This window comes from Litoribrevibacter albus (genome assembly GCF_030159995.1).
In the GTDB taxonomy this organism is placed as follows: domain Bacteria; phylum Pseudomonadota; class Gammaproteobacteria; order Pseudomonadales; family Litoribrevibacteraceae; genus Litoribrevibacter; species Litoribrevibacter albus.
In genome coordinates, this window is sequence record NZ_BSNM01000014.1 from 172121 (window position 1) to 402806 (window position 230686).

Consider the following 230686-nt stretch of genomic DNA (forward strand, 5'->3'; position numbering starts at 1 on the left):
TTTTGGGCCTTATCCAAGCAGTGGCGCAGTCAAAGAAAGTCTTGCCTTGCTTCAGAAGCTTTTTAAAGTTCGCCAGTGTGATGATGCTTACTTTAAAAATCGCTCTCGTCCGTGTCTTCAATATCAGATTAAACGCTGTTCTGCCCCGTGCGTTGGCTATGTAACGCCTGAGCGTTATCAGGAAGATGTACGGCATACAGCAATGTTTCTTCAAGGTAAGAACAACGAAGTTATTCATGAACTGATGCGCGATATGGATGGTGCCTCTCAATCACTGGATTTTGAGTTAGCCGCAGAGCTTCGTGATCAAATTTCTGCTCTTCGTAAAGTGCAGGAGCAGCAATATGTTGCGGGCGAAGGATCGGATGCAAACGCAGACGTTGTAGCGGTCGCGATGCAGCCGGGCGGTGTATGTATTTCTGTTTTGTATGTTCGTGGTGGTCAGGTTCTGGGGAATAAGATTTATTACCCCAATATTCGATTGGATGAAACAGAGAGCGAGCTGATTTCAACCTTGATTACTCAGTTGTATTTAACTGAAGGTGCGACACGTGAAATTCCACAAGAACTGATCTGTTCTCATCAACCCAATGATCAGGACCTGCTGGTCTCCGCTTTTCAAAGTATTGCTAACACCAAGATTGAGATTAAACACAAGGTTAGGGCTCAGAAGTCTAAATGGCTGGAATTATCCTTAAAGAACGCTGAGCAGAGTTTGCAATCCTTGTTGAACAACAAGCAAAACATGATGCAGCGCTTCCGATCTTTGCAGGATGCGCTAGAGCTGGATGAGGTTCCGTTGCGCTTGGAGTGCTTTGACATCAGCCACAGTTCAGGGGAAGCGACAGTTGCCAGTTGTGTGGTCTTTGATCAGAACGGCCCCGCCAAAAATGAATACCGCTCTTACAATATCGAAGGCATCACGGGTGGGGATGATTATGCGGCCATGCATCAGGCACTTACTCGACGCTTTACCAAGCTAAAGAAAGGGGAAGGCAAGATTCCCGATATTTTGGTGATTGATGGTGGTAAGGGGCAAATTAATCAGGCGCTCGATGTTTTGCGAGAACTTCAAGTTACTGGAATTGACGTGGTAGGTTTGGCGAAAGGCCCAGAGCGAAAGTCTGGCTTCGAAACCATTTTCCTCAATGGTGTGGATCAAGAACTGGCTCTGGATGCCAACCATCCCGGATTTCTTCTGTTACAGCATATTCGTGATGAAGCACACCGGTTTGCGGTTAGCAAACATCGTTGGCGGCGTGGTAAGGCCCGTAAACGCTCGTTATTGGAAGATATTGAAGGTGTTGGTCCTAAACGGCGTAAGGCATTGATTAACTTCTTCGGTGGATTACAGGAAATTCAAAACGCCAGTGCTGATGAATTGGCTAAAGTCCCTGGTATCAGTCGCTCTCTTGCGGATGAAATTTATGCAAACTTGCATAATATCTAATCGGATTAAGGACTAAGACGTATGTCGTTGCCTTTGGTGTATCATCCTAACTACTCCTGTCCTTTTCCCGAAAACCACCGATTTGTGATGTCGAAATTTGTACGCTTACACAAGGTTGTCGAACAAAAAGGGTATATCACAAATAACCTTTTTCAGCCTGATGTTGCCTCGTTGGACGATTTAGGTCGAGCACATTGCCTGGAGTATCTCAATAAGCTTTGTGGTAATCAGGTTGATCATAAAGAATGGCGTCGTATTGGCTTGCCTTGGAGCCAAGGCTTAGTAGATCGAACCTTAACGGCACCAAATGGAACGCTGGAAACTGCCCGTCTGGCTTTAAAATATGGTATGGCATCGCACCTTGCCGGCGGCACTCATCACGCACATTATGATTTTGGATCAGGTTTTTGCATCCTAAATGATTTGGCGTATGCCGCTAAAACGCTGGTACATCAGGGTGAGGTGGAGAAGGTGTTGATCTTTGATTTGGACGTACACCAAGGCGATGGCACAGCTTCCATTCTAGAAGATGAGCCTAGAGTGTTTACTTGCTCCATTCATTGTGAAAAGAATTTTCCTTTTAGAAAAACTCAAAGTGATTTGGATATCGGCTTGGATGTGGGCTTGTCAGATCAAGAATATCTGGATGTTGTCGAACAAACGCTTCAGAAATTATTGTCAGAACATACACCAGACCTGGTTCTTTATGACGCGGGGGTGGATGTTTGGGAGTACGATGAACTAGGGCGGCTTAATATCTCATGGGCAGGTATTCAGCAGCGTGATGAATTGGTTCTAAAAGAATGTCTGCTAAGACATATTCCTGTCGCTACCGTCATTGGCGGTGGTTATGATAAGGATCATCAACGACTGGCTGAACGTCACAGTCTGATCATTCAAACGGCTTTTGATCTCTTTCCTTTATATCTCAGCTAAATCGCTATTCGGCAAATATCCTGATTATTTTCTATACTGAAATTTTGTGTCTGTTTAGGAAAATGTCACACATTTATGCCAACGTTAAAAAATAATCTGAAACAAATAAAAGCGCGCTATATTCTTGCCCTGAGTCTGGTTGGTGCCTTGGTTACAGGCTCTGTTTTGATGATGGAGAACATCTTCAGGGCACAATACAAGGACGCTGAATACATTAATATCTCTGGGATGCAGCGGATGCTGTCGCAGAAGATTTCGCTTTATGTATCCAAGGTTATTTCAGAACCCGATTCGGTCAATAGTGAACAACATCGGGTAATGTTGAAGAAAGCGTTGGATAAATTTCAAAAAAATCACCAATGGCTCACATCAACAGCGACTCCGAAAAAAAGCAGTCGAAACCTTAGTGAACAGATTAAGCATCTTTATTACAGTAAGGAGATCGCATTAGATCGCAGAGTAAGAGAGTTTGTTAATGCAGCCGAAAAGGTGTTGTTTGCTAAAGCGTCCAAGGAAGATCTGACGCATTTTTCCAGTAACAATTCTGAAGCGCTACTGGTTGATTTGAATAAAGTTGTAGAACAGTTTGAAGCTGAAGCCACCGGTAGAGTGTCCTTTGCTGTGAATGGTGCTTGGGCGCTTTGGTTCGTTACGGTAATCCTGTTGTTAATTGAAGGGCGATATATTTTCCAACCTATGCTCCATAAAGTCGCAAGCGTTTTGTCCAGAATTGAGAAGCAGAAAATGCTTGCGGAGAAATATCGTGAAAGGGCTGAAAAGGCCAATCGGATTAAATCAGAATTTTTGGCGAATATGAGTCATGAGTTAAGAACGCCAATGAATGCAATATCTGCAGCATTGCAAATTGTCACGACCGAGCCTTTGTCTCCTCAAGCCAAGCATTTGGTTGAGCTTGCTGATGCATCCAGTATTGATCTGTTGGAAATTTTTGATGATTTATTAGGCATCACCAAAATTGATGATCAGTCAAAAGATTTGACCATATCGCATTTCAAGCTATCAAATGTGTTGAAATCCGTGGTTAGGCGCTATCAAAGTCAAATTGATGCCAAGAAATTAAAACTCGATGTTTCTACTGAAGCGGTTTCTCTGAATAACTGGCTTGGTGATGAAACTGAGTTAACCCGTGTCTTGTGCTGTTTGTTATCAAACTCGATAAAATTTACGGAAAAAGGCGAAATCAGCATAACGGTATCTATGGTTGAGACTGATACGACAGAGAAGCAATTATGCTTCGAGATTCAGGATACTGGCATCGGTATGTCGGAGGCAGTGCAATCAACAATGTTTCAACGGTTTGAGCAAGGTGACAACACCTCTTCCAGAAAATATGGAGGAATAGGCGTAGGGCTCACCATTGCTCGACATTTGGTTGAGATAATGCACGGGACTATCAACATAGACAGTGAAGAAGGCAAGGGTACTAAAGCTACAGTCGTGATACCTCTCATTCCTGGAACGGTCAATGGTTCTGGTAACAAAGAAGTGAATGTAAGTGATGAGCTGGATCTAAATGGCAAAGATATTCTGATTGCTGAAGATAACTTGATTAACCAAATGGTGATTTTGTCCCTACTTGAAAGCACCAAAGCGAACACGCGAATGGCAGAGAATGGTCAACAAGTGGTTGATATGTATAAAGAGAAACGGCCTGATATTGTTCTGCTGGACATTCAAATGCCAATCAAAGACGGCATTGATGCTTGTGTTGAGATTAAAGGAATGGACAAAGACGTTCCAGTCATAGCGGTGACTGCGAATGTGTCTGATGAAGACAAAAAGACCTACGTGCGCGTTGGCTTTGATGGACTGATCGAGAAACCGATTGATAACAAAGAACTTTTAAAGGTTCTGTCTATGGAATTTTCTTAGTCGGAGATTATCGCTAGTGGCTTAATCCAACTATGTTATACTCGTTGGACGTTTTTTGGGGTTAGTGCTTGATACTCTTTCGGTTCTGAACCGGACAGCCCCTGATGATGGACTTGTTTCTTGGACTATAAGTAATCTCGGATGAACATCCCAAATATTCTTACATCAATACGCCTCCTGTTAATTCCTGTATTTGTCTTAATTTATCTGTTTCCTGTCGATTGGCGCTTCATTGTATCTGCTCTTATTTTTATGGCAGCCGGTTTTACTGATTGGCTGGACGGTTACCTTGCCCGAAAGTGGGATCAGAGCACGCCATTTGGTGCTTTCTTCGATCCTGTGGCTGATAAGTTAATGGTGGCTGTCGCTTTGGTGTTGTTAGTTCATTCTTATGAATCTCTTTTTATTACGTTGTGTTCGGCCATTATTATTTCTCGAGAGATCGTTATTTCGGCCTTGCGTGAGTGGATGGCGGAACTAGGAAAGCGAGCCAGTGTTGCGGTGAGCTTTATTGGGAAATTTAAAACATTGGCTCAGATGGGCGCGATTACGTTTTTATTAGCAGAAGATCCAACAATGCCTGCTTTAGGTTATTTCGGAATGCTGGGATATTTCTCTATGGCGGTCGCTGCCGGGCTAACCCTGTGGTCTATGTTCGTCTATTTAAAAGCGGCTTGGCCTGAATTGAAGACTACAAAGTAGTCAGTTGTTTTGTGGGTTGAATAAAGCTTGAACAGCTTGATTAAAACTTAGTCAAAATAGTCAAATATTTCTTAATAATTTCAAAAAGATAACAAAAAAGGGTTGACCGAAAAGATTAAATCCATAAAATGTGCATCCACGTTCAGCGGGAATAGCTCAGTTGGTAGAGCACAACCTTGCCAAGGTTGGGGTCGCGAGTTCGAGTCTCGTTTCCCGCTCCAAATCAACTAAGTTGGTGAACGAATCATTCTTGTAAGAGAGTGTTGCAGCTTCTAATATTAGAAGTTGTTAAATTCAGAGTTGAGAATTTGCACTAGGGCGAAAGCCAATTTCAACTCAGAATAGTTGGCGCGATAGCAAAATGGTTATGCCGCGGATTGCAAATCCGCTGATGCCGGTTCGATTCCGGCTCGCGCCTCCAACTTTCTACTCTTTCTTGAGTAGATTCCACATTTGATCGTAAGATCACATCCGATGCCCGGGTGGTGGAATTGGTAGACACAGGAGACTTAAAATCTCCCGACTTCACGGTCGTGCCGGTTCAAGTCCGGCCCCGGGCACCAATATCCCTTGATTTTACTGGCTTGTGGTGAATAGAGTGTTGAAAACCCACCATAAATTCCGCCATTAGGATTTGGTTTCTATCAGCTCTCTTATTCCTTTGTATTGCTTTAGTTTATCGAAGTCTTTTAATACTGATGTAGCTACCTTTTTGTGAATCTTCTTCTTTTGATTGTCAGGTATGGAAGCATCAAGTGCTAGATTTAGATTGGCTTTGGTATTAGCTTCAATCATCTGCAATGTCCGTGCTCTTAACTTATCCCATAGGTGTATTATTACCTCTTCGTGCTGTGAGGAGGTATTGTTTGAGTTAGGTGGTCCTTCAGGCTCTTTAGGTGTGTTGTTGGTGTTGGAAGTATGAGTATGGTTTTGATCGCTCTCTGAGGTGCTCTGAAGCTCTTTTATGGTTTCTCTTAGTTCTCCCTGCATGTCTAGCAGGTCTGAGATCTGTTTGTCCTTGTGATTGATCTCTTGCTTTGCCTTTAGGAGTTCATTTTCTAGTTTCTCTGTAGATCCCTTTGAAAATAGCGTATTTTCAAAGTTAGGCCATGTTGGTCTATTTCCCTGAGCTCTTTTCAGTGCTTTCTCTTTCTTGGCTTCTGCTTTTAGTCTTTCTTGTTGCTCTCTCTCGGTTTTATAGGTGTTGAGTAAGATGCTTTCAAGGGTGTCCTTTAGGTTCTTGTTTAGGTTCTTTGCTAAGTACCTTAGTTGTTTCTCTATATGCTCACTCATGATGAAATTGAATGACTTTAAGCCTTTTTTCTCTCTATGTATTTTCTGGCTCCAGGCTTTTCTAATGCGATCATTGAGGATAATTAAATTGCTATCAGGGATCTGTTCATTGATATATCTGTTGTTTGGAGAATAAGGGTCAATGCGGATCTGGCCAGATAAGCCGCGCTTGGCTAGGTAGTTGTAAATCCACTGCTGCTTTACTGGATTAGGCTCATTAATCCATTCAGATAATTTTTTCCTGATGTCACTCAATCTTGTCACCGCTCATAAGTTAAAGGTTGGTTGTTTAACTTGAGTATAGTGCAGTTACTTAGTGTTGATATTAGTGATATTAAAACTATGACTTAGTGATCATATTAGTGATATTAATGATTATTACTTAGTGATGTTATATGTAAATATCTAATTAATACCTACAGGTGAGTATACGCTATAATGTGTTGTAGGTTATTTCAAAATAGGTTTTTATCTAGTGATTAAAGCTCTCTTGAACTATAAGTTTGGCTGCTTAGGTCCAGAAGAAAAGTTTTTCATACTGCTCTTTTTGATGCGTTTCGAAGAAATTAAAGAAGGCGGATTGGGCGTTAAAGCTATATCTAAATTACTGGGTGTTACCGACAGGGTGGTATCTGGGGCTTTAAGATATTTAGTGGATGAAGGTCTGCTTGAGAAGTGTAGGGCTCACAAAGCTCCTGATAGGATCTTCGTTTCTTATGCGCTTCAAGATGATTTATATCGCATCAAAAAGACTGATTGCTCCGTGCCTTTGGAATCCTTTGTAATCGAAATTGCTCAAGATACTTATACAGATAAAACGCACAAATTGAAGTTGGCTAATAGGCTGCTTCTTTTGGTCTTGTTTATTAATGCAGATGAAAACGGTGTTGTTCGAAATTTAGGTGTGGCAGATCTTGCCAAATTAACAGGTATGTCGAGAGATCGTCTCAAGTCGCAACTAGAGAAGCTTATGGATCTTGAATACATTAGGTTCTTTACGCCGGGAGTGACAGGAACACATCTGTTTGGAGTGGCTAAGGGGGCATACTTTCTGAATCTAGATCATGATTCATTTATTTGTTCTATTAAGCCGCAGCAGGTGTTGGTTCTTCAGTTAGATGAAGATACTTGGAATATACGAAATACCAAGGAATGGAGTTTTTTTCGGATAGGCTATGAATTAAGACTCTTGAAAGAGCGGCTTAAAGAGAAATTTCCTGATGAAGATCAACAGTTAGATGCTTTCGCTAAAGAATTTAAAATCAGAACAAAGATGTTGGGGACAAATTCCAGCTTCCAATCGTTAACTGAAGATGAGGCTAGGGCTCTCTTAGCGTTTTTTCAGGATAAGCCTGTGGGTGGGAGAATTGTTCGATACTTTTGTTATAAGTTAGATGTTTTGGTTTCTCAACTTTTAACAGAGTCCTGGGGGGTTCTAAATGATTGCCCCAATTCAGTTTCTTTAAACTCATCTCGGTGCATAAAAGAACATGAGTCGGCAAAAAAAATTATGGGTACGATTAAGAGTGAATTTTTTCCTCTAAAACCAAAAGCAGAAACCAGTGAAACTCAGGTTAATGTATTGATTGATTATGTTTTCTATTTGGTTCTCAGAAGGGCTTGTTTAATCAAGTCTCTGCTTGAAGAGAAGGGGTTGGTTTCTCCTGTGGGGAAAAGATATCAGGTGCTGACTCATCATAATCAAGATTATTTAGTGTTTTTTTCATATTCAGGTTCTCCTAATTCAAAGGACTGTGATACTAAATTCTTTCTCAAGACTGGAGTGCTGCCTAGTGAGGAACAGGAGTTAAAAAAAGAGAGTTTATATTTGTATCGTTTGCTATCGAGACCTGTAAAAAAAGTAGATAGGTTTCCCAAAAAGGGCCCATGATTTAGTTTAAAAATATAGTTAACTTCAGAGTAAACCATTCGGTTAAATGCCCCGCGTTTATAGCTGATTCGAATCAGAGGATCCAAAAATCATTAGGGGGTCGCTGTAGGTAATTAATAATATATAGCTCTCAATGTTTAAGGGTTATCCCTTTAGGGAGATGACCCTGTTAAATAGATAGATTCAATGAGTAATACTAAGTACTAGACTAGCTCATCAATTAGATCAGTAAGTACAAAAAATACATTTCTCAGTCTTCCTATGTGGAAACACATTCATTCACTGATTTAGGAAGATTAAAATGAACAATGACAACTCAAATATTTCTTTAACCCTTTCAAATGAAGCGACATACCAGGGGCTACCTGTTCAGTATCAGTTCAAGCCATTGATCATTGAGTACCTTAATGGTATCTGGGATACGATAGGCTGTGCAGTAACCCATCATCATGAGACATACGCTTTACGTGTTGATCTGAATTTTCCTGATGGAAGACGATACGATACGAATGAGGTCATAACTAAGTTTTTTGCATCTCTTAAGTCGCAGATTGAGAACAACATTTATGCAAGGCGAAGGGAAGGTGTAAGGGTGCATGATTGCAAGTTGCGTTATGTATGGGTAAGGGAAAAAAATAGCAGCGTAAATCATCACTTTCATGTATTGCTGTTCCTAAATAAACAAACCTATAACACCGTCGGTAATATAAATCATGATGAAGGTAATATGAGTGCAAGAATTCGAAAGGCTTGGGCGAGCGCTTTAGGTTGCTCATATGACGAAGCTAAGAAGGGAGTGCACTTTCCTAAGAATAGAAATTATTTCTTGAACTATAAACTGCCTACTTTCAGGCAGGAGGTGGCTGCTTTGATTTATAGAGTTAGCTATATGGCCAAGCTCTATTCAAAGGATTTTACTGATGGAAAGCGTAATTTCGGTCGTAGTCAGAACTGACAAAACAGGCCTTTTTAAAGATAATGTAGGTATCAAAAAAAATAGAATCGAGGGCTTTGTGGCCCTCGTTCTATGCTGTACACCGCACGCTAGTTTTAGCGTGTAAGTACAGGAATTACTGTTACTTTCACCTCTCGATAATGTTTCTTGAAGTAGTCAGGATCAATCAGTCGTAGTGCTGAACGTTTTGTTTTGACCTTGTACTTGTTCTGGCCAAAGTAAGTGCCATCCTCAAACTGAAAGATATAGGCTTGTTTGCCTTCGTTAGCCTTTGAGATGGCTTTGGCAATGATTTCAGTATCGAGCATAGTTACAACTCCAGCTCCACAAAGTCTTTATCAACGTCTTCCTGAGTAATACCTATGTATCTCAGTGTTACGCCTTCAGAGGAATGTCGAAGCATTTTCATCACTCGGCCAATATCTTTAGTTGCCTGATATAGGTGATAGCCGCGAGTCTTTCTCATGGAGTGAGTGCCAAGCTTAAGGTTTAGTTCTTGACCCACTTCAGCAAAAGCTCGTGTAACGTATCGACGAGAAATTGGACGAGCAGCTCGATTAATGGCTTGCCTGTTTCTGTGTGATTGGAAGAGGTATTCATGATTGGGGTGCTCCTGTTTGATTCTTTCGATGAGTTGAAGAGTTTTTGGGTTGATCTGGATATTGGCTGTCTTGCCTGTTTTTGCTTCCCTCAAGAAGAGTCTGTCCTGATGGATGTCATGAAATCGAATAGCAAGCAGATCTGAGATTCTTAAGGCTAGGTTTAACCCTATGCACCAAACATCCGAGACTTGCTTACTAAATCGCCTTTCTAACAAGTGGCCAATCAGGCGGATCGTATCCTGGTCTTTGATTGCATCTACTTCAGCCATGGTTAAGTTCCTTTTTTGGTCAGAGACACCGATATGAGCACTTCAAAGCCTTAATCGAACGCAAAGCTCCGGTATACGGGCACTCCAAAGTGCTCAAATTGCTAAATTGAGAACTTAAAGGATTGAAGTGATAGAAGTGTTCTAAGTGTCTGGAATTATTGAGAAGGTTTTGTGCTGCTGGGGTTAGAGAAGGCCTCGTTCGGCAAAGGAAACGGAATCCTTACCGACGACAATATGATCCAGTACTCGCACATCAATTAGCTTCAATGCATCGATCAAGTGCTTGGTTATCTGAATATCAGCCTGAGAGGGCTCTGGAAGACCAGAAGGGTGGTTGTGGGCAAAGATCACGGCAGAGGCTTTTGCGTCTAAGACGGCCAGTACCACTTCTCTAGGATAAACACTGGCAGCATTGATAGTCCCGAAGAATAATTCCCGATACTCAATCAGCTGATGTTGGTTATCCAGCAGCATTACGCTGAAAACCTCACGGTCATGCTGGTGGAGTTTGAAGTTAAGAAATTCCTTGGTGGCTGTTGGATTCTCGTAAATTCCTTCTCTTAGATGACGTTGCTCGATGATCATAGCTGCCTCTTCCAGGATCTGGTGTTCTGAAGCAGGCTGATCAAGTAAGTACATCTGTGTTGAATGATTACGCATAGCTGTCTCCTTAGTTTTCATCGATGTGTATGCGCAGTAATGATGTGGGTGTGAGATTTTTTTGAATCGACTTTTAAGCCAGCTGGTGGAGGAGTGGGCGTAAACTTTTACATACCTCGGAAATTTCATGAGCGAAACTAACGAGGAAAATTCTCATGAGATTTTTACGATTAAAAGAAGTCATGCACATCACTGGCCTTGGCAGAACATCGGTTTATAACTTCATGGCTGAGGGCAAGTTCCCGAAGTCAGTCTCTTTAGGTGACAGAGCAGTTGCCTGGATTGAGTCCGATATTGAAGAGTGGATGGAACAGAAGGTCGCTGATCGAGATAACAATCTATGACTAGAGCATAGATGAGCCGAAAGGCTCTTTTATGCTGTTTATTTTATATTTCTCTAGGTTGATTGAGTTGAGAAGCATAAGTCTAAATTACAGGTTGTCAGAAATCGAAAACTCCTAATCGAATCATACATTTTTGTAAGTAGTTATGAATACCGAGTAGATATAGGATACGATCTGTCCGATTAAAAATGATTGCTAATGAATTCGTTGAGTTAAGTCGAGAGGAATGTATTCTATATTCTTCTCGGTTGGCTAAATTACTTGCTGTTGAGAGCTTCTTTGTATACCTGTTCTATATCCTCGAAAATCTGAGCTTCTTGGAGGTTCTTTAAGGTAGTAAGTCTTAAAGCATTTATAACTGGCAAGTGAGGAACTCTTTCAATGCAGGTTTGTAAATATAGTGGTCGGCCTAACTGGAACAAGTAATACAGTTCGTTCGAGTCGGAATCCTTGCCCGCTATATCTGCACCTATTTCATTTCTAGGCTTTATCTGAACGTTTTGAACAGGCCATAACTTGTTAATACTTTTTGTTCTCGAATCTACTGTAGAGTTTGATGCAATTCCCAAATAGCTTAATTCATAAGCGATATGCTGTTTGAACTTCGAGTCGAAAGTTTTCTTAGGCAAGTGGTACCAATTTGCAGTTCCGTTTGTAAAAGCCTCAAAATAACTATTCTTGCGTCCTTGCTGACCACCTAGGTTTACTGTTAATGCAAGATCGGAATACAAAACCTGACGCATTCCATGGTAAGGGATTCGTGCAGGCTCCCTAACATATAAACTTTCGGCGACAGACTTCAAGCTATAATCTGAGTCTTGACGAGAGGCTTCTCCAATTTGGACTTTGAGAAAATCCACCAACCACTCCGAGCCATGAGTATTGGTACCATCATTTGGCAATAAGGCAAAAGCTCCAATACCTATTTCATCAATAGCATCTCTATAGGGATTACGTTCTTCTTGTTGGTTGAAAAAACCAGGATAGAGTGCAAATGCACCAAAAACGGGTCTACTCTTTTTGTCTACACTATCTAGTTGGATTAAAGCATCTCTATAGCGGTGCATTTGATTTATGGCATCATCAGGCACGCCATCTTGTATTTTGAAGGCGAAGTGAGATTTCTCTTGAAGGTCAGCTTTATTCCATTTTTCCGTGTCTTTTAAACGTGGCTTGCCTAAAAATAAGCCTTGCTCTGAAGTTTTAATACTTTCTATTCTGTATTTTGCATCAAATAACCAAACAAATTTTCTCCCGTCAGGAAAAATAATTTCCAATACGATATCAGGCTTGTGAGTCAACAGAAAAGTTCGTATTTCATTTGTTTTTCTTCCGTATGACTTCTCATGGTATAGGCTTGCTCGTACACCATCTTCTTCTCTGAAAAACTCAAAGGCCCCCTTGTCACCATTCACTAACTTAAGTTCGTCCATGATCCCTTTTTTTAGATTGGGCTTTCTATGTAAAGGGCTACCAAAACCTAAGTTATCTTCTAGAATATTTTTAATTTGCAGAAAGCACCAAACTTCATAGATTTCAGCAACAGACTTCATTGATATGCTCGACTGATTGCCAAACACATTCAAGTAGAATTTTAGTTCTTGCCAGACACGGTAAACTGCACTGTACCCTGTTTTTTGCTGAAGGACTAAAGACTCACGATTAAGACCAGTATAATCACTAACATCCTTTAGAAAACTTTGGTTTAAGACTTTCTGAAGTGGTTGTTGCCAGCTATGCATTTCATCTAAAAAAGAATTAGAAAGACGCTGACGCTCGGGAGCTTGATTGCTTTCTCTGATTTTGGCTTCAAACCCAGATAACTGGCGCTTGCACTGTGTAACAGCCATTTTTATAAAGCGGTTTTCAGGGGTATCAACACTTAGTTGCTTCTTTTCGACTCGATAGCGTTTGTCATGAAGGCCATTAGCAAAATCTTGTTTGATTTTTTCACCTAGTTTATACGGCAATCGGCCCTTTAATTTCTCTGACTTGATGTTTGCTACTGTAGGTTGTAAACGGCTGTGAGGGGCAGCACATATCACTTTGAGCCCTTTTTCAAACCGCTCCCGAAGTTGGCTAAAGTTAGCCAGCCACATTAATGGGAAGTGTCCACGTTCTGTGCTTTGTGCAGCGTCTTGCTCTGTTTTCTCTACTAAGCTAAATCTCCAAAGAGGAAAAACATCGTCAATAGCCTTGTACATTAATGGTAAATCTTGATGAAGTGCCATCTTGGTTGGAAGTACTTCAAAGGAGATATTCTGTATATACTCTTTTCCTTGCGTAACGAACTGTACTGGTAGTCTCATCCAGCCAACATCATTAGCTGTATTGATCGTACCTGTGAGCCTGGCTTGCATCTGGCCTCGTCGACTGGCAAAGCGGAACGACTCATTTATAGTTTGGCTTCGGTGAGCTAATTTGGCTTCAGTTACTTTGTCAAAGAACACCCATTCGAACTGATATTGCGTGTTTTCAAAAAATAAAGGCGAATTAAGCTCTAACGACTCGATCTTCGCTTCTGTATTTTTTGTTTTTTCAATGCCATTATTTTCCTCAGTAATATCACTGATAGGTAAGTCTGTTGTCGCATCATAAACGAAATCTGACGTTACTCGTTGTGCCGGTAAAAAACGTAATTCAGGAGATGGAGAGCGCAATAAATTTGCGCGCTTTTCCATCGTTTCTCGATATACATTCGAACGTGCACGAATATCATTAGTCCACACGGAAAACTCAAAGTCTGGCGTTCGAAGTCTCAATAATTCTGGCATTAGCTATTCTTCGAATTAGTATTTTTATTAAGAGTTAGCATTAGGGCCAAAAGCTCGTAAAGCCAGCACTTGATAGACGTTTATTCATCCATTCTATTTTTCCTTTGCTTCTGCACTGTATACGGATAGCTTTTTCGTCTTCAGGTGCATCCTCTTCAACTAGTTTTTCACGATATAAGTCAGGTCTGGCATTAGCAGAATCTGTAGCGGCATCCCAAATGGGGGATAGCTGTTTAGAAAGCTCAGACTCCAACTTTACGAGCAAAGATTTTTCACTTCCTAGTTTGTCTACATCACCCTCTATTCGCGGTAGAACCTTACACATCAAAAAATCATCCCACACGGCCTTTAGTGCTATATCATCTTTGGGTTGTGCACTGATTACGGCTAATAGCAATTCGTTAAGTGCACGATATGCCAATTCAAAAGGAGTATTTTTTAAGACAGCATTGACTGAATTTAGAAACTCAATGCTCTTATCTCCATTTTCATCTGCAGTGCTTTTAAGTTGCTCTATGCTGGTTTTCGCATCTGACCAAAATGGAAAACTGATCGTCTTATTGATATTGCTTGGCTCAAAGTATTCTGAATAGTCGTTAGGGAAAAAATCGCCAAAATCGAAGCTCAATGCACGATCGATGACCTTCCTGGAAAAACCATGTGTGGTTTCATCCATATTAACTGTGCCAGCAACAATAAGGTTGAATGGTATTTGAAGCCCATATTGGCAAATCGCTTGCCATGTTGCATCGTAAATGACCGACTCGAAACCAAGATCTTTTCTCAGTTTTTCTTTGTTATCAAGTTCATTGATTGCTGCTGGTTTTAACAAGGCGTCGCTGCTGTAAGTGAACTGATCTCCGTTCCAATCCCATTCTCTAGTTTCAAGAACAGATAAGTAATCCGCGAAATACTGTTCTACAGGTGCCAGATTCATCTCGTCTAAGCAAAGCCAGTAAGGCTTGATAGCGCTCAAGGTGTTCTTATCGCCACTAACACTCAATCTTTCGCCACGCTCACCAAGGTTTACGACATCTACAGTTAATCCACTGTCGATAATGCTTCGCCAAGCTTTAGCGATAAATTGAAGTACATCAGTGGTTACATACTCTGCTTTGCCGCTAAGTCGAGAGATATAACCTAATAGATCACTTGGTTCATGCCAGTCAGGTCTTACGGAGGTTAAGCAGTATGTCTCATTAAGTTGTCCTGTAGCTTCCGCTTGCTTTCGAACGAAGCGTGTTTTGCCTGTTCCAGAAATGCCTGCTAATAGCATGAACGGTTTGCTAGTTCTTACAGAATTTCCGGTAGCTGTAGGTTTTATGGGGGGAAGTACAAAGCTCTTTAGTTCAATAGGCGGTTCATGTGGCTTCACTATAATAGGCGTTATACCATATGAAATAACTGTTTCTTTTACCTCTGATATTTCATTTGCTTCCTTTTGGACACCGCCGCACGTTAAGAAAGCAATTCGTTGCTCATTGGCAATTTTCTTTCCAAATCTTTTGATTACAGTTTGCCACTCTCCAAAGCTTGAGCTCGTACATTTTACTGAAGTATCGAGGTAATCTATTGTGAAAAGACCATTTTCTAGGTCTTTCTTTGCCCCAATAATATTCGACTCATCGATATCGGAAATGGCTTTAAGGACATCTTCTTTGGTAATGTAACGTTGCTTTTTGCTGTAGTTATTGAGAACCGTGTCTTTAATATAATTTCTAGATAGCTGCTCTCCAGCGATCTCTTTTAAGCGTTCATCATTCTGTAAGTCATCTTGAAACTTGTTTGATGCAGAAGAGTCTAGTCCCATGTAGCCAATTTCATCGGCTTTGTTAAAAATGTAATCAAAAACAGCGTTACGATCGCCCTTCATATAGAGAGTCCTTATTATTTGATCGAGTCTAAAAACTCTCTTATGGAGCTTGCGACCTTGTATGAAAGAATTGGTGGTACAGCATTACCTATTTGCATGACATTGGTGGTTGCCGAGTGGGGAAACACAAAGTTATCTGGAAAGGTTTGAAGTCTTGCGCACTCCCTTATCGTTAGTCGCCTTTCGAGCTCGTAGTGAAATTGAACTCTAGATTTTGCATTTGCTCTAATTGTGTATGAAGGCTGGTCAGCTTTACAGTGCTCATCACCTTGGCCATTCCCTTTTTTTGCCTTTGATGCTTTGAAATATTGACTTTGATTAGGAACTGATTCATCAATAACATGTTCTAGGTCACCAATTGCCCATTGGGTTCCGCGATGTTTGTTGATGAATGACGGTTTTGGTTTTACGGGTTCACCTTCTATATCATTGCGAGTACAAATGAAAAATAGTCGCCTACGACTTTGCGGCACTCCATAGTCTGGAGCAAACAGATCCCAAACTTGTACTTTGTAGCCTTGAAGCTCGAAGTCTTTAATAATGGTTTCTAGAACTTTTCCTTTTTCCATTCTCGCCAAATTAGGCACGTTCTCAGCGCATACAATCTTTGGGCGGTGGGTATTCATATATTTAACCAGCACCTTATAAAGTTGGCCCCGCTCAGAATTTAACCCCTTCTTTGGGCCACAAGAACTAAAGTCTTGGCATGGGAATCCACCTATCAAGACATCAGCCGATGGAAAGTCGGCCACTAACTCTTCACTCAATTCAACCTGCTGAATTGGGATGTCGAGATTTCTCTTAATTGTTTCAACGCATTTTTCGTCTTTTTCATAAGCTGATAGAGTTTCAAATGGCTGCTTCTTGAAGTGTGTGTTTTTATATTTGAAGCCACCTTCAAATCCCATGTCCAGGCCTCCGACACCTGTGAACATGGATACTAGGCTGTAATTGTTCAAGTTTTTCTCGCTTTTGGCTTTTTCTTGGTTTGTATTCCAGACAACATGAAAGGTGTCATAGATAACCTTTGGTTGTAGCTTTTTCCCACATTGCTCGATTTTAATTAAACCATGCTTTTCAAAGGTTTTGATGGTTCTAGATAAGTTGCTAACTGCACGACCTGATATGCTAGATAGTTCAGTAACTGTTTCCGGATTATGTTGAGCGATCATTTCTAACAGTTTTTGATTATCTTCAGAAAGGACAGATGCAACAGACTTTAAGGAATCAAACCACAAGTTAACTGGATATTCAGGATCAGGTTTTGCCCCCTTGATTCCGATTACGCATTGTCTAGTGCTGCTTGTCATTAGAGTTGCCCTTTTAAATTTTTCCGCATGCTATCAGTTGCTGATAACTATATCCAGAAGTATTCTGTATATGTATACAGTTTTTTGTCGTTACTACTCACTAGAATGGCTTGCGCTCAATGTAGTTGGTTGTATCCAGGCGCAATACTTAAATTCTCCGCTCCATAAAGTGTTGGTGTATTTTCTAGCCACAAATGAAATTCACGGTCCTCCAATGAATGATCGGCTGAGCAATCGATATTCCAATGTCTTAGCACGTAGCCAGCGACTGCCGCTCGTACTTGTATCTTAACTATTCCTTTTACAACTCACTATTCAGTCTTAATGGTTCCTGGGTGTTTCGGCTAAACGTGGTATATGATTTAGTAAAATACCTCGTTAACTTATTCAAAGGGTTGTAGGGGGGCATTGTTTAGTTTTGAGGTTCATTGTTTATATTTAAAACAATACTCCGCCCAATCTCTCATCATCGCCCTTCGTTTATCCACTAGCCCATCTCTGGCATAAGCCGCTCGTGTAGCATCTGACGATACATGAGCTAAGGCTAACTCAGAGACTTCATCCGCATAGTCTGTATGAATTCTCGCCCAGTCTTTAAAGGTGCTTCTGAAGCCGTGAGCGGTTACGTCTCGGTCTAGGCGTTTAGGCACTTTAGAGATGGTGGCATCGGTTAGTGCATTTCCTTTGGTATTGGGGAATAGGTATTTGTAGTTTCTGTCTAATGAGTTAAGCAACTCTATCGCTTGCTCAGATAAAGGCACTATATGCTTTTTCCCGCCCTTCATGCGTTCTTCTGGTAACGTCCAGAGTTTCTCTTCTAAGTTAATTTCATCCCATTTCGCAGCTCTTACTTCGCCTGATCGTGCAGCGGTCAAAATGGCGAAGGTAAGGGCTTTTGCCCCCATCCAGTCTTGTTGTACCAATTCCTTCATAAAACTCGGTAATTCATCTACAGGGAGTGCCTTGTAGTTTTGTACCTTGTTAACCTTTTCGGGCTTAGCCAATACCTGATCTAAATTGCCTTTCCAACGGGCCGGGTTTAGCTCATGCCTCAGGCCTTTAACGATGGCCAAAGTAAGAATGCCCTCTATATAGATACGCAACCGTGTAGCTGTCTCTGTCTTGGTTTCCCAGATAGGAGTTAGCGTGTTCTCGATGTGAACGATCTGTATGTCTTTAACTGACATTTTACCGAGGTGAGGGTAGGCGTAGTTCTTGAGCATACTTTCAAGCTTCTGAGTTTGCTTAGCAGTCTTATACTCTTTGGATTTTTTCTCAATAAACTCTTGGGCAAGTTCTTCAAAGGTCTTGAAGCTTTCTTGTTCTGCTATTAGTTTTGACTTGGCTACCTTTCGGGTATTAACTGGATCTATGCCGTTTTCGATCTGCTGACGAAAATCGAGCGCTTTTTCTTTGGCTGCTTTGAGTTTTAATGTGCTGTAAGAACCCAAGCCAATTTCTTTGCGTTTGTTGCCAACTTGAGCGCGAAGAACCCAGCTGACAGCATGTTCTGATTTGATCTGAAGAAGTAACCCTGGCACACCACCAACGGCATGTTTGCCTAGTGTTACATCACGGATTAACTTATCGATCTCTTTGACTGATAGTTGCTTAGCTACCCTAGGCATAGTTTACGGACCCATCCTTTACTACCCACCATAAAACCCATCTTAAGGATTTAAAAGTAAGCGTAGCTTAGTGAATCCTAATGAACAAGGGTTTAAGGTAACCTATTGATATAACTATGGTAAGTGGATGTTAATGAACGTTGCTGAAAATGTCGGTGGTTGAGGCCCCGGGCACCATTTTAAAATTCCATTTTTTCCTGGAGCTTAATAGTTATTTCAAATGACGCTGGTTAATCGTTTAACTCTCGCTATTTTGTTGCTCCTATTTTATAACTACTCCGTCAGTAACATATCTATTCAAAAATCAATCATCATCTTGCGTAGGCATCGAGTATTTGCCTGAATCCAGACCTGATAGTCTCTCTGCAATACGAGCCTTCTCTGAATCGGATAAATTAGTTGATTCATTTGCAGGGTGAAATGTGTGCTCGTCTTTGGTGCTATCAAACCGTATTTTTCCAAGAATAAGACCTTCATCGTTAATGCAATCCAGTTCGTCTTGGCTAGGTAAGAACAACATCATCTTGTGCTTCCTTGTATAAGCATAAATTTCGGCGGATGATAACCGTAGATGGTAGTCATCTCAACGTGTAACGTGGTTCTTTTACGAGTGCTAATGTCGTGGGAAAGGTCAAGTATCGTTCCATGTTCATGGAAATCAAAGGATCAAATATTAGATCTCTTGGATTAGTTACAATTTGAATCAATATAAACTGAACTAAGCAGTCAATTTAGAGTCTTTATAGGTTAGGATGTCTACTATAATGAATTTTATGGAAATTCGTTTTTTCATCCATTTAGAAATAACATGAACCTACGTTGTTTTATGGTCGAGTTATGATGCGCATTCTTCTCTACATTGGCGTTTTATGGGTAGCGGGCCTTTCTCTAGGCTTCGGCGACATAAACTCGCTTAATGTTGCCTATGAGAGCAGTTGGGATCTTACCAACGATGATGCAATAGATCAGGACTCAGATTCAGACGTAGCTCTTTTTGTATCATCCAGTGCTCTAGAAGCCTCGTATTCCTCGTTCTACATTCTAGATTCTGTCGATTCTCAACCCAGCGCAGTTCTTTCTCAAAGCAGAATTCGTGCGCCACCTACCTTTATCTAATTCAATTCTTTCAGACAATTTTGGCCCAAAGATACTCGATGCTTTTTGTGTTCTTTGATGTGCCGTTTATAAAGATTTAGGTAATAGGTGATTTATCATGAAAAAGTTCAAATTACACCCAGTTAGTACAGTAGACGAGTTGGCATGGCCTGATAGTGCAGACATTACTACGATGGACACGCCTGCAATTGAATTCTTTACCGATTTCTATTTGGTTCAGCCTTTGGTTCTTTCTGAGTCTATGACTGCTGTTCAAGCGAGAGAAACGATGGTTCGATCTCACGTTCGATTGAAGTTTGTCATTGATACGGATGATCATTTTGTCGGTGTGATCAGTTCTGACGATTTGATTGAACGTAAAATTGTGCAGAAAGTTGCAGAAGGCTATGGCAGGGATGATATTCCAGTCAGTGAGTTGATGACACCGAAAAGAGATTTGATGGCGCTAAGCATTGAGGATGTGGAGAAGGCTACTATTGAGGATGTGGTTAATGTGCTTAAAGATTACCACCAGCAACATTGCCTGGTTGTAGATCCGAGTACACATAAAATTCGCGGAATTTTCTCTTCTAGTGATATCTCTCGCAAATTGAAATTACCAATTAACATCCAAGACCAGTCTGACTTCTATCGTGTCTTTTCTGCAATTAACTAACAACTAACCCCTCTTAATTTAATTAGTTCAAATCAAGTAGTAGGCTCCCCCCGCTACTTGATTTGCTTGACTATTTGCGGGTTATTGGTTTTCTGGAATGTGGTATTTCTTCACTAATGCTCTATACGCTTTGGTTTGTCTGAAGCGTTTGAATGCATTGGCAAATCGAAGTGCCAAACCAGACATGTCTTTGGCTTTTGTAAATGCAAGGTAATTTGTGAACTCACTGAAAGCGGGTTTTAAAAATTCAATGCCTTGTGCTTTTCCTAAGCTTTGATGCTCTAAAAATTCGTTTTGCGAGACGATTGCCAGATCTATACGTTTGGCATAGAGCGTGGAATACAACTTGTCTGCACTGGATAATTCAATCTTTCTGATATTGGATGCATTATCAAATGCATTACCATATTTAAAGCCTAATTGAACGCCTATATTCAGATCTTCAATACTTGCCAGTGTACCGTCATATCGTTTCGATAAGTGATGACCTGTTAATGCGATAAAGCCACTGTAAGACTTGGATAATCTATTCTCCTCAAGAAACAGGCTAAATCGTTCCCGCACTGTGGTTTTGGTTATGAAGGTAATGGCATCTGCCGTCCCATCTTCAATCATGCTTAATGCTCGCTTCCACGGAACACTCTTAAACACAGGTGTAATCTGGATCTCTTTAGCAGCTTGTTTCACTAACTCAATATGAAACCCTGTGAGCTGGTTGTTTTCTGTGTATTCATAAGGCGGGTAGTTTTCATCTCCACGGACAATAATGAGCTCTTGATCGGGCGCAGATGCGTGGCCAGATACTGCAGATAGTAAGCTTAGAGAAATCACGATGTTACGGAGAAACATAGTAGATTGACCATCGTTTTCAGCGAGTGATAGCAAGGTTATCAAGTATAAGAATAGTCAGAAAATAGCAGGTGATGGTGACTAAACTTGCGCAAAATAGTGAGGGATAAAAACCCCAGTTAAGGTGGATAAGTAAGGGGAGTACCAGGAAAAAGGCCAGTGAAGGAATAACCAGCCAAAAGATGTTGACTGATAAGGTTGCAACTTGATGGATATCTTGTGTTTCCTTGTATAGCCAAACCAGCGAGAGAATCGATACTACAGGCAGTGATGCAATGAGGGCCCCAACAAAGCTTGAGCGTCTTGCAACTTCCGAAATAAGTATCACCATAAGCGTCGTAATAATGATTTTTGAAATATAAACACTCATGGAAACCTCATTCTTTTCCTTCTATGGATAACCATAGTCAAGATTCGGTAACTTAGTTCATTAATGGATAATTTGTTAAGAGTTGTTGGTTGATTGGGCTATCTTTGATGGCTTTTAATGCTTGGGCAAAACGAAGGCTAAGGTGGGCATTATTGCGGGCTCTCGAAAATGCCAGATAATTCCCAAACTGATTGATCGCAGGAGATAGGAACATAATCCCGTCCATTTTGCCGCGAGTTTTGAACAGATTGTATTCCTGAAGGGTTAATAGCGCGAGATCAATTCTGCCGGCTCTAAGGGTGGATGTAAGCATGTCGATATCTAGAAATTCAACTTTGTTGATATATTCGGCCTTATCAAACTTACTGCCGTAGTTGAATCCCAGTTGAACACCTATGGTCAAATGCTTAATGCTGTTTAACGTACCATCGTAAGCGGTTATTGAAGAGGAATTCTCAGCTCCAATCAGGCCACTGATTGAGGTTGAAAGAATGTTATCGTCTTGAAAGATAGCGAACTCTTCCCGATCTTTAGTTTTAGTCATGAAGGTAATTGCGTCAGCTTGGCCGAGTTCTATCATCGCAACTGCCCGTTTCCAGGGAAGGCTTTTAAACTCAATGGGAAGGTTGAGTTTTTTCGCCGCGTGCTGAATCAGTTCAATGTGATAGCCCTTGAGTTTCTCCTTCTCATAATATTCATGAGGAGGGTAGTTTCCTTCGCCTCTTAAGATAATAATCGGGGCTTCGTGCTGTTCAGGTTCATACTGTTCAGACGGCTCATGGCCAAAACAACTCACTGATAATGCCCAGAGAATTAAAGCGATCTGCTGGGAGAATGATTTCAGGCGCTTGTAGTTCAATAGGAATCTGTCCTTCGACTCTTTCAAAATATTATCTCCTGTTGCGGTTTAATCAGGGAACAAACGCGTGTATTGAGTTCCTGGGGAACAAGAGATCACTTTTTAAACATAGTCAAAATATAAAGTCTGCCAAGGCCTAGCGTGGAGTTTTTCCTTCCATGTCGATGAAATGTTTATCAGGTATAATTCAGCACATTAACCCATTCTTACTAATCACAATATGTACTCTAAATGAATTACCCGGTTCTATATTCCTTTCGCCGATGTCCCTTTGCTATGCGTGCAAGGCTTGCGCTTTGGCAAAGCGGCATAGGTTTTCAGTTACGAGAAATCCTGCTCAAAGATAAACCGCAATCTATGTTGGACGCTTCACCGAAAGGTACCGTTCCAGTTTTAATCGTGAACACTGAGTCTAAGTTTGGAAGTGACCATCCACGCATGATTGTCGATGAAAGTCTCGACATCATGCTTTGGGCATTGACCCAACAAGATCCAAAAGGCTGGTTACCCAGATCAAGCGATCTGGAGGATGCACTAGCTTTGATCGAACGAATGGATACAGAATTTAAGTCCTGGTTAGATCGTTATAAGTATTTTGATCGATATCCTGAGCGTTCCCAAATTGAGTATCGTCAAGAGTTTGAAGTGTTTCTATCAGAACTTGAACAGCGTTTGAATCAATCCTCATGTCTATCTGGTAGTCACTTTTTATCCTGTAATCACTTTGGTTTTCTGGATGCGGCCATTGCGCCGTTTATTCGTCAGTTCGCGCATGTGGATCTAGAGTGGTTCGAACACTCTCCTTATCCGAAACTCATTCAATGGTTGAATGAGTTTAAGTCGTCGGAGTTGTTTCAGCGCATTATGAAGAAGTTTCCTGTTTGGAAAGAAGACGATGGTGCTGTTCTGATTCAAACAGGCGAAGTCGTGTCTCAGACGGGGTCTTAATGAGTTTTCAGTTAAGGGATTATCAGCAGGAAGCGGTGGATGCGACACTCAAGCACTTTCGTAAAACCGACGATTCTGCTGTGATTGTCTTGCCGACTGGTGCCGGGAAAAGTCTGGTCATTGCCGAGTTGGCTCGTCTTGCCCGACACAAAATTTTGGTCCTGGCTCACGTTAAGGAGTTGGTGGAACAGAACCACGCGAAATACCAAAGTTATGGAGTGAACGCAGGTATTTATTCTGCGGGACTCAAGCAAAAAAATACCGATCATCAGGTTACTTTCGCCAGCATTCAATCCGTCGCAAGGAATTTGGACGATTTTTCAGAACATTATTCACTGGTGATTATTGATGAATGTCATCGAGTCTCTGGTGATATTGATGCCGTACCCAGTGAAAAAGTACCCAGTGAAAAAGTACCCAGTGAAGAAGAACAAAGTGAAACTGGTTCTAACAATGAAACCCAATATCTTCAGCTAATTCGACAGCTCAAAGAGTACAACCCAAAACTGAAAGTCCTTGGCTTAACAGCGACTCCTTACCGCTTGGGAACAGGTTGGATCTATCAATATCATCACTATGGCTTTGCCCGTTCTGAAGAATCCAGACCGTTCGTTAAGTGTATTTACGAGTTACCACTCTCGTACATGATACGTCGTAAGTATCTAACGCCTCCGAAGGTTGTTGATGCCACTATTGAGCATTATGACTTTTCTACGCTGATGCCCAATGCGTCTGGAGAGTACGTTCAAAGAGAAGTTAATGAGTTGTTGCAACGCTACCCGCGTGTTACTCAGGGCATCTGTGAACAGCTTCAAGAGATCTGTGAATCTCAAAATTATCAGGGTGTAATGATTTTTGCGGCCACCGTAGAGCACGCAAAAGAGATTCTGGGTTATCTCCCTGCCGATGAAACCGGCTTAGTAATCGGGGATACACTTCACCAGGAACGCGCTGAATTAATCCAACGTTTCAAAACCAAAGACATTAAGTATTTGGTCAATGTATCGGTTCTGACAACAGGGTTTGATGCACCGCATGTGGACGTTATTGCCATTTTAAGGCCCACCCAGTCTGTGAGCTTGTATCAGCAAATTGTAGGTCGGGGTTTGCGGTTATCCGAAGGAAAAGAACATTGTTTGGTCATTGATTATGCCGGCAACAGCGTGGATTTATTTCACCCGGAAGTAGGAAAACCCAAACCAGACTCTGAGTCCGCACCTGTAATGGTGCACTGCCCGAAATGTGACTTTGCTAATACCTTTTGGGGGAAAGTGGATGAGGATGGGCAATTGCTTGAACATTTTGGGCGTCGCTGCTGGGGAACTAAAACACAGGACGATGGAAGTGTCATTCAGTGCGATTATCGCTTCAAGTTTAAAGAGTGCGGTCATTGTGGTGCTGAGAATGACATAGCTGCAAGAGTCTGCCACCAGTGTCATGAACCGATTGTTGATCCTGACGAGCAGTTAAAGAATGCGTTGCGACTAAAAGATGCCAAGGTTATTCGTTGTGCAGGCATTTCGATGACAGGTGAGGGTGATCGTTTGACCATTACTTATCATGATGAACAAGGTGTCGAGTTAAAAGAATCATTCAATTTTGCCAATACATCTCAACGTCAGGTATTTAACCGTTTATTTGGAAAACGTTTTAAGCAGGGGGCTGAACCCAGAGCTTTTTCTAGTGTTGAATCTGTTTTAAAAGAGGCACGTTTGTTCACTTCACCCGATTTTGTGGTAGCGAAAAAGCAGGGTAAGTTCTGGCGAGTGAGAGAGCGTTTGTTTGATTATCAAGGTGCGTATAGAAAAGCTAATCAAATGTGATTATCAATAATTTAACTGGGTTAAATTAGGCAATAATAACCCTGTTTTTTGCAGTGAATGACAAGCAATTGCATATCATTATCCTTCCTGTTTGCGAATCTGAATACGTTAACTTTCTATTCTAAGTCCTTTATTTTAAAGGGATATATTAAAACCCCTGATATGTTAAAAAGGTCTTGCGATTTATTTTAGATCATCTAGGCTAACACCCAATAATAGACAAAATTTCTGTCATAGGACTGATCTGATGAAAACTAAGGCTAATATCCTCAGTACGTTAAATGGAATTTTAACTTACGAGCTGACTTCTATTAACCAATACTTTCTACACGCAAGAATGTTTAAAAATTGGGGCTTGGAAGAACTCAACGAGAAAGAATACAAAAAATCCATTAAGGACATGAAGCAGGCGGACGATCTTATCGAACGTATCCTATTCCTTGAAGGCCTACCGAATCTTCAGAAACTAGACAAACTCCGTATCGGTGAAAACACGCAAGAAATGTTGCAGTGTGATCTTGATCTACAGATGGCTCAACTTGATGCTTTACGTGATGCCATTGAGCTATGTGAAAAAGAAGGTGACTACGTGAGCCGTGAACTGCTGGAAGAGATTCTTGCTTATGAAGAAGATCACGTCGATTGGATTGAAACGCAACAATTCTTGATCAGTAATGCTGGTGTTCAGAATTACCTAGAAGCGATGATGGAGGGATAACATGAAAGGTAGTCAAAAAGTCATCGATCTACTGAACAAGCAACTGACGCTTGAACTGACGTCAATGGATCAATACCTGGCTCATTCGAAAATGTATGAAGACTGGGGCTTGCACAAGTTGCATGAGAAATTGGCTCATGAGTATGAAGAAGAATTAGAGCATGCTCAAAAGTTGATTGAACGTATTTTGTTCCTTGAAGGTACGCCAGACACAGCATCTCGTGAACCAATCAAAGTGGGTTCTAACGTGAAAGAGATGTTGGAAAATGATTTAGAAGCTGAAATGACAGTGATGACCAGCTTAAGACAAATCATTGCAGTGTGCGAAGAGGAGCGTGATTACGTCTCTCGTGAAATTTTAGAAGGTCTGTTGGATGATACCGAAATGGATCATATCTACTGGCTAGAACAGCATCTAGGTTTAATCGATAAGATTGGAATCCAGAATTACATTCAATCTCAAATGAAGGGTGGCTCGGGGTCCTAAGACAGGCTAACTCTTTATTTAGATTGATTGTAGAAGAGGGAATGCAGCTCCACTTGGTGCCATAGTGGAGATGCATTCCTTTTTTTGTGCGTATAAATCGGTATTAGAAATCTGAAGAGTCGGATTCCTGATGACTACTGCCTGTTTCCGTATACATGGTACGCATCGCAATATATTGCTTGTTAAGGTGGGTCTGGTACTTACTCCAGATTCGTTCCAGATCTGTTTCCGGGTCGCGTTTGCCTTGCAGAAACTCAAGCATTTTTTCCTGATCAGGGTTTTGTGGTTCGACTGAACCTGAATTTAGCTGGCTGATGGTGTGTCCACAGTCGCTAAGTAATTCAGATTCCCTGATACTGAAAACTCCCTCACGAGAGAAACCATTCGGAAAATGTTGCACGTCGTAAAAGGTTCTTCCAGAAAGAAAGCTGTTCTTGTCCATAACTTATACCTCAAGTTATTTACGTCTTTCCATGCATTGTTCGTACAATGCATCGTAGTCTACTTCTTCAGAGCCTTGCTCTGTTAACTCGGCAACGCGCTCATCGACTTCCTGATAGCAGTCCGTTTCTTGTTCAGCTGGAGCTTCACTTAGGTAGAGGCTTTGCTCATTGATGCATTCTTCAATCATCATTTTGGTTTCTTCTTCAGGTAAGCCGCTTTGAGCCATCTGATTGCAGTATGACTGGATCGACTCCATAGCAGAATTAGGTGTCGCCAAAGACTGACCTGAGTAGGCAGCTAATGTGAACGCAGGAAGAAGTAATAAAAGATTTCGGATTTTCATTGTTAGTCACCTTATGAGAGTGACTAAATTATGGGGAGGCTTCAGTCGTTAGAAAAACTAAATTTATTTGTCCTTTCTATAAAAAATTTTTTTAAATCTTTATTTCTTCTGGGATTTCTTCGACGGGTACTTCCAAAGAGCGAACTAATTCAAGAATGGAATCAATTTCTTTGTATCGTATGTTGTCTTTATGGTAACAGGCGTAAATCTGTCGAGTAATGACAGGGGCTTCTTCTACCTGAAACAATTCTTTCTCGATATGAGGTTCTACAAGCCGATAGGGAAGGTAGGCACTTCCGCCAAACTTAAGGATAAAATCGAGAGCAATTCTGGACAGTGTCGTATGTAGTACAGGTAACGCTGCATCCGGGAACAATTGAGCAATGCTCATTTGGAAGTTTAACCCCCAATCCACCGATACATAGTTTTTAGACATGGCTTGTTCCGGTGTTTGCGTTGGTTTGTCTGAAACCAGAATTAACTCAGCCGCCGAAATTTGTATTGAAGTGAGGTCACTGATCTTCGCTGGCTCGTAGACCAAGGCAAGATCTAACGTGCGCTCCATCAGGTTTCTGATGAGTGTCTCAGACCCATGTGCTTCGGCTCGTACAGCCAGTTCTGGGTAATTACTATGGATCGCATGTAAGGTGTCCTGCAGGACAAGATCCCAAAGACCACTGCTGCCCCCAATGGCGATCACCTGTTGTTGTTTTTTCTTGAGGGAGACATCTTGCTTGGCGCGTTCCCAGGCAATCAGGATTGTTTCGGCATGATTTACTAAACGCTCGCCTGTAGTCGTCAGTTGCAGGTTATTACGGAAGCGGGTGAATAACGGGGCACCGATGATGGTTTCGAGCTGTTTCACTCGTGCGCTTACGGCAGCTTGGGTTAGATACAGGTTTTCTGCAGCTTTACCAAAATGGCGGGTGTTTTTTACTTCAAGGAAGGTCCGTAAGAGTTCGATGTCCATCTGATGTTTGAGTCCGTAACTGCTTAATTGCATCAAAAAGAAAAGGATTTAAGGTCAGTGTAATTCCTTTTCTTTCAAAGTCATAGTCCGGACCTGAGGTCAAAATCAGATCTAAATAGATGTCTCTGTTCGATTCAATCGGGAGCGGTGAAATCGATAGCAATTTGCATAAGGATTCGGACAACAAGGCAAGACTGACAGTAAGATCCGTGATGCTCGGAGTTTGTGCTAATACGCATAGCTCTTCGGCCAATATATTCGGGCAGGGCGATTCCGACAGTGCAGCTAAAAGATCAGATTGAGGATGTGATGTCGCCTTCATGCAGTTAAGTGCATTAATAACGTGTCGGCGATCAACGTCGGCAAAGCTGTGATGGATTGGTGTTGTATACGAACTTTCACTTGTGTCCATTTGATCAGACCGTCATAAAATTTCTGCTCATTTTCCTCGCTTTTGAATCTTTTCCCTAGCCAATTCTGTTTGTGGTTTCAATAAAGAAATTTTGTCGATCATTACGCGAGTGGCTGAGTAAAGATCTATCTTTTTTATGGTGACCACAAAAAATATTCGTTTTACGGGTTTCTGCTTTAGTCACAGAATTGCGGCTCCTTAAAGGAGACTTATTAAGAGGTTCCCAGACTCTTAGAGGTATTCATATCCAACCAAAAACCGTAATTCATTTATCAGTGGTGACTTAAATGCGTGTAGCAATTCTATCTCGTGAACCAAATCTTTACTCAACTCGTCGCTTAAAAGAGGCTGGCGAAGAACGTGGTCACACGGTCGATATCATTGATACAACCCACTGTTATATGGACATTACCAGCAGTAAACCCACAGTCAGATACATGGGTAAACCGTTACCAGGCTACGATGCTGTTATTCCACGTATTGGCGCGTCTGTGACCTTTTACGGTACAGCGGTTGTGCGACAGTTTGAGATGATGGGAACTTACTGTGTCAATGAATCGGTGGCAATCAGTCGATCCAGAGATAAGTTGCGTTCTTTGCAGTTGCTATCTCGCAAAGGGATTGGCTTACCACGAACCGGATTTGCTAACTATCCTGACAAAGTAGATGACTTGTTAAAAAATGTTGGGGGTGCCCCTGTTGTGATCAAGTTATTGGAAGGCACGCAAGGTATCGGCGTGGTATTGGCTGATACACAGAAAGCCGCTGAAAGCATCATTGAAGCATTCATGGGACTAAAGGCTAACATTTTGGTACAGGAATACATCAAAGAAGCAGGCGGTGCTGATATTCGTTGCTTTGTAGTGGGTGACAAAGTTGTGGCTGCCATGAAACGTCAAGCGGCGCCGGGTGAGTTTAGATCAAATCTTCATCGTGGTGGTTCTGCCGAGTTGGTTCGTCTTTCACCAGCGGAACGTAAAACCGCCGTGGATGCCGCCAAGACAATGGGACTCTCATTGTGTGGTGTAGATATCCTGAGATCCAATAATGGGCCTGTGGTGATGGAAGTAAACTCATCTCCAGGGCTGGAAGGCATTGAGAAGGCGACCAGTAAAAATGTCGCCGGAATGATTTTTGAGTACATAGAGAAGAACGCTAAGCCAAATAAGACCCGAACCAAAGGTAAAGGATAAGCGTATGAGATCGAGTTTCGCGATTGGTGATGTAGAGGTTCTGCGGGGACAAACCAAGAAAATCGAGTTGCCTACTGTGTCTCTGTATACCGACACCAGTATGTCGATTCCGGTGTTTGTTAAACGCGGGAAACGTGACGGCCCAACCTTATTCGTCAGTGCGGCTGTGCACGGCGATGAGTTGAATGGTATTGAGATTATCAGTCGTTTGATCAACAGTCCATCGATAAAAACGATGAAGGGCACCTTGGTCGCTGTGCCGTTTGTGAATGGATATGGCGTCTTGAACCAGAGCCGCTATTTACCGGATCGCCGAGACCTCAATCGTTCGTTTCCGGGGTCGAAGAAAGGGTCTTTGGCTTCACGGATCAGCTACTTGTTTCTCAATGAAGTGGTGGCTAAATGTGATTACGGCATTGATTTGCATACAGGGGCGATTCATCGGACGAACTTACCTCAAATCCGAGCGAATCTGGATGATGACGTGACCCTTGAAATGGCCCGCGCTTTCGGCGTACCCGTCTTGGTTAATGCAAATAACCGGGATGGTTCACTTCGTCAGGCGGCTGAAGAGTTTGGTGTTAAGGTTCTGCTGTACGAAGCCGGGGAAGCCTTGCGATTCGATGAACTTTCCATTCGAGCAGGCTTGAAGGGCATCTTAAATGTGATGCGCCATTTGGGCATGGTGGCAAAATCCCGAAAAAAATCGGCCTCTGTTGAGCCCTTTGTGGCCCGACAAACCGGTTGGGTGAGGGCGACCGACAGTGGTTTCGTCCACCATCTGAAGAGTCTGGGCGATTATGTGGAGAAGGGCGATACTCTGGCGACCATTAAAGACCCGTTTGGCAGCGTGTTGGACTACGTCAAAGCCAACGCCAAAGGCATTGTGATCGGAAAGCAAAACATTCCTCTGGCTCAGGAGGGGGATGCCATGTACCACATTGCTTACTTTAGAAAGCCAGATGATGTCGTTGAAAACATTGAAATTATGCAAGGCGCGTTGATACCGGATTCATCGATCGACCACATTGTGGACTGATATTAAAGTTAGATTGAGCTTCGAGTTGAGCGCTGGTACGGAAAAACGCCTGCTTTGGCAGGCATAGATTTAAATTTTAAATACGGGAATTAGTAGAGAACATTGGAACACGCAGTAATGGAAACATTTTTATCTGACTGGTATCAGACCTATAAACTGAATATCTCACTGACACTGGTTATTTTTACTATCTATGGCACTTTTCGCTTTTTTGCAGGGCCTAAGATCAGAGAGCAAGCTGAGCAAGGACGTTTAAAGACCCACTCGGTATCAAAGGCGTTATCGGCGCTGAATATCATTTTAATGATCGGAGCCATTGCCAGTGCACTGGTGGTGTGGGGATTTGATTTTAAAGGGTTGCTGACGCTTTCTGCGAGTATTCTTGCTGTAACTGGCGTGGCCTTGTTTGCGGGCTGGTCGGTACTGAGTAATGTCACTGCATTTTTCTTGTTGTTGGCGCATACCTCTTACAAGCGAGGTAACTTCATTCGAATCATGGACGGTGATAACTACATTGAAGGCTATATCTCAGAGATTAACTTGTTTAACACCAAGCTAATCAGTGAGTCGAGAGAAGTTATGATTTACCCGAATAACTTGTTATTGGCTCGTCCTACGGTCGTAAACCCTCGTGACCGATGGATGCCGGTGGGTAAACTATTACCGACACCAAGACCTGAGAAACCTAATGAGGAATCGAAGGTAGAAGAAAAGGCGACAGCCTGAGCTCAGTAAGATCGAGAGTCCATTATTTTATAAGATGTCTTGGAGTCTCGATCTTATTTACGACGTTATTTGTTTGGCATTAACGGGTTACAGTTCTTAATCGTCACTTTGCCTTGAAGTAAATTACCTTTTGAATACTCGTTGAAATGGCAGGTGTTGGTTGCCGGCTCGTAGTTTTCAATCCATAGATTTTCGTCTTTCCACGTTGCCCCCATGTGGTATTGCCCCTGCGGTACGCTAATCGTCATAACGCCACCCCAGCGTTTCACAAATACTTGTTGGAAATGGAAAAAGTAGGCCGCCCAGCCAATCAAGAAAATTAAGGCGCCGGATGCAAGAGCGATTTTCCATTGCTTTAATTTTACGCCCAGTACAAACAGTGGAAGTATTGCCAGAACAATAACTACACCCCAGTAAAAATAGGTAATCATTTCATATCCTTATCAAATTAATTGATGCTCGATGAGCTATAGCAATTGTAATAGAAATTTTGAGTCACTGCTTTGATTAGCAGTAGAATGCTTTGCAATTGTTTACTGGTTGGAAGGTCATCATGAAACTGATTTTAAGTAGGAAAGGATTTGATAGCTCAGCAGGTGGGTGCCCAAATCCGATCTTTCCTGATGGTTCCATGCTGGCGTTACCCATTCCGGATTCGAAATCCAGGATTGCATATCGGGATTTAACTCATCAATTTAACGATGGCAGTTCTGTGTCTTACGCTGATTTGGTCGGCCAGTTAACGAAAGGCAAGATCAAACCCTCTTCGGGTGCTCACCTTGACCCAGATATGCTGACTTCTGCGTATGTCAGAGATCCTCAGTGGCGCCCCGTGCTAGGTCAGACGGGCGCAGCACAAGGGCATTTAGCAAAGCAATCGGTGGGTGCCGGTGATCTGTTTCTCTATTTTGGATTGTTTCGTGATGTTGAGTTGTACAAAGCAGGGCGTAAAAAACCGATCTGGCGATTTGTTCCAGGTTCCAAACCGAAACATCTGCTCTGGGGCTGGATGGAGGTTGGTGAGCGACTGACTATTGATGAAGAGGATTTTTCTGACTCTTGTTTTAGTGATCGTCACTGGCTCAAGTATCACCTCCATATGCACGGACAACCTGACCCCAACAATACACTGTATGTGTCTTCGGAAAATCTAAGTTTTGCTCCAGCGCTTAACGGTGCTGGCGTGTTTCGAGGAGTATCGGAAGCACTGGTGTTAACGCATCCTCAATCTCTCAAACCCAGTTTCTGGCAGTTGCCAGAGTGGTTTTATCCTCATCAGGCTCATCCGTCACATAAATACGATCAACGTGAACCTCTTTCTTATCATCATAAGCTTGATCGTTGGTTTGCTCCTTCCAATGGTTATTGCCAATTACAATCTGCAGCGAGAGGTCAGGAGTTTGTTCTCGATCTGGATCAATACCCGGAAGCGAAACCTTGGTTGGTCGAGTTAATTCAGCTGAATAGCTAAGTGTCTTCAACACAAAGCACTGTTGGCTTAATCTGAATCAATGTCTGATTCTCAATACTTGATATGGTGGCATGAGTTGAAATTGTAAGGATCAAATAGATGCCACAAGTCTCAGAAGCCGATATCAAAATAGGCATAGTAACCGTCAGTGATCGCGCCAGTGCAGGCGTTTATGAAGACATCTCAGGTCAGGCCATCATAGATACGATGAATGACTATCTTACGTCCGACTGGCAAGCGGTGTATCAGGTGATTCCTGATGAACAGGACGAAATTGAGCAAATGTTGATTTCTATGGCAGATGATCAAAATTGCTGTCTGATCGTTACTACTGGCGGTACTGGCCCTGCCAAACGCGATGTCACGCCAGAGGCCACCGAAGCGGTGTGTGATCGCATGATGCCTGGGTTTGGTGAACTGATGCGTGCAGAGTCATTGAAGTTTGTCCCCACCGCTATCTTATCCCGTCAAACCGCAGGTTTAAGAAAAGATACGTTGATCGTGAATTTGCCGGGAAAACCTAAGTCGATACGCGAATGCTTGGATGCGGTGTTTCCGGCCATTCCATACTGCATTGATTTAATGGAAGGGCCGTATATGGAGTGTGATGAAGCTGTTATAAAACCATTCCGCCCCAAGAAATAGCCGCTCTATTATCAGAATCAGCGCTTTAGAAATTTATAGAATGCGCTGATTTCTGAAAAGCCCAACGCATCTGAAATCTCTGCGTTGGGCGTGCCTTTGCTTGCCAGTTTTTGATGCATCTCTTTTCGTGCTTGATCTAGCAGTTCCGAGAATTGTGTGTCTTCGGATTTGAGCTTTCGAAACAGGGTGGAACGGCTCATGTTTAACTCCGCTAAGCATTCACTTAATTTAGAATACCTTGCTAAGTCTGATTGAAGTAACGCAACAAGCTTTTCGGAGAGCAACACGGGTGTAAGTGTTTGTTTGAGGAATTTAGCTTGCTGTCCTAGCAGTTCATTCAGGTAACTGTTGGCTGTGATGATTTTTGCTTGGAAAATATCCGCGTTAAAGACCATGGTATCGTGGTCATTGCTTCCCTGTACCGGACAATCAAAATAGTGTGAAAGCACTTTCAGAGTGGTTTCATCATTTGTGTGCAGTGTCATTTTCTTTGGGGCAATTTCTTGGCCAGTAAGAAACTTTGCCCAAGTGACAAGGGAACTGAAACTTCTAAGTACAGCAATGTACGGGTAAGCTTTGCTTGTATCAAAGCCGATGGATATTTGTTTCTCATCCCCATGTTGAACTATCTGCCAATGTTCAGATTGGTTCAGTAGCGCTTTGTGCTCAATAAAGGTAGCAAGCGCTTCTTCCAGTGTTGAGCAATGACGAAGCCAATTCGCCAAGATGCCTAATCGACCGGTTTCTGTGTGTTCACCAAGCCTCAATGCCATCGTGACTTTGGTTGCTTGGTCTTGCTTGTCCAGTTGTTGCCATAACCCGATGAAATACTTTTCAGGTAAATGCTGTTCCTGAATTGGCCCTTGATCTGTGCTTGTTTGATAAGTGAGTGTTTGAGAAACGAATGCTTGATAGCGTGTCAGGAGCTCCAGGGATATCAGCGCCAGTTCTTCTTTCTGGATTATTTCGCGTTGGACTAACGCATCGGCTAAATCCATCACAGCAATGGCAGAGACAGTCGACGTTGAAAGTGTCTGTACGTGAGTGGGTTTTTGAGGTTGAGACTGCACGGTTGAAACCATTTTCCAGATCTATGAAACAGGAGGACTCTGCAATCCATAGTGCAGGGGATACGCTTTAGATACAAGTCATGTCTGGAGATGAAAATGTCTAAGAATGAAAATCCTTTCAATACAACTGTTTCATTCAATGCAAAATCTTTGATCAGCTCAGAAGCGAAATTGAGGGGCATTATAAAAACTTACCCCAAGATGCTGGATAAACGCATTCTTACTGAATTGGACACTCATTGCCTGGAATTTATTGAATGTTCAAAGCTTTGTGTGTTGGCTGTTTCAGGTAAAGACAAGGGCTTTGGCGTGTTTAATGTCCGAACGTCTTTGGATATTTATTCTAATAAACGGCTCGAATTGAAATCGGGTTCAGATGCCGTATCTCTTAATGTTTCGGCTGAAACGCCATGCTTTGCCAGTCTGTATTTTCTTGCACCTGGTGTTGGTCACGCATTGCGAGTGAATGGCATGGTGAGTTTATTATCAGAAGAGGGTAATGCTAAGGTCACTTTTGTGTTTATGGTGGAACAGGCTTATGTCCATTGCGCACGAGCGGCAGCTCGGTCTCAATTGTGGTCACCTGTTGAATTAATCAAGCAATTTGAGTCGCAGGGTATTCGAAAAGAGTATTCATTGCATGATTTCCTGTCATTGACGTCTTATTCATTACTGAAAACTCATAGCTCAGATTGGCAAACTGAAATTTCGCCCAGAGGTGATCAAACAGGCTTTCTAAGCTTGATTGAAGATGACCTGTTGTTCCTTCCGGAACGCCCTGGAAATAAAGTCGCGGTCAGTCTCAGAAATATTCTACAGAATCCGTATGTCGAACTCTTATGTATGATTCCTGGACGTGAAGTGGTACTTCACCTGGCTGGTCAAGCTGACGTTACGGATGATCCAAGGCTTTGCTCAATGGCCGCCGTGGACGGTAAACAGCCTAAGTTAGGAATACTCATTCGGGTCAGTTCATACAAAGTCGTTCAGGAACATGCGCTGAGTGAAAGTAATCTGTGGAATGAATCAGAGTATGTGTTGAAAACTCAATTAACGCCGTTTCCGAAGGTGTTATCAGAACACATGAATGGAACCGGCTTATTGGGTAAAGCAACCAATCAGGTAGTTAAAGCCGTAGTGAACCACGACATGAAACACTTGTATTGATATTTCAGCTAACACTTACAAGGTTGAAGTCAATGAGATGAGGTATAAACGGCGAAATATGAGGTCAAGCTTTTAAAGTTTGACCTCAACAGAGACTTCGGCCCCTTCGATGGAGTCAATGTAGTCTTCGTTTTTCTCATCTTTTAACACTTTGCCGTCCAGGCTCACTCTTTTAGTTTTCTCTTTTTCAGTGAATAGATCAGGCAACACTTTATTCTCTGGTACATCAATTAACGTCTCGTTACCTGCATCCCAGTCCTCAGGAAGAGTCAGGTCGATGGTTCGTTTTGGGGCAACTGTTTTAGGCGACGCTGATGTATTGTCTTCAGGTGGTTGTAGCAGCGCTTCCTTCTCAATTACTTGTACATCACTTTCAGAAACTGGGGAGCCTACATTTGACTGACTTTTTGACGCTTGTGAATGATTCTGTGGGGTTTGCTCAGAAGTGGTGTGATTACTGTTATTCTTGTGACTACCATTATTCTTGTGCTGGTCGCATGCCGTTAACTGAAGGAAAAACGCAACAATAAGCGTAATGAATAGTGGCATTTTAAAAGCACGTTTTGACATTGATTGATCCTGAAATTTTATGTTTTTGAGCTATGAACGCTTGTTCTTGGCTTCAATCCACTGGGCCATGTATTGAGTACTCTTCATTGAGTGATGTCTCATCATAGCGCCAGTAAAGTTACTTAGACGGTAGTGATTTAGGTTTTGTTCCACATCGGCTAAGCGATGTAGAAATGCATGAATATGGCAGTTCTCATCAAATCGTTCCTTGATCATAGGTGCACACTGGTTTTGAAGTGTCACCCATTGCCCTTGATCCTGATAAAGGGATATCGCGCTTTCAGTAAAGGTATCCGCTATGTCTTGTACTAATACAGGAACATGATTCTGATACATGCCTTCAGCACCGATAGAGGTGGTTACAGCGGGCGTGCCACATTCCGCAGCATCGACTAATTTGCCTTTTAGTCCAGCACCAAATCGTAACGGTGCTAATAAAACTTTGGCCTTGGATACCACTTCAATAGCATCTTCCGCCCAACCTTTCACTAGAAAGCCTTGTTTCTCGTTATGTAACTGCGTGGCTTTCTTGGGAGGATAAGCACCGTACACATGAAGCTCTGCCTCGGGGAGTTTTTTACGAATGTTAGGCCAAATGCTTTCTTTTAGATAACGGACAGCATCCCAATTGGGCTCGTGGCGAAAATTACCGATAGATATAAAGTGCTGGCGTGCTTCAAAACTCAGCCATTGAGTTTGCTCAGGTGACGGGCGGAAGAACGGAATGTAATGAAGGATTTCTGATGGAACATTAAACCGCTCAACCAGTAATGTCATTTCGGCTTCTGAAATCATCAAGCTCAGATCGCAACGAAGAATCGAGGCAATTTCGCGCTTGGCCAAATCCGAATACAGCAACTCATTGCTAATATTCAGCGTTTCTTGAATCGAAGCGCCGTCTTTGTAAGCTTGATGTCGAGCATGACGAAGGCAATGCAGGTCTTCGGTATCAAGAATTCGTAGGGCATCCGGGCAATGCTTTTCTACTCGCCAGCCAAACTGTTCTTCCATCATAAAACGGTCAAACATCACGGCAGCAGGCTTCAACTCCAACAAAAACTCATCGAAGGTTGAACTGTTTAGCTCGATGCTCGAACTGGTGATGCCATAGCTGGATAGATCTTCCGCATGAGGACTAAGCTCCGCAGGGGAGGCGTAGTGAATCTGGTATCCAGCCTGCTGAAAGCCATTCAACAATTGCATCATACGACTGCCAGCCGCAGAGGATTTGGGTTCCGGCCAAACATAGCCTATGACGAGTAGTGTTTTCATGGCGGCGATTATAGGGTTGTTAGTCGGGTTATAGGTAATGGAGTACTTAATGAACTTTCAGATTGTTCTTAGTAAGTGCGGTTGGCTAATAAGGGTGCTCACAAAATTTGAATAGCTCAAAGACCATATTGTAAACCTATTTGGTTGTTATCTTACACAGGCTTCTATTGCTGTTCTGCAATCAGTAGGCTTATTGATTTCTTTATCGACTCTAACCTTAGTTTGAGTAAAACTGGTTCCTTGGGCAATATTGGAATCTGTTTTTGAGTAAAAGAGTATAAGTCCATGCCTATCGTATACAGTTTTATGTGTGATTTGGGTCAGTCCTAAGCCTCTGTGCTGTTTTGTCCATGTTCCTTCTGAAAATGATGTGTTGCTGTATTTACCAATCCTTCTACCAGTTTTACAGCGTCCTATGAAATAAATGTCGCAATCTGGATCTCTCGCATTTAGCTTATAAGCCTCATTTTTATAGCTGTAGTATTCTCGACCTTCTTTAATCATGTATTTGGTATTGGAATCAAGTTTTCCATCATGATATTTGAGGAAGTGATATTCATCATTTTGAGTGGAGGTGAACACATACTCTGTAGTGTAAGTTTCACCTGAAAAGTCTGTGTTAAGATACTTTACTTTGTAACCTACAGGTATAGGTTTCCATTGGTTTGCATTTACATGTTTTGGATAAAGTATATTGCCTGTGTTCTTGTTAACAATAGAGCCTATATTGATTGACTCCTTTGAAATGGTTGTACAGCCATAAAGAAATAGAATTAAAAGTGTTAACAGTAATTGAAATAGTTTCATTGATTCTATGAGGTTGTTTTGTTCAGGAGGCCAAATATTATCAGGAATTGAAGATCTAGCCTAAGAAAATTGCTAATAGTATCTTTTACAATCATTAACAACCGTAAGGTATCAATTGATATCTGTTTAACATGGACTTTTTAGTCTTCAGTTTTAATAAAGTCCGACGCCTTCATCCGATGATAGCTGGTCTTTTGATAGGGAATCTCCACCGGGTTTGGATCAACAATCTCAATAGGAATACCTTGGGTAATGGCAATTTCCAAAGCCATTTGTGTGATGTTGACGCTGAATGAGGTGCCCATAAAAACCATTCGATCTGCTTCGAGCATTCGCTGTTGTGCTTCAGAAATACGATACAGCTCCGTGTAATACTCATCGAATAACAGTACGTAAGGCTTAAGGGATTTATTGATTTCCGGCTGTTGATGGCCTTTATCAATGTTAAACAACTCTAACAAAGAGTGTTCTAAGTCGCTTTCATCAACGTTATCCCAAGGGGTGGTATGAGTATCTACATCATCACCTTGTTGGTGGAACAAGGTCATTTGATCTAAACGACCATGAATGGCGATGTAGTCCTGGTTACCTGCTTTGCCATCCAGCCCGTCAATGTTCTGGGTGATCAGGTTTTTGTCCGCTAACCAATAATGAACGTCATTCGGGTCGTGATGCCGATAGGTTGCAAAACGGTGGTAATACCAGGAAAGAAACTCCACCGGGTTATGGGTATACATCTGGCGGGTTGCCATTTCCATAGGCGTGTAGTTGCGGCTTCCTATGGTCCAGAATCCGTCTTCTCCGCGAAAAGTTGGAATGCCACTTTCTGCGCTGACACCTGCGCCTGTGATGTAGAGGGTGTTCATTGATCTATAAAACCTTGCTTCATGATTTCTAGTGCTTGTGGTGTTAAGTGTAGTGGTAATCACGGGGGAATAGAAAGAGAAGGGCGGTGGTATGTGGTCAATCGGCGACAGACTTTTCTGTCGCCGAAACAAACATAGAAGTCTTATGGGGTCATTAACCCAGGCCAAGTACCATTGCTGGTGGTTTTTGGATAACCAGCATCGGCGTGATCATCACTGATGCTATACCGAATATACCGCTGACCCGTGAGGAAGATATAGGCACGGTTTGAGTTCCATTGAACAGCTGCTGTGATGTCGGTTGCATAAGCGCCCAATCCAGGCCATGTATTGTCATTAACCGCTTTCGGGTAACCGCTGTCCGCTTTATCGTCGCCTAAGTCATAGCGGATGTAGTCGCCATTTTTCAGGAAGAAGTAGACCTTATCTCCTGTCCATCGAAGTGTGGCTGCAATGTCCGTAGCGTAGTTGCCCAGTCCTGGCCAGGTGTTATCGTTGATTGGCTTCGGATAGCCGCTATCCGCTTTGTCGAGCGTATTGTTGTAGCGAATATAGGTTCCGTCTTTAAGAAAGAAGTAGCTGGTGCTGCTGGATGACTTGAAACTGGCAACCACTTTATCGGCATGGTCGCCTAGACCCGGCCAGGTATCGTTGTTTGTTACTTTCGGGTAGCCACTGTCAGCCTTGTCGAGGACTTTTGCATAACGCACGTATTTCTCATCGTTACGGAAGAAGTAGGCTCGGAAATCACTCCAATCTAATCCTGCTGTAATGTCTAACGCTACTTTACGGTAGCTCACAGGGGTGTTGTTTAGTACTAAGGTGTAGTCTAAAACGCCTGTATTGTTTGTTGCGTCATCCCAACCTTGAATTGCAGCCGGTACTGAGTCTACAAGACTCTCGTTACGATAAATATTAATGGTGCCTGCTTCTTCACTGTACCAGCTTAGGTCGTTGCCATTGATGCCATTGGCTAGCTTTCTCACACCCAGTTCATCGATCAGCGGAATACCATCCAGCTTCCAGTGGGTTTCTAGTGGTACACCCATGTGACGCAATAAGGTTGGAGTGATGGAGGTTTGAGCCGCATAACCATAAAGCCCGCCAAAGTCAGAATTCGCAACGTTACCGACTGGTTGGGTGAATTCTTTATTCATGAGTTTATTACTTGCGATAAAAATGGTTTTTTCTTGAGTAGTTTGATCCCCGTGACCATAACCTAATAAATCGCGGCCATGATCGGTTGTAACCATCACCAACCAATCGTCACCAGTCGATTCTTCCAATGCTTCAACTGCATCTAATAATTGACCAAGCTGTTGGTCTACGGTGATGATGCTGTTGTCGTATTGGCTTCCGAAACCCGAAGAATGGCCATAATGGTCTGGATCATCAAGGTGTACAAAGGTGAAATCACCTCCCGACTGCATGAACTGAATGGCTTCTGATACAACGGTTGGGTCGTCCTGACCGCTCTTGACCACATCAATCTGCGCGACGTCGTTGGTAAAGAACTGGGTATTAATTGGAGACCAATGGGCAATACTGGCTACTTTCAGGGTCGAATCGTGAGCTTCCAAACGTTTAAAGATGCTTGGAAATTCAGGGTTTGCCAAACCTGAATCATTGGATGTTACTCCGTGTTTGTTTACCCAAACGCCAGTAAGAATTGTTGCCCAGCCAGGGCCACTGTAGGTTGCCTGTTCGTTACTGTCACCTGCAACGCCACCTGTATAGGCTTGAGTAATGGTTAGACGATCGAAGTTCGGGGTATTGAGTGCTTGAACGCGTTCGAACTGGGTTCCGTCAATCCCGACTAACAGTGCCTTCTGTTCTGCCTGTGCAATTCCTGCATAAGACCCCACCAGAAAGGGGAGAAGTATTTTAGCTAAGTGCGTGTGTTTCATTCCTTCTTATCCTTATCGAATTTTTATAGGTTTATACCAATATTTAAATACATTAACTGGTACATACCAATTTTTCGCATCAGACTGTGACGAAGGAATGACGAAACGATGAAGCTTGGTTTGTACATTTATTAATCTGTCGTAATTAACCATTCCAAAGCTAATCGGAAAAGTAAATACCCTGCAATTAGGATCAAAGCACTTCCCATTGCTTGATTAAATCGATGAATCTTACTCGGTTCGTTGAGTACGCTTTGAAGTTTCTCGCCCAAAAACGCCCAGCAAGCGATGGATAGATAGCAGATCACAAAGTAGATGGATGAGAAAACGGTCAATGTGTCTGTATTCTCGACCTGAAATGCAGACATACCTGCAATGCTTGCGATCCAGGCTTTGGGGTTGAGCCACTGCAATAAGGCACCTTCCAGAAAAGTCGCAGAGTTTTTAGGATCATGGTTGTGTGTGACTTCTGACGTTTTAACGATTTGCCATCCTATGTAGCCAACAAAGAGCGCACCAATGATTCCTGTCAGTTTCATAACGTTAGGCATTAGCTCCGATATGAAGGATACACTCAGGCCAGTCAGGAAGAAGAGGGAAATAAACCCAATGGTCGCGCCGGATACATAGCTAAAACTACGTCCAAAACCATAATTAAGTCCGTTAGTCATTGCTAAAAGGTTTACAGGGCCAGGTGATATTGACATTGAAAGTGAGTAGAGCGCCATAGCTAGCCAAACGGTCATCTTAATTATCCTGATTAAGTCGAATTGTTCTTTGAATAGGCCTTGTAGGCCCCCAAGAATGGTTAAGTCTAATTTCTTGTTGGAGGTTTGATTAGATGCTTTAATTCGATTTTATTATTCGAACAAATAAAGCAATGATTGATGATCTAAAAGCACTGGCTATTTTTGCGGAAACGGCAACAAGAGGTTCGTTTAAAGCGGCAGCAACGCACTACGATTTGTCGCCATCGGTGGTCAGCCACCATGTATCTTCGTTGGAACGAAAGTTAGGTGTTGCGTTACTGTTTCGAACCACTCGATCTCTTCGACTAACCGATCAAGGCAAGGTACTTTATCAGTACGCGCAAGAGATGCTCAGTACGGCCGAAGCCGGATTTAACTTGCTCATGGAGCAGGGCGAGTTAATAGGGAATGTATCAGTCTCAATACCTTTGCTGCTGTCGCGATCATCTATCGTTAGTAAGCTTGCAGACTTTTCGAGACAACATCCTAAAGTACAGCTTGATCTTCAGGCTACCGACGGGCGGGTGGATCTGTTGAAAGATAATGTGGATGTGGCAATTCGACTGGGTGATCTTCCTGATAGCAGTTTGAAAGCCAAACCACTGGGTGAGATTCAACGTAAGCTGGTGTGTACAAGGGGCCTGTTCGACCAATTTGGGCCTCTGAATTCTTTAGAGCAGCTAAAGTCACTTCCCTGGATTGGCTTAAAAATGCTTAAAAACTCCAGAGTGTTAAGTAATGGTGAACAGAAAATTGCGATACATTATGACCCTCAGATTCAGGTAAATACGGTGGATCTATTAACGGAGATGTGTCTCAATGGCTTGGGTATCGCTACACCTCCGGATTTCTTGGTGACGTCTAGAATTGAGAGTGGTGACTTGGTGGAACTCTTTCCTGACTGGCAGGTGGAACCGATCAAGGTCACAGCTGTTTGGCCGTACAGTGACGTTGGAAATCCAACAGTAAGAGCGCTCATTGATTTCATTTCTCAAGACGAACTCATATAGATATATTGTTTTAATCCTTCACAAAAAATAAGAAAAGCCAACAGATAGGGAATGTTATGGATAAGGCTCAGAAACTTCAAATTAAGCAAATTATTCCTGAATACGACACCATTGTATGTAACATCATTCAACAAGTCGGCCGTGAATTTGGTGCTGTGGGTGAAGGCTTTGGACCTTCTGACGATGAAGTAAAAGCCATGAGCCAACATTATCGTCCCGAGAACCGAAGCGCTTATTTTGTTGCAGAAGTAAATGGGCAAATTGTTGGCGGCAGTGGCATTGCAGCTTTCTCAACTCGTGACGATCAGAAGGATATCTGTGAGCTCAAGAAGTTATTTATTTTGCCAGAAGGTCGCGGGCTTGGATTAGGAAGAAAACTTACGGAACAATGTCTGGAATTCGCCAAAGTACAAGGCTATCAGCAATGTTATCTCGACACTTTAAGCAATATGACAGCAGCAATTACTTTGTATGAAAAGATGGGGTTTGAGCATTTATCACAACCGCTGGACGGAACCATCCATGGCGGCTGTGATGTGTGGATGATGAGGGGACTGTAGACTTTACTGTTCTAAATAGAAAGCCTCATAAATTAATTCATTGCTTGATGTAAAAACTAACCATCCGGAAGGATCATTAACAGAGTTAGGGTTAACTAAATAGATACTTTTTCCATAATATTGACCCTCTCTGTCACAGTTACTGTAACGTAATCGGATGGATTGAACATTGACGTTTGGACTTATATATTCAATTTCTCCATTTACAATACAACCAGTATTATCGCTACCTGAAATTTCACCGTCAGTTTTGATTTGAATCGTCTCGGTGACAGACACACTTTGCTCCCAGAACCCTTCTAGTTCATCTATAGATACTTCTGTATCAGAGAACTCGTGATAAGTGAGTTCAAAGTTGTATATGACGGTTCCTTCTTCACTAATGGTTCCTTTTAGGCTTCTCTTTTCACTGATTGTACCTGCTACAGAATACTTAGAAGTTGGGGTGCAAGTGAAACGAGATCCATCAATTTTTAATGGGCACTGAAGCATGAGTGGTGCATCTGGAATATAAAGTAGAGCATGTGAACGCTCGTCAATTAGGGTTATTAATTGAAAGTTTGCTCCTTGTTCCGAGTTATCCCAAACCCCTGCAGCGCTTTTATTGCTTGGACCACCATTACTTGGAGTAGAGCCTCCACCGCCTCCACCGCCTCCACCGCAAGCGGTTAATAGTGAAAATAATACTGAAAGTACAACTATTCTTAACATTGTTATCTCAATCCTTTGTTTTGTAATAATTAGTTTGTTCGGCGGCGCGAGTATTCCGATTATTGAGTGATTTGTCCATAGCGAGGGAAGGAAATAAGTATTTTGGTTTAATGTCGATGCATAGAGTTTGCTATGGAGCAAGGCTGTCAGTAATGCTATCTGGAAAACCCAGAGTTATATGGGGGAGGAAGTTGTTTTGTATGAAAAAAGAGGGAGCATTCATCACAACCGCTGGATCGAACAATCCTTGGCGGCTGTGATGTGCGGATGATTAAGGTTCTTCTGGAGTTTGTTTAGTGAGTATGGAGTTTAGATACCAGTCACCACTTGAGGCGAGCAATTTCCAACGCAACGGTGCTGGTTCATCAGTATCGGTATCGGTGTTAGGAACAATAGTACCCTTACCATAGAACGTACCTGCCAAATCACAGTTTGAATTTGTAAATTTAACAGATTGAACATTAACATTTGGGCTTATGTATTCGATTGAACCGTTAATAACACAGCCCTGGGTGTCCGAGCCCGTAAAATCACCATCTTCGTCAATGGTTATTGTTTGTGTATAGCCATCTGATTCTTTTTGCCAGGACGCTACAAAACTTTCAAGGCGTACATTATTGTCAGACTCATCGAGGTAATCGAGCTGAAACTCGTAGATTACATTATTCCCGTTACTGATGGCTCCTGTAAGTTTCTCTTCTTCGTCAATAACGCCTGATATTTCATAATTCGTGGCAGGTATGCATGTAAAGCGGTCTCGGTCGATCAATAACGGGCACTGAAACATAACTTCGTCGAGTATATAGAATACAGCATGTGACTGTTCATCAATCAAAGCTAGTAATTGGTAATCCGGTTCTTGACTTGAATTGTCCCATACCCCAGCAGCGTTGTAGTTTCTTGCAGAGGCTAACTTGATTTCGCTAGAGCCACCGTCATCACCACTCCCACAAGCACTTAGAAGTGAAAAGAGTAATAAAAGTGCAGCAATTCTTAACATCGCAATTTCAATCCTTTGTTTTTTATTATTAGTGTTAGGCGTGCCGAGTATTAATGCTAATCATCAGTTTGTCCATAGGGAAAGGGCGAAAATGTGTACTCCGTTTGATTGCAGAATCTAGGCGTGCTTTTGAGTTAAGGCATGGAGGTTGTATTTATTTAAAGGCTTATTTTAGAGCAATATGACGGCTGCAATCGCTTTGTATGAAAAGATGGGCTTTGAGCATTTATCACAACCGCCGGACGGAACCATCCTTGGCGGCTGTGATGTATGGATGATGAGGGGACTTTAATTCCTAGAGTATACGTTTATTTCTTATACTCACCACGACGTGAAGCATCAAGGAATTGCTGATATCGGCCATCGGCCTTGATTTTTGCCAGACCACGGTTGAACGCCTCCATAAGTTGTTCAGCGTTTGGTATTTTCTTGGAGAAAATTACAGAGTATTTTCTGGATTTAAGTGTTTTGGGGTGAGCGGTAATTTTGTCAGATAGCCCGAGCTTGGAAACAGTCTCGTGGCCCACTTCGGTATCCTCAAGCACAATATCCAATCGACCTGCGGCGAGCTTTTTGTAGTTGTTGACGTCTTTACCAATGCGCTCGACTTTAACTACACCTTGTTTTTCCAACTCTTCAATGCCATAAGCATAGCCAATCACTCCGCCGATTTTATATTTGGCGAGGTCTTCCGGCTTTGACCAGTCGATGCCCTTACCAGTTTGGTAGAAAAGAGATGTCCCTAAATCTGCTACAGGCTCAGAGTAATAAAAGTCTTTGGCACGGTCTTCGTTGTATCCCCAGATTAAAGATCCCTCATACTTGCCATCTTTGGCATCTTCAAAACCACGCTTCCATGGAAGAAACACGTATTTGACTGTAATGCCTTCTTCTTTGAATGCTTCGGAAACAATGTGGGACATATAACCGGCATGCTTTAGGTCTTCGGATAAATAGGGTGCCCATTCGCCATTTGCGAGCGTAATCTCCTGACTTTGAGCTACCACACTTGAAAACACTAATCCTGCTAATGCCAAACTGCGTAACATACTACCTTCCTCTTAGAATATGGTTGTCTATAAGTTGTAGTCAAAAAACAGGAAATTGAACAGTAAGTTTGGTTTCAGGCTTCAAACAAATTCATTACAAACAAAGGCTCATGTAGGATAATGTTTGATTGATGTTTTAACTGCTCGATACCTCCAAGGAAGATTTTTGTTTACCGTCTACCACTCTAATGATGTTCATGTCCTAAAAACGTTGGTGGTTGAGCTGATGGCTCGACAGCCTTTGTCTGGCGCGTTTGATAAAGAGACGATTCTGGTCCAAAGCCCTGGTATGTCTCAGTGGTTGAAACTGCAAATTGCTGAACACTTTGGTATTGCCGCGAATATTGATTTCCCGCTACCAGCGACTTTTGTGTGGAACATCTTTAAAGAGGTTCTGGATGATGTGCCGAAACGAAGTGCTTTCAGTAAGGAACAAATGACTTGGCGTCTTCTGGAAATTATCCCTGAATTTCTTACCGATCCGGCCTTTGATGCACTGGCCAGTTACCTTAAGAATGATGACCGACAGGTAAAGTTGTATCAGCTGTCTGCACGTATCGCTGATATCTTCGACCAATACCTGATGTATCGTCCTCAGTGGATTAATCAATGGGAAACAGGACAACTTGTTGATGAGTTGAAAAGAGAAGATCTCTGGCAAGCGACACTCTGGCAGGCTCTGTCTGAGCATACATTGGCCTCTGGTGCATCCGAATACCACCGTGCCAATCTCTATGACGGCTGTATTGCTAAGTTGGCTTCAGGTGTATGTCCTTCGTCGATTAAACAACTTAAGCGCATTTTTATTTTTGGAATTTCCGCGTTACCACCTAGATACCTCCAAGTGCTGGAAGCTTTAGGACAGCACATCGATGTTCACTTCATGTTGTTTAATCCGTGTCAGTTTTATTGGGGGGATATCCTTGATCAAAAATATCTGGCCCGTATTGCACTTAAACAACGTCGGGATTTTTATTCCGGTGAGCAAAAAGCGACCCTCAAAGCGAGTGCTGAGTCATACGGTGAAGGCGCTGTAGGAAATTCGTTATTGGCTTCCTGGGGAAAGGTTGGTCGTGATATGCAGCGCTTGTTATCGGATCAATCGGCATCAGAGGTAGAAGCTTTCGTTCCGCCTGGGCAGGATTCTCTTTTATCCCTCATTAAGAACGACATGTTGTTGCTTAATGATGCGTATGCAGATAGCAAAAATGGACATAAGCGTCATGTTCGGGCTGACGATGATTCGATTTCATTGAACGTTTGTCATAGCGCTATGCGAGAGGTGGAAGCGTTACACGATTATCTTTTGGATGTGTTTTCTAACGACCCGGATATCCAACCTCGTGATGTGGTTGTGATGGTGTCGGACATTGATGCTTACAGCCCCTACATTCATGCAGTATTTTCTTCACAACCTGATTCACAGCGAATTCCGTTTTCTATTTCAGATTTAAGCTCCAACCATTATCACTCAATTATTCAGGCGTATATCTGGTTGTTAGGTGTTCATCAACACCGATTCTCCAGTACCGAGTTACTGGCGTTTATCCAGGTGCCTGCGGTGATGAAAAAGTTTGGTATAAAAGAAGAGGATCTGGATTTAATTGCTCATTGGATTCAGGATGCGGGAATTCGTTGGGGTTTAGATGAAGAAACTGCTCGTTCCTTCGACTTGCCGGAAATGGTTCAAAATACTTGGTTGTTTGGTCTTGAACGTATGCTTTCCGGTTATGCATTGTCTGAAACTCTAGGTGTGGTGGATGAAGTACTGCCATATGACCAGATTCAGGGGTTAAATGCCGAATTAGCCGGTAAGTTGGCGTATTTGATTCAACAGTTGATTCAGCTTCGGCAGCAACTGATGACGTGCCAGCAGAATGAACCCGATTTGGACGATGATGCTCATACTGAGCAAAATCTTCTCATCACCAAACTGTCTGTTCCTAAATGGAAGGAATTATTAGAACGTATTCGGATAGGCTTCTTTAAAGCGAGTGATGAGGCCGATCAACGACAGCTTCAACAAATTGCTGACGCCATAGGCAATTGGTATAGCCAGCTTGAAGAAACCGGCCTGTTAGCTGCTAATGAATCGTCAGAGGAGGGGCTTGCTCTTACTTCTGAAGTGATTCTGGAAGTGATGTCCGAGAAGTTGATCCAAGAGCGCATCAGCCAACGTTTCTTGGCTGGGCAGTTAAACTTCTGTACCTTGATGCCAATGCGTTCTGTGCCGTTTAAGGTGGTCTGTTTGTTGGGCATGGATGGTAACGCCTATCCTAGGCAGCAGCCACCACTTGGCTTTGACCTTATGCATGGCCGATTTGAATACGGTGATCGGTCAAGGCGTGATGACGACCGCTATTTATTCCTTGAGGCGGTGCTCTCAGCGGAGAAATATCTCTACCTTAGTTATACAGGCCGTTCCATACGTGATAATTCAGAACGAATTCCGTCCATTTTGATTTCTGAGTTGATGGACTATTGTACCGAAGGGTTTTATCTCGAAGGTACAGAGGAATCTAATGAAGAGGCGCAGGCAGAGGCACTGCTCTCGTATTTAACGACAGAGCATTCCCTTACTCCATACAGTACAAAAGCCTTCCATGAGCTGCCTCGGCATAGTTACGCCTCTCAATGGTACGAAATTGCAAAACTAGGGGCCTCTGACGATACCAATGTAGAAACAGACCGCTTCTTGTCGGAAGCCTTGGCAACCTTTGATTTTGCAGGTGTTTTAGATCTTCAAGAGCTGATTCAATTCTGGGCATCCCCAATACGTTACTTCTTCCATAAGCGTTTAAAGGTGCATTTGTTAGGCTCGGGAGATGTGATAGAAGAGGATGAACGCTTTACCTTAGATGGGCTTCAAAAGTATCAGCTCAAGCAGCAATTGGCAGATTGGGCCCTTGAACAGCAGGACTTGGATTCGCAAAATATCGAGACGGTGCTGGATCATTTCCAAGCCAAAGGCACTTTACCCGCACAAGGGTTTGGTGAATTGGAACTCATGGAAAGCTATCAGTTGGTCATCCAGTTAACCTCCTATCTAGGAAGCTTGCCTGTCATTGATAAAGACCAGGCGGTGGAGATCGATTTAGCGGTGGAGCTTGATTCTAAAATCATTCATCTTGAAGCCTGGCTACCAAACTTTACGGGCCAATCTTTCATCCATTACCGAGTTGGTCAATTGCGAGGAAAGGATGTCTTTTCATTATGGATCAATCATTTAGCTTCATGTTCTGAAGGCGTTTCTATGCCGTCGAGCTATGTCGGTGTGAATGCCAAAAAGAAAGAAATTGAGCACTTAGGCTTTTTGCCGCTTGAGAAGTGTGAGGCTAAACATTTGCTTGATGAATTAACTTCCTGTTGGTGGCAAGGAATGCATTCTCCGTTGTTGTTCAATATCGATTGGGCTCAAAGTTACCTGAGCGAACTTGAGAAACCTAAGTCCGACGAACAATCCGCCAAGCGGGTTCTGGAAGACGTCGTACTGGCCAGTTTTGAAGAAGATGAATATTTGAGTCGATGTTGGCCGGAGCCATCAGATCAGCAAGTGGACGAACTCATTGAATTGATCGAGCGAATTTATCTGCCTATGTCAAACAGACTGGTTTCATTCTTTGAACCTCAGGATGGAGGTGAGAAGTAGTGGCTAAGTCTTTGAACCCTATAAGCTTTCCATTGTATGGCGAGCGATTGATTGAAGCCTCAGCCGGTACAGGTAAGACGTATACTATCACTGGCTTGTATCTGAGGCTTTTGCTTGGGCATGGTATACGCCTGGAACAGAGTGCAAACTCGCTACAAGACTTTGAACAAAATAGCGAATCGGAACAGACCGCATTTCCGAGAAAACTGCTTGTTGATGAAATCCTGGTGGTGACCTTTACCGAAGCTGCGACTCAAGAGTTAAAGGATCGTATTCGAGTTCGAATTAAAGAGGCAAGAAAAGCCTTTGAAGCTTATCTTGAGCAACAGGCTTTACCGAGTGATCCTGCATTAAAAGAACTTGTAGAGGGGATCTCCGATACCAGAGATGCCATCGAAACGTTACGTTACGCCGAGCGTCAGATGGATGAAGCGGCGATCTTTACCATTCATGGTTTTTGTATGCGGATGTTGCAGCAACATGCCTTTGAATCCGGCAGTTTGTTCAACGCTAAAATGTGTGAAGATGACCGCGAATTGAAATTTCAGGCGGTGAAAGACTTTTGGCGCCAGCAGTTTTATCCATTACCAACGGCCTTGGTTCAGGTAGTACTTGAGTGCTGGGCTTCTCCCGAAGCGCTTTTAAGTGAAACCGGGTATTTGCTGTCTGATACTTCACTGAATTTCTATAACGATTACTCCATCGAAGATATAGAATCGGCCCATGCTTCTTATGTTGCTGCCATTGATGAGTTCAAAGCCAAACTTAGATCAGGCATTGCAGATTTACATTCAGCCATCATATCTGACGTTCAGAACAAGCAATTGGATGGTCGTTCATTTTCAAAGAACAATGTAGCAAAGTGGGCAACGGCGGTTGAGCGTTGGGCGACACAAGAAACCAAAGGCTATGTGTTCCCTAAAGAGTTAGAACATTTTGGTCAGGCTAAATTAGAGAGCAAAGCGAAAGGCGAGCTAACGGTTGACTGGTCTCTGGCAGAAACGATTCAGAATTTTGTGGATCAACCTCCTGAGCTAAAGCCGGCTCTTAAACAGCATGCCATTAAGATTTGCCGCACGATTTATAAGAAACATAAGTCGCAGCTCGGTTTGCTCACTTTTGATGATCAGATAAGTACCATGGCAAATGCACTTGCGGATGGTAAGTCTGGTGCAGCCTTTGCTCAGAAATTACGAACTCAGTATCCCGTTGCAATGGTGGATGAATTTCAGGATACCGATCAAAGCCAATATCAGATTTTTTCTCATATCTATGGTCGCGAAAATCAGCAAAGTAACGATCATCAAAGAGAGACAAGTACAGATAAGCAAGAAGCTTATACCGGGTTGTTCATGATTGGTGATCCTAAACAGGCCATCTATGCCTTTCGTGGAGGGGATATTTTCACCTACATGAAGGCGCGTAAGAAGGTGATAGATCAGTACACCTTGGGCATCAACTGGCGATCGTCTGCATCGATGGTAACAGCTGTTAATCAGCTGTTTTCTTCTGCTGCGTCTCCATTCATGTATGACCAGGACATTCCCTTTGATGCGGTGGACCCAAGTCCAAAAGCACACAGCATGACCTGGACCATTGCAGGGGAACCTCAATCAGCACTTCGTTTATGGCAGCCGGATACCAGCGAGCTCATTGCTAAAGATTCGGATTATCTTCAGCTGATGACTGAAGCAACTGCAAATGAGGTGGCCAGATTATTAACCTTGTCTGATCAAGGGCATTTGCAACTCATATCATCCAAAAGTACATCATCACTAGAGCCTTCGAAAATCGCGATTTTGGTTCGAAATTTTGGACAAGCACAGCGAATCAGAAGCGCATTAGCCGAGCGGGGGATTGCCAGTGTCTATTCCTCGGATCGTAGCAGTGTCTTTGAGCAGTTAGAGGCAAAAGTACTGTTACGTGTGTTGAAAGCGGCGTTGATGCCTGAAAGTGAAAGCTTGGTGAAGGCGGCCATTGGCAGCGACTTATTCGGCTGGAATCTTGGTCAGCTGAATCGTCTCAATGAAGATGAACTGGCCTGGGAACAGATGGTGTTGCACTTTCGCCGTTTCCATAAAACCTGGTCAACTCAAGGTGTGTTACCGGCATTTCATGCGTTGATGGCTGAACTGGAAATTGCTGTTTACCTTCGCAAACAGGTTAATGGTGAGCGTCGTTTAACGGATTTACTGCATTTATGCGAGCTTCTTCAGAATCAGAGCCGTTCCGTTGAAAGTCAGTATGCTTTGGTGACCTGGCTGGAAGAACGCATTCAGCAACCGAATCAAAACGCTCAGGAACAACAACTTCGTTTGGAATCGGAAGCCAATCTGGTCAAAGTCGTCACCTATCATAAATCCAAAGGCTTGGAGTATGACGTGGTCTTTGCTCCTTACGTCAGTTACTTCTGGCCGAATCGTCACAACGGTGTGTCAGTGACTCATGACAAAGACGGCAATTCGGTGGTGGATGTCACGGAACAACGCCAGGCAGAAGCGGCTCAGGAACGCATCGCTGAGGATGTTCGGCTGCTGTATGTGACGCTGACCCGTTCAGTGTATGCCTGTTATCTTGGCTTGCCTGGTTTAATGCCAGGTACTAAGACGAAACCTGATCCGAAAGTCTGTCCGAAATACATGTCTGATACCGGGTTAGGGTGGTTAATCGGACAAGGTAAGGCGGTTAGCCCGGATGATCTTGATGCTTCTATCCAGCGATGGTTAGAAGCAAACAATCAACTGACAGAAACGCCGGTTGTGAGTTTGTCTCAACCGAATATAGATTACTGTGATTACGTGGCACCAAAACAAACCTTGCCTGAGCTGCATTTGCAGAAATTTTCAGGACAATTGGATTACAACTGGTGGGTAACCAGCTATTCCCGATTGGTGTCTGAATCTCATAGTGCTCGTGAATTACCGGTTCAGGGGGGGGCTGATGACCATAGACAGGAGCAATCTTCCGGGACTTACGATGCATCAGTAGAAACCAAAGGTGAGGATGCAGTCATCCTTGCCTCTGATTTGACTTCATTTGAGGTGGTAGAAAGAAGCGGTGAAGGTGTTGACGGTCGTCAGCCGCCTGAAGGTGTCTCAAAAGAACTCTTATACGATATCCATCATTTTCCTAAGGGGGCAGAAGCAGGCACCTTCCTCCATTTGTTGTTTGAAGATATTGAGTATCAAACTTGTCGGGAAGACGTAACCGTTACCGAGATTCATGATCTTTTGATGAAGTCTCCTTTGTCTCAACAACTGATCGAACAGGAGCTACCCAATTATCGTCTTATCGGTAAATCTGAATCCGAAGTAGAGACATTAAAGAATCAAGTCATTGATCGATGGGTAACTGTATTGCATCGGATGATGATTAATGTCCTAACTCATCCATTGGTTCAATCGTCTGCTCAGGAAGTCGGCAGCAAGGATTTGCCAATGCTTTCGGAGACTGCTCCTGAACAGCGATTGGTTGAAATGGAGTTTTTACTTCCTTTGGCTGAATTGGATTGTCGTCAGGTGAATGCCATCATTCAGCAAGATCCTCTCACAGCTAAAGCGGCTCATGGTTTGAGTTTTCCGCAAGTTCAAGGGATGTTAAAAGGCTTCATTGACTTAACCTTTGAGTACCAAGGTAAGTTTTATGTGTTGGACTGGAAATCAAATTACCTGGGTGAAGACGCCAGTTATTACACTCAGGACGCAATGAAAGAAGCCATGCTGGATCACAGATACGATTTTCAATACCAGCTATACACCTTGGCCTTACATCGTTACTTGAAATCCCGTTTGCCTGGCTATGATTACGATAGTCACATTGGTGGAGCCTATTACATTTTCTTACGTGGCGTGGACGCAAGTCCTCAAGATCCATCGGCTGTTAGAGATTTGAGTACTAATGGCATTTTCTTTACCAAGCCGGATAGAGCCATGATTGAAGCGCTTGATGACTTGTTCGCAGGAGCTGGCTTCGATTCTGCTCAGAAAGTTGAAGCTACCGAACCAGATGATAATCAATCAGAGACACTCTCAACGTTTGGTGACCAAGGGGAGTTGTTCTGATGCAAAATCCGAATACTCAGCTGAAGAGTCAATTCGATATGCGCCAATCCGGCGTATTGAGTGCGTTAAGCTATCTCACGGAGCAAGCACTCATTCGACCATTGGACTTGGAGTTTGCTCGTTTTCTCTGGTCACAAGAAATCAAACACAACAGCAACTTAGCATCAGCGGAAGCTTCTCAACGTGCAGAGTTGTGCGCGAAGTACGGGGCGCTTGTGAGTGTTTATCTTGGAAAAGGCCATGTGTGCGTTCAGTTGGAATCATTGATTTCAGGCCCGACTCATCCGTTTCTGGATACAGAAAAAACCTCCTATAGACAATTGGCGTCCCTGGATCAGGATTTACTTTCGCTGCTGGCGTTTAACATCGATGAACTGCCTTTGCTGGCAGATTGTATAAGTGTGTCTTACGAGCCGATCAAACCTTTAATGCTTGAAAAAAGTCAGCAGGGGCAAGTGACTCGGATGTATCTCAATCGGTACTGGCATTATGAGGAAGGTATTGCCAAGTTTGTTCGCAAAGGGCAGAGCATCAAGGTGGATGACGTTGCTCTTGCCAACATTCTGGATGGGTTATTTCCGTCTACTGCTGATGGTTCGGTGGATTACCAGAAACTGGCTGCTGCTGTTGCGTTAACGACCTCTATGTCGGTGATTACGGGTGGGCCTGGTACAGGAAAGACCTATACGGTTGTTCGTATTCTAGCAGCACTGATTCAATACCATCATGCACAGGTAGCGGATGAGAATGCCGATAAACTCCCGGTTATCAAATTGGCTGCGCCAACGGGTAAGGCTGCGGCTCGAATGTTGGAGTCTATTCGTGGCGCTGTGGATACTTTACCTTTAGATGAGACGCAAAAGGCCGCTTTTCCTGACTCTGCCAGCACCTTACATCGTTTACTGGGACCCAAGCCTTTAGATGCGAACTTCAAACACAATCAGAAAAACCCTCTGCATCTGGATATTTTGATTGTTGATGAGGCATCAATGATTGACCTTCCTATGATGGCAAAACTTCTCGATGCTATGCCTGGTCATGGCCGATTGGTGTTGCTTGGCGACAGAGATCAGTTGGCGTCTGTAGAAGCCGGTGCTGTACTCAATGATTTGTGCCAATCGTTAGGTGCATACAGCAAAGCTAGGGCAGAGCAACTACAGCGATTGACCGGGTTCTCGGTGGACATGAGTGTCGATGCAAAGCCCTACGGTATGCAGGATTCCTTAGCCTGGTTGAGAGTCAGTCGTCGTTTTGGAGAGCATTCTGGTATTGGGCATTTGGCGAAGGCCATCAATGATGGGCTCGCACATAAGGTGAATTCTGTATTGCATGATGCTTCATTCAGTGATGTTGAGTCCATCGAATACAGTCAGGCTGAGTATTCAGTATTGTTGACGGATATTGCCAAAGCCTATCAATCCTATATTTCTTTCGCCAAACAACAGTCATATGAGGATGCGTTGACCGCATTTTCTGAAGTACGTTTGTTGTGTGCGTTGAGGGAAGGCGATTTTGGTGTGAACGGTCTCAACAAGGCTATCGAAGATCGACTTTCAAATTATGGCGTAATTGATCGACTTGTAGAAACCGATGCAGGCGTAATGCAGTCAGATTGGTACATAGGTCGTCCAGTGATGGTGACGCGCAACGATCATGCTCTCGGGCTCTACAATGGCGATATAGGTGTTGTTATGACAGACGCTGAACATCGCTTGAGAGTGTACTTTGATAGCGCTGAAGGCCTGAAGGCAGTATTGCCGAGTCGTATGCCTGAGCATGAAACAGCGTATGCAATGACAGTTCACAAATCGCAAGGGTCTGAGTTTGACCATACCTATTTTGTTCTGCCTGATCGATTAAATCCTGTTTTGACGCGGGAGTTAGTGTATACCGGTGTCACCAGGGCTAAAACTAAGTTGACCATGATGTATGAACCGCAGGTGTTGAGTGATGCTGTGGCGCAGCGTGTTCAACGGTTCAGTGGGCTTCAGGAGAAGCTGAAATACTAAAATGGAACTTATGGCACTCCTTATGGATCTTTAGGCCCTTGAATGGTTTTTCTCTGATGTAAATACCCTACGGAATGCTACAAGTAAAACTGAAAGTACGAGCTTGTTGAGCATTTCTCCATTGCTAGAATCTTCGGCTGAAAATCCGGCTTATGCGCTTGACGGCTGAAAGTCATTAAGTGATTACGGATTTTCTAGCTCTCAAATTATAAAAATTATTTAGATTGGATGAAAATTCTAGCAAGGAGGTTGCTATGCCTATTCTCGGGCGAATGTTCTGTTTGATTCTACTGCTTTCCTCATCTCAGCTTTTTGCAAAGGAGCTATCAATGGGGAAGCTAGATCACTTAGGGCATTACTTTAATATCGAAACATCTTTTCCCTATGGACGTGATAGTAATGATGTGATCGCAGTGGCTGTTGATGAGGATATGAAAATATACACCTGGTATAGCAATAGAACGGTTGCTAGTGGTGATCGTTATGATCTTGATCGGTATATGCCTGCTGTTGCCTTTGAACTTCCGCCCGGCAAAAAAGTGTCGGATATTATTGGAGCTGCTGCGGTTAAGGGGCAGCCAGGACGCTTTTATTTCTGGTATAAGGATCTAACATACTCGGTGGGATATGACGCGTATTTGGATACGTTTGTTGAACCTCAGCCGTTTACCCTACCGCTGGATTATCGTATTGATGATGTCGTTGCCATAAGTACTAACAAGGACGATGGAAAAATTTATACCTGGTTTAAAGACGGCGCCTACACAGTAGGGCTTCCTTTTAACTTAAGTTATTATCAGGGGCCTAAGCCTTATGTCATTCAGCAGGGTTTGGGCGATGTTACGGGTGCTGCGTTCTGGGGTAATTCATTGTCTATGGTGTCTTTTCACCGTAGTGAACGTGTCTATCGTCTTTCTTATTCGCTTGGTGAACCTAAGCACTTAGATACGTTTACAGGTTTACGGCACGCTGTCTTACCTGATGGGTTTTCTCCAGAGGAAATAGTTGCAATGGCTTTATTACGAGAAGGCCATTCTGATGTTGTTGTCACATGGTATGACAATAATTTTTTCAGTAAAGGGACGTTTACCGATCTTGGTTACTATGGCGTTGATCAATACGATACGGATATAGGCAACATTGAGGAAATCCTGGGGATAGGGATCAATAAAGAAGGTATGACGCATACCCTATTTAAAACAGGTGAGTATGCGATAGGTGAGATTGGTAATTTAAGTGCTTATTTCTACGATCAAGGTTTCCAACCTGCTGATGGACGTTGGACTTTGTCGGTGATCGCTGTGGGAGTTCAGGATGATGTTACTAAAGATTCGGATTCGCTCCATGTCTGGTATAACGATAATGGTGGTTCAATGCCGATTGAGTACAGTGTGGGCCCTTATTGGAATTTAGGTCGTGAAATCGGTACCACTGCTTGCCTTTGGCCAGAATCAAAACGTTCAGACGATATTGTTGGGATTGCCTTAGGCCAGCAAGACTTGACAGCCACGTATTACAAGCCCTATTAGTTACGTAATTCCTACGACGAAAAAGGGCTTCGCATGTCGAAGCTCTTTTTCGTGAGTATGTATTGTGTAGCTGCTTTGACCCGGTTTATTCCCCAGAGCCTTTAAGCTGATGCTTCACTAATTGTTGTTTAAGAGATTTCGGAATCTCTTTGATGATCAGCGTATCGTTTACCGAATCGTAGACAATGCCTTCCCCAAACCGATCTGATGAGAAACTGATCGTCAGGTTTTTGTCTCTGCCTGAGAAGCGTACATAGCGCTTGAGGCGAGCGCGGTCTGTATGAATTTCTTCTGTTGGTGTGCTTTGTCTTTCTTGGGCGAATTGGGCAAAACGCGTAGGTTCTTTCTGGTCGACATGGAACGACAGTTCATTTACGTTAACTGGCATTCCGGTTTTGTCTTGTTCAAGACAATAATCCATAACCTGGGATCGATAGTCTCTGGCTTCCTGTTCGTCAGGCATTGCCTCTGCAAAAGCTTCAACGATACTTAGGAACTCTTCTGTTTGTTCTACTTTGTCTAATCCTTTGGCGAAGCCCGCAAACTCTTCCATGACTTCATTCAGTTCCGGATTGCCACGGCTGCCCAGAATCGTTAAATATTGGTTTGAGCTTTCTTCCAGCCATTGCTCAATTTTGATTTTGAATGCAAAGGTGACTTTGGCCGGATCAACGTAATCGATATATTGAATTTCGTTGCTGTTGTTGATTTGAAGTGCTTCAACATGGTTGATCCAAAAAATATAGAACTGATCTTGTTCCATCAAGTCATCAACCGCAAACAGAATCTTTGCGTTAAATGCGTCTTCGAATTTCTCAAGGCTTTCTTTCATTTGTGACATCAATGTTTGAGTCATTTTAATGAAAGAAGATTTTCCTTCATGAAAATCACGAGCTAACCCGGGAAGAACAGACATGACTTCGGAGTTGAAGTGACCGAACTGTTTTAATGCACTGCGCTGGAAACCTTGTCTGTATTGTTCGAATAAAGAGGCGACAGGGCCTTCGGTTGCTTCTTCACGTTCATTTATGAATGTTTGGATGTCTGCGCCAGGAACGGGTCGTTGAATACCGTGAATGATGCAATGCTTTAAGCTCATGATGGGCCTTTAGAAACTGATGTTTGATGAAAAGAAAAACTCCGGTATTGTATCAGCAATTTATTATTTGCTCGCGACTCTTTTGCTCCTGTTTTTCTTTTTCAGGATTTTAGTCTTCTAGATTTTGAAGTGGTTCTATGTGGTACGTGTATATTGTGAAATGCAGTGATGCCAGTCTTTATACTGGCATTACGACTGACCTTGAGCGCCGGGTTATGGAGCACAATGAATCCTCAAAAGGAGCGAAATACACCAGGGCAAGGCGGCCTGTTCACTTGGTGCATCACGAACGCTTTGATAACAAGTCCTTGGCATCCAAACGTGAATACGAGATTAAACAATTGCCCAGATCAGCAAAGTTACGTCTTTTATTGTGCGATTAATGCTAACTTTCTGCACAGATTTTGATCCTTCTTATATTCAGTTAATCAGCTACATTTAGTGGTGAGTCCACTACCTGAATGCGCTGCACATGAATGATCCGGTTTATGAAGGCCTGAGTTCTTTCTTTGACGATTCGTTCCCAAAGAAATGTTCCGTGTGCGGGAAAGTGTATCATTCAAGTCAGCAGTTCTTTGCTGAAACATCTCCTCCTGCAGTTTCTAATAAATCTCTAAAGAGTAGTGAAGAAGACGGTGAAGTTGTCGTAGAGGCATTTCGTAACTGTCAATGCGGAAGTACGCTTATGGACGTGTTTAGTAATCGTCGCGATACCTCGGAAAAAGGCATGCTGAGGCGGAAAAAATTTGAGCAAGTACTTCACATGTTGACGGAGCAGGGCTTGGAACCCGGTCAGGCAAAACAGAAGTTGCAACAGTTCCTCAGAACCGGTGAATCATCTGTAATACAAGAGGCAATAAAGAAAAAAACATCTCGCTAGGCGTTTCGTAAATCCCAGAAATTGACCTACTTTGACCTTCTTTTACATGGTCATATCCCCCGCCAAAACTAGCCTTAAGGGTGGATTTCGAGTCTTAGGGATGAGGAATCCTCTTACTATAAAAATAATTAACGAGGTGAAAAAATAAATAAGTCAGCGCGCCGTCTCGGCAGTGCAATGCTCTTTTTATGTGCTCTTGGGGTGTCATCCGTATCCTATTCCTATCCGGGCGTTTTTCCTCAGTCTGTGTTTAAGAACCTAGACTGCGGTTTGTACTGGTTTGGAAATAATGACAGCTACGAGAAGGCCATTCCCGGTCAAAGTAACTCATATTACGGTAGTTCAAAACCGACCATCATCTACATCCACGGCTGGCAAAACGGTACAAGCCAAAACCAGAACCGCGAAACATTCAATCGCAGTGACAGTGGTGGACCTGATGTGGATTTGGCTTATGCGTGGCGTCAGGCAGGCTATAACGTTGGGATTCTCTACTGGAATCAGTTTGCTGATGAAGGCGAAGTAAAGGATGCTGAGGCAAAGGTGTGGAGTCAAAATGGACCACAGTCTATGCGTTGGCGGGATCATAACGGCAGCTATCATACTGGACCAGGCAAAAGTGCAGGGCAACTTATGTTCGAGAGCCTCAGAGATAATATGGCTAACTACACTGGCAGCAGATTGATTCTGGCTGGGCATAGCCTTGGTAATCAGATGGCTATTGTTGTGGCCAAGAAGCTGAAAGATGGCATTTCTGCGGGTAACGCTAACAGTAAATTGAAACCAAAGCGTGTGGCGTTGCTTGATCCGTTTTATTCCAATGGGTCTAAAAGTTATTTGAATGATCAATGGACGGGTGCCAAAGCTCGTACTTATGTTGATCAATTAAAAAGCTGGGGCGTGATTTTCGAAGCCTACCGTTCTAGTTCGGTCTCTAACACCTTTTTAGTGGGCGATGAAAACAAAGGCCTTCTCAATAAAACGGCATTTCTTGAATTAAAACCTTGGTATTTCCAATCATGGCAACAGGGTGAAAAGCATGGGGCGGCTGTTTGGCATTACTTGTGGTCGTTTGATTTCTCTGTACCGGGAATCAAAAGCTCTTCAGATCTTGGTTTGAGTGCGAAAACAAGCGATAGCCGGGTTCAAACTTTGATGAATGGAAACCAGCGATTAATCCATGACTTGGGGGCTTATACTAAAAGCCCGGGTGACGATCGGCACAAATACGGTGGTCGACTATAACGTCTCACCTTTGTAATAAAAAAGAAGCCTCGAAAGAGGCTTCTTTTTTTTCAATTTAACAGACAGAAATTGAAGTCGTTGTTGTGAAAGAGGATACTTGATGCTCTGGATTTAGCCTTGATGCTCTGTGCCGCACAGCAGAGAAGGGGATTAGATTGCTTAAATGGATGTATGTAGATGTCTCAACCAATAAATTCGTCATTGTCATTGGCTCTTTGCCCGGTATTGAGCAATAGATTAGTAAAAGTACGACCTCTTGTTTCTTCTGATTTTGAAGGCTTGTATGCCGTTGCGTCAGATCCTCTGTTATGGGCAGGTCACCCTGCTAAAAACCGGTACCAACGAGACATTTTTGAAGCTTGGTTTGATGATGCTCTTGCTTCTGATACAGCTTTGGTGATTTTGGATCAACGTCTCGATCGAATCATAGGTTCTACTCGTTTTTATACTTTGCCGTCCGAGTGTTCTGAAGTGGCCATTGGTTACAGTTTTATCGCGCGTTCTCACTGGGGTGGAGAGTATAATCGGGCTGTTAAGGCGCTCATGCTGAACTATGCCTTTCAAAGTGTTGATCGAGTGTGGTTTCATATTGATCCTGACAATGTTCGTTCAAGAACGGCGACTCAGAAATTTGGCGCTGAATATTCTCGCACAGATGAGTTAGATGGCGTTCTTTATGATTGGTTTGAGCTTTCTAAAGAGAGGTGGCTGTCTCTTGAGAGCTAACCCCCATAAATGTCTTTGATTGAGCAATCCGGGTTTTGCTGGTTGTGTTAGAAGTTTTATAAATAAAGGAGTTCTTCGTTGGTTGCTAAGCTACCGAGATGGGTTGAATTTGGTGCATTTATTTTGGCGTTGAATGCCGGCTTTATTAACGCAGTGGGTCTTCTGGACTTCGAACATCAAGCTGTTTCTCACTTGTCTGGTACAGCAACGCTGATTGGTACACAGCTAGTTAGCTCTCCTGTTGGTATTTTTCATTTAATCGGAATAGTCCTGTGCTTTCTGCTGGGTGCCTCTGTTTCCGGGGTGCTTTTGGCTGGCTCTTCTCTTAAGTTAGGCCGTCATTACGACACCTTGTTGTTCCTTGAAGCGTGTTTGTTGGTAGCGGCAATTTTCTTTCTGGAAGAGCAGTCTTTAGTCGGTCACTATTTCGCATCTGCCGCATGTGGACTTCAAAATGCCTTGGCTACTAAATACAGTGGTGCCGTTGTGCGTACAACACATATGACTGGTATCGTGACTGATCTAGGTATCATGCTTGGCGCGGTACTAAGAGGTAAGGCTTTAGATCGAAGAAAAGCACTGCTGTTTTTCCTTATTCTTTTAGGGTTTGTCTCAGGAGGCGCTTTGGGCGCACTTGTTTTCGGCCAATTTTATGTTTCTGCTCTTCTCTTGCCTGCAGTTATTTGCTGCGTATTAGCCATTTGTTATCGGATTTACCGAAGCCGTGTACGCCGATAGCTTTAGTTGGTTTCCTTTGTATTAGTTTAATGTACTTGCATAGCATTCGTTTTGGCCCACTCCAGTGTTTTATCTGTGTGGCAAGTCAGGCAGCTTCTATCAAGCGTAATGTGAGCTTTTCCTTTGGTATCCAGCTGAACGAATTTCCCGTCTTTTGTAAATAATTGCCAAGTTAAGTCTGTGGTAATTCGATAAATATGCGTACGGATGTCGCCTATCGGAATCATTCCGGCTTTTGTCTCGATCATTTTAGATACGGCGGATTTTGCTATTCGTGGCATATGGCAGGTGATGCATTCGTTTTGATGTTCAGAGTTACTAAGCTTCACTGTTTTCTTTTTATGGCACCCAAGGCAGGAATTCGTAATTGACGTGTTATCTGTACTGTATTTTACGCTCTGATGTGGGTTGTGACATGTAGAGCACGCCAAGTCATTATGAGGTGAGGCGAGAAGGTCTTCGTATTGCTCGTGGTGTTTGATTAGGCCGTTGCTTGCATCGATCTGCTGGGCATCTCCTCGCTTATGACACTCACCGCAATTTTCATCTGTAGTGAGAAGTATCTTTTCTGGTGATTTAATGTGGTCGCTTCCAGGCCCATGACAGGCTTCACAGGTGACACCTGTTTGAGCCCATGTGCCATGAATGCCTTCAAGGTTATCCTGGTGTGGCCCTTCAGGACCCGTTTCAATCCACCCTGTGGTGTGGCAGCTACCGCAGGTATACGGCTTTCTATCACCTTTATCTGCGTCATAGCCAGTCCAATGCGAGCTTTTGTCGAGGTCACTGTTAGCTAAGTTATATTGACGATTCTCTGGTCCGGTTAGAATGTAGCCCTGTTTATCCATAAACCGTGCTTTCCACGCATAACCACCAATGACGTAGCTGATATCCTCCCAGCCCATTCCTTGAGGTGGGTTGGGAACACCAGGGCTTGTGCCATCAGGATAGCTAGGCGCTTTATCTGTAATCTTTTGGATTTTGTAGGGATGGCCGCTGTGTTTATAGTCTTGATAAATTTCTATATGACATTTTCTGCACTGGCTGTCGCCCACATAGGCTGGTTTTGCATAAACAGATGAAGATAAAACAAAAAAAGATAGAACTGAGACTAACAGTCCGGCGATTAGCGAGGAGAGGGAGTGTTGTGCGGTGGTCATAACCTTCACCTATGTCATATCCATTGAGAATAACGATAGATGAAGGATAGAGGCTGGCAAGTCCGAATATCGTTTTATGGGGAGATAGTCGAACTTGCTTGAAATATAGAAGGATTATTCTGCTAGAGCAGTAATGTATTCTGGTGGGATGTTCTTATCGATGTAAGCCAATCCTAATGCGTTCAAATAAACAGATCTATCTGCACGCAGAGGATCAATTTCCGCCAGTTCAACACCGTTTGCTTTATACAATTCCTGAACCAGTTCCATATACTTGCCGCCGCCATCGACTAGCAGCATGCCTGCAAACCCTGTGTCCGGTTTAACCAGATCTTGATACTCAGTTGGTAGCGTAACTTCGAGAACTAAAGGTTGTTCCTCGCCCTCAAATCGAACGCTGCGATCACGAACCGTTTGTGTTGCCCAGAAATACGCCAGTTCTTTACTTTGAGTTAAGCAAATAGGTTCATGAGACTCGGCCATTGAATCGCCAATGGTTGCAAGGGTGCTTTTGCGAACGTGTTTCATGGCTTTATCGCCAGCACGACTTAAACCTTGCTTTTGAATAGATTCAAGCAGTGCTGAAGATGTGCCGTGGTACCAAACATCGCCCGTTGCAAAACCGTCTTTGGTTAGTAAGTCTTTAGCGTCTTGAAGAAAAGCAGGGGTGTTAGACATCTTGATTATCTCACTTGATTCGTTTGCTTGATGAACAAATTACTTGCTTGTGTAAGCAGGAAAGGGAAAACGCTTCCTTTGGGAAATAAAGAGCCAATAATAGCGCTTTTCGTTTCATGCTTATAGGTTGGTTATTCGTTCATTCGTTTCAAAATGATAGGAAATAAAAAGGCGACCCGAAAGTCGCCTTTTGTAGAACATGAAGAGGGAAGTCAAAGACTTCGCTCTCCAGGTATCTAACCAGTCTCGAATTAAGGTTATTAATTAAGAGAATTGGTTAGAAGTGTTCTTAGCACCGCCAGCTTTAAGAGCGTTCTCACCAGCGTAGTACTCTTTGTGGTCATCACCAAGGTCAGAACCAGCCATGTTTTGGTGCTTAACGCAAGCGATACCTTGACGGATCTCTTTACGCTGAACGCCTTCAACATAACCAAGCATACCTGCATCACCGAAGTACTCTTTAGCTAGGTTGTCTACAGACAACGCAGTAGTGTGGTAAGTCGGTAGAGTGATCAAGTGGTGGAATACGTTCGCTTCGCGAGATGTATCAGCTTGGAAAGTACGGATACGAGCATCAGCAGCTGCAGACAATTCAGAATCGTCGTATTCAGCAGACATTAGGTTTGCACGATCGTATGCAGAAACGTCTTTACCTTCTGCTACCCATGCATCGTAAGTTTGCTGACGGAAGTTTAGAGTCCAGTTGAAAGATGGAGAGTTGTTGTAAACAAGTTTCGCATCTGGGTGAACTTTACGAACTTCGTCCATCATGCCTTTGATCTCGTGTACAGTAGGAACTGCAGTTTCGATCCAAAGTAGGTCAGCACCAGCGTTGATAGCTTCGATACAGTCAAATACGCAACGCTCATGGCCAGTACCTTGACGGAACTGATATAGACCAGAAGGTAGACGCTTAGGACGAACTAGCTTACCACCACGGTTGATTACAACGTCGCCTTCAGCCATGTCAGCTACGTCAACTTCTTCAACGTCTAGGAAAGAGTTGTAAACGTCACCTTGGTCGCCTGGCTCTTTAACAACAGCGATTTCTTTAGTTAGACCAGCACCTTCAGAGTCGGTACGAGCAACGATTAGACCGTCGTCAACACCTAGCTCAAGGAATGCATAACGTAGAGCACGGATTTTCGCGTGGAAGTCAGCGTGAGGAACAGTTACTTTACCGTCCTGGTGACCACATTGCTTCTCGTCAGCTACTTGGTTTTCGATCTGTAGGCAGCAAGCACCCGCTTCGATCATTTGCTTAGCCATTAGGTAAGTCGCTTCAGCGTTACCGAAACCAGCATCGATGTCAGCTACGATAGGTACAACGTGAGTTTCGTGGTTGTCGATAGCAGCGATAACTTCTGCTTCTTTAGCAGCGTCGCCAGCTTCACGTGCTTTGTCTAGCTCACGGAAAAGACCACCTAGCTCACGAGCGTCAGCTTGACGTAGGAAAGTGTATAGCTCTTCAACAAGACCAGCTACAGCAGTTTTCTCGTGCATTGATTGGTCAGGTAGAGGACCGAAGTCAGAACGTAGAGCAGCAACCATCCAACCAGATAGGTATAGGTAACGACGTTCAGTAGAACCGAAGTGCTTCTTGATAGAGATCAGTTTTTGCTGACCAACAAAACCGTGCCAGCAGCCTAGAGACTGAGTGTACTTAGTTTTGTCTTTGTCAAACTCAGCCATGTCACGACGCATGATAGCAGCAGTGTACTTAGCTACGTCTAGACCAGTCTTGAATTTGTTTTGAAGGCGCATGCGAGCAGCTGACTCAGCGCTAACACCTGGGAAAGAATTAGCAACTTCTGCTGCTTGAACTTCAGCTTGATAACCTGACATGTAATTATCCTTAAAAAATTGGATTACATAAATAAAAGTAGCGACCTACCTGATCTGATCGATAAAGTGAATCACTACCTCAAATCTTTGTACGGTGCGTATATTAGTTATTTAAAATGCATAATTGAAATTAATGAGATCTATGTTTGGTATTTATCTGGTGAATGTGGTCGATGGACTGAGAGTTTCTTAGTTAAATAAAGCAGTTAGCTTAAGTTTCAATAGCTGAAAAACGGTGTCTATAGATGTGGAAAAGGTGTTCTGAATTATCAGAATGCAACCTAATATCGGCTACTCAAATAGTGAGAGTTTGTGACCATGAACTTTCAGCCAGTGTTTAGACAATAGGTAATCTGGATCAATGGTTCTCACTAATTTCCAAAAAGCCTCAGAGTGGTTCAGGTACTTTAAATGGCATACTTCATGACAAACTAAAGAGCGAACGATCTTCATAGGGGCCATCATGATCAGCCAATTGAATTGCAGTCGTCCTTCATGGGTGCAGTGACCCCATTTGGTTTTTGTGCGGCGGAATTTAATGTCTTTCACTCGATGGCTTAATTCAAGTTGAGCAGAGGTTTCTGAAACCAGATCAGGGATGATTTGTTTGGCCTTAGATAGTAGGTAGTCAGCGAACACCTTCTCAATACGCTTTTGATCCATTCTTGTTACATGGATGCACAACTTTTCTTGGTGTTCTATAACACCGCTGCGAGGCGCCAATGATATTTCAACGGTTTTGAGTTCGCCAAGAATAGGAAGAGCTTGACCATTACGCAGTTGGTAAACTTCATTTGTCTTGTTTTGAACAGATTCTAACTGTTTCTCTATCCAGGTGCTTTTACTTAAAACAAATTGCTGAATATATGCTTTGGATGTTCCTATCGGCGCGCGAACTTCAACCCCCTGGCCTGTAACGTACAAGCCGATGCTTTTACGCTTGCTATGTTTGATCTTTAGCATGTCGAGTTTGAAGTGACTCATAATAAAAACAAATGGTTAGCGAGTTAATTTAAGATTGTTTATTAGTATAGGTTTGTTGTTCGAAATCTACGATCTTGGCTAAGAGTTTGAGACTTTTAATGGTCTTATAAGACCTTCCTGACCGTTGATTTTAATTTCAAGAGCAAGGCTAAGTAAAAAGCCAAGTTCGTTATCTGGAAAGCCTTTCTTAGCAAACCACAATAAATAAGGTTCTGGCAGTTCAATAATGGTCCGGCCTTGATATTTGCCAAATGGCATGCGTTGGTTGGCGAGTTTAACTAAGTGTTCTTTTTCGATCATAGAGCGTGCTATTTAAACAATGTAAAGGTAAGTATCGTAAAGGGTAAGAGTGGGGTGCTATGACGATGTTCTAGTGCATACGGTGAGGTTCCAGTTCGATCTTTTGAATCTGCTGGCCAAGCATTATTACCCGGCCAAAGTAACGTTCATTTCCATCCACTGAAAATTCAAAGTAGTAGCTTCTCCAGGGTTTTATGGTGCCATTAGTATCTCGCTTGAACCAAAATTTTCGAAGGTAGACTGCTTGATCCAGGAGTTCTACATCCATTTTATGGCAGTATGAACGCGCAGCCTGATAGGCGCGTTGCTTAGAGCCTCTTGATTGCCACCAAAGCAACATCAAGAACAATAAAATAAAGATCAGTAGCAAGTCTGTAAGTTCGTACATGGCGATGAAACTGCGTTATAAAGCTATTTGTTCTCGATACTACTATTTTCTATCAATATTCGCAGCTTACATTCTTCAATTGTTTCAATGGTGGCTAATTGCTCAATATTTTTCTCTGTGATCATGCGTCCTTTGGCAATGAGCAAAATACCGTAATTGTTAACAACATCTCGGGCCGTGATCATTCCTGGATGCAGTGCCATTACTTCCATTGCTGATTCATTCGGAGCAAGATTGCAAAGGTCATACTTTCCAACAAGCTTATGCAGTTTGTTGACTAGCTTGGTTTCGTAAACTTTCCCTGAGCGGCTTTTGATATAGGCAAACGCACCATTGGCGTCGCGAGGTGCTTCGAAGAGAAGGGCCAGTTGCAAACCTACGAAGTCTTTTGCAATTCTTAGTATTTTGGCTCCGTAGGATATTTCCTGACGATCCAGGCGTTTTGGAAAGCCTGTGCCATCCAGGTTTTCCATGTGTTCATTAATGAAGCGGGCGCACTCATCGAGGCCTTTAATGCTCATTAGGATAGATGCACCGACCGTTGGGTATTTTCGGTATTGCTTGAAATGTTCGTCCGAGAGTTTTGACTCACATTGATCGAGTACTTCATCAGGTAAACTGATCTTTCCTAGTTCATGGAGTAAGCCGGCATAAGCCACTTGTTTGCAGATGTGTTCAGGGAGATCACACATTTCGGCGATTTCACCCGCAAGCTCTCCCACCATTGCAGGGCGTTGACGCTCGGTTTGGAATCGACTTGAAACAACCGTTGAAAACACGCGAATAAAGGTGTCATAGCTGTCAATCAATTCAGAGTAGGACTTATCCAGCAACCCCATAGTTCGGTTAAGTTCTTGGGTACGCTCTTCTACTTTACTTTCTAGTTCCGAGTTAAAGGATTTGAGCTTTTTATTTTGCTTATGAGTGATGACCAATAATTGGTTTCGCTCACGCTCAAGACGCTTTACTTTCAAAGCCTCTTCAATGGTCCGTTTGAGATCTTCATCCTCCCAAGGCTTACTAATATAACGGTAAATACCGCCTTTATTCAGGGCCTCAATAGTTGATGTGATATCAGAGTGACCCGTAAGTAATATGCTTTTGGTGGATGGCGCTTTTTCGCGTGCGAGAGACAAGAACTCTGCACCGTTCATTCTGGGCATTCGCATGTCAGAGACAATCAGATCAATAGGTGTTTCATCCATGATCTCTAAAGCTTCAGGCCCACTTTCTGCAAAGAGACATTCAAAGCTTTCTTTCTTAAACAGCCGTTTCAGTGCGCGTAAAATTTGGGGTTCATCATCAACAAAAAGTACTTTTTCAATTATTTGAGAGCTGCTTTTAACCACAGGAGAGTTCACGCTGTTCTCCTTCCATTGGTTGTTTCACAGGTAAAATGGTCGTAAAGGTTGTTCCTACACCGACTTCGCTGTCCACATGTATGATTCCGTGATGACGTTGAATGATTCCATACGAAAGGGACAGTCCAAGCCCCGTTCCTTTTCCTATGGGTTTTGTCGTAAAAAATGGGTCGAATATTTTTTTCAAATGCTCTTTCTCGATGCCGTGCCCGGTATCTGTGATTGAGAACTGAACCATTTCATCAGAAAGTTGCTCCGTGGTGATGGTTATGGTGCCTTTCTTATCAATGGAGTGGGCGGCATTAACTATAAAGTTTAGCGCGACCTGACAGATTTGCGATTCGACCATTTGAATTTCAGGTAATTCGGCGAAATCGGTTTCTACATCGACTTTATACTTGATTTCGTTATGAGCGATATTTAGTGCTTTATTGAGAGGAACCTGCAAATCACAGTGCTCAAAGTTTCCTGAGTCTGTGCGGGAAAAGTCTTTAAGATCCTGAACAATGCTACTGACTCTGGATATCCCGTCATTTGCATCATCCAGTAGATCAGGCAGATCTTCTTCAAGGTCTTCTAAGTCAATTTCTTCTGCAATTTCATCAAAAAAGGCAAGCATTCCTTGGTCTTTTTCATCGACCAATCTCTGTCTGACTTGCTTGAATTTTTCTAAAAGGGTTTTGCTGTAAGACCCTAAAACTGAAATGTTGGTTTTTACAAAGCCAATAGGGTTATTAATTTCATGAGCTACACCAGCGGCAAGTTGACCGATTGAGGCCATTTTTTCGGATTGGAGCAGTTGTTCTTGTGCTTCTTGTAGCTGCTGAATTAATTCTTTTTGTGTTTCTCGCTCTTGCTTTAAGGCTTTATTCGATTTTGCCAGCGCACGCATCAGACTGTTTTTATCCAGCCCCATAAAGACAGAAGAAATAATTTGCTCGATATAAGCGCGATCAGTAACAGAGTAGGGTTCCTTTTCTGCTGACTTGAACAACACAATTAATGCGTTTCTGTTTCGGGCGGCACTGCGCGCTGGCCCAAGGAGCACGTGGTCGAATAATTCTCCCGTCTCCGGGTTTTTGGCCTTATAGGGATTGTTTTCAACAAAGTACCCTCGGAGTTCTTCCACCTCTTTGCGTTCTTTGAAGTGATCAAGCTTTTCTTTTAGCTCTAGTTCTGTTCCGCCTTTAAACGCATTTAACGCGGGTTTGTCCTGAACAAAGATCGCGCCTTGGGAGGAATTACTAATGATGACCAATCGAGTGAGTAACTCGCTGTATAAGCTGCTGTCTTCCCGAATAATGTTTTTTGTCCATTCAATGCATTCAGACCAGACCACTTGGTATCTCATGTGGTTTTGCAGGTCATCTAAATCTTCCTGGGTCTGCATTAATGCTCGTTTAAGGCCCATAGAATTGGCAAAGAGATATAGAACTTCTCTGTCAAGTGAAGGCCGAGGCGCTCCAGCTTTGGTCAGTAATATGACGATAGAAGCCTGAGAGGCACTGATTGCTACTGAAAATACATGTGCAGAATAGGGGGTGTCTTCATACTCGACTTTTGCTTCCTGCCAAACACCTTCTTTGTGTATTTCCAATGCTGTATTGAAGATGATTTCAGGGGGGATGTCGGTAATGCTCTCGGGCGATTCAGAGTAAAGTGCATTATTAATGTTTGCACTGTACTCTGCCTGTTGCCAAATCCAAGCAAGCCCACAGTTGTTTAATGTCATTTTGAACGCATCAAAGATTTCAACCAGTGACTGGTCTGTACATGCTTTTTGATGATTCATCGCTTCAATCCTTTGGAATTAAACTGTCCTTGAAAACAGTACTATTTGTAATAGTCAAGGACAGTAGCTGCGTCAAGGTATATTCAGGTGTTTAAGGGCTTTTACTTTCTAATAATAGGAGTGTTAATTGGATTAGACCTAGTTGAAGAATAAGATTCTTTGTTTCAAAAATTCCTCAATACTTTTTTTAGACGGAAGAACTCGGAATAACCGACTATTTCAGTTAGAATAGCGCGCCCTTGTTAATTGATTAAAGAATAAACAGTTATGCCGTCTGCTGTTGCACCTAGTTCCACAAAAAAAATCACTCAAATCTTTGATTATCCAAAGTATTGGGCTGAATGCTTTGGCGTTGCCCCATTTCTTCCTACTTCTCGCTCTGAAATGGATGAGCTAGGTTGGGATAGCTGTGACATTATCTTAGTAACAGGGGATGCTTATGTTGATCATCCTAGTTTTGGTATGGCAGTGATTGGCCGAACACTTGAAGCACAAGGTTTCCGAGTAGGCATTATTGACCAGCCGGATTGGCGTGAAAAAGAGAATTTTGAACGTCTGGGTAAACCTAATCTGTTCTTTGGTGTGACTGCGGGCAACATGGATTCAATGATCAACCGTTACACGGCTGATCGTCGTTTACGCCATGATGATGCTTATACTCCTAATGAAGAGCCTGGCAAACGTCCTGATCGAGCAGTTACTGTTTATACCCAGAAATGTAAGGAAGCCTATAAAGATGTGCCTGTCATTATTGGTGGCATTGAGGCCAGCCTTAGACGTTTAGCGCATTACGATTATTGGTCTGAAAGTATCCGACGTTCCGTACTGCTGGATTCCACCGCAGACATGTTGATGTTCGGGAACTCTGAACGCGCACTGGTAGAAGTAGCTCATCGAATCGCAAACGGTGAAAAAGTCACTGAGATAACGGATGTTCGTGGAACCGGTTTCCTACGAAAAGACATGCCAGCGGGTTGGGATGAAATTGATTCGACTCGGGTAGATCAGCCTGGGCGAGTGGTTGCAAGACCGAATCCGTACGAATACGTTAACGAAGATGAAAAACCTCAAATGGGCTCGGAAGAAGCAGTAACGATCATTCCTGATGTCTCTGCGCGCCAAACAGATCCAACCCGCAGCTATATTAGGCTGCCGTCGTTTGAGCAGGTAAGAAAGGACGAGATCCTTTATGCTCATACGGATCGTATCTTCCATAAAGAAACCAACCCTGGCAATGCACGAGCTTTGGTCCAACGTCATGGCCGAAATGACGTGTGGCTGAATCCGCCTCCGATCCCGCTTACCACAGAAGAGCTGGATTGGGTGTTTGAAATGGCTTACCAGCGAGTGCCTCATCCAAAGTATGGCGATGCCAGAATTCCAGCCTATGAAATGATTCGTTTCTCAGTGAACATCATGCGAGGCTGCTTTGGTGGCTGTACTTTCTGTTCTATTACCGAACACGAAGGCCGAATTATTCAGAGTCGCTCTGAAGCGTCAATTTTGGAAGAAATTGAAAAGATCAGAGATAAGACGCCAGGCTTTACCGGGATGATCTCTGATCTTGGCGGGCCAACGGCGAATATGTATCGTCTTAACTGTAAAGATAAGAAGATTGAAGAAAGCTGTCGTCGTCCGTCTTGTGTCTATCCGACCATTTGTTCGAATCTAAATACAGATCATAGCCCGACCACTCAGCTATACAGGAAAGCCAGGGATATTGATGGGGTTAAGAAAATTGCTATTGCTTCCGGGTTAAGATACGACCTTGCAGTGGAAGACCCTGAATACGTTAAAGAGCTTGTGACTCATCACGTGGGTGGCTACCTCAAAATTGCTCCTGAGCACAGTGAAGATGGCCCGCTAAGTAAGATGATGAAGCCGGGCATGGGGACGTATTATCGCTTTAAGAACATGTTTGAGAAGTTCTCTAAGGAAGCGGGCAAAGAACAATATCTAATCCCATATTTCATTTCTGCCCATCCAGGGTCTACTGATCGCGATATGATGAGTCTGGCTTTATGGTTGAAACAGAATGGTTTCCGTGTTGATCAGGTTCAAAACTTCTATCCGTCTCCGATGGCAACGGCTTCCACCATGTATTACACAGAACGTAATCCATTGAAGCCTATTAAAAAGGATGGTGAGCGAGTCTTCAGTGCCAAGACGAAGGAACAAAGAAAGCTGCATAAAGCCTTCTTGAGATACCATGATCCGGACAATTGGCCGATGCTTCGTGAAGCGTTGAAACGTATGGGTAAAGCTAATCTGATTGGACGAGGCAAAGATTGTTTGGTGCCACCGGAGTCTCGTCTGGAGATTGATGCTCGTCGCCGAAATCACCGAATGAAGAATCGTTCTGTGAAGAATTTCAACACAGCTCGAACGCAGCATACAGGATTACCGTACAATCCTGATCAGAAGCCGGGGCAGAATAAGCCTGCCAAACCGGCTAAAGGCAATAAGCCCGCTGGAACCAAGAAGCCTACTGGGGCCAAGAAACCAGCAGGCTCCAAAAACGCTCCTAAGTCTAAAAAACGATAGTCGAATTACTAAAAACCGGGCATAGCTCGGTTTTTAGTGTGCTATTGCTTTCGATCAAGAATTTCAAAACTAATTAATGACTTTCAGCTTACATGTGTTAGCATACGCGCACTTTTTTGAGTGACTGTTTGAGGTACTTGTGCGCCGTACTATCTATACCACACCTGTGGTACGTCAAATCTTCTGGGTGTTATCATGGATTGGTATAAAGCTGTCAGGCTGGAAGTTGGTAGGAACGCCTCCTAAAGAGAAGAAGTTTGTGTTAGTGGCTGTGCCACACACCAGTAATTGGGACTTTCCGATTACATTAGCAATGGCTTTCTTGTTTGGTTTTAGATTGAACTGGATGGGAAAACATACCTTATTTAAAGGGCCTATGGGGCCTATCATGAAGTGGCTTGGTGGTATACCAGTCGATCGTCGTCAAAAGAATAATTTGGTTGAGCAAATCGTTCTTGGTCTTAATCAATTGGATGAGTGTGCTCTGGCTATCCCTCCTGAAGGTACTCGCTCAAGAACGGAAAAGTGGAAGACGGGCTTCTATTACATTGCTCAAGGCGCGGATATTCCAATCGGCCTTGCCTTCCTGGATTACAAGCAAAAGCGAGGCGGCTTCGGTCCTACTTTCTATTTGACCGGGGATGTTGATAGAGATATTGCTGAAATGCAGGCCTTCTATAAAGGTATATCTGGTAAGCACGAAGACCAATGTGCTAATGAATGATTCGCCAACAATTAATGCTGTACAAGTATCAATTGTGCTATTACTAAGGAGTCGCTACACTGCGGCTCTTTTTATATCTGCTTTCTTTCTAAGCTTTCCGCTATTTAATTTAACTGTGTAATCCAACTGAGTAATTCCATGCTGAGCTATCGACACGCATTTCATGCAGGCAATCACGCTGATGTTCTTAAACATTCTGTTTTGGTTTCGATCCTTGAGTATTATCTGAAAAAGGATAAACCGTTTTGGTACATCGATAGTCACTCTGGTGCAGGGTTTTATAAGCTGGACAGTAAGTTTGCAGCGAAGAATTCAGAATACAAAACGGGTATCAGCAAAGTCTTGTACAAAGAGGATATGCCGTCTTTGATCAAGTCGTATCAATCTTTGGTTTCAGAAGCTAATGAAGGTCACCGCAGTCTGACTTTTTACCCTGGTTCTCCTTGGTTTGCTGCTAAGATGTTGCGTCCGGCTGACAAGCTTCGTTTGCATGAGCTACACCCGAACGACGCGAAACTATTGACGGAAAATATGCAGACCTTGGTTCGTAAAAGAGCACACATTGAGTTGTCTGATGGTTTTACCGGCGTTAAGGCGGTTATGCCGCCACCGACCAAACGTGCCGTTGTCTTGATTGATCCACCTTATGAGGATAAGAAGGATTACCAGAAAGTTGCGAAACTTCTTAAAAGTGCCTTGCAGCGCTTTAAGAGTGGTACCTTTGCGGTTTGGTATCCTCAACTGTCTTCAATAGAAAGTCGCGAATTTCCTAAGCTGCTAAAGAAATGTGGTGCTGAATCCTGGTTGCATGCGACTCTTTCCGTTAAAGGAATGCCGAAAGAGAAGGGGATGTATGGCAGTGGTATGTTTATTGTTAACCCGCCTTACGTACTTCCTGAACTGCTTAATGAAGCCTTGCCAGTGATGAAATCCCTGATGTGCGACCCGTTATCAGGCGATTTTGCGTTGGAATATGAAGGAATCTAGCGATAGATTGAGGCTGGATAGGTATTCACTCCTGAATTAATCAGGAGTGAATCGAACTATTACTCGTACGTGCAGAAGTACGCAGTATCAATAGCTACTTTCAATTGAAACTTTGAATTAGCAGCGATTTCAAAAGAACTGCCTTTTTCAAAGGTTTGCCACTCAGTTTCGCCTGGTAGCAGGACAGTCAAAGCGCCAGACACAACGGTCATCACTTCATTTTGGCTTGTACCGAACTCATACTCACCTGGTGCCATAACACCTACTGTTGCAGGAAGCGTTTCCGTTTGTAGTGCAATGGATTTTACTTTCCCATCAAAGTATTCATTTACTTCTAGCATGTTTTGTCCTCTGTGTGACTCAGGGTGAGTCTCAAAAAATTGGTGGTGCATTCTACCACAGACATACTTTTAGCAAAGAGACTCTTTCGGTCAGGCTGGCCTATTTTCTATCTCTGAACGCAGTGTCTCATAATAATGAGAGGTGAGAGAGAGCAGATTCAGCTAGCTTTAAGGTTGTAATTCACCAAAAAGGGGTACGGTATGAAGTTATTTGCAGTGCTTCAACGTATGCTGATTGCAGGAGCCATGTCAGTATCTCTTTCAGGACTTTCAATGTTGGCCCATGCTGAAGAGTGGGCGGGTTTGTATCTTGGAAAGGTTTCTGGTCAGCCCTCTCAACTAACACTTAATCGTGCTGGTGTAGATGTAATAGGTGTTCTTGATACAGAGGGTTATCGCTATAAAGTGGAAGGCAACCTTCAAGATGGCAAATTAATAGGTTTTTGTCGTGATATCAAAACGGGTAAAACGGGTCAGTTATCTGCGGTTTCTACTGATAGAGCGATTATTATCCGGGTAATTCTGCCAGGCTTTCACCGTCCTGCTCGGTTAGTCTTTGAGCGGGCTGAAAACTCACACAGAATATTCACCAAAATTGCGATGAGATGACCTAACGTTTTAATCCCTTCAGCAAATTGTTTAGAATCGCACTTCTTTTTTGAAGTGCGTTTTTTTATGGCTCTTACTCCAGAACAGCTTTCAGTGATTCGACATGAAAATGGTCATGCTAAGGTGATGGCTGTTGCTGGTGCCGGTAAAACGACCACCTTAGTGTATTTTGTTCGACAGTGCCTTACTCGGGGCTTGCAGCCCAGACGTATATTGGTGTTGATGTACAACAAAGCCGCGCAGGAGGATTTTCAGGCCAAGCTTCGTCAGCTGTTGTCTAAAGGCGATTCCTCTTTCGTATCCATTCCTGAAGTTCGAACTTTTCATTCCCTGGGGTTAAGAATTTATAAGCAGTTGATCCAAATGGGGCTTTTGCCTGTATTTAATCAACGTTTGCTTTCTGACGGTGAAATAGAGTCGGAAGTCTGGCGATTGCTCCAGGCGTGTAGTGATCCAGAGACGGCAAAAGATATATTGGATCAGAAAAGTAAGTGGGTAGAGCCTGCGGTAAGCTTTATTGATCTTGTTAAGTCGACGCTTCGAAGCCCGGAAGAGGTGTTTGAATCATCGGGTCTGCCTCGTGTTTGTCATTTCTTTCCAAAGGTTTTTCATAAGTTTGAGTCATGGCGCAAGCAACAAGCTCGAATTTCGTTCAGTGACATGCTGTATGACCCGTGTTGTTTCCTGTCAAAAAATTCTGCGGTTGCCCAGCAGTTTTCTGGTCACATGCAGCAAATCATTGTGGATGAATACCAGGACATTAATGAGATTCAACAGTTTTTGCTGACGATGGTGCGTGGTGATCGCGGAGATCTCATGGTGGTGGGTGATCCAGATCAGACGATTTATGAATTTCGGGGGTCTCGACCGGAGTTTATGACCACTGAGTTTGATCATGCTTTCGAAGGTGTCACGCTCTACAACCTCTCTAATACCTTTCGTTATGGTCACAGGCTTTCGCTTCTGTGTAATTTCTTGATTGAGAAAAATCCTGATCGAAAAGGTGTGCTGTGCTTATCGCATTCACAAAACCCGGATACGAAAATCTATCTGGATGAATACGACGATTACAGTAAGCAAGTCATTCATACCGTTCGCCAATATTCTGGGTCGCTTGCCTTAAGTCAGATTGCTATCCTGAATCGTATATGGGCAATAAGTGCTCCCATTGAATTGGCTTTGTTAGAGCACGATATTCCTTATACGCTTGATCATTCCGTGTCGGTACTTGATCGTAAAGAGCTGGCAAGCTTTGAAGCCTTACTGTTGATTGCCTCTGGGCAATACTCTGGTCTCACTGTAGAGCATAAGACTGACTTGTTAATCACATTGCTTACCCAGCCTTTTCCCAAGATACGAAGAAAAGTCTTGCTTCAAATTGCTCAGTTGGCGGCTCAGTTCGGTGATCAACCAGGGAAATCGATCCGAAGCGTGATGCCTGATAACCTTTCAAATCGACAGGCGGATCAGCTTTTAGCGCGTTCTCGTTTGTTGGATCAGTCACAAACCGATCGTTTTACTTCGGACCAATTGCTGCAAAAATTCTTCAATATTACGGATATGGAAGAGGGGATTCGTGACAGTGCCTTTTCGGCTCAGCAGGTGGATGATCGTCTTGAAACAGTTCGAGCTTTTATGAGGTACTTCAGAGGGCTACAGCTTCCATCAAAAGACGGTTGGTCTCATTGGCAGTCGTTGCGAGAAAAGCGGCAGTCGTCGAATGTAGATGGTGTTAAGTTAACATCAATGCACAGAGCGAAAGGGCTTGAGTGGCCATGCGTTATCATTCCGGCGTTAAGTCAGCGGTTCATGCCGTATCAGCCTGAGGGAGAGCTTACTGTACCGTCCTCGATTGAGAGTGAACGACGATTGATGTACGTTGCTATGACGCGAGCAAAGTCTTTTCTCCACATTCTTGTGCCCAAATCATCAGGTTCTGATTCCAGCGCTAATTCAGATTTGCCAAGCCCTTTTGTTTCAGAAATGGCCTTTGAGACTTCGGATGTGGTCGGGGCCAGTCTGTCAAAGGGGACAAATTCGACCATCAAAGTGCCTGTGAAAAATTTTCAGATGGCCGCGGATTACTGTCTTAACGTGAATATTCCTCAAACACTTGAAATGATTGATGAACCAGAGTCATTGGGGGCGATTAATAGAGCGACTAAAGCAATTTCCAGCTCAAGCTCTAAACGACAGATGAGCCCAAAGGTTAGGCATCAGGTCTATGGAGAGGGTGTGATTCTGGCCGACGAGAAGAAATACTGGATCATTAAATTCGAAACAGGCATTGAGAAGCAATTTGATAAACGCGTTGCTTCCCAGTATTTAGAGTTTCTATAACGAACAATCTAATAAGTTGTTAATCGCAGATCTGCGATAGTGCGGCTTCTTTGCCAAAAGTCATCGAAAATTGTTATTTGTTTGGCAATCTCTGCTCTATTAGAACTTAGCTCGCCTTGAATGCTCCGGGTTCTGGCTCGAATGGTCATGTGGCCGTCATCCGAAATCATATATTCACGGTAATCAATTTCATCATCGGTAGGTACTAATTTACGAATGCTGATGGAGGAAGGGATTTTCTCGTACAGACTCCGCAAACCGTGTGTGCAAGACACCATGTCTTTCTCATTGATCACTAGGACTTTGATTTCAGTGAATCGGCTTCTTCGGCAGTGGTGGCTGAAAATGTTTAATAAACGAGCATCGCTGAATATATCTGCTGGTAGTGTTGGAGAATATATTTTGATTGTTCTTGTGCAGTGTTCAGCAATTTGTATAAGCGCTTCCAGATAGGATTCCTTGTCATTGAATCCTTTGATTTGATCAATGTTTTGCATGATGTTGCCATCATAAATAGGGGATGAGCTGGAGTGTTGCCGATCTTCACGAACTATCTTGTATTTCATCATCTGGGCTGGAAGACCATATTCAGAAATAGGGGCGCCTTCTGACTGGAATCCAAAATGAACGTAATATGGTGCGATTCTTACATCTTCAAGAATGGAAAGTTCATCAAAGCTGGTTTTGGTTTTTGCGTATTTGACAATGTGCTCGATGAGTTTGTTTTCAATGCCCTTCATTTGATATTCAATGAGAACCTGAGGTCGGGAGATTCGACCATTATCCATTAGGCGGCAACAGCCAACGGCTCTATGTTCTTCATTGTAAGCAATGAAATGAATGCTCTTGTTATCGTAAACATCAAAGGCCCGGGAAACGGGAATACCTTTCTGAAAGGCGACGACGCTTCGTAGCTTTTTTAGCTCTGTTTGGCCTGATTGCCAGGTGGTTTCATGGACGATGATGTTGGGTGTATTCATGAGTGAGACCTACTACAAAACGAGCAGGCTCACTTACATTCGTTATTCAACGTATAGCCAGTCTTGCTCGTACAGGTTTTTAATAATTTTTATATTCTCGTTACAGACCAGAAGCTTATTATGCTTTTCAATAGAAATGCAACGTTCTTGGCACAATAGCATAATCAGTTCGTTGGATTTATTTGTTGATGGGATGCGGTGCCCATTCACAAATAGTACTAAGGTTTTATCCTCTTCAATGTACACGAAACGCGCTTGTTCGTTCCTTGCAAGCATGTCAGAGCTTTCAATGATTGCTGCCATTTCTTCGTCAGAAACCGAGAACGGGATCTCGTCTTGATTCTCTTCATATTTAGGCTGAGACATGAAGCCTGCAAACCATTCCTTGATAGATGCACGATCAGAAACGGCTTGTGTGATGATTTTTTGAAGCTCATCAATGGTTGAATCTGTAATCAGTCCTGGATTTTCTATCTGACCGGTAAACGTATCAGTGAACCTTTGGTCCGAGCTCAATTTGTCCGACATGAAGCCAGCGAAACCCTCAAGGATTTCACCATGAGATGGAGCTCGAAAGCCTACTGAGTAGGTTTGGCAGGGGGTAGCTGCAACACCAAAGTGGGGGACTCTAGGTGGAATGTAAAGAATGTCACCAGGTTTGGTGTGCCACTCTTGTGTGCTGTCAAATTCAGCAAGAATATGCAAAGGCGTATCCTTTCTGAATTCAGTATCGGCGGTGCAAGGGTCACCTATTTGCCAGATTCTTTCGCCTTCTGCCTGAATAAGAAATACATCGTATTGATCGTAGTGAGGCCCAACGCTGCCACCTGGTACCGCAAAGCTGATCATTAAATCATCCAATCGCCAGTTCGGGATGAAATTAAAGTATTCCAGTAATTGGCTTCCATCAGGGATAACTTGGTCCACGGCTTGAACAAGTAAGGTCCAGGCTTTCTCTGGGAGTTGACTGAAAACCTTTTCGTCAAATGGTCCGTTTTTAAGCTCCCAAGGATGATTTGGCCCGTGTTCAAAGATCAATCTCGACTCGATGTTTTCTTCGCACGCTAAACCGGCTAACTCATCAGCAGAAAGGATAGGCTCAAACGCTTCGAAAGCGTTTTGAATGAATAACGGTTTCTTTTGCCAATATTCGTTAAGAAACTCTTCTTCGGTAATACCGGCTTTTTCAAAAATATTCATAGCGCATCCTTGTATGCTGCATTGGCGAGTTGTGATTTTATTGCGATAAAAAAATAAGGGCCAATTGGCCCTTATATAAGTTTAGCTGACTGTGGCCTTAGATGTTTTTGGCTTGCTCAATTGCATTACCAATGTAGGTTGCAGGCGTCATATCAATCAAGATTTGTTTGGCTTCGGCTGGGATGTCCAGCGTTTCTACAAAGCTTTGCATTGCTTGTTGATCGATCGTTTTACCACGAGTCAGTTCTTTTAGCTTCTCGTAAGCGCCTTCAATGTTATAACGACGCATTACTGTTTGAATCGGCTCAGCCATTACTTCCCAGGCATTGTTCAGGTCTGCCAGCAGGCGGTCAGCGTTCAGTTCTAATTTGCTGATGCCTTTCAATGTTGCGCCATAAGCAATCAAAGAGTAACCCAAGCCAACACCAAGGTTACGAAGAACTGTGGAGTCGGTTAGGTCACGCTGCCAGCGAGAGATTGGTAGCTTGGCAGACAAGTGCTGCATGATAGCGTTAGCAATGCCCAGGTTGCCTTCAGAGTTTTCGAAGTCGATTGGGTTAACTTTGTGTGGCATGGTTGAAGAACCAACTTCACCAGCTACAGGGCGCTGTTTGAAGTAACCTAAAGAAATATATGCCCAGATGTCACGATCGAAATCAATCAGGATGGTGTTGAAGCGAGCAATTGCGTCGTAAAGCTCTGCAATGTAATCGTGCGGTTCGATCTGAGTGGTGTATGGGTTCCAGGTTAAGCCAAGGGACTCAACAAAGGTTTTGGCATGTGCAACCCAGTCAACATCTGGATAAGCTGATAGGTGAGCGTTGTAGTTACCAACGGCGCCATTGATCTTACCTAGTAGCTTTACGTTTTTAACGGAGTTTAGTTGTAGCTCAAGACGAGCCACTACGTTTGCCATCTCTTTACCCATAGTGGTCGGAGAAGCCGTTTGACCATGTGTACGAGACAGCATTGGCTGTTCTGCGTATTCATGTGCCAATGCACGGATGGCATCGATCACTTTAGTCATTTCAGGGATGATGGTTTCTTCTAGACCACCAGACAGCATTAACGCGTGAGACAGGTTGTTAATGTCTTCAGAAGTACATGCAAAGTGTACAAACTCCAACACTTTGTTCAGTTCTGCATTGTCTTTAATGCGTTCTTTGATTAGGTACTCAACGGCTTTAACGTCATGGTTTGTGCCGCCAGGGCCAGTTTCAATGTCTTTTACTCGGTTTGCTTCCGCTTCAGAGAAACCATCTACCAGAGTGTTTAGTAGTGCATTTGCTTCATCAGAAAATGGCGCAACTTCTTGAATGGCAGGGTTGTTTGCTAGCGCTTGTAGCCAACGAACTTCAACTTTCACGCGGTTACGGATAAGTCCATATTCACTAAAGTGATTGCGTAAAGCTTTTGTCTTGCTACCGTAGCGGCCATCGACAGGAGATAGAGCAGTTAATGCATTAAGGTTCATTTTAGTTACCGTTTAGTATTTAGGTGGCTAGGTTTAGTTTCTCTTGGTTTCAGTGAATCTCTGTCACTGATAACCTGAATTCATTAAGCGGTCACAGGCTTGCTGGTATTGCTTTCTCGAAAAAATTAAGTGCCAGCGTCTACCGCCCACTTGGCGCCATAAAATGGCTGCTCGAACGCCTGCTAAAAGGATAGCCCGTATTTTTTCGGCGTTAGTAGGGTTCTGTAAGTAGGTTGGATTACCATTCACTTGAATTCTGAATTTCAATGTACTGATGGTGTCTTTGTATAAATCAGCCAATGATTTGATGATGTTTTCATGGGTGATATCAAAGTGTTCCAGTTGCTTATCCAACTGATCCAGCCGCTCAGCAATCACATTCAGTAATTCAGGTTCCCTGCGTAAACGTGACTCGATATGGAGTAAGGAAATTGCATATCGTAAGGCATTAGGTGTGATGCCCTGAGACTTGGGTGTCATAAACTCTTTTTGAGCATGCAGTCCTTGTCTAAGGTTGTGTGCACTTGATCCAAATACGCTTAGAGTATTTTCAGGGTTTGTCACTGTGAGCGACTTTAAGCTGCTTTCTAGCGAGAATGAATTACAGTTACCCTGGTTGGCAATTTGATCCACCATAAAGGCTGCCTGAAAAACTCCAGCTAGGGCAATGGTTCTGTCTTCAATTGTATGTTTCAAATCTCTACCAACTCACAACAAGAATTTAGGATATTCGTTTACGACTGTTCGAAGGTTGTTTCGATGATGCCGCCGCCAAGGCAGATTTCACCGTCGTAAAACACAACAGATTGACCAGGGGTTACAGCCCGCTGAGGGTCATCAAAGATGACTTTATATCGGCCATCATTCATTCGTTCCACTGTACAGGCCTGATCTGGCTGACGATAACGTGTCTTAGCAGTTAGCTTGCTTTCGTTAACCGGGGCATCATTTACCCAATCGAGTTTGTTTGCGATTAACCCATCACAATACAGTAGTGGGTGCTGTCCGCCTTGAACAACGACTAATACGTTCCGGGTGAGGTCTTTTTTGGCAACGTACCAGGGATCTTCACTGTAGTTGCTTAATCCACCAATCCCTAATCCTTGTCTCTGACCTAGCGTGTGATACATCAGTCCGTCATGACGTCCTATCACATCGCCTTCTGATGTCTCTATGTTTCCAGGTTGGGCAGGAATGTATTGTTTTAAGAAATCTTTAAAGCGTCGCTCACCAATAAAACAGATACCTGTGCTGTCTTTTTTATTGTGAGTGATCAGGTCGTGTTCTTCTGCAATTCGGCGCACTTCGGGTTTTTCCAGTTCACCGACCGGGAACAGTGTTTTGGCAATTTTCTCGCCACCCACTGCATGAAGGAAATAGCTCTGATCCTTATTTCCGTCTAATCCTTTAACAAGGCACGCTTGTCCATTGATTTCTTGCTTTCGGCAATAGTGGCCTGTAGCGATGTAATCTGCGCCAAGGTGGATGGCATAGTCCAGAAAAGCTCGGAATTTAATTTCTTTGTTGCAAAGGATATCCGGATTCGGGGTGCGTCCTGCCTTGTATTCTTCAATGAAGTGTTCAAAAACGCGATCCCAGTATTCTGCCGCAAAGTTGGCTTTATGCAATTTGATGCCAAGTTTATCGGCGACAGCCTGTGCATCCGCCAGATCATCCATTGCGGTACAGTATTCCGTCCCGTCATCTTCTTCCCAGTTCTTCATAAACAAGCCTTCAACTTCATAGCCTTGTTGCTGAAGAAGTAGGGCGGATACGGATGAGTCAACGCCGCCTGACATGCCAACTATTACTTTCATGAACCTTCCTGACTGATGGTCAACTGAATTCTTAAATGGAGATGTTAAATATGTTCATATATGAGTTCTAACGGTTGATGGGGGCGATTGAGGTAATCTTCAATGCACTTCAACACGATAGGGCTTCTCATCATTTCAGGTTGTGCTTTGATTTCGTCCAATGAAAGCCAGCAAGCTTCTATAATGCCGTCGTCCAGCGTTGCTTTTGGGTCAAACTCAATAATAGAACCCACAAAGCAATATCTGTGATATGTCACTCCATTAGCAGGAGCTTTATAAATATAAGAGCCTACAAAGCTATCAATGGAAACTTGATAGCCTGTTTCTTCATATGTTTCCCGGACGGCAGCGTCGAATACAGATTCATCCGCTTCGATATGGCCTGCTGGTTGGTTATAGACCTCTATACCATTGGAAATTTCTTTAACGAGGAGGAATTTCCCATCTTTTTCTATGATGGTGGCGACTGTTCCGTGAGGTGTCCAAACCATATTGCTAACCAGAGTAAAAATTAGGTGGCTATTCTAGGATAAATTAGCTCAACTGTTAAATTTTCTTGGCTTTTTATTACGGCTAGTGCTGTTTTTGCTGCGGTTAGAGGGGATTTTTCGGTTACTTTTTCTTGCTTGTGGTTTGGAATTTGATGGAGCGGGTACGTTAACTTCCAAAAATGTGTGTGTGCCGTTAGCAAGCTTATCAATGTTCCAAGGGCCGATGGAATATCGAATTAGTCTTAGTGTTGGGCATCCAACATGAGCTGTCATACGGCGAACCTGACGATTGCGTCCTTCTGAAATAGTTAGGGCAACCCAGCTTGTAGGAATGTTGGCGCGCTCTCTGATGGGTGGATTTCTGGGCCAGAGATTGGTTGGCTCATCTATGCGTTCTGCCTTTGCAGGTTTTGTCATTCCGTCTTTTAGTTCGACGCCAGTGCGTAGTCTGACTAGCTGTTCTTCAGTAATCTCACCTTCGACTTGTACCCAATAGGTTTTGGGCATTTTGTGTTTAGGGTGAGCAATTTTGTGCTGTAATTGCCCATTGTTTGTGAGCAGTAATAGCCCTTCAGAATCATAATCCAGTCGGCCGGCAGCATAGAAACCGTCTTCAGTAATGAAATCAGCAAGAGTAGAGCGCCCTTGATCATCGGTGAACTGTGAAAGAACATTGAATGGCTTGTTGAATAAAATGAGGTTTTTCATGGTGCTCTATAAATAGTGTAATTTAGAGCGCATTGTATCGGATTGTCGTGCTGATTGGATTGTCTAAACTAAAAATAGAAAAATAAATTAGAGGAATGCTATTGGTTAAAGTATTTACAGATCCGAATGGTTTCATTGTGGTGCACGTAAGGAATCTACTTGAGATTGAAGGGGTCAGTGCTGAACTAAGAAATGAATATGCTGCAGGTGCTACTGGTGAGTTGGCTTACGTGGATGTCTGGCCTGAATTGTGGGTGGAGGATTGGCTTCAGGATCGAGCTAGCGCACTTATTAAAGCTATGAATTCTGACAAGTTGGCTGGTGTATGGTGTTGTTGTACTTGTCGGGAGGAAAATGAACCTGCATTCGATTTCTGTTGGAAGTGTGGTGAAGACAGATCTGATTGGTAGCTAAAATGAGGTGATACAAAAAAGCCAGCGTGACGCTGGCTTTTTTGTGGGCATTGAAGATTACATGTTCGGGTAGTTTGGACCACCAGTACCTTCAGGTGCCACCCAAGTAATGTTTTGGCTTGGGTCTTTAATGTCACAGGTTTTACAGTGAACACAGTTTTGAGCGTTGATCTGGAACTTGTCGGAACCGTCTTCTTCGTTCTTTACAATCTCATATACGCCAGCAGGGCAGTAGCGTTGTGCTGGTTCAGCGTACATAGGAAGGTTTTGCTGAAGAGGAATGTTCGGATCAGTTAACTGAAGGTGAACAGGCTGATCTTCTTCGTGGTTAGTATTCGATAGGAATACAGAAGAAAGACGATCGAAGCTGATAACGCCATCTGGTTTAGGGTACTGAATCTCTTTGCTCTCTGAAGCAGGCTTAAGTTGCTCGTGATCAGGCTTAGGATCTTGCAGAGTAAACGGAAGCTTACCGCCAAAGATATTTTGGTCGATGAAAGTGAATGCGCCGCCGCCCCAAAGGCCGAACTTGTGCATCGCAGGACCAAAGTTACGAGCTTTGTATAGGTCTTCATGCAACCAACTAGACTCGAACTTAGTTTTGAATTCAGTAATTTCGTCGTTTGCACGGCCTGCTTTTAAGGCTTCGAAAATTGATTCCGCAGCTAGCATGCCAGATTTCATTGCAGTGTGAGATCCTTTGATCTTCGCAGCGTTCAAAGTACCTGCATCACAACCTACTAGAAGACCACCAGGGAAGCTCATCTTAGGAAGTGCCTGTAGGCCACCTTTAGCGATAGCGCGAGCACCGTAAGAAACACGCTTACCACCTTCAAGATATTGCTTGATTACCGGGTGGTGCTTGTAACGCTGGAACTCTTCGAATGGACTCATGTATGGGTTGCTGTAGCTAAGGTCTACAATCAAACCAACAACCACTTGGTTATTTTCGATGTGGTAAAGGAAAGAACCGCCGCCAGTACCATCTTCCAAAGGCCAGCCAGCAGTGTGAACTACCAAGCCTTCTTCGTGTTTGGCTGGGTCGATGTCCCAAAGTTCTTTGATGCCAATGCCGTAGTGTTGTGGACCTTTGCCTTCATTTAGGTTGAAGTCATTGATTAGACGCTTGCCTAAGTGGCCACGGCAGCCTTCAGCAAATACAGTATATTTAGCGCGTAGTTCCATGCCTGGCATGAAGCTGTCTTTAGCTTCGCCGTCCATGCCGATGCCCATGTCACCAGTAATGATGCCTTGAACTTCGCCATTTTCGCCTTTAATAATTTCTTGAGCTGCGAAACCAGGGAAGATTTCTACACCCAGCTCTTCTGCTTGCTCTGCTAACCAGCGGCACACGTTACCAAGGCTAACAATGTAGTTGCCTTCGTTGTGCATTGGTTTTGGAATAAATGGTGCAGGTGTCTTGATCGCTTTTTCTTCGCCAGTAAGAACATAAATGTCGTCACGAATTACTGGAGTATTAAGCGGAGCACCTTTTTCTTTCCAGTCTGGGATCAGCTCATTAAGTGCTCTTGGTTCAAAAACAGCACCGGAGAGGATGTGTGCACCGACTTCGGAGCCTTTTTCTACTACACATACTGTAAGTTCTTGCTCAGCTTCATTCGCTTGTTGCATTAGTCGAATCGCTGTAGATAGGCCAGAAGGACCTGCACCAACGACTACAACGTCGAACTCCATTGAATCTCTTTCCACTTCCACGTCTCTTCTCCTCACGCTGATTGAACACGTGTGTTTTCAAGTTGTTATGCATTAATTAAATGTAAGAATAGTTGCATGAGTTACCTATATTAAAGGTGGTCTCATACCGCATAACAAAATTCGAACTACCGTTTAAAACGGGTGCATTATAAATAACTATTTGGAAAATCGCCAATTTCTCACGATTATTTATTGTTTTAATACATGGTTTTCTTGAAAAGCTGGTTAAAACTAAAGCAGGTTGGCTATAATTTCGCCAGCGAGAGCAATGCTTTTATATGGCATTGGTCCAAAAACACGGTTTATCTTGACCTAGACAAATTTTGGGGTCAGTATATGGCCGCTTTTTTGTTACTAAATGTGAACACTTTGCGTATGAAAAGTGAGTCACAATGTAACATTCTGGGATACTGGCATAGGTTTTTTAACTAAAGCCGAGATAATTTTTTGTCAGTACGAATACACCCATTGATCTGAAACGAGGAATCTATGAAGGTTCTTGTTGCTGTTAAGCGCGTAATTGACTACAACGTCAAAGTTCGTGTTAAGCCAGATAACACTGATGTTGATTTGGCTAACGTTAAAATGGCTATGAACCCTTTCTGTGAAATCGCTGTAGAAGAAGCGGTTCGCCTAAAAGAGAAAGGTGTTGCCAGTGAAATCGTAGTTGTTTCTATCGGAGACAAAAAGAGTGAAGAGCAGATTCGTACTGCACTAGCTCTAGGTGCTGATCGTGGCATCCTGGTTGAAACTGACGAAAACGTTTCATCTCTGACTGCTGCGAAAATCCTTAAAGGTATCGTAGACAAAGAAGAACCAAGCATTGTTCTTCTTGGTAAGCAGTCTATCGACTCTGACAACAACCAAACTGGTCAAATGTTGGCTGCACTAGCAGGCTTCCCTCAGGGTACATTTGCATCTGAAGTTGTTGTTGATGGCGATAAAGTTAACGTTACTCGTGAAATCGATGGCGGTCTTCAGACTGTTGCATTGAACCTACCTGCGGTTGTAACTACTGACTTGCGTTTGAACGAACCTCGTTACGCTAAGCTTCCTGATATCATGAAGGCTAAACGTAAGCCTCTTGATAAGACTACTCCTGCTGACCTAGGTGTAGAAGTAGCTTCTAAAGTAGCGACTCTTAAAGTTGAGCCACCTGCTGAGCGTTCTGCTGGCATCAAAGTGGGCAGCGTTGAAGAGCTTGTTGAAAAACTTAAGAACGAAGCGAAGGTACTATAATGAGCACTCTAGTTATTGCAGAACACAATAACAGCGCACTAGCACCTGTTACTCTTAACGTAGTAGCGGCTGCTAAAGCAATCGGTAACGAGATTACTGTTCTTGTTGCTGGTGCTGGCTGTGGCGCTGTAGCTGAAGAAGCGGCTAAAGTTGACGGTGTAGCTAAAGTTCTAGTTGCTGACAACGCTGCTTACGCTAACCAACTAGCTGAGAACCTAGGTCTTCTAGTTGCTGATCTTGGTAAAGGTTTCACTCACATCCTTGCTGCTGCAACTACTACTGGTAAGAACTTCCTACCACGCGTAGCTGCTGCATTGGACGTTGAGCAGATCTCTGAAGTTATCCGTGTAGACAGTGCTGACACGTTCGCACGTCCAATCTACGCTGGTAACGCTATTGCGACTGTACAGTCTTCTGACGCAATTAAAGTAATCACTGTTCGTGGTACTGCATTTGACGCAGTAGCTGCTGAAGGTGGTTCTGCGGCTGTTGAAGCTGTTGACGCAGCTCACGATGCTGGTATTTCTAGCTTCGTTGGTGAAGAGCTAGCTAAGTCTGATCGTCCAGAACTAACTGCAGCTGACGTAGTTATCTCTGGTGGTCGTGGTATGCAAAATGGCGACAACTTTGAGTTGTTGTACAAAGTTGCAGACAAAATCGGCGCAGCAGTGGGTGCATCTCGTGCAGCTGTTGATGCTGGCTTCGTACCTAACGATATGCAAGTTGGTCAGACTGGTAAAATCGTTGCTCCACAGCTTTATGTTGCTGTTGGTATCTCAGGTGCTATCCAGCACTTGGCAGGTATGAAAGACTCTAAAGTGATCGTAGCGATCAACAAAGACGAAGAAGCACCTATCTTTAGTGTTGCTGATTACGGCTTGGTTGCTGATCTATTCGAAGCAGTTCCAGAACTAGAAAAGCTTGTTTAATAACTTGCTCTAAGTTTTGATGCTTTGAGAAAAACCCGCTTCGGCGGGTTTTTTGTTGCTTGTTTTGTTTATTCTTTATTGGTTTGTTGCTTGTTCTATGCATCTGAGGTGTTAAATGGAAATTTTACTGGCCTTTTGTGCAACTCTTATTTTGCTTTTGGCTTTGGGATTATCTCTAATACTTAGTAGGAAAAGCTTTAAGCGTGTAGATGAACAGTATTTTATTGATTGTTTGACTCGGTTTGAAAGTGGCATGATCACGAGTGATGAGTGGCTGGTGTTTCTTTCTTTGCCTATTAAACACGATCCCTGGCTTGAGTCGCTCAAAATGGAGTTGCTTGAAATCAATGAGGATTGTGGTGTTAGAACCGTAACCTATATTCAACTTCCGGCCACGTTGATGGATAAAGTGGGCGTTGAAAGAGTTAAGTCTGTTCTAGAGAAAGTGTCTCAACGCCCGTATAAGGATTTTTGAATGGTTTAAAGTGCGTTTTCAATGAGTTTATCGCGCTTGATGCGCTGCCTGAATTCATTGAGGTCTTCACTGAAATCCAGAATATTGAAATGATCCTGTAGCCATTGCCCAATTACATTGTCATCTGAGATCAAGTGAGCTATCTGCATGTGTAAGCAGCGGATCTTGGAAAAGTCTTCAATTCCGCCAATTCCTCGTTTTTCCAGATATTGTTCAAGAATGCCGAGCTTTAGCAGATAAGCTTTGTCTAAATCCGTTAAGCATGCATTTCGGATTGCCTGATATCTTTTTTGATCTTCGAGAAAGGCTTTCGCCAAGGCTGGGGTTTCTTCAATCAAGAGCTCTAATGGCTTTACCAATCGTTGTGATTCAAGAAAGTTTATCTTTTCAATCAGTAGAGGGTGGCATAGCCAAAAGTGTGTAGGGAATGGCGCTTCTCCAACGACACAGTGCATTTTAAGCGCGGTTGGCTGGCCTTCAGGTGATCTGGATGAAACTGAGATTATCCCTCTGGGAACACGTCCTAGTGCTTGTTCGATGAATTGAATATCACTGTCTGTAAGTAAATCGGGAGAACTCATTTTTCGGTCAGATCTCTTGCCTAAAGAAAAAAGAAGCTATTTTAGGGGCTAAGAGATTTTTATGATAGAGTAGTGAGCTTTATAAATTAACAGAACAAACCAAGGTTTAGTCTAATGTCTCGTACAACGAAAGAAGCACTGGATACTGCACATAATAAAGTGAGTTATGGTATTGGTCGTCAAATGGGCGCTCAATTAAGAGGGAATGATTTCAAAGGCATTGATATCGAATTAGTGATGGCTGGTCTTGGCGATTCCTATGAAGGACTTGAAGACTTGGTTGGCGTTGAAGAGATGAGCAAAGCCTACACTGAAATTCAGGCGCAAATCCAGCAAGAAGTGGCAGCTGAAGCTCAGGCAAACCTTAAACAAGGTGAAGAGTTCTTGGCTGAAAACAAAGCTAAAGATGGTATCAATACGACTGAAAGCGGTCTTCAGTACGAAGTACTTGTGGAAGGTAAGGGCGACATTCCTGAAGCTTCTTCGCGTGTAAAAACCCATTACCACGGTACTTTCATCGATGGTCGTGTGTTTGACAGCTCAGTAGAGCGTGGCGAACCGGCTACATTCCCTGTAAATGGTGTTATTCGTGGCTGGACTGAAGCTCTGACTATGATGCCTGTGGGCTCTAAGTGGAAGTTGTATGTACCTTCTGACCTGGCTTATGGTTCTCAAGGTGCTTCTGGTTCAATTCCACCAAATACCACGCTTATTTTTGAAGTTGAACTAATAGAAATCGTTTAACTTATTTGCTCCGATCAAACCCGCAACTGTCCTGGTTGCGGGTTGATTCACACTTTAATGCTTTTCTTGTTATTTTCCCGGAGTACAATGCAGCTTCTTATTGTCCTAGATACAAAGACTACATACTCTCAGGAAAATCATGAAGCGTTCTACTCATATCTTATCTGTTCTATTTCTTTCTCTTAGTTTTTCAAGCTTTTCATTTGCTGCCTCTAAAACAGAAATTGATGCTAAATCATATGCCGCTGTTCAGATTTTAAAGCAAGATGTCCCTGGTGCCAGTGAGCTTATTGAAAAAGCCTATGCCATGTTGGTTTTTCCAGAAGTTTATGGTGGTGGGTTTGGTATTGGCGGGGAGTACGGTGAAGGGAAAATGTTTGTTGAAGACTATACCTATGGTTATTACAACCTGGTCTCAGCCAATGTTGGTTTCCTAATGGGAGCGCAGGTGAAGTCTGAAGCGATTCTATTTATGACAAAGGAAGCTTTTGATCGGTTTGTTCAAATAGATGGCTGGGAGGCCGGTGTTGACGGTAGTGTTGCCCTGGCTGAGCTCGGAGTTGCTGAAAGTTTGGATACCAATGCGATTCAGGAGCCAATAATTGCGTTCATCTATTCGAATAAAGGACTGATCTTTAATCTGACGTTAGAGGGTACAAAAATCTCTAAGATTCAGAAATAAGAAAGGGGCATCAAGCCCCTTATGAGTTTTAACTGTAATAACTTAAGCAAGCTTATACTTTAAATTGTGCTGTTAACTCACTCAATTCATTAGCAAAATCAGAAAGCTGAGTGGCCAGTTGAGTAACCTGGTCCGCCACTTCAAGGTTTTCATTACTGGCTTCTTCAACTTTAACTACGTTTTCGTTCATTTCATCAATTGCCTGGCTTTGCTCTTCAGTTGCTGTGGCAACCTGGAAGTTCATGTCAGTAATTTGTTCAACGGCGGAGCGAATAGTAACCAGCGCGGAGCCTGCTTTATCAACAAACTCTACCGTTTGATTTGTTGATTCCTGACCTTTGTTGATGGCTTCTACGGCTTTTCTTGATCCGCTTTGTAGTTGTTCGATCATTCTCTGAATTTCATCAGTGGAGTCTGCTGTTTTCTGTGCGAGACTTCGAACCTCATCTGCTACAACGGCAAAGCCTCGGCCTTGCTCACCAGCACGAGCGGCTTCAATGGCTGCGTTTAGTGCCAGTAAGTTGGTTTGTTCCGATATGCCTCTAATGACATTCAGGATGCCGCCAATGGATTCAGACTGTTCACTTAATTCGTGAATGACTTGTGCAGCGTTGGTCATTTCATTTGAGAGACTTTGAATCTGAGTGATGGAGTCTTTTACAATGTTGTGTCCTTCCTCAACATTGGAGTTCGCATCACGGGCTAAGTCCGCTGCGTTATTCGCATTTTGGGCAATCTCCTGAATGGTGGAATTCATTTCTGAAATTGCTGCTGCGAGAGATTCAATACTCATCCGTTGATTGCCGGTTTGCTCCAAGCTGTACTGGGATTGATGATGAATATCTTCAGACATCGATAGGACGCCATTCGATTTTTGTATGACTTGTTGAATGATGTCCTGAAGTTTTACAACAAATGAGTTGAAGCCTTTACCAACTTGTCCCACTTCATCTTGAGAGGACACTTTTATACGCTTGGTGAGATCACCTTCACCGGAACCTATGTCTTCAAGTAATTTTGCAGTGATCGACAGTGGCTTAACAGTTTGTTTGATAAGGATGGTGATCGCTACTATAGACAGGGCAATCAAAATGGCGGTAATAATCAGTGTCGTTAGGGCAGACTGGTTCAAGCTTTCATAGAGTTCAGCTTCAGGCACTACGGCTAATAGGTAGTAATTGAGATCAGGGATGTAATCAGAAGAAAGAATATAATCTTCACCTTGAGTTGATTCTGTCATTGCTTTGAATGTATTTCCTGAAATCAATTCTTTTCCTGGCGTTTTGAAGAGATCAAGATCAGAAATATTCTTGCCTATTTTTTTCTCGTCAGGGTGAACAATGATTTTTCCTTCATGGTTAACGAGCAGAACATACCCTGTTTTTTCTAACGTATAGTTCTTGATTAACTGCGTCAAAGTATCAACATTTAAGCCAAGGCCTGCGGCGCCTTTGCCACCAGATACTCGGTAATTCATGAATAAAGTTAGTGGTCCCGATCCTTCGAAATAGTCCAGGCTGAGATCGCGTTTAGAGCCAGAGTTAAGGAATGAATAAAACCAACCATCATTCGAGCTAGACTGACTGACCTGTTTTAAGACACCACTCTCCGTGTAATAGTTATTGGTCACATTAGAAACATAAAATACAACACTGGCATTGGATGAGCTTTTTACTTGTTGGAAGTAGTTCAGCATTTGAGGGAGTTCAGATTGCGGTTCGCCATTCTTTATCCAGTTTTCAAGAAAATAACTCTCTGATATCAATTTCGCGCTTGTGATGGGTGCAGTAATTTCAGCAGTGATAGATTGAGAAACACTCGCCATTGCAGCTGGAAGCTGTTGGCCGAGTAAACGATCGTTCATTACCTCTTTCATTAAGGTGTTGTTGACGATGGCGTTGACCAGCATTGCCAATACGAAAGCAATGGAAGTAAATAACGTCAACTTTTTCTGAAAGGACAATCTCTTAAACACACTACACCTCTAATCCCTATGTTCTAGTTCAGTATAGATCGGCATTCAGATAAGAGGTCTTTAATAATTTAGTAAAATAAGTCACCTAGTGTTTCTTTAAACCACACCAGTTCGGGCTCTTTATCTCTCGATTTATGGCTGAATAAATGAATGTCGATGGGGGGCGATTCCAATGGGAAACGGTAGATGGATAGCTCATTGGCTTCTGTCATCAGTAACTTGCCATAGCTCTCAGGCATGGTTAGGAGTAAGTCGGTATTCATTGCCACTCGACTTGCTGCGAAATAGTGCTGACAGCGCAAGGAAATTTGCCGGCTTAGTCCGTATCGGTTTAATTCAATATCTTCGAAGGTCATTCCTGCACTTCGGTAAGAAGCGACGACATGTTTTTCTTTAAGATAGGTTTCCAAATCTAGAATAGTCTTAATTCTGGGATGATCTTTTCGTGCCAGTACGCACAAACTTTCTGAAATCACATGTTTGCGTTCGAGGCGTTCGCTCACAGGTTGGGCCACATCCACCACGAGATCTAATGTCCCGATGGAAAGATCGTGTTCCATCGTCTGGCGATCGTGTCGAAGGCTGATCACAGAGACATTAGGGGCTTGTTCTTCAAGTCTTGCTAAAAGCGGTGGTAAACATGTGGATTCAAGAACATCTCTAAGACCTAGCTTAAATTGCACGCGAGCTTCTTTCGGCTCAAAGCTTCTTGTCGCCAAAAATGTCCCATTTAAGCGATTAAGCGCATGACTGATTTCCGGATGTATGCGCTCTGCCAGTGGGGTAGGAAGCATTTTATGGCCTTGGCGTATGAAGAGTGGATCTTCAAATGCTTCCCTTAATTTAGATAACGAGTGGCTAATAGCAGGCTGAGTTATGAATAATTTTTCAGCGGCTTTGGTGAGATTGCCTTCTGAGTATATGGCTTCAAATACCGTGTAGAGATTTAGATCGATGCGCATGAGGTATGTTCTATTAGTAATATTTATAGTGCTTGATTATAACTATTCATTTGATTGATTGATAAGGCATAAATACTATAAGTGAAGATTAAGTCATCTAATTCTAAACAAACCGAGGTATGCCAATGGATTTCTCCCCATCTTCAAAAGGACAGGAGGTATTGACCAAACTGAAGAGCTTCATGCGTGAAGAGGTTTTTCCGGTTGAAGATCAATATTTCAAAGATTTGAAAGCTCAAGCGAACCCTTGGGTTGTCCTTCCTATCATCGATGAGCTGAAGGCTAAAGCCAAAGCTCAGGGGCTATGGAATCTCTTTCTGCCTAAATCGGACTATGGCGCCGGCATAAGCAATGCGGATTATGCGCTTATGGCTGAAGAGATGGGGCGGAGTTTTATGGCGCCGGAGCTGTTTAACTGCAACGCGCCAGATACCGGCAATATGGAAGTGCTGGTGCATTATGGTTCTGATGAGCAAAAGAAAGAGTGGTTGCTGCCTTTATTGGACGGAAAAATCCGTTCGGCCTTCTGCATGACAGAACCAGGTGTGGCCTCTTCTGACGCGACCAACATGGAAGCAACAGCGACCATTGAAGGAGACGAAGTGGTTCTGAACGGCAGAAAATGGTGGAGCACCGGAATCGGTCATCCTGATTGCAAAGTTCTGATCTTCATGGGGCTGACGAATCCTGATGGACCTAAGCATGCCAAGCATTCGATGGTGCTGGTGCCGAAAGATACGCCGGGGGTGAAAGTTGAACGCATGTTACCAGTGTTCGGTGAGTTAGATGAGCCTTACGGTCACGGTGAGGTGAGTTTCACCAATGTTCGTCTTCCTAAGACTGCCATTATTGCCGGACCGGGCAGGGGCTTTGAAATTGCTCAAGGACGTTTAGGGCCTGGACGGGTTCATCACTGCATGCGTGCCATTGGCGCAGCTGAACGCGCGTTGGATCTTATGATCAAACGCGCAACCAGTCGAGAAGCCTTTGGAAAGCCGATAGTGAATCTGGGTGGGAACAGAGACATTATCGCGAATGCCCGGATTTCAATTGAACAAGCCCGATTATTAACGCTGAAAACGGCATGGTTACTTGATACCAAAGGGGTTATGGGGGCGATGAGTGAGGTTTCCCAAATCAAAGTGGTTGTACCAAATATGCTTCAAACCATTGTCGATCAAGCCATTCAGATGCATGGCGGAGCCGGGGTGAGTGAAGATTTTCCTCTGACATCGATGTTTGCGTATGCGCGTTGTTTGCGATTGGCTGATGGCCCTGATGAAGTGCATAGAGGGCTTGTAGCAAAACTTGAGCTGTTAAAACACAAGTAAGACGCGCAGTTATGTATCAAGGCTAGCTGATTAGTTAGCTATCAAAACAAGAACATAGACAGGGTTAGGATTGTAATGAAAACGGTAATTATAACGGGTGGCGCAAGTGGTTTAGGGTTGGCGCTTGCTCATAAGTATTCTTCAGAAGGGTATTCGGTATGTATTGCTGACATTCAGAAGGAACAGGGTGACAACGCTGTAGCCGAGTTGCAGCGTAAAGGCGGTGACGCATTCTTTGTGTATCTTGATGTCACAGAGGAAGAGCAATGGCGCCATTTGAAGGACGTTGTGCTTGAACGTTGGGGTTATGTGGATGTCTTGATTAACAATGCAGGTGTTGCGGCAGCAGGGTTAATAGAAGATCAGTCGATCGACGATTGGAAATGGGTTCTGGATATCAATGTCTTGGGTGTGGTTCTTGGCTGTAAAGTTTTCACGCCATTGATGAAAGCTCGTGATAATGGCTATTTGATTAATGTTGCCTCGATGGCAGGATTAATTCATGCACCGAGCATGTCGTCCTATAACGTTTCCAAAGCCAGCGTCGTTGCGTTGTCCGAAACGCTCAAAGTAGAACTCAGCCAATGGAATATTGGTGTCTCTGTTGTGTGTCCGGCATTCTTCCAAACGAATCTGACTAAAACGATGCGAACTAATATTTCAGGTGTGACTAAAACGGTGAATCGTTGGATGGAAAGTTCCTCTGTTACTGCTGATGATGTTGCTAATGCTGTGTTTATTGGTATGAAGCATCAGCGCTTCTTCGTTCTGACACATACAAAAGAAAAACTTATGTGGTGGATGAAACGATTAAGCCCGGAATTACTGCACACCATGTTAAGTAATACCGTGGGTAAACAAGTGAAGAAGATGATGGAGCGTACAATCTGATGACTGATCAAGCCATAGATACACTTGTCGATCAGGCGACGGATATCCGAGAGGGTGAGTCGCTGGATCTCAATTCGCTTGTGCCTTATTTGGAAGCTCAAATACCTGGTGTTGAAGGTATTCCGAGAGTGAGACAGTTTCCCGGGGGCGCATCTAATTTAACCTATTTGCTTCAATATCCGGATAAAGATCTGATTTTGCGTCGGCCACCGTTCGGAACGATTGCAAAGTCTGCTCATGACATGTTGCGTGAGGCCAAGATAATTCAAGCGTTGAAACCTGTTTACCCTTATGTGCCAGAGATTATGGCAATCTGCGAAGATCATTCTGTGCTTGGGTGCGATTTTTATGTAATGGAGCGCCTGGTCGGAATCATTCCTCGTCAGGACTTACCGAAAGGCTTAAATCTATCGGAGTCAGACACTCGTAAACTTTGCCTGAATGTTATCGATAAGTTGATTGACTTACATTCCATTGATCCTTACACAGCCGGGTTGTCTGAGTTAGGAAAAGGGGAAGGGTATGTGGAACGTCAGATCTCGGGTTGGTCCGATCGTTATCGTAAGGCCATCACGGATAACGCGTCTGGCTTTGAGACAGTAATGGCCTGGTTGGAAGAAAAGCAACCGAAAGACATTGCAAACCGATTAATTCATAACGATTTCAGATTCGATAACGTTGTTCTGAATGTAGACAATCCGTTTGAGGTTATCGGCGTGTTGGATTGGGAAATGGCAACCTTGGGCGATCCTCTCATGGATCTTGGAAACAGTTTGGCGTATTGGGTTCAAGCGGATGACGACCCTCAAATGCAGTTCATGCGACGCCAACCAACACACCTGAAAGGAATGCTGTCTCGCCAAGAAGTGATCGAATATTACATGGACAAAACCGGCTTTAATGTCCCGTGTTTCGACTTCTATGAAATCTATGGTTTGTTCCGCTTGGCGGTCATTATTCAACAGATCTACTACCGCTATCATCATGGTCAGACCAAAGATAAGCGATTCCAAAACTTTATTCATGCCGCAAACTATTTGGAGCAGCGCTGCATGAAACTGATAGAAAAGAGCGTTCTCTAGTGCTTAGGGCTATGAGTCTAGTGCCTGGAGTTGTAAACCTAGTGGTTACTGAGAAGCGTTTTGGGAGGAAATATGGCTGAAATTTTCTTGGTACGACATGGTCAGGCGTCATTTGGTGCTGACGACTATGATCAGCTCTCTGACTTGGGTGTCCGTCAATGTCGTATGTTGGGGGCCAATATGCGCGATTCATTGAAGGCACCCGTATTTGTATCAGGCTCTCTGAATCGCCATCACCAGTCTATGGCCGCGTTTTACGAAGGATACGGTGAGGAGGTTATTCCTCGTGTGGAGATCGATCATCTGAATGAGTTTGACCACGAGGATGTCTTTCATGTGGCTTTTCCTGAGTACCGAGACAAAAACACCTTAGTGAAAGCGTTGGCTCAACACGATCAACCGAAAAAAGCATTTCACTTCTTATTTGAAGAGGCGGTGAAGCGTTGGTCTTCATGCGATTATGATGACGATTACAAAGAATCGTGGCCAACATTTCAGCAGCGAGTCAAACAAGGCTTGGTTGAGGTCAGGGCGATCACTTCATCTGCGGAATACAAGAAACGACCCGTAGTGGCGTTTACCTCTGGTGGGCCAATTTCTGTGATCGTCCAGGAAGTGATGCGCCTGGATGACTCAGCAACGTTTTCTTTGAATGAAAATCTTGCTAACTCAGGTGTGAGTCGAATTCTGGCAACTGACAATAAAATAAGTATTTCATATATCAATAATTACAGTCACTTAGAGAAAGAACCTAATTTAATTTCTTACAGGTAGAATGCCTGTAAAAAGGAGTTTTTATGTTAGATATGTTTAATTTGTCCGGGCAGGTTGCCCTTGTTACAGGCGCGAGTCGTGGGATTGGTGAGAGCATTGCAAAAACCTTAGCGGAAGCCGGTGCACATGTGATTGTGTCCAGTCGTAAAGCCGAAAGCTGTCAGGCCGTTGTGGAACAGATTACAGAAGCCGGAGGCAGTGCTGAAGCGATTGCCTGTCACATTGGGGAGATGGAACAGATTCAGGCTACCTTTGCTCAAATAAAAGAGAAGCACGGCAAACTTGATATTCTGGTAAACAATGCCGCAACCAACCCTTTCTTTGGGCATATTCTGGATACTGATTTATCTGTATTTCAGAAGACAGTGGATGTGAATATTCGTGGCTATTTCTTCATGTCGGTCGAAGCCGGAAAACTCATGAAAGAGCAGGGGAAAGGCGCCATAGTGAACGTGGCGTCTGTTAACGGCGTTATCCCGGGCCATATGCAAGGGATTTATTCCATCACCAAAGCGTCTGTCATCTCAATGACTAAATCCTTTGCCAAAGAATGTGCGCCGCTGGGTATTCGTGTTAATGCCTTATTGCCAGGTTTAACAGACACAAAATTTGCCTCTGCTATTACAGCTAATCCAGCGATTATGAAAATGGCGCTGGAGCATGTGCCTATGAAGCGATCGGCCGATCCTGATGAAATGGCAGGTGCGGTCTTGTTCTTAGCTTCCGATGCTGGCAGCTATACAACGGGTACTTGCTTAAACGTTGATGGTGGGTATTTAACTGTATAAGATAAGTCTAACAGTATAAGTTTCATTGACGTCGAATTTCGAAAGCCTGTGTTTGTTGTGAACACGGGCTTTGTTGGTAAATAAGTGGACCTGATTTTGGGGTGCTCATTTGGTTATGAGTTTTTAGGTCTTAATGCGTTGATAATAAAAATAACAGAGGCAACGGAATGTCTGTTCTCATCTATGGTGCGTACGGCTATAGCGGTCAGTTAATCAGCCAGGAAGCTAAACAACAGGGTTTGGATGTTGTTTTGGCCGGTCGTGATGAAGCTGCGCTGTCTGAAACTGCACATAAATTAAAGCTTCCACATCTCACTTTCTCACTCAAAGACAAACAAGCTCTTCATTTAGCTTTATCAAAGGTGTCATTGGTTATTCATTGTGCCGGGCCGTTCTCATCTACGGCAAAGCCGATGATCGAGGCCTGCATAGCCACAAAAACTCACTATCTTGATATCACTGGAGAAGTAGAGGTATTTGAATATGCTCACAGCTCTGACGTGGATCAACGTGCAACCGAGGCCGGTATTATTGTTTGTCCTGGGGTAGGCTTCGATGTCATTCCTACAGATTGTGTTGCAAGTGCGCTGAAAGCCGCTCTTCCTGATGCTTCGCATTTGACGTTGGCGTTTCAGGGAGGCTCAGCCATTAGCCCTGGTACAGCAAAGACGATGGTGGAGTCTTTGGGCAAAGGCGTCATGATTCGCCGGAACGGGAGAATCAAAGAGGCTACGTTAAAAGAGAAATCGATCAACTTTGGGAGTGGTGATAAAACCTGTATGGGAATTAGCTGGGGTGATGTCAGTACCGCTTATCACTCCACAGGCATTCCGAACGTTGAAGTCTATGTGCCTGCCTCTTCAAAAGTGATTCAAAAAATGAAGTTGCTTCGATTTGGCCGCTGGATTTTTAAACCGAAATTCATTCAACGTCTCATTCAGTCCCAAATCGAGAGTAAAGTCACTGGCCCTGATGCAAATGTCAGAAGTGCAAATCCGGCTACTATATATGGGGAAGCACGAAATGAATGGGGCAAAACAGTACAGGCGCGCTTAAAGACCTTAAATGGTTACGAGGTGACCAAGTACGGAGCCGTTCATCTGGCTAAACATATTCTAACCTCCGACCCTGTAAAACGGGGAAGCACCACTCCGAGCTTGTTATTAGGAGCCTCATTGATTTCTGAGCTTCCTGGAAGTAGTCCAATTACTTTGTTTGAACATTAAAAGAGAGAGTATTGCCCATGCGTTTTGGTTTAACTTTGTTAGCGTTCATTGGTTTAGGTGCGGTGTATCTTTCATTCTGGCCGATTCCAATCGATGCCAAGGCTTGGCAAGTCCCCCAAGACATGGGGTATGTCGGGGACTTTGAAAAGAATAATCGTCTCTCTTCTTTGGAGATTATCTCGTTAAACGGCGAAGAAGGTCCGGAAGACTTTGCTGTGAACGCCCAGGGGCAAGTCTTCTTTTCATTACTTGGCGGAAAAATTATGCGAATCGGGGAGGATGGTTCTTTCTCTGAATTTGTGAATACAGGTGGGCGTCCTCTAGGTTTGGAATTCGCACCTTCGGGCGAGCTGATTGTTGCGGATGCTTTCAAAGGGCTTCTGTCTGTTTCGCCAAGTGGTGACATATCACTGCTGACCGATTCGGTTTTGGGGAGCAAAATCCGATACGCGGACGATGTGGATGTTACCAGTACAGGTGAAATCTATTTCAGCGATGCATCCACCAAGTTCCCGGCAGAAAGCTATGGAACCTATCAAGCCAGCCTTTTGGATATTATGGAACACGGTGGTAATGGACGGGTGATTCATTACTCACCAATCACCAAAGAAAGCCGAATTATTGTGTCTGGTCTTCAGTTTGCGAATGGCATTTCGGTGACCCATGATGAAAGTGCGATTTTGATCAATGAAACCGGCACTTACAGTGTACTCAAGCACTGGATTAAAGGTGAGAAAGCCGGTCAGACGGAAACGCTTATCTCTAACCTCCCTGGATTCCCTGACAACATTAATAAGGGAAGTAACCAAAATTACTGGTTAGGCTTGGTTAGCCCCCGAAGTAAGGCTCTGGATTTGTTGGCGCCATTCCCGTTCCTGAGAGAAGCTGTTCAGCGTCTTCCTAAGGTACTGCGACCTAAGGCTCAGCATTATGGGCACGTTGTTTCGATAAATGATCGGGGTGAGATCTTGTTGAGTCTTCAAGATCCAGAGGATACCTATAGTTATACGACGGGTGCGGCAGAAAGTGGCCCGTGGCTTTATTTAAGCAGCTTACATGAGCGTCGTATTGCCAGGGTAAAATATCCGTTGAAATAAACAGTCGTATATAAGTGGTTGAAAATTAATCTATTGTTTAAATTGTGGGATAGGTAACAGAAGGGAATCTCATATCTTGGTACTATATTTGAATAATAATTATACAGTACTAACAAAAAGAGATTGAATCATGACTTCACAGGATCAATGTTCCAGTAAGGTTTTCCAAACTGGTCTTTGGTGTACCATCGCAATTTCAGTGGTAAGTATTTTACTTACTCTATAAGAGAGGTGGATCACCGTTTATCTAACTCTTGTAACAAGATGTTGCAAGGTTGCCAATTTAGACTTTACTTATAGTTAGTTCATAGGCGTTCTGTAGTACAAATAGTACAAATAGTACAAATAGTACAAACAGTTCGCTGGTGAAACATATGCTGTGGTAGGTTCTTAAAAGTGGCAGTTTACAGCAGCTAGGTACATAAAATATGTGAGAGGGTAGTTATCATCTCTTAGACTGCGATAAGTGCTTTGGTGGTTATCTGATTATCGCAGGAATTACATAATAAGTACTGGCTGTTTAGAGAAGAGGGGTGGCGAAAGCTGCCCCTTTTCTTTTTGTGTCTAGATTATTCCCATATCGAGACTTGTGGTCATGGCTTCTGCCAGTTCTTTACAGTCTTCGATAAAGCTCTCCTGCCAGTCGCCCCGACAAATTAAAGGCTCTTGAACCCAGCGCCATCGTAAACCTGTAAGGATGGTCTCTAATGCCCGCTTTGTACCAGTTCCATCATGTCCAGCTCTGATAACTGCGGCGACGGGAGTACCTTGTTTTTCTTCCAGGCAAGGGTAGTAGTTTCGATCAAAGAAGTCCTTCATTCCGCCGCTCATATAGCCAAGGTTCTCTGTTGTGAACAGGAGAATAGCGTCAGCCTTTTGCACAGAATCAGGTTGGCACTCTAATGCAGGGATTGCGTGTACTTCAACATCTTCACTGATGGCTTTGGACGATGATGTCATTGCATCAACCATCTTTTGGGTATTCGGCGAGGGGGCGTGATAAACCAAGAGTAGGACTTTACTCATCTTCCCATACCCACCTTAGTGGTTCACCAAAATCATCGTAGATTAGTTTTTTCTTGGGTGTTTTGTTTTTGGGTTTGCTTGTCGCCGGCTTTTTAGATTTCTTTTTTCGCGAATCTATGGCTGCGACTACATCATTGACGTAGCTGCGCTGTTCTTTATTTCCGTCAAAGATGATGGTTTCTTGCGCTTTTAATGGCCCGCCCTGAATACCAGAAACACCGGGCGCGACTTCTTCAATAGAGCCTCCGGTATGTTCGTACTGTCCAACTGCCTGATTCAGCATCTCTCTCAGTTGGGCTTTTGTGGGCTTACGCTTCATAGTGATTTGAGTTTACACACGAATAAAGGTTGAAATATTTTAACCAAGCTAATAAGAATACCATGTTTTTGTAGCTATGTTTCTAGTCACTTAGTTCATGAGCGTTTGTTTCGCGGGCTTATATTGCTCTTCATTTATATCTAACCGCGTTAGGCAGCAGATACATTTGTTGCTAAGTGAAGCTCAGACACAGCTACGTCTTGTTTCGCTTTTGGATAAGCTAGGCAGTAGGTCAAAAGAACACACAGTGCCGTAAATAAAGACAAAACCAACAAGGCTATTTTGATTCCCATTAGGCTAACCAGAAAAGAAATAATAATAGCGCCTAAACTCCCACCTAATGTACCAAGCGTGTTCCAGATGCTGAATACCTTGCCACTGTTCATCGTGCTAATGTCTTTTTGAATAGAAGCAGTCAATGGAATATGAACAAGGCTTGCAGACACTCCTACTAGAGCAGCGGCAGCGATGCTGATATAGGTGGCAAGTTCTCCTTCGGCAACGTTAAAGCATAAGCCAAGAACCACAACCGCTAGGAGTCCATCACCGATGAATGAACAGCGTAAAGAGCGTGAGATGGCTAATCGGGCAATAAATAGTGAACTTAGAAACTCACCTAAGCCAGTGGAGATGATCAAAGTGCTATAGAAATTAGCGGGAAGGTTAAGGGCTTCGACTGTATAGAGAGGTAATCCGACTTGTGTCATTCCTCTCCAAACCAGGGAGTAACCTAAAAAGCCAATTACTCGAATTAACAATGGACGCTTTCTTGCCAACTCGGCAAAACCACCAAGAATGTCAGCCAGGATCGGACCACAGACTGCCGGATTAGGCGCAGCTTCTTTGTTGCAGTGAATAGCCAGAAGTACCAAACCAGCCACAGCAAATACACCAGCACAGATTAGATAGCCGTACGCAGGAAGCAGAGTCATGTTATCCATGACCCCAGCCAAAAACGCGCCGACAAAGAATGAAGGCCATAACACGCTTTGAGTTAGGCCGTTTGCAAGATATAGCTCAGATTCTTCAACAAAGCCCGGCATGATGGCTTTACCCGCAGGTTTTGAGAAAGCAGAGGTCAGAGTGACTAACGATGCTAAAACCGTGAGGTTGATAAGATTCAGGAAATCAAACCAGCATAGGACTCCAATCAGTGCAATACCTGTTGTGCGAGCCAGATCCGCTAACAACATAATGATTCGTCGATCGTATTGATCGGCGATCACACCACCATACAACCCCAATAAACCTCGGGGAAAGGCAATACATGAAACAATCAACCCAAGCTCGGTGGCTGAAGCGTCTAACATTAGCGCGCTGAAAGTAACCAGAAGACCAAAAATACCATCACCCAGATTTATCAGGATTTGGTTAGTGAGATAGGCTGAAAAACTTCTGTTTTTTAGAAGAGGCCAGTAGCCAGTTGAAGTTTCTGTAGAGTCAGTTTTCTCGTTAACGCACAATGCCGTGGTGGTCATATCAAACCCCTCATGGTTGGATTAAAAAGTGAATAGCCGATCAGGTAGGCGCAAAGCGACTCTAGGTGTAGAGCCTTTGTTGGCAGGGCAAAGAGATCGCTTGAATTGCGATTTAGAAGATTCATTAGTGCTGCTTTTTTGGGTTTATGCCTAGCTGGCTGTAACCATTCAGGAAGGGATGTGTGTCTGACAACAAAACAGAGAAGACAATCCAACCCATTAGTGCAGTGTCACGGTAACCAGCTACCTTGCTGAACCGATATAAGTGGGATAGGTGACCTGTCCCGATACCGGGTCAGTGGTATTTATTGATCTAGCTATTTTTAATATGGACGGGATGATAAAAAGGTCAATAAAGTTGGCCGTATAAGACCTTTTCTTTAGTGCGTCATTTCTGTCACCCCTTAATACACTTATTTCTTACATGGTTATTTTTGCAAGACTTTTTAGGACGATGTCTGCGTGAGATTGGTAAATTCTCTGGGTTTGGGGGGATTACAGGACGTAATTCTCTGACGTACGGTATACTCGAAAGGTTTGATCTATGAACTCAGACAAAAGAACTACTTACTTTTTCTATTGATTTAGCTTCTACCCATAAACTCACTGAATATATTGCCTTCTTTTATGATTATTGGATCGTCGTCTCCTCAAATTGTTGTACTTATTAATCATTTTCTTCCTGACGGAAGCTCGTCTCTAGTCAGTACGGATTTTGTGTACTCTCTAACGAATGAGTGGCGCGAACAAATAATTGTGGAAGGAGGAAATAATTGGCGAAAAATATTCAACATCTATGCAAAGCTGGCTTTTTCGCTTGATATTGAGGTCAATGAAACAAAGACATGGCAAGACTATCGAGATCAGCATTTGTTGAACAGTGAGGGGGCGTTTCAATTAGTGTGTCTGGGGGATGCTTCACTGAAGACTTATCTTCAGGGCATATCTGATCAGACGGTGGTTTTGATTACGGGTAAGAAATGTGCGGAAAGTGTGGGTTTGTTAGATGATGCACATTGGTTGGATAGGGACTTCGCACAGGTGATAGGAACGCGTTGGCTTGTCTGTCCGTATTTTGATTATCGGCAACTGTCGAATATTAAACTCGAACGACTCGTTGAGTTGATTCACGATAGAATCAACTCAACTGAGTGAAATGAAAAATCAGGAGCCGTTTACAATCACTCGAATGGCTTCTAATTTGATTTGACCACCCTGAATCGCGTTCAGACAGATTTCTTTTTGTTCAATCAATGCATCAATTTCTTCCTGACGAACATTAGGGTTGATGCTTTTCAGAGTTGTTAAGCGGTTAATTTCCAGATCAAGTGCTTCTGTAGCATTCTGCTTAGCTTCATCAATAATGCCTGACAGCTTCTTCTTCGCTTGTGATTCAGCAACCTGAAAGACTTTGTAAATCAGCTCTTTTTGAGACTTGATAACCTCATGACGTAGCGCCTTACTGATCTTCTGGCGATGCTCATGAATGTGCTGATCAGTCAGGTATTGCGTGAAGTCTTTATTGTCATGTGAGACCACATGGCGAATCACTGAATTAGGCATGAAACGGTAGCATTGGCTCGCTTTGGTTGCCTGCACCACTGGTGTATGCAACGTTTCAACGTACAATGTACCAGCCGGAATTCTCGGGTCTTTGATCAAAGTAAAGGACGCATTCCCGTAGTGATGATCCAAAACCAAATCCATAACGCCAGTGACCATTGGGTGTTCCCAGGTGAGGAAATGGAAATCTTCGCGTTCTAATGCGCGTTCACGGTCATAGGTTACTGTAATGGGCTCATCGCCGACGCCAGGGAAGTGATCTGTTAGCATTTGCTCGCCAGCCTGAACAACCCAGGTATTCTCAGAATGACGCTCACGGTCTACACCAAAACAGTTGTAGGCCATGTCCATAAATTTCTTCGGATCGTCAAACTCAAAATCTTCGATGGTGTGAACGATATTAAGTGCCCTTTCTGGTTGGCAGGAATTGAGTTCCAGAAGACGATCGCGTCCATTTTCGATTTTGGCCGTGAGTTCTTCATTATCGGCCGCTGTTTTGTTGATCAGGGCAGCAATGGCTGCGTCATCCATTGACATCACGCACTGATTGATTTCTTCCTGATATTTCTGAATCAGGGCATCACCTGTGGCGCAGGATTTTGAAAACGCATTCAAACCTTCGTCATACCAGCGCTTGTAAATGTCCTGTACGCTCGAAGTGAAGTAGGGCACATGAATCTTAATGTCCTCTGTCTGACCAATACGGTCCAGACGACCGATACGCTGTTCCAGCAAGTCTGGGTGAGATGGCAGATCAAACATTACGATATGATGTGCAAACTGGAAGTTTCTACCTTCACTGCCGATTTCGGAACAGATAAGAAGTTGTGCGCCATCTTCCATATCCGCAAAATACGCAGCAGAGCGATCCTGCTCAATGATGCTCATGCCTTCGTGGAATGCAGTGGTGCGATAGCCTTCACGCAAACGCAGGTGTTCTTCCAGTGCCAAGGCGGTTTCTGCGTCGTGACAGATAACCAACAGCTTTTCTTTGAGTTCTTTATAGAGTTCCACCAGATAATTAACACGTGGGTCAGCGGCTAACCACTGTGATGGCTCGTGGTCGGTCTCTGGCGTCAGTTTAAAGGCAGAATACAGTTCAGGGCGTTCCAGAGCTTTTTCTACAAGAACACGCTGAGGGAAGCCTTTGATGGCGGCTCGGGTATTACGGAACAACACTCGTCCGGTTCCGTGATGATCAATCAAATGATTGATGAGCTTGTTTCGGTTGGCGGATGTTTGATCATTACGAAGCGATTGAACCAGGTCTGATAACACTGAATCGTCTGACATCGCCTGAATTTTATCCAAACTTTCTTCAGAAACGTTAGAGGCGTCAATCAACTCATTGATGGCTGAAGACACTGTGAAATAGCTTTCTTCCTGATCGATGAATTGGTTCAGGTCATTAAAACGTTGCGGGTCCAATAGGTGAAGACGAGCGAAGTGTCCTTCCAAACCGAGCTGCTCTGGCGTTGCGGTCAGAAGTAGCAGACCTGCAGCCTTTTCAGAGAGTTGCTGTACATGTTGATACTCAGGACTAGCTTCTTGCTCTGACCAATGCAAGTGATGCGCTTCATCGACTACCAGTAGATCCCAATCCGCTGCTAATGCGGAATTAAGGATCTCTTCTTCATTCCAGAGTTTATTGGAAATCAGAATCAGCTGATTTTGTTCAAAGGCATTAGGTTCCATCGCTCGTTGCTTGTCGTACACACTGAAGTGGAGGTTGAATTTACGCAGCATTTCAACCAACCACTGGTGCACCAGGGTATCTGGAACCGAAATAAGTACACGGCTTGCTCGACCATTCATAAGTTGTTGGTGAATGATCAGGCCGGCCTCAATGGTTTTACCTAAGCCTACTTCATCAGCCAGCAATACCCGGGGTGCAGGTCGTTGAGCAACATTATTTGCGATAAAGAACTGGTGCGGAGTCAGGGAAATTCTTGGGCCCATCAAACCGTAATAAGGGGCTTGTTCCAGTCTTTCACGCTCAATCAAGCTCTTATAACGTAAATGGAACCATTGACCACCATCGATATTGCCTGCGGCTAAACGCTCCCAGGGTGCATTCAGTGCAACTTGGTCACCCACTTCAAGTTCCGGCATTGGACGGGTCTCGCCCGATGAATCTTCAACGAAGTAGATATAAACGCCATTGTTCTCTGTGAATTCCAGAACTTTGAATTCATTTCCCTCTCGATCGGTAACCGTGTCACCAATTTTGTAAGCAATGCGAGAGAGTGGGGCGTTGTTTGACGCATAGGTTCGACGTTCTTCAGCCGCTGGAAAGAAAATTTCGACCATTCTGTGATCAACTTGAGTAATGATACCGAGTCCTAACTCAAGTTCTGTGGTGCTCAAATACCGTTGACCGACTGAAAAACTCATAAAAACCTCATGCACACATAGAAATCAGGCGCGCCATTGTAACGACTCACTGAGCGATATCAATGTCACTTTGTAAAGATTTCTCAGAGTGGGAGAAATAATCAGTGGAAAACTAACTTTAGAAGATATATTTTCAATGTTAAGTTCAATTTTCAGATCGGTGTTATCTTTCGGATAACCTGTTATTTACCTTTAAGATGTTGGCTTGCGTGATTGATCAGATACCAGTGTTTTACTGAGTATTAGTGTTCGTTATGTGTCAATGGTTAGCCATCTGTCAGAGCTGCTAGGAGTGCTTGGTTGCTAATACATATCACCCGGAGTTTATTGCCACATCTTAAAGGGCAGGTTGTCTCTAATTATTTAGAAAGCAACTGTTCAAACGGAAATCATACTGATGAACAGTATTCTGACAGCGACCTTATCCGACGGCATAGCCAAGAAATAAATACTCCTTGGCAGTGGCATGCACACCGCTTTCCTTACGCTAACTCTTGTTGTGTTTTACTCTGTCATGATGACACCGGCTTCATTCTGGCATTACCTGGCGTTGAAAGTCCTGATTTCACCTGTTTTTCAGATATGATTCGAGATTCCATTATGGGCTCCATCGAAGACCTTGGGTTTTCTCCATCGGAGGCCCGTAAAGCTGTGTTGCTTTCGGGCCCTGTAGTGTTTGATGATCAATCTGAAAATCGAGTCAAAGAAATGCTAAGCGTCGCTTGGCAGGATCTTCATAATCTGTTGGAGGATCGCCCTAATTTATTGGTCTGGAATCCTCTTCGATTGAATGAGCTGATTAATCAGCGAATCATAAAAAAGGACGGCAAATGGTGCCGTCCTGATGAACTATTCAGCATATTTATTGCTGGACTTGTCTAATCAACTTGCCGGATATCTGCACAAATTGGATATCTGCACAAGTTGGATATCCGGACATTGTGGTTATCCTCAGTGAGATGACGCCACGGATTCAAACAAGGTTAGATAGTCTTTGTAGCCTTCCTCTGACATTTTATCTATTGGAATAAAGCGAAGCGCAGCTGAGTTAATACAGTATCTGAGACCGGTAGGTGCTGGCCCGTCTTCAAAAACATGCCCTAAATGAGAGTCACCATATTTACTACGTACCTCAGTACGAGGGAATACCAATTTGAAGTCTGTTTTCTCTATAACAAATTTAGGATCAATCGGCTGATAAAAGCTTGGCCAGCCTGTGCCTGATTTGTATTTTGCGGTGGATGAAAACAATGGTTCACCACTTACAATATCTACATAGATACCGTCAGCTTTGTTATTCCAATATTCATTTTGAAATGGTCGTTCTGTGCCTTCTTCTTGTGTTACTTCGTATTGTAGCGGGGTAAGACGTTTTTTAAGGTCTTCATCAGAAGGTTTGGAATACACCTTTTCCTTCATCGAGGCTATGTCGGCAACGGTTTTAGGGTTCTCAATTCGGTCGCTTCCCCAAACGTTATCTAAAAACTGATCACGCCCTGAACGATAGCGGTAATATTTGTATCTCAGTGGATTAGTTTTGTAGTAATCCTGGTGGTACTCTTCAGCAGGCCAAAACTTGGTGAATTTGATGAGTTCTGTTTGAACAGGCTTATCATAGACCTTGATGCTGTCGAGTTGTGCAATGGATGCTTTTGCTTGAGCCAGTTGTTGTTCATCATGGTAGAAAATAGCAGGGCGATACTGTGGGCCTCGATCAACAAATGAGCCTTTAGGATCGGTTGGATCAATGTGGCGCCAGAAATAATCAAGGATGTCGGAGTAGCTTACTTTGGTGGGGTCGTACGTTACCTGAATAGATTCAATGTGTCCGGTTGTTCCTGAGGAAACCTGCTTGTAGGTTGGGTTATCTACATGACCCCCGGCATAGCCAGAGATAACATTAATTACGCCATCCAGTTTTTCAAGATCAGATTCTGTACACCAAAAACAGCCGCCGGCTAATGTAGCTACTTTAACGGTCGAGGTTTGGGTTGGTTGAGAGCCGGGGTTCTCTGATGAAAGAACCCAAAGAGGAATCGACAGCAAAAGGGCTGCGAATACTGCCAGTGCTTTTTTCATTGTTTTCTCCTGTTCATCCCAGAAGGATGACTACCTAATCGCTATCTAATAGAGAGTCGCGTCACTCTGTGCTGTGATGTTGATACATAGATCATTCACGCATAAATTGCTTTGGTGACTTAACAGGTAGGACAAGAGCAACTAAAAAAGGTTGCAACTACTTTGGCGTATGGCTGTAAGGTAAGAGGAATGAGTTTCTTTTATTGAAGAAACTCAGAACGTGTTGTTGCGTTACTCTTGAACGAACCACCCAGTGACGTTGTTACCGTAGAGGAGTTAACATCTCTAACGCCACGAGCTTTAACGCAGTAATGTGTGGCATTGATGGTGACTGCTACGTCATCTGTCTCTAGTAATGTTTGCAACGCGATCAGAACTTGTTGTGTCAGGCGTTCTTGCACTTGTGGTCGTTGAGCGAAGAATTGAACAATTCGATTAATCTTCGACAGCCCAATGATTTTGTCTTTTGGGATGTACGCAACCTTCGCAGTACCGTCAATTACAACAAAATGATGTTCGCAGGTAGAGGTCAGGCTGATGTCTTGTACTTTGATCATTTCATCGACAGACATTTTGTTGTCGATCAAAGCCATCTTAGGAAATGATGCGTAATCAAGGCCGGAAAACACTTCGTCAACATACATCTTGGCAATGCGGTGAGGGGTTTCGATCAGACTGTCATCGCTAAGATCGAGACCTAAGGTGCCGACCACCTCTGTCATCAATGATTTGATTCGCTCGTACTTTTGTTCGTTCGTTAACCCGGTGTCAACAAGAGGCGTTTCTAAGCCTTTTTCTTCAAGTGCTTTTCGAACACGTCTTGCTTCTTCTGACAACATAGGAACTCCCGTTTAGTAGGTGATTTTAATGACAGTCGGCTGGAATACGAAAATAGGCGGCAACTTTAACAAATTTCTCACAAAATTCTAATAATTCTGACAAATATCCTAGGTTATTTGTGAGGAATGACAACTAAGAAAAGAAAGGAAGGTGGAGTTGGATTTACACAACTCCACAATTTTGTGCTTATTCAGGGCGTGTACTTTGGAACGCAACGCGTTCACCAAGGTGATTGCAGTATCGAGCAAGTTCAGGATATTCCAGTTCCCAATCGTGCTCGGGCAAGCGGAAAGAATACCATTCCATTAGACAAACAACGGCGATATCACCTAAAGAATAGGTGTTATGACAAATGAATTCTTTCTGACCTATAAGATCGTTTAAGTATTTTAAGCCATTGTTAATTTTGCCTTGCTGGCGTTCGATCCATGCCTGGCTTTGAAGCTCTGGGGCTCTTTTACGCTCAAGAAATATGTTGATGGCTGCTTCACAGATTCCGTCTGCCAAGGCTTCAGCGTGTTTTACCTCAACGGCTTTTAAAGGATCTTTAGGGATCAGTGAAAGCTCGGATTCTTTAGTTTCAAGAAACTCGGCAATAACGGCTGAGTCAATCCAAGTCTTACCCCCATCAACCAAAGCAGGTACTTTTCCAAGCGGGTTGTAATTGCCTACATCGGTATCTGCATCCCATGGGATGGATTCATGTAAGATGTAAGGCAACTGCTTTTCTTCAAGAATTACTCGAATTTTCCTAGCGAATGGGCTGGTGAGTGAAGCGATGAGTTCCATCGTGATTCCTTCTCTATTTGTTATTCCAAATCTTGGCAACCGCACGGTCATTACCAATAAGGCCGATAACCAAACCAACGAACCCCAATGAGCCAAAAACCACTACCGGGATGTAATATCCTTTATCTGCTTCGGATGGGATCAGGAAACAAACCAAAGATCCCAAAAATAAAAAAATACTGCTGATAAAAAGAAGGATCTTGCGGTTTAATGGTTTATAGGTGTAAGGCTCGTTACCGCTTTCAAATGCTGAAAGAAGAGGGCTGAACAGGCGTCTTAAAAAGGCTTTCATAGTGACTCTAAGTTAGTAAGTAAGAGATTAATTGTCGCCCTATAATCTTCCATGATCAAGATTAATCCCTGAGTTCTAAAAAGTCAGAAAAGTTCAACTTTTACGATATGACGTTTCTAACTATCTGATAGTAACCCGTTTCTTTGGCGTTAGATCTTTTGCTCAACTAATATTTGCCTTATCTCAGTTTGCTCAATAAATGTACAGTGCTAAAACGGGGCGCTTTAGCAAGCTGATATGAAATACGTCAGTGAGAAGTATCCGGTGTTTTAGTCGTTAAATATAGGATTTTCGAAGTTGTCAGAGCATGGATGAAATTTAAGTAATTACTCTAGTTTCGGATTGCCCAAAACCGTGATTTTACTGACCAAAATGAGTGCGTGTTAGTGCAAATACTCTAAGTGTTTACGGGGTCAAAATTCAAAGGATTGTCGTAACTTTGTCATTGAATAGCGACATTCAAAGTGCTTTTATTTACGAAAAGTTACAAAACTTCAGTGGACGACAGAAAAGAATTCGAAATTTAAATTAAAGGGAACGATGATGGGAACGAAATCTACGGTTATTAACCAGCAGCTTGCTGGTAAACATATTCTAATCACAGGGTGTACTGGCTTCCTGGGTAAGGTATTGCTTGAGAAGCTATTACGTACCAATCCTGATATTGGTGGTATTTATCTGCTTGTTCGTGGTAGCAAGAAGTATTCTTCTATTCGTGAGCGATTTGAATCTGAAATTCAAAGCTCAACGGTTTTCAATCATATGCGCTCACAAGATGCAGCTGCGTTTGATGATCTTTGTGAAGAAAAAGTTCATGTGGTGGCTGGTGAAATTACAGAGCCGAAATTTGGCATGGGCGACGACGATTTTCAGGCGTTAGCTGATAAATTAGATATGATCGTTAATTCGGCTGCGAGTGTTAACTTCCGCGAAGAGCTGGACAAAGCATTAACGATTAACACTCTGTGCTTAAACAACTTGCTTGAACTCTCTGAAGCAGGTGATTTACCGGTCGTGCAAATCTCTACCTGTTATGTACATGGTTTTAATACTGGTGATATCTATGAAGAAACCAAGCCACCAGCAGGTCGTCCATTCCCTCGTAATGAGAAGGGCCAATATCTGATTCATGATATTGTTCAGAAGCTTAAGAAGAAAATATCCAAGGTTAAAGAGAAAGCGAAGTCTAAAGAACAGCTTTCAAAAATGTTGGTTGATCTGGGGATCGAAGAAGCTCACAAATACGGCTGGAATGACACTTACACTTTCACAAAGTGGATGGGTGAGCAGCTTCTGATGGAGCGTTTGTACAATAAATCGTTAGCGATTGTTCGTCCTGCGATCATCGAAAGTACCCTGTTGGGCCCACAGCCTGGCTGGATTGAAGGTGTTAAAGTTGCAGACGCAATCATCTTTGCTTATGCGCGTGGCAAGATTGCTATGTTCCCTGGTGATTCAAATGCAGTGATCGATATCATCCCAGCTGACTTGGTAGCTAATTCTATCGTTCTTGCCATGGCGAAGACCTTCAAGTCGCCTAACCAGTGTAATATTTACCAAAGTTGTAGCAGCGGTTCAAACCCAGCGCGTATCGGTCAGTTACGTGATTACATGGTGGATGAAGGGACTGCAAACTTTGAAGCGTATCCAAAACTGTTCAGAGGTAAGCGTCCTGCTGATTATTTCCCTCTTGCGCCTCAAGCTGCATTTGACAATGCAATGAGAGCAGTACAGCTTCCTTTGGACTTTGCTCAGCGTGCACGTTCTATTTTAGGTCTACACGATGAGAAATGGGGCTTCCATAAGAACATTGATACTGCTGCAAAACTGTCTACAGTATTTGCTTTCTATTCGCAGCCTAAATACAAGTTCCATAATGGTAAGTTGTTGGCTTTGGCTGAAGAGTTAGGTGTAGCAGATGACGAAGATTATGCAGTTGATTCTAAACTGATCGATTGGAAACAATACTTCGGTAAGATTCATTTAGCTGGCCTTGAGGAATATGCTTTGATTGAGAAGAAATCAAGCGCAGATGCTTCAAATAAGCCTCAAACGGCTCAAGTGAAGAGTATGCATTCTAATAAGGCAAAGGCGACGGCTAAAAAGAGCGTCAAAGCTGCTAGCTAATTATTGAAGTCCTGATAGAAGCCCTGGCCGTCGAGCCGGGGCTTTTTTATGCCAGAATTTTTATCCTTTAAAGGTTCAAATTTCAGAGAATTAATCTTATCCTCATCGCCTGATTTTTATCGTCCTTATTTGGTGAATTATGTCTGGATCATTAAAAGATCAATTGCTGAAAGCAGGCTTGGTGTCTGAAAAGCAAGTTAAGAAAGCAAAAAAAGATACCTATCAGAAGCACAAAGAAGCACGTCACGGCGGCGCTGAAGTGGTTGATGAGGCTAAAATGGCCGCAGAGAAAGCGCGCGAAGCCAAGGCTCAAAAAGATAAAGAGCTGAACGCTCAACAAAAAGAAAAAGCGGAAAAGAAAGCTATTGCTGCTCAGATCAAACAGTTGACGCAAAGTAACGCAATAGCTAAAAATCCAGAGGGGACAGGCTATAACTTTCCAGATGGTAAAAAAGTTAAAACCATCTACTTGTCTGATGATGTTATTGAGCAGCTGGTGAAAGGCCGGTTGTGTATTGTCAAATTAGGTGATCAGTACGAAGTGGTGCCTGCGCCTGTGGCAGAAAAAATTGCTCAGCGAGATGAGTCTCGAATCATTGTTCAAAACGATAAACAGGCGTTAACGGAAGATGAAGAAGATTGGTACGCAGATTACCAAATTCCAGATGATTTAATGTGGTAATTGCAGAATGTAAAAAGGAGTGCTCTTGCACTCCTTCTTTATTTGGACCAGGTGCATTTTCGATTAGCGACGTTTCAGGAACGCACCGCACTCGGCGTGATCAGTGTATGGGAACTGATCAAACATCGCCATGCGTTGAATTTCATGCGTGCCGGAAAGGCTTTCCAGATCGCGTTTCAGAGTTTCAGGGTTACACGATATATAAATGATGTGATCATAGTTGCTGACTAGGTCGCGTGTTCCATCGTCTAAACCTGCTCTCGGAGGGTCAACAAAGACACTTGAAAAGTTATAGGTTGCCAGCTCTTCTTGAGGCAAGCGGCGCGTTTCTTTTGTTTTGTTTGAAACGTCAGTGAATTCTTCGCTCGATAGTCGGGCCACGCGAATATTCGTACATTCGTTCTTTTCAATATTGTACTCAGCGGCTCTTACACTGGTCTTTGAAATTTCAGTCGCCAGTACTTTATTTGCACACTTACTCAGCGGAAGGGTGAAGTTACCGTTACCGCAGTACAGTTCTAATAAGTCACCTTCAATGCTGTTGGCCCGATCACACGCCCACATAATCATCTGCTGATTTACTTTTGCGTTAGGTTGGGTAAAACCGCCTTCGATTTGTTTGTAGGTGTAGCGCTCATCAAAAATAGTTAATTCTTCTTCCACATAGTCCTGTGTTAGAACGATGTGTTGTTTTCGGGCACGGCCAATGACCATTACATCAAGTTGTGCTTCCAGGGCTTTTGCTTCTTCGATCCACTTATCATCTAACTGACGATGATAGATAAGAGTAATAAGTTTCTGGCCTGATAGTGTAGTAAGGAACTCTACCTGGAATAGTTTTTTTCTAAGTGTTGGCTTGTCCTTCACCGCAGAAAGTAAGGCTGGCATCAGTGATTGGATTTGTTGATCTGCAATCAAAAACTCATCTACGCGATAGGGCTTTTTAGGTTCACCTTTTTTGTACATTACATAGTAAAGGTCGTCGCCCTGATGCCACACCTTGAACTCGGCCCGCATTCTGAAACCAGTTGGTTGCGACGGGATAATATCAAATTCACCTTGATAAAGAGTGTTGAACATGGCTTGAACTGACTTGGCTTTTTCCTCGAGAAGAGCGTCATAGTTTTCGGGGGCAACAGCAGAAGTCGGCATAAGGTGTACCTGATTTATCAGAGGGTTAATTCAAAGGAGAACGCAACGCGGATGATCGCAGATTCAATGAGGCGTGCTATTATACGCGCCTTTGATACTTACTCAATATCATGTATACGACCTCAATATCACTTATACAGCCCCCAGATTTCTAAGATAACGTGTTAGTTAAACGATTAAACCGTCAGTTATAGGAAGGATCAGCATATGTTTACTGGAATCGTAGCGAATAAATTCCCTGTCGTTGAGATCATCGATAAAGATCAATTACGCCGAACTGTAGTAGAGCTGACTGAGACGTTAGTCGAAGGTCTTAAGATTGGTGCCAGTGTCGCGAACAACGGTGTGTGCCTGACGGTAGTTAAGATTGATGGCGTCAGAGTGCATTTCGACATCATTGATGAAACCTTGCGACTAACAAACCTAGGCGAGTTAAACGTTGGAGATAAGGTGAATATTGAACGTGCTGCCGCCTATGGGGATGAAATTGGGGGACATGTGGTTTCCGGTCATATTTGCGATACGGTTGAGATTACTGAGATTCGTGAAACAGCAACGAATACTGCTATTTATTTACAAGCTGATCCTAAATGGGGCAAATATCTAATGCCGAAAGGCTTTGTGTCTTTAAATGGATGCAGTTTGACCATTGGAGAAGAGGTTGAGCAGGGGCGTTTTTCAATTCATCTGATTCCTGAAACACTTCAAGTAACTACCTTTGGTGATGCCAAGGTAGGGGATAAGATCAATCTGGAGATCGATCCGTCAACACAAACCATTGTGGATACGGTTGAACGATATTTGGCTGAGCGATCTGTATAGCCATAATTTATCTGTATATGAGATATCTGGTTGTGTATGGCATAAGCCAACACCGCTCGATCTAATTAATACATCATTAAAGAAAAAGGAGTTTCTTGTGCCCGTCTCGAATGTCGTTGTTGAGGTGAGTATTTTCATATGACAGTTAAATATTGTCCTCACTGTCGCCAGGAGCAGCTCGATGCAACTCATTACCACGAAGAAGAGCTGGATATATGCCGATCATGCGGCGGGATATGGTTTGAGCGTGGTGAATTGAATAGCCTGATTTCCAAAGTCGATAACGGTGAAGATGCGTCCGATTATGCGTCGCTTTTAGGCGCATCTAACGGTCCTTCTAAGTTGAAATGCCCCGATTGCTCCTCGACATTGCATAAGTATCAGCTCTTAAAAGACTATGATGTTGAAGTGGATATTTGCCGCAGCTGCAATGGAGTCTGGGTTGACCGAGAGGAGTTAGAGAAAGTTGAACATTCGCCTCAGATCAGGGCTGGGCTTGATGAACTCAATAAAAAGGTGTCTGTTAAAACCTGGTTATTCCAAGCCTTACTTCGCTTTCCTGTTGAATATAATATTAAACCCCATCGAAAGCCCGTAATAACATGGGGCTTAGTGCTGCTGAATTGTTTAATTTTTGCTATTTATGGTCTTCAGCCAGGTATGGCTGCCAGTGTTTTTGAGCAATTTGCCAGTCGTCCTCTCGATCTGGCGGAGGGGCGTGAGTTATGGACACCTCTAACTGCCATATTTCTGCACGGTGATCTGCTGCATCTCGCTGGCAATATGTACTTCTTGTACGTTATCGGTGATAACCTTGAAGATGTTCTTGGCCGTGTTCGTTTCCTGATTATCTATCTTATTTGTGGAATAGCATCGAGCCTGATAAGTGTGGCTATGAACTGGGGAAGTCCGATTCAGAGTGTTGGTGCCAGCGGTGCAATTGCTGCGCTTTTTGGTATGTACCTAGTGTGGTTTAGATATGCCAGTTTGACCTTCATGTTTTTCGTTTATCAAAAGAAACTTTCTGCTGCATGGTACTTTGCCATTTGGCTTGTCTTGGACAACTTGTTCGCGATGTTTGTAGGTGGACGAGGCGTAGACTATTGGGCTCATATTGGCGGATTTGCTGTTGGGTTAGGTGTCGGCGTTTTACTGAAATCCTATATCTATCGGACGAACCCGGTGGTTCGATTATTGGCAGAAGAAAGTGTTCGAATTAAGCGTTAGGAGGGGATTTCTAACGCTCTTGTTTTATTAGCTTGTTGACCGTTTTTTTGAATTTAATCAGAGTTGTGGGTATGTGGAGTCAAATAGAACTCACCTTGGCGCCAAAGCGTCGTGGGTTTCATCTAATCACCGAAGAGCTGCTAGGTTCGCTTTCACCAATCCTGAGTCAATATCAACTGGGGATGGCCAATTTATTTATCCAGCATACGTCTGCGTCACTTACCATTAATGAGAATTGTGATCCGACTGTTCGTACAGATATGGAAGCTCACTTCAATGTTCTAGTTCCAGAAGGGGCTCCTTACTTCAAACACACCTATGAAGGGCCTGATGATATGCCTGCGCATTTGAAAATGGTTTTGGTTGGGCCATCTTTGAATATTCCAATTTCGAATGGGCAGCTCGCGCTTGGTACTTGGCAGGGGATTTATCTGGGAGAGCATCGTGATCATGGTGGCGCAAGGCGAATCCTGGTAACGGTTCAGGGAGAGCTTAATTAGCCTTGTTGGCCTAAACAGGAACCATTCCTTTTTTGAAATGACTAATTTTAGCGTCTAGATTGATTTTAGTTATTAAGGAAAGAGTAAGGGAATGAAAGTGCTTGATAATGTATTGAAACAACCATCAAAAAAGGTTCTTTTTCTTTGTGTAGAAAACTCTTGCAGAAGCCAGATCGCAGAGGCCTTTGCCAAAAGCTTATTGTCCGATCTGTGTGATTCATACAGCAGCGGTTCCAAACCATCCGGTGTAGTGAATCCAAAAGCCATTGAATCAATGCAGAGAGCAGGGTATGACCTTAACACTCACTCTTCGAAAGAAGTCTCATCGTTACCGACTAAAAGCTTTGATTTAGCCATTACCATGGGGTGCGGCGACTATTGCCCGGATATTGAAGCCTCCGAATATCTTGACTGGGAAATTCCTGATCCAAAGCATCTTGGTGAGGCTGACTTTGACAAAATCAGAGACCAGATCAAGTTCAAGGTTGAAAATTTGAAGTCAAGATTATCAGTTATTTAGTGCAGTTTCTGCTGATCTTCGCTGCGCTTTAGATGTTGCATGAGATCTGTTGGTGCAGTTTGATCTCTGAGCTCATAGACTCGGTTCATCGCAGAAATTAACTCTAATATTTTTCTGAGGTCTGATGCTTTTCTGGTGGGCTCATTCATGGTTTGAATCCATTTCTAAAATTAATTACATCAAATCCTAGCTGGAAAAATACAGAGACAACAACCAAAATAGCCACTATTCGTCGATAACTTACAGGGATTTCATTTATGTCGGTAAAAGGTATTAATCGTATAGCGATAATTGGTACGGGAGCCGTGGGAGGATATTACGGTGCCAAACTGGCTGCAGCGGGAAATGAAGTGCACTTTTTGGCTCGGTCCGATGCTGATGTTATCAAGGCTCAAGGGTTAACCATTGAGTCACTTAAGTCTGATGATATCCATCTCAAAGACGTAAATGTCTATAGTAATGCCTCGGATATGCCTATCTGTGACGTGGTGTTGATTACTTTGAAAACAACCGCAAACAAAGCATTAAGCGGGATTCTGAAGTCTGTAGTTGGTGAATCGACGATCATCTGTTCCTTGCAAAACGGTTATGGTTTGGAGCAAGCATTAGAAGATGAGTTTCCTGATAATAAGGTGCTTGGTGGTTTGTGTTTCATCTGCTCTCAGAAAATAAAACCAGGTGTTATTCAGCATCAGGATTTTGGAAGTATTCGTTTTGCTGGTGCTGATGACGAGTCCTTGCAACGAGTCGTGGAACTCTTTACTGACGCAGGAATTCCTACTCAAACATCTGATTCTTTGGAACAGGCTCGTTGGGAAAAGTTGGTTTGGAACGTCCCCTTTAATGGGTTGTCGGTAATATTAGATGCCACTACTAAAGAAATGTTGGACGATCCCAAAAGCCGTGCATTAATTCATTCGATTATGATGGAAGTTATCGCGGCTGCAAAAGCACATGGTTGTGAGCTGAATGATGCGTTTGCAGTCAAATTAATGGAATTAACCGATGGAATGTCACCGTATTTTCCTAGTATGAAAGGGGATTTTGAGAACTGTCGCCCTATGGAAATCCAGGCAATTTATGATTCGGTAATTCAGTCAGCCAAATCCAAGGGGGTAGCAATGCCTCAAACCACCATGTTGAGTCAGCTGCTTTCCTATATGGATCATGGCTAATTGTGAAAAGTTAAAGCCTCATTATGAGGCTTTTAATGTGCGTTCTGCCCCAATGTTTCTGGGCTTATTAGAACGTCACTTTTTGAAGTTTTTTGTGTTCTGTTTTCTTTTGGTTCACCAATTGAAATATGAGATGAGGTGATCATCTCTTCGTCGACATCATCTTCGCATTCGTAGACTGGTCGTAAGTCATGGTCAGCAACTTCCTGATCAGAGGTGTGAACCGCTCCGGTTGCTGTGTTCTTGGAGTCTACCATTTCTGAAATCATCATGTAGCGTGCCTTCATGTAAGCATCGGCTTGCTCTTCATAGGGAGAGCGATAAGGTGTCAGCACAAGATCAAACACCATAAACATGCAACCAATGGATGCCCAAGCAATAAATATGCTTTCACTTGTTGCAGCCTGAAGGTTAGGGGATTGAGCTAGAAAACTGGTAAATAATTCGATCAGCTGTTGTGAGAAAACAACAAGATTGAAATGGGACAGCAACAGGGGAATCCAGACCGCCAGAAATATTGGGAAAAAACCAAACGACCAGAGCAGTTTTCGTAAGACATAAATGGCGATGCGTTTTCGGTTCTCACGAGTGAGCTCCCGATCACTTTTTAGGTCATTCATATAACTGTCGCGAAGTTTCCAATAGTCGTTTAAATATTCTTCGCTCAGTGGCAAGTGTTTCGGTTTCATCCAACAACCTCAATTTTGCGGTCAATATAAGTCCAGAAACGATCAGTATCCATACATCCGTGTATTAGATGATCCATAAATGGATAACATCGTTGTACTCATTTAGGGCATCTGCTAGAGTCCCATGAATTATAATAATCAACAATAACTGCGTAGTTTTAAAAGTATATTTCTGAATCAACTGCAAAGATATGGTCTTTTTGTCATTATTTTTATCTAATATCTTACGTCAGCTTTGATGGGCAGTTTATTCAGCAACGGATGGTTTAATGAACTCTACAGACTCCTCTATCACGCCTATGGTGTCTCCGGCTTTAATTACCGGCCAAGATCGGCTTCCTTATGGTTTTGCAAAAAAGCACGGTGTTGTTCTTGATATTCGCGAAGGAAGAAATCCAACACTGTACATCAAAGGGGATGCATCTCTTTCAGCATTCACAGAAGTACAGCGGATTCTCAATTGTGCTTTTGATGTTGAAGAAATTAGTGATGACGAGTTTGAAGGGCTTCTAGCTGAGCACTATCAAAATCAGTCCAGTGATGCCATGCAAATGGTTGAAGGCATCGGCGATGATATGAATCTTGAGTCACTGGCTGATTCAGTGCCTGAAAGTGAAGATTTGCTAGAGCAAGAAGACGACGCACCGATCATTCGACTGATTAATGCTATTTTGACCGAAGCAATCAAAGAGAATGCGTCTGATATTCATATTGAAACCTTCGAACGAAACTTAACGGTAAGATTTCGTATTGATGGTGTCCTGCGAGAAATCGTTCAACCAAAACGTCAGTTGGCCCCTTTGCTTGTCTCACGTATCAAGGTTATGGCGAAGCTGGATATTGCTGAAAAGCGGATTCCACAGGACGGCAGGATTTCTCTAAGAATTGCAGGTCGGGAAGTTGATGTTCGTGTATCGACAATGCCTGCGTCTAATGGCGAGCGTGTTGTACTTCGTCTTCTCGATAAAAATGCCACTCGACTGGATTTATCGCATTTAGGGATGGTCGATCGCGACTTTAAACTAATGCGGGAGTTGGTTAACAAGCCTCACGGTATTATTTTGGTTACCGGCCCAACCGGTTCCGGTAAAACAACGACCTTGTATGCTGCGTTATCAGACATTAATGATCAGACCCGAAACATTCTTACCGTTGAAGATCCGATAGAATATAACTTGCCTGGTATTGGCCAGACGCAAGTGAACACGAAAGTCGATATGACCTTTGCTCGTGGCTTGAGAGCCATTCTCCGTCAGGACCCGGATGTGGTGATGATTGGTGAGATTCGTGATAGGGAAACGGCTGAGATCGCGGTTCAGGCATCGTTAACGGGTCACTTGGTGTTATCCACCTTGCACACCAACACTGCTGTCGGTGCTGTTACACGTCTACAGGATATGGGCGTAGAGCCCTTCCTGATTTCCAGCAGTTTGTTAGGTGTATTAGCCCAGCGCTTGGTTCGAACGCTATGTCCGCACTGTAAAGAACCGTACGAAGCCGATGACGTTACGATTGAACTACTAGGTATCAAAGCACCGGAAAAACCTGTTGTTCTTTACCACCCTAAAGGCTGTGACCATTGCAATCAGAGTGGTTACCGGGGTCGTCAGGGTATTTATGAGTTGATACATATTGATGAAGAGATGAGGCACCAGATCCATTCCTGTGCTGGAGAATCTGAGATGAATCATCATGCTCGGACTTTAACCCCGAGTATTCGTCAGGATGGCATGGAAAAAGCACTTCAAGGTATTACTACCGTTGAAGAAGTTCTACGAGTGACCAGGGAAGATTAGGTTGTATTTCAATGGCAGCATTTGACTACGTAGCGCTTGATCCTACAGGCAAAGAGAAAAAAGGGGTACTTGAGGGTGATAGCCCAAGGCAGGTACGTCAGTCTCTTCGTGATAAAGGCTTTACACCGCTCAGCGTTGAACAGGCGAAAGAGAAAAAAGGTGGCTTGGGACTTTCTTTTTCTTTTAGCGGTCGGGGAAGTATTTCAACCCCTGATTTGTCTCTTCTAACTCGACAGATGGCGACATTGGTTCAGTCTGGTTTACCTCTCGAAGAGGTGCTTAATGCGGTTGCGCATCAGAGTCCAAAACCAAGCATCAAGTCAATGATGCTTGCCATTCGTTCTAAGGTTCTCGAAGGTCATAGCTTAGCTAACGCATTGGCTGAGTACCCTGGTGCCTTTCCTAAATTGTATCGCTCGACAGTTGCTGCTGGTGAGCACTCCGGTCATTTGGATTCTGTATTAGAAAGTCTTGCTGACTATGTTGAACGACAACAAATGGCCGTCAGAAAGATTAAGATGGCCGCTATTTACCCGGTTATTCTAAGCCTGGTTGCAATCGGTGTTGTTGTTTTCCTTCTTACAACCGTTGTTCCTGACATAGTTGAAGTATTTGATACATCTAAACAAGAATTGCCGCCACTGACTAATGGCTTGATTGTCGTTAGTGATTGGATCATGGCTTACGGTCAATATCTGGCAATCGTTCTTGTTCTAATTATATTCATGATCAAATTTCAGATGTCCAAGAGTGAAGGCTTCGAACGAAAAGTTCATCAAGTACTTCTGAAACTGCCTTTGATAAAACGAATAGTACAGGGCGCTGACATTTCTCGTTTTACTAGTACATTAAGCATATTAACGTCTAGTGGTGTACCTCTGGTTGAATCGTTATCAATCAGTTCTGAAGTAATGCAGAATCGAGTGCTTCGGGAAGCGATCACGGTTACTTCAGAAAAAGTCAGAGAAGGTTCCAGTTTAAAAAGAGCTTTGGAACAAACCGGACGTTTTCCGCCTCTAATGTTATACATGGTTGCAAGTGGCGAAACCTCGGGTGAGTTGGAAAACATGCTAAAGAGAACCGCTGAACAACAGGAAAGAGAATTGGAATCTCTTATTTCTACATTAGTTGGGCTTTTCGAACCGCTTATGTTGCTGTTTATGGGAGGGATTGTAATGGTGATCGTGATGGCCATTATGATGCCATTAATGTCTATGAACACGCTTGTGAACTAGCACAAAATCTACATTTGATTATTACTATTAGTAAAGAAGGACTGAGTATGACTCGCATAGGAATTTCAAAGCAACAAACAGGTTTTACCTTAATCGAGATTTTGGTGGTACTTGTAATTTTGGCAACATTGATTGCTGCCGTGGCGCCTAATATTCTTGGTCGAAGTGATGAGGCCCGAGTCACTGTTGCGAAGTCTGATCTAAAGGCCATATCCAATGCGTTAGATATTTATAAGCTGGATAATTTTACCTACCCAACAACCGAGCAAGGTTTAGAAGCTTTAGTTAATAAGCCAACTGGCTTCCCTGAGCCAAAAAACTGGAATAAAGACGGCTACTTGCCAAAACTACCTAAAGACCCTTGGGGCAACGAATACCAGTACATCAGCCCTGCAGACAGCAAACCATATGATGTTTTCACTTTTGGTTCAGATGCTCGTGAAGGCGGGGAAGACCATGCAGGCGACCTGAGTGTTTGGGACGAGTAATTTATTGGTAGTCTTTGAATATGCGTAATCAACGGGGTTTCACCCTAATAGAATTACTGGTTGTTATGGTCTTGATAGCGGCACTGTTCAGTGCCGTTACTATTTCTACTGGCACTAATAATTCCAAACGTGATTTGGTTGAAGAGGGTAAACGTCTCCAGGCTTTGTTTAATGAGGCAAGCCAACAAGCCATTCTCTATAATCAGGAGGTCGGTTGGTATTTTACCGATGAAGAATATGGTTTTTTGACCTTTGATTACGATAACAATGTATGGAACGAAGCAGATCAAAAGATGTTTCGTAAGAGACCGGTTAATTTTGAAATTGATTTCACTTCCCTGAATGAGATTTCGATCTCAGAAGAGCTGAATACTATCTATAAGAACCCCCAAAAGCTTGACAATGATGAGGCTGCTTTGGTCCCTTCTATCGTATTTTCGTCTGATGGGCAGAATGACAGTTTTGAATTAGTGCTGTTTGAAGAAAATGATATTGATTGGCAAATTAAGTTTGCTTCGGATGGCTTTGGGCAAACTGAGCTGACTTTGCCTTTCGATGAGGACGACGATTTATGAGTATAAATCGAAAATGTCGCCTATTTCAGCCTGGTTTTACCTTGATCGAGGTAATGATTGCCTTGATGATTTTTGCTGTTATTGCGGTGTCTGTAGGACGTTCTGCATCCATATACATTAATAATGCAGCCCGACTAGAACTAAAAACCAAAGCACTGTTAATTGCGGAACAGGAGCTGAATGCTTTTGTCCTGGAACCTGGTTTTCCTGCTTCTAAAACGACTACTTATGATATTGATGTCGGAGATAAAACATGGGCAATAACAAGAAAGGTTTCTGCTAATCCTCGAACTGCCAATTTTTTTAAATTAATCGAGCTTTCTGTTGCGGAGAAAGGCACTACTTTTGGTAAAGATTATCCGATAGTGACATTGACTGGTTTTAAGGGGAAGAACTAGTGCAGGGGGTAAGATCACATTCAGGGTTTACATTACTGGAAGTCCTGCTTGCCATAGGCATAACCGCATTAATTGGTGTTTCTACCTATACTCTACTCAGTCAAACTCTTCGTACGCGTGACCATCTTTCTGTTCAAGCTGAAGAGCTTAGAAGGTTTCAGCTTGCTGCTACCATTATTCAGCATGATATACGCCAAATATCAGATAGAGTTATTCGTGATCAGTTTGGTGATTACCAGCCTGCGTTACGATTAGGCGGATACAGCAATTACGGAGCATTAGAGTTTACCAAGAGTGGCGTTGCCAATATGCGTAGACAAGAAATCTCCAATTTTCAGAGAGTTTCATATCACCTAAGGGATGATCGTCTGACTAGGTTTGTCTGGCCTGTATTAGATCAGGCTCCTGATTCAACGCCCAGAGAGCAGGAATTGTTAGAAGGGATTGCTGAAATAGAAGTGAAAGTCCTTGATGATAAAGAATGGAAAGCTGAGTGGCTTCCCAATCCTGCAAACATGTCTCCACAAGATTTGAAACAATTACCCGAAGCGATTTCCATTGAAATCACGACAGATACTGGCGAGGTATATCGCTGGGTAGAGCAGGTGTTGAGAAAATGATCAGTATTTCGTTTAGCCGTCAGAAAGGCCTGGCGTTAATTTCTGTTTTATTCATAACGGCTCTAGTTGTTGCAATTATTACGGCTATTTCTCATCGGCAAACCATTGATATTCAGCTTACGGGTAATTTGGTGTTTAGGACTCAGGCTTTTCAGTACATTAAAGCTGTTGAAATAATGGCTGAAGAGTTAATGTACCAAGATTATGACTATGCTCAACAACAAAATAAAAAATTCGTTGATCATCTCAATGAGAAGTGGAGTACAGATAGGTTGCTATATCCGATAGAAGGAAGACAAGGCTTTCTGGAAGCAGAAATATTTGACTTACAAGGGAAATACAATCTCAATAATTTAGTTGATAAAAATTATAAGATCATCCCAACTCAATTCGATTATCTTAAGCGGCTTTTTTCACAAATATCATCAACGCATACTACAACAATTCCCTCCGAGATCCCGGAATCCATCGTTGACTGGCTGGACGAGGATAACTCTTCCACCGGCCTAGGGCTGGAAGAAGGAGATTACCTAATAAAAGATCCAGCTTATAGGACACTTAATTTCCTGTTTTCAAGTATTGATGAACTAATGCTTATAGACAAAATGAAAGACTATTTCCCTTTGATTGCTCCTCATGTATCTGCATTGCCAGAACAAGCTACACTATTAAACGTTAATACTATGTCTCGTGAAGTCATACTATCATTAGATCCTGCTATTACAGAGTCAGATGTCGATACATTAATCAAAGACAGAGCAGGTCTTAATAATGGCTATGAAGAGGTAAGTGACTTTCTTCAACATCAAGCGTTTGCCGGAATCTCAGGAAAGCTAAATCCGAATGATTTTACTGTTGTATCCAATTACTTTTTGTTGAAAACACGAGTGACCTTAGGGGATCGCGTAGTACAAAGCTATAGTGTACTATTTCGGGACTCAAGTAATGGAAAAACACAGGTTATTAGTAGAGACTTAAGTAAACGATTTATACCAAATACTAATAAACCAATTTTCAGTTTTAATTAATAATGCAGCAAGCGACACTATGAAAGAAAAAGGATTCATTTTTTTACCTCCAAATTTCGATGCTTTTACAGCAGAAGAAGCACTCGATCATTTGTTAGTGGAGTTTGTTCGCTGGAGTGATCTTACTCGCTCGGCTGATAAGCATTTAAGCGGAGTTCCTGTGCAGGAAGTTAAAGACTTTCTGATGAGTTACCCTTCAGAGCAATTAGTTGTTATTTTACCTTCTGCATCTGTCTCTATGATGGAAGTCGCAGTACCAACTAAAAAAGCCCGTCAGCTCAAACAAGCCTTGCCTTTCATCGTGGAAGAACAGACTGCACAAGATCCGGATAGTTTACTTCTAGTTTCTGACTATAAGCCTACAGATGGTCAACTAAATGTGACGGCGGTTGATAGAGAACTGATTGAGAAAGTTGTCGATTTATTTCGTCTGATTGGCCTTGAGATAACCGATTTGTATGGCATCGAGCAATTGTTGCCAACCCTTGAACAGCAGCTAATGTTGTTAACTGATGGAAAAATGGCTTTTCTGTCTCAGCAAGGTAAGAAGCCTATTTATCTGTCTGCTCAACAAATACCCTGGGGTCTTAAAAAGTTTTGGTCTCATACGGATGAGACAGCATCACTTACAAATGTAAAATTGGTCCTCACCGAGTCATGTGAAATACATTATTCCGAACTGCAAGAAAGAATCGAAAATGCACTGCCTGAAAGTCAGGGCGTCGAGTTCTACTTTGATAAAATAGAAAGTATCTATCCTTATCTGGTTTCATTTGCAGCGACGGGCTCAAATGACTCTGATTATTTTCAAACGCTACTCGTAGATTCATATAAGCCTAAGAAACAAACCAATCCTTGGCTAGCACTGTTAACGCCAACACTTGTTTTTGGAGCGATTGTACTGTGCTGTCATTTGGCGTTAACTTTGTATAACGGTTGGCAATATCAACAAAAAGCCAATGAATTACAGGCTCAAATCTATTCCACAGTGAAGAGAGCCATTCCTTCTGCTCAATTATCAAAACTACAAAGTGATCGAGCACTGCGCTCGAAAATTAAATCAACCTTAATGAGGTCTGGCAGTTCGACTGAGGCTGTACTACTTGATAATGTAACCTCCGACATTATTAATGCGCTTGCAGCATTTTCGAAAGATAAAGCGCCTTATGTCCAACGATTGTCATATCGGGCTGGAACAGGTGAAACGCAGTTAGAATTACATGCCAATTCTTTTGCCCAAGTTGATCAATTCAAAGACTCTATGGATAAAACCGGGTACCAAGTTACGGTAGGGTCTGTCACAAATGATAATGGCATATTCAAAGGCCGTTTAATTCTTCAGTCCAAGGAGGGGTAGTGCTAATGTCCGTCATTGATCGTTTACTTCAAAATCCTACTGTTCAACCCATACTTGTTCAATGGAATCAGCTTTCGTCTCGAGATCGTCTGGCACTTAAAGCGTTGGCGACCTTTTTTGGGTTATTTGCGCTATACAGCGTTGCTGTAAAGCCTGTTCTTGATTATGAAACAGCTCAAATTCAGTATTATGAAAGTCGCTTAGAGTTTCTTAAAGAGGTTAAAGACCATGAATCTGCGTTGATGAAGGCTGACTCATCAGGACAGAGTACTGGTGGCACACCAACCTCACTTGTCAACAGGTTGGCTAGAGCTAATAAAGTAGCTATTAAGCAGATCAGTCCAGATAAAGACAAGCAAGTTAGAGCTACGTTTGAGAATGTCGAGGCATTATCTCTACTTAGATTAATTCAAGAGCTTTCTCAGAAGCATAGTGTAGTGGTTGTTCAAGGATCTATTGACCGTCGTTCACCGGGTAAGGTCAATGCTAAGCTAGTTTTTGCAGGATAACTCGTTCATTTTTCTAATATTTATTGGTATTCAGTAAGTTACATGCTAGCTTATATTTAAAAGCGAGTTTTTAGGGAGATTTCAAGGTGGGTGATAAGTTTGATAAAAATGACCTGCGATTTGTAAAGGCTGATAAAGATGCAACGGGCGATTTAAAGTCCTTACTGCTGCATGTTTATGAGGATGAACCAACCTTCCGCTATCTCTTTAACGCCAATAAGCCTGCCTATTCACAGCGTGTTCGTGCCACCATTCGTGAAGCAGTTCATAGCTATTTTGATGACGACCATACTGTTATGTGTCTTTATCATAAGCATCAGTTAATCGGTTGCGTTTTTATCGGAACATCCGATGAAGAGCTTAATGTCACACACAACCCTATCTGGTACGCAAAGATGGTATTGACCGCTGGTTTCGATGCCACAGATCGCTACATTAAATATCAACAAACTCTGGTCACTTCAATGCCAGAACATCCTTGTATTGTTTTACCTCTGATGGGTGTCCATCCAAAATTTAGAGATCATGGATGTGGTCACTATCTTATGGAAGCCACGCTTGAATATTGTCAAAAATATTATGACAAACCAGGCATTGGTGTCGAAGTTGCTAATCCCGAGTACGTTAAATTCTGTGAAGGATTTGGTTTTCAAGTAATGAACCAAATCAACCTTGGAGAGACTTCTACTACTGTGTTGTACAAATCATTTAAGTGATTTGTGTTAGTTCTCATTCTCCTGAAGGAAATTCCATGAAGCAATATGATTTATTTGTAATCGGAGCTGGTTCTGGTGGTGTCCGAGCTGCTCGTATGGCTGCGGCTCAAGGTGCGAAAGTGGCAATTGCGGAGTCACGTTATTTCGGTGGTACATGCGTTAACGTTGGTTGTGTTCCGAAAAAGCTATTTGTTTATGCTTCTGAATTTTCTCGTATTGCTGAATCATCAAAACGATTTGGCTGGGACATACAGGTAAATAATTTCAACTGGCCAACGCTACTTCAAAATAAGAACAGTGAAATCGAGCGATTGAATGGGATTTATTCACGCTTGCTAGATAACTCTAATGTTGAAGTCTATGAAGGTGAGGCCAAGCTTATTGGTAATCACTGTGTTCAGGTCAACGATCAACAAATAAAAGCGGATAAAATCCTCATAGCAACAGGTGGTTGGCCTGTTAAACCTGATATTCAAGGTAGCGAATTGGCGATTACGTCCAATGAGTTTTTTTTCTTGGATGCATTGCCTAAAAGAGTGCTTGTTGTCGGGGGTGGTTACATCGCTGTGGAGTTTGCTGGCATTCTGAATGGTTTGGGGGTTAATACAACCTTATCCTATCGAGGTGATAAATTACTTCGCGGTTTTGATGAAGATGTACGAAACCACCTTACAGAAGAGCTTGCCAAGTCTGGCATGACCCTAGATCTTAGTCGATCACCAACCTCTATTGAAAAGGTAGGTAACGAATATCGCGTGAGCTTCAGTGAAGGTGAATCGATATCAACTGATCTAGTAGTATTTGCAACTGGCAGAAAGCCTTTAACGTCTGGATTGGGGATTGAAAATACTGCAGTAGCATTGGATTCCAATGGAGCCGTTATTGTTAATGAGTTCTTTGAGACTGCTGAATCTGGCGTCTTCGCTTTAGGTGATGTAATTAATCGGGTTCAGTTAACACCAGTTGCGCTTCATGAAGCAATGCGATTTGTTGCAAATGAATTCAAAGGATCTGCTCGAACAGGTATGGATTACAAAGATATTGCTTCTGCTGTTTTCTCCCAACCGAATGTCGCGACTGTTGGATTAAGTGAAGATGAAGCGAAGCGTCACTTTAGCGACGTAGAAATATATCGCTCTTCATTCCGTGCTCTTAAAGAAACGATTTCCGGTTCTGATGCAAAAACGCTGATGAAAATCGTAGTTGATAAAGCATCAGATAAAGTGCTTGGAATGCATATGGTTGGCGATCATGCAGGTGAGGTTATACAGGGCTTCGCAGCAGCTATTAAGATGGGGATTACAAAAACTGTTCTTGATTCAACGGTAGGGATACATCCGACCAGTGCGGAAGAATTCGTTACTATGCGAGATCCTGTATCCTAAAAATATCCAACGTTGTATTTGATTCCTATCTCAAAAAATTGGGGCTATAAAAGCCCCAATTTTTTGTCTAATTATGAGTCAACCATTCTTTAAGAATGTTTTCTAACTCATTCTTTTTAAATGGCTTTGAAAGGTAGGCATTCATGCCGACGGATAATGCCTTATCATGCGCTTCCACTAATGCATTAGCTGATAAAGCGACAATTGGAGTCTTGTTGTTTAACCCACTGTCTTTTCGTATTTGCTCTGCGGCCTGATAGCCATCCAGTACAGGCATTTGGATATCCATAAAGATAATGTCATATTCTTTCTGACGACACTTCTGTACGGCTTTGAAGCCGTTTTCAGCGACATCTACCGATATGCCAATTTTCTTGAGCATTGCCACAGCGACCTTTTGATTGACAGGGTTGTCTTCTGCTAAAAGTGCTAAGCCCAGTTGTTCACCATCTACTTGAATCACGGAAGATGCTAATGGCTTGTGACTCGGGGTGTGATTCGAACGCCGATAGGGTAGTGAGAGGACACAAGAAAAGGTAGAACCAACACCGAGTTGACTTTGAACCTTAAGTTGCCCGCCCATCAATTCCAACAGGTTTTTGGAGATGGATAAGCCAAGTCCCGTGCCGCCATACTTTCGTGAGGTGGAACTATCCGCCTGGTTGAAGGATTCAAACATCTTTACCAGCTGTTGTTTTGAAATTCCAATGCCAGTGTCGACAATATCAATCGTTAGCTCTGTGGTATCGGCAGACAGCATCTTGTGATGGACACTGATCTTAACAAACCCGCTCTCAGTAAACTTGATCGCATTACCAACCAAATTAATTAGGACTTGCCGTAGACGGGTGGGATCGGACTGGACAGAAATGTCCAGATTTGGTCCCATCTCAAGGACAAAGGGGAGTTTCTTATCTTCTGCAATGGGTTCCAGGCTTTGATGAATGCTTTTTAATAGCTCAGGTAATCTGAAGAAAACCGATTCGATATTCATTTTACCGCTTTCAATTCGTGAGAAATCAAGAATATCGTTCACGACTGTTAGTAGGTGTTCCGTTGAATTGATTGCTGTCTGAACGTAATCTCTTTCTTCTTCTGAAAGCTGGCTGGTTTGAAGAAGTTGTAACATTCCCATTACACCATTCATCGGTGTTCTAAGCTCATGAGACATAACGGCAAGGAACTGACTTTTTGCGTCCGAGGCCGCTTCTGCCTCTTGTTGTGCCTGTTTTACTTTTTCCAGGTCTCTTGCTCTGGTGGATTCATGAATCTCCAGGCTTTCTGCAAGGGAATTTACATTAGTCTGCAGATGTCCTAATTCGGACTTTGTACTAACTTCAATTCGCGCAGATAAATCGCCTTTAGTGAGCTGATGAACTGTTTTTGATAGTTCAACAACTGGTTCTGAGAGAGAGCGGCCTATCCGCCAAGATACCAGGAGGGCTAACAGTATTGCAGGAAAGCCTATTGATAAACCGTGGATAATGATCTGGTTATGTTCTCTTTGTATTTGTTCACTGGAAAGAAGTACAACAACCCGGCCAAGTTCCAGGTTATCCATTGTTTGTTTTTTCCCTTGCATACCAATATCACGAAAAGCAACGGGTTTATAAATGATATGCGAGTATTCATGAAGATTCGGCCGGTTAATTTGCTTGCAGTCACCACGTTTGTAAATCAGTGATTGTTCCTTAATGACTTTGACGCAAAGAACTTCAGGGTCGACCAACGCATGATCGGCATGGGGATCTAGATAGCTTCCATCCCCACTGAACAAAAGCAGCTCTGAGGAAGTAGCAAGTTGAGCGGCTAAGAGAGTGCCTTTTTCATCAAATCGATTAATGGTGTCGCCAAAGCGTGTATAAATAAAAAATCCGACGAGTAGTGTAACGATTAGCAGCGAAGGAACTACACCAAGAAACATAGTCCTTTGGAAGATAGTTAAATGATTAAAATTCATTTACTTTGTCTCCCAGAGAAGCCTGTAGGATTTTCTTTCCGATGATCTCATCATCAGGGAGTTTAAGTGAAAAAGTCTTCGCTGCGGTATTGTTAGTGACTATTTTGGGTGAGATTGGGAAATAGATACCAGGTAGATACTCTGTTTCCTCAAAGCTTTTGATTAATCGAATGGCTGATTTAGCAATATCTTCTTCAGTTATACATAAAGTGGCAATACTTCCTGATACAACAAAAGATTCATTGGGGCCGAAAACAGGTCTTCGTTCACGGTAGGTATTGAGCATCAAAGCTCTTTGGGTTGATTCATTGAAAATACTTTCATCGGCTAAAGCCAAAACGGCATCGTTTTGTTTGATGACGTCTTTTACTTGTTGATCAAATTTCAGAGAACCATAACTTTTGTAGCCTGAAATACGAATCGATTCGTGTTTGTTTGTCTCAAGGTATTTGTACTGTATTTCAGATTTGCGGCTATAGATAACCGCAATCTCGATATCTCCGCTGATGATTGCCCTAGCGATGTTCAATTGATCAATGGGGGATGGAATGGGCAACAGAAAAGCTTGTTCCTCAATGTCCGATTCACTTGGTGTTTCACAAATATAAATCACCTGGAGATGTTCCAACCGTCGCTCGATCTCGCAACCATATATGATCAGTCTATCCAGAGAGGACGTGCTTGGAACTGAGCGTCTATGTTTAAACCCGTTATCGAAATAATATCCAGCCACTTGGTTGGATAGTTTGGAAGATATGACATAGGACTGCGGTTCTCTTGTGAGAGACCAAGTATAATTGCTCAATACCAGAGCAATCATTAAACAAACGTTTCTTAAAAGTTTTAAATTCACGGCTAGGCTCCACGGTCATCATCCATGAACCGCGTAAAAGCATTTATAATTTTTCGTCAAGAATATAACAAACTGCCTAACGAACCAAATTTTCGTTAATTTTTTGACTAATGGTCAAAATTTTAAAGGGAGATGTATCTGCAGAAGGTGAGGCGTTATTTGTCAGGTTATTCAAAAAGAGTGCGCCCGTGTTTGGGCGCAAATCAAATTAGATGTTGGTACTTGAGATGAGTTTGTTAGCTCTCTTCATGACTCGGTTCGCAGTGCTTACTTTACGCTTCTTAAGAAGTTCATCTGCAAGATTAAGATACTTATCCGCCATATTTTTACGGGTCTCTAGCAGAGGCGTAAAATCTGCCGGCAGTTCTTTGGATAGCGATTCCAGTCGGTCATATAGCTCATCCATTGTGGCTACTGTTCGGGTTTTATTCACTTCAAGGTTTAAGTTGTCAAAGCTGTCTTTATAAAGAACAGTTGCTGCCTGATACGGGTATTCGGGGGTCTCACCTTCAGACTTTGCTTGGTTGTACTGTGCTAGTAATGACACTGACTCACTTAATTCCTGGCCTAAAGCAATCAATGCTTCCGTATCACTTGATTCACTAAAGAATACATTGCCAGCATGGATCAACGTCTTAAGACTTTGTACATCATGAGATTGAATTGCTGCATTAAACTGTTTCTTATAAGTGCTGATCTCTGCTGCAGTCAGGGCTAGGCTGTATGTATTGTCTATGTATTGCAACTCATTCAGAAGGTAATAGATATCATTATCTGATTTTTCATAATGTCCTTTACGAAGTAGCGCATGTAGGCGCTCATCAAGGGCTTCAATGGCAGCTTGTTTGCCACGCTGAATGATCAGCGCTTGTTTCGCCAGGATCTGAGAGTCAGGGAAGTAATCAATGATGTCAGCAAGTAGAGTCTCCGCGCGTGGATAATTAGGGTACTCATGCGCGCCATCATTTAATGCCTGGTCTACCTTCTTCTCGTAGGCGTTTATTAAAGATTGTTTGTGTATTCTCAATAACCCTTGTTTCTCGATCTCAGTAATTGAGGTCAAAGTAGGGTAGTCCTTAAGAAACTGCTCCGAAGACATGTTTCCAAGCTTATCCAATAACGTCGCATGTTCTTGATACTGAGCGACTTGATCAAGTGCTTGATTAGCTGTGTTTTGTTGTAGATAGCTAAACCAGCCACCTAGGCCAATTGATACAGCTACGGTTGCTGCAATGGCAACTTTGGGCCAAGGGTTGCTGTTTAGTGCCTCAATAACTGCGGAGATATTTTCCGTTCTCTTGGCTTGATCGAAACTAAGCGCCAGCTGAAGGGCTTTCCATTGAAGATTATTTATATGTTTTGGTTTCGCAGCAGACTTTTTCTCTGATTTTGCTTTATCGGCAGGTAATCGATCAAAAGGATGCTTGCTAGTGAGTAGCTCGTAGGCAACGCACGCAAATGCAAATACATCATCTTTGATCGAAGGTAGGTTGCCAGCCAATAGCTCCGGACTTGCGTATGCAGGTGTATAACCGCCATGAGGTGCTGTTTGGTTAACATCGGTGGCTGAATATTTGTCGTGATTCACTTGAATGGCTTGGGCTACTCCAAAATCAAGAAGCTTAATGTGGCCATCACGGGTCAAAATGATATTGGCAGGCTTTAAATCTGTATGAACAATGCCGGATTGATGCGCATAGGATAGGGCACTGCACATTTGATTCAGGATCTTAATGGCACCATCTAATTTAAGTCCTTTGGGTTTGGAGCGCTTGATCACTTGATCCAGCGTCTCTCCATCCAGGTATTCCATCACCAAAAAGTGAATATCCCCATCCGAATCTACATCATATAAGCGAATAATGTTCGGGTGTGACAAACGTCGGGTTTTGTCCGCTTCTTTAAGTAAAAGCTGTAGGGCTTCGGGTTGTTTTACAAATTCTGGCTGCAAAACTTTGATGGCAACATAGACATCCTTAATTCCTGCTTTCTCTAGAGCCAGGTCTTTTGCTCTATAGATATCACTCATACCACCAGAGCCAATCTGAGTCTCAAGCTGGTAACGGTCTTTTATGCACTTTCCTTCCAGAGAACTTTTGGGCGTTTTAGCAGGTTTTGATCGAACGAGATCGATCTGAGTTTTATCAGGTACTGAAGTCGGTTCTGGTGTACTTGTTACTTCGTTGTCTGAGGACTTAGCGGGATTATTAGCGGTTTCTTTGCTGCTCATAGAGAACGGCCCTTCCTTAGCTGAATACGATCTTTTGTCCTTATTTAATCAACCTTACTAAAATGGCTATTGATTAAATATCCGTGGACTTTTATGGGTAAATCCAATAAAGGATTTCCACTCATGCTTTGATGGCGCAAGTCTAACACTTGGAATCGAGGACTAGCGATGCCAAAATCTATTCTCTGTAAACATTATTTTCCTTTTGTGCATTAGGTCGCATCTTTCGGGTTGACCAATTACTGCATACAATCTAACCTCCCCGCAATATAAAGCCCTTGGTGAAATTCAAAGCTTTCTCTATAAGCTTTTGCCTTTTTATCAGATGACAGGACGGTCGGACAGGGCATTTCAAAGGAATGAAATGGAACATAGGATATGTTGCTAGAGTTAACAGTCGTTAGCTATCACCGCTTGTCTTCTCGACAGGAAGCTATTAAAACGTTTGATCAATTTGGTGGAACTATTGGTCGTTCGGAATCCTCAGACTGGTATCTTCCAGATCCTGAGCGAGTTGTTTCAGGAACCCATGCCCGTATTGAAGAGCGTAATGGCTCGTTCTATATTACAGATCTCTCCACAAATGGTTTGTATGTAAACCGATCTGTTGAACCTTTGGGTACTGATAATTCTCACCTCTTAAGTGATGGTGACTTTCTCTCGCTTGGTGAATATGAAGTTGAAGTTCGTCTGGTAACTCAGTCTTCAAACAATGCTGTACCCGAATCAAGTGCAAGCGATCAACTGTTAAATAATTATCAAACAGAAGTCATTCCGTCTTCCACGCAGTCTTCGGCTGACTTGGGAATGGGGATTCCTATGTCAGAGTTTGCTCGTCCTCAAAGTTCGTCATCAACACCAGTAGTTGCCACAATTGAATCAATACAGTCTGTCGATGCTACCAGTGTTTCAGATACATTGGATGATCACTTTCTTCCACCTTCACCGCAAATTCCTGAAGAGTGGGACAGCCATTTTGCCCCAATTGACCCCATACCACCTAGTACACCTCAAGTGCCAGAATCGACTCCGATGGCAACTAACACAGCGGTCAATGCAACACATGTTGGCAGTACTCCCGTTCAAAATCCCCCAGTTTCAGAGGGATCTTCAGTAGATGAACAGCATATAGTTGCGTTGTTAAGAGGGATGGGCATTTCAAGTGATATGATTCCAGCCCATGCCGATGACAAATGGTGGGAACAGCTGGGTGGGACATTTCAGGAGCTGCTTTTAGGGCTTATGGATGTACTAAGAAATCGCTCTACAACTAAAAGCGAATTTCGTGTTAATCAAACCACGTTTCAGCAAAAAGAAAACAATCCGCTTAAATTCTCAGCTTCTTTGGAAGATGCATTTCATAACTTATTTAATAGGCCGGGTACAAGCTTCCTACCTGCCCAACAAGCGGTGAAAGATGCCTATCAAGATATTAATCGTCATGAAGAGGCGATTATGGCCGGGGCTAAAGGTGCTGTTAATGGTGTGTTAAATCAGCTGTCTCCTGAGCTTGTTCAGAGCAAAGACTTTACGACTTCGTTCATGGATAAGATGACTCCAGCGAAGAGGCAGGCTAGGTACTGGGATATTTACAAAGAACTCTACAAAGACCTTCAGAAAGATTTTTCAAATGAAGGTGAGCGTGCAGTAAATGATGAGTTTACTGCTGCCTACGAGGCAGCACTGAAGAAGTAGTGATGGCCGCTGCAGACAGCCAGGCCATCCTTGTTAATAAAACTTACTAAGCATAGAAGGGATGAACATGAATAGACTTATACAAGCAACCCGACTGCTTCTAATCTCGGGATTATTGACGTTCTTTACGGCTGGGTGTCAGAGCATTTATTCGGTTTTTCCACCATCGACTGATTTTCACTTTAAAGTCTCGAATACTCTGAATCCTGATATGGACGGACGACCTTCGCCAGTGGTTGTAAAAGTTTATGAACTGGCGTCACGGACTCGCTTTATTAATCAGGACTTTTTTGTTCTGTATGATTCTCCGGAGTCTGTGCTTGGGGTTGATCTCTTAAAAACAGAAGAGCTGGAATTTCAGCCTGGAGATCGACTTGAATTTAAAATGTCTCTTTCGCCTGCTGCTCAGTATGTAGCGATGGTGGTCGCCTATCGTGATATTGAAAAGGCTCGCTGGAAAGCCATTGTTGAAGTAGATCCTACGGATTATGAAAATCTTTACGTTTATATGGATGAATTGGCTGTGTACATTCGAGAGCATGATCTTGATATAAACAGAAATGAATCTCAGCAGGTTGCTGACAAGGATAAGGGCTCAGGTATCGAGATCCCAGATGAGCTAAAGAAAGCAGCTGAAGAGGTAGATCCTGTTGAAACGGTTGAATCGGCAACTAACAAGGATTTAGCTGCTGAGGCTAAAGGATTAGTAAACAGCAAGCTGTAATGTCAGTTTCTGGACAGAAAAGGAATTCATAATGAGCAGTACCAGCCGGGTATCATGGAACGAAGGAATGTTCCTTCGACCTCAACATTTCCAACAGCAAGATCGCTATTTTTCAAACACCCAAGCAAAGCTAATCGAACACTTAAATGCCTTTGCTTGGGGCGTTTACGATTATTCAATTGATGAACAACTGTTCAATTTAGGGCAAATTGGACTCGAATCCATCAATGGAATTTTTGCAGATGGAACTCTTGTTCAATTGCCTGAGTGTGATGAATTACCCACGCCCATAATGGTTCCTAAAGGGTGTAAAGATGAGCAGGTCTATCTTTGCTTGCCCATTGATAAGCCTACTGGGGTCAATATCAGTAGCGAAGACAGTTCATCTATCACCCGTTTTAAATATCTTGATCATGGTGTCGTAGACAACACCATTGGTGGCGATGCGTACGAAACTATTCAGTTAGCCAAATTACGAACGTTAATTAAACTCGAAAGTGAAGACCTGTCCGGGTATGTTGCTATACCGTTCGCACGTATCGTTGAATTGACAGACGATGGTGTGGTCCGTGTCGATAAAAAATTCATACCACCTTTGTTGAATGTACAGCGTAATGGACGCTTGATGACGTTAGTACGTGAAACAATTGGAATGATCCGTCAGAGAGCGGAAGCACTTGCAGCCAGAATTTCTCAAGGTCAAGGACGAGCCAGCTCAATCGCAGATTTTTTGATGCTTCAAGTGTTAAATCGGTATGAGCCGATGTTCAAACACTATATAGCAACCTCTGGTACACACCCGGAAGCCTTGTACCTCCAATTCATTTCTTTTGCTGGTGAATTAGCGACTTTTACAGCGAAAGAAAAGAGAGCGCCCGAGTTTGATAAATACCAACACGATAATCTGACCAGTGTATTTGGCAACGTGATGGTGGCATTGAATCAAACACTAAGTGTTGTATTGGAACAGACTGCGTTGGCGTTACCGCTAGAACAAACCAAGTTTGGTATTCATGTTTCACCGCTAAATGATAAATCTCTGCTAACTGATGCTCAGTTTGTCATTGCGGTCTCCGCTGACTTACCACATGAGGAAATTCGTAAACATCTTCCTGCCCGGATCAAAATTGGTTCTGTTGAACAGATCAGAGATTTGGTAAATAACCAACTTCCTGGCATTACGATTACTTCTCTACCTGTTGCACCAAGGCAGGTGCCATTCAATGCGGGTTACCATTACTTCCAGTTAGATAAAACGAGCGATTATTGGCCACGTTTGGCAAATAGTGGTGGCATAGCACTTCACTTATCAGGGAATTATCCAGGGTTGAAACTAGAGCTTTGGGCTATTAAGGGATAGTTCATAATTATCGGTATCGATACCGGTTACATGAAATTGCAGACAAGGATTTGTTGCAGATGACAGATAAAACGATCATGAAACCTCGTCCCGGTGGGCGAGGGGTGAGTAAACCTGCGCCTGGAAACGAGGCACCTCAGGAATCCAAACCGGAAATTAACCCTGATAAAACAGTGTTGTCTTCATTCGATAATGCAGCAGCTATCCGTCAGAAGTCTGAATCCGTCGCAATTGGAGATAATGTATTGGTGGATGAAGCCAGTACATTATTTTCTTTGATCGCCAAAATACGAAATACGCCTAAACACCATGACGTAAACGCTTTGAAACGCCAATGCATTGAGCTGATCAAAAATTATGAGCATGGCTTAAGAGCAAAATCCGTCGATGGTGAAGTTATTGAATCTGCTCGTTATTGTCTGTGTTCCTTCATTGATGAGGCAGTATTGAATACCTCATGGGGAGGACAAAGTGAATGGGGTGCAGAAAGTCTCCTATCTACCTTCCACAATGAAACCTGGGGTGGTGAATATTTCTATACCTTAATTCAGTCTAGTATTGCGAACCCAAGTCAGCATCTCCTTTTGCTTGAGCTTCAATATCTCTGTTTGTCTTTGGGTTTTAACGGCAAGATGCGAGTGGAAGAAAGAGGTGCTGAAAAACTGGAAGAGATTCGTGAACAGGCATTTCGTGCGATCCGAACTCAACGCAGTGAACATGAAAGAGCCCTTTCACCACAATGGGCTGAAAATGTCTCTAATCGTTCCATCGAACAAAAAGCCTTTCCTCTTTGGGTGTTACTTGCATTGTTTGGCGCAGTACTATTGTCTGCTTATATGCTCTTCAGATATCAGATAAACGATTATTCTGACAGTGTCTATAAAGATCTTAGTGCACTTGTTCCTTGGGTTGAGACGGAACAAAAGACTCTCACTATTAAAGACCGAGACCAGTCAATTCGTTTACGACAATTGCTCCAAACTGAGATACAGAGAGGTCTGATTGAGGTGCATGATCTGTCTGATCGAATTAGGCTTCGGATCAACTCGGAACAGCTGTTCAGTGCAAATAATGCGACTGTGAAAGAAGACTTCCAGCCGGTCATTGCGAAACTTGCTCGTTCCCTAGAATCTACTTCGGGCCGTATTCTTATTACGGCTCATACAGACGATAAAACTGTTTTTTCTAGCAAATACCCATCGAATTGGCACTTGTCTTTAGCAAGAGCAAATGCTGTTTCAGATGCGTTAGCCTCAAAAACTGATTTACATGGACGATTATGGCCTGAAGGGCGAGGTGAAGCTGAGCCGATTGCCCCGAATGATACAGATGAAAATCGACGAATGAATCGTCGTATTGAAATTGATCTGCTGCCATAAGCTGTAAATGAAGGAATATAGAAATGTCTCTCAAAGGAATTGTTAAACGCTCAGGCGCGATACTATCTTCGCGCTGGGTTGTTACTACATTAGGCTTGGTTGCTCTGGCTATTTTGTTATGGTTTGGTGGCCCACTAATAGCGATTGCAGGCTCGGAACCCTTGGCTAGTCCCGTTGTAAGGTTACTAATCATCTTACTTATTGCCATTGGCTGGGGAGTTAGTAATTACCTGTCCATAAATCGCAAAAAAATGCAGAACAAAGAGGCTGTAAATAGTCTCCTGAACGGAGATGAAGATCAGCAGCAGGACGCTGTCGCTCAGCGTGATATCGAGATTCTTCGAAAAAGAATGCAGCAGGCATTGGAGATTCTCAAGAGCTCCAAGTTCAGTAAAGGACGAGATGTAAACCAACTGCCTTGGTATATGTTGATTGGCCCTCCTGGTTCAGGTAAAACAACCGCGCTTCATAATTCAGGGCTTGAATTCCCACTTAAGGAATCTATGGGTGTAGATTCTATTGAAGGTATTGGTGGCACCCGTCAATGTGACTGGTGGTTTACAAACAAAGCCGTCTTAATTGATACGGCTGGTCGATATACCACTCAGGACAGTCATGTTGCACAAGATTCCCAGGCTTGGCAGGGATTTTTAGGGTTACTTAGAAAGTATCGCCCTCAGCGCCCAATCAATGGCGTCCTAATGTTTGTCAGTATGGCAGACCTGCTTACTCAAACTAAAACAGAACGTAATATCCATGCACGAGCTATCAAACAACGTGTTCAAGAGCTGCAGAACCAGCTTGGCATGATGTTCCCGGTTTATGTTGTGTTCACCAAAGCGGACCTTATTGCTGGCTTTAGTGAGTTTTTTGATGATTTATCAAAAGAGGAGATGGAGCAGGTTTGGGGTATGACATTTGAAACCCTAGCCGAAGACCCTGAGAAAGGCGTTGTCTCTAACTTTAATAAAGAGTTTCATTCGATCGTTCAGCGTTTAAATCAACGAATGAACTCTCGTTTGCAGTTTGAACATGATTTGGAACGCAGAACACTGATCTATGAGTTTCCAAAACAACTCAGATTGTTACAGTCAGCTGCAGATGATTTCTTAAAAGAGATTTTCTCTCCGAATGCCTTTGAACAATCCCCGATGTTACGTGGCGTATATATCGCAAGTGCTACTCAGGAAGGCGTACCCATTGATCGGGTTATGACTCAAATAGGTAGCGGGTTTGGCTTATCAGAGCCGGCATTGCGCCGACAAACTGGCGAAGGGAAAGGCTACTTCATCAAACGTCTTCTGGAAGATGTTGTTTTCCCTGAGCAAAGTCTTGCCTCTGTAAATCAGTTTCATGAAAAGAAACACCGTTGGATTAGGCAAGGTACCTTAGCACTCGCTTCAGCGGCCTCTTTGATTCTGCTAGCACTTTGGTTCTCTAGTTATCAATGGAATAAAGAACTCACAGACAGCAGTGCTGAAGCGATAGCGCTATACAAAGATGTAACTGGTGGTGAGCTCACTTCAGATAATGATATTGTTTCGATGACAACCGCGTTGACTATTTTACGCGATATGCCCGCTGGCTTTTCGAACGCAATCCCTGAGGATGGGCCTAAGAACATGGGGCTCTATCAGGGTGAAAAATTGGGTCAGCCTGCATCTGCTGCTTACTCAAGAGCTCTTAATAGCCACTTAACCAGTTATTTAGTGAATGCACTACAAACTGAAATGGTTGTTAACTCTGATCATCGCGATTACCTCTATGAGACATTGAAGTCGTACTTGATGTTGTTTATGCCGGAGCACTTTGATGGTCCGCAAGTCCGTTCGTGGTTTGCTCTGTATTTCGAACGTAAGCTTCCAGGTGATATCAATAAAGAGATTAGGGATGAATTGTCTCAGCACTTAGATAATCTCCTACAGCAAGGTATTCGCGCACAGATTGATCATCAAACCGTAGCGGATGCACGCCAGCTATTAATGGCAACCCCGTTGGCTGAAAGAGCGTATCAAAGACTTCGTAGCGAATTTATTCAGAGTCACATTCCTGACTTTAGACTAAATGATGTCTTAGGCTCAGACAGTATGGGGGTGATACGCCGCAAGAGTGGAGTGCCATTGCATGAAGGTATCCCTGGGCTATACACATACAAAGGGTTTCATGGGATTTTTCTTGTTGAAAATAGCCGGATCATTAAGCGTTTGATGGAAGACAGTTGGGTTTATGGTGACGATCTTGATTTTATTAATGGTGAGGTCGTGTCCAGCTTAGAGAAGCAAGTCCAAGAGAAGTACATCAGGGATTACGTCTATGCTTGGCAGGATTTCTTGAGCGATATTGAAGTGAGACCTATCACCAGTGTGGATCAGGGCTTATATATCACCAAAATTTTGGCTGGTCCTGAACAACCGATTCAGAGCATCATCAATGCAGCCCAAACCAACTTACATTTGACTAAATTGCCGTTGTCAGAAAATGCTAAAGCGGCAGCGGATCTGGCGGGGAACGCTGCTGATGTTGCTTTATCACAGAAGAAGTCGAGATTAAGTCGTTTGTTGCCTGATGAAATACCAAGTGTCGAAATTGAGCTACCAGGTAAAGAAGTTGAGAATGTTTTTAAAGATTATTTGAAAGTTGCACCGGCCCAGTTGGATCAAATCTCAGCGTCCATGCGCAAGCTTTATCTATATATCGAACAATTATCTGTACCTGGTGCTATGCCGAGTGAGGCTTATGTTCATCAGTTGAACAGTAAGAAAGGGGACGAGTTAAAGATCGAGCTACGTCGATTAAAGAAAGATCTTCCTGATCCAATTTCGGAATGGCTATCGGACTTGTCTCGTCAAACTACACAGATCTTTGCCCAAGGCACTAAAGAACACATTAATGAAGCTTGGGAAACGATTGTTGTGTCTGAGTATCTTCGTGCATTGAAAGGTCGCTATCCTCTGAATAAGAACAGCTCAAAAGACGTTAAGTTGAAAGATTTTGAGAAGTTCTTTGGTTACGGTGGCACCATGGATAAATTCTTCAATGACTATCTTGCTCGCTTTGTGAATACCAGAAAATCTCCATGGACATTCAAGCGAAATGTCGGCTTAAGCTCTGATGCGCTTGATATTTTCCAACGTGCAGAAAAAATTCGGAAGGCCTTCTTTGAACCAGGAAGTAGGACGCTAAAAATCGAGTTTGGCCTGAAACCTGTATTCCTGGATCGTAATATTTCACATTTCATGTTCGAAGTGGATGGTCAGGAGTTGTCTTATCGTCATGGTCCTACGCGTACCAAACAGTTTGTATGGCCTGGTGAGAGAGAGCTATTGCAGACGCGAATGATATTTACGCCACCAAATGGCGGATTACCTGTGAATACCACGTTTGACGGTGCTTGGTCATGGTTCAGACTGTTAGATGATGCAGCGAAAGCAAGACCAAAAACTAAGAAAGATAAAGTCCTGCATTTAGCAGCCCAAGGGAATAATGCTCGAATAGAGCTATTACCGAACAGTGCATTAAGTCCTTTCTGGAATCGTGATTTGGAGAAGTTTAGATGCCCGATGGTTCTGTAGGTGCAAGTGTTGGAATCTGCGGGAAGATTCCTTCCCGTGGAGACTTTCTTTCTCAGGGTTTACCCGTAGGGTTTATCGATAGTTGGAATGAGTGGTTACAAGCGGTTTTGGCTGTTAGCAAAGAGCAGCTAGGAGGAGACTGGTTAGAGCGGTATCTAACCAGTCCTATCTGGCACTTTGCTTTATCCAGTCGAGTTTGCGGTGAATCTGCTATGGCTGGGACATTCATTCCGAGTGTTGATCAGGTAGGGCGGCATTATCCCTTTGCTGTCGTTAAAGAGGTGACTCAAACTCCAATTCAGGTTTGGTCCGAATCCGAGTGGTCAGAGAAGTTAGAACCCTGGATTTTAGCAAGTTTGGATGACGACTTTTATTTAGAGCCTTGGCTGGAAATGTTAGCCAAGGAGGATATGTCCTGGCCTAGCCAGGCCAAAATGATGGCCTCTGTCACTCCAAACGAAAGATCCATTAGGGGACAGGTAATTGAGGCGCATGCTGAAGGCTCTTTGTCCCCGTTGGGATTACTTCATCAGAGCTATTGTGATCTTTATGGACGATATTGTTTGTGGTGGACTCAAGGCTCTAATGAAGTTGATCCTTGTTTACTTGTGACCAATGGACTTCCTCAGGTAAGCCAATTTAGTGCAATGCTGGATGGAAACTGGGATCGATGGGGTTGGACAAAGAAACAAATTCTTTGTTGAGAATGCAGTATTTAATCAGGGAATAGAATATTTATGCAGATTGTTTCTCATGCACAAACTCACGTTGGGCTTATCCGCCAAGTAAACGAAGACGCATGTCTTGAGCTGCCAGAACAGGGGATTTGGGCTGTGGCTGATGGCATGGGTGGGCATGCGGCTGGCGATGTGGCCAGCCAATTAGTGTTGGACTCGATTCGAAGTGCAGTAGTTGGTCGCAGTAATGAAGAAATATCCAAAGAACTGTTAATACGCACACTCGAGGAAGCCAACAGTTCATTGCAGTCGTACAGTAGAAATCAATTAGAAGGAAACACAGCTGGAACAACCGTGGTAGTTCTGTTTCTGGAAAAACAACAATTTCACTTACTGTGGGTCGGTGATAGTAGGGGATATTTGTTACGCAATGAGAACCTTAAACAGACCACCAGGGATCATAGTCAGGTTTCTGAAATGGTCGAGCAGGGACTGATCAGTGAAGAGGAAGCTGAGCACCATGAGTGTGCTAATGTAATTACCCGGGCAATCGGTGTTGAGCCTGATGTTGCTGTTGATATTATCAGTGGCGAGTGTTCGCCTGGTGATATTTTTCTACTTTGCACTGACGGCTTAAATAAAGAGCTACCTGATGTAGAGATAGCTCGTTACCTGAAAAATGCGGATGTGATGGAAGCGGGAATGGCCTTGTTGCATTCATCTTTAGTGGCTGGAGCTAGAGATAATGTTACCTATGTAATTGTTGAGATAAAAGGATTACAAGAAGATGAAGCAGCCGACAATGAAACTGAGAAGACGATCCCAGTTTTAAATAAAATTCGCTAAGTACGTATATTGCCGATTGTAATTTAGTAACAGTTGCTTAAGATCAGCCAGACATTGCAGGAAGCAATGTTTTTTTATTAGGTGATAGTGTAATGGATTACAGTGAAGTGCTCGACATAGGTACTTTGTTAGCGCCAATTTCTGATTCGTCTCCAGTTGGCGCAGACCCAAGAGACGATATTTCCCCTACGTCCAGATATTTTACTCTGAAAGACGTACGTAATCAGGCTCGTGCGAATGAACGTGCAGCCCTTGTTGATGATGATCTTGTCTCGTCCGTGTTTAATGACTGGCGGCCAATTGCAGAGCAAATCCCGGAAGCACTCACGAACGAATGTAAGGATCTGGAATACGCTGCTTGGCTAATCGAGGCACTTTGCCGATTGGAAGGTTTTTCCGGGCTTGCTGCAGCCTTCCGTCTAACACGTGAATTAATCGAAAACTATTGGGATTCTATCTATCCTCTTCCAGACGAAGACGGCCTTGAGACTCGCATAGCGCCAATTATTGGTCTGAACGGTTATGACGGAGAGGGATCTTTAATTACTCCGATCGTAAGCATTCCAATAACTCCATCCAATGGCGAGCAAGCTTATGCAACGTGGCAATATACTCGAGCAGCTGAGATTGCGCTGCTGGATGAAGAGAAACAACGCCAAAAAGCTGATTCTGGCATTGCTACGCTAGAAGAGATCGAATCGGTTATCAAAGAAACACCCATCGACTTTTATCAGAATCTGGTTGCCGATCTACAATCCGCAATTGATGAATTCAAACTGCTGTCCGATGCAATGGACGCAGCAATGTCCGGAACACCACAACCTACCAGTATGATCAGTAAAAGCCTTGCCAAATGTTATGAGGCAATACGCTACTTTGTAGGTGACCGTCTTGATCAGGCAGTAGCAGAAAACGAAGAGAGTTTAGAAGTAGTTGAGGATGAAGACGGAGACGCTTCCAGTGCTGGTACTGTTGTTTCCCAAGTTCCAAAGAAACTTGAAACAAGAGATCAAGCTATCCGTATGCTGAAAGAAGTATCCGACTTCTTTCATAAAACCGAGCCTCATTCACCTATGCCATATGCAATTGACCAAGTGGTTCGTTGGAGTGGCCTAAGTTTGCCGGAATTATTGCAAGAATTAATCGATGATGGTGGTTCCAGGAATCAGTATTTTCGTCTCACAGGTATTCCTGTTGGGGAATAGGATAAACAGCTTAATTTTTAACTGAAGGATTAGGCCTTAATTGAAAGGAGATCAATATGGAAAGTGTCCACAATAAGCTATCAAGGGTTCGCAAACCCAGAGTTCATATTACTTATGACGTAGAAACAGAAGGTGCAGCAGTCAAGAAAGAACTGCCTTTCGTTGTAGGTGTAATGGGGGATTTTGCAGGTCAAAATACCGAAGCATTGAAGCCTCTTAAAGAACGTCGTTTTGTTCAGATCGACCGTGATAATTTTGATGATGTGCTTAAGCGTATGAATCCTAAGTTATCATTCAAGGTTAATAACAAACTGGCCGGTGATGACAGTCAGTTCACTGTGGATCTTGAATTCAAATCAATGCAGGACTTCGAGCCAGCAGCAGTTGTTAGACAGATCGAGCCATTAGATAAACTCATGGCAACACGTAATAAACTACGTGATTTGATGACGAAGGTAGATCGCTCTGAAGACCTGGAAGATATTCTAGAGCGTGTGTTAAACAACACTGGTGACTTACAGCAGTTGGCCAATGAGCTGAATGTAGAGGAGAACTAAGATGAGCACGGAAGCAGTCGCAGATACTCTTGATGCAACAACCGAAGAAGCAGGCTCGTTATTAGAACAAGCCATCGGTGCCACAAAGCAAACTGAAAGTACACGCGCAGAAGAATTGCTAAGAACGCTTACTGAAGAAGCATTAAATGGAACGGTTACCTGGAATAAAAACCTGTCCATTACTTTTAATGATGCAATTAGCAAAATTGATAGACTAATTTCAGAGCAGCTTTCAGAAGTCATGCATACACCTGAGTTTCAAAAACTTGAAGGTAGCTGGCGTGGCTTGAATCACTTGGTAATGAACTCAGAAACCAGTGCTTCGTTGAAAATTCGCATGATCAGCTTAAGCAAAAAAGAGCTGTCGAAAGATTTGAGTAAAGCGGTTGAGTTTGACCAAAGCCAGATTTTCAAAAAAGTTTACGAATCTGAATTTGGTACTCCAGGTGGTGAACCATACGGCACTATCATCGGGGATTATGAGTTCACTAACCACCCAGAAGACATCGAAACATTAACGAATATGTCTAATGTCGCTGCATCAGGCTTCTGCCCATTTATTTCTGCAGCATCTCCGGCTTTGTTTGGTTTTGATGAGTGGACGGAATTAAGTAAGCCTCGCGACCTTGAGAAAGTATTTGAATCTCTAGAGTACACAAAATGGCGTTCATTCCGTGAAAGTGATGATTCACGCTTTGTTACATTAACCATGCCTCGAGTTCTGGCCCGTCTTCCTTATGGTCAAGCAACCAGCCCTGTGGAAGAATTTGGGTTTGAAGAGTTTGAAGTTGATGAGAAGACTAAAGTTTCTATCACGGCTAAGCATGCTGACTATTGCTGGATGAACTCCTCATATGTGATGGGCGCTCGTATGACGGACGCTTATTCTAAATACGGATTCTGTACTGCAATTCGTGGTGCTGAAGGTGGTGGTCGAGTGGACAATTTGCCGAGCCATATCTTTACAAGTGATGATGGTGATCCGGATCTTAAGTGTCCTACAGAAATTGGTATTACTGATCGTCGTGAAGCAGAACTTGGAAAACTAGGATTCTTACCTTTGTGCCACTATAAAAACACTGATTACGCTGTGTTCTTTGGTGCGCAAACCACTCAGAAACCAAAGCAGTATGACTCGCCAGAGGCCACTGCGAACGCTGCAATCTCATCACGTTTACCGTATTTGATGGCTACCAGCCGCTTTGCCCATTATCTAAAAGTAATGGCAAGAGACAAGATTGGTAGTTTCATGGAAGCAGAAGATGTTGAATCATGGTTAAACCGTTGGATTCTTAGTTATGTAAACGCTTCTGAAGGTGGTGGTCAGGAAATCCGTGCTAAATACCCACTTGCGGATGCGAAAGTACAGGTTAAAGAAATTCCTGGTTCACCAGGCTCTTACAATGCAGTTGCATGGTTAAGACCTTGGTTGCAAATGGAAGAACTTACAACCTCTTTGCGTTTGGTAGCTAAAATCCCGGAAATTGGTGGATAAGATATAGGTTTGTGTTACGAATCTTTAGGTTCGTACACACCTGATACCATCTTCACTTCCTTCATTGATACAAGTAATTGAACAGGATGTTCATAAGCTTGTATCAATGTTATCTATTTCTATTTGGTGTTAGTACTAGTGCTGGCTATTCAGCCTAAACTACGACTAAAGACAAGGATCAGTCTGAAGTAATGTTAAGCGCACTTAATTTTGTTGAGTCAGATGTTTTTCATAGTGACCCTAATGAGTTCACTAATGAAAGCCATTGTAAAGATTCAACACGATACACCAATAGCCAAAAGCTGGAGCGATTCTTAGGTGAAAAGCAACCAGTTAAGGCTCTTCTATATTGGTTGGAGTACATCGAACAAGGGAGTTCGGGTAACTCCAAAGAGAAGATTCTGCCAATATTATCTCGTGCGATTGCTGAGATAGATAATCTCATCAATCAACAAGTGAATGACATTATTCACCATTCTTCATTTCAGCAATTAGAAGCAAGTTGGCGAGGCCTCTTGTATCTTGCTGAGCAGACCGATGTTCATGATAGAGAGCAAAAAGTTAAGCTCAAATTGCTTTCTTTATCCTGGCGAGAGTTGAGCAAAGACATTAGTCGTGCCATCGATTTCGATCAAAGCGAATTTTTTAAGCTCATTTATGGAAGTGAGTTTGATATTGCGGGTGGTGAACCTTTTGGTGTTCTTATCGGTGACTATCAAATAAGCCACCGACCAAAACAGGGAAGCACCTCTAACGACATTGATATCCTAAAAGATATTGCTAGAACATCTGCAGCGGCATTTGCTCCATTTATTACATCGGCACATCCATCGCTATTTGGTGTCGATCACTTCTCCGAATTAGGTCTGGTAACGGATATTACAAACCACTTCCAGCAAATTGAATATATTAAGTGGCGATCTTTGAGGAGTATGGAAGACTCCAAATTCCTCGGAATTACGGCGCCTCAAATATTAATGAGAGCGCCTTACCTGGATGATGGCTCAAGAAACGAGCATTTTAAATTCAAAGAACATCTTGATCATTCTGAGCAAAACTACCTTTGGGGTAATTCGGCATATGCCTTTGCCGCAGTGCTTGTACGTGCTTTCAGTGAATCCGGTTGGTTTGGCCAAATACGAGGGTTAAAAGCGGGTCAATATAACCATGGAATCGTGACAGATTTGCCTGTTAGTCAGTATGAAACAACCAAGTATCAGCCGTACTTTAAGCCATCAGTCAATGTATTAGTTGGTGATAGATTAGAGTCAGAGCTTTCTGATAATGGATTCATCCCACTATCAGCCATCCCTTATTCAGAGCATTGTGCCTTTTTCAGCAATGCTTCGGTTCAGTCTCCACCGACATTTGATAAAGCAGTTGCAAATGTAAATGCGCGTCTTTCATCCATGCTTCAATACATTATGTGTGTCTCTCGTTTTGCCCATTACATCAAAGTAATGGGCCGCGAGAAGGTGGGCAGTTTTCAATCAGCCCAGTCATGTGAAAGAGAATTACAGCGTTGGCTTCATGGTTATACAACTGCATCCGATAGTGCTTCTGAAGAGGTAAGGGCGCGCTATCCGCTTCATGAGGCTCAGATTCAGGTTCGTGAAATTCGCGGCCAGCCAGGGCGGTATTTTTCGATTATGAAGCTTCAACCTCATTTTCAACTGGATCAAATGGTCTCAAGCATAAAGTTGGTGACAGAGTTATCACCTAAGTATCAGTCAACAATATAGGGAAATATGATGAAAAAGATTAAGGAATTGATTCAAGCCGGCGCTCTAAGCGAAGCGAGTGAACAACTGGAGATGCAACTGAAAGATGATCCGTTGAATGTTGATATGCGAGCATCGTATGTTGAGCTTCTTTGTGTCAAAGGCGACCTCGAAAAAGCTGATTCACAATTGGACATGATGGTTCGCCAGAATCCGGATTTCCTGGTTGGAGCAGTGAATCTTCGTCAGTTGATTCGAGCGATGCAATCAAGATTGGATTTTTATAATGGTGCTGATACAGCTTCAATCTTTTGTGAAGCGGATGAAGAACTTCAAACACTATTGAAGCTTCGTTTAGCTATTAAGGATAACCAGTTTGCTGAAGCGGAAGCTTTGGCTGCTGAACTAGAAAAGACTAGGAAGCCTACATCCATTGTTATCAATGGCAAGACCGTTGCTGATATTCGTGATATCGATGACTCCCTGTGTGGCTATGTTGAGTTATTTGGTACGGATGGGAAGTATTACCTGGCTAAGTTCTCAGAATTGGAGCTACTTGATGTTAAGCAACCAGAATCGCTTCTTGAACTGACATTGCGTCGAGTTGAGGTAAATATAAAGAATGGCCCAAGTGGTGAAGCTTTCTTACCGATCGTATACGCAGATAGTACAACTGAAGCTGAACGTCTTGGCCGAGAAAGCGATTGGAATGAGCTTGCACCGCAATTATTTACCGGGCTCGGGCAAAAAATGTGGTTAGCTGACGATCAGGCTTTAGCTATTTCAGATATCCAAAGTGTCTGTTCATTCGAGCAGGCTGACACAAAGACGGATGAACAACAGGCAATAGCATAACCGGGTTTCTTACTGTGAATAGTAAACAACCTCTTCAGTTGTCGATTCTTGATCGTCTAATGGACGAATCCCCTGAGCTTGGGGATTCTCCCAAAATGCGTCGAGGCGGAGACATCAAAATGATTCGTCAAAGTGTTCGAAGAGATTTAGAAAACCTTTTGAACGCAAAAGTCCAATGGCATGTGTGGCCCGAGTCCTACAAAGAACTTGATAAAAGCTTATTGAGTTACGGTCTCCCAGACTTTTCAAGCATGGCAATGGACTCATTAGATGGCAGACAAGCCTTATGCCGACGCATAGAAGAAACCATACGGCGTTTTGAACCTCGATTTATCGATGTTGAAGTAACGCTATTAGATGAAGAACAGCCTCTGGATCGAGTTCTTAAAATACGAATTGATGCATTACTTTATGCGGACCCAGTACCTGAGCCAATTACATTCGACTCTGAAATTGAGCCAGTACATTTAGGATTGAAAGTGACGGATTCTCTGATATGAATGATGAGTTTTTGAAGTATTACAACAGAGAGCTTACCTACATAAGAAGGTTAGGGGCCGATTTCGCTGAAAAGTACCCTAAGATTGCAGGGCGTTTGAAGATAAGTGATGAAACAATCGAAGATCCACATGTGTCACGCCTTGTCGAGTCGTTCTCCTTTCTGACGGCACAAATCCGCCAAAAACTGGATGACAGCTTTCCTGAGCTTACCGATGCATTACTTGGACAACTGTATCCAGATTATCAGGCCCCAATTCCGTCAATGGCCATTGTAAAAATGACCACACAGAATTTATCTACGGACGGGTATTTTTTAAAAAAAGGCAACGAAATAGAAACACTTGTTGATGGGTTAAAATCCTGTACCTTCGAAACCTGTTATGACACGAAACTTTGGCCTGTTGATGTGACCGAGGCAGAGTTTAAAAATGCTCCCTTTAATGCACCAAAATCCAATTCTAAGACGCCTGCAAAAGCTGTTGTAAAACTCAATCTTGCCTGTGAATTCGATAATACTGAATTCGGTGAGCTAGGGATGGAATCGCTACGATTCTACCTTAATGGGCAAAAACACCATGTATATCCTCTGTACGAGCTAATTTGTAGACATACACTTGAGATTGGGATTGCGCCTAAGGGTGAGCCTGAGAAAATGCGACGTTTGCTTCCTCGTCACTTGACTCCTGTTGGATTTGATGACGATCAGCAGGTGCTGCCGTACTCGAACAGAAGTCTTCCAGGCTATCGTTTACTTGCAGAACAATTCTTATTTCCCGAGAAGTTCCTGTTTTTTGAATTAAAAGATCTAGACCCTAGATGGCAAGGGATTAAAGACCAGCTTGAAATTTATTTATATCTTGCTGAAGGCTCAGAAGAACTGGAACGCCATGTTACTGCGGATAACCTTTTGTTAGGTTGTACGCCTGTGATCAATTTATTTAAACAAAACCTTGAGCCTATTCGCTTGGAACCCTCCCAGTACGAATATCGATTGGTACCGCATTATCAGGATGCTGATGTATGTGAAGTGATTTCTTTGGTAGACGTAGACGCTTTTGATCCCTATGGAAATAAAGTAAAGCTCAATCCGTTTTATGCTCAAGGTCATCCAAACTATTTGGAACAAGACCAGCTGTTTTGGCATACACGACGTGAGTTTTCTGATTGGGCCGGTGGCTATTCTGAATCAGGGACTGAAGTTTTTCTGTCGATTGTTGATCGGAAATTCAAAGGTACCAGTGCTCAAGATCAGGATCAAAAATGGGTTATTCAATCCACTGCTCTATGTAGTAACAGAAATCTGCCTTCTCATCTTCCATTCGGTGGTGGCGAACCAAGAATGGCGGTAAAAGAACATGCAGATTTAATTAAGGAAGTTCGCTGCCTAAGCGCCCCAAGTGCAACGGTTCGGCCAGCGCTTCATGAAAATACGCGCTGGCAGTTGGTTAACCATCTTAGTCTGAATCATTTCACAGGAGAGGGCGCGTTAGACCGGCTTAAAGAGACTTTACGATTGTATGACTTTAAGTGCGCCCCTGAAAATAAAGCCCTGATTGATGGCATCTCAGCATTGGAAATTACTCCAGGAACTGCGCGGGTTAATCAAAACGGCAGAGTTGCTATTTGCTCGGGGAGTAACATTCTTGTTGAGTTTACCGAGTCAGCTTTCGCAGGTAGTGGTATTTATTTCTTTTCATGTATTTTAGATGCGTTTTTTTCTCAGTATGCGGCCATCAACAGCTTTACCCGGTTGGCGGTTAAATTCAGAGGGCAAGATAACCTATATCATGAATGGGACGCTCGTATTGGCAGGAGACCATTGCTGTGAGTATTGAGCAGTTAACACAAGAACCTGCGCTTTTTGACTTCTATCAAGCAGTGTATTTAGTTGAAAGACAATTATCCCCTGAGGATAAAGAATGGCTCGGTGTTGGAATGGACAGCTTCCCCAGCAAAGAGGTAGTGCGCTTTAAAAGCGCTCAACATCTTGGGTTTCCGGGAATGCCAATTAGCAAAGCAGAGATCTCTGGCCAAGAAGAAAACCTAACTTCGGTAAATATGCATGTCAGTTTCATGGGACTCACCGGGCCGAGTGGCATATTACCCAGACACTATAGCGAGTTATTGCTCAGGTGTATTAAGAACCGTGATACGGCTATGCGGGATTTTTTTGATCTCTTTAATCATCGTCTTATATCCCTGAATTATCGTGCCTGGAAAAAATACCGAATGGCGACCCACTATGAACAAGGTGGTTCTAGCCTTTCAGATGCGTACAGCAAGGTACTTGTTGCATTGACGGGTGGCGAAAATACTCTGCATATTCATTATGGCGGCTTATTCAATAAATCGAACCGCTCTGCAGAGGGCTTACGTTGCATGCTTAAAGATCTTCTGGGGTGTTCGGTAGAAATACAAGAGCTTCAAGGTAAATGGATCAGCTTATCTGAAAAAGATCAAACAAAACTATCATCTTGCGAGAACCCTGAAGGGCAATTTTCTCGGTTAGGTTGTGAAGCAACCTTAGGTGGCAAAGTGTGGGACATTTCCTCTGCGATTGAAGTGGTCATAACACCTCATACGTCTGCTCAAATAAAAAATTTGAGACCTGGAACGAAACTTCATCAAGGTATCAAAGACTTGATAACAAACTATGTCGATTCAGGTATTCAGGTTAAGTTGAAACTTCAGACAAAATTGAAGGATCTTCCAAGATCTGAGTTGGGTTGTGGCAACGTATCTTTAGGTCAATCGGCACGATTAAGTCATAGGCCGGATCAGAATCAACAATTCATAACCATTTAAATCATTAATTTCTAATTTACTAACCAAGGAAGCAGTTAGCGAAAGGACGCAGTAATGACAACGACAACGTTAAAAAGCCTTGTAAACAGGCTCAATACACCATGTAGAAATACTCTAGAAGCGGCAACCTCTTTATGTCAATCACGCAGCCATTTCACCGTTGAAATTGACCATTGGCTGGCGGCCATGCTTGAACAAGATCTTGGTGATTTGAAAATCATTTGTGGTTCATTTGGTGCGAATAGAGACGAGTTGATTGCAGAGCTACAATCAGCTTTAGAACAGCAAAAGTCAGGAAACAACTCTCTGCCAAGTATTTCACTTCAAGTGGTGAACTTGCTGAGGCAAGCTTGGTTAGACGCCAGTATTTTATTTGGTGATCAACAAATTCGCTCAGCCCATTTGCTATACACCTTATTGAAAGATGAGTCCTTGGCGGTATGGGTGAACCGCAGATCAAAGCAACTCCAAAAAATTGATCCTGACCAGTTACTGCAAGCCTGGCCGAACCTTCAAAAAGACTCCGACGAACAGGGGCATGTGGGTAATCAAACGTCCGTATCGTCAGGTCCTTCAAGTACTAACGCACTAGACCAGTTCACCATTGATCTAACGGAGCAGGCAAGAGCTGGAAAAATTGATCCAATTCTTGGGAGAGACAACGAAATTCGTCAAATGGCGGATATTCTTACTCGAAGACGCCAAAATAACCCAATTCTTACTGGTGAGGCAGGTGTTGGTAAAACAGCGGTTGTTGAAGGGCTTGCGTTAAGAATTGCTGAGGGTGATGTACCAGATAAACTTAAGAATGTCGCAATCCGAGTATTGGACTTAGCACTGCTTCAAGCAGGGGCTGGCATGAAAGGAGAGTTTGAAAACAGACTCAAGCAGGTCATCAAAGAAGTTTCCGGTTCAGCCGTTCCTATCATTTTATTCATTGATGAAGCGCACACAATGATTGGAAGTGGTGGTCAGGCTGGTCAAAACGATGCCGCAAACCTTTTGAAACCAGCATTGGCACGAGGCGAATTAAGAACCATTGCTGCAACCACTTGGGCTGAATACAAAAAATACTTCGAAAAAGACGCTGCGTTAACGCGCCGATTCCAGGTTGTAAAAGTAGAAGAACCGTCACCTGAAAAAGCCGTTGTTATGATGCGAGGGCTGCTTTCGGTAATGGAAACTCACCATAACGTTTCAATTTCAGATCAAGCATTGCAAGCGGCGGTCAGTTTGTCAGACCGCTACATTAATGGACGTCAATTACCTGATAAAGCAGTTGGCCTATTGGACACCGCTTGCGCTCGTGTTGCTATGAGCCAGGATGCAACCCCAGGTTTGGTAGAAGATAAGCAAAGACTGTTAGATCAAATTTCTACCGAAATAGACGTTCTAAATCGAGAGCAGCAAATCGGCGAAGATCATAGTGAGAAATTAGCAGAGCTAGCTGAACAGTCTGAAAACGTTTCACAAGAACTTCAGGCATTGCAATCGCGGTGGGATGAAGAGAAAGCGTTGGTTGCTGAAGCTCAACACATTGCATCTCAGCTTCAGAAAAAAGATGAGCAGCCTAAAGATGACTTACGAGCACGATTGGCAGAAATAAGACAGGCTTTGTCTACACAAACAGAACCTATGGTTCATTGGCAAGTTACTGAAAACCTTGTAGCTGAAGTTGTTTCTGATTGGACAGGTATTCCTCTTGGTCGTATGCAGTCTGATGAAATTCAGACAATTCTTACGCTCCAGTCACACCTGGAAGAGCGAGTTATCGGTCAGTCACACGCATTGGAATTAATTACCAAAACAGTACAAACATCGAGAGCTCATTTAGGTGATGAGAACCGTCCAAATGGCGTTTTCTTGTTAACTGGTCCAAGCGGTGTCGGTAAAACCGAAACTGCGTTGGCAATTGCTGAACAGGTTTACGGTAGTGAAGATAACATTACCGTCATCAACATGTCTGAGTTCAAAGAAGAGCATAAAGTTTCTCTCCTATTAGGATCTCCTCCAGGTTATGTTGGTTACGGTGAAGGCGGAGTCTTAACCGAAGCTGTACGTCGTAAACCTTACAGTGTTGTACTTCTGGACGAGATGGAAAAAGCTCATCCCGGTGTTCAAGATATTTTCTATCAGGTCTTTGACAAAGGCACCATCAAAGACGGGGAAGGGCGTGATATCGACTTCAGAAATACCATCATCATCATGACGTCGAATGTAGGTACAGACACAACCATGCGGTTGTTTGAAGATCCAGATACAGCGCCTTCACCTACTGGTCTAGCAAAAGCCTTGAAAAATGACCTATTAGAAGTCTTTAAGCCTGCGTTCCTTGGGCGCTTGAACGTTATTCCGTATTTGCCTCTGGATGATGAGAAGTTAAGCCTTATTGCTAATTTGCAGCTGAAACGCGTCGTGAAAAGAATGGCGAAAAGTTATCGTGTAACTTTCTCGTACTCAGAAGAAGTCGTAGCGTCAATTGTCGAACAATGTTGCGATGCTGATTCAGGAGCGCGTGTGATTCACAACATTCTACAGAATCAAATGCTTCCTGAACTCTCTGTGAAGGTGCTAGGAAGAATTGCTGACCTAGAACCATTAAATGAGGTACGGGTCACAATTGAAAATGATAATTTTGTGTTTGACCTCACATAAGTCAGTTTTAATGGTTTTTAGATGTTGCGGAGAGTATTCGAGTTTATATACTCCGTGACATCAAGATAAGCCAGTCTTTAATACGTACTGCAAGGAATGCGGTTCAACTGGAAAAAGGAATTTCTTCAAAAATATTAACAACTTATTACGATTTGTTAATAACCTAGAAGGTTTCTAAAAACGGATTTTTATCGTCTGCTGTTGTTTGGCGGACAAATAACCTTGGTCACCAATAGACCAAAAAAAATATATGCATAAGGAGCATAGCATGCAATCTAATACGTACTTGAACTACGAAGGAATTAAAGGTGAAACGACTGCTGAAGGGTTTAAGGATTTGATTACTCTTCTTTCCATGGATTGGGGCTCAAATCGTGAACTTTCTTCTTTCACTGGTACTGCACAGGATCGTGAAGCAAGTTCAACTCGTTTAAGCGATATCGTTATTACAAAACTACAAGACAAAGCCTCTCCTGACTTGTTCAAAGAAGCAACAATCGGTAAGGGCAAAAGCGCTGTTTTTCATATCACTAAGCAAGGTGACAAAATCGAAGAGATCATGAAGATCGAATTGACTGACGCAATGATCAGCAGCTACCAAATGTCTGTACAGGGTGACCGTCCTGTAGAAACCATCACTATCAGCTACACAGAGTTGATGATGACTGTTACTCCTACTGACGACAAAAACAATGTTTCTGCTCCGTTGGTATATGGTTACAGCGGTGTTAAAGGTCAGCAAATGTAATTTTACGCTGACTTGTCTGGCGCCGTTCTGGCGCCAGCTTCTGAAAATTCATGATCGGTAAGCCAGACAATAGGATGTTGTGAGGCTAGATCATCATCTCAGTAGTAGAGGCGAATGGATGCAAAAAGCCACACAAGATGCTAATTCAATCAAGATAGCCACACCGTTGGGTAAAGATACCCTTCATCTAACTCGATTTGATGCTAACGAAGGCATTTCTCAAGCGTTTCGATTTGAAGCCTTGATGTATACCAATGGCGTAGAAATCGACCCTAAAGCTTTGATTGGTCAGTCGGTTACCGTCTCATTGCTGATGAATAAAGACGGTAAAGTAGTAGACCGCTTCTTTAATGGCATTGTGAGTGAGCTTAAATCACTGGGACAAAGAGCACCTAATGAAGCTGATGGTGCGCTCTATAAAGATTATTCCGCTACGATTGTTCCAACATCCTGGTTGATGAATCATCGAGTGAACTGCCGAATTTTCCAGAACCTGTCAGTCAAAGATATTGCTAAGAAGTTATTTGATGAGCACGGTGTTAAGTTCTCAAGTAAGTTGAAGAAAACTTATCCAACGTATGAGTATTGTGTTCAATATCAAGAATCAGACTGGGCATTTATTTCCCGGTTACTCGAACAAGAAGGTATTTTTTACTTTTTCGAGCATGAACAAAACAAACATACTTTAGTCATGGCTGACGATGCTTCTGTTTATGAGCCATGTGAAGAAGCTAAAGTAAAGCATGCTACGGGTAGTCTGGCCGAATCTCATGTTCATCAATGGAGTTCCGGACTAAACATCACCCCTGGGAAATATAGTCAAAAAGGCTATGACCACGAAAAACCGCAAAATCTGCCTCAAGGAAGTAGGGCTGATGGTTCTCTGATTCCAAATCAAGCTAATTATGAAGTCTTTGAATACGAAGCTGAGAGTAAGTTTAACGAACGAACTCAGAACATTGCGAATGTTCGTTTAGAGAGTCTCCAAAAAGACATTCATACCAGAATTGCATCCAGTAATTGTCGTTCTTTTACCGCTGGCAAAACCTTTGAATTCTCAGATCATGAGGATAAGGGTGAAATCGGACAAGGGTATGTGATTACTAAGCTAAGCATGTCTGCATCCGTTTTAAGCCAAACCGGATCAAGCCAAAGCTCTGAACAAACGATCATTAATCACTTTAATTGTGTCCCTAAGAACGTTATTTATCGCCCCGCTATCAAGACGCCTAAACCGATTATTCACGGTGTACAAACGGCTGTTGTAACAGGGGAAAGTGGTGATGAGATTCATATCGATAAATATGGTCGGGTGAAAGTTCAATTTCATTGGGACAGAGAAGGTAAAAAAGACAGTAAGAGCTCTTGCTGGATTCGTGTAAGTCAAACTTGGGCCGGGAAACGTTGGGGTGCATTTTTCTTCCCGAGAGTAGGTCAAGAAGTTCTGGTTGAATTTCTAAACGGTGACCCTGATCAGCCTATTATCATCGGTGCAGTTTATAACGCCGATCTGATGCCTCCATACGACTTGCCGGCCAATAAAACCCAAAGCGGTATTAAGACTCGCTCAACCAAAACAGGCTCAGATACAAATTTTAATGAGTTATGCTTTGAGGATGATAAGGGCAATGAACTTATCATGCTGCATGCCGAAAAAGACCACCATCTTAAAGTTAAGAACGATCAGGTGGACTGGATTGGCAACGATCGTAAAACAACGATCGATAGTAATGAAACAGTGACGATCGCCAAAGACAGAAACACAAAGATCGATGGCGGAGACACATTAAAAATTGCCAAAAAACTCACCATCGAGGCAGGACAAGAAATAAGCCTCAAAACCGGTGGGGCATCTATTACTATGAAAAGCGACGGCACTATCACAATTAAGGGCAATAAGGTTACGGTTGAAGGTGCGACCACAAACGTCAAAGGCTCACAGGTCGTAATCAAAGGTGGAACCGTAGCAATCAACTAACACTTAAGAAGGTAGATTGCTTCGGTGCCAGACAAGGCACCACAAGCCTAAACCTTTTGTAAATATGTTCTCTAACTGTACTTTTCCAGAGGCAACCAATTATGGGGAAACCCGCAGCAACGCTTAGTCATATGCATGTTTGTCCAAGATCAACCGGGCCAGTACCTCATGTTGGAGGGCCGGTTGTTGTAGGCTCTGGCAATGTTACGATCGGTGGGCTACCCGCAGCACGCCAGGGTGATAAATGTATCTGTGTTGGGCCTCCGGATGCCATTTCTTCTGGGTCAGCCACTGTGACAATTAATGGCAAACCAGCCGCCAGAATGGGAGACAGTACCAAGCATGGCGGAAAGATTATTTTAGGTAATTTCACGGTATTAATCGGATAAGTTCTAGATGCTAGACAAGGAAAGTCTGCAAGCTCATTGTGAAGCGTTGCTTGAACAGCGTTTGTTCTTACAGCAGATGAAACTCACCAAACTTCAACAACTCAGACAGCATGATGATCGAGTTGTTGATTCCCTGAATTTGTTAAAACGTTATCTTCCTCTTGAGCAAGCGTCTCACTACCTTACGCTGGTTTTTTCAAGTGTGGATGAGTGGTCGCTGAATCTGTCTGAATCAGACCTGAAACCCAATGATGAATTCACTTTATATCTTGCAGAGATATCAGCCTATTTAGGTGTGAATCAACCTTCTGAATTTGTTACTCACTTTTTGAGTTCAACAGGCGATAAGGACAAAAAACTCGGTTTTAAATTAGCTACGCGTTTCCTCTATACCTTGTCAGATCATGAGATCAGAGCATTCGAATGTCTTGAAAATCATGACTATCTACTACATCTTGGACAAGCAGGGCAGCTTAATAAGGTAGATGAACTTAATACCATCATTGTTAGTTTACAAAATGATGTAACGTTAAAGAACGTTGCCCGACTCAGTCGATTATTTCTTGGTGAAGAACAAGACAGCCTCGCACTATTAAAAAGCTTTATTGAGAGTGACCAAATAACCAAGCAGTATTTACATTTCATACTGGCAAATATGCAAGAGCATGAGAGTAGGGCTGCAATATCCCTATTAGCAAATAGCCCAAATGTTGCCCCTGAACTTACGATCTATGCGATGTCAGTTTCCTGCAACCCTGATTATGTTCCATTCCTGATGGAGTTTCTTGCAGATAAAAACAGTCGTGATTACGTTCTAAATGGACTGTCGACTCTCTTTGATGATGCTATTTATGATCTCATCCCTTATGAAGCGTATCATCCAACTCGTGATGTCGCTTGGAGCTTAATCTGCCCTCAAGAACTCGAAAGCAGTATTACTCATTGGCACCATGAAATGAGTTCTAAATGGCCAAATCAGATAGTGGCGGGGCAACTACCAACCAAGGAAAACCTTACAGAAATCTGGCGATCAGGTAATACCTTTCAAAGACAGCAAGCCAGCTTGTGTATGGCTTTAAAAGAGCCAAGGAGTCCTCTTAGAAGTCCAATTTCTTTATTTGGCGGGTTTACGCAATGATAATATCCATTGAACATCAATCCGTATTCTTAGGGAAAGCAAACGATGCACAATTAGCATTGAGCTTAGACTCGGTGACACCGCCACCTGAAGAACTTTGTTTAACCAAAGATTTTAAAACTCACTCGTCGTTTTGCTTTGGAATTGATGAATTTGAAACTGTTGAAAGTCGATACATTGCTCTTATCAAAGAAGCACTTGATCAGTTGGATCTGGATTTAACCGGGGCACCTGTTTTGTTCATCCCCCCTGGTTATGGTCTATCAGAAGAAAGCCAACTAACCGCCTTTACACATAAAGTTTCCGAAGCCTTTCCAAGCTTATTCCAGAACGCTTCAAGTAGAATTTACCCCTACGGCAGATCCTCAGTTTTGATGTTGTTTGGCTATTTGAAAGAGCTATTAGCTAGAGAACCGGGGCAAACAGTGTGGGTTTTAGCTGTAGACAGTTACGCGAATTTAAGACGCCTGAATGAGCTTAATCAATCTAATAAGCTTCTCACTGAAGAAACCGGCGATGGAATGATTGTATCGGAAGGCGCCATCATTCTTGGTATTAAACAGACGACAGAAGGATTGATGGTTTCTTGGTCCGGCTCCGATGCATCAGTATCGCATGGTAAACTTTCCAGTTCTGGTGACTTTGCTGTTGAACAGTTATTTCACAAACTAACAGACCAAACCCAACAACCACTTAATACTATCTATTTACCTGACAATGGAGATCAACAGATTTCAAATGCATGGATGGATGAATACAGGTGTTTAGCTCCGATTATAACTAAAGATACACAGATGTATTTTTCGACGGCGGTAACCGGTGAGCTGGGCTCTGTTGGAGGACTTTACCGATTATTGCATCTCTATAGTTCATACAAAAAAGGTCGCATTGATGGACTAACCATGCAATGTGAAATCTCAGACAAACTATACCGAGCAGTTGCACTATACCAATGGCGATAAAGTCATTGGTTCTGGTTTTCATGTCTATAACATCCCTGATTTAGTAAGTAGTTAGATCTTTCAGCTAATAGAACAAACTCAATTAAAAATCGACGGATGATCCTGATCATCAAACATAATCATGAACAATCTTCATGACTCTTTGGCTCGAAGCCCTATTTTTCTGACATATCCCGTTCCCTAAACTCTCTTAAATATTAATCTGTACAAAAATAAGGCACCTCATTTGCTGTGGGCTGTATGCTCTGCCTGGCTAATTTTAGTGCGAATTTACATATATGGATGAGAGAGGAGATACAGTGATTGAACAAGTAAAACTTGCTTTGGAGGACACCAAATTCACTCCGTTTTGGCTAGATGATCCTAATATCCCTAATGTTGAAGAGAATCTAAAGACGCACATTAAGACAGACTTACTGATAGTGGGGAGTGGCTTTACAGGACTATGGAGTGCAGTTCAGGCAAAAGAACAAAAACCTAATCGTAGTGTAGTTGTTATTGAGGCGAATACGACTGCTATAGGAGCATCAGGTAGACCGGGCGCAATTTTATCACCTTCATTGATGCATGGAATGGAGAACACAGATCGACTCTTCCAAGATGAAATGAATGTGCTGGAACGGCTGGGTAAGGAAAACATGGATCAGTTTCGCCGGACGATTGAGAAATATAACATAGAATGTGATGTTGAATGGTCTGGAGAGCTCATCGTGGCCATGGACGAGCAGGGCGTCAGTGACCTCGAAAATGAATATAAGCTGTATACACAGTACGGTCACGAAGCATATCTACTTGAAAAAGAGGCCCTTCAAAAAGAGATTCATGCCCCAACGTTTATAAAAGGCCTTTGGTCTAAGCAGCGCTCAGGGACAATTCATCCTGCCAAGCTTGCCTGGGGGTTAAAGCGCGTAGCAAAAGATTTAGGTGTTATCTTTTATGAGCATACGCCAATGATCTCAAGTACTAGTGAAAAGGACGGTGTAAGAGTACATACACCAAATGGGAGCATACAGGCAAAGAAAGTGATTTTGGCTACTAATGCATTTACACGACATAAGAAGAAAATAAGAGCCCGGGTTGCAGCCATTCGTGACCGAATTGTAATGACTGAGCCTTTAACCTCTACACAACTTTCTGAATTAGGCTGGGCTAATAGGCAAGGGATATTTGATACTCGATCTCAGCTAAATTATATGAGGTTAACCAAAGATAACCGCATTCTTTTTGGAGGTCGGTTGGGTTATTTCTACGGTAATAACACTGACCCAATCTATGATAAATCACCAGCCCCTTATGTTCGATTGGTTCAGGCGCTCTACACAACGTTTCCAACCATAGCAGGAATAAAAATATCACATGCCTGGAGTGGACCCATTGCCTTAACTAATCGAATGACCGTGCATTATCAGCAGTTTTACCAAGGAAAAATGATCTATGCCGGTGGCTATTCAGGATTTGGAGTGACTGCGAGCCGATTCGCAGCGCGAATTGCCCTGGCAATAGTGGACGATAAAGAGATCCCCGAGCGTCAATTATCATTTACTAAAGCTGTCCCAGCCTGGATTCCTCCAGAGCCATTTAGATGGATAGGCATAAAACTTACTTTTTATGCGTTAGACACCTATAAGGTTAAAGGCGGATGGAGAGATGCCTGGTTTTATCTTTTGAAAAAAATGGGATTACCTTTAAAGCCATAACGAACCTTTGGATTTGCATAAAAAGTACTGAGCAACCGCTATTATGAGTGAAGAGACAACCCTGAATTTGAAAACGATACTAGACAACTTCAGTAATGATTTTACGCAGCAAAGACTAGATTCTGTTGTTGAGTATTTCGCGGAACACGCAGAGTATCGAGAGCTTGGTGGAAACATCATAGTTGGAAAAAAGAACATTAGACAGGCATTACAAAGGCTTTTTGACGGTGCCTATGGCAATTTAAATTTTGAATCTAAGCATTTGATGATTGATGCTGAAAATCGAGCCGTGTGTTTTGTTTGGAACTGCCAGCATAGTTTGTTGGGCAGCCAAGGTTTAGATTTCATCAATAAAATCATTTATTGGGGATTGAGGCTTTGGTATGGACAGCAGTTTTACTGGGAAGGTATAGATTACTTTATCTTTGATCACAAAGGGAAAATTATCAGCAAGCAAACTTATGGAAAAGCGATATTACCAAAGTTTATTCGAGGCAAGTCAAATCATTAAAACAATGTCGCAGTCACATGCTAACCAATGCAGTCAGAGTTTTATGGTATGACTCATTTTGAATATCATTTTTAGATAGCTGAGATCAATAGATCTTGTGACTAGTTTCTAACTCATGTCGAACTCAATAAGGGCTTACATAATTATCACAGTGCACTCAGATCATGCTGTTGGTGTAGTCATAGCGAGTGGTACTAATGCAGCAAACGCCCATATAACTTGGGATACAGCTAAGTAAATCCCAGTAAAGCCCCTGACACGATCAATATAATACTACGCATAATATATATTATGTTAAATTATGTATTTTGTGAGAACTACTCAGTTAGCGGGTTCACCAAGATGCCTACTCTATGCGTTAATTTGAATAAAACTGTTGATGACGGATGACGTGCTTGTTGCTTGAGAGCTCTTCTTAATCCGTTTTTCAGTACGTACCGTTTTAATGAATTAATAGAGCTCATTTTTGTGTGATGTGACTTTGAACTTACGCCACTTTCTCTGATTCAGGTTGAATGCCTGATCTTGTTCCATGCTCAATGCTATTCACAAAATCAATGATCAGCTGATTAAATTTCTCTTTGTGGCTATGGTGTGCCCAGTGCTTACCGCCAACTGTATGCCTTGTTAGATCAATCACATATTCATCGTAGAATTCAAAAAGCTTGTCTGAAATGAAGTTGTCTTCCGTTGGAATAATTAACTGTACAGGGACAGCTATGCTTTTCTCGCCTGGAATACTTGGAGGATTCAACGGATTTTGTCGATACAGGTTAATTGGGTTGAGACAAATTTTCTCAATATCTTCCTGGGTTGCGTCCAGATACATATCATCCGTAGCCACTCCATTCTTTGTAAGAACGGTTTTCCATACGGTTTTACCAATGGTTTTGAATATAGATTCAGGCAATACCGGGATATTAAACAAGTACACGTACCACGAAAAAGCCCCTTGCTTTAGCGCTCTTGCCAGCCTTGTCGGTTGCAAAGACAAAAGGTTTCTTCGTGCCCAATCAAGCATCAATGTTAAATGAGGGCCAGACATACTCGAGTACGAAAGCACCCTTCGTGCATAATAGGCTTCTGAGATAAACGACCAACCTATGACCGACCCCCAGTCGTGCCCGACAAGATGAACCTTTCCTTCTTTGCCAACAACCGCATTGATGACTGCCTCAATATCAGCCAACATATTATTCATTCGATACGCTTTGCGCTGAGCCGACCAAGTCGAGCTACCAACGCCACGCATGTCAAAAGTCACAACCTGAAAATCTTTTTTTAATGTTTCTACCTGATGATGCCAGGTCTTATGACAGTCCGGGAAACCATGTAGAAAGACTATTGTTGGCTGATTTTCGCTACCGTGCACCTGTACATACAGCTCAACATCATAGCTACTTACTGTTAATTCTTTCACGCAAGCCCCCTTCTCTACGCTGCCACTGTTTGAAGTGCCGATGACTTCGCTTGAGTCACGTGAGGTACATTATCGTCCAACCAGTAGGCTGTTTCCTCGGTTATGACTAAGATTTCTTCCCACTTTGCGCCTGTCTGTCCATCCTGGCTTGCGAGATGTGGTTCAATTGCCCATGTTCCTGGCAGAGGTGGATGATCAGACTCTCTTAAATCGTTCCATAGTGGAGATCGCTGACGAAACAGCCCCTTAACAATACCAGGGACCAGCCATTGCAACTGACGGCTACTGAACCCGAATATGGAAACATTATCGTAGAGGCTCTGATGCGTTTTAGTGACTCGATGGCCTAGCACTCGACGAGGGTAAACTTGATGAGCATTTCGGAAACCTGCATCAGAAATCATCTCATCAACATCAAAATAGATCTTTTGAAACGTCTTCTCTGCAAGCGTAGCTTTGAGTATGTACTCTCGGATATCAAGAAGCGTATTCTGAATCTGCTCAAGTACAGGATTGGATTGTCCGAATGATAACGCATAACCAATGTCTGCTGTGTAGCCACCAACTGTTGGTGCGACATCTAAAATGACAGGCATCCCTTTTTCCAGCTTTCTGTTGGTTGGGAAAAAGTGAAAATCAGACCAAAACCCTGTAAATGCAGTTCTATCACCGAACCAGGCAAAGGGTTTATGGAGATAGCTATCAACCCCTCGTTCATCAAGATACTCTTTGATTAATTGTGCGGCTTCTTTTTCGGTCATTCCTTCAGTTAACTGCTTTTCTACCGCCTGAACCGACTCGTACGCTAATGCTTGAACATCTTTAAAGCGATCAAGTTCATGTTGGTTAAAATTGGCTATCTTTTGCATTTTGTATCTCCTAAATTCGAATCACGTTGTGATATTTATTGTTTATTAAGCAACGGCTTCTGCCCTTTGGGCAGCTGGAGAATGCGCCAGATAATCAATTGCTTGCTGGGTGTCTGCTTCTGTGGACGGGTTATAACTCGGGGATAAATATCGCGCTGACTGAAAGGCTAGCCAGCTTAATGAGGGTAGATTTCCCTTCTTCGCTTTGTGACGCCACTCCTTCCAGAATGAACGCCCAATCAGACGGCTTTTATGCTTTTTGATGGTTGGATCTTGCTTCATCAGGTGAGTCGCCCCCATAGTCCACAGGCCGATCAACCCGGTGAAAATCAATGCCATCTGCGGTGCACGACCGGCATAGTTACCACCCATGTACTTATAAACATCAAAAGCCACATTTCGGTGCTCAATTTCTTCCGCCGCGTGCCAACGCAGAATATCCAATATGGTTTCATCCGCATCTTTTTGATCCCAGTTTTTATTCTCCAGTGCGTACTTTCCTAGTACACAAGTGAAGTGTTCAATGGCTGCAATTAACCCCAATCTAAGTACCAACCAGCGTTTTTCTAGTGACTTAGGCAGGTTTTTACCAAACGGTTTATCGCTTAGAGGCTGTTCAAAAATCCATTCCACTTTTTTCACGAATGCGTCTGTATCGAGACCATGAGTTTCCAAATATTCAGCAAGACCAGCGCTGTGCGCCCTAGCATGCATAGCCTCTTGCTTTATGAACCCTTTAACGTCTTCTCGAAGTTGCTCATCTTCAATATAAGGAAGCGCTTTGTTATATAGACGGCAAAAGAAGAACTCTCCTGCGGGTAAAATTGTGTGAATTACACTAATAAAATGGCTACTGTAGGGATCATCAGGAATCCAGTGCAAAGGTGTTTCGGAATAGTCGAACGACACCTTGCGTTGAATTAAATGGACGTCCGTTTTGGAATGTATTTTTGAAATGTTTGAATCAGTAACACTCATGCCACACCTCACTTCAGTTAGATGAATCGTTACATGGAAAGAGAAGTTCCTGATACTTATGAAGGTATAAGAATCTGGATTTTTTCATTCTCATGTAATCCTGAGGTTCAAGCAGGTCAGTTTTTGCCAAGAATCTATCATTTTCGGACAAGGTCACAGTTACGTTGAGTTAATTAAAAAATCAATGCGCTATAATTTACATAATTTTATGTGCCATTGTATTATGTAGAGATGTTTAGATTCGGCCCAAACGATAAAGTCTTTGATTTCAGATACTTCCCGCCATTGATCAGAACGGCAGTAGAGGAAGGTGCTGACTTATGTGAATTACTCAGAGGAACGTGCATTCCAGAATCAGCACTCGGTGCGGATGACTATAAGGTCAGTGTCAGTCAATTAGAGGTATTGGTTGGAAACATCAGCCAGCTCTGCCGTCCATTTTTGATTATGGAATACGGTTCGCAATTAAACCTTAGTGCATTTGGCATTGTGGGTTATGCTGCGTTGAGCAGTCCCACAGCTCGTGATGCGTTGCGTATCGCCAATCAATACATGCCTATTGTGTTGCCGTTGCTTGATATTCAGGTTGAAGAAAAATCTGCGTATGCAGCGATCAAACTTGAATTAACCTATCCAATCTCGACAAATGCTGGCAAAGCACTTTTGGAAGCGTCCTTAGCGAGCCTTTATACAATGGCTCAGTTTGTCTTGTTAGACAAAATGCCTAAGGTCCGGCTTGAAGTTAAACACAAGCTAGAGCCTTATCACTTTGAATTTGCACAAATGATGGATGCAGACATACAAGGCGAATGCCAGCACAATCAAATATTCATTCCGACGGATGTATTAAATCTCCCCCTCCCCTTAGCCAATCAAGTTTCATTCAATATGAGCATTAAACAATGCGATGAGTTGATGGAGCAGCTACCGACTCTTGATCGAAGCCTTACTTCTGGTATTCAACGTCGTTTACTTCATCATCAAGGAGAAACTCAGCTAACACAGGAGGAAATCGCCAGAGAGTTATTTATCAGCGTAAGAACCTTGCATCGGTTTTTGAAACGGGAGGGCTCCAGCTTCCGTGACATAGTTAATGACACGCTCACTCTGAAAGCCAAGTACCTGCTTGAAGAAGATAAATACAGTATCAGTCAGATTGCACAGGAACTGGGGTACACCGATGCGGCTAACTTTACTCGCGCATTCCGAAATCACACTGGTGCTACACCAACGGAATATAGGAAGAAAATTCAGGTACCCTCCTAATCAACACACATTACTTTGCCATTTGGTAATCTTGCGATAAACCTGCCATGAAATATGAGACGTACTATTTAAATGTGATGATAGGCGTTTGGAAGCCCCTTTTTAGTCATCAGGTTAGGAACTTTCAGTAATTATCCACTGAGGATAATGACAATGAACATTCGGTTTGATTGGTTAAACAAAACCCAATTTCCAATGACTTCACTGGCTATTTCTGTATGCATGGCAGTTCAACCCTCATCTGTTTTTGCCAATGGGCATGATGACAATGAAGAAGTGCCCTTTGAGGAAGCACGTATCTATTTTGAGTTGAATGATACAGACGGCGATTTAGGTATTCATGGACTGATCGATGGTGACGCCTGGAAATATCTTAAAATTGAAGACCCTAATGAAAAAAATATGCTTGAGGCGAGAATCAAAGGCCGACTCAGACAGCAAGGCATGACGGAATTTTTCTTTGAAAGTGCTGAACCCAGCTTCGACGAACTAGATCCCTCTGAGTTCTTTGAACGTTTTCCTGAAGGTACCTATGAGGTAGAAGGCGTTAGCCTCGAAGATGAGGAATTAGAAAGCGAAGTATATTTGTCTCACGTGATCCCTGCGCCAGCGAGTGGTATTACTATATCAGGTGAAGACTATTCTGAAGATTGCGATGAAGACGTTCCTGTTGTTTCTGCACCCATTGTGATCGCATGGGTGCCTGTCACCAGTGACCACCCTAGCCTTGGTACATCAGGTGATATTGAAGTTGAGATGTACCAATTGGTTGTGGAAATCGAAGAGCCTGAAACATATGTTTACAGCGTTGATTTGCCCCCAGACGTCACAGAGCTTTCTGTTCCTGATGGATTTATTGAATTGGCGGATGAGTTTAAGTTTGAAGTGTTGGTTCGCGCTACCAACGGAAACCAAACAGCCATTGAAAGCTGCTTTGAAGTTGAATAAAACACATTAGCTTCATAATCTAACTCATTGATTTAGTTTATGAAGCTAACTGTCTTCGACGTAGTGTGCATTTGAGTCGACTAATGTTAGTTTGACGCCTTGGGTTGCTTAGTGAGGCATCTGATAAAGCGGTCTATCCTTAACGACAGACAACCGTTTGGGGACTACCATTAATAGACTCAGGTTGCATTTATTTGATGGCATGAATGATGAAAATTCTACTCATCGAAGATGACCAAGTCATTGCAGATTTGATTTGCAAGGGAATGAGAGAAGCCGGTTATGGTATTGATCATACTGATGATGGAGTAACCGGCTTGAGTCATGCTCTGTCCGGTTGTTATGACCTTGCGGTTGTCGATTTGATGCTGCCGAAATTGGATGGGTTATCCATCATAGATTTGGTTCGACGTCGAAAAGTTAACTTACCCATCATCATTTTAAGTGCAAAGCGTTCAGTCGATGAACGAATCAGTGGACTTCATCACGGTGGTGATGACTACCTGACAAAGCCTTTCTCCTTCAGTGAATTGCTTGCCAGAGTCGAAGCTTTGCTACGACGATCAAGTAATGTTGTTGAGCCAACAACAATTGCCTACAGAGATTTAGAAATTGACTTGTTATCACGTGGCGTTGTCCGAGGTGGTAAAAAAATTGACTTACAGCCGAAGGAGTTTTCGTTATTAGAATACTTACTTCGTAATCAAGGCCACGTGGTTTCCAAGACCATGATTATGGAACGCGTGTGGGATTATCACTTTGACCCAGGAACTAATGTCGTCGAAGCGCGAGTTAGTAAGTTACGAGAAAAAATAGACAAAGGATTTGACTCTCCATTGATTCATACAGTGAGAGGCTTGGGATATGTCCTTAAAGAACAGCATTAGACAACCGGCCAAGTTATCTACCCGATTAACAATTTGGTATACGGTCTCCTTCCTCATCCTGTTCAGCATGATTTTTCTAGGTCTGTATCTCTTTATGAGCTCTACGTTTAACGAAAATATGAAAGAGGATCTCACCGGCGATATTGAAGAGTTACAAGAGATATACGAAGAACAGGGGATGTCTACTCTTCTGAGGGAAGTCAATCAAGAGATACTGACTGAAGATCCAGAGCAATTCTTTATCCGGTTAACGAAACAAGATGGCACGGTTCTTTTGCAGTCTGAACTTTCGAACTGGCAATATCTAACAACACCTGATGTGCTCTATGACCTGCTTTCAAACAGTGAAGGTGACGTTCATATAGCCCGGTTAACTAAGGAGAATTCTGAGGTTTTCACTGCTGCAGGATTAATCGGTCCCGACCTTCTGATCTATCTCGGTGAGACAATGGAAGAACGCGATAATCTACTGAATGATTTACTTGGGATCTGCGTGGTTATTTTGGGCTTTGTTTTACCCTTAGGGGCATTCAGTGGTTGGTGGATGTCCCGGAAAGCCGTCAGCGGAATTAAAGAAGTAAGTCGTGCTGTGGATGATCTCGGAAATGGTCGGTTAGACCGTCGTGTCATTGTTCACTCTCATGGTGATGAAATCACAGAGTTGGCCAATAAGTTCAATGAGATGGCGGAGCAGATCCGAAAGTTAATTTCTGAAATGCGAGAAATGACAGATAACATTGCTCATGATTTGAGAAGCCCTCTCGGAAGAATACGAGCCATTTCCGAATCGGTACTGTCTTCCAAACACACGATTAAAGATTACGAAAAAGCCGCATCAGATACGCTGGAAGAGTGCGATCGCCTCCTGCTTATGATCAACATGACGTTAGATGTAGCTGAAGCCGAAGCAAGTGTTCGAGAACCTAATTCACAAGAAGTAAATCTTAGCAGTTTGACAGAGGACGCATGCGAGCTGTATGGCCCTGTTGCTGAAACGAAGCAGATTCAATTGTCCACCCATCTTGCCCCAAACTGCTCTATCTATGGCAATAAACACAACCTACAACGAATGCTCGCAAATTTAATTGATAATGCAGTGAAATACACGCCCGAGCATGGCGAAATCATTGTTGAATTGGCTTTGCACGATTCTGACGCCATTGTCACAGTCGCCGATACCGGCATTGGCGTTCCCGATTCAGATAAGGATCGCATCTTTGACCGATTTTATCGTTGTGATCACAGTCGCACAAAAGATGGCTGTGGACTAGGGTTAAGCTTTTCAAGAGCTGTGGCAAGAGCACATGGTGGAGACATAAAACTCAGACAAAAACAATCGCTGAGTAGCGTGTTTGAAATATCTCTACCGATGAATCGTTAGTTTCAGCAAACTTGCTGTAAGAGAGCCTCAACATGAGCGCGCAATACCACCTGACCCGTTATGTCCTTCCTTCTGTACTGTTTATTGTACTGCTTATAGCTATATGTCCCTTCTCCGTATCGGCGAATACAAACTCAGAGCCATCAGACATTCAAATTCAGTATGGTGATGATGGCAGTTGTGTTGAAAATGAACTGGAAGCAACTGAGCAAGCCGTACTTTGTATTGGTGTGGAGCTTTATGGAAGTTACAGCCATATTCTGGTTGAAAATAACACCGAAGGCACCGACCACACGTTAACGCAATTTGAAGCAACTCCTGTCCTCCAAGTTGCTCTGCCCGAAAAGCATGGTTGGAGTATCCGTGGCAAATATGAATGGGAAAGTACCAAGGAGTCATCTGAAACTACGGCTGCGTTTGTAGCGTTAAACCATGATGAGTCAGGCGTAGGGTTTCGTGCAGGTTTATTTGAGGTAGGTGGAATAGATCAAGGCAATGAATATATGACTAATCTAGGTGAGGATGCCACAGGAGATTACGGTAACATTGCTGAATCACAACCCTACCTAGAGTTCTCTATAACGACGTTTTCAGACCTTTTAATAGCTTTGGCCTACTCTGCGGACTTGGATGAAATAACAACCGATAATCAGGAATTCATTCAAAAGGCCAGTAACTTAAATGCCGTTCTGGAATGGGGAAACGACAGCACAGCCATTGGCGTTGAGTATGAATACTTCAAGTATGATTTCTATGCTGGAGAGATTCAATCGACTGCCCCCTCATTGGACTCAGAGATGACTATAGGCGTCTCGATGTCTTTTGACCTGACTGAACAGCTTACCCCCTTTTTTAACTACGGATATTCAGAACTCAACAGTGAAGAAACTTCCAGTACCGTTAAAACGCAAGAATTTAATTTAGGAATGGATGTTGAGGTTAATGAGCAGTGGGCTTTCACACTTGGCGGTGAACTGATCAAAGATGACAGAAGTCTGGAGAGTGAAAAGTCTGATGACATTCACAATGTATACGGTGGGCTTCACTACCGTTTAGGTTCAAGTTATATAGGTGTTGCTCTATGGCATTCTGATCAAAAAGAAATACAGGACAATGAAAATATAACGACTCGCGTTGATCTAGAGTTAGGACTTGTGTTCTAAACTAATGCCACCGATCTAATTAAGCAGATGAATTAACTGATGTAACTTAACAGAGATGATGTTTGTGAACTAACCTACTAATTTGTATACACACCTCACCTGAGTATCCCACAGCGTCTATACTTGGTTCATATTTTTCAATAAATGTATCCGGGATTATCCCGATGAAACTTAAGCACCTTCTAATTTTAGTTTTTGTAGTCCTTTCGGCTATTCCTCTGTTCGTGGGACTTCAATATCTGAATCATTACTATGGTGAGCATCATAGAGCACTTTTTACCGAGCATCTGGCATCCCTATCTTTGATAGCAAAGCAAAGAATACTGGGTGTAGTCGATCGAATTGAAGACAGTACATCTTTGATTGCAAGCCGAACTCAAATGAGGATTAGCCTGGACGAGTGGAACACTACTCGTTCAGACAAGCAAAAAAAGAAACTCACAAAAATTATTAATGATGCTAAATATGGGCTTGATCATCTGAAGGACATTCAAATATTCGACCCCAACGGAGAATTAGTTGCGTCCACTCCGGTACAGCCTCCTATTCAGCCCTTAGATTTATCTGTGGGCAACAGCTCCCAGCTAAGACTTCAACTTGAAAACGAGCAGCTTGTCTTAAGAAAGGTTTCTCCTCTCTTATTGAATCATGACTTAGTGGGCTATCTGAGACTCACCTTTATGGCGAACTTCGTTACCGATTTAGTACGGGATCGGACAGGCCTGGGCGAGACCGGAGAGTGGTTAATCGCAGTCAGGGATTCGAATGGTGATGCTCTGTTTGCTGTTCCACTGAAGTATGATTACCGGGCCTCGTTTAAACGAACCGTGGAACAGACTCGCCAGGAAGTCCCCATTGTGCAGGCTCTCCGTGGCAATGAGTTGATCATGAATAACGCTCTTGATTACATGGGCGAACCTGTTCTGGCATCTACACGGTACCTAAAAGAACTCGATTGGGGGCTGGTTGCGAAAATCAATGAAGAAGAAGTAAATCGTCTTATTAGCCAGAATACATCGTTTATTTATACACTGGCGTCAATCATCTTAATTGTGGCGATCGTCGTTGGTATTATCTTATCTGTATACATTTCAAGCCCTATCGAAAGACTCAAGTTCCATGTAGATAAAGTCAGCAAGGGCTCTTTCGAAAACTTTCCTTCCTCAAAAGGCTGGCAGGAAGTAAAGGATCTATCTTCTCACCTAACCAACATCGTTCACACGTTAAAAGACCTGAATGAGAACCTGCAGGCTAAGGTAGATGAACGAACACAAGAACTGTGTCAATCCAATAAGCAACTTGAAGAGTTGTCGCTCAAAGATCCGTTAACTAATTTGTATAATCGTCGTTTTTTCAACGAACGCCTATCTGAAGAAGTTCAACGAGCGCACCGTTACTCAACCCCATTGGCTTGCGTCATGCTGGATATTGATCATTTCAAATCCATTAATGATAAGTGGGGGCATGATGTTGGTGATGATGTACTGGTTGGGCTTTCAAATTATCTGGTTGAAACGGTAAGAGAGTCTGACATTTTGGCCAGATTGGGGGGAGAAGAATTTTGTATTTTACTGCCTGTTTGCAGTGAATCCTCTGCCCTACGCTTTCTCGAACGCATCAAAACAGATATATCCAACCTGGAATTTGTCTGTGAAAACCAGATGTTTCATGTCACTTGTAGTTTTGGAATTGCAGTATTAAATGAACAGCTTTGTAATCCGGGAGCCTTATTAAAAGCGGCGGACCAAGCGCTATACTCTGCAAAGCACGCAGGAAGAAACCGAGTTGTAAGCTACTCGAAGGACTCGGAGATAAGTTAACACCCAAACAAACAGTTTTCTTTACGAAACAAATAGATACAATTAAAACTTAATTCTAAATACCAACAAGCCGATAAGATGTCTAGAATAAAGGCATATAACTAACTAGCGAGAAATAATAATGACAAGTAAAGGACTTCTCTATAAAGGTCTTCTGGCCTCTTCTCTTGTACTTTCAACTGCAGTCGCTCAAGCCGATATCATTGGTGTTCATGGTCGTGTTGGCGCGTGGCTCATGGATTATTCGGGAGAATTTACAGACACAGACAATGGCGGAACTAAAATCGATATTGAAGACGATCTTGGTTTCGATGGTGAAACCATTGGTTTCGCTGAAATTGCATTCGAACACCCTATTCCTGTTTTACCGAACATTAAGCTCGCGTATTTAAGTATTGATACTCACGAAGAAAATACACTTTCCAAAACCATCATCTTCGAAGACACCACGTTCACAGCCAATACCGACATTAAAACTGACTTCGAAACTGATATGTACGATTTCACCATGTACTATGAGCTGCTTGATAATTGGGTTCAGGCAGATGTAGGTTTAACGGTTCGCTATTTAGACATTGATCTAGCCGTTGAAGAAAGCACTGGCACAGTAAGTACAGATGTAAGCTTCTCAACGCCGCTTCCTTTGTTGTATGCGAATGCTCAGTTTGATCTGCCGTTCACTAATGTCTATGCAAATGTGAATGTAAACGGATTATCTGTCAGTGATGTCACCGTTTATGACGCTCAGGCTGCGATTGGTTGGATGCCGCTAGAGTTTATTGGTGGTGAGGTTGGCTATCGTCATTTTGTTATTGATGCTGATGATCTTGATGATTATGAGTTTGATATTACATTATCTGGCCCATATTTAGCTATTAAGGCTGATTTCTAAACTTAGCCGGATAGTAAATAAAAAAGCCCCAAAAACGGGGCTTTTTTTATATTCCTTTTTCTCTTCAGATTGACGCTAAGCTGGCATAGATATGGTTGATTCAACTGCGGAAATTTCGTTTCTTGCCGCAGAAATAATTTCAATACTCTTATCAGGTGTTAGTTGAAGTTTATGTGCTAACTTATTGAAAGAGCTTATATTTGGTAAAGGCGGACAATTCACTAGGAACTTCTGAATGATATTCAGATGCGCCTCTGCGATGATCAGTACATCCGTCATATTTATGCGTTCGACATCAGGCTGGTAATTCCAATCTTCAGCGTGTGCTGCGATCTCAATCAATTCTCTAGGCCACTTCCATTCCCGTAACATGTAAGCCCCCATGACATTCTTGGTTTTATTAATAAACTCATCGATATCAATAAGACTTCCATCAAGAATGCCTGGTATAGAATCTAAATACACAAGCGCAGGCAGAACACCAATGTTTTGAACGATGCCACCTAATAGAGCTTCGTTTTCATCCACCCCTTTCACGCACTTCGCCAACACAAAAGCAATGGCCGAGACTCTTCGAGATATTCCCCAGTGTGCGCGAAAGCGTTTTTTGATTTCTTTATTCTTTGCCGTATAAAGCTCTCTTAATGCAAATAACTGTATTAGTTGCTTAGTGGTTTTGAAGCCTATACGAGTCACCGCTTCTTCACAGCTAGTGATATCCCTGGCCCCTCTAAAGAGTGGGCTGTTCGCTGTACTAACCAACTTTACCGCCATAGACGGGTCCATAGATACGGTTCTTGCCACTTGCGAAGATGTAGAGCCAGGATCATCAATTAGCTGTGCGATCTTATGGGCAACCTCTGGCATGCTTGGGAGAATGAATTTTCCTCGTTTAACATCATTGGCAAATCGATGGATAAGATCCTTCATCAGGGTTGGTGATGTAAGGTCAACGTAGATAACTTGATTCTCAACCCTTTCTTGTATTTTTGATTGGGTAAAGAATTTCGCGATTACATCCCAGGCAATCTCGATTAATGTACATTCCGGATTGGCATACACATCAAACTGGCGGGGCTGAAGGTGTGAGATTGGATTAATAGCATCTGGCGTATTGGCTTTTATGATTTTCTCTTTGCCGTCTTTAGCAACCTTTCTGATAGAACCTGACAGCAAAAAGTATTCAATATTATTGCTTGAGCCCCGTTCAAGGATGCGTTCGCCATCCTTGTATTTCCGCAACTGATTCTTCGCTTCAAGAAGAACCAATTGCTTTTTTCCCATGTCTCTTAGTGGCTTAAATTTCTTTAAATCCAAGATGGTAGCTTTGGTACTGGCCTGCGGTACCGAATCGCTTTTCTTCCTGAATGAGAACATATGCATTCCTCTTCTAACCTAGAGTTAAGGATAGACAAGTATGCGAGAAATGCTGTATAGAAAATAACCTAAAAATTAATTAGGAAAGGCAATCGTAGATGTAACTGACTGAAGCTCTTTCTTGGCGTTCACCAAAATCTGAATACTCTTTTCCGGCGTCAAACCTAACTTAATTGATAGCTTGGAAAACGACGATATTTCGTTTAAAGGTGGGCAGGTTAAGAACTTCCTCAGAATATTGAGATGAGCATTTGCAACGATCACAATATCCGTCATATCGATAAATTGGTTGCTTGATTGATAAGACCAATTCTCTGCATGAGAGACCACATCGATAAGTTGGTCTGGCCATTCCCAATGCTTCAGCATGAAAACGCCCATTTGGGTCTTGGTTTTGTTTACAAACTCATCAATCGTTAATTCATATCGATCCAGGACTTCCGGCATTTGTTCTGCATAAAGCAGTGCTGGGACAACGCCAATATTATGAATTGCACCGCCAAGCATTGCCTGGTTTGGATCAATAGTTCGATTCAATCGAGCGAGAATATAAGCAATAGCAGCCACCTGTTTGCTTACATTCCAATGAGATCTTAAGCGCTTCTGAATTTCTGGGGTTTTAGACTGGTAGAGGTCACGCACAGCAAATACTTTCACCAGGTCTCTTGTGGTTCTTACCCCAATACGGACTATCGCCTCTTCACAAGAAGTGACTTCCCTAGTCCCTCTAAACAACGGACTATTAGCACAACTGACCAATTTAATGGCAATGGCTGGATCAAGGCTTACTTTCCTGGCGATTTTATTCACGCTGATATCAGGATCATCAAGACTTTCAACGATCTGAGAAGCTACCTCAGGTATGCTGGGCAAAATGAACCGCCCCGTTGAAATATCATGTTCAAAGTGATCCAGAACAGCCTGTACTGCTGTATCCAACGGAGTTGTAGAGAGAATTGGAGTATATGACTCATTATTTTGAACGGGGGAAAAGACTTCTTTTGCTTGCTCAAAATAACTACTAAGCACGTTTCTATCAAACACAAGCAGTGTTACAGCGGTTTTTGCAAAGACAGAATATCTGCGTGGTTGTAGGTTTGCGATAGGATGCCGTGCGGCAGCTGTACTTGCTGTAATCGCCTTGGACTTACCATCCTGAGCCTTGAGTAGCGCTTTGCCCTGCAAGAGATAGTACTGATAGTTATCGGTCGAACCGACTTTTGTGATGAGTTTGCCTTTCTTGATACGTACAATTTTTGCTTTTGCAGAGAGAAGTATCTTGTGGTGCTGTGAAAGCGCACTAATAGGATAAAATTGATCAAGTACTTCGAGAGTTACCTCTGGCGCAACAAAGTTACGCTTTCTACTCCGAAATAATGCAAACATCAGGATTCCAGCTTTTATTATTGTTTTTGGTGGTAATCTATTTAGTTATCTCTGTTGCTCTTTAAGGCGGCAATGTCCTTTTCTCGCTCCCTTAATGAATACTCAAGATCAGCGATTTTTTGTTGATATTCTTTTTCAGCGGTTGTTAGCCGCGTAACTTCATTGGCTAAATTCTGGGTGGCTTCACTCAATGTATTTTTCAGAAGATCTTGGTACTGTCGCTTGAGAATGAACCAAGTAAGTAAAACGCCAAATAAGAACGAACCAATAAGTATCAGTGGCATAACCATATATCAAACAAATGTATTAATTTAGGCAATAAAGTTACATAAATTAACAAAACGGTCAAGTCCCCTTCTAGGGTACATTAAGCCGCGTTAATTAATTCATCTGGAAGCTTAGAAGCAATGGCCCACATGTGATGATCACCCAGGCGCTTTGCATCCTCAGGTAACGTGTCCGTTGATTCAAATCTGAACTCTTTAGTCGTTCTACCAACAACCCGAAAGATTTTTGATTTTGCCTGCAGGAACAGTTCTTCGCCCACGCGATAGATTGCTATATCCATCGTATCCACCCTTGTTGATCTTTATTATTTATAGTTGATTATTTTTATTTAAGGAGGATTAAAGATGAGTGTCATTTAAATGGCAACCATTAAAATTACTCAGATAAGACATTATTTTCTAAAGTGTTTCTTTTATAACCAGTCGAATATTGTTTGAAACATCAGTAGGTAAGCACCCGATGATTCCCTGGTTTGAAGCCTGCTCCGCCGCCATTGCATGAACGAAAGCCGCTAATTTAGTGCTTTCGATGCAATTCCTGGACTTGGCAAGAAAAGCCAAAATAACTCCAGACAACACATCCCCCATACCGCCTGTCGCCATTGCCTCATTGCCGAAATATGAAACAAATACATTGTTCTGTTTTTTGGAAATAAGAGTTCCACTGCCTTTTAGGAGAATCGTACAACCGAATTTTTTCGTGAGCTCCATACAGGCAGAGAAACGATCCAACTCCACTTGTTCAACAGAAATATTTAGTAAACGTGCAGCTTCCAGTGGGTGTGGCGTCATCACACAGTGTTCGTGACCATGTGCATCCCAAAGCTCAGGATATTTTGATAAGAGGTTCAATGCATCAGCATCAATAAGCGTCGGCTTCTTCAGAGTTAATACAGTCTCCAAGATTTTTTTTGCACTGGCCTCAATACCTAGGCCCGGCCCAATGGCTATCGCATCACTCTTCTCTGCCAGAAGGTTTACTTGATTTTGAAGGTCGGATTCGTAGCCTCTAACCATTACCTCAGGTGTACGCGTTAGCATGGGTTGAACAGCATTTTTCCCTACTATGGCAGACAACAAGCCAATTCCAGAACGTAGCGAAGCTTCACATGCCAATAGCGCTGCGCCACTGGTTCCATCAGAGCCACCAATGAAAAGTCCTCTACCTGAATCGCCCTTATGGTCTGTTGGGTTTCGTCTGAAAAGTTCTGTGGGAAAAGAATGGGGGGATAACAGTTTAACAGAGGACTGAATACTATCTTTTAAAGAGGCAGGTATGGCGAGCTCATCATAATACAGCGAGCCGGTATAAGCCTTTGCTTGTCCAGTTACCAAGCCTTGATTAATTCCTATGAAGGTTAAAGTTTGATCAGCTTTTACAGCTGCACCTAAGATCTGCCCTGTGTCGGATGAAAGACCGGATGGAATATCTACGGATACCACGGGGCAATTTGACTCATTAATACAAGCAATGGCTTCCAAATATTCCCCTCGTACGTCTCCTGTTAGACCTGTACCCAACATTGCATCTACTATCAGGCTTGGCTGATCAGATGAAGACGATATAGTTTGGTATTCAGTAAAAGATACGGGGCTAATTTTAGAGCGCTGTAAATCAATAAAAGCACTTAACGCCTCACCTTGAAGAGCATTTGGCAGATCCTCAATGTTACCCATTTGAATTACTGTGGCAGATATTCCATGGTCACAAGCCAACTTGGCTGCAACATAACCATCCCCGCCATTGTTTCCGCGACCACAAAAAATAATCCAATGATAATCATCACCGTATTGCTGACGAACAAACTGGAACAGCGCGTGACCAGCTTTTTTCATTAGCTCATAGCCATTTCCGGAATAGAGCGTATCTATGGCCAGTCGATCAATATCTCGCGTTTGCTGCGCGGTATATAGGGATTGATTAAAATGCTCTGGATATGAAGAAGAAAGAGCTTTGATCACACCTCTGATTCCTTATTTAAATGACTTTTCAAAAATCAACGGCATACGATCTTGCCCCCAGGCAACAAGCCTGCCTTTACTGAAGGATGGCACACCCCACAAACCTAAACGACTCAATACCTTACGATTAGCGTCTGCCTCTAGCTCATATCCTCTACTTGCATGTGCATTCAAAATAGCGGGTTCAGACAATTTAAATTCAGCGGCGATTTGTTTTAGGTAGCTATCAGAAGCGACATTGCACCCTCTCGCCCAAATATCACCTAACAGCCGAAACGCAATGTCTAGCCGTTTTGATTCTGGTGTATTCAAAAAAATGGAAATTGCTCGCTCTACCCCCTTGCCCAATGGATCTCTGACCCGTCCGAATTCAATTCCCTCAAAATGGGCTATACGAGCCGCATCTTTCAGAATGTACATCTTCTTTTCTTTTGGGACAGGCAGACCACGAGTTACCATCGGGAGCACAGGTTTTAGATGAATTTTTTCTAGAGGGTAATCATCAGGGTTGAGTGCAATTCTGGCTATTGCAATGTATGAATAAGGGCTTCTGAATGAGAAAAATAGATTAACGTCATCATTTGGACGAGAAGGCACCCTGACGTTCCCCCAATCAGGATAAAGCAGTGTTTGATGTTCCTGCGCTCCCATATTTTTCAAGCGGTCACGTAGAAGGTATACCCTATCTAAGCCCCAATACCATTCCCCTCGATAAAATACTGATGCAGGTAGATAGAACCCTCTTTTGTAGAGTCGATCTGTGTTTTCTTTGAGCTTCTCCGGCACATCAAAGGCATCAAGCAAGCGATTTTGTTGTACCAGCTTATGAATGCGAGCAAAGTCACCATGCCAGTATGCATCAGAAGTTTCTTTAGCTAACTGAATCCATTCAGCAGTGGTTGATCTGGCATACAACAGCAATCTTAAGGCATCTGTCCTTAAGCGTTTCTGATTAGGGATCAGAGTCGGAAATTCTAATCCCCATGCTTGAGCCAAATACCCGGCATCGAGCATTGCGTAACGCTCTAAGGCTTCCTGTTCGGGCCTGTGTGACGCGTCTCTTGGCGCAACCACCTGAATGTCGAAACTGATCTGAAATGCAATTTCCAGCTCTTCGACAACAGGAAGCATCAGGTAGGAATAAGGATCTTCAAGGTCAAAGTAAAAGGTTGCATGATGCCCTTTTCTGCTGATCTTTCGAGCTAGCTCAGACGCATTATGGCGAAGTTTGTATAGTCGCTTCGAACAGATAAGTTCTGCCAAATAGCTTTCAAGTAATTTATTAATAAAAGCCTCCAACTATTTGGTTATACGAGTTTTTTCGCAATAGTTAATCCGTCCGAGATAGGGATCATTGAAATCTCGAAGTCCTTATCTTTATGCAACGCATCGTTGAGTTCCCGAACTCCAGAAGTAGCAGTACTGACATCAGACGAGTCTGCAACCTTACCACTCCAAAATACATTATCGATTAAAAGTAGCCCGCCTACTTTCAATAACGCTTTTAGTTTGATGAAATAATTCGGGTAGTTTTCTTTATCGGCATCAAGAAAGATCAAATCAAAAGAATTGGACTTTCCTTCATTAGCCAAGGAATCAAGTGTTGAAAGTGCTTCACCAAGCTTTAAGGTAACTTTCTGTTCCACTCCGGCCTCTTGCCAATAACGTTTAGCAATAGCAGTCCAGCTTTCATCATTATCACAAGTGGTAATGTGGCAATCATCGTTAGACGCCATTGCCATGCATAGGCTGCTATAGCCAGTAAAAGTCCCTATTTCCAAAATAGTTTGGGGTTGAACTATCGACACAAGTAACTTCATAAACTGCCCTTGCTCAGGGGAAATTTGCATCCTGGCAAGAGGATCTTTGGCAGTTTCTTCTCTTAAACGCGTTAATAGCGCAGATTCACGAATACCTTTGCTGAGCATGTATTCATACAACTTTGAGTCCATTACACCTGACATCTGAGTCATTTTTCATTCCTTTGTCTTATTAATTAGCTGTACTAGATCAATTTTAGGGGAAGTATCAACGATTTGGAGAAGTAATTGCGATAAATAGTTGATAAATTGAACTTATCAGTCAACAGTTAATCTAAAGCTGTTGAAAATATAGACGATAATTAAAGTGTAATAATGCACTTTTAAACTGGATTACTAAAAACCAAGGAGGCAATTATGCGTAATGGCATTATCTGCTACGGTCGTGTTACTAAGCCGAAAAGAACTATTTCAGTAAGTGAATCTTCGAAGTAAAGTAAACTACTCCACTGCGGAGTTCTCGATCAAATAGCAGTAACTCAATATTGGCAAGAATCTTCTAGCATCGCTAGAATTCCTGCCAAAACATTAATTTTCCTCACCTCTATCTTCCATCACTCTCTCTGCTACTTTCGTAATCAGGTTTCTCATCCAGATATGAGCAGGATTGCTATGTAAAAGCGGGCTCCATGCCATTTTTAATTCAAATGAAGGAATTTCGAACGGTGGTTCTTTGATAACCAATTTCTCTAACTTTGAATTCAATCCAACGGCTCTGGTAGGTAAAGTTGCAATCAAGTCGTTATCTTGAGCGAGTAAGATCGCAATTTGATAGTGGCGAGTAAAAACACTGATGTTCCGTTTTTTCTCGATCTTAGCCAACGCTTCATCCACCCAACCTAGTTTTTGTACTTGCCTAGGGTTTACACCAACGCCCACACCCACACCTGTTTTACTTACCCAGATATGCTTTGCGGATAGATAACTCTCTAAGTTGAAGTCCTCAATGATTGGATTCTCAGGACTCATAATGCAGGAAAAACTGTCTGTCCAGACGGTCTTTTGATGGAAGGATTGTGGCAGGTGATCAAAGCGGTTAATGGCCATATCAACACGACCTTGTTCCACATCAGCAAAACTCACATCACTTGGCGTTAATACGTCGAGCGTGATATTCGGAGCTTTCTGACGAACTTCTTTTAGCATTTCAGGCATGAGCGTGGATTCAGCATAATCAGACGCCATGATACGAAAAACACGATTACTGTCAGCTTCCTGAAAGTCCACAATCGGCTGAACCGCTTGATCAACCCGAGAAAGTATTTCTCTGATTTGCGGCTGAAGCTCCTTAGCCCGCTCTGTAGCGGTCATACCTTCTGATGTGCGGATAAGTAATGGATCTTGAAATAACTCCCTCAACCGCTTCAAGCCGTTACTCATAGCTGGTTGTGTGATGCCAAGCTGCTCAGCTGCCTTGGTTACATTTTTTTCTCTGAGCAAGACGTCCAGATGTACGAGCAGATTTAAATCAATGCGGCCGACATTCACAATAAAAATACCTTTATAGAACCATATAAGTTTGAGTTATTTTATACCAAAAGCCCTTAGTGGTTCCATGTTGATGGTTGAGTAGATAAGCTAGCTGCATAAACAGCAAGGAAGAGAAACAGATGAAACGATGTGACTGGTGCAGTACAGACACCGACTATCAAGACTACCATGATAACGTCTGGGGAAGACCTGTTTCGGACAGCAGGGATTTATTTGCCAAGCTCTGCCTGGACGGCCAACAAGCCGGTTTAAGTTGGTTAACGATCCTCAGAAAGCAAGATAACTACTATCAAGCGTATGACAATTTTGATCCGACAATTATTTGTAACTATAACGATGAAAAAATTGAGCAGTTACTGCAAGACGCAGGCATTGTACGCAATAAATTAAAAATCCAGTCAATCATTAAGAATGCCAAAGGCTATTTGGCGATTGAAGACGAGTTTGGCTCTTTTTCAAAGTATATTTGGTCTTTTGTTGAATACCACCCGATCATCAACTCATGGCCTTCAATAGGCGATGTTCCTGTAACCTCTCCTGAGTCCGACGCGATGTCTAAAGACTTAAAAAAACGCGGATTTTCATTTGTAGGAAGTACTATTTGCTATGCATTCATGCAAGCTGTCGGCATGGTTCAGGACCATCTGATTGATTGCATTAGCTACGAAGAATGCCTTCAGGAAAGTAAAAACTTTTTTCTACTCTCTAAGTAATTAAAAAGAGTCGATCAACAACTTGGTAGCCATGATTAGCATCGAAATGGCTACCACAATCTTGATCACTCGCTCCCCTTTTCTAACAGCCACACCAGCACTCCACCATGCGCCAATGAAATTTCCCGCACCTAAAAATAAAGCGTAAAACCAATCGATGTTATTCGTCCAGATAAACACTCCCAGCACTGGGATGGTATAGATCAAGACAAGAAAAACTTTGTGAATGTTAATTTCAAGTAGCTTCATTCCGGCTAACTGTCGGAACGTAACCATGATTACGAAACCGATTCCTGCCTGAATAAAACCACCGTAAAATCCAGTAAAAATAAGAGAGAGATAGAACAACGGGGAATAATTATCTGAAGAACGTTCCTCAGGCAATTTCAGAGGCATAAGAATCGTTACTATGACAAACAGGATGACAATCACCAGTATTCGCTGAAACCAATCATTTGGGATCTCTACAGCGAAAAATGCACCAATCACAGCGCCAGGTATGGTCCACAGAGACAGTTTGAAGCTATCAATCATGTCGTTCTGAAGTTTTCTTTTGAACGCAATAATTGCCGATACGCTTTCAGCTACCAGAGCAACCCTATTTGTCCCGTTTGCAACCTGCGGATCAATGCCAAGGAGAATCATACTGCCTAACGTTAGAACGGATCCACCTCCTGCCATGACATTAATGAATCCGGCAAGTCCGCCAACCAGGAACAAGCAAACAGCAATCAAAATATGTTCTTGTAAGAGAAAATCCATAGTTTTTATCGGACTCTGAGAAAAAGAAAGTAGGCCATTTATGGAAAGAATTTGAGTTATTTCTCAACTTTTGAATTCTTTATACCGCTCATCTGAAGGCAGATTTTTCACTATACAAGCACAAACAATATTCTCAAAGTCTCTGAATGCCTTTTAGCTCAGTAAACTCACGCTTGAGCAAAAAAGTTCCGAATTGGTAAATATTAAAATTGCATTACAAATATGTTTCTAAGATCAAAATATTTCTAGAACAGTTTGTTCAGAACAGGTATTAATATTTAGTACCAAGTCGATACCACTTGGGCAAAGACAACTTTTCATCACATAAGACCAAAAGGGGAAAAATAGATGAGAAGACAGAAACGTGATCAAGCAAGCCGAGCTTTCAACAAGGGTTACACTGCTGGAGTGATGGGTAAGTCCAAAGATATGGCACCTCAAAACCCAGTGCTGAGACATAACTGGCTATGCGGATGGCGAGAGGGCCGTTCAGATCAATGGGATGGCATGACAGGTGTTTCTGGGGTCCACAAAATTCCACTTTGATGATTTATCATCACAGTATAAGTAAATGAGGTGAAAGGGGCTGAATAAGCCCCTTTTCTATTGGCGCTTCATCATGATCTCTGATCGCCCATATCCCCGCAGATTTCAAACTCTCCTATCTCTGATCATCTATCTCTTATCGCTTACACAATGATGCCCTATTCACTCATAGTGAAGCCATCCCAGTGAACTATGCTTCATATTAACAGCATACAAATTAAGACAGTGGATATGAAACGACACGGTTCGTATTACATCACTTGCTCAAAAAATACATTATTGGTGAAATGCATCGGAAGCTGGAACCTGGAAACGACGAGACTGTATTCACTAGAGTTCAAAGGTACAGTAGCCCCACTAATTAATGACCACTGGGCGGCGATATTCGATATGAGAAACTGGGAACTGGCGACACCTGAAAGCATGCCCGTATTTCAAAATCTGATGCAATGGTGTATTGAGCGCGGTATGACTTCATGTATTTATGTCTATGAGCAATCGTTCATCAAAAAACATAATATCGAGCAAATGACTCATTACCTAGAACGTAGACCACACAACTTCAGTGATACCCAGATGACCGATCTTGAGTTAGCCTATGATTGGCTGAGAAGCCATGAGCATGAAGTAAACATAAACGACCTATTAACACTCGACGAGCAAACTAATCGCCATAATGTGGCGACCTTATCTCATATGGCTAACTAATCGAAAACTACAGCCACCTGCGAACCTTGGCTCTGTATTCTTTGAAACTGTCACCATATTTTTCCTGCATGATAAGTTCCTCAGGTTTGATCTGGAACTGATTGATATACAGAACAAAAAAGACACCTGCAATGAGCGTTGATAGCTCTGAGAAATAGAACGTCCCACCAATAAGTACTAACGTCATTCCTAAATACATTGGATTCCTTGTGTATTTGAAAATGCCGCTGGTAACTAGGCTGGAAGCTTCATCAGGCTTCATTGGATTGACCGTTGTGCTCTTCTTACGAAATTCAACGACCCCTGATAAAGCCAGCAAAACGCCAATGGAAACCCATAGTATCGGGATCCATAGAGGAACTAACCCAAGTGAATACAACGGGAGAAAGTCAGACAATTCAACTTGCCCTAATATTGCAATGACCAGCAATGCTAATGGAGGAATCTTTAAGTCCATAGTCTATTCCCTAACTTATTGAACTTTCAGTATAAACAAAAAAACCTGACACGATAGGCCAGGTTTTTAAATGTATGAACTTGATCAAGAACACACAGGTGTGGGAGCTTTAGAACGAATCCCCAGGAATTCGAACCCAGCCTTCCATCAAGACGCGAGCACTTCGGCTCATAATGGCTTTTTTAGCCAGCCATTGTCCGTTACTCATTTCAGCTTCCGCCCCTACTTTTAAAGTTCCAGATGGATGACCAAAAGTCACTGATTGACGCTCTCCCCCGCCGGCTGCAAGGTTTACCAACGTCCCGGGAATAGCCGCAGCCGTGCCAATAGCGACAGCAGCCGTGCCCATCATCGCATGGTGAAGTTTGCCCATAGACAAGGCTCGAACGACAAGATCAATTTCGCTTTCGTTAACCGGTTTACCACTTGATGAGGTGTAAGTTTGTGCTTTTCCAACAAAGGCTACTTTAGGCGTATGTTGGCGGGCTGCAGCTTCTGAAATATCTTTGATCAATCCCATTTTTACAGCGCCATGAGCACGAATTGTCTCAAAACGTTCCAGAGCAGCAGAATCACCATTAATGGCTTCCTGAAGTTCTGTGCCGGTATAGCCAATCTCTTCTGCATTCAAGAAAATGGTTGGGATACCTGCGTTGATCATGGTTGCTTTCAATGTCCCTATGCCAGGGATCTCAAGATCATCCACTAGATTCCCGGTTGGAAACATAGAGCCTTCGCCGTCGGCCGGATCAAGAAATTCAATTTGAACTTCAGCGGCAGGAAAAGTTACACCATCAAGTTCAAAATCGCCGGTTTCCTGTACTTCACCATTGGTCATAGGTACATGAGCAATGATGGTCTTATTAATGTTGGCCTGCCAAATACGAACAGTGGCAATGCCATTCTCAGGCAAACGATCCTGAGCAACTAAACCTTTGCTAATAGCAAACGCACCAACAGCTGCTGATAGGTTGCCACAGTTACCACTCCAATCAACAAAAGGTTTATCGATCGACACCTGGCCAAATAAGTAATCCACATCGTGATCTGGCTGAGAGCTTTTAGCAAGAATTACGGTTTTACTGGTGCTTGACGTCGCACCACCCATACCATCGATTTGTTTGCCATAAGGATCAGGGCTTCCAATAACGCGCTGTAGGATAGCATCACGAGCTGCACCCGGTACTTGAGCTACTTCGGGTAAATCTTCAACGCTGAAGAATACGCCCTTACTTGTACCACCACGAATGTAGGTCGCAGGAATTTTAATCTGAGGAACTGAAGACATAGCTGATTCTCTTGAAATTACGAACTATTAACAGGCATGAACAGCGACGAACTAACCTCAAGGGAGCATGTAATACTCCTTCCGATGATACTGAGGAAACTCAATATCATCGGAGGTATAGCATCGCTTAAACGATTACTGCTAATTAAACATTACTGTTGATTGAGCTTTATTGTTTATTAAGAAAATCCTTGGCAAAGCGCTGTAATACACCGCCAGCTTCGTAAACAGTAACTTCTTCCGCAGTATCCAAGCGGCACGTCACAGGCACTTCAACACGTTCACCGTCTTTACGATTGATGATTAAGGTAAGATCAGCACGAGGCTTGATATCACCAATCACATCGTAGGTTTCAGTACCATCAATGCCGTAAGTCTCACGAGTATCGCCAGCTTTAAACTCAAGCGGAAGTACACCCATGCCAACCAGGTTGGTACGGTGAATACGCTCGAAGCCTTCAGCAACAATGGCTTGCACGCCTGCAAGACGAACACCTTTCGCCGCCCAGTCACGAGAAGAACCCTGACCGTAATCCGCACCAGCAACGATGATCAATGGCTGCTCACGGTTCATGTAGGTTTCAATTGCTTCCCACATGCGCATTTGCTGACCTTCAGGTTCAACACGAGCAAGCGAACCTTGAATCACCTCTCCATTCTCATCACGACACATTTCGTTCAACAATTTAGGGTTAGCGAACGTTGCACGTTGAGCGGTTAAGTGATCGCCACGGTGCGTTGCATAAGAGTTGAAGTCTTCTTCCGGTAGGCCCATTTTCGCCAGGTATTCACCTGCAGCGCTTGAAGCAAGAATCGCATTTGAAGGAGACAAGTGATCGGTAGTGATGTTGTCACCTAATACGGCTAATGGACGCATACCTTTCAGAGCTCGTTCACCTGCCAAAGCACCTTCCCAGTAAGGAGGACGACGGATATAGGTACTCATCTCGCGCCAGTCGTATAGTGGGCTTTCTGCTTCTTCAATCGCACCTAGATCAAACATAGGAATGTAGACTTGATTGAACTGCTCTGGCTTCACGTGTTGGTTAACGATCTCATCGATTTCTTCATCGCTTGGCCACAAGTCTTTCAATGTAATTGGGTTACCTTGCTCGTCTGTTCCTAATGCATCCTGTTCGATGTCAAAACGAACCGTGCCCGCGATAGCATACGCAACAACCAACGGTGGAGACGCCAGGAAAGCTTGCTTCGCATACGGATGGATTCGACCATCGAAGTTACGGTTACCAGAAAGCACCGCTGTAGCGTAAAGATCACGATCAATGATCTCTTGCTGAATCTTAGGATCAAGCGCACCACTCATACCGTTACAGGTAGTACAAGCGTAGGCTACGATTCCGAAACCTAGCTTTTCCAGTTCAGGAAGTAGACCAGACTCTTCAAGATACAGTTTGGCAACTTTTGAACCAGGAGCAAACGACGTCTTAACCCACGGCTTGCGAATTAAACCAAGTTCATTCGCTTTCTTAGCAACAAGACCAGCTGCAACCACGTTTCTTGGGTTACTGGTGTTGGTACATGAAGTAATGGCAGCGATGATCACTGCACCGTCCGGCATTTCACCTTCTTTCTCTTCCCACTCACCAGCAATACCGCGTGCAGCAAGATCAGATGTTGGAAGACGTCGATGAGGGTTTGATGGGCCAGCCATGTTGCGAACAACGCTGGATAGATCAAACTCAAGTACGCGCTCGTATTCAGCTTCCTCTAGACTGTCTGCCCATAGACCGGTTTCTTTTGCGTATTGCTCAACCAAGGCAACCTGCTCTGGTTCGCGACCAGTCAGCTTCAAGTAATCAATGGTCTGCTCGTCGATGTAGAACATTGCTGCCGTAGCACCGTATTCTGGCGTCATGTTCGAGATGGTGGCACGGTCGCCAATACTCAAGTCACGAGCGCCTTCTCCGAAGAATTCAAGATAAGAAGAAACAACACGCTCTTGTCTCAAGAATTCAGTAATCGCCAATACGATATCGGTTGCAGTGATACCCGGTTGACGCTTACCAGTCAGGCGAACACCTACAATGTCAGGAAGACGCATCATAGACGGGCGGCCCAACATTACGGTTTCAGCTTCTAAACCACCCACACCAATTGCAATCACACCTAGTGCGTCAACGTGTGGCGTGTGGCTGTCCGTACCGACGCAGGTATCAGGATAAGCGACACCGTCACGCGCCTGAATCACTGGAGACATTTTCTCCAGGTTAATCTGGTGCATGATGCCGTTACCGGCAGGAATCACATCAACGTTTTTGAATGCAGTTTTAGTCCACTCGATGAAATGGAAACGGTCTTCGTTTCGACGGTTTTCAATTGCACGGTTTTTCTCAAAGGCATCTGGGTCAAAACCAGCGTGTTCTACTGCCAAAGAGTGGTCTACGATCAACTGAGTTGGAACCACCGGGTTCACTTGAGATGGATCACCACCCTGCTCTGCGATGGCATCACGAAGACCAGCAAGGTCAACCAATGCTGTTTGCCCCAAAATGTCATGACACACAACTCGCGCTGGATACCAAGGGAAGTCGAGATCACGCTTACGCTCAATGAGCTGCTTCAATGAATCTGTTAACGCTTCAGGCTCGCAACGACGAACCAATTGCTCAGCCAGAATACGAGATGTATACGGAAGTTTTTCATACGCATCAGGCTGAATGTCATTCACTGCAGCGCGCGTATCGAAATAATCTAAATTAGAGCCTTCAAGAGACTTACGGTATTGAGAATTCATGGTTGTTCCATATATTTCTTTATAAATACGTTCTTTATTAAGTACGTTCTTTAAAAGAACGATTCAAGCTAATCAGCTTGGGAGCCACAGTTACAGTTGTGACTCCAGAAAAATGAGAAGACTATCGGTTCTCGATAGCAACCCACTCAGCCGACTCAGGGCCAGTGTAATCAGCACTTGGACGAATGATACGGTTGTTCGCACGTTGCTCTTTAACGTGCGCCGTCCAGCCTGTTACACGCGACATCACGAAAATCGGCGTGAACAATTTCGTTGGGATACCCATGAAGTTATATGCAGACGCATGGAAGAAGTCCGCATTACAGAACAATTTCTTCTCACGCCACATCACTTCTTCACAGCGAACAGACACTGGATAAAGAACGGTGTCACCTACTTCTTCTGCAAGCTTCTCTGACCATTCTTTAATGATTACGTTACGAGGATCAGATTCGCGGTAGATCGCATGACCGAAGCCCATGATCTTTTCTTTGCGAGCCAACATACCCATCAAGCCTTCTTCCGCTTCGTCAGCCGTCTTGAAGCGCTCGATCAGTTCCATCGCTGCTTCGTTGGCACCACCGTGAAGAGGACCACGAAGTGAACCGATCGCACCAGTTACGCAGCTGTGAATGTCTGACAAAGTAGAAGCACAAACACGCGCGGTGAAGGTAGACGCATTGAACTCATGCTCTGCATAAAGAATCAAAGACACGTGCATTACTTTTTCATGTAGCTCAGATGGTTTCTTGCCATGCAGCATGTGCAGGAAGTGAGCACCGATTGAATCTTCATCTGTATTCGTTTCAATTCGAACGCCATCATGACTGAAGCGATACCAGTAACAAATAATGGCTGGGAACAAGGCCAACATACGATCGATTTTGTCGTCTTGCTCTGAGAAATCTTTCTCTTCTTCAAGGTTGCCCAGCATGGAACAACCGGTACGCATTACGTCCATTGGATGAGCATCTGCTGGAATCAATTCCAAAACACTTTTTAAAGCTTCTGGCATCTCACGCAGTGATTTAAGTTTGGCTTTGTATTCTGCTAACTCTTGTTCCGTCGGTAAATGACCTCGGAGCAGTAAATGGGCTACTTCCTCAAACTGTGCATTTGTTGCCAAGTCTGTGATGTCGTAGCCACGATACGTTAGACCAGCACCTGTTTTACCTACGGTACAAAGTGCTGTTTCACCTGCAACTTGTCCACGAAGACCAGCTCCGCCTAGTTTTTTATCAACCATGATTCTGTCCTTTTCCACGGCAGCATCTGCTGCATATTTATATACAAATAACTTTAACTAATATCTACAACTATCTAATTTAATTAGATATTAATTACTTATTCTTACCTTGGGCAAACAATGCATCCAGTTTTTGCTCGTAATCGTGATAACCCAAGAAATCATAAAGTTCCATACGAGTCTGCATCAGATCAACGACGTCTTTCTGATCACCCTTCTCAAGGATGTTTTCATACACAGCCAACGCCGCTTTATTCATCGCACGGAATGCACTTAGTGGATACAACACCATGTCAGCACCGGCTTCAGCTAACTCCGCACGGTTATACAAAGGGGTCTGACCGAATTCAGTAATATTAGCCAAGATTGGCACATTCAAGGCATCTTTGAATGCACGATAGTGTTCCAACTCATTGACTGCCTCAGCAAAAATTCCATCTGCCCCCGCTTCAATACAGGCTTGAGCGCGTTCAATAGCAGCCTCCAAGCCTTCCTGAGCAAATGCGTCAGTACGGGCCATGATAAAGAAGTTTTCGTCCGTACGAGCGTCTACACACGCTTTAATACGATCTACCATTTCATTTTTGGAAACGATTTCTTTATTTGGACGATGACCACAGCGCTTTTGAGCTACCTGATCTTCAATGTGTACAGCAGCCGCGCCTGCTTTTTCCATTTGTTTGATAGTACGATCGATATTGAATGCACCGCCCCAACCTGTGTCGATGTCTACAAGTAGAGGAAGCTCAGTTGCAGAAGTAATTCTTCTAACGTCTTCGATCACATCGTTCAAGCTGGTCATCCCTAAATCAGGTAGGCCATAGGAAGCATTAGCTACACCACCACCTGACAAGTAGATTGCCTGGTGACCTACCTTTTCCGCCATTAAAGCTGTGTACGCGTTAATGGTTCCTACAACTTGTAGAGGGTTACTTTCTTCAATGGCTTTACGGAACTTGGCGCCCGGAGACAATTTAATTGTCATCATGCTTCTCCTGCGGTGAGTTGATCAAAATAAGTTTCCACGGCTTTGCGTGAACGTTGAATATGTTTCTTCATCAGCATTTCAGCCAATTCACCATCTCTGTCCGCAATGGCTTCAACAATGCGTTGATGATGGACAAAAGCCTTTTCAGGGTGGCTTGAAATGTTAGTGGTGGATATTGCGCTGAACTGATGGCGGTACATCAAAATTAAGTGATAAAGCTCTTCACACAATAAGTGGATGAGCTTACGATTTTTACTGCCATGAATAATGCAGTAATGAAAATCGAGATCACCTTGCTGTTTGTAGTAAGACGTACCGTCTTTGAAATCCTGATCTTGCTGGTGCTTTTGAAGAAGGGCTTGAAGTTGCTCAATCTCGTCTTCTGTCATGTTTTCTGCTGCTAAACGGCAAGCGAGACCTTCGAGGTTTTCTCTGATTTGATAGAGCTCAATTAACTCTTTATGAGAAAGTGAAACGACTCTTGCCCCCACATTGGGAGCTCTCTCGATTAACCCCCGGGATTCTAATCTTGAAATCGCTTCACGTAGCGGCCCCCGACTTACACCATATTTAGAGGCCAAGGCCGACTCAGAAATTTTGGTACCTGGCGCTATATCGCCATTAACAATATCTTCCTGGACTTTGGTCAATACCTGATCAGCCAGAGTAAGATTGTTGACAACTGTAGTTAAAGTCATAAGAAAAATGCTACGAATCGGTCTAATGATGAGGAATTGTAGACAAAACCACTCTCTTGTCAACAATAAGAGCAAATCAAGACATTAAAACTGAGAAATATCGAATCTTTCAATACAGATTGTCGACAATTCGGTCACAGACACAAAAAAGCCGGGAGATAAAAACACGTCCCGGCTTTAAAGGGTTTTAGAAGATGGTATTAACCTACTTCATCAAATCCAATACCAATTTGTTCATACGAGCAACATAGCTTGCAGGGTCATCCAATTGACCACCTTCTGCCAATGAAGCCTGATCAAAGATGATCTGCGCCATATCGTTGAAGCGAGCGTCATCAGACTCATCATTCAAACGCTGAATCAACGGGTGATCGGTATTAATCTCAAGAGATGGTTTAGATTCAGGTAGCTTCTGGCCAGCTGCTTCCATCAAGCGACGCATCTGCAGACCCATGTCATATTGCCCAACGACTAAACACGCGGGTGAGTCAGTAAGGCGGTTAGTGACACGCACATCCTGTACCTTCTCGGTAAGCGCTTCTTTAAGGTGATTAACAAGACTCTCAAAGGTTTTTTCTGCTTCCTCTTTCGCTTTCTTGTCTTCTTCTGTATCCAGAGAATCAAGATCCAGCTCACCTTTCGCCACGTCAACGATTTGCTTACTGTCGAATTCACTCAAGTGACTCATCAACCACTCATCGACACGGTCTGAAAGCAACAAGACTTCAATGCCTTTCTTACGGAACACTTCCAAATGAGGACTGTTCTTAGCTGTGTTATGGTTTTCAGCCACAACGTAGTAAATCTTGTCCTGACCTTCCTGCATACGTTCTACGTATTGCTCTAGGCTGTGAGATTGCTCTTGAGCATTATCATGTGTCGTTGCAAAGCGAAGTAGTTTTGCAATTTTCTCTTTGTTGGCAAAATCTTCACCCGGGCCTTCTTTAAGTACCTGACCAAAGGCTTTCCAGAAGGTAGCGTATTTGTCAGGCTCGTTGTTAGCCAATTTAGACAGCATGTCCAAAACACGTTTGGTCAACGCAGTTTTCATAGTGGTAACAGCGCGGTCTTCCTGAAGAATCTCACGAGACACATTCAATGAAAGATCATTAGAATCGATAACACCTTTGATAAAGCGTAGATACATCGGCAAGAACTGGTCGGCCTTGTCCATAATGAAGACACGCTGAACATACAGTTTTAGGCCACGCGGGGTGTCACGATCCCACAGATCAAACGGTGCATTAGTTGGCACATACAGCAGACTGGTGTAATCAAGCTTACCTTCTACCCGGTTATGCGCCCAAGTTAACGGCTGCTCGAAATCATGTGAAACATGCTTATAGAATTCTTGATATTCTTCTTCTGAGACTTCTGATTTTGAACGAGTCCAAAGTGCAGTCGCGGTATTGATCGTTTCATCTTTTGGCTCTTCAGCCTCTTCACCTTCCGCAGGAGGCATAGGCTCAGATTTCATCACGATCGGCATTGAAATATGATCAGAGTATTTTTTAACTAAGCTACGAAGACGGAACGAGTCGGCAAATTCATTTTCCTCTTCACGAAGGAATAACGTAATCTCAGTTCCACGATTCTCTTTAGTGATGGTTTCAACGGTGAATTCACCTTCACCTTCTGAACTCCAGAAAACACCATTTTCAGCAGACTCACCTGCTTTCCGGGTACGAACTTCAACTTTTGAAGCAACGATAAATGCGGAATAGAACCCCACACCAAACTGACCAATTAACTGGGAGTCTTTCTTCTGATCGCCTGTTAGTTGTTGTAAAAATGAAGAAGTGCCAGACTTGGCAATTGTACCAAGATGATCAACAACATCCTGGCGGTTCATACCAATACCATTATCAGCAATCGTGATGGTGTTAGCGTCTTTATCTACCGACAAGTGAATGGCTAACTCACCGTCATTTTCATAGAGAGAACTGTCTTCAAGCGCTAAGAAGCGAAGTTTATCGGCAGCATCCGAAGCGTTGGAAATGAGTTCGCGTAAGAAGATTTCTTTATTGCTGTATAATGAGTGGATCATTAGGTGCAATAATTGTTTCACTTCCGTTTGAAAGCCCAAAGTCTCTTTTTGTGCTTCTACTGACATGAGTATCCCCTATTGTTACTTCTTTTGGTTCAATGTTCACATTTGATCAAGTCGTGGCAAAAACCACATTTTGTTTGATGCTTATGTGGGGATGGATCAGATCATTTCAAGCAATAAAATTTATTTTGTTACTTTGAGTTCGGAAATTTCACTTTGAGGGATCTGAATTTCAACCCCTCCATTTTGCAATTGGATCGTAATGGACTTCGTTGGAGTAACCTTGATTAGCTTTCCTGTTCGCTCCTGACCATTCGCCTTTGTTACTAAAACATTTCTACCAACAAGAGCCAGATAGGGATCGTCGAGCGATTCTGTCTGTGCAGAAGTCTCATTCGTTATGTTTTCAGGGGAAGCAACATTAACACCATTTGGTGGAGCCATACTCTCAGGCTCAAGCATACTGGCATCTGCGCTTACCGAGATCGACTCTGACAACATAACCTCTACATCTTCAAACTGGAGTGAAGCGATAAGGTCCAGAGGTATTTGTACATCAACCGTACCAGCCCCCAAAGGCTTACGGATGTTAATGACACGCTCTTCAAGACTTAAGAATTCACCTCGTTGTGTAGTTCCATCAACTTTGGTTACCACTAAGGCTTGCTGCTGGTAAACTTCCAGAGTTTGCCGAAATTCCGCCAAGGTTATGCGTTTTGTGGCGTTAACTTCCTGCTTTTGGTGGCGGTAGTCAGATAGGAACTTCCTAAGAACAATCAAAGAACGATGGTTTAAAAGCGTTTCCCCGTTCCTGATATCAATCGAAACGGTAATTTCTTTGACTAACTTTGATTCATCAAAGAGTTGTATTCCTGCAATGTATTGGCGCTCAGATATAGCCCGCACCAGGCCAACTTTGAAACTTAGTTCAGTTGAGGTTTCAGGCCAACTACTTGAAATGACTTTTCGGGCATCGGCTTTGGTAAATTCCTGCAAAGTTTGATTTAACGGGTTTTGAAGATCGGCTATGAAATGATAAGAAACCTCATCCCCTTTTAGCTCCAAATCTAAGCTGAGGCCTTGCTGAGACAGCACCAACGTCTGAATAGATAAATCCTCAACAACAAATTCCTTAGTGGCTGAATCCTGATAGGAATGCAAAACCTTAGGCTGAGACAGCTGAACCTTTTCTGTCCCTACATTAGGATTCAAATCCTTGTGTTGAATCTGCCATTCCTGAACTGAAATTAATTGGTCCGTCTGAACTAAATACAGTGTTTGCTCTTCTAAAACAGTTTTCCAGCTCTCTGAGGATTGTTCTGAGTGATACATTGAAGGTAGGGTTGAGCCAACAATAAACCAAGCGCCACAAGACAGAAACGTAGCAACCAGAAAACTCAACTGAAAAACAAACAGAAACTTATGCTCTTTTCTGTGCTTATAAGCATAGTAGAGAGCGCACGGAGGGAACCAATTTAATAGCCAACCTTCCCCTTTACTACGAGATGAAATGCTCCACTGACAAAGAACCACTGTCAGAAAGAGTAAAAGGGAGACCAGAAAAACGATGCCTATCATGTTGATTCACATTCCGTGTGCATAAAAGCTACTTATACTTCTGTTGATGACTTTAGGTTTCAGGGATTAAGAAGTGAGCACGTGCCGTTGTAATTGGCTCTGTTCGAGTCTTTTGCCACGCATAAATCGACACATTTGCCACACGTTTACCCTGACGGGTAAGTTCGCACTCTACAAATGTATCTTGAAAATAGCCGGCCCTCAAATAATCGATCGAAAAATCAACAATTTTTGGAAGCTTAGGCACATCCTGGAACATTAGTAGGTAAAGTGATGCAGAGAGCTCCATAAAACCACCGATCACGCCACCATGAATGGCTGGCAACAGAGGGTTACCAATGTTCAGTTTATTTGCAGGCAGTCTAAAAATGACATCGTCGCCAAATCGCTCACACTCGACACCAATCTTCTTAGCGTACGGTATTTGGGCAATGAGTTCACTGTAGTCACCCGATTTATGTGCACTTGCAACAAGATCTCTTAGGTTCATTGATAATCTCCTTGCAGAACACGCTTTCTAAAGTAATCAGGAGTGAACTCGGTACCTAAACGCATAAACGTTCCAACGCAATAAGCAATTGGGTTATCAGGATCATTTTGATAGGCATAACCACGAGTAAAAACAACGTTTCTGGAAATCCGATAACATTCAGCAAAACCGTGAACTGGTTGGTTAGGTTCAGCCGCTTTTAGATAATCAATACGTAAGTCTAACGTTGGACAAATTTCAAAATCTTTTAAGGAGCAAATAACCGAAGTGCCCGAGGCTGTATCCATTAAAGTTGTTATGGCACCACCATGCATGACTCCCGTTTCGGTATTTCCAACCAACTCCGGATTATAAGGAAGGTGTAATGTCGTCCCTCCTTTCTCGTCTACCTTGGAAACAGATAAACCAATATCAACACAATGAGCCAACTCATCAATGAAACGCTGAGCGCGGGACGTAAGTCCCTGATCAACCACTTCTTCTATAGAATTATTCATTAGAAATTCCAAATAAGAACAACAGTGAAAGATCCTTACTTATCGGATCTGCCTCGAATTAGGGCTTTTAATGTACTTGAGTGAAACTCACGATAGTACAAAACCCCCACTACCAGTAATGTCACGGCAATGAATAAAGGGGTGCTTATAAACCAGGTCAAAAACGCCATTCCAAAGTAATAGCCTCTCAACCCTAAATTAAAATGCTTTCCTGCATTATCTATCACTTTAGCTGCAGAGCTGGCGAAAGCTTCTTTTCGCCCTGCGGAAACGCTTGGATCATCAGCAAGCGGTGCGGCGCCAATCATCACAGAACAAAACCCGTATTGCCGTAAACACCATGAAAACTTGAAAAAGGAATACGCGAAAATACCAATCATGATGAACAATTTAAAATGCCAGTAATTGAGATCATAAATGAAGGGAACCTCTACCCCTTGGAAAAAATCCTCAAACTTATCCAATGTGCCTAATGCCGTAACTAAACCAGCCAGAATAATGATGGATGTAGAAGCAAAGAACGCAGCGTTTCGCTCAAGATTAGAGACAATGGCTGCATCAGCAACTCTGTTGTCACGGGTAATTACTTTTAACATCCACTCATAGCGGTAATTATGAAGAGCACTGGAGAGAGCATTACGAGAGCGAGCTAAATATTGTGCTGTATGGACATAGCCAATCCAAGCTGTAAAAAAGAAAGTCAGAGGTAATAGATCCAAAAAAGTCATTCATTTCTCCTAGGAGGATGGATTTTAAAGACTTTTATTTCTCACACAAGCTCTTACTTTATGAGTTTGACAAAAAAGTGGGCAACTCGGTAAGTTATTCGTTCCAGCAATTTTGATAATAGCTGACGATTTGTCCACTCATGAGGTTTGATCTCAATCGCAGATTGGAGTTTAGACAAGAAGAACCCCTCGATGTCTGAAACAAAGCAGGAATCTGTTGATGCAAAGTTTAGCTCGTGATTAAAACGGAAGCTAAATACATCAAGATTAAACGAGCCCAGCGTAGCCCAATCATCAATCAAAATTACCTTGCTATGTAAAAAACGATCATTAAGTTCATGGATTGTAACTCCTGCAGCCAGAAGTTTTTTATATCGCCCTCGAGCAAGGTACTTCATGAACACCACATCCGTGACACCAGGAAGAAGCAATCTGACATCCACCCCCTGCTGCGCTTTTTTTACTAAAAAACGGATGGTTTTTCTTGTAGGGAAAAAATACGCACTATTGATCCATATTCTACGATTGGCACTCGATAGCTTTTTATAGAATGCCCTTTTGATCCAGTGCGTGGAGAAATGGTGCGCATATAACCAGCCAACCATACGCTTTTGAAAAATGTAATTCGGCCCTTTGAGAGGAATAAATAAGCTTCTGGGCTTGTTACCAACGGCATTAAATTTCCAAGTGAAAATGGAGCAAAGCTCAGGAATACTTTGGTCTTCCACCTTGACCATCACTTCTGACCAGGGAGACAGAGCTCTACTTGGCTGATAAAAACTATCGGTAATTCCTGCTCCACCGGTGTAAGCTATTTTCTCGTCCACAATAAATAACTTCACATGAGTACGACGTAAATTATGGAAACCTAACCCGATGTGGATGGGATTGAATAGCTTAATAGAAATATTGGGATGCAAAGAAAGACGATCAAAATCGTTATGAAGACCAAGAGAGCCAAAGGCATCAAAAATACAAAAAACCTTTACACCCGCATCAGCCGCTTCAAGCAATGTCTCAGAAACAGAGCCCCAAAGTTCGCCGTCCTCAACCAAATAGTTTTCTATCAGGATACTCTTGGTGGCTTGTTTTAACGTATCCAGGATTTCTGGATAAAAAGAGCTTCCATCGACTAAAAGTCTGGGAGGCGTACATAAGGAAGTAGAGGTAGGATTCATAGGAAACTAATTGGTAGCCACCGAAGGCGGCTACCAAGCGCACACAATTAAATTACCAACCAGTAACTTCTTTTAGCGCATCACCAATTTGAGCAAGTGAACGAACGGTTTTTACGCCCGCATCTTCAAGTGCAGCAAATTTCTCATCAGCAGTACCCTTACCACCAGAGATGATCGCACCGGCATGGCCCATACGCTTACCTTTCGGCGCGGTTACACCAGCGATGTAAGAAACAACTGGCTTGGTTACATTTGCTTTAATGTATGCAGCCGCTTCTTCTTCCGCAGAACCACCAATCTCACCAATCATAACGATGGCTTCGGTTTGAGGGTCGTTTTGGAACATCTCCAAAATGTCGATAAAGTTTGAACCAGGGATTGGATCACCACCGATTCCCACACAAGTCGACTGACCAAAACCGTAATCAGTGGTTTGCTTAACCGCTTCGTACGTTAATGTACCAGAACGAGAAACAATACCAACTTTACCTGGCAAGTGAATGTGACCTGGCATAATACCGATTTTACACTCACCCGGAGTAATCACGCCTGGGCAGTTTGGTCCAATTAGACGTACACCTAGCTCATCGCACTTCACTTTAGCATCCAACATATCTAGTGTTGGGATACCTTCTGTAATACATACGATTAGTTTGATTCCGGAATTAGCTGCTTCAAGAATTGAATCTTTACAGAATGGCGCAGGAACATAAATAACCGAAGCCTCTGCTCCAGTTTGTTCTACCGCTTCTTTAACTGTGTTAAAGACAGGAAGGCCTAGGTGAGTTTGGCCACCCTTACCTGGCGTTACACCACCAACCATCTGCGTACCATATTCGATGGCTTGCTCAGAATGAAAGGTACCTTGCCCACCGGTAAAGCCCTGACAAATAACCTTGGTGTTTTTATCGATCAAAATTGACATCTTAGTTCCCTCCTGCTGCTTTAACCGCTTGTTGAGCGGCATCCGTTAGACTGGTAGCGGCGATAATATTCAAACCACTTTCAGCAAGCTTCTTAGAACCAAGCTCAGCATTATTACCTTCTAAACGAACAACCACAGGAACTTCAACACCCACTTCTTCAACAGCACCGATGATACCTTCTGCGATCATGTCACAACGAACAATACCACCGAAAATGTTCACCAATACGGCCTTAACCTTGTCGTCAGACAAAATAATCTTGAACGCTTCTGCAACACGTTCTTTGGTCGCACCGCCACCAACATCAAGGAAGTTTGCAGGGAATCCACCGTGCAGAGCTACGATATCCATCGTACCCATAGCAAGGCCCGCGCCATTAACCATACAGCCAATAGAACCATCCAATGCAACATAGTTTAATTCAAACTTGGCAGCATGCGCTTCACGCTCATCTTCCTGAGAAGGATCGTGCATTTCCTGAAGGTCTTTATGACGGTAAACGGCGTTACCATCTACACCAATCTTGGCATCAAGACAGTGAAGGTTTCCATCTGTTTTGATAACCAGCGGGTTAATCTCAATCAAAGCCAAATCTTTTTCGATAAATAGCGTTGCAAGACCAACAAAAATCTTAGTGAACTGTTTAATCTGATCGCCTTTCAAACCAAGTTTGAACGCCAATTCGCGGCCTTGATACGGCTGAGGGCCTGCAAGGGGATCAATAGTAGCCTTTAGAATTTTCTCAGGTGTTTCTTCAGCAACCTTCTCGATTTCAACGCCACCTTCAGTGGACGCCATGAAAACAATTCGGCGAGATGAGCGATCTACTACAGCACCTAGATACAGTTCCTGATCAATATCAGTACAACTTTCCACCAGAATTTTACTGACAGGCTGACCGTTTTCGTCAGTCTGATAAGTCACCAGGTTCTTACCTAGCCACTTTTCAGCAAACTCACTGGCTTCTTCAGCAGACTTAATTAACTTAACTCCACCGGCTTTACCACGACCGCCAGCATGAACCTGAGCTTTAACCACCCATTCACTACCACCGATCTTCCTTGTTGCTTCTGCTGCTTCTTCTGGTGTATCAACTGCATACCCTTCAGAAACAGGTAATCCATACTGCTTAAAGAGTTGTTTACCCTGATATTCATGCAGGTTCATATACTAGTCACCTTTTAAATCAATCTCGCCAAATTACGATCTACGATTTTATTTACGACGACGATTCGCTTTATGAATCGCGTGGCCATTTACTGCTAAAGCAGCTTCATGTACAGCTTCACATAACGCTGGGTGTGGGAACATGGTTAAACCAAGGTCCTCGGCCGTCGATCCAAACTCCATTGCGATTAAAACTTGCTGACACAAATCAGCCGCATTAGGGCCAATGATATGACAACCTAAGACACGATCTGTTTCTTCATCTGCAATAATCTTAACCATTCCATCCGTGTCATTTGCAGCCAAAGCACGGCCACTTGCACTAAATGGGAAAAAGCCCGCTTTGTATTTCTCACCTGCGGCTTTTAGTTCATCTTCAGTTTTACCGACCCAAGCGATTTCCGGATGGGTATAGATCACTGAAGGAACTAAATCATAATTAACCTGTGCTTTCTCGCCAGCAATGCGCTCGGCGACCATAACACCTTCTTCAGATGCCTTATGTGCCAACATTGGACCACGCACCACATCACCAATGGCATAAACACCAGGAACATCTGTAGCGCACTGATCGTTTACGTAGATAAATCCACGTTCATCCATCGTTACACCACTATCTACAGACAACAAACCTTCTGTGTAAGGGCGACGACCTACAGCAACAATCAACTTGTCAACAACGATCTCTTGATCACCGTCTTTATCGGTATAGGTAACAGTAACAGCTTTACGCTTAATATCAGTACCTGTTACGCGTGCTCCGGTGCGAATATCCAAACCTTGCTTAGTTAGAACTTTCTGCGCTTCACGAGCAATTTGACGATCAACAACGCTTAAGAAATCATCTTGAGCTTCAAGGATTACCACTTCAGAACCTAAACGGCTCCAAACGCTACCTAATTCAAGACCAATAACGCCAGCACCAATTACACCTAGACGTTTAGGTATAGATTGGAATTCAAGTGCACCCGTAGAGTCGACAATAATGTCCTCTTTAAGCGGTGCAGGTGGAATTTCAACAGGTACAGACCCTGTTGCAATAATGATATTTTCAGCTTCAAGCTGTTTGGTATTGCCATCGTGGTCAGTGAATTCCACAACCTTTCCAGCAAGCAATTTACCAGTACCTTCTAAAGGTGTAACGCCGTTGGACTTGAATAGACCAGCAACACCCATAGTTAGTTTCTCAACAACCTCATCTTTACGCTCGATCATACGAGGCACGTCAATATCGACCTTCTTAATGCCAATACCGTGCGTTGCATACTCTTCGCTTGCATCATGAAACTTATGAGAGGTATCTAATAATGCTTTCGATGGGATACAACCAACATTCAAACATGTCCCACCAAATACTGCTTTACCATTTTTGTTGATGTACTTGTCGATACATGCAGTTTTCAAACCTAATTGCGCTGCACGTATAGCGGCAACATAACCACCAGGACCGCCACCGATTACGACTACGTCAAATTTGTCCGACATTGTAAATTCCTTGATTTGCCAGCCTTAACGGCTGGCAGTGTGATTATAGATATTTAAAGATTCAGAAGGATCTTAGCTGGCTCTTCTAGTAATTCTTTAATAGAAACCAAGAACTGTACAGCTTCTTTTCCGTCAATTAGACGATGGTCGTATGACAGAGCTAGATACATCATTGGAAGAATCACTACTTCGCCATCAACAGCCATTGGACGCTCTTGGATTTTGTGCATCCCAAGAATAGCTGTTTGAGGAGGATTAAGGATTGGTGTTGACATCAAAGAACCAAACACACCACCATTCGTGATCGTGAATGTGCCACCTTGCATGTCTTCAATCGCTAACTTGCCTTCACGAGCTTTGACACCATAGTCTTTAATTGTGCCTTCGATATCAGCAAGCGTCATTCCGTCAGAGTCACGCAATACAGGAACAACCAGACCACGATCACTAGATACAGCAACACCCACGTCATAGTAACCATGATATACAATGTCGTTTCCATCAATGGATGCATTGACTTCTGGGAATTTCTTCAGTGATTCAACCGCTGCTTTTACGAAGAAAGACATAAATCCAAGTTTAGTAGAGTGCGTCTGCTCGAACTGATCTTTGTACTTAGCACGAAGATCCATAATTGGCTTCATGTTAACTTCGTTGAAGGTTGTCAACATCGCAGCATCATGCTGAGCACTTAACAAGCGTTTCGCGATACTTGCTCTTAAACGTGTCATAGGTACACGTTTCTCTAAGCGGCCTTCTTGGTTCAATGGAACAGAGATAGCAGCCGGAGGTGCCTGAACTGGAGCCACAGGCGCTTCAGTTTGAGCAGCTACAGGAGCTTCCGCGATAGCTGAAGAACCAGACAAATCAGACTGTTTTACATAGTTAACAACGTCTTCTTTGGTAACCAGACCGTTTTTACCAGAGCCTGCAATTTGACCGACTTCAATGCCGTTTTCTTCCATTAATTTGCGCGCTGCCGGGCTTGCAACAGCACCTTCAACAGGTTGAGGTGCCTCTTCAGATTGAGTTGGCTCAGCAGTTGTCCCGCCAGTAGCACCCTCTTCAAAGATTGCAATAACTTCGTCGCTAAGGACGATATCGCCCTCACCTTTTTTAACTTCTGCAATTACACCATCAGCTGGCGCAGCAACTTCCAGTACAACTTTATCGGTTTCAATATCTACAATTAACTCATCACGGGAAACAGCTTCACCTGGTTGTTTATGCCAAGTTGCGATGTTCCCCTCAGCAACTGATTCTGGAAATGTGGGCGCTTTAATCTCAATGGCCATACTTACTTCCTTAAATAATTAATTTGCCAATCAAAAGCCTTAACCAACCAAGGCATCATCAATAAGTTTGTTTTGCTGTTCAACGTGCAAAGCCATATAACCTGCAGCTGGAGATGCAGAAGCATCACGACCTGCATAATCAAGCTCGTAATCTAGACTAGCAAATTTCAATGAACGAACAACACGACGCATATGGTGCTGACTGCTATACCATGCACCCTGATTCATTGGCTCTTCTTGACACCAGACAACCTTTTGTACATTTTTATAAGATTTTAATGCAGCTTTAAGGTCATCCTCAGGGAATGGGTAAAGTTGTTCGATACGAATGATTGCAACATCATCGATTTCACGCTCTCTTCGAGCCTGAAGTAAATCGTAATAAACCTTACCGGAACACAACACAATACGTTTGACGTCTTTAGGCTTAATTGATTCGATTTCATCAATTACAGTCTGGAACGATCCTTCAGCAAGATCTTCAAGAGTCGAAATAGCTTCCTTATGACGCAACAAGCTCTTAGGTGTTAATGCCACAAGAGGTTTACGTAAAGGACGAATCACTTGACGACGCAACATATGGAAAACTTGAGCAGGTGTGGTTGGTAAACACACTTGAATATTGTGCTCAGCACAAAGCTGTAAATATCGCTCAAGTCTAGCTGATGAGTGCTCTGGTCCTTGACCTTCATAACCATGAGGTAGAAGCATCGTTAGACCACATAGACGACCCCACTTATGCTCACCACTGGTAATAAACTGATCAATTACCACCTGAGCTCCGTTAGCGAAATCACCAAACTGAGCTTCCCAAACCACTAATGCACCCGGCTGTGTTGTAGCGTACCCATACTCGAACGCAAGAACAGCTTCTTCAGACAAGAATGAATCATAAATAGCAAAAGGAACATTCTCTGTCGCAAGCTTTTCTAGAGGAATATATCGCGAAGCATCTTTTTGGTTGTGCAATACAGCATGACGGTGTGAGAAAGTGCCACGACCAACATCTTGACCTGTAATTCGAACAGGATTGCCTTCATGCAATAAAGTGGCGTATGCCATAGTCTCTGCATACCCCCAGTTGATAGGCATAGCACCAACTGTCATTTTGCGGCGATCTTCAATAATTTTTTGGACTTGACGCTGAACTACAAAGCCTTCAGGCACTTCAGTTAGCTGGTTTGCTACGTTCTGAAGTGTTTTAAGTTCAATGCGTGTATCGTGATGGGCAGTCCAGTCATGACCAAGATACGGTCTCCAATCCACAAACATGGATTCATTTGGTTCACGAACCAAACTCTTCACAACATGGTGACCGTTATCTAATGCATCACGGTATTCGTTAATTAACGTATCATAACCTGCCTTATCAATAGCACCTTCTGCTATTAACTTGTTGGCGTATAGCTCACAGGTAGATTTTTGTGAACGAATTTTGTCATACATTAAAGGCTGTGTGCCTGATGGCTCATCAGCTTCGTTGTGACCACGACGACGATAACAAATCAAGTCAATAACAATGTCTTTCTTGAACTCAAAACGGTAGTCCGCTGCTAACTGAGTCACAAAGAAAACAGCTTCAGGGTCATCGGCATTAACATGGAAGATTGGCGCCTGAACCATTTTGGCAACGTCAGTACAGTACTCAGTCGAACGAGCATCTTCACGTAAAGATGTTGTAAAACCAACCTGGTTGTTAATGATTACATGAACCGTACCACCAGTTTTATAAGCTCGGGTCTGAGATGCCTGGAACGTTTCCATAACAACACCTTGACCTGCGAATGCCGCATCACCATGAATGCTAATTGGCATAACGGTAGTACCAACGGTATCTTTACGACGGTCTTGACGAGCACGAACAGAGCCTTCAACTACAGGGGATACAATCTCCAAGTGTGACGGATTGAATGCCAATGCTAAGTGGACTTCACCACCTGGAGTCATAACATTAGATGAAAAACCTTGGTGATATTTAACATCGCCAGAACTGTCGTACTGAGCACGGCCTTCAAACTCATCAAACAAATCAGACGGAGACTTACCAAGGGTATTAATAAGAACGTTCAGACGACCACGGTGAGCCATGCCGATTACAACTTCTTGTACCTGATAAGTACCAGCACGTTGAATCAATTCGTCCATCAAAGGTATAAGTGATTCACCACCTTCAAGGCCAAAACGCTTGGTACCTGGGTATTTTGACTGAAGGTATTTTTCAAGACCTTCCGCCGCCACTAAGCGCTCAAGAATATGTTTTGAAACCTCACCGCTGTACTTTGGATGAGATTTAACACTTTCGAGTCTCTGTTGAATCCACTCTTTCTCAGCTGTATCAACGATGTGCATGTACTCAGCACCTACAGATGTACAGTAGGTTTTTTCTAGAGTATCGATGATTTCTGAAAGCGCCGCTGTATCAGAGCCTGATGCCAGGTTTCCAACTTGGAAAACAGTATCAAGATCCGCAGAGGACAAACCATGATATCCCAACTGAAGGTCAGGAACATCTTCCCTTTCCATCAGATTCAGAGGATCAAGATCCGCTTTTTGGTGGCCACGAACTCGATAAGCATTGATTAAATCAAGAACCTTAACTTGCTTAATGTCGAAGTCAGAACTTACAGCACTGGCAGCTTTAGGACGATTAGTATCTTTGTTCTTAGCGTGGAGAATAAAGTTCTCACGAATTGTTGAATGGGGAATGTCGTGAGGTGCGGTTTCAGTCGATCTTGGAAGTCGATCAAAGTATGAGCGCCACTCTTCTGGCACATCATTAGGGTCTTTTAAATAGGCTTCATACATGGCTTCGATATATGCCACGTTGCCGCCCAAATGGGAGCTACCCCATAGTTGCTCCATAGAAGCTTCTTGCATTCGTTACCGTCCTTAATGCATCTTGCGAGGGGTGGTAATAAATTAAATCGCGGGTATTCGATTTAAATTATTAACGTTGGATTGTAACCAAACCCCTATTTACTTTTAGTCACTATAGAGAATTTGCTTTTTGAGCAAAAACTCTTGATTTTTCCGACATTTATCTAGTTTTAGATTAAATATCGAAAGAATGCAAAACTTCCCCCAAGATTTTTCTCATCAGAATTGTAATTTTGTATTTTATGGACGATGAGAATAAAAAAAGGGGCTAAATACTAGCCCCTTTTCTACATTACGCGCCGCGCTGAAGTAGCATGTTGCGAATGTGGCCGATTGCCTTTGTAGGATTAAGACCTTTAGGGCAAACGTTAACACAATTCATAATGCCTCGGCAACGGAATACACTGAATGGATCATCAAGTGCAGCTAAACGCTCTTCTGTTGCTGTATCACGACTATCGATAAGGAAACGATAAGCCTGAAGCAAGCCAGACGGACCGATGAACTTATCAGGATTCCACCAGAAAGATGGGCAAGACGTTGAACAACATGCACACAAGATACACTCATACAAGCCATCCAGGTGCTCACGATCTTCAGGAGACTGCAAGCGCTCAATAGCTGGAGCAGGAGTATCGTTGATCAAGTATGGTTTGATCTTCTCGTACTGCTTGTAGAATTGCTCCATATCCACGATTAAGTCACGGATTACCGGCAACCCAGGAAGAGGACGAAGAATCAACTTATCACCCTTCACACACTCAGACAAAGGAGTGATACATGCAAGGCCGTTTTTACCATTGATGTTCAAACCGTCAGAACCGCAAACACCTTCACGGCATGAACGACGGAAAGACAAAGAAACGTCCTGCTCTTTAATCAGATGCAATACATCCAATACCATTAGATCCTTACCACCAGGAATCTCGATATTGTAGTCTTGCATATACGGAGCCTGATCAGTCTCCGGATTGTATCTATATACGCTAACCAACATAGTATTTTCTACCTCATCGAGCCTGAATTAGTATGTACGCGCTTTCGGCGGGAACGCCTCAACGGTCTTAGGAGCAAAGTTTACATCACGCTTACCAATTGTTTGGGTCGCAGGGAAGTAAACTGAATGCTTCAACCAATTCTCATCGTCACGCTCAGTAAAGTCATTACGTGCGTGTGCACCACGGCTCTCTTTACGCGCTTCAGCTGCAACAGCTGTAGCATAAGCAACTTCATATAAGTTACCTAGTTCCAAAGCTTCGATACGTGCAGTGTTGAATGCCTGGCTCTTATCAGTGATATGCAGGTTATTAACTCGCTCACCGATTTCCTTAAGCATTTCAAGACCTTTCTGCATGCTTTCGCCATCACGGAACACACCAAAGTATAGCTGCATACACTTCTGAAGATCAGCACGAACAACAGCAACATCGTTACCAGACGTACTGTTATTAATCTTATTAAGACGTGCAAGTGCATTTTCAATGTCAGTATCTTCTGCATCCATAACATCGAAGCCTTCACGAAGTTGCTTCTCAATTTGGATACCAGCAGCACGACCAAATACAACAAGGTCTAGAAGTGAGTTACCACCAAGACGGTTTGCACCGTGTACAGATACACAAGCAACCTCACCACACGCAAACAGGCCATCAACAATTGTTTCAGAACCGTCTTCACTCAATTGGATAGCTTGACCACCAATATTAGTTGGAACACCACCCATCATATAGTGACAAGTAGGTACAACTGGAATTGGCTCTTTAGCTGGATCAACGTGAGCGAAAGTCTTGGATAGCTCACAGATGCCTGGTAGGCGGCTGTTAAGAACTTCCTCACCCAAGTGGTCTAGCTTCAAGAATACATGGTCACCATTCTCACCAGCACCACGGCCTTCAAGAATTTCCATAACCATTGAACGAGCAACAACATCACGACCAGCAAGGTCTTTTGCGTTAGGAGCATAACGTTCCATGAAGCGCTCGCCATCTTTATTGATAAGGTAACCACCTTCACCACGACAACCTTCTGTTACAAGAACACCTGCTCCTGCAATACCGGTTGGGTGGAACTGCCACATTTCCATATCCTGTGCAACGAAACCTGCACGAAGAGCCATACCAACACCGTCACCAGTATTAATATGAGCATTGGTAGTAGACTGATAAATACGACCAGCACCACCAGTAGCAAGAACTGTTGCTTTTGCCTTGATATAAACAGTCTCTCCAGACTCCATATCAATCGCAACACAACCAACAACCTGGCCTTTTTTGTTCTTAACAAGATCAACTGCATACCATTCGTTCAGGAAGGTAGTTCCTGCTGCAAGGTTGGCTTGATAAAGTGTATGAAGTAACGCGTGACCAGTACGGTCAGCAGCAGCACAAGTACGAGCAGCTTGCCCGCCTTTACCAAACTCTTTTGATTGACCACCGAATGGACGCTGATAAATACGACCATTATCAAAACGAGAGAACGGAAGCCCCATGTGATCAAGTTCAAATACAGCCTGCGGACCTACACTACACATATATTCGATAGCGTCTTGGTCACCGATGTAATCAGAACCTTTAACGGTATCAAACATGTGCCAGCGCCAATCATCATTTGGATCCGCACTTGCGATTGCACAGGTAATACCACCTTGTGCAGATACTGTATGAGAACGAGTCGGGAAAACTTTTGAAACTACAGCAGTTTTAAGACCTGATTCGGCCAACTGCAAACCGGCGCGCATACCTGCACCACCACCACCAACTACGATGGAGTCAAAAGTCATTGTACGAATTTGACTTGACATAAATTACAGCCCCCAAAGGATTTCGATTGACCAAACCACAAGTACAAACAAAGTACCAATAACGCCAGCATTAAATACAAAGCGAATGAAAGCAGGCTTGATATAGTCAGTTGCAATAGTCCACAAGCCAACCCATGCGTGTGCAACCAATGCAAATACAGCCAACAATGTGTAAATACGAACAGAAGTCATGCTGAATAGCTCTTTCCACTGTCCAAATGTTAGCTCAGGGGTGCAAAGTAGGTAACCTACAATAAAGATGGCATAAGTAGCCAAAATAACAGCGCTCACACGCTGAAGAACCCAGTCAGATAAGCCGCTACGGCTCAAATTTGTAACGCTAGTTACCATACCCAAACTCCTGCCAAAGCAATTACCAATCCACCAAGTACTAGTGTAATGATTGAAGCAACACGACCACCTTCAAGTGTTTCGCCAATGCCGGCATCCATTAACAAGTGTTTGATACCTGCTACGAAGTGGTAGCCAAGAGCAGACAAGATGCCCCAAGTAATAAATTTAGCTACAGGACTTTGCAAACATTCTTTTAGCTGGTTGAAACTTTCTTCAGATGCTAGAGACATATCTAAAGCACCCAAAACAAAGATCATACCGAAGAACAATGCAAAACCTGAGATCCTATGAAGAATGGAAGCTTTCGCAGTTAGCGGAAGCTGAATCGTAGTTAGATCAAGGTTTTTTGGTCTATTGCTATTCACGGTTATACACTCTATCCGTTTGGGTCCGCGATGCAGACATTAACACCCACTTATTAATAAGCGAGCGTTTAGCCCATTTAGTGCTTTTCAGCACCTTATAATCTAGTAAGAACTTTCGTCCAAACTAATCCAGGTTTATTAAATCTAAGACTGTGCCTAGATTTGAGAGCGCGGTGATTATAATCAGCCCCCCGAAGAAATTCAATGCAGATAAGGGATTAGACAAAACGCACCATTTATATGCGGAATTTTCGGCATTTTTTACAACACGCACCAGGTTAGAACCTAACTCTAGTTTATTTTTTCATCAACCCTCTAAAATTTAATGAATATTGGGCCTAATCTAAGCTCCTCGATTGACAAAAGCGGTTAACGCCTTATAGTTACGCCACCAGTAAGGCAATTTACGTCCATACTTTTTCTGGGATAGAGCATTTAAAAACGGAGAACATACTCCGATCTTCCATTGGGAGTTTAAGAAAACGTATTACAAGGAGGCCTTGCATGGCTGATAAAAAAGCACAGCTTACGATAGACGGTAAGACTTTAGATCTACCTGTCTATTCAGGAACTGTGGGTCCTGACGTTATTGACGTCCGTAGTTTAACCGGCGAAGGATATTTCACTTACGATCCTGGTTTCGTTTCAACTGCAGCCTGCGAATCTGCCATTACTTATATTGATGGTGAAAAAGGGGTATTGCTACACAGAGGCTACCCAATTGAACAGCTTGCTGAAAAAGCGACTTTCCTTGAAACATGCCATCTTCTATTGTTTGGTGAGCTTCCTACTGAAGAAGAAAAAGCGAAATTCGAAGACATCATTACTCATCACACTATGGTTCATGACCAATTGAGTGATTTCTTCCATGGTTTCCGTCGTGACTCTCACCCAATGGCGATTATGTGTGGTGTAGTAGGTGCATTATCAGCATTCTACCATGACTCCTTAGATATCAATGACCCAAGACATCGTGAAGTTTCAGCATTCCGTCTGATTGCTAAAATTCCTACGATTGCTGCGATGGTATACAAGTACAGCATTGGTCAGCCATTCATGTATCCTAAAAATGAGCTGAGCTATTCGGAAAACTTCCTTCACATGATGTTCAACACACCTGCTGAAGAAAAACCGATCAATCCTGTAATTGCTCGCGCAATGGATCGTATTTTCTTACTTCACGCAGACCACGAACAGAACGCATCTACTTCAACTGTGCGTCTCGCTGGCTCAACAGGTGCAAATCCATTTGCATGTATTGCAGCTGGTATTGCAGCCCTTTGGGGACCTGCTCACGGCGGTGCTAATGAAGCTGTTCTTAAAATGCTGGATGAGATCGGTACTGCCGACAATATTCCTGAGTTCATTGAGAAAGCCAAAGACAAGAACGACCCATTCCGTCTAATGGGCTTCGGTCACCGTGTTTACAAGAACTACGACCCACGCGCTAAGGTAATGAAGCAAACGTGTGACGAAGTTCTTGAAGAACTAGGCCTGCAAGACGATCCACAGCTTAAAATGGCTATGGAACTTGAGAAAATTGCACTAGAAGACGAGTACTTCGTTAAGCGCAACCTATACCCTAACGTTGACTTCTACTCTGGCATTATCTTGAAAGCGATCGGCATTCCAACAGAAATGTTTACTGTTATCTTTGCTACTGGACGTACTCCAGGATGGATTGCTCACTGGCATGAAATGATTGGCGGAAACAACCGTATTGGTCGTCCACGTCAGTTATACACTGGTGAAACCAAAAGAGACCTGTAATTGCCTCTTATGAGAAAGGCCGCTTAAGCGGCCTTTTTTATTGCTCATTCAAACATCTAACAAAGAAGAACGACATTAGTACAACACCAGCCGCGACATAAAATAACATCCCATGCACCAATATCTCCCACATCACACCACTAAAGAAAGCTCCTATTGCACCACCTAACCCGAAACTTACCCCGCTATATAGTGCTTGCCCTCTTCCAGAAAACTCCTTCGAGAAAAACTTCTGTACATACATCATAGATACGACATGAAGACAACCAAATGAAAACGCATGCAGAATTTGTGATAGGGCAATAAAAAGAAGGCTATCTGGCAGCACCCCTATCATCATCCACCTAACTGCTGTTAAACCAATGGACAATTTAAGTAGAAAATAAGGGCCTACTCGACGCACCCATGATGGAAAAATCAAGAACAAAACAACTTCAGATACAACACCTAACGCCCAAAGACCACCGATCACACCGCTCGAATAATCAAACTCCTTCAAATACAGACTATAAAAGGAATAATAAGGACCGTGAGATGCCTGCGTAAGCAGACAAATTACAAGAAAAGCAGCTACATTTGACCGCTTCAATAATGGCAGAACACTTTTGGTTCGGGCACCACTAAAAACCTCATCTTCATTTCTTAACTCAGAAAGCGAAAAGCTAACAAGCCCGGCACACAACACAATAGACACCATGATAATGGGCAGCCAGGAGATAGAAACAAAGTCAAACAGCCCACCTAAGCCCAGAGATAGGACAATAAAACCAATGGAACCCCACATTCTTATTTTCGAATAGAGATGAGCCCGATTTCCCAGGGATTCCAAGGTATAAGCTTCAAACTGTGAAAGAATTGCATTCCAAAAAACAGAATACAGCGCACTATAGATCAAAAGCTCATAAAGACTAAAATCCAAAAGGAACAATGAAAAGAAAGTCCCGGCACCAAGGACCCCTACCCTAATCACTCTCGCTCGAAAACCTGTGCGATCAGAAATCCAGCCAGCAACACTTGGCGCAAAGATTTTTGTTCCTAAAAAAATGGATTGAACCAAGCCTATCTGATAACCAGTGAACCCTTGCCCCTCTAGAAATACAGGCCAGAATGGCAATAAACACCCAAGAAAAGAAAAGTAGAAGAAATAAAAGAGAGATAAAGGCACGGCGGTTGCGGATTGCACACAACCACCATCAGAGTTTGATGCGTTATTCATTCACAGAAGCAGGCACTACAGGTACAGTAGAATTAACATCTGCGTTTTGACCACGATGACGTAATATGTGATCCATCAGCACTATAGCAAGCATCGCTTCAGCGATCGGTGTCGCACGCACACCAACACAAGGATCATGCCTGCCTGTTGTTACTACTTCTACAGGATTACCATCTTTGTCGATACTCTTTCCTGGCAACAAAATACTAGAGGTTGGCTTCATTGCGATGTGCGCAACAATATCTTGCCCAGTACTGATCCCACCAGAAATACCACCCGAATGATTAGACAAGAAACCATCAGGAGTTAGCTCATCTCTATGTTCTGAACCTTTTTGCTCAATACAATCAAAGCCATCACCAATTTCAACACCTTTCACAGCGTTAATACTCATTAGTGCATGAGCAAGATCTGCATCTAAGCGATCAAAAACAGGCTCACCTAAGCCAGGCATCAACCCACTGGCCACTACAGTAATCTTAGCGCCAATAGAATCTCCCGACTTACGAAGCGCATTCATATACTCTTCAAGCTCAGGAATTTTGTCAGGGTCCGGACAGAAGAATGGGTTCTGATGCACCTGGTCCCAGTCCAGTTTTTCCGCCTTGATTGGCCCAAGTTGCGACATATAGCCACGGATCTCAATACCATAACGCTGTTTTAGATATTTCTTAGCAACAGCACCAGCCGCTACACGCATTGCTGTTTCGCGAGCAGATGATCGACCACCACCACGATAATCACGAATACCGTATTTCTGTTCATAGCCATAATCAGCATGGTTAGGACGGAAGGTATCTTTAATTTTTGAATAGTCTTTGGAGCGTTGATCGGTATTATGAATGACCATACCAATCGTGGTGCCAGTAGTTTTACCCTCAAACACACCAGATAGAATTTCAACTTGATCCGGCTCTCGACGCTGAGTTGTAAACTTGGACGTACCCGGCTTTCTGCGATCTAAATCCTGTTGAATCTCTTCTTCAGAAATCTCAACGCCTGGAGGGCAACCATCAATGATGCATCCTAACGCTTTACCGTGACTTTCACCAAAGGTGGTTACAGTAAACAATTTTCCAAAACTATTACCAGACATTAAGCCCTCACAATTACATCTGAATGCCGAAAAGGTCGAATATTATACGCAAAATATGCTCAATAGACTAAAGTTCTTTACTAACAGAACCTTAGCATTACTTCTGAATCTCATCCTGATTATTAACAAGCTCTTCATAGGTCATGACTAATACACCGTCACCGCCATTTTCAAGCTCTATCCAATTAAAATCGATTCCAGGAAACGCTTGTTCAAGATTATGTTGCGAGTAACCAACTTCCATAATAAACAAGCCACCCTCATTCAGGTACTTCAACGCCTCTTTTAAAATCTCGCCAGGCGCATCCATTCCATCATCACCAGAAATCAGGGCAATAGCTGGCTCATGCACAAATTCTGAAGGCATTGCATCGAAGTCTTCTCTGTCTACATACGGAGGATTAGCAATGATCAAATCATATTTAACCCCTTCCGGTATTCCCTTAAAGATATCCGATTCAATAGGAAATACTCGATCCATCAACTGATGATCTTCAATGTTTTGCTGAGCAACAGACAAAGCATCATTCGAAATATCGACCAAATCTACTTCTGCATCCGGGAACTCATAAGCAGCCGCAATACCAATACAACCACTGCCGGTACACATATCCAGAATTTTGGTCGGCTCGTAACTTAACCAAGGTTCAAAATGTTTCTTAATGAGTTCTGCAATTGGGGAACGAGGAACCAATACGCGCTCATCCACATAGAACGGCAAATCACAAAACCAAGCCTGATTAAAAATATAAGGAAGTGGTGTTCTGTCCTGAAGACGTGCTCTAAGGTTATAAATGATTTTTTGACGCTCAGTAGTGGTTAAATTTGCATCGGCGAAATTTTCATAACTGTGCCAGGGTAAAGAAAGAGAGTTTAATACCAACTGAATACTTTCATCCCACGCATTATCAGTACCATGACCAAAATACACATCACTTTCATTCATTCGACTAAAGCACCAGCGGCACATATCCTTGATGCTTCTTAATTCAGTTATTGCTCTATGCGTATCCCAGTCATTGATATTTGTCATAATGAGTTATTTACCTGATAAAAATCATTAGGTTTAGTTGAATTCAAACACTCCGCATTATACGGACGATTCATAAGCGGAGCCAATAAACAGGCTCATCGATCGGAAAAAACTAAAAAATTAGGGTATATTTGGAATAGCCTTTTCGGCAAGCTCTCGACCGATTTGAATCAGCTCTTCCGCCCGTTGAAAATCAAGCGTCCCACAGGCATTGGAAGGTACCTGGATCATAATATCTGGCGCATATCCTGCTACCTTATATTTACTTAATGAACTCTGCATAGTATCGATGGCCTGATGAATGACGTCGATTTTCCCCATTTTCATCATAGGCAGCGGCGAACCGTCATCTACAGCGGCTTGGAACCTTCTAAACCAACGTGAAGTCCGCTCTTTTATGTGTTGCCACCAAAGCAAAGTTTCCTCGGATTCGTGTTCATTCACCATTAATTCAATATCTTGATTTAACAGTTCTCCAAAAGTATCCAAAGAAAGTGAGCTTGAATGATCAAGATCCAATTCCAAATACTCTGATATCAAATCCCGGCCGGTTGTGGTTTCCATAAGACTTTCAGCTTCGGCCAGTTCTTGATCATCAAGAGGCACAACATCATCTGCATCCATAGAGGCGGTTGCACACGCCTCACGCCCAGCCAGATCCACTGCTATGGTCAAATCGGTATGAGCAGAGACTGTGGGAATAATAGGAATAGGATTCAGAACACCACCATCAACCAGCAGCATTCCTTTTAATGACACAGGAGTAAATAAACTTGGAATTGAGACGGAGGCCCGCATCGCTCGAACCAAATTACCACGCTGAAACCAGATCTCTTTCTTACTGATCAGATCCGTTGCCACCGCCGTATATTCAATGGGTAAATCCTGGATTTTGATATCGCCAATCATTTCATGAATAACTTTGAACAGCCGGTCCCCTCTTATAGCCCCCGGCTCTCTTAGGGAAAAATCCAATAATTTAAGAAACCCCAAATAGGAGAATTCACTTACCCATTGTTTAAACTCGGGAAGCTTCCCGGCCGCATAAACACCACCAACCAAAGCCCCCATTGAAGAACCTGAAATAGCTTTGATATCAAAGCCTCTTTCTTCAAGCACCTCGATAACGCCAATATGAGCGTAGCCTCTTGCACCACCACTGCCAAGAACCAAAGATACAGTTTTAGTCATAGCCACCCCTTATATATGGGTGTTAATTTTCAACAAAAATCTCTACCCATTGCTCAAGAGACTTCGCATCAGGATGCGTTGGCGATAACGGGCCAACGCCATAAACATCCATTCTTAAACCACTTACTGTCGACATGACATAGTCTTTAAGCTGACGAGCCAATTGTTCGCTTTTATCGATTTCGGTATCGATCCCTTCATCAGTGGAATAGTGACCAACAAAAAACACTCGCTCTGGTCGCATTGCCAAAAGCTTACGACTGATCGTTGCTACCTGAGTTCGGGCTGTCGAAGTCATCACCAAACGTTCCGACGCATTAAGTGAGACAGGAATCAAAATCGGAGCCTGTCCTCGTTCAGGTAAATCAGATTTTTTGACCACAGGTCCATCAGCAACCTGATCCACTGAAGCGGTTAATTGGTCCACCATTAAGTAATTACGCTTATTGGCTCGAATAATCCCATAAAGCACAACGATATGACTGCGTTCAGAGGAACGCCAATGATAGACCCCATAATGCTGAGATGACTCTAATCCACCAAGTTGAGCCTGACCAAAAATATCATTTGCCCATAACGCACTCACACCACAGTCTCGACCATGACATTGAAACCAGACCTCTGCATTTTGTCGCTGTAATTGCATCTGATAAAAGCTCCAGGCTTCAGACAGCTCAAAGTCATCTTCCAGTCGATAAAGGGCCCTCACCATATTGGCGTTCAATCGGCGACTTTTTTCTACATGGAGCCGGCCGTTCACCTTGGTAACAGGGCTAAGAATCAGACGGTAATCAGGAATTTGTTGGGTTTGCTGATGCTGAATTTTACTGTATGGAAATGGCTGCAGCTCAGCTCTTAATTGCCAACTGGACAACAACAGAGTTATTACAAGCGCAGGAAACTTCCATCCTAAAGAAACCATTAATATATCCTTTTATGCAGCTTACAGTGTTAACCATTAATAAATGAGTTTAGTTCCTCTGCAACACTTAATGCAGATTCTTCCATGTGCAAATGATGTCCACCCGGTAATTGAACCACGTCCGGATCAGTAAAGTAGGACAAACGCAAATCAATAACATCGCGAGGTATCAGACTGTTCTCTGCAATAATTACTTTCAAGGGAACAGACAACTTCGACAGAAAACCTTTCACCTGACTCTCACTTAATCGCATCGGAGAAGGCAAACGTAGCTTTGGATCTGTGGACCAGAAAAAACCGCTTTCATTGGATTTATGAGAACGCTCAACCAGTTTCAGTGAAGCCTCATAAGTAAGCCCACCTATTCCTTTTTGTCTTGCCTGAGCCATCTCATCCAATGAAGAATAAGCCACAAGATTTCTACCTACACCTTTAATCTGCTTCTCAATCGAATCTCTTAATTGCCGGGCACTATCTTTAGGGTCACTGGAAATTGGGCCAACAGCTTCTATTAAACACACCTTCTCTACTACTTCAGGATAGACAGATGAGAACACACTAGACAAGGCCGCCCCCAAAGAATGACCAACCAGAATAACTTTCTCGAAGCCTAGCGAGTCAATAAGCCGTTTTATATCAGCCACACCATCAAGGAAATGATAAAGCTGTCCGTTAGCTTTATGACTTGAGTGCCCATGACCTGGTAAATCGATAGCCAGATATAAACGATCATTTGGTAAATGTGAAATAACCTGATCAAAACTATTCGCGTTATCTAGCCAACCGTGCACCAACAATACTGGCACGTGAGATTGAGGAAATGATGAATCTTGCCCCCATTGTTTGTAAGAAATGATTAAATGGCCAAGATCAACTTCTTTCTCAATAAAACTCATAGTATTCCTTTAAATTGTACTCAGGGTATGATCCGCTTAATCAGCTCAACGCAGCCTGTACCAGGATATTCACACTCAAGGCAACAAGCATAACCAGTATCAAAAACCAACCGAGGTTGCGAGACTGCCTCAACACCATAAACCAATGCGTTCGTGATCTCAGTAACCATTGGATTGTGAGATACCAGAATGACATCTGTCTCTGTTGTGTTCTGCAACCATTCAATAATTTTCTGAAATGGCGTACCTGCCTGAAGAACTGGCAAAGGAATCGCATCAATGCCTAGTTCTTGACTGATAATGGAAGCGGTTTCAGAAGTCCGTTCAAAGGGGCTGTGCAATAGCTTTGTATGCTCTGTGCACCAATCCTTTAACTGAGTACCGGTACTCTTAGCTTGCTTTCGACCATAGTCCGTCAGCTGACGTTGAGCATCTGAGTCTGCGCCATAGGATGCCTCACCATGTCTTACTATCGCAATTCTCATATATATCGTCCTTCACTTATCACCTGAAGCCTTACTCTATTCATCATAGTAGTTCGAATAGCGGTCCGACTAGCGCCTTGGAATGATATCAACTATTCTAATTGATCAGTAAAAATATTTTGCTAACTTATTCTTTTTCAAACGTATATCTGCACACGCAAGCCTCAAGAGGTTGAGAAAAAGCCCTATGCTAAATCAAGAACAACTTGAAGCTACTATCAAAATGTTGGCATTAGCCGTCGCTCAAATAGAAGCTACTATGATCGAGGCAGGACAATCTGTAACTGAGCTTTCTTCCTCTTTCTCTGAAATCGCTGAAAACTTTCATCATTTGGACGGACATGATGCAGAAACAGTCATCCGGGTTGATCGACGGGACTTTTCAAATTTAAGAGAAAAACTCAACAGAGCAATTATTGCAATGCAGTTTTATGACCGTATGACACAGCGATTACATCATGTTAATACAGGCCTGACAGACACCGCCAACTTACTGGGAGACCCAAGTAATATTTCAGATCAAGATTGGAACGACCTGCAAAACAGCATTAAACAGCGCTATACAATGGAGTCAGAACGTAAGATGTTTGAACAAATCGTATCCGGCATATCATTAGATGAGGCACTTGAAGCATTCAAACAAATTACTTCAAGTACCCTAGCTGAACCACAAGACGACATAGAACTTTTTTAGATTCAGAAAACAGCCTTAACAGATCACCTCAACCTTATCTCCAACGGAAATCAAACCCTGTTTTGGAGAGTGCACAGCATTTTGACCAAAAAAGGTCGCATTCCCCTGCTTTCTTGTTGCTACCAGCGTTTCAATAACCGCACGTTCTCTTTCAATGGTTTCTGGATTTATTGAAGGCATAACACAACGAGAACATGGCTTAACCAGATCAAAGCGTATTCCGTTAATCTCAATCGCTTTCCATTGGTCCTCTGCATACGGAACCAAGTCATCACCTTCAATTACGATATTTGGACGGAAGCGCTTAATTGAAATTTCATACCCTAGATCTTTATTGAATTGCTCAATTGAAGTCGTTGTTGCAACAAGAAAAGGAAAACCATCCGCAAAACCGACTTGATCCATCGGCTTCGCAAAGTCTTGATCCACGGTTCTTAATTGCTCATCGTCTATGTACGCGAGGCGAACGTCTTTATCCAGAATTTCAGACAACCAAGTGGAAACCTGCTCGCCCTGATCCCAGCATTGCTGACGATCTTTCCACACCTCGGTTTCAATTAATGATGTTTTACTGACAGGCACATCGATGTAGGAGTCAGCACCATCAAGGTATTGAAGCGCGATCTGCTCACTTTCCTGTTTGACACGAATTCTTGCAAGTTTTGGGTCTTTCCGCTGAGTAACAAACTTGCCGGTCTCTGCGTCCACAATCATCCAGCGTCGATCATTCTCAATACCTGATGGCGTAATGTTTGCGCTTTGTAAGGTATTTGGCGCACATGACTTTATGGGGTAATAAAAAAGAGAGTGGACAGAAAGATTAGACATGGTCACGATTCCAAGTTTATTGACTAATTAGTTTGGAATCATGACACAGATGCTTTTGAAATCAATAGCATAAACGCTATAAATTATAGTCCTTTTATGGACTTAATTCGGTTCTGGACAACCTGAGCAAGCATATCTGGTTGGAATTTAGACAAGAAATCATTGCATCCCACCTTCTCAACCATAGCCTTGTTAAAGCCGCCACTAAGAGATGTATGCAGCACAATGAATAAATCCTTCATACGAGGATCATTACGGATTTCCGTCGTTAATCGATAACCATCCATAGAAGGCATTTCTGCGTCAGTAATAAGCATCAGATACTTATCAGGCGGATTCACACCTGAATCCGCCAACTGTTTAAGGTGTTCGAGCGCTTGCAACCCATCACTGCGAGATGTCACCTTGATGCCAATTTTATGTAATGTTTCAGAGGCTTGAGAAATCGCGACAGTAGAGTCATCGACCAACAGAATCTCTAAGCCATGTGCGTATTGCATCACCCTAGGATCTAGCACATCATCAGATACGTCCGTGTCATACGGTGAAATTTCAGCCAGAACTTTCTCGACATCAATAATTTCAACAATCTTTTCGTCAATTCGGGTTATCGCGGTCAGGAAGTTTTGACGGCCTGAGCCTTGTGGCGGAGGAAGAATATCTTCCCAATTAAGGTTCACAATCCGACTGACACCACCCACCAAAAACGCCTGAACTGATCGATTGTATTCGGTCACAATAATGGTACATTTTTCATCAGGAATGATAGGACGCATACCAATGGCAGCGCTTAAATCAATCACAGGAATAGTCGCCCCACGCAGGTGGGTCACACCGCACACGTGAGGGTGACGATGAGGAATCAACGTCAGATTAGGAAGCGGTAAAACTTCCTGGATTTTGAACACATTAATGGCGTACTGCTGATGACCGTGTAGCTGAAAAGTTAAGATCTCAAGACGGTTTTCACCTACTAGCTGTGTTCTAGAATCAACTGAATCTAAAATTCCAGACATTAACTGACCTCTGGTGATGATTTATGGTTAGGAATTATATCGTGATCTACACTTAAATCTTTAATAATTGTAGATCAATTCGTTATGGACGTTAAAAGGCTATATGGATATATCATCTAAAAATAAAAAGCCTCTGCTAGCAAGACAGCCCATATTTGACATTAACCTCAAGGTAGCCGCATACGAACTTCTCTTTAGAAACAGCAAAGAGAACTTTGCCGCTCCTACGAATGAAGATTCAGCAACCAGCCAGGTTCTTTTATCAGCCTATTCTGAGAACGATATTTCTCACTTAACTGGAAATGTCCCCGGCTTTGTAAATTTCACTAAAAACCTACTGCTTGGCGATATTCCGTTTGATAAACAGCATCTGGTCATCGAAGTTTTAGAAGACATTACCGACAGCCCTGAGATTATTGAAGCGCTAACGGATCTTAAAAGTCAGGGATATACCATTGCTCTGGACGACTTTATTTTCAGTAATGATAAAGCTCAGTTGATCCAGCTATGCGACATTATAAAAGTCGACCTGAGAGCCTATCCAGATCAAAAAGCCTTTCTTACCGATGTAAAGCACATCAAACGCACCAAGCGCAGAATGCTTGCTGAAAAGATAGAAACCCATGATGAATTTGAACAATGTAAACGCCTAGGGTTTGAATTGTTTCAAGGCTACTTCTTTGCAAAACCTCAGCTGGTTAAAGGAAAAAAGCTGTCATACAACAAGGAGATTGTTTTGACGCTGATTACCTCACTTCAGCAACCAGATGTAAAACTTGAGCGCATTGAAGAGATTCTATTAAGAGATCCCGAACTCACATATAAACTCCTGAAGTTAGTGAATTCCGCTGCCTATTCCAGAGGAAGAAGACTGACCAACGTCAAACAAGCCTTAACCTGGCTGGGATTAAAGAAAATCAAATCCTGGGTTATGTTACTTTCGCTTTCACAGCTGGATGATAAACCCCAGGAGCTTACAGCCATTGCCTTAATCCGGGGGAAAACCTGCGAATTATTGGCTCAACACATCAATGCCAAAGACGCCGAAAGCTTCTTTACTGTAGGCATATTATCATGCCTGCCTGCGTTCATGGACATGACCATGCATAAGCTGCTTGAGCGTATTCCTATGTCAGAGGATGTGTTTAATGCGCTGCTTTATTACAAAGGCTATCAAGGATTTATTCTCGCGACTGTAATGGCACATGAAAACGGCTGGTGGAGCAAAATAAGTTGGGGGACGCTTGAAAAAATGGGCATCTCTGATCATCATCTCAACGACTTTTATCAAGAAGCGGTCAACTGGAGTAATCGCTATAGCCATGAACCATAACACGCGCTGGATTGACATTGGCGTTAACCTGTCGAATAAACAATTCAAAGACCAACAAAGCAACGTACTTGAAGACGCACAGAACAATGGCGTTTCCACCATAATCATTACAGGCACAGACCTTCAAGAAAGCAGGAATGCCATTGCACTAGCCAAGCAACACAGTCAATACGCCACCGCAGGCATTCATCCTCATGATGCGAAAGAAAATTGCGACGAGGTGTTCAATGAGATTTGCCAGCTAAGTACTGAAGACTGCGTTGTCGCCATTGGCGAAACGGGCCTGGACTTTAATCGAAACTTCTCAACACCTGAAGACCAATGCAACTCGTTCTTAAAGCATATCGAACTGGCAAAACAATCACAGAAGCCTATGTTCTTACACGAGCGAGACGCTGGCGAAACAATGCATAAGATGCTTTCAGAACATCGAGATCAGTTGTCCAATGCTGTTATTCATTGCTTCACAGGCAGCAGAGAAGATCTTATGAGATATCTGGACTTAGATCTCTATATTGGCATCACGGGCTGGGTTTGCGATGAACGTCGAGGTCATCATTTACATGAACTTCTGGAGCTCATTCCTCAAGATCGTTTGATGCTCGAAACCGACGCACCTTACTTGTTACCGCGAACATTGGCTCCCAAACCGAAAAGTCGACGAAACGAACCCAAGTACCTTCCTCACATCGGGGAATACATTGCAGAGATTCTAGGTAAACCTGTTGAAGTACTTTCAGCCCAAACCACTGAAAACTGCAAACGATTTTTCAATATAGATTGAACAAGGAAGAAAGAAAAAAGCGGAAAGAAAAAAGCTGGCTACTCAGGGTAGCCAGTAATATCACGGATAGATTTGTACAGCGGTTGAAGCTGCTTATACATCTTCAAGTAAACTTCTTTGTAGAGACGATCATACATGTCTTGTGTGGGCTTGTTCGGATAGAACACCTCCCCCGTATGGGTCATGTTTGCAATCGCCTGATCGAAATTCTGATAAAAGCCCATACCTACCGCCGCGTCGATTGCCGCGCCAAGGCCAGAGGTCTCATAGGTATGTGGCCGCTCTACCGGAATGCCAAAAATATCAGCGGTAATTTGCATAGCCGCATTACTTTGAGATCCCCCACCTGCAACACGAACCTGAGACACATGAGTACCGCTGCGTTTCTCGATTCGCTCACGCCCTTCTCTTAAACCGTAAACCAAACCTTCCAGAATCGCACGATAGATGTGAGCACGAGTGTGCACATCACCAAAACCAATGATTGCCCCTTTGGCTTCCGGGCCAGGATTTTTCAATCCTGGCGTCCAATACGGTTGAAGCATTAACCCCATTGACCCTGGTGGCACTGAGTTCACCAATTCATCAAAAAGTTGCTCCGGTTCGATACCCCGTTCCTGAGCGACATTGATTTCACGTAAGCCAAATTGCTTTTTAAACCAACTCACCATCCAGAAACCACGATAAATCATCACTTCCGTAGAGTATGCATCAGGAATCGCCGCCGCATACGGTGGAATCATAGGAATCGTTTCAACGTATTTATCGTTGATGGTGTTAATGGTCGCGGTTGTACCAAAGCTTAAACAAGCAATGTTTGGAGACACACCGCCAGACCCAATAATCTCGCAGGCTTTGTCCGAAGCAGCAGCGATGACGGGCAAGCCTTCTGGAATACCAGTGTATTCAGAGGCGGCTTTCGTCACCTTACCAATCGGATCACCTGGATTTACAAGCTCTGGCAACTGTTCTGGACGGATACCCGTCGCCTTCCATTTCCAATCCCAATGAGGCGCCCATTTAAGTCGCTTGTAGTCAAATGGGATATAACCCACTTGAGAGCCGATGGAATCCTTAAACTCATTGGTTAACTTGTAATTCAGATAACCTGATAACAGAAGATACTTATCCGTTTTCGCCCAAATCTCAGGCTGTTGCTGTTGAATCCAGCGCGCCTGGGTTTTAGCCCGGAAGATATTAATGGTTTCCGTTAGCCCTAATAACTTAAAGGCCACCCCCCATAAACCACCAACCGGTTCACTGGTATCAGCTTTCCTCTGATCGAGCCAAATAATGGCCGGACGTAAAGGCTGACCGTATTGATCCAAATTAATCACGGTACCTCGTTGTGTGGTTACCGCCATTGCTTTGATGTTGTTTCGATCAACCTTTGGGTCTTGCCAAAGTTTTTGGCAAGCTTCAGATAAGCTTTTCCAATAATACTCTGGATACTGCTCTGCCCACCCTGGATGCTTGGAAAAATATGCTTCCAGGTGAACCTTGGACTTCGCAATCAATTGCCCTTCAAGATCAAACACCAAGGCACGAATGCTTTGAGTACCGTTATCAATGGTCAAAATATGCGTGGGTGACTTCCCCTGGTCTTTGGCTTGACCAACCACTTGGGTAATCTTATCCATCAAACAGCCTCTTTCTTTACATCACAGGTTGTTTGATGAGGGACTTCAAGCCTACGACATGGCATGGAATAACAACGCTGCCAAATACCTTGATAGCGTTCCAACTCTTGTTCCCATTGCTGTTGAGACCACTGTTGGTGTTCTATGAACAATGCCTTAATACGATCCCAGTAAGCGTCTGACAGGTTTGGTAAAACATTGCCTAAACGAGTTCTTCGAAGCATCAAATCATCAAGATGAACGACAGATTCATTCTTAATCGCCCATTCCAATTCGGCCCATGAGGTATCCGAATACCCCACACTTGATTCAATCTCAACACCTTGACTGTGAGTCTCGGTTAATTCAAATGCACGAATGCCATATCGACCAGACAAACGGCGCTTAAAGCGACCAGTCAAACGGCCTAATCGTTGAGCTGCATACTGAGTGGAGGTAAAGAAGGCCTGACCAAAGTCTCTTACTCGGGTTGAGTTATTTCGACCCAGTTCGTCCTTTAAAACCTTTTCAAGCACATCGAACGCAATCACCCGGAAAGTAGTGAGTTTCCCGCCACTTACTGTGATTAAACCTGGCTGTTGCCATATGGTGTGTTCACGGTTTTCTTTGGATGGATCAAGCCCTTTACCACTAGAAATAACAGGACGAACCCCTGCCCAAGTTGAAACGACATCAGCTTCAGTCAAAGCACTTGAAGACAGATAATAGTTCGCGCCTTCCAGTAGATAGTCCACCTCTTCCTGACTGATAGAAGCTTCTTCGTTAAGCGGTGCTGTATGGTCCAAGTCGGTTGTGCCAATAACACTGGCACCTTGCCAAGGAAATACAAACACTGGGCGTTTATCTTTCGGGTGAAGCATGGAAATAGAGCAAGACACAGGCAGTCGCCAAAATGGCACGACAAGATGGCTACCTCGCAATGGCCTCAGTTGAGGCGCATTCTCTTTTGCTAACTCTGTTGCCCATGCTCCCGTGGCATTAACGACAGCAGATGCAGTAAGGCTATAGCTTTCACCTAATACGTCATCCTGTACCGTAACACCCGTAACTCGGCCTTCCGCGTTCTTGTCCAGCGAAGTAACAGCGCAATAATTCAACGCGACACCGCAATCATTAATCGCTTCTGTTAAGGCTCTGAACACTAACCGGCTATCATCCGTCACCGCATCAGCAAAGACCGAACCGCCTGTCGCATCACCTGCAGCAATGGGCCCCAGCCAACCGGGTAAATCCGAAGCATCCACGGATTGACGATATTTCTTACCGGCAAAAAAGTCATAAATTGACAGAAGAATCTGAAATAGCCAGCGAGGAGGAAATTGACCTGGTTTATGCACCATCAGATAGCGCATCACATCAACCAGTCCTGGCGCTTCATCGAGATAGCGTTGGCGCTCTTTTACGGATTCGCGAGTCAGCCTGAACTGCCCTTCGCCCAAATAGCGCAAGCCCCCATGGACCATTTTAGAAGAACGACTAGACGTACCCCAGGCGAAATCCTTCTGCTCCAACAATAAGACTTTTAAGCCTCGACGTGCAGCTTCACGAAGAATCCCAGCACCGGTAATACCACCCCCGATGACAATCAAATCAAAGTTCAAGGCCTTTTCATTCGGTGACTTACCGCTAAGATGACCTCG

Annotated in this window: 211 protein-coding genes, 3 tRNA genes and 1 pseudogene (2 of these 215 cut by a window edge); 108 read left to right on the forward strand and 107 right to left on the reverse strand. The window is 43.1% G+C overall.

Features of this window, described 5'->3' with window-relative positions:
* The 7 genes from uvrC to QQL66_RS11115 form a co-directional block, all read left to right on the forward strand.
* Window positions 1-1450, forward strand: partial view of an excinuclease ABC subunit UvrC gene (uvrC, locus tag QQL66_RS11085; RefSeq protein ID WP_284381411.1) — the 3' portion only. Its footprint begins 431 nt before the window's first position; the window shows 1450 of its 1881 coding nt (coding positions 432-1881); its start codon lies off the left edge, out of view; its stop codon occupies window positions 1448-1450.
* Window positions 1451-1471: 21 nt separating this feature from the next.
* Complete coding sequence (locus QQL66_RS11090) at window positions 1472-2386, forward strand: histone deacetylase family protein (RefSeq protein ID WP_284381412.1); 915 nt, start codon at window positions 1472-1474, stop codon at window positions 2384-2386.
* Between the two features lie 75 nt (window positions 2387-2461).
* Window positions 2462-4279: an ATP-binding protein gene (locus QQL66_RS11095; RefSeq protein ID WP_284381413.1), complete on the forward strand. Its 1818-nt coding sequence runs from the start codon at window positions 2462-2464 to the stop codon at window positions 4277-4279.
* Window positions 4280-4420: 141 nt separating this feature from the next.
* On the forward strand, window positions 4421-4981 hold the full coding sequence (pgsA, locus tag QQL66_RS11100; protein ID WP_284381415.1) for a CDP-diacylglycerol--glycerol-3-phosphate 3-phosphatidyltransferase: 561 nt from the start codon (window positions 4421-4423) through the stop codon (window positions 4979-4981).
* 145 nt (window positions 4982-5126) lie between these two features.
* Window positions 5127-5202 (forward strand) — tRNA-Gly (locus tag QQL66_RS11105).
* Between the two features lie 126 nt (window positions 5203-5328).
* Window positions 5329-5402: transfer RNA gene (locus tag QQL66_RS11110), tRNA-Cys, on the forward strand.
* Between the two features lie 55 nt (window positions 5403-5457).
* Window positions 5458-5544 (forward strand) — tRNA-Leu (locus QQL66_RS11115).
* Between the two features lie 64 nt (window positions 5545-5608).
* On the opposite strand, the gene QQL66_RS11120 is transcribed toward QQL66_RS11115, so the two are convergent.
* Window positions 5609-6529 (reverse strand): hypothetical protein, encoded by a 921-nt coding sequence (locus QQL66_RS11120; protein ID WP_284381416.1) that lies wholly within the window; start codon window positions 6527-6529, stop codon window positions 5609-5611.
* Window positions 6530-6749: 220 nt separating this feature from the next.
* Between QQL66_RS11120 and QQL66_RS11125 the strand changes: the two genes are divergently transcribed.
* A complete protein-coding gene (locus QQL66_RS11125) occupies window positions 6750-8165 on the forward strand; it encodes a helix-turn-helix domain-containing protein (protein WP_284381417.1) in 1416 nt (471 codons plus the stop codon).
* A gap of 301 nt (window positions 8166-8466) precedes the next feature.
* Window positions 8467-9120: an inovirus Gp2 family protein gene (locus tag QQL66_RS11130; RefSeq protein ID WP_284381419.1), complete on the forward strand. Its 654-nt coding sequence runs from the start codon at window positions 8467-8469 to the stop codon at window positions 9118-9120.
* A gap of 95 nt (window positions 9121-9215) precedes the next feature.
* Here QQL66_RS11130 and QQL66_RS11135 read toward each other — a convergent pair whose 3' ends face one another.
* The 3 genes from QQL66_RS11135 to radC form a co-directional block, all read right to left on the reverse strand.
* Entirely contained in the window at window positions 9216-9428 is a 213-nt protein-coding gene (locus QQL66_RS11135) for a hypothetical protein (RefSeq protein WP_284381420.1), read from the reverse strand.
* A 2-nt stretch (window positions 9429-9430) separates the two neighbouring features.
* Window positions 9431-9991: a tyrosine-type recombinase/integrase gene (locus QQL66_RS11140; protein WP_284381422.1), complete on the reverse strand. Its 561-nt coding sequence runs from the start codon at window positions 9989-9991 to the stop codon at window positions 9431-9433.
* A gap of 183 nt (window positions 9992-10174) precedes the next feature.
* The gene (gene radC, locus QQL66_RS11145; RefSeq protein ID WP_284381423.1) at window positions 10175-10651 is read right to left on the reverse strand and encodes a RadC family protein; all 477 of its coding nucleotides are present in this window, start codon (window positions 10649-10651) and stop codon (window positions 10175-10177) included.
* Between the two features lie 155 nt (window positions 10652-10806).
* On the opposite strand from radC, the gene QQL66_RS11150 reads away from it, so the two are divergent.
* Window positions 10807-10995, forward strand: coding sequence for an AlpA family transcriptional regulator (locus tag QQL66_RS11150; RefSeq protein ID WP_284381424.1), 189 nt, complete (start codon window positions 10807-10809; stop codon window positions 10993-10995).
* Between the two features lie 257 nt (window positions 10996-11252).
* Here QQL66_RS11150 and QQL66_RS11155 read toward each other — a convergent pair whose 3' ends face one another.
* The 6 genes from QQL66_RS11155 to QQL66_RS11175 form a co-directional block, all read right to left on the reverse strand.
* Window positions 11253-13769, reverse strand: a complete 2517-nt coding sequence (locus QQL66_RS11155) for a restriction endonuclease-like protein (protein ID WP_284381426.1) — start codon at window positions 13767-13769, stop codon at window positions 11253-11255.
* Between the two features lie 40 nt (window positions 13770-13809).
* A complete protein-coding gene (locus tag QQL66_RS11160) occupies window positions 13810-15642 on the reverse strand; it encodes an McrB family protein (protein WP_284381427.1) in 1833 nt (610 codons plus the stop codon).
* A 14-nt stretch (window positions 15643-15656) separates the two neighbouring features.
* Window positions 15657-16952 (reverse strand): DNA (cytosine-5-)-methyltransferase, encoded by a 1296-nt coding sequence (dcm, locus tag QQL66_RS11165; protein ID WP_284381428.1) that lies wholly within the window; start codon window positions 16950-16952, stop codon window positions 15657-15659.
* Window positions 16953-17068: 116 nt separating this feature from the next.
* Entirely contained in the window at window positions 17069-17248 is a 180-nt protein-coding gene (locus tag QQL66_RS21280) for a BrxR family transcriptional regulator (protein WP_489146134.1), read from the reverse strand.
* A 129-nt stretch (window positions 17249-17377) separates the two neighbouring features.
* Window positions 17378-18580: a tyrosine-type recombinase/integrase gene (locus QQL66_RS11170; protein ID WP_284381429.1), complete on the reverse strand. Its 1203-nt coding sequence runs from the start codon at window positions 18578-18580 to the stop codon at window positions 17378-17380.
* A gap of 304 nt (window positions 18581-18884) precedes the next feature.
* Entirely contained in the window at window positions 18885-19103 is a 219-nt protein-coding gene (locus QQL66_RS11175; protein ID WP_284381430.1) for a hypothetical protein, read from the reverse strand.
* Between the two features lie 314 nt (window positions 19104-19417).
* Here QQL66_RS11175 and QQL66_RS11180 point away from each other — a divergent pair, with 314 nt between their 5' ends.
* Complete coding sequence (locus QQL66_RS11180) at window positions 19418-19696, forward strand: hypothetical protein (protein ID WP_284381432.1); 279 nt, start codon at window positions 19418-19420, stop codon at window positions 19694-19696.
* Between the two features lie 97 nt (window positions 19697-19793).
* Window positions 19794-20351, forward strand: coding sequence for a CBS domain-containing protein (locus tag QQL66_RS11185; protein ID WP_284381434.1), 558 nt, complete (start codon window positions 19794-19796; stop codon window positions 20349-20351).
* An 81-nt stretch (window positions 20352-20432) separates the two neighbouring features.
* Here QQL66_RS11185 and QQL66_RS11190 read toward each other — a convergent pair whose 3' ends face one another.
* From QQL66_RS11190 to QQL66_RS11200, 3 genes are read right to left on the reverse strand one after another with little or no spacing between them, the layout of a single operon-like run.
* A complete protein-coding gene (locus QQL66_RS11190) occupies window positions 20433-21200 on the reverse strand; it encodes a substrate-binding periplasmic protein (protein ID WP_284381436.1) in 768 nt (255 codons plus the stop codon).
* A 19-nt stretch (window positions 21201-21219) separates the two neighbouring features.
* Complete coding sequence (locus QQL66_RS11195; RefSeq protein ID WP_284381438.1) at window positions 21220-21570, reverse strand: DUF3147 family protein; 351 nt, start codon at window positions 21568-21570, stop codon at window positions 21220-21222.
* A gap of 52 nt (window positions 21571-21622) precedes the next feature.
* Window positions 21623-22456 (reverse strand): substrate-binding periplasmic protein, encoded by an 834-nt coding sequence (locus QQL66_RS11200; RefSeq protein ID WP_284381439.1) that lies wholly within the window; start codon window positions 22454-22456, stop codon window positions 21623-21625.
* Window positions 22457-22660: 204 nt separating this feature from the next.
* On the opposite strand from QQL66_RS11200, the gene QQL66_RS11205 reads away from it, so the two are divergent.
* From QQL66_RS11205 to bfr (QQL66_RS11220), 4 genes are all read left to right on the forward strand, one after another.
* A complete protein-coding gene (locus QQL66_RS11205) occupies window positions 22661-23377 on the forward strand; it encodes a glutathione S-transferase (protein WP_284381440.1) in 717 nt (238 codons plus the stop codon).
* The gene (locus QQL66_RS11210; RefSeq protein ID WP_284381441.1) at window positions 23377-25200 is read left to right on the forward strand and encodes a DEAD/DEAH box helicase; all 1824 of its coding nucleotides are present in this window, start codon (window positions 23377-23379) and stop codon (window positions 25198-25200) included. Before QQL66_RS11205 ends, QQL66_RS11210 begins: the two co-directional genes overlap by 1 nt.
* A gap of 247 nt (window positions 25201-25447) precedes the next feature.
* A complete protein-coding gene (gene bfr / locus QQL66_RS11215) occupies window positions 25448-25918 on the forward strand; it encodes a bacterioferritin (RefSeq protein WP_284381443.1) in 471 nt (156 codons plus the stop codon).
* Window position 25919: 1 nt separating this feature from the next.
* Window positions 25920-26405 carry a bacterioferritin gene (gene bfr, locus QQL66_RS11220; RefSeq protein ID WP_284381444.1) on the forward strand — a complete coding sequence of 162 codons (486 nt, stop codon included), beginning with the start codon at window positions 25920-25922 and terminating at the stop codon, window positions 26403-26405.
* Between the two features lie 103 nt (window positions 26406-26508).
* Here the strand turns inward: bfr (QQL66_RS11220) and QQL66_RS11225 are convergent, their stop codons facing one another.
* From QQL66_RS11225 to QQL66_RS11240, 4 genes are all read right to left on the reverse strand, one after another.
* Window positions 26509-26847 carry a MaoP family protein gene (locus tag QQL66_RS11225; RefSeq protein ID WP_284381445.1) on the reverse strand — a complete coding sequence of 113 codons (339 nt, stop codon included), beginning with the start codon at window positions 26845-26847 and terminating at the stop codon, window positions 26509-26511.
* Window positions 26848-26862: 15 nt separating this feature from the next.
* A complete protein-coding gene (locus QQL66_RS11230; protein WP_284381447.1) occupies window positions 26863-27192 on the reverse strand; it encodes a hypothetical protein in 330 nt (109 codons plus the stop codon).
* Between the two features lie 91 nt (window positions 27193-27283).
* Window positions 27284-28162, reverse strand: coding sequence for a LysR family transcriptional regulator (locus tag QQL66_RS11235; RefSeq protein WP_284381448.1), 879 nt, complete (start codon window positions 28160-28162; stop codon window positions 27284-27286).
* Window positions 28131-28574 (reverse strand): hypothetical protein, encoded by a 444-nt coding sequence (locus QQL66_RS11240; RefSeq protein ID WP_284381449.1) that lies wholly within the window; start codon window positions 28572-28574, stop codon window positions 28131-28133. Before QQL66_RS11240 ends, QQL66_RS11235 begins: the two co-directional genes overlap by 32 nt.
* A 287-nt stretch (window positions 28575-28861) precedes the next feature.
* On the opposite strand from QQL66_RS11240, the gene rimK reads away from it, so the two are divergent.
* The 3 genes from rimK (at window position 28862) to QQL66_RS11255 (ending at window position 31532) form a co-directional block, all read left to right on the forward strand.
* Window positions 28862-29767: a 30S ribosomal protein S6--L-glutamate ligase gene (gene rimK, locus QQL66_RS11245; protein WP_284381450.1), complete on the forward strand. Its 906-nt coding sequence runs from the start codon at window positions 28862-28864 to the stop codon at window positions 29765-29767.
* Window positions 29768-29771: 4 nt separating this feature from the next.
* Entirely contained in the window at window positions 29772-30806 is a 1035-nt protein-coding gene (locus QQL66_RS11250; protein ID WP_284381451.1) for a succinylglutamate desuccinylase/aspartoacylase family protein, read from the forward strand.
* Window positions 30807-30923: 117 nt separating this feature from the next.
* Window positions 30924-31532 (forward strand): mechanosensitive ion channel family protein, encoded by a 609-nt coding sequence (locus QQL66_RS11255; RefSeq protein WP_284381452.1) that lies wholly within the window; start codon window positions 30924-30926, stop codon window positions 31530-31532.
* 65 nt (window positions 31533-31597) lie between these two features.
* Here the strand turns inward: QQL66_RS11255 and QQL66_RS11260 are convergent, their stop codons facing one another.
* Window positions 31598-31963 (reverse strand): hypothetical protein, encoded by a 366-nt coding sequence (locus QQL66_RS11260; protein ID WP_284381454.1) that lies wholly within the window; start codon window positions 31961-31963, stop codon window positions 31598-31600.
* Between the two features lie 122 nt (window positions 31964-32085).
* Between QQL66_RS11260 and QQL66_RS11265 the strand changes: the two genes are divergently transcribed.
* A complete protein-coding gene (locus tag QQL66_RS11265) occupies window positions 32086-33003 on the forward strand; it encodes an Nmad3 family putative nucleotide modification protein (protein ID WP_284381455.1) in 918 nt (305 codons plus the stop codon).
* 99 nt (window positions 33004-33102) lie between these two features.
* Window positions 33103-33648, forward strand: a complete 546-nt coding sequence (gene mog / locus QQL66_RS11270; RefSeq protein WP_284381456.1) for a molybdopterin adenylyltransferase — start codon at window positions 33103-33105, stop codon at window positions 33646-33648.
* Between the two features lie 17 nt (window positions 33649-33665).
* Here the strand turns inward: mog and QQL66_RS11275 are convergent, their stop codons facing one another.
* Entirely contained in the window at window positions 33666-34718 is a 1053-nt protein-coding gene (locus tag QQL66_RS11275) for an AraC family transcriptional regulator (RefSeq protein ID WP_284381457.1), read from the reverse strand.
* A gap of 96 nt (window positions 34719-34814) precedes the next feature.
* On the opposite strand from QQL66_RS11275, the gene QQL66_RS11280 reads away from it, so the two are divergent.
* Entirely contained in the window at window positions 34815-35885 is a 1071-nt protein-coding gene (locus QQL66_RS11280; RefSeq protein WP_284381459.1) for a PNPOx family protein, read from the forward strand.
* A 72-nt stretch (window positions 35886-35957) separates the two neighbouring features.
* On the opposite strand, the gene QQL66_RS11285 is transcribed toward QQL66_RS11280, so the two are convergent.
* From QQL66_RS11285 to QQL66_RS11310, 6 genes are all read right to left on the reverse strand, one after another.
* Window positions 35958-36455 carry a hypothetical protein gene (locus QQL66_RS11285; RefSeq protein WP_284381461.1) on the reverse strand — a complete coding sequence of 166 codons (498 nt, stop codon included), beginning with the start codon at window positions 36453-36455 and terminating at the stop codon, window positions 35958-35960.
* A gap of 30 nt (window positions 36456-36485) precedes the next feature.
* On the reverse strand, window positions 36486-37727 hold the full coding sequence (locus tag QQL66_RS11290; protein ID WP_284381462.1) for a glycosyltransferase: 1242 nt from the start codon (window positions 37725-37727) through the stop codon (window positions 36486-36488).
* Window positions 37728-37874: 147 nt separating this feature from the next.
* Entirely contained in the window at window positions 37875-38534 is a 660-nt protein-coding gene (locus QQL66_RS11295) for a hypothetical protein (RefSeq protein ID WP_284381463.1), read from the reverse strand.
* 140 nt (window positions 38535-38674) lie between these two features.
* Complete coding sequence (locus QQL66_RS11300; RefSeq protein WP_284381465.1) at window positions 38675-39400, reverse strand: SIR2 family NAD-dependent protein deacylase; 726 nt, start codon at window positions 39398-39400, stop codon at window positions 38675-38677.
* A 143-nt stretch (window positions 39401-39543) separates the two neighbouring features.
* Complete coding sequence (locus tag QQL66_RS11305; protein WP_284381466.1) at window positions 39544-41307, reverse strand: alkaline phosphatase family protein; 1764 nt, start codon at window positions 41305-41307, stop codon at window positions 39544-39546.
* Window positions 41308-41438: 131 nt separating this feature from the next.
* Window positions 41439-42053 (reverse strand): LysE family translocator, encoded by a 615-nt coding sequence (locus QQL66_RS11310; RefSeq protein WP_284381468.1) that lies wholly within the window; start codon window positions 42051-42053, stop codon window positions 41439-41441.
* 134 nt (window positions 42054-42187) lie between these two features.
* On the opposite strand from QQL66_RS11310, the gene QQL66_RS11315 reads away from it, so the two are divergent.
* Together QQL66_RS11315 and QQL66_RS11320 are read left to right on the forward strand one after the other, a co-directional pair.
* Window positions 42188-43066 (forward strand): LysR family transcriptional regulator, encoded by an 879-nt coding sequence (locus QQL66_RS11315; RefSeq protein WP_284381469.1) that lies wholly within the window; start codon window positions 42188-42190, stop codon window positions 43064-43066.
* A gap of 56 nt (window positions 43067-43122) precedes the next feature.
* Window positions 43123-43626 (forward strand): GNAT family N-acetyltransferase, encoded by a 504-nt coding sequence (locus QQL66_RS11320; protein WP_284381470.1) that lies wholly within the window; start codon window positions 43123-43125, stop codon window positions 43624-43626.
* A 3-nt stretch (window positions 43627-43629) separates the two neighbouring features.
* On the opposite strand, the gene QQL66_RS11325 is transcribed toward QQL66_RS11320, so the two are convergent.
* The 3 genes from QQL66_RS11325 to QQL66_RS11335 form a co-directional block, all read right to left on the reverse strand.
* A complete protein-coding gene (locus QQL66_RS11325) occupies window positions 43630-44337 on the reverse strand; it encodes a hypothetical protein (protein WP_284381471.1) in 708 nt (235 codons plus the stop codon).
* A 271-nt stretch (window positions 44338-44608) separates the two neighbouring features.
* Window positions 44609-45337 (reverse strand): hypothetical protein, encoded by a 729-nt coding sequence (locus tag QQL66_RS11330; RefSeq protein WP_284381473.1) that lies wholly within the window; start codon window positions 45335-45337, stop codon window positions 44609-44611.
* A 308-nt stretch (window positions 45338-45645) separates the two neighbouring features.
* Entirely contained in the window at window positions 45646-46386 is a 741-nt protein-coding gene (locus QQL66_RS11335; protein ID WP_284381474.1) for a substrate-binding periplasmic protein, read from the reverse strand.
* A 166-nt stretch (window positions 46387-46552) separates the two neighbouring features.
* Here QQL66_RS11335 and recC point away from each other — a divergent pair, with 166 nt between their 5' ends.
* The 4 genes from recC (at window position 46553) to QQL66_RS11355 (ending at window position 57634) form a co-directional block, all read left to right on the forward strand.
* Window positions 46553-50035: an exodeoxyribonuclease V subunit gamma gene (gene recC / locus QQL66_RS11340; protein ID WP_284381475.1), complete on the forward strand. Its 3483-nt coding sequence runs from the start codon at window positions 46553-46555 to the stop codon at window positions 50033-50035.
* Window positions 50035-54096 (forward strand): exodeoxyribonuclease V subunit beta, encoded by a 4062-nt coding sequence (recB, locus tag QQL66_RS11345; RefSeq protein WP_284381477.1) that lies wholly within the window; start codon window positions 50035-50037, stop codon window positions 54094-54096. Before recC ends, recB begins: the two co-directional genes overlap by 1 nt.
* Window positions 54096-56105, forward strand: a complete 2010-nt coding sequence (recD, locus tag QQL66_RS11350) for an exodeoxyribonuclease V subunit alpha (protein WP_284381478.1) — start codon at window positions 54096-54098, stop codon at window positions 56103-56105. Before recB ends, recD begins: the two co-directional genes overlap by 1 nt.
* 329 nt (window positions 56106-56434) lie before the next feature.
* Window positions 56435-57634 carry a hypothetical protein gene (locus QQL66_RS11355; protein WP_284381479.1) on the forward strand — a complete coding sequence of 400 codons (1200 nt, stop codon included), beginning with the start codon at window positions 56435-56437 and terminating at the stop codon, window positions 57632-57634.
* Between the two features lie 85 nt (window positions 57635-57719).
* Here QQL66_RS11355 and QQL66_RS11360 read toward each other — a convergent pair whose 3' ends face one another.
* Complete coding sequence (locus tag QQL66_RS11360; protein ID WP_284381480.1) at window positions 57720-58733, reverse strand: nucleoid-associated protein; 1014 nt, start codon at window positions 58731-58733, stop codon at window positions 57720-57722.
* A 137-nt stretch (window positions 58734-58870) separates the two neighbouring features.
* Between QQL66_RS11360 and QQL66_RS11365 the strand changes: the two genes are divergently transcribed.
* From QQL66_RS11365 to QQL66_RS11385, 5 genes are all read left to right on the forward strand, one after another.
* A complete protein-coding gene (locus QQL66_RS11365) occupies window positions 58871-59116 on the forward strand; it encodes a GIY-YIG nuclease family protein (RefSeq protein ID WP_284381481.1) in 246 nt (81 codons plus the stop codon).
* An 89-nt stretch (window positions 59117-59205) separates the two neighbouring features.
* On the forward strand, window positions 59206-59613 hold the full coding sequence (locus QQL66_RS11370; RefSeq protein WP_284381482.1) for an oxidoreductase: 408 nt from the start codon (window positions 59206-59208) through the stop codon (window positions 59611-59613).
* A gap of 177 nt (window positions 59614-59790) precedes the next feature.
* A complete protein-coding gene (locus QQL66_RS11375) occupies window positions 59791-60858 on the forward strand; it encodes a hypothetical protein (RefSeq protein ID WP_284381484.1) in 1068 nt (355 codons plus the stop codon).
* A gap of 177 nt (window positions 60859-61035) precedes the next feature.
* Window positions 61036-61584, forward strand: coding sequence for a GNAT family N-acetyltransferase (locus QQL66_RS11380; protein WP_284381486.1), 549 nt, complete (start codon window positions 61036-61038; stop codon window positions 61582-61584).
* A 78-nt stretch (window positions 61585-61662) separates the two neighbouring features.
* Window positions 61663-62322 carry a YoaK family protein gene (locus QQL66_RS11385; protein ID WP_284381488.1) on the forward strand — a complete coding sequence of 220 codons (660 nt, stop codon included), beginning with the start codon at window positions 61663-61665 and terminating at the stop codon, window positions 62320-62322.
* A gap of 26 nt (window positions 62323-62348) precedes the next feature.
* Here QQL66_RS11385 and QQL66_RS11390 read toward each other — a convergent pair whose 3' ends face one another.
* From QQL66_RS11390 to QQL66_RS11425, 8 genes are all read right to left on the reverse strand, one after another.
* Complete coding sequence (locus QQL66_RS11390) at window positions 62349-63482, reverse strand: cytochrome c3 family protein (RefSeq protein WP_284381489.1); 1134 nt, start codon at window positions 63480-63482, stop codon at window positions 62349-62351.
* A gap of 114 nt (window positions 63483-63596) precedes the next feature.
* Window positions 63597-64160 carry a hypothetical protein gene (locus QQL66_RS11395; protein ID WP_284381490.1) on the reverse strand — a complete coding sequence of 188 codons (564 nt, stop codon included), beginning with the start codon at window positions 64158-64160 and terminating at the stop codon, window positions 63597-63599.
* Between the two features lie 264 nt (window positions 64161-64424).
* Complete coding sequence (locus QQL66_RS11400; RefSeq protein ID WP_284381491.1) at window positions 64425-66005, reverse strand: isocitrate lyase; 1581 nt, start codon at window positions 66003-66005, stop codon at window positions 64425-64427.
* A gap of 291 nt (window positions 66006-66296) precedes the next feature.
* A complete protein-coding gene (locus QQL66_RS11405) occupies window positions 66297-66989 on the reverse strand; it encodes a M48 family metallopeptidase (RefSeq protein ID WP_284381492.1) in 693 nt (230 codons plus the stop codon).
* A 78-nt stretch (window positions 66990-67067) separates the two neighbouring features.
* Complete coding sequence (locus QQL66_RS11410) at window positions 67068-67289, reverse strand: DUF3820 family protein (RefSeq protein ID WP_284381493.1); 222 nt, start codon at window positions 67287-67289, stop codon at window positions 67068-67070.
* Between the two features lie 70 nt (window positions 67290-67359).
* A complete protein-coding gene (locus tag QQL66_RS11415) occupies window positions 67360-67677 on the reverse strand; it encodes a DUF3301 domain-containing protein (RefSeq protein WP_284381494.1) in 318 nt (105 codons plus the stop codon).
* Between the two features lie 23 nt (window positions 67678-67700).
* Window positions 67701-69038, reverse strand: coding sequence for a response regulator c-di-GMP phosphodiesterase, NosR family (gene nosR, locus QQL66_RS11420; protein WP_284381495.1), 1338 nt, complete (start codon window positions 69036-69038; stop codon window positions 67701-67703).
* Window positions 69019-70830: a sensor histidine kinase gene (locus tag QQL66_RS11425; RefSeq protein ID WP_284381496.1), complete on the reverse strand. Its 1812-nt coding sequence runs from the start codon at window positions 70828-70830 to the stop codon at window positions 69019-69021. The genes nosR and QQL66_RS11425 overlap by 20 nt, the downstream gene beginning before the upstream one ends.
* Window positions 70831-71097: 267 nt before the next feature.
* On the opposite strand from QQL66_RS11425, the gene QQL66_RS11430 reads away from it, so the two are divergent.
* The 3 genes from QQL66_RS11430 (at window position 71098) to QQL66_RS11440 (ending at window position 75085) form a co-directional block, all read left to right on the forward strand.
* Window positions 71098-73374: a YgiQ family radical SAM protein gene (locus tag QQL66_RS11430; RefSeq protein ID WP_284381497.1), complete on the forward strand. Its 2277-nt coding sequence runs from the start codon at window positions 71098-71100 to the stop codon at window positions 73372-73374.
* 139 nt (window positions 73375-73513) lie between these two features.
* Window positions 73514-74098 carry a lysophospholipid acyltransferase family protein gene (locus QQL66_RS11435; protein WP_284381498.1) on the forward strand — a complete coding sequence of 195 codons (585 nt, stop codon included), beginning with the start codon at window positions 73514-73516 and terminating at the stop codon, window positions 74096-74098.
* Between the two features lie 138 nt (window positions 74099-74236).
* Window positions 74237-75085, forward strand: a complete 849-nt coding sequence (locus QQL66_RS11440; RefSeq protein WP_284381499.1) for a 23S rRNA (adenine(2030)-N(6))-methyltransferase RlmJ — start codon at window positions 74237-74239, stop codon at window positions 75083-75085.
* Between the two features lie 59 nt (window positions 75086-75144).
* Here the strand turns inward: QQL66_RS11440 and ppnP are convergent, their stop codons facing one another.
* Window positions 75145-75426 carry a pyrimidine/purine nucleoside phosphorylase gene (ppnP, locus tag QQL66_RS11445; RefSeq protein WP_284381501.1) on the reverse strand — a complete coding sequence of 94 codons (282 nt, stop codon included), beginning with the start codon at window positions 75424-75426 and terminating at the stop codon, window positions 75145-75147.
* Window positions 75427-75627: 201 nt separating this feature from the next.
* Between ppnP and QQL66_RS11450 the strand changes: the two genes are divergently transcribed.
* Window positions 75628-76035 (forward strand): hypothetical protein, encoded by a 408-nt coding sequence (locus QQL66_RS11450; RefSeq protein ID WP_284381503.1) that lies wholly within the window; start codon window positions 75628-75630, stop codon window positions 76033-76035.
* A 66-nt stretch (window positions 76036-76101) separates the two neighbouring features.
* On the forward strand, window positions 76102-78375 hold the full coding sequence (locus tag QQL66_RS11455; RefSeq protein WP_284381504.1) for an ATP-dependent helicase: 2274 nt from the start codon (window positions 76102-76104) through the stop codon (window positions 78373-78375).
* 8 nt (window positions 78376-78383) lie between these two features.
* Here the strand turns inward: QQL66_RS11455 and QQL66_RS11460 are convergent, their stop codons facing one another.
* The 7 genes and pseudogenes from QQL66_RS11460 to QQL66_RS11490 all read right to left on the reverse strand — a co-directional run bounded on the left by QQL66_RS11460 (window position 78384) and on the right by QQL66_RS11490 (window position 85045).
* Entirely contained in the window at window positions 78384-79355 is a 972-nt protein-coding gene (locus QQL66_RS11460; protein ID WP_284381506.1) for a GNAT family N-acetyltransferase, read from the reverse strand.
* 42 nt (window positions 79356-79397) lie between these two features.
* Entirely contained in the window at window positions 79398-80555 is a 1158-nt protein-coding gene (locus QQL66_RS11465) for a cupin domain-containing protein (protein WP_284381508.1), read from the reverse strand.
* A gap of 97 nt (window positions 80556-80652) precedes the next feature.
* A complete protein-coding gene (purB, locus tag QQL66_RS11470) occupies window positions 80653-82029 on the reverse strand; it encodes an adenylosuccinate lyase (RefSeq protein ID WP_284381510.1) in 1377 nt (458 codons plus the stop codon).
* 63 nt (window positions 82030-82092) lie between these two features.
* The gene (hflD, locus tag QQL66_RS11475) at window positions 82093-82725 is read right to left on the reverse strand and encodes a high frequency lysogenization protein HflD (RefSeq protein WP_284381512.1); all 633 of its coding nucleotides are present in this window, start codon (window positions 82723-82725) and stop codon (window positions 82093-82095) included.
* A gap of 38 nt (window positions 82726-82763) precedes the next feature.
* Window positions 82764-83891 (reverse strand): annotated as a pseudogene (gene mnmA / locus QQL66_RS11480) (tRNA 2-thiouridine(34) synthase MnmA); the annotation flags it as partial.
* Window positions 83891-84337, reverse strand: a complete 447-nt coding sequence (locus QQL66_RS11485) for an NUDIX hydrolase (RefSeq protein WP_284381514.1) — start codon at window positions 84335-84337, stop codon at window positions 83891-83893. The pseudogene mnmA and the gene QQL66_RS11485, both read right to left, overlap by 1 nt.
* Window positions 84338-84385: 48 nt before the next feature.
* Window positions 84386-85045 carry an rRNA large subunit pseudouridine synthase E gene (locus QQL66_RS11490; RefSeq protein ID WP_284381516.1) on the reverse strand — a complete coding sequence of 220 codons (660 nt, stop codon included), beginning with the start codon at window positions 85043-85045 and terminating at the stop codon, window positions 84386-84388.
* Between the two features lie 101 nt (window positions 85046-85146).
* Here QQL66_RS11490 and QQL66_RS11495 point away from each other — a divergent pair, with 101 nt between their 5' ends.
* Window positions 85147-85455 carry a putative signal transducing protein gene (locus QQL66_RS11495; protein ID WP_284381517.1) on the forward strand — a complete coding sequence of 103 codons (309 nt, stop codon included), beginning with the start codon at window positions 85147-85149 and terminating at the stop codon, window positions 85453-85455.
* Between the two features lie 60 nt (window positions 85456-85515).
* Here the strand turns inward: QQL66_RS11495 and QQL66_RS11500 are convergent, their stop codons facing one another.
* On the reverse strand, window positions 85516-87168 hold the full coding sequence (locus QQL66_RS11500; RefSeq protein WP_284381827.1) for an electron transfer flavoprotein-ubiquinone oxidoreductase: 1653 nt from the start codon (window positions 87166-87168) through the stop codon (window positions 85516-85518).
* Window positions 87169-87663: 495 nt separating this feature from the next.
* On the opposite strand from QQL66_RS11500, the gene QQL66_RS11505 reads away from it, so the two are divergent.
* From QQL66_RS11505 to QQL66_RS11515, 3 genes are all read left to right on the forward strand, one after another.
* Entirely contained in the window at window positions 87664-88413 is a 750-nt protein-coding gene (locus tag QQL66_RS11505) for an electron transfer flavoprotein subunit beta/FixA family protein (RefSeq protein WP_284381519.1), read from the forward strand.
* Complete coding sequence (locus tag QQL66_RS11510; RefSeq protein ID WP_284381520.1) at window positions 88413-89342, forward strand: electron transfer flavoprotein subunit alpha/FixB family protein; 930 nt, start codon at window positions 88413-88415, stop codon at window positions 89340-89342. Before QQL66_RS11505 ends, QQL66_RS11510 begins: the two co-directional genes overlap by 1 nt.
* 115 nt (window positions 89343-89457) lie before the next feature.
* Complete coding sequence (locus QQL66_RS11515) at window positions 89458-89817, forward strand: hypothetical protein (protein WP_284381521.1); 360 nt, start codon at window positions 89458-89460, stop codon at window positions 89815-89817.
* Between the two features lie 5 nt (window positions 89818-89822).
* On the opposite strand, the gene QQL66_RS11520 is transcribed toward QQL66_RS11515, so the two are convergent.
* Window positions 89823-90398, reverse strand: coding sequence for a DUF501 domain-containing protein (locus QQL66_RS11520; RefSeq protein WP_284381522.1), 576 nt, complete (start codon window positions 90396-90398; stop codon window positions 89823-89825).
* 114 nt (window positions 90399-90512) lie between these two features.
* Here QQL66_RS11520 and bamJ point away from each other — a divergent pair, with 114 nt between their 5' ends.
* Window positions 90513-91142 carry a BamJ family beta-barrel-assembly machinery protein gene (bamJ, locus tag QQL66_RS11525; protein ID WP_284381523.1) on the forward strand — a complete coding sequence of 210 codons (630 nt, stop codon included), beginning with the start codon at window positions 90513-90515 and terminating at the stop codon, window positions 91140-91142.
* Between the two features lie 139 nt (window positions 91143-91281).
* On the forward strand, window positions 91282-91824 hold the full coding sequence (locus QQL66_RS11530; protein ID WP_284381524.1) for a lipid-binding SYLF domain-containing protein: 543 nt from the start codon (window positions 91282-91284) through the stop codon (window positions 91822-91824).
* 52 nt (window positions 91825-91876) lie between these two features.
* Here QQL66_RS11530 and QQL66_RS11535 read toward each other — a convergent pair whose 3' ends face one another.
* On the reverse strand, window positions 91877-93799 hold the full coding sequence (locus tag QQL66_RS11535) for a methyl-accepting chemotaxis protein (RefSeq protein ID WP_284381525.1): 1923 nt from the start codon (window positions 93797-93799) through the stop codon (window positions 91877-91879).
* A 68-nt stretch (window positions 93800-93867) separates the two neighbouring features.
* A complete protein-coding gene (locus QQL66_RS11540; RefSeq protein WP_284381527.1) occupies window positions 93868-94761 on the reverse strand; it encodes a LysR family transcriptional regulator in 894 nt (297 codons plus the stop codon).
* A gap of 125 nt (window positions 94762-94886) precedes the next feature.
* On the opposite strand from QQL66_RS11540, the gene QQL66_RS11545 reads away from it, so the two are divergent.
* The 7 genes from QQL66_RS11545 to QQL66_RS11575 all read left to right on the forward strand — a co-directional run bounded on the left by QQL66_RS11545 (window position 94887) and on the right by QQL66_RS11575 (window position 101950).
* Window positions 94887-96092 (forward strand): acyl-CoA dehydrogenase family protein, encoded by a 1206-nt coding sequence (locus tag QQL66_RS11545; RefSeq protein WP_284381529.1) that lies wholly within the window; start codon window positions 94887-94889, stop codon window positions 96090-96092.
* A 75-nt stretch (window positions 96093-96167) separates the two neighbouring features.
* Window positions 96168-96983, forward strand: coding sequence for an SDR family oxidoreductase (locus QQL66_RS11550; protein ID WP_284381531.1), 816 nt, complete (start codon window positions 96168-96170; stop codon window positions 96981-96983).
* The gene (locus tag QQL66_RS11555) at window positions 96983-98065 is read left to right on the forward strand and encodes a phosphotransferase family protein (protein WP_284381532.1); all 1083 of its coding nucleotides are present in this window, start codon (window positions 96983-96985) and stop codon (window positions 98063-98065) included. The genes QQL66_RS11550 and QQL66_RS11555 overlap by 1 nt, the downstream gene beginning before the upstream one ends.
* Before the next feature lie 72 nt (window positions 98066-98137).
* Window positions 98138-98839 carry a histidine phosphatase family protein gene (locus QQL66_RS11560; protein ID WP_284381533.1) on the forward strand — a complete coding sequence of 234 codons (702 nt, stop codon included), beginning with the start codon at window positions 98138-98140 and terminating at the stop codon, window positions 98837-98839.
* A gap of 23 nt (window positions 98840-98862) precedes the next feature.
* Window positions 98863-99627: an SDR family oxidoreductase gene (locus QQL66_RS11565; RefSeq protein WP_284381534.1), complete on the forward strand. Its 765-nt coding sequence runs from the start codon at window positions 98863-98865 to the stop codon at window positions 99625-99627.
* Window positions 99628-99794: 167 nt separating this feature from the next.
* Window positions 99795-100853: a saccharopine dehydrogenase family protein gene (locus tag QQL66_RS11570; RefSeq protein ID WP_284381535.1), complete on the forward strand. Its 1059-nt coding sequence runs from the start codon at window positions 99795-99797 to the stop codon at window positions 100851-100853.
* A 17-nt stretch (window positions 100854-100870) separates the two neighbouring features.
* Window positions 100871-101950, forward strand: a complete 1080-nt coding sequence (locus QQL66_RS11575; RefSeq protein WP_284381536.1) for an SMP-30/gluconolactonase/LRE family protein — start codon at window positions 100871-100873, stop codon at window positions 101948-101950.
* A gap of 564 nt (window positions 101951-102514) precedes the next feature.
* Here the strand turns inward: QQL66_RS11575 and QQL66_RS11580 are convergent.
* The 3 genes from QQL66_RS11580 to QQL66_RS11590 all read right to left on the reverse strand — a co-directional run bounded on the left by QQL66_RS11580 (window position 102515) and on the right by QQL66_RS11590 (window position 104773).
* Entirely contained in the window at window positions 102515-102976 is a 462-nt protein-coding gene (locus QQL66_RS11580; protein WP_284381538.1) for a flavodoxin family protein, read from the reverse strand.
* Window positions 102969-103295, reverse strand: coding sequence for a hypothetical protein (locus QQL66_RS11585; RefSeq protein ID WP_284381540.1), 327 nt, complete (start codon window positions 103293-103295; stop codon window positions 102969-102971). Before QQL66_RS11585 ends, QQL66_RS11580 begins: the two co-directional genes overlap by 8 nt.
* A 149-nt stretch (window positions 103296-103444) precedes the next feature.
* Window positions 103445-104773 (reverse strand): MFS transporter, encoded by a 1329-nt coding sequence (locus QQL66_RS11590; RefSeq protein ID WP_284381542.1) that lies wholly within the window; start codon window positions 104771-104773, stop codon window positions 103445-103447.
* Window positions 104774-105400: 627 nt separating this feature from the next.
* Here QQL66_RS11590 and QQL66_RS11595 point away from each other — a divergent pair.
* The gene (locus QQL66_RS11595) at window positions 105401-105928 is read left to right on the forward strand and encodes a DUF6942 family protein (RefSeq protein WP_284381543.1); all 528 of its coding nucleotides are present in this window, start codon (window positions 105401-105403) and stop codon (window positions 105926-105928) included.
* A 9-nt stretch (window positions 105929-105937) separates the two neighbouring features.
* Here QQL66_RS11595 and rapA read toward each other — a convergent pair whose 3' ends face one another.
* Window positions 105938-108730 carry an RNA polymerase-associated protein RapA gene (gene rapA / locus QQL66_RS11600; RefSeq protein ID WP_284381545.1) on the reverse strand — a complete coding sequence of 931 codons (2793 nt, stop codon included), beginning with the start codon at window positions 108728-108730 and terminating at the stop codon, window positions 105938-105940.
* Between the two features lie 300 nt (window positions 108731-109030).
* On the opposite strand from rapA, the gene QQL66_RS11605 reads away from it, so the two are divergent.
* Window positions 109031-109612 (forward strand): DUF6933 domain-containing protein, encoded by a 582-nt coding sequence (locus QQL66_RS11605; RefSeq protein WP_284381547.1) that lies wholly within the window; start codon window positions 109031-109033, stop codon window positions 109610-109612.
* Window positions 109613-109681: 69 nt separating this feature from the next.
* Here the strand turns inward: QQL66_RS11605 and msrB are convergent, their stop codons facing one another.
* From msrB to QQL66_RS11625, 4 genes are all read right to left on the reverse strand, one after another.
* Window positions 109682-110809 carry a peptide-methionine (R)-S-oxide reductase MsrB gene (gene msrB / locus QQL66_RS11610; protein ID WP_284381549.1) on the reverse strand — a complete coding sequence of 376 codons (1128 nt, stop codon included), beginning with the start codon at window positions 110807-110809 and terminating at the stop codon, window positions 109682-109684.
* Window positions 110810-111009: 200 nt separating this feature from the next.
* On the reverse strand, window positions 111010-111648 hold the full coding sequence (gene folE / locus QQL66_RS11615; protein ID WP_284381552.1) for a GTP cyclohydrolase I FolE: 639 nt from the start codon (window positions 111646-111648) through the stop codon (window positions 111010-111012).
* A 187-nt stretch (window positions 111649-111835) separates the two neighbouring features.
* Window positions 111836-112438, reverse strand: coding sequence for a glutathione S-transferase N-terminal domain-containing protein (locus tag QQL66_RS11620; RefSeq protein WP_284381553.1), 603 nt, complete (start codon window positions 112436-112438; stop codon window positions 111836-111838).
* Window positions 112439-112451: 13 nt separating this feature from the next.
* On the reverse strand, window positions 112452-112730 hold the full coding sequence (locus QQL66_RS11625; RefSeq protein ID WP_284381555.1) for a hypothetical protein: 279 nt from the start codon (window positions 112728-112730) through the stop codon (window positions 112452-112454).
* A gap of 540 nt (window positions 112731-113270) precedes the next feature.
* On the opposite strand from QQL66_RS11625, the gene QQL66_RS11630 reads away from it, so the two are divergent.
* On the forward strand, window positions 113271-114857 hold the full coding sequence (locus QQL66_RS11630) for a fatty acyl-CoA reductase (protein WP_284381557.1): 1587 nt from the start codon (window positions 113271-113273) through the stop codon (window positions 114855-114857).
* Window positions 114858-114996: 139 nt separating this feature from the next.
* Window positions 114997-115539: a DUF2058 domain-containing protein gene (locus QQL66_RS11635; RefSeq protein WP_284381558.1), complete on the forward strand. Its 543-nt coding sequence runs from the start codon at window positions 114997-114999 to the stop codon at window positions 115537-115539.
* A 63-nt stretch (window positions 115540-115602) separates the two neighbouring features.
* Here the strand turns inward: QQL66_RS11635 and trmA are convergent, their stop codons facing one another.
* Window positions 115603-116691 (reverse strand): tRNA (uridine(54)-C5)-methyltransferase TrmA, encoded by a 1089-nt coding sequence (gene trmA, locus QQL66_RS11640; RefSeq protein WP_284381559.1) that lies wholly within the window; start codon window positions 116689-116691, stop codon window positions 115603-115605.
* A 207-nt stretch (window positions 116692-116898) separates the two neighbouring features.
* Here trmA and QQL66_RS11645 point away from each other — a divergent pair, with 207 nt between their 5' ends.
* The 4 genes from QQL66_RS11645 to QQL66_RS11660 all read left to right on the forward strand — a co-directional run bounded on the left by QQL66_RS11645 (window position 116899) and on the right by QQL66_RS11660 (window position 119760).
* On the forward strand, window positions 116899-117513 hold the full coding sequence (locus tag QQL66_RS11645; protein ID WP_284381560.1) for a riboflavin synthase subunit alpha: 615 nt from the start codon (window positions 116899-116901) through the stop codon (window positions 117511-117513).
* Between the two features lie 138 nt (window positions 117514-117651).
* Window positions 117652-118740 carry a rhomboid family intramembrane serine protease gene (locus tag QQL66_RS11650; RefSeq protein ID WP_284381561.1) on the forward strand — a complete coding sequence of 363 codons (1089 nt, stop codon included), beginning with the start codon at window positions 117652-117654 and terminating at the stop codon, window positions 118738-118740.
* A gap of 71 nt (window positions 118741-118811) precedes the next feature.
* A complete protein-coding gene (locus QQL66_RS11655) occupies window positions 118812-119240 on the forward strand; it encodes a secondary thiamine-phosphate synthase enzyme YjbQ (protein ID WP_284381563.1) in 429 nt (142 codons plus the stop codon).
* 91 nt (window positions 119241-119331) lie between these two features.
* On the forward strand, window positions 119332-119760 hold the full coding sequence (locus QQL66_RS11660; RefSeq protein WP_284381565.1) for an arsenate reductase ArsC: 429 nt from the start codon (window positions 119332-119334) through the stop codon (window positions 119758-119760).
* Here QQL66_RS11660 and QQL66_RS11665 read toward each other — a convergent pair.
* Window positions 119757-119909 carry a hypothetical protein gene (locus tag QQL66_RS11665; protein WP_284381566.1) on the reverse strand — a complete coding sequence of 51 codons (153 nt, stop codon included), beginning with the start codon at window positions 119907-119909 and terminating at the stop codon, window positions 119757-119759. The two genes, QQL66_RS11660 and QQL66_RS11665, sit on opposite strands and share 4 nt — an antisense overlap.
* Before the next feature lie 108 nt (window positions 119910-120017).
* On the opposite strand from QQL66_RS11665, the gene QQL66_RS11670 reads away from it, so the two are divergent.
* Window positions 120018-120935 carry a putative 2-dehydropantoate 2-reductase gene (locus QQL66_RS11670; RefSeq protein WP_284381567.1) on the forward strand — a complete coding sequence of 306 codons (918 nt, stop codon included), beginning with the start codon at window positions 120018-120020 and terminating at the stop codon, window positions 120933-120935.
* Window positions 120936-120967: 32 nt separating this feature from the next.
* Here QQL66_RS11670 and QQL66_RS11675 read toward each other — a convergent pair whose 3' ends face one another.
* Window positions 120968-121624, reverse strand: a complete 657-nt coding sequence (locus tag QQL66_RS11675) for a hypothetical protein (RefSeq protein ID WP_284381568.1) — start codon at window positions 121622-121624, stop codon at window positions 120968-120970.
* A 269-nt stretch (window positions 121625-121893) separates the two neighbouring features.
* On the opposite strand from QQL66_RS11675, the gene gspE reads away from it, so the two are divergent.
* The 11 genes from gspE (at window position 121894) to gorA (ending at window position 131731) form a co-directional block, all read left to right on the forward strand.
* Complete coding sequence (gene gspE, locus QQL66_RS11680; RefSeq protein ID WP_431356913.1) at window positions 121894-123420, forward strand: type II secretion system ATPase GspE; 1527 nt, start codon at window positions 121894-121896, stop codon at window positions 123418-123420.
* An 11-nt stretch (window positions 123421-123431) separates the two neighbouring features.
* The gene (gene gspF, locus QQL66_RS11685; RefSeq protein ID WP_284381570.1) at window positions 123432-124655 is read left to right on the forward strand and encodes a type II secretion system inner membrane protein GspF; all 1224 of its coding nucleotides are present in this window, start codon (window positions 123432-123434) and stop codon (window positions 124653-124655) included.
* Window positions 124656-124702: 47 nt separating this feature from the next.
* Entirely contained in the window at window positions 124703-125143 is a 441-nt protein-coding gene (gspG, locus tag QQL66_RS11690) for a type II secretion system major pseudopilin GspG (RefSeq protein ID WP_284381571.1), read from the forward strand.
* Window positions 125144-125163: 20 nt separating this feature from the next.
* The gene (gene gspH, locus QQL66_RS11695; protein ID WP_284381572.1) at window positions 125164-125718 is read left to right on the forward strand and encodes a type II secretion system minor pseudopilin GspH; all 555 of its coding nucleotides are present in this window, start codon (window positions 125164-125166) and stop codon (window positions 125716-125718) included.
* Window positions 125715-126116 carry a type II secretion system minor pseudopilin GspI gene (gene gspI, locus QQL66_RS11700; protein ID WP_284381574.1) on the forward strand — a complete coding sequence of 134 codons (402 nt, stop codon included), beginning with the start codon at window positions 125715-125717 and terminating at the stop codon, window positions 126114-126116. Before gspH ends, gspI begins: the two co-directional genes overlap by 4 nt.
* The gene (gene gspJ, locus QQL66_RS11705) at window positions 126116-126736 is read left to right on the forward strand and encodes a type II secretion system minor pseudopilin GspJ (RefSeq protein WP_284381576.1); all 621 of its coding nucleotides are present in this window, start codon (window positions 126116-126118) and stop codon (window positions 126734-126736) included. Before gspI ends, gspJ begins: the two co-directional genes overlap by 1 nt.
* Complete coding sequence (gene gspK / locus QQL66_RS11710; protein WP_284381578.1) at window positions 126733-127764, forward strand: type II secretion system minor pseudopilin GspK; 1032 nt, start codon at window positions 126733-126735, stop codon at window positions 127762-127764. The genes gspJ and gspK overlap by 4 nt, the downstream gene beginning before the upstream one ends.
* Before the next feature lie 19 nt (window positions 127765-127783).
* The gene (gene gspL, locus QQL66_RS11715) at window positions 127784-129121 is read left to right on the forward strand and encodes a type II secretion system protein GspL (protein ID WP_284381580.1); all 1338 of its coding nucleotides are present in this window, start codon (window positions 127784-127786) and stop codon (window positions 129119-129121) included.
* A 5-nt stretch (window positions 129122-129126) separates the two neighbouring features.
* Window positions 129127-129630 (forward strand): type II secretion system protein M, encoded by a 504-nt coding sequence (locus tag QQL66_RS11720; RefSeq protein WP_284381582.1) that lies wholly within the window; start codon window positions 129127-129129, stop codon window positions 129628-129630.
* Window positions 129631-129716: 86 nt separating this feature from the next.
* Window positions 129717-130346: a GNAT family N-acetyltransferase gene (locus tag QQL66_RS11725; RefSeq protein WP_284381584.1), complete on the forward strand. Its 630-nt coding sequence runs from the start codon at window positions 129717-129719 to the stop codon at window positions 130344-130346.
* A 35-nt stretch (window positions 130347-130381) separates the two neighbouring features.
* A complete protein-coding gene (gorA, locus tag QQL66_RS11730) occupies window positions 130382-131731 on the forward strand; it encodes a glutathione-disulfide reductase (protein WP_284381586.1) in 1350 nt (449 codons plus the stop codon).
* Between the two features lie 67 nt (window positions 131732-131798).
* On the opposite strand, the gene QQL66_RS11735 is transcribed toward gorA, so the two are convergent.
* The 3 genes from QQL66_RS11735 to QQL66_RS11745 form a co-directional block, all read right to left on the reverse strand.
* Window positions 131799-133691 carry an ATP-binding protein gene (locus QQL66_RS11735; protein ID WP_284381588.1) on the reverse strand — a complete coding sequence of 631 codons (1893 nt, stop codon included), beginning with the start codon at window positions 133689-133691 and terminating at the stop codon, window positions 131799-131801.
* On the reverse strand, window positions 133681-134544 hold the full coding sequence (locus tag QQL66_RS11740; RefSeq protein WP_284381589.1) for a hypothetical protein: 864 nt from the start codon (window positions 134542-134544) through the stop codon (window positions 133681-133683). The genes QQL66_RS11735 and QQL66_RS11740 overlap by 11 nt, the downstream gene beginning before the upstream one ends.
* A gap of 208 nt (window positions 134545-134752) precedes the next feature.
* Complete coding sequence (locus QQL66_RS11745) at window positions 134753-136774, reverse strand: serine/threonine-protein kinase (protein ID WP_284381590.1); 2022 nt, start codon at window positions 136772-136774, stop codon at window positions 134753-134755.
* A 378-nt stretch (window positions 136775-137152) separates the two neighbouring features.
* Between QQL66_RS11745 and tagH the strand changes: the two genes are divergently transcribed.
* The 23 genes from tagH (at window position 137153) to QQL66_RS11860 (ending at window position 166244) form a co-directional block, all read left to right on the forward strand.
* Entirely contained in the window at window positions 137153-138469 is a 1317-nt protein-coding gene (gene tagH / locus QQL66_RS11750; RefSeq protein WP_284381591.1) for a type VI secretion system-associated FHA domain protein TagH, read from the forward strand.
* Between the two features lie 67 nt (window positions 138470-138536).
* Window positions 138537-139193 (forward strand): type VI secretion system lipoprotein TssJ, encoded by a 657-nt coding sequence (gene tssJ / locus QQL66_RS11755; protein ID WP_284381592.1) that lies wholly within the window; start codon window positions 138537-138539, stop codon window positions 139191-139193.
* A gap of 31 nt (window positions 139194-139224) precedes the next feature.
* Entirely contained in the window at window positions 139225-140553 is a 1329-nt protein-coding gene (gene tssK / locus QQL66_RS11760) for a type VI secretion system baseplate subunit TssK (RefSeq protein ID WP_284381595.1), read from the forward strand.
* Window positions 140554-140612: 59 nt separating this feature from the next.
* A complete protein-coding gene (gene icmH, locus QQL66_RS11765; protein ID WP_284381597.1) occupies window positions 140613-141932 on the forward strand; it encodes a type IVB secretion system protein IcmH/DotU in 1320 nt (439 codons plus the stop codon).
* 23 nt (window positions 141933-141955) lie between these two features.
* Complete coding sequence (gene tssM / locus QQL66_RS11770; protein WP_284381599.1) at window positions 141956-145504, forward strand: type VI secretion system membrane subunit TssM; 3549 nt, start codon at window positions 141956-141958, stop codon at window positions 145502-145504.
* The gene (tagF, locus tag QQL66_RS11775; protein ID WP_284381600.1) at window positions 145486-146208 is read left to right on the forward strand and encodes a type VI secretion system-associated protein TagF; all 723 of its coding nucleotides are present in this window, start codon (window positions 145486-145488) and stop codon (window positions 146206-146208) included. Before tssM ends, tagF begins: the two co-directional genes overlap by 19 nt.
* A gap of 33 nt (window positions 146209-146241) precedes the next feature.
* The gene (locus QQL66_RS11780) at window positions 146242-147027 is read left to right on the forward strand and encodes a PP2C family protein-serine/threonine phosphatase (protein ID WP_284381603.1); all 786 of its coding nucleotides are present in this window, start codon (window positions 146242-146244) and stop codon (window positions 147025-147027) included.
* 92 nt (window positions 147028-147119) lie between these two features.
* Window positions 147120-148232: a type VI secretion system protein TssA gene (gene tssA, locus QQL66_RS11785; protein ID WP_284381604.1), complete on the forward strand. Its 1113-nt coding sequence runs from the start codon at window positions 147120-147122 to the stop codon at window positions 148230-148232.
* 56 nt (window positions 148233-148288) lie between these two features.
* Window positions 148289-148789 carry a type VI secretion system contractile sheath small subunit gene (gene tssB, locus QQL66_RS11790; RefSeq protein WP_284381606.1) on the forward strand — a complete coding sequence of 167 codons (501 nt, stop codon included), beginning with the start codon at window positions 148289-148291 and terminating at the stop codon, window positions 148787-148789.
* Window position 148790: 1 nt separating this feature from the next.
* Window positions 148791-150284 (forward strand): type VI secretion system contractile sheath large subunit, encoded by a 1494-nt coding sequence (gene tssC / locus QQL66_RS11795; protein ID WP_284381608.1) that lies wholly within the window; start codon window positions 148791-148793, stop codon window positions 150282-150284.
* Window positions 150285-150475: 191 nt separating this feature from the next.
* On the forward strand, window positions 150476-152026 hold the full coding sequence (gene tssC, locus QQL66_RS11800; RefSeq protein ID WP_284381609.1) for a type VI secretion system contractile sheath large subunit: 1551 nt from the start codon (window positions 150476-150478) through the stop codon (window positions 152024-152026).
* A gap of 9 nt (window positions 152027-152035) precedes the next feature.
* The gene (locus QQL66_RS11805) at window positions 152036-152860 is read left to right on the forward strand and encodes a type VI secretion system accessory protein TagJ (RefSeq protein ID WP_284381611.1); all 825 of its coding nucleotides are present in this window, start codon (window positions 152036-152038) and stop codon (window positions 152858-152860) included.
* A 14-nt stretch (window positions 152861-152874) separates the two neighbouring features.
* Window positions 152875-153360 (forward strand): type VI secretion system baseplate subunit TssE, encoded by a 486-nt coding sequence (gene tssE, locus QQL66_RS11810; protein ID WP_284381612.1) that lies wholly within the window; start codon window positions 152875-152877, stop codon window positions 153358-153360.
* On the forward strand, window positions 153357-155189 hold the full coding sequence (gene tssF, locus QQL66_RS11815) for a type VI secretion system baseplate subunit TssF (protein ID WP_284381614.1): 1833 nt from the start codon (window positions 153357-153359) through the stop codon (window positions 155187-155189). The genes tssE and tssF overlap by 4 nt, the downstream gene beginning before the upstream one ends.
* Complete coding sequence (gene tssG, locus QQL66_RS11820) at window positions 155186-156166, forward strand: type VI secretion system baseplate subunit TssG (RefSeq protein WP_284381615.1); 981 nt, start codon at window positions 155186-155188, stop codon at window positions 156164-156166. Before tssF ends, tssG begins: the two co-directional genes overlap by 4 nt.
* 54 nt (window positions 156167-156220) lie before the next feature.
* Window positions 156221-158821 (forward strand): type VI secretion system ATPase TssH, encoded by a 2601-nt coding sequence (gene tssH / locus QQL66_RS11825; protein WP_284381616.1) that lies wholly within the window; start codon window positions 156221-156223, stop codon window positions 158819-158821.
* 268 nt (window positions 158822-159089) lie between these two features.
* Complete coding sequence (locus QQL66_RS11830) at window positions 159090-159569, forward strand: Hcp family type VI secretion system effector (RefSeq protein WP_284381617.1); 480 nt, start codon at window positions 159090-159092, stop codon at window positions 159567-159569.
* A 118-nt stretch (window positions 159570-159687) separates the two neighbouring features.
* On the forward strand, window positions 159688-161547 hold the full coding sequence (locus tag QQL66_RS11835; protein WP_284381619.1) for a type VI secretion system Vgr family protein: 1860 nt from the start codon (window positions 159688-159690) through the stop codon (window positions 161545-161547).
* 101 nt (window positions 161548-161648) lie between these two features.
* The gene (locus tag QQL66_RS11840; protein ID WP_284381621.1) at window positions 161649-161936 is read left to right on the forward strand and encodes a PAAR domain-containing protein; all 288 of its coding nucleotides are present in this window, start codon (window positions 161649-161651) and stop codon (window positions 161934-161936) included.
* A 7-nt stretch (window positions 161937-161943) separates the two neighbouring features.
* Window positions 161944-163074 carry a hypothetical protein gene (locus QQL66_RS11845; protein ID WP_284381622.1) on the forward strand — a complete coding sequence of 377 codons (1131 nt, stop codon included), beginning with the start codon at window positions 161944-161946 and terminating at the stop codon, window positions 163072-163074.
* Window positions 163071-164036 (forward strand): hypothetical protein, encoded by a 966-nt coding sequence (locus tag QQL66_RS11850; protein WP_284381624.1) that lies wholly within the window; start codon window positions 163071-163073, stop codon window positions 164034-164036. Before QQL66_RS11845 ends, QQL66_RS11850 begins: the two co-directional genes overlap by 4 nt.
* Before the next feature lie 299 nt (window positions 164037-164335).
* Window positions 164336-165733: an NAD(P)/FAD-dependent oxidoreductase gene (locus QQL66_RS11855; RefSeq protein ID WP_284381626.1), complete on the forward strand. Its 1398-nt coding sequence runs from the start codon at window positions 164336-164338 to the stop codon at window positions 165731-165733.
* A gap of 43 nt (window positions 165734-165776) precedes the next feature.
* Complete coding sequence (locus tag QQL66_RS11860) at window positions 165777-166244, forward strand: nuclear transport factor 2 family protein (RefSeq protein WP_284381627.1); 468 nt, start codon at window positions 165777-165779, stop codon at window positions 166242-166244.
* A gap of 487 nt (window positions 166245-166731) precedes the next feature.
* Here the strand turns inward: QQL66_RS11860 and QQL66_RS11865 are convergent, their stop codons facing one another.
* Genes QQL66_RS11865 through QQL66_RS11875 form a run of 3 tightly spaced genes read right to left on the reverse strand, consistent with a single transcriptional unit; the run spans window position 166732 to window position 169511 of the window.
* Complete coding sequence (locus QQL66_RS11865) at window positions 166732-167664, reverse strand: alpha/beta fold hydrolase (RefSeq protein ID WP_284381628.1); 933 nt, start codon at window positions 167662-167664, stop codon at window positions 166732-166734.
* Between the two features lie 14 nt (window positions 167665-167678).
* Window positions 167679-168533: a M24 family metallopeptidase gene (locus QQL66_RS11870; RefSeq protein WP_284381629.1), complete on the reverse strand. Its 855-nt coding sequence runs from the start codon at window positions 168531-168533 to the stop codon at window positions 167679-167681.
* A 45-nt stretch (window positions 168534-168578) separates the two neighbouring features.
* On the reverse strand, window positions 168579-169511 hold the full coding sequence (locus QQL66_RS11875) for a metal-dependent hydrolase (RefSeq protein WP_284381631.1): 933 nt from the start codon (window positions 169509-169511) through the stop codon (window positions 168579-168581).
* 231 nt (window positions 169512-169742) lie between these two features.
* Here QQL66_RS11875 and QQL66_RS11880 point away from each other — a divergent pair, with 231 nt between their 5' ends.
* From QQL66_RS11880 to QQL66_RS11910, 7 genes are all read left to right on the forward strand, one after another.
* Window positions 169743-170777 carry an AraC family transcriptional regulator gene (locus tag QQL66_RS11880; protein ID WP_284381632.1) on the forward strand — a complete coding sequence of 345 codons (1035 nt, stop codon included), beginning with the start codon at window positions 169743-169745 and terminating at the stop codon, window positions 170775-170777.
* A gap of 153 nt (window positions 170778-170930) precedes the next feature.
* Window positions 170931-171725 carry a hypothetical protein gene (locus QQL66_RS11885; RefSeq protein WP_284381634.1) on the forward strand — a complete coding sequence of 265 codons (795 nt, stop codon included), beginning with the start codon at window positions 170931-170933 and terminating at the stop codon, window positions 171723-171725.
* Window positions 171726-171931: 206 nt separating this feature from the next.
* Window positions 171932-172612: a response regulator transcription factor gene (locus tag QQL66_RS11890; protein ID WP_284381636.1), complete on the forward strand. Its 681-nt coding sequence runs from the start codon at window positions 171932-171934 to the stop codon at window positions 172610-172612.
* A 94-nt stretch (window positions 172613-172706) separates the two neighbouring features.
* Window positions 172707-173993, forward strand: a complete 1287-nt coding sequence (locus tag QQL66_RS11895) for a sensor histidine kinase (RefSeq protein ID WP_284381637.1) — start codon at window positions 172707-172709, stop codon at window positions 173991-173993.
* Window positions 173994-174025: 32 nt separating this feature from the next.
* Window positions 174026-175156, forward strand: coding sequence for a hypothetical protein (locus QQL66_RS11900; RefSeq protein ID WP_284381639.1), 1131 nt, complete (start codon window positions 174026-174028; stop codon window positions 175154-175156).
* 164 nt (window positions 175157-175320) lie between these two features.
* A complete protein-coding gene (locus QQL66_RS11905) occupies window positions 175321-176976 on the forward strand; it encodes a sensor domain-containing diguanylate cyclase (protein ID WP_284381640.1) in 1656 nt (551 codons plus the stop codon).
* Between the two features lie 121 nt (window positions 176977-177097).
* Entirely contained in the window at window positions 177098-177868 is a 771-nt protein-coding gene (locus QQL66_RS11910; RefSeq protein WP_284381641.1) for a TIGR04219 family outer membrane beta-barrel protein, read from the forward strand.
* Between the two features lie 75 nt (window positions 177869-177943).
* Here QQL66_RS11910 and QQL66_RS11915 read toward each other — a convergent pair whose 3' ends face one another.
* The 8 genes from QQL66_RS11915 to QQL66_RS11950 form a co-directional block, all read right to left on the reverse strand.
* On the reverse strand, window positions 177944-179245 hold the full coding sequence (locus QQL66_RS11915; RefSeq protein WP_284381644.1) for an HDOD domain-containing protein: 1302 nt from the start codon (window positions 179243-179245) through the stop codon (window positions 177944-177946).
* A 75-nt stretch (window positions 179246-179320) separates the two neighbouring features.
* Window positions 179321-180631 carry an HDOD domain-containing protein gene (locus tag QQL66_RS11920; RefSeq protein ID WP_284381645.1) on the reverse strand — a complete coding sequence of 437 codons (1311 nt, stop codon included), beginning with the start codon at window positions 180629-180631 and terminating at the stop codon, window positions 179321-179323.
* 41 nt (window positions 180632-180672) lie between these two features.
* Window positions 180673-180915 (reverse strand): hypothetical protein, encoded by a 243-nt coding sequence (locus tag QQL66_RS11925; RefSeq protein WP_284381646.1) that lies wholly within the window; start codon window positions 180913-180915, stop codon window positions 180673-180675.
* Between the two features lie 83 nt (window positions 180916-180998).
* Window positions 180999-181199, reverse strand: coding sequence for a hypothetical protein (locus QQL66_RS11930; RefSeq protein ID WP_284381647.1), 201 nt, complete (start codon window positions 181197-181199; stop codon window positions 180999-181001).
* Between the two features lie 118 nt (window positions 181200-181317).
* On the reverse strand, window positions 181318-182880 hold the full coding sequence (locus tag QQL66_RS11935) for an NAD(P)H-hydrate dehydratase (RefSeq protein WP_284381648.1): 1563 nt from the start codon (window positions 182878-182880) through the stop codon (window positions 181318-181320).
* Between the two features lie 12 nt (window positions 182881-182892).
* A complete protein-coding gene (locus QQL66_RS11940) occupies window positions 182893-184143 on the reverse strand; it encodes a DsbA family protein (RefSeq protein WP_284381649.1) in 1251 nt (416 codons plus the stop codon).
* Window positions 184144-184187: 44 nt separating this feature from the next.
* Complete coding sequence (locus QQL66_RS11945; RefSeq protein ID WP_284381650.1) at window positions 184188-184853, reverse strand: O-methyltransferase; 666 nt, start codon at window positions 184851-184853, stop codon at window positions 184188-184190.
* 375 nt (window positions 184854-185228) lie between these two features.
* On the reverse strand, window positions 185229-186188 hold the full coding sequence (locus QQL66_RS11950; RefSeq protein ID WP_284381651.1) for a LysR family transcriptional regulator: 960 nt from the start codon (window positions 186186-186188) through the stop codon (window positions 185229-185231).
* 122 nt (window positions 186189-186310) lie between these two features.
* Between QQL66_RS11950 and QQL66_RS11955 the strand changes: the two genes are divergently transcribed.
* Window positions 186311-186904, forward strand: coding sequence for a DNA-3-methyladenine glycosylase I (locus QQL66_RS11955; protein WP_284381653.1), 594 nt, complete (start codon window positions 186311-186313; stop codon window positions 186902-186904).
* Here the strand turns inward: QQL66_RS11955 and QQL66_RS11960 are convergent, their stop codons facing one another.
* Window positions 186905-187666, reverse strand: coding sequence for a sulfite exporter TauE/SafE family protein (locus QQL66_RS11960; protein WP_284381655.1), 762 nt, complete (start codon window positions 187664-187666; stop codon window positions 186905-186907). It abuts the gene before it with no gap.
* Between the two features lie 348 nt (window positions 187667-188014).
* On the opposite strand from QQL66_RS11960, the gene rmf reads away from it, so the two are divergent.
* On the forward strand, window positions 188015-188212 hold the full coding sequence (rmf, locus tag QQL66_RS11965; protein WP_284381657.1) for a ribosome modulation factor: 198 nt from the start codon (window positions 188015-188017) through the stop codon (window positions 188210-188212).
* A gap of 231 nt (window positions 188213-188443) precedes the next feature.
* A complete protein-coding gene (locus tag QQL66_RS11970) occupies window positions 188444-188920 on the forward strand; it encodes a hypothetical protein (RefSeq protein WP_284381659.1) in 477 nt (158 codons plus the stop codon).
* 7 nt (window positions 188921-188927) lie between these two features.
* Here QQL66_RS11970 and QQL66_RS11975 read toward each other — a convergent pair whose 3' ends face one another.
* From QQL66_RS11975 to sdhC, 21 genes are all read right to left on the reverse strand, one after another.
* A complete protein-coding gene (locus QQL66_RS11975) occupies window positions 188928-189377 on the reverse strand; it encodes a methyltransferase family protein (RefSeq protein WP_284381661.1) in 450 nt (149 codons plus the stop codon).
* A gap of 109 nt (window positions 189378-189486) precedes the next feature.
* Window positions 189487-190665, reverse strand: coding sequence for a 2-methylaconitate cis-trans isomerase PrpF (gene prpF / locus QQL66_RS11980; protein WP_284381663.1), 1179 nt, complete (start codon window positions 190663-190665; stop codon window positions 189487-189489).
* Between the two features lie 169 nt (window positions 190666-190834).
* On the reverse strand, window positions 190835-193420 hold the full coding sequence (gene acnD, locus QQL66_RS11985) for a Fe/S-dependent 2-methylisocitrate dehydratase AcnD (RefSeq protein ID WP_284381665.1): 2586 nt from the start codon (window positions 193418-193420) through the stop codon (window positions 190835-190837).
* A 121-nt stretch (window positions 193421-193541) separates the two neighbouring features.
* Window positions 193542-194666 carry a bifunctional 2-methylcitrate synthase/citrate synthase gene (gene prpC / locus QQL66_RS11990; RefSeq protein WP_284381666.1) on the reverse strand — a complete coding sequence of 375 codons (1125 nt, stop codon included), beginning with the start codon at window positions 194664-194666 and terminating at the stop codon, window positions 193542-193544.
* A gap of 94 nt (window positions 194667-194760) precedes the next feature.
* Complete coding sequence (prpB, locus tag QQL66_RS11995; RefSeq protein WP_284381830.1) at window positions 194761-195651, reverse strand: methylisocitrate lyase; 891 nt, start codon at window positions 195649-195651, stop codon at window positions 194761-194763.
* The gene (locus tag QQL66_RS12000) at window positions 195651-196352 is read right to left on the reverse strand and encodes a GntR family transcriptional regulator (RefSeq protein WP_284381668.1); all 702 of its coding nucleotides are present in this window, start codon (window positions 196350-196352) and stop codon (window positions 195651-195653) included. Before QQL66_RS12000 ends, prpB begins: the two co-directional genes overlap by 1 nt.
* A gap of 205 nt (window positions 196353-196557) precedes the next feature.
* The gene (gene htpG / locus QQL66_RS12005) at window positions 196558-198465 is read right to left on the reverse strand and encodes a molecular chaperone HtpG (RefSeq protein WP_284381671.1); all 1908 of its coding nucleotides are present in this window, start codon (window positions 198463-198465) and stop codon (window positions 196558-196560) included.
* 120 nt (window positions 198466-198585) lie between these two features.
* On the reverse strand, window positions 198586-199980 hold the full coding sequence (locus QQL66_RS12010) for a hypothetical protein (protein WP_284381673.1): 1395 nt from the start codon (window positions 199978-199980) through the stop codon (window positions 198586-198588).
* 52 nt (window positions 199981-200032) lie between these two features.
* Window positions 200033-200470, reverse strand: coding sequence for a PaaI family thioesterase (locus QQL66_RS12015; protein WP_284381675.1), 438 nt, complete (start codon window positions 200468-200470; stop codon window positions 200033-200035).
* Window positions 200467-200967: a PaaI family thioesterase gene (locus QQL66_RS12020; protein ID WP_284381676.1), complete on the reverse strand. Its 501-nt coding sequence runs from the start codon at window positions 200965-200967 to the stop codon at window positions 200467-200469. The genes QQL66_RS12015 and QQL66_RS12020 overlap by 4 nt, the downstream gene beginning before the upstream one ends.
* A 35-nt stretch (window positions 200968-201002) precedes the next feature.
* Window positions 201003-201695, reverse strand: a complete 693-nt coding sequence (locus tag QQL66_RS12025; RefSeq protein WP_284381678.1) for a DUF599 domain-containing protein — start codon at window positions 201693-201695, stop codon at window positions 201003-201005.
* Between the two features lie 53 nt (window positions 201696-201748).
* Window positions 201749-202873, reverse strand: coding sequence for a phospholipase D-like domain-containing protein (locus QQL66_RS12030; protein ID WP_284381680.1), 1125 nt, complete (start codon window positions 202871-202873; stop codon window positions 201749-201751).
* Window positions 202874-202925: 52 nt separating this feature from the next.
* Window positions 202926-203798 carry a succinate--CoA ligase subunit alpha gene (sucD, locus tag QQL66_RS12035; RefSeq protein ID WP_284381682.1) on the reverse strand — a complete coding sequence of 291 codons (873 nt, stop codon included), beginning with the start codon at window positions 203796-203798 and terminating at the stop codon, window positions 202926-202928.
* Between the two features lies 1 nt (window position 203799).
* Complete coding sequence (gene sucC, locus QQL66_RS12040; RefSeq protein ID WP_284381683.1) at window positions 203800-204966, reverse strand: ADP-forming succinate--CoA ligase subunit beta; 1167 nt, start codon at window positions 204964-204966, stop codon at window positions 203800-203802.
* Window positions 204967-205014: 48 nt separating this feature from the next.
* Complete coding sequence (gene lpdA / locus QQL66_RS12045; RefSeq protein ID WP_284381684.1) at window positions 205015-206451, reverse strand: dihydrolipoyl dehydrogenase; 1437 nt, start codon at window positions 206449-206451, stop codon at window positions 205015-205017.
* A 53-nt stretch (window positions 206452-206504) separates the two neighbouring features.
* The gene (gene odhB, locus QQL66_RS12050; RefSeq protein ID WP_284381685.1) at window positions 206505-207746 is read right to left on the reverse strand and encodes a 2-oxoglutarate dehydrogenase complex dihydrolipoyllysine-residue succinyltransferase; all 1242 of its coding nucleotides are present in this window, start codon (window positions 207744-207746) and stop codon (window positions 206505-206507) included.
* Window positions 207747-207785: 39 nt separating this feature from the next.
* Window positions 207786-210623: a 2-oxoglutarate dehydrogenase E1 component gene (locus QQL66_RS12055; RefSeq protein ID WP_284381686.1), complete on the reverse strand. Its 2838-nt coding sequence runs from the start codon at window positions 210621-210623 to the stop codon at window positions 207786-207788.
* 292 nt (window positions 210624-210915) lie between these two features.
* A complete protein-coding gene (locus QQL66_RS12060) occupies window positions 210916-211620 on the reverse strand; it encodes a succinate dehydrogenase iron-sulfur subunit (RefSeq protein ID WP_284381687.1) in 705 nt (234 codons plus the stop codon).
* Window positions 211621-211647: 27 nt separating this feature from the next.
* Window positions 211648-213423 (reverse strand): succinate dehydrogenase flavoprotein subunit, encoded by a 1776-nt coding sequence (sdhA, locus tag QQL66_RS12065; RefSeq protein WP_284381688.1) that lies wholly within the window; start codon window positions 213421-213423, stop codon window positions 211648-211650.
* 3 nt (window positions 213424-213426) lie between these two features.
* Window positions 213427-213774: a succinate dehydrogenase, hydrophobic membrane anchor protein gene (gene sdhD / locus QQL66_RS12070; RefSeq protein WP_284381689.1), complete on the reverse strand. Its 348-nt coding sequence runs from the start codon at window positions 213772-213774 to the stop codon at window positions 213427-213429.
* Window positions 213768-214142 carry a succinate dehydrogenase, cytochrome b556 subunit gene (gene sdhC, locus QQL66_RS12075; protein ID WP_284381690.1) on the reverse strand — a complete coding sequence of 125 codons (375 nt, stop codon included), beginning with the start codon at window positions 214140-214142 and terminating at the stop codon, window positions 213768-213770. Before sdhC ends, sdhD begins: the two co-directional genes overlap by 7 nt.
* Before the next feature lie 504 nt (window positions 214143-214646).
* Here sdhC and gltA point away from each other — a divergent pair.
* Window positions 214647-215912, forward strand: a complete 1266-nt coding sequence (gene gltA, locus QQL66_RS12080; RefSeq protein ID WP_284381692.1) for a citrate synthase — start codon at window positions 214647-214649, stop codon at window positions 215910-215912.
* 37 nt (window positions 215913-215949) lie between these two features.
* Here gltA and QQL66_RS12085 read toward each other — a convergent pair whose 3' ends face one another.
* The 7 genes from QQL66_RS12085 to sixA form a co-directional block, all read right to left on the reverse strand.
* Window positions 215950-217095, reverse strand: a complete 1146-nt coding sequence (locus QQL66_RS12085) for an MFS transporter (protein WP_284381693.1) — start codon at window positions 217093-217095, stop codon at window positions 215950-215952.
* 25 nt (window positions 217096-217120) lie between these two features.
* A complete protein-coding gene (aroC, locus tag QQL66_RS12090) occupies window positions 217121-218224 on the reverse strand; it encodes a chorismate synthase (RefSeq protein WP_284381694.1) in 1104 nt (367 codons plus the stop codon).
* A gap of 97 nt (window positions 218225-218321) precedes the next feature.
* The gene (gene prmB / locus QQL66_RS12095; RefSeq protein WP_284381695.1) at window positions 218322-219257 is read right to left on the reverse strand and encodes a 50S ribosomal protein L3 N(5)-glutamine methyltransferase; all 936 of its coding nucleotides are present in this window, start codon (window positions 219255-219257) and stop codon (window positions 218322-218324) included.
* Between the two features lie 120 nt (window positions 219258-219377).
* Window positions 219378-220448, reverse strand: a complete 1071-nt coding sequence (locus QQL66_RS12100) for a patatin-like phospholipase family protein (protein WP_284381697.1) — start codon at window positions 220446-220448, stop codon at window positions 219378-219380.
* Between the two features lie 22 nt (window positions 220449-220470).
* Complete coding sequence (locus QQL66_RS12105) at window positions 220471-221370, reverse strand: DUF4892 domain-containing protein (RefSeq protein ID WP_284381698.1); 900 nt, start codon at window positions 221368-221370, stop codon at window positions 220471-220473.
* A gap of 29 nt (window positions 221371-221399) precedes the next feature.
* Window positions 221400-222266: an alpha/beta fold hydrolase gene (locus QQL66_RS12110; protein WP_284381700.1), complete on the reverse strand. Its 867-nt coding sequence runs from the start codon at window positions 222264-222266 to the stop codon at window positions 221400-221402.
* Window positions 222267-222286: 20 nt separating this feature from the next.
* Window positions 222287-222751 (reverse strand): phosphohistidine phosphatase SixA, encoded by a 465-nt coding sequence (gene sixA, locus QQL66_RS12115; RefSeq protein WP_284381701.1) that lies wholly within the window; start codon window positions 222749-222751, stop codon window positions 222287-222289.
* 187 nt (window positions 222752-222938) lie between these two features.
* Between sixA and QQL66_RS12120 the strand changes: the two genes are divergently transcribed.
* Window positions 222939-223445 carry a hypothetical protein gene (locus QQL66_RS12120; RefSeq protein ID WP_284381703.1) on the forward strand — a complete coding sequence of 169 codons (507 nt, stop codon included), beginning with the start codon at window positions 222939-222941 and terminating at the stop codon, window positions 223443-223445.
* A gap of 15 nt (window positions 223446-223460) precedes the next feature.
* Here QQL66_RS12120 and QQL66_RS12125 read toward each other — a convergent pair whose 3' ends face one another.
* The gene (locus QQL66_RS12125) at window positions 223461-224273 is read right to left on the reverse strand and encodes an MOSC domain-containing protein (protein WP_284381705.1); all 813 of its coding nucleotides are present in this window, start codon (window positions 224271-224273) and stop codon (window positions 223461-223463) included.
* Window positions 224274-224356: 83 nt separating this feature from the next.
* Window positions 224357-225289, reverse strand: coding sequence for a chemotaxis protein CheV (locus tag QQL66_RS12130; protein ID WP_284381706.1), 933 nt, complete (start codon window positions 225287-225289; stop codon window positions 224357-224359).
* A gap of 103 nt (window positions 225290-225392) precedes the next feature.
* Here QQL66_RS12130 and QQL66_RS12135 point away from each other — a divergent pair, with 103 nt between their 5' ends.
* Both QQL66_RS12135 and QQL66_RS12140 read left to right on the forward strand, forming a co-directional pair.
* Entirely contained in the window at window positions 225393-226622 is a 1230-nt protein-coding gene (locus QQL66_RS12135; RefSeq protein ID WP_284381708.1) for an EAL and HDOD domain-containing protein, read from the forward strand.
* Entirely contained in the window at window positions 226612-227406 is a 795-nt protein-coding gene (locus QQL66_RS12140; protein ID WP_284381709.1) for a TatD family hydrolase, read from the forward strand. Before QQL66_RS12135 ends, QQL66_RS12140 begins: the two co-directional genes overlap by 11 nt.
* Window positions 227407-227444: 38 nt before the next feature.
* Here QQL66_RS12140 and QQL66_RS12145 read toward each other — a convergent pair whose 3' ends face one another.
* A complete protein-coding gene (locus tag QQL66_RS12145; protein WP_284381710.1) occupies window positions 227445-229046 on the reverse strand; it encodes an FGGY-family carbohydrate kinase in 1602 nt (533 codons plus the stop codon).
* Window positions 229046-230686, reverse strand: partial view of a glycerol-3-phosphate dehydrogenase/oxidase gene (locus QQL66_RS12150; protein ID WP_284381711.1) — the 3' portion only. It continues 102 nt past the right edge of the window; 1641 of the gene's 1743 nt are visible here — the last part of the coding sequence; the start codon falls outside the window, past its right edge; its stop codon occupies window positions 229046-229048. The genes QQL66_RS12145 and QQL66_RS12150 overlap by 1 nt, the downstream gene beginning before the upstream one ends.

Coding starts and splice junctions, on each gene's coding strand:
- QQL66_RS11090 (WP_284381412.1), top strand. CDS start 1,472: ATGTCGTTGCCTTTGGTGTATCATCCTAACTACTCCTGTCCTTTTCCC.
- QQL66_RS11095 (WP_284381413.1), top strand. CDS start 2,462: ATGCCAACGTTAAAAAATAATCTGAAACAAATAAAAGCGCGCTATATT.
- pgsA (WP_284381415.1), top strand. CDS start 4,421: ATGAACATCCCAAATATTCTTACATCAATACGCCTCCTGTTAATTCCT.
- QQL66_RS11130 (WP_284381419.1), top strand. CDS start 8,467: ATGAACAATGACAACTCAAATATTTCTTTAACCCTTTCAAATGAAGCG.
- QQL66_RS11135 (WP_284381420.1), bottom strand. CDS start 9,428: ATGCTCGATACTGAAATCATTGCCAAAGCCATCTCAAAGGCTAACGAA.
- QQL66_RS11140 (WP_284381422.1), bottom strand. CDS start 9,991: ATGGCTGAAGTAGATGCAATCAAAGACCAGGATACGATCCGCCTGATT.
- radC (WP_284381423.1), bottom strand. CDS start 10,651: ATGCGTAATCATTCAACACAGATGTACTTACTTGATCAGCCTGCTTCA.
- QQL66_RS11150 (WP_284381424.1), top strand. CDS start 10,807: ATGAGATTTTTACGATTAAAAGAAGTCATGCACATCACTGGCCTTGGC.
- QQL66_RS11155 (WP_284381426.1), bottom strand. CDS start 13,769: ATGCCAGAATTATTGAGACTTCGAACGCCAGACTTTGAGTTTTCCGTG.
- QQL66_RS11160 (WP_284381427.1), bottom strand. CDS start 15,642: ATGAAGGGCGATCGTAACGCTGTTTTTGATTACATTTTTAACAAAGCC.
- dcm (WP_284381428.1), bottom strand. CDS start 16,952: ATGACAAGCAGCACTAGACAATGCGTAATCGGAATCAAGGGGGCAAAA.
- QQL66_RS11170 (WP_284381429.1), bottom strand. CDS start 18,580: ATGCCTAGGGTAGCTAAGCAACTATCAGTCAAAGAGATCGATAAGTTA.
- QQL66_RS11175 (WP_284381430.1), bottom strand. CDS start 19,103: ATGATGTTGTTCTTACCTAGCCAAGACGAACTGGATTGCATTAACGAT.
- QQL66_RS11180 (WP_284381432.1), top strand. CDS start 19,418: ATGATGCGCATTCTTCTCTACATTGGCGTTTTATGGGTAGCGGGCCTT.
- QQL66_RS11185 (WP_284381434.1), top strand. CDS start 19,794: ATGAAAAAGTTCAAATTACACCCAGTTAGTACAGTAGACGAGTTGGCA.
- QQL66_RS11190 (WP_284381436.1), bottom strand. CDS start 21,200: ATGTTTCTCCGTAACATCGTGATTTCTCTAAGCTTACTATCTGCAGTA.
- QQL66_RS11195 (WP_284381438.1), bottom strand. CDS start 21,570: ATGAGTGTTTATATTTCAAAAATCATTATTACGACGCTTATGGTGATA.
- QQL66_RS11205 (WP_284381440.1), top strand. CDS start 22,661: ATGAATTACCCGGTTCTATATTCCTTTCGCCGATGTCCCTTTGCTATG.
- QQL66_RS11210 (WP_284381441.1), top strand. CDS start 23,377: ATGAGTTTTCAGTTAAGGGATTATCAGCAGGAAGCGGTGGATGCGACA.
- bfr (WP_284381443.1), top strand. CDS start 25,448: ATGAAAACTAAGGCTAATATCCTCAGTACGTTAAATGGAATTTTAACT.
- bfr (WP_284381444.1), top strand. CDS start 25,920: ATGAAAGGTAGTCAAAAAGTCATCGATCTACTGAACAAGCAACTGACG.
- QQL66_RS11225 (WP_284381445.1), bottom strand. CDS start 26,847: ATGGACAAGAACAGCTTTCTTTCTGGAAGAACCTTTTACGACGTGCAA.
- QQL66_RS11230 (WP_284381447.1), bottom strand. CDS start 27,192: ATGAAAATCCGAAATCTTTTATTACTTCTTCCTGCGTTCACATTAGCT.
- QQL66_RS11235 (WP_284381448.1), bottom strand. CDS start 28,162: ATGGACATCGAACTCTTACGGACCTTCCTTGAAGTAAAAAACACCCGC.
- QQL66_RS11240 (WP_284381449.1), bottom strand. CDS start 28,574: ATGGACACAAGTGAAAGTTCGTATACAACACCAATCCATCACAGCTTT.
- rimK (WP_284381450.1), top strand. CDS start 28,862: ATGCGTGTAGCAATTCTATCTCGTGAACCAAATCTTTACTCAACTCGT.
- QQL66_RS11250 (WP_284381451.1), top strand. CDS start 29,772: ATGAGATCGAGTTTCGCGATTGGTGATGTAGAGGTTCTGCGGGGACAA.
- QQL66_RS11255 (WP_284381452.1), top strand. CDS start 30,924: ATGGAAACATTTTTATCTGACTGGTATCAGACCTATAAACTGAATATC.
- QQL66_RS11260 (WP_284381454.1), bottom strand. CDS start 31,963: ATGATTACCTATTTTTACTGGGGTGTAGTTATTGTTCTGGCAATACTT.
- QQL66_RS11265 (WP_284381455.1), top strand. CDS start 32,086: ATGAAACTGATTTTAAGTAGGAAAGGATTTGATAGCTCAGCAGGTGGG.
- mog (WP_284381456.1), top strand. CDS start 33,103: ATGCCACAAGTCTCAGAAGCCGATATCAAAATAGGCATAGTAACCGTC.
- QQL66_RS11280 (WP_284381459.1), top strand. CDS start 34,815: ATGTCTAAGAATGAAAATCCTTTCAATACAACTGTTTCATTCAATGCA.
- QQL66_RS11285 (WP_284381461.1), bottom strand. CDS start 36,455: ATGTCAAAACGTGCTTTTAAAATGCCACTATTCATTACGCTTATTGTT.
- QQL66_RS11290 (WP_284381462.1), bottom strand. CDS start 37,727: ATGAAAACACTACTCGTCATAGGCTATGTTTGGCCGGAACCCAAATCC.
- QQL66_RS11295 (WP_284381463.1), bottom strand. CDS start 38,534: ATGAAACTATTTCAATTACTGTTAACACTTTTAATTCTATTTCTTTAT.
- QQL66_RS11300 (WP_284381465.1), bottom strand. CDS start 39,400: ATGAACACCCTCTACATCACAGGCGCAGGTGTCAGCGCAGAAAGTGGC.
- QQL66_RS11305 (WP_284381466.1), bottom strand. CDS start 41,307: ATGAAACACACGCACTTAGCTAAAATACTTCTCCCCTTTCTGGTGGGG.
- QQL66_RS11310 (WP_284381468.1), bottom strand. CDS start 42,053: ATGACCGTTTGGCTAGCTATGGCGCTCTACTCACTTTCAATGTCAATA.
- QQL66_RS11315 (WP_284381469.1), top strand. CDS start 42,188: ATGATTGATGATCTAAAAGCACTGGCTATTTTTGCGGAAACGGCAACA.
- QQL66_RS11320 (WP_284381470.1), top strand. CDS start 43,123: ATGGATAAGGCTCAGAAACTTCAAATTAAGCAAATTATTCCTGAATAC.
- QQL66_RS11325 (WP_284381471.1), bottom strand. CDS start 44,337: ATGTTAAGAATAGTTGTACTTTCAGTATTATTTTCACTATTAACCGCT.
- QQL66_RS11330 (WP_284381473.1), bottom strand. CDS start 45,337: ATGTTAAGAATTGCTGCACTTTTATTACTCTTTTCACTTCTAAGTGCT.
- QQL66_RS11335 (WP_284381474.1), bottom strand. CDS start 46,386: ATGTTACGCAGTTTGGCATTAGCAGGATTAGTGTTTTCAAGTGTGGTA.
- recD (WP_284381478.1), top strand. CDS start 54,096: ATGCAAAATCCGAATACTCAGCTGAAGAGTCAATTCGATATGCGCCAA.
- QQL66_RS11355 (WP_284381479.1), top strand. CDS start 56,435: ATGGGGAAGCTAGATCACTTAGGGCATTACTTTAATATCGAAACATCT.
- QQL66_RS11360 (WP_284381480.1), bottom strand. CDS start 58,733: ATGAGCTTAAAGCATTGCATCATTCACGGTATTCAACGACCCGTTCCT.
- QQL66_RS11365 (WP_284381481.1), top strand. CDS start 58,871: ATGTGGTACGTGTATATTGTGAAATGCAGTGATGCCAGTCTTTATACT.
- QQL66_RS11370 (WP_284381482.1), top strand. CDS start 59,206: ATGAATGATCCGGTTTATGAAGGCCTGAGTTCTTTCTTTGACGATTCG.
- QQL66_RS11375 (WP_284381484.1), top strand. CDS start 59,791: ATGCTCTTTTTATGTGCTCTTGGGGTGTCATCCGTATCCTATTCCTAT.
- QQL66_RS11380 (WP_284381486.1), top strand. CDS start 61,036: ATGTCTCAACCAATAAATTCGTCATTGTCATTGGCTCTTTGCCCGGTA.
- QQL66_RS11390 (WP_284381489.1), bottom strand. CDS start 63,482: ATGACCACCGCACAACACTCCCTCTCCTCGCTAATCGCCGGACTGTTA.
- QQL66_RS11395 (WP_284381490.1), bottom strand. CDS start 64,160: ATGTCTAACACCCCTGCTTTTCTTCAAGACGCTAAAGACTTACTAACC.
- QQL66_RS11400 (WP_284381491.1), bottom strand. CDS start 66,005: ATGTCAGGTTATCAAGCTGAAGTTCAAGCAGCAGAAGTTGCTAATTCT.
- QQL66_RS11405 (WP_284381492.1), bottom strand. CDS start 66,989: ATGAGTCACTTCAAACTCGACATGCTAAAGATCAAACATAGCAAGCGT.
- QQL66_RS11410 (WP_284381493.1), bottom strand. CDS start 67,289: ATGATCGAAAAAGAACACTTAGTTAAACTCGCCAACCAACGCATGCCA.
- QQL66_RS11415 (WP_284381494.1), bottom strand. CDS start 67,677: ATGTACGAACTTACAGACTTGCTACTGATCTTTATTTTATTGTTCTTG.
- QQL66_RS11425 (WP_284381496.1), bottom strand. CDS start 70,830: ATGAATCATCAAAAAGCATGTACAGACCAGTCACTGGTTGAAATCTTT.
- QQL66_RS11430 (WP_284381497.1), top strand. CDS start 71,098: ATGCCGTCTGCTGTTGCACCTAGTTCCACAAAAAAAATCACTCAAATC.
- QQL66_RS11440 (WP_284381499.1), top strand. CDS start 74,237: ATGCTGAGCTATCGACACGCATTTCATGCAGGCAATCACGCTGATGTT.
- ppnP (WP_284381501.1), bottom strand. CDS start 75,426: ATGCTAGAAGTAAATGAATACTTTGATGGGAAAGTAAAATCCATTGCA.
- QQL66_RS11450 (WP_284381503.1), top strand. CDS start 75,628: ATGAAGTTATTTGCAGTGCTTCAACGTATGCTGATTGCAGGAGCCATG.
- QQL66_RS11455 (WP_284381504.1), top strand. CDS start 76,102: ATGGCTCTTACTCCAGAACAGCTTTCAGTGATTCGACATGAAAATGGT.
- QQL66_RS11460 (WP_284381506.1), bottom strand. CDS start 79,355: ATGAATACACCCAACATCATCGTCCATGAAACCACCTGGCAATCAGGC.
- QQL66_RS11465 (WP_284381508.1), bottom strand. CDS start 80,555: ATGAATATTTTTGAAAAAGCCGGTATTACCGAAGAAGAGTTTCTTAAC.
- purB (WP_284381510.1), bottom strand. CDS start 82,029: ATGAACCTTAATGCATTAACTGCTCTATCTCCTGTCGATGGCCGCTAC.
- QQL66_RS11485 (WP_284381514.1), bottom strand. CDS start 84,337: ATGGTTTGGACACCTCACGGAACAGTCGCCACCATCATAGAAAAAGAT.
- QQL66_RS11490 (WP_284381516.1), bottom strand. CDS start 85,045: ATGAAAAACCTCATTTTATTCAACAAGCCATTCAATGTTCTTTCACAG.
- QQL66_RS11505 (WP_284381519.1), top strand. CDS start 87,664: ATGAAGGTTCTTGTTGCTGTTAAGCGCGTAATTGACTACAACGTCAAA.
- QQL66_RS11510 (WP_284381520.1), top strand. CDS start 88,413: ATGAGCACTCTAGTTATTGCAGAACACAATAACAGCGCACTAGCACCT.
- QQL66_RS11515 (WP_284381521.1), top strand. CDS start 89,458: ATGGAAATTTTACTGGCCTTTTGTGCAACTCTTATTTTGCTTTTGGCT.
- QQL66_RS11520 (WP_284381522.1), bottom strand. CDS start 90,398: ATGAGTTCTCCCGATTTACTTACAGACAGTGATATTCAATTCATCGAA.
- bamJ (WP_284381523.1), top strand. CDS start 90,513: ATGTCTCGTACAACGAAAGAAGCACTGGATACTGCACATAATAAAGTG.
- QQL66_RS11530 (WP_284381524.1), top strand. CDS start 91,282: ATGAAGCGTTCTACTCATATCTTATCTGTTCTATTTCTTTCTCTTAGT.
- QQL66_RS11540 (WP_284381527.1), bottom strand. CDS start 94,761: ATGCGCATCGATCTAAATCTCTACACGGTATTTGAAGCCATATACTCA.
- QQL66_RS11545 (WP_284381529.1), top strand. CDS start 94,887: ATGGATTTCTCCCCATCTTCAAAAGGACAGGAGGTATTGACCAAACTG.
- QQL66_RS11550 (WP_284381531.1), top strand. CDS start 96,168: ATGAAAACGGTAATTATAACGGGTGGCGCAAGTGGTTTAGGGTTGGCG.
- QQL66_RS11555 (WP_284381532.1), top strand. CDS start 96,983: ATGACTGATCAAGCCATAGATACACTTGTCGATCAGGCGACGGATATC.
- QQL66_RS11560 (WP_284381533.1), top strand. CDS start 98,138: ATGGCTGAAATTTTCTTGGTACGACATGGTCAGGCGTCATTTGGTGCT.
- QQL66_RS11565 (WP_284381534.1), top strand. CDS start 98,863: ATGTTAGATATGTTTAATTTGTCCGGGCAGGTTGCCCTTGTTACAGGC.
- QQL66_RS11570 (WP_284381535.1), top strand. CDS start 99,795: ATGTCTGTTCTCATCTATGGTGCGTACGGCTATAGCGGTCAGTTAATC.
- QQL66_RS11575 (WP_284381536.1), top strand. CDS start 100,871: ATGCGTTTTGGTTTAACTTTGTTAGCGTTCATTGGTTTAGGTGCGGTG.
- QQL66_RS11580 (WP_284381538.1), bottom strand. CDS start 102,976: ATGAGTAAAGTCCTACTCTTGGTTTATCACGCCCCCTCGCCGAATACC.
- QQL66_RS11585 (WP_284381540.1), bottom strand. CDS start 103,295: ATGAAGCGTAAGCCCACAAAAGCCCAACTGAGAGAGATGCTGAATCAG.
- QQL66_RS11590 (WP_284381542.1), bottom strand. CDS start 104,773: ATGACCACCACGGCATTGTGCGTTAACGAGAAAACTGACTCTACAGAA.
- QQL66_RS11595 (WP_284381543.1), top strand. CDS start 105,401: ATGATTATTGGATCGTCGTCTCCTCAAATTGTTGTACTTATTAATCAT.
- rapA (WP_284381545.1), bottom strand. CDS start 108,730: ATGAGTTTTTCAGTCGGTCAACGGTATTTGAGCACCACAGAACTTGAG.
- msrB (WP_284381549.1), bottom strand. CDS start 110,809: ATGAAAAAAGCACTGGCAGTATTCGCAGCCCTTTTGCTGTCGATTCCT.
- folE (WP_284381552.1), bottom strand. CDS start 111,648: ATGTTGTCAGAAGAAGCAAGACGTGTTCGAAAAGCACTTGAAGAAAAA.
- QQL66_RS11620 (WP_284381553.1), bottom strand. CDS start 112,438: ATGGAACTCATCGCTTCACTCACCAGCCCATTCGCTAGGAAAATTCGA.
- QQL66_RS11625 (WP_284381555.1), bottom strand. CDS start 112,730: ATGAAAGCCTTTTTAAGACGCCTGTTCAGCCCTCTTCTTTCAGCATTT.
- QQL66_RS11630 (WP_284381557.1), top strand. CDS start 113,271: ATGATGGGAACGAAATCTACGGTTATTAACCAGCAGCTTGCTGGTAAA.
- QQL66_RS11635 (WP_284381558.1), top strand. CDS start 114,997: ATGTCTGGATCATTAAAAGATCAATTGCTGAAAGCAGGCTTGGTGTCT.
- trmA (WP_284381559.1), bottom strand. CDS start 116,691: ATGCCGACTTCTGCTGTTGCCCCCGAAAACTATGACGCTCTTCTCGAG.
- QQL66_RS11645 (WP_284381560.1), top strand. CDS start 116,899: ATGTTTACTGGAATCGTAGCGAATAAATTCCCTGTCGTTGAGATCATC.
- QQL66_RS11650 (WP_284381561.1), top strand. CDS start 117,652: ATGACAGTTAAATATTGTCCTCACTGTCGCCAGGAGCAGCTCGATGCA.
- QQL66_RS11655 (WP_284381563.1), top strand. CDS start 118,812: ATGTGGAGTCAAATAGAACTCACCTTGGCGCCAAAGCGTCGTGGGTTT.
- QQL66_RS11660 (WP_284381565.1), top strand. CDS start 119,332: ATGAAAGTGCTTGATAATGTATTGAAACAACCATCAAAAAAGGTTCTT.
- QQL66_RS11665 (WP_284381566.1), bottom strand. CDS start 119,909: ATGAATGAGCCCACCAGAAAAGCATCAGACCTCAGAAAAATATTAGAG.
- QQL66_RS11670 (WP_284381567.1), top strand. CDS start 120,018: ATGTCGGTAAAAGGTATTAATCGTATAGCGATAATTGGTACGGGAGCC.
- QQL66_RS11675 (WP_284381568.1), bottom strand. CDS start 121,624: ATGAAACCGAAACACTTGCCACTGAGCGAAGAATATTTAAACGACTAT.
- gspE (WP_431356913.1), top strand. CDS start 121,894: ATGAACTCTACAGACTCCTCTATCACGCCTATGGTGTCTCCGGCTTTA.
- gspF (WP_284381570.1), top strand. CDS start 123,432: ATGGCAGCATTTGACTACGTAGCGCTTGATCCTACAGGCAAAGAGAAA.
- gspG (WP_284381571.1), top strand. CDS start 124,703: ATGACTCGCATAGGAATTTCAAAGCAACAAACAGGTTTTACCTTAATC.
- gspH (WP_284381572.1), top strand. CDS start 125,164: ATGCGTAATCAACGGGGTTTCACCCTAATAGAATTACTGGTTGTTATG.
- gspI (WP_284381574.1), top strand. CDS start 125,715: ATGAGTATAAATCGAAAATGTCGCCTATTTCAGCCTGGTTTTACCTTG.
- gspK (WP_284381578.1), top strand. CDS start 126,733: ATGATCAGTATTTCGTTTAGCCGTCAGAAAGGCCTGGCGTTAATTTCT.
- gspL (WP_284381580.1), top strand. CDS start 127,784: ATGAAAGAAAAAGGATTCATTTTTTTACCTCCAAATTTCGATGCTTTT.
- QQL66_RS11720 (WP_284381582.1), top strand. CDS start 129,127: ATGTCCGTCATTGATCGTTTACTTCAAAATCCTACTGTTCAACCCATA.
- gorA (WP_284381586.1), top strand. CDS start 130,382: ATGAAGCAATATGATTTATTTGTAATCGGAGCTGGTTCTGGTGGTGTC.
- QQL66_RS11735 (WP_284381588.1), bottom strand. CDS start 133,691: ATGAATTTTAATCATTTAACTATCTTCCAAAGGACTATGTTTCTTGGT.
- QQL66_RS11745 (WP_284381590.1), bottom strand. CDS start 136,774: ATGAGCAGCAAAGAAACCGCTAATAATCCCGCTAAGTCCTCAGACAAC.
- tagH (WP_284381591.1), top strand. CDS start 137,153: ATGTTGCTAGAGTTAACAGTCGTTAGCTATCACCGCTTGTCTTCTCGA.
- tssJ (WP_284381592.1), top strand. CDS start 138,537: ATGAATAGACTTATACAAGCAACCCGACTGCTTCTAATCTCGGGATTA.
- tssK (WP_284381595.1), top strand. CDS start 139,225: ATGAGCAGTACCAGCCGGGTATCATGGAACGAAGGAATGTTCCTTCGA.
- icmH (WP_284381597.1), top strand. CDS start 140,613: ATGACAGATAAAACGATCATGAAACCTCGTCCCGGTGGGCGAGGGGTG.
- tssM (WP_284381599.1), top strand. CDS start 141,956: ATGTCTCTCAAAGGAATTGTTAAACGCTCAGGCGCGATACTATCTTCG.
- tagF (WP_284381600.1), top strand. CDS start 145,486: ATGCCCGATGGTTCTGTAGGTGCAAGTGTTGGAATCTGCGGGAAGATT.
- QQL66_RS11780 (WP_284381603.1), top strand. CDS start 146,242: ATGCAGATTGTTTCTCATGCACAAACTCACGTTGGGCTTATCCGCCAA.
- tssA (WP_284381604.1), top strand. CDS start 147,120: ATGGATTACAGTGAAGTGCTCGACATAGGTACTTTGTTAGCGCCAATT.
- tssB (WP_284381606.1), top strand. CDS start 148,289: ATGGAAAGTGTCCACAATAAGCTATCAAGGGTTCGCAAACCCAGAGTT.
- tssC (WP_284381608.1), top strand. CDS start 148,791: ATGAGCACGGAAGCAGTCGCAGATACTCTTGATGCAACAACCGAAGAA.
- tssC (WP_284381609.1), top strand. CDS start 150,476: ATGTTAAGCGCACTTAATTTTGTTGAGTCAGATGTTTTTCATAGTGAC.
- QQL66_RS11805 (WP_284381611.1), top strand. CDS start 152,036: ATGAAAAAGATTAAGGAATTGATTCAAGCCGGCGCTCTAAGCGAAGCG.
- tssF (WP_284381614.1), top strand. CDS start 153,357: ATGAATGATGAGTTTTTGAAGTATTACAACAGAGAGCTTACCTACATA.
- tssH (WP_284381616.1), top strand. CDS start 156,221: ATGACAACGACAACGTTAAAAAGCCTTGTAAACAGGCTCAATACACCA.
- QQL66_RS11830 (WP_284381617.1), top strand. CDS start 159,090: ATGCAATCTAATACGTACTTGAACTACGAAGGAATTAAAGGTGAAACG.
- QQL66_RS11835 (WP_284381619.1), top strand. CDS start 159,688: ATGCAAAAAGCCACACAAGATGCTAATTCAATCAAGATAGCCACACCG.
- QQL66_RS11840 (WP_284381621.1), top strand. CDS start 161,649: ATGGGGAAACCCGCAGCAACGCTTAGTCATATGCATGTTTGTCCAAGA.
- QQL66_RS11845 (WP_284381622.1), top strand. CDS start 161,944: ATGCTAGACAAGGAAAGTCTGCAAGCTCATTGTGAAGCGTTGCTTGAA.
- QQL66_RS11850 (WP_284381624.1), top strand. CDS start 163,071: ATGATAATATCCATTGAACATCAATCCGTATTCTTAGGGAAAGCAAAC.
- QQL66_RS11860 (WP_284381627.1), top strand. CDS start 165,777: ATGAGTGAAGAGACAACCCTGAATTTGAAAACGATACTAGACAACTTC.
- QQL66_RS11870 (WP_284381629.1), bottom strand. CDS start 168,533: ATGCAAAAGATAGCCAATTTTAACCAACATGAACTTGATCGCTTTAAA.
- QQL66_RS11875 (WP_284381631.1), bottom strand. CDS start 169,511: ATGAGTGTTACTGATTCAAACATTTCAAAAATACATTCCAAAACGGAC.
- QQL66_RS11880 (WP_284381632.1), top strand. CDS start 169,743: ATGTTTAGATTCGGCCCAAACGATAAAGTCTTTGATTTCAGATACTTC.
- QQL66_RS11885 (WP_284381634.1), top strand. CDS start 170,931: ATGAACATTCGGTTTGATTGGTTAAACAAAACCCAATTTCCAATGACT.
- QQL66_RS11890 (WP_284381636.1), top strand. CDS start 171,932: ATGATGAAAATTCTACTCATCGAAGATGACCAAGTCATTGCAGATTTG.
- QQL66_RS11895 (WP_284381637.1), top strand. CDS start 172,707: ATGAGCTCTACGTTTAACGAAAATATGAAAGAGGATCTCACCGGCGAT.
- QQL66_RS11900 (WP_284381639.1), top strand. CDS start 174,026: ATGAGCGCGCAATACCACCTGACCCGTTATGTCCTTCCTTCTGTACTG.
- QQL66_RS11905 (WP_284381640.1), top strand. CDS start 175,321: ATGAAACTTAAGCACCTTCTAATTTTAGTTTTTGTAGTCCTTTCGGCT.
- QQL66_RS11910 (WP_284381641.1), top strand. CDS start 177,098: ATGACAAGTAAAGGACTTCTCTATAAAGGTCTTCTGGCCTCTTCTCTT.
- QQL66_RS11915 (WP_284381644.1), bottom strand. CDS start 179,245: ATGTTCTCATTCAGGAAGAAAAGCGATTCGGTACCGCAGGCCAGTACC.
- QQL66_RS11920 (WP_284381645.1), bottom strand. CDS start 180,631: ATGTTTGCATTATTTCGGAGTAGAAAGCGTAACTTTGTTGCGCCAGAG.
- QQL66_RS11925 (WP_284381646.1), bottom strand. CDS start 180,915: ATGCCACTGATACTTATTGGTTCGTTCTTATTTGGCGTTTTACTTACT.
- QQL66_RS11930 (WP_284381647.1), bottom strand. CDS start 181,199: ATGGATATAGCAATCTATCGCGTGGGCGAAGAACTGTTCCTGCAGGCA.
- QQL66_RS11945 (WP_284381650.1), bottom strand. CDS start 184,853: ATGACTCAGATGTCAGGTGTAATGGACTCAAAGTTGTATGAATACATG.
- QQL66_RS11955 (WP_284381653.1), top strand. CDS start 186,311: ATGAAACGATGTGACTGGTGCAGTACAGACACCGACTATCAAGACTAC.
- QQL66_RS11960 (WP_284381655.1), bottom strand. CDS start 187,666: ATGGATTTTCTCTTACAAGAACATATTTTGATTGCTGTTTGCTTGTTC.
- rmf (WP_284381657.1), top strand. CDS start 188,015: ATGAGAAGACAGAAACGTGATCAAGCAAGCCGAGCTTTCAACAAGGGT.
- QQL66_RS11970 (WP_284381659.1), top strand. CDS start 188,444: ATGAAACGACACGGTTCGTATTACATCACTTGCTCAAAAAATACATTA.
- QQL66_RS11975 (WP_284381661.1), bottom strand. CDS start 189,377: ATGGACTTAAAGATTCCTCCATTAGCATTGCTGGTCATTGCAATATTA.
- prpF (WP_284381663.1), bottom strand. CDS start 190,665: ATGTCTTCAGTTCCTCAGATTAAAATTCCTGCGACCTACATTCGTGGT.
- acnD (WP_284381665.1), bottom strand. CDS start 193,420: ATGAATTCTCAATACCGTAAGTCTCTTGAAGGCTCTAATTTAGATTAT.
- prpC (WP_284381666.1), bottom strand. CDS start 194,666: ATGGTTGATAAAAAACTAGGCGGAGCTGGTCTTCGTGGACAAGTTGCA.
- prpB (WP_284381830.1), bottom strand. CDS start 195,651: ATGACAATTAAATTGTCTCCGGGCGCCAAGTTCCGTAAAGCCATTGAA.
- QQL66_RS12000 (WP_284381668.1), bottom strand. CDS start 196,352: ATGACTTTAACTACAGTTGTCAACAATCTTACTCTGGCTGATCAGGTA.
- htpG (WP_284381671.1), bottom strand. CDS start 198,465: ATGTCAGTAGAAGCACAAAAAGAGACTTTGGGCTTTCAAACGGAAGTG.
- QQL66_RS12010 (WP_284381673.1), bottom strand. CDS start 199,980: ATGATAGGCATCGTTTTTCTGGTCTCCCTTTTACTCTTTCTGACAGTG.
- QQL66_RS12015 (WP_284381675.1), bottom strand. CDS start 200,470: ATGAACCTAAGAGATCTTGTTGCAAGTGCACATAAATCGGGTGACTAC.
- QQL66_RS12020 (WP_284381676.1), bottom strand. CDS start 200,967: ATGAATAATTCTATAGAAGAAGTGGTTGATCAGGGACTTACGTCCCGC.
- QQL66_RS12025 (WP_284381678.1), bottom strand. CDS start 201,695: ATGACTTTTTTGGATCTATTACCTCTGACTTTCTTTTTTACAGCTTGG.
- QQL66_RS12030 (WP_284381680.1), bottom strand. CDS start 202,873: ATGAATCCTACCTCTACTTCCTTATGTACGCCTCCCAGACTTTTAGTC.
- sucD (WP_284381682.1), bottom strand. CDS start 203,798: ATGTCAATTTTGATCGATAAAAACACCAAGGTTATTTGTCAGGGCTTT.
- sucC (WP_284381683.1), bottom strand. CDS start 204,966: ATGAACCTGCATGAATATCAGGGTAAACAACTCTTTAAGCAGTATGGA.
- lpdA (WP_284381684.1), bottom strand. CDS start 206,451: ATGTCGGACAAATTTGACGTAGTCGTAATCGGTGGCGGTCCTGGTGGT.
- odhB (WP_284381685.1), bottom strand. CDS start 207,746: ATGGCCATTGAGATTAAAGCGCCCACATTTCCAGAATCAGTTGCTGAG.
- QQL66_RS12055 (WP_284381686.1), bottom strand. CDS start 210,623: ATGCAAGAAGCTTCTATGGAGCAACTATGGGGTAGCTCCCATTTGGGC.
- QQL66_RS12060 (WP_284381687.1), bottom strand. CDS start 211,620: ATGTTGGTTAGCGTATATAGATACAATCCGGAGACTGATCAGGCTCCG.
- sdhA (WP_284381688.1), bottom strand. CDS start 213,423: ATGTCAAGTCAAATTCGTACAATGACTTTTGACTCCATCGTAGTTGGT.
- sdhD (WP_284381689.1), bottom strand. CDS start 213,774: ATGGTAACTAGCGTTACAAATTTGAGCCGTAGCGGCTTATCTGACTGG.
- gltA (WP_284381692.1), top strand. CDS start 214,647: ATGGCTGATAAAAAAGCACAGCTTACGATAGACGGTAAGACTTTAGAT.
- aroC (WP_284381694.1), bottom strand. CDS start 218,224: ATGTCTGGTAATAGTTTTGGAAAATTGTTTACTGTAACCACCTTTGGT.
- prmB (WP_284381695.1), bottom strand. CDS start 219,257: ATGACAAATATCAATGACTGGGATACGCATAGAGCAATAACTGAATTA.
- QQL66_RS12100 (WP_284381697.1), bottom strand. CDS start 220,448: ATGACTAAAACTGTATCTTTGGTTCTTGGCAGTGGTGGTGCAAGAGGC.
- QQL66_RS12105 (WP_284381698.1), bottom strand. CDS start 221,370: ATGGTTTCTTTAGGATGGAAGTTTCCTGCGCTTGTAATAACTCTGTTG.
- QQL66_RS12110 (WP_284381700.1), bottom strand. CDS start 222,266: ATGAGTTTTATTGAGAAAGAAGTTGATCTTGGCCATTTAATCATTTCT.
- sixA (WP_284381701.1), bottom strand. CDS start 222,751: ATGAGAATTGCGATAGTAAGACATGGTGAGGCATCCTATGGCGCAGAC.
- QQL66_RS12120 (WP_284381703.1), top strand. CDS start 222,939: ATGCTAAATCAAGAACAACTTGAAGCTACTATCAAAATGTTGGCATTA.
- QQL66_RS12125 (WP_284381705.1), bottom strand. CDS start 224,273: ATGTCTAATCTTTCTGTCCACTCTCTTTTTTATTACCCCATAAAGTCA.
- QQL66_RS12130 (WP_284381706.1), bottom strand. CDS start 225,289: ATGTCTGGAATTTTAGATTCAGTTGATTCTAGAACACAGCTAGTAGGT.
- QQL66_RS12135 (WP_284381708.1), top strand. CDS start 225,393: ATGGATATATCATCTAAAAATAAAAAGCCTCTGCTAGCAAGACAGCCC.
- QQL66_RS12140 (WP_284381709.1), top strand. CDS start 226,612: ATGAACCATAACACGCGCTGGATTGACATTGGCGTTAACCTGTCGAAT.
- QQL66_RS12145 (WP_284381710.1), bottom strand. CDS start 229,046: ATGGATAAGATTACCCAAGTGGTTGGTCAAGCCAAAGACCAGGGGAAG.